The following is a 230,686-nucleotide window of genomic DNA, read 5'->3' on the forward strand; positions in this document are numbered from 1 at the left end:
AATAAATACCAAGCGCGCTTCCATGGTGATCAGCGCAGTCCCTTTTAACGGACTAAAGCGCACCATATTCAAACTTGTTGGTACAAATAGCGTGTGTACGTACTCACCAAATTTAAGCATCTGCACGCCGTTAATCGACACTTCGGCGCTGCGGCGCATCATGTTAAACATGCTAATTCGCAAATGCCGCGCAAATCGCTCATTCACAATCTCGAGTGTCGGCATCCGTCCGCGGACGATACGATCTTGCGAAGAGAAGTCATAAGAGCGCGCATCTAGCCCTGCGTCACCAATATCATCCTCTTCAACGTCATCGACACCATGCAACAACGCATCAATTTCGTCTTGGCTTAATAGATCACTCACAATATCGCCCTATTTGGTTAAAGGTTACTGATCTTAGCATCATTGCATTACAAACCCAGTAAATAGCACCTTTTCAACAACCTTACGTCCAGTAACTGGCTGTAAGGTGTTTTGCACATTCAGCAGTGCTAATTGCCGTAATTCATCTTTGCCAGCTAACGAACTCATTTTTTGCACATCTGCACTACTAAAAGTAGTTAATAATGCATCTTCAATCAGCGGGATATGTTTCTTTATCAATACGTCATCATCTGAGCCACGAACCATTAATTGCACTTTAATTTCAACGATGCGTGAACGACTTTGACCAGGAAGATTAAACAAAAATGGCCTTGGCATACCAACATAGAAGGCTTCTCTGCTGTTAACAGGTTCCGTTTGCTCAGTCTGAGACTCACCATTCATGTCTTCGGTTTGTGGTTCACTTGACCCAAGAAAGAACCATAATGCTCCCACTACGACCAGAATCACCACAAGACCGATAGCGCCAAATATGATCAATTTCTTCTTGCTTTTGGGTGCCACGTTTTCTTCAAGTTCTAACGATTCTTCTTCAGCCATCTCAATTCCCTATCACAACTCAATATCATTATGATTTTTAGTACTTATTACCATACTTAGTATACAGCTAACTCTATAGGTTACCTGCTTATGCATAATAATCTATACCTGAACGATAACTTGTTGTGCTATTAGAGGCGAATACGCTTTCTTCTGCTGATATTTCATCCATATCAGAGCCCAAACTGTGCCCATGACCATGATTGCCTTCAGACTCTCCCTGCTGATGATTACTTCCCTCTTGTGAAACATGACTATCACTGAGCTGCATACCTTGCTCTGCTAACAACTCTCGCAAACGGGGGATCGCCTGTTCAACAAGATCTTTGGTTTGATGCTGCATGACTTGAAATTGAACCTGAGTTTGATCGCCCTGCACCTGAATTCGCACCATCATATGGCCAAGCTCAGGTGGATCAAGACGAATTTCGGCATGTTGCACGCCTTGTTTTACCATGGTCAACAGCTGCTGTTGCATAACAGGGGAAAACTTCTGAATCATCTCTTGTATATGTTGGGCAGGCTCGCCATTAGGCTTTATGGAAACTTGGTATTGCGCTGGCGTTTCAGTTCTAATATTGGTCGCAACATTCATCCCTTGATTTGTAGGCTTAGGGTCACTCAATTGGGTTCCTATCGCATCGATACCATCTGCGTCAGCGGCCATAGTAACCGAAAGCTTAGCACTATTAAGATCAACGCCATTAGTCACTGTGTTTGCTTGCGCGGCTTGAGCAGTTTTCCCAGTTTGAGCAAGACTCTGCTCTGGCGATAACGCTGATTTCACAGCCAAATCACTGTTAACATCGCCAAGAATAGCTTTACCTTCAGTCGATGTTCCAAGCACAGATGCGGGATCTCGAGCCTTACTTATTGGCAATACCGGATCACTTGTCACTTTCTCTGCAGCCAAAGGCTTATCAGTAACCGAAGCGTTGATGGCTAAATTGAGATCAATTTGCTCTCTGCCTTTTTCAACTCCAGGAGCCTTCGCATCAAGCTCACTAATCAGCTTATTTGCTTGCTCGATAAGAGATTTCAGCTCTGTAGGCATAGATTTTTGATCGAATCCTTGCAGCGCAAACTTATCTACTTCGACCAACAATGCTTGTAGCATTTGCGGTGGAAGCTCAATCAGTTGGTCCTTGTCTAACCCTGTCTGCTTGACAAGGCTATCAAGTTGAGTTGGTGTTAGCTGATCAATTAAATTTTTATTCGGGAATCTGTTGGTCTCATCATCAAGTGGAACGTCTTCAAGTGGAACGTCATCAGATAGCGATATGCCATCGGTCTCATCGGGCAGCGTGATCTTGATTAAGCCAACTTTGTCACTCGCATACTGTTGTGAAGCGGCCTGCCCTAAATCCTCTTGATCAACTTCAAATTCTGGCTCGATTAGCTCAGCATTGGCCAGCGGCAATTGTCCGCCGTCGGCGGCAACAGACTCATCTTCGGCAAACTGTGCTGCAAGATTTATTTGCGCCAAAACATTGGAAACATCATCACTCTCTTCCTGAGCGTCATCTACTGGTTCATTAGAAATGACATCAAGCTTATCGAGATCACTGCCAGCTTTCTCGTTCGTACTAACTGATCGTTTGGGAGAAGATGCCTCAGCCAAGGCTAAAGAAAAGTCTTTATTTTCAGAGGAGTTAGAATCCGACTTATTTGACTGCACCATTTGCTTTTCGGTACTAGCCTCGACTGTAGGTAACAGTACAGTATTCATTTGTGGCATAAATCCTCCAACACTCAACATGATAATCAATCGATATAATCATGCTCTCAGCGTCAATAATTCGCTATTGCAATAGTCTAGATTCAGAAATAAAAGCAAATAAAGTGCCAACTATGTTGTTAACATGATACTCAAAGAAGATCGCAACAGTGCGACAAGCTGCACCTCAAGGCTAGACTGAAACGATCATCTTCGCTTTCTAAAGAACTGCTGTGAAGCAAACTCGTCTGTTAGCTTCTGCTCCTGTTTTAATTCGACTAATTGACGTTTTACTGCTTTTTTTTCCAGTAGCAATTCCACTGCTTTACGCTTTTGTTGTTTGCCTTGCCAATACTGCTGTCCTTTCAAACGTTGCTTATCAGACTCAGCGACGGCAAACAGTTGCTTAGTAATTGCCTCATCGATTTGACGGATGAACTGATGAAATTGATGATAATTACTGGCGCTAATCACATGACCCTGTTGCTGCTCCATCTGTTTCATGTAATCAAGGCGATATTGCTGCAATGCGGTAAGTTGATCTTGGCATTTCTTGTGGATGAGCTGTGCGGACTTGAGCTGCAGAGCCGCCTGCTCTTCAGCCTCTAAGGCTAACTTAAGCACTGTATCTAATGGGTCATGCTTTGCCATTCAATCCTCTACACTCTCTTTGAAAAAACGAAAATGATACTATGAAGTTGATTATACCTGACACTGAGCACTCAATTGACCGAGCATCTGCGCGCTAGAGTCAAAACTAATGGCATCTTTCATCGTTTGACGTAAAAATGCATTCATTGCCGGTTGTAACCTGATTGCGTTATCGATTCGCGGATCGCTGCCTTGGGTATAAGCACCGATTGAGATGAGATCGCGATTCTGCTGATAAAGAGAATACATCTGCTTGACGCGCCGAGTCGCTTCTAGGTGTGCTTCAGATATCACCATAGGTGCCACACGACTAATAGATGCCTCGACATCTATAGCTGGATAATGACCTGAGTCGGCCAACGTCCGAGACAGCACGATATGACCATCTAAAATGGCTCGAGCGGCATCGGCTATCGGATCTTGTAGATCATCACCTTCGGTTAATACCGTATAAAAGGCAGTAATTGAGCCTTGGCCAGCCCCACCGTTACCAGCTCGTTCAACTAACTTGGGTAGCTTGGCAAACACCGAAGGCGGATAACCTTTGGTAGCAGGAGGTTCTCCCACCGCCAATGCAATTTCACGCTGCGCCTGAGCATAGCGTGTCAAACTATCCATCAGCAGCAGGACGTTGTAACCCAAATCGCGAAAATATTCAGCGATACGAGTGGATGTCTCACAGGCTCGAAGACGCATTAACGGTGACGTATCAGCAGGCGCGGCAACAACAACAGAACGAGCACGCCCCTCTTCACCTAAAATTTCTTCGATAAACTCTTTCACTTCTCGGCCACGCTCACCCACCAGTCCGACCACGATAACATCGGCTGTGGTGCCACGAGTCATCATTCCCAGCAGCACACTTTTACCGACACCAGAGCCCGCAAACAAGCCCATACGCTGACCTTTACCAACGGTCAGCATGGCATTAATAGCGCGAACCCCAACATCCAATGGTTCCGTGATCGCTCGCCTTGCAAGCGGGTTTATCATCGCGGCATGGCGCGGCGCCTTCTGATCGGTATGAAGTTGTCCAAGTCCATCTAGTGGTACGCCGTTACCATCAAGCACTCTACCAAGCAAACCTAAACCGACATTCAGCCCTGTTTGCTCCCCTAATGGCGTAACACGAGCGCCAGGCATGACACCTCTTAGCTCTTCAATCGGCATAAGATAGAGCAGCTCATCATCAAACCCAACGACTTCGGCAATCAAATCACCAGCCATGGTGGCAATGCTACATAAACTGCCTACAGGAGCTCGACATCCAGTCGCTTCAAGCGTTAGGCCAACCACACGCACCAGCTGCCCACTGGCATCAGGTATAAAGGGATGAACTTTCTGGGTATGCTGCTTAAGCTTACTCAGCAGTTGGTGTTGTCGGCTCTGCATCTTGCGGACCTTCGGCATCGGATGACATATCTTCGCTAGGCTCATCGCCAGCAAGGGATGGGTTCTCTATAGGATCGGTATTAGCAGGATCGGACTCGGATGCCAGCGCTTCTGTTTGCTTAGCCTTGCTTGACTGCTGCGCCAACTCCTGTTGCTGCTGTATTTTTTGCTGTTCGAGGTGATTGTCGCTTTGAACTAAGTTTTCAAAAACCGCTTTGATTCGAGTTTCTAACCCCATATCAACCCTACTACGAGTATTGTTGATGATACATTCGCCAGGATTAATCGAAGGGTCTGATTCCAACTCCCAACGATTTTTTTGTAATTGCTGGGCATCATACAAGTGTTCAACAATCAGCAAATCATCAGGATGCAGTCGTACATGCACACCCTGCTCTTTCAATGGCAGGGCATCGATGCCCTGACGAAGCGCCGCCAAAATATGTTCAGGATGAGTTTTAAGCTCGTGACCAATAACCGCTTTAGCTAAGGTCATACTTAGGTTTAGTAGTGATTGTTCTATTTCGGTGTCGACAAGTGCAAGTGGGGCAACCAATTGTTGCATTAGTAATTCAAACTGCTTCACACTTTGCTGAGCATCAAGTAATCCTTGTTGATAACCTTGCTCTTTTCCTTGAGCATAGCCCTCTTCGTGCCCTTGCTCTAACCCCGTAAGTCGCCCTTTTTCTAGCCCCTCTTGATAGCCTTGCTGCTGACCTTGCTCAAATCCCTCGGCCTCGGCTTCGGCTCTAATAGCCTCGATCTCAGCTAACGTAGGTGGCAAGATCTGTTGTTCAACTTCGGTGACTTCTCTTTGGGGCACAGTACGACCAAACATATTCTGCTTTGGCGATTCATCAACCACAGTTACATCGGGAAGCTGCCAATGGCTAAAGTCAGCATTTTGCGAGTCGCTCGGTGTATGGTCGTCCGCTGGTTTACCCATTATAAGAACTCATCTCCACCGCTACCGCCGAGGATAATTTCACCCGCATCACTTAAGCGTCTAGCAATCGATAAAATCTCTTTCTGAGCCACTTCCACTTCACTGATGCGAATTGGCCCCATGGCTTCTAAATCATCTTTAAGCAGCTCTGCTGCACGCTTAGACATATTGCGCAGGATCTTCTCTTTGAGTTGTTCATCTGCGCCTTTAAGTGCCTTCATTAATACATCTTGTTGGACTTCACGCAGTAAGGTTTGAATTCCCATATCATCGACATCTACCAGATTTTCAAACACAAACATCAAGTCTTGGATCTGCTGCGCCATCTCTTCATCAGATTCGCGCATGGTCTCCATTAGCTGACTCTCAACACCGGTATCGAGATAGTTCATGATGCTCGCAGCGGCTTTTAAGCCGCCCATTTTGGCAGCTTGTGCACCACCTTGGCCTGCGAACTGTTTCTCCATGATATCATTTAGCTCTTGCAATGCAGCTGGCTGCACCTCTTCAAGATTTGCGATACGCATCATCAAATCTAAGCGGGTGTTTTCTGGCGCTTGAGCAAAGATCTCTGCAGCTTGATCGGGTTCTAAATATGACAATACGATCGTTTGGATCTGCGGATGCTCATTTTGAATAATGGTCGCCACTTGCCTTGCGTCCATCCATTTAAGCGACTCGAGACCTTTAGCCCCGCCGCCCATAATGATCTGCTCGATAAGATTGCCGGCTTTATCTTCGCCAAGTGCTGCTGTCAGGGCCTTTCTGACAAACTCTTCACTATTGAAACCAATCGAAGAATACTTTTGTACCTCTTCGAGGAACAGCTTGTGCACACCAATGACTTTACTTTGACCAAAGTCCTTCATCGCAGCCATTGACATACCGACCTTTTGAACTTGCTTAGGCTCGAGATGCTTTAATATTGAGGCCGCATCGGCTTCACTCAGACTAAGGAGCAAAATAGCGGTCTTCTCGATGCCCGTTAAGTCATCGACATTAAATTCACTTGAAGCGCCAGCGGCGGCTACCTTCTTATCATCACTCATTGTCTTGTAACCACCCTTTAACTACCTGTGTTGACAATTCAGGCTCATTGGCAACCAATGCGCGTATAGCCTTAATCATATCATCATCTTTATGTAGATCGGGGATCAAAATAGAGCCATCGTCAGCATAACTGTACTCCGCATCGGGACGATTTAACATGCCCAGAGTATCTGCTGCATACTGATCTTCAATTTCTGCTAGTTCACCGCCTAAAGAGGGTTCATCAGGCATATTGTTGGCATCAGGATAAATGAGTCGCTTGAGCATTGGGCGTACAACAAAGATGATTAACGCCAATATAATAATGCCACCCATGACTAATTTGATTGCGCGCCAGAACCAAGGTTCCTCCCACATTTCAATGGCAGGGGCTTCCTCTACCAGTTGATCCATAAATGGCACGGTAACCACCTCAATCATGTCACCTCTCTGAGTATTAAAACCAACCGCGCCCTCAAGTAAACGTCTGATATTTGTCAGCTCTTGCTCGGTTCTGGCAACCCGAGAAACTTGACCGTCATCCCCCGCAGCGCCTGTCTTAAAGTCGACTGCGACAGAGACACTAACGCGTCTTACCACACCAATTTGCTGGCGTGTATGGCTAATCGTCGTATCGAGTTCGTAGTTGCGCGTCGCCTCTTTGTGGCTCGAGCCTGGATTAGTTGTCGACTCTTGCGCATCCGTCGCATTTTGAGGAATATTCGCTTCCATTGGCGGTTGGTTACTTAAGGCTCCTGGAATTCCGCCTGTTGATGACCCTGTAGAATTATTCTCTACCGTCATCTCACTGCGCACAGCGGGGAGATCGGGGTTGTAACGCTTAGCGGTTTGTTCAACGGCAGTAAAGTCCATATTTACATCGACTTGAGCGGTGAAATTCTCAGGCCCAAGAATTGGCATTAATATAGAATCTATCTTGTTGCGATATTCTGTTTCTTTCTGCTGAACAAGTTCGAGCTCACGTCGTGCTCTTGCCGATACTGCGTCTTGGCTGCCTGAATTGAGCAAACGTCCATTAGAATCGGTAACCGTAACCCGAGTCGGTTCCAAACCATGAACCGCAGAAGCTACGATATCAACAATCGAATCCACCTCTTCTTGCCCGAGTCCGCTACGACGAGTATTAACCACGACGGTTGCACTTGGCTTAGAGCGATTTCTCGCAAATACATTTTCTTTAGGAATGGCTAAGATAACTTTAGCGCGACTAACACTGTTGAGCTCTTCAATGGTTCTGGCTAAGTTTTGCTCTTGGCTATGTTTAAGGCGAGCTTGCTCCATCCTCTGACTCACGCCAAAACCGCTGTCTTGAGAAAGGTAATCACTTTGAGCGGCGGTATTGTCCACACCAGCTCTGCTTAGCATCATTTTGACTTGTTGATATTGATCTTCTGGCACCTTTAATACATCAACATCAATTTGATATTTAACTTTATTTTTATCTAAAACATCCAGTACCTGCACCATCTCGTCGGTACTCATCTTCCCGAGAGGACGGTATTCTGGTTCTTGGGCCCATAACATAACAAACACGGCCAATGCCAAGCAGATGGCTAACGCTAAGATCATAGTGACCTGGCGTAGCATGTCGACGCCGCCAAAAGCACCGCCACTTGGCTTATGCTCTTCTTGGACTCCACCGGCTAACATATCACCTGTCGAGTTTGTTCCCACTACCATATCTGTGCTCACTATAGATACCTGCTGTTTTGAGTCGTCATATTATATTGATCATTAAAGAGAGACATTACTAAGAACCAAGCCTATTAAACAGGCATGCTCATGATCTCTTTATAAGCTTCTACCAGTTTGTTTCGTACCTGCACGGTTGCTTCAAACGCGACACTGGATTTCTCTCGAGCGATCACGGTATCAGACAGGGTCACTCGGGTGTCCCCCATATCGAGGCGGCTTTGTAATGAAGACGAGTTGGCTTGAAGAGAGTTAACACTGCCAACGGCTTGAGAAAGCAGATCTCCAAAATCGCTGCCACTGGTATTGGCTACTTGTTGACTAATGCCAGAAGTAATTGCCCCAGGCTTAATTTCGCCTGAAAGCGATTGCATCTCTTGTAATAGTGAATTGGCACTTATCTGCATATTAACCTCGCACTCGCCGTTAATTTGACGAAAAATCAATGTTACTTAGGTCTATGCAATATTTTTGCCAAACTGAATTTGTGACAAAATTTTGTATTAGAAAGGAAACGAAAATAAGGTGAGATACCAAGTAAATCACCTTATTTTAATATGAATCTAGCGTCGTTTACGCGGGGATTTGGATACCAGCATCTCTCATTCTCGCCATCTTATACCTGAGGGTTCGAGCACTGATCCCTAGCTTTTCAGCAACCAACTTTCGACTGCCTTTACATTGAGACAATGTTTCTAAAATAATGACATGTTCCTGCGCTTTTAATTCATCCCCAAGCCCTTCTGGCTCGCTCAGCTTGTCGGCAGTAGCATTTAAAAATGCTGGATCTATCACCACATCTTGGGTATCGATAATAATATCGTTTGCTGTAATTAGCTCACCAGACTGTAAAATCATCGCCCGCTGAACCACATTATCTAATTCACGCACATTACCAGGCCATCGATAGGCAAGTAATCGCCGACTAGCAGCCTCATCAAGCTCAGGGGCTTGAGCAAGCCCAGCTTGCTTGGCATGCCTCAGCACTAGATGCCGCGCCAAAGGCAATATATCGGCAGGCCTTTGATGAAGCGCGGGCCATGTTAATGGGAATACATTGATACGATAATAGAGGTCTTCGCGAAACTCTCCCTTATCAGCATAGGCTTTTAGATCTCGGTTTGAGGTGGCTAACACTCTCACATCGAGCTTGATCGTTTTTCGACCGCCTAACCTTTCAACTTCACGTTCTTGTAGTACGCGCAGTAGCTTAGCTTGTAACCCCAAATCCATTTCGGAAATCTCATCAAGCAGTAAGGTACCGCCTTGAGCTTGCTCAAACTTCCCTGGACACGCTTGGTACGCTCCGGTAAACGCCCCTTTCTCATATCCAAAAAGCGTTGCCTCAAGCATATTTTCAGGTATAGCTGCGCAGTTTATTGCAACAAAAGGACTATCACGACGGCTACTATGTTGATGTATATACCTAGCCAATACCTCTTTACCCGATCCACTCGGCCCTAAAATCATGACTGAAGCTTCAGAATTAGCCACCTTTTGTGCTAATGCCAATAATGCTAAACTTTTCTCATCGGCAACAACGGGCTGGTTCTCAACCAATTTCGGCTTAAGGTAACGAGATACTTGATTTAGCAATACCTCTGGAGCAAATGGTTTGGCAAGGTAGTCAACAGCGCCAAGTTTTATCGCGCTAACGGCATTATCTATTGTCGCAAACGCCGTCATTAATAAAATGGGCAGTTGGCTACAATGTTGTTGTAAATAATTGAGTAACCCTAAGCCACCAATACCCTCCATCTGCACATCGCTGATCACCATGTCAAAATGATGCGATTTTAGCGCCACTATAGCTTCTTCGGCAGACTCAACATCGACGCACTCATATTGAGCTAATAGTAAGGTATCCACCAATGCTTCTCTTAATGAAGCATCATCTTCTACCAGTAGGATTTTTGCTTCAGCCATGATCAAGCTCCTCATTGGACTTAGGAGTTATTGCAGGCAAGACAAATGATGCAATGCAGCCTTGTCCTTTTATACAATTTAATTGCAGGCGCCCGTGATGATTGGCAACCACTGTCTGCACCACTGCCAAACCTAAACCCGTACCTTGTGCTTTGGTGGTAAAGAAGGGTTCCAACACTTGCTCCTGCATCGATTTATCTAGCCCTTTACCATTATCGATAACTTCAAATTTTATTTGCTCCTCAACATCGACGGCTTTAATAATGATGTGGCTTGCTCCAGCCTCGACACTGTTCATCACCAGATTATTAATTGCTGAACTTAACGCCGATCGATTAGCCATAAAAGCTAATGTTGAGCCAACCTCTAACTGCAGCTGACACCCTTTACGCTGTGCGATTGGCTCACAATTAGCGATCACGGCATCAATAACATCATGCATAGTCGTGATATCCGTCAGTTCCTGCTGCTTTCCTTTCGCCATCAGCAACATATCATCCACTTGCTGAGAAAGTTCATTAAGTCGATCAATAAGCTTCGATTGGAAACGCTGCCTCGCATCCAACCCTAATTTGGGGCTGCCTAGATTAGAAGCATAGAGCAATGCGGCTGACAGTGGCGTTCTGACTTGATGCGCGAGGCTCGCCACCATTTTGCCTAAAGCTGAAAGACGCTGCAGATGAGACAAGTTTTTTTGTAGTAAGCGGGTTTCGGTGAGATCCGTCAATACGATCAGCTGACCTGGTTCTGGTGCCAATGGCGTAATCGCTAACTTTACCCGGCGACCATTTTTGAGCGACACTTCATGACCATCGTCATGTTGCGGCGAAAATGCTCGGGTGATTATTTGTAGCCAGCGCATACCAATTAACGGATGACCAAGGAGTTGAACTGCAACTGGATTAGCTTCAGTAACAAAGCCATCTCCATTAATAATGACAACGCCAGATGGCATTGCCTGCAGTATATGTTCCATTCTACTCGACATAGCATCGTTCGCGACGGGAGCTATCGCTAAAGGAGTCGCCTGATTAAGGGGGTCAAAGTGTAGTTTGGGGATAGCGGACATAACCACTCCGTCAATAAATTGCTGCTAACGGAACAAATGCAGTTATTATGCCAATAAAAATACGTTTTAAAACAAAGGTTAATATTAACTAAAACAAAAAAGGCCCTAGAGTGGGCCTTAACGGAGATGTGGCTAAAGTAAAACTAACAGCACAAAAATGGGCTGAAATCAGTCTTTGCTCATACCATATTTACGCATTTTCTCAACCAGCGTCGTACGGCGGATCCCGAGCATTTCTGCCGCCCGAGCAACCACGCTATCTTGTTGATCCAATGCCTGTCTTATCATATCGATTTCAAGTTCTGCTAGCAGGTCCTTAAGATTGACCCCTTCAGGTGGTAATTCACTTGGGAATCGACTTTCTGGAATATCGACAGTAACCTCATCGCTAAAAATTGAAGCTAACGCGTCTCGCTCCAACTCTTCTTCACTCAGCTGAACTTGATATTCGGGCACGTCAATATGTCGATACTTAAGTGGCAAATCATTAACATCGACTAACCCACCTGGATAAAGAATCGTCAAACGCTCAACCAAATTCGATAATTCTCTCACGTTGCCAGACCAAGAATGTTCCTTTAACGATTCTATTGCACGTTGAGTAAAACGTACTCGACCTCGTCCTTCATTGTAAACCCGGCTAACCAGTTCTTGTAACAGCAAAGGAATATCGTCTTTACGTTCACATAATGCAGGCATTTCAACTGGAAAAACATTTAAACGATAAAAGAGATCTTCTCTAAACTCTCCATTAGCGATCATCGTTTCGAGCTCTCTATGAGTCGCGGCGATCACCCGAACATCAGTGTTGATGGCTTTGCTACCACCAACGCGTTCAAACACTTTTTCTTGCAATACACGCAGCAACTTAACTTGCATTTGCAGTGGCATATCGCCAATTTCATCAAGAAACAGAGTGCCACCTTCGGCTAATTCAAATCGACCTTTACGGGCGCTAATCGCACCAGTGAAAGAACCTTTTTCATGACCAAAAAGCTCACTCTCCAACAATTCAGCAGGAATGGCACCGCAGTTAACCGGAATGAAAGGTCCATCTCGTCGATCTGAAATATAATGAATATTGCGCGCCACGACCTCTTTGCCCGTCCCAGACTGACCAAGCACGAGTACAGTAGCATCCGATTTAGCAACTTGGCTGATCAAATGACGAACTTGGGCGATGCCTTCGCTGCGGCCAACGAGGCTTCTAAATAACTTGGTTTGATTTACACTCGTAGGAACGTCAGCACGTTTTGCTTGCACAAAAACCTGACTAAAATGCAAAAGCTCTGTCAGTTGGGGATAACTAAGAGGTTCTTCGATACAGCCCAAGATATTAGATGCTGACACTCCTGCACTCTGACCCAAGAGCAATATAGGCTGCCATGGCAAGGATGCTGCGATTGACTGCAACAACTCCTTTGATTGTGATTCTTGGGCAATAACTAATGCCCTAAAACGGGTATTAGCAACACGTGCTTCTAGTTTATCAACGGCAAGCAGTTCGACTTGTTCACCAAGAAACTCAAAAACACACGATAAGCGATTAATTCGCTCAGACTGATTACCGACAAGTAGAATTCGTTGATCTGTTTGCATCATTTAAGAAGGCCGTAAAGCGCTTAGTGTTATTCGCATTAATTATTAGTGTTAGTTGCTTAGAAAGCGAGATAATCGTTTTAATACCATTATCATAAAAATAGATATTAAAATGAATAGTGTATTATCAGCAGCACATTAGCAAGTATCAGATTCACTTTCTGACAAACTCATCTGATTTTAGAACAAATTCTCTACGTATCAAGCATTAGGCGCCAAATATTTGACGCGTGACAAAAAAATATCACAAAAATCACAGCAAATAGAGAGAATTAGATTGCTTCAGTATGAGAGACATTATGATGCTCATTTTGCGGAATAGCATCCCAACCCTCTTTGATTGTGCGAATGATTTCACATACATCATCAATAGCTTGAACATCGTTATTCAAGTTAGCTTCTGAAATTTTTCGCAACATAAAATCATATAAATCACTTAAATTATTAGCGATATCTCCACCAGCGTCCATGTTTAAACTGTTGTTTAAACCAGTAATAATACCTATCGCTTTACTGATATAAATGCCTTTATTTTGAATATCATTATTTTCGATAGCATAACGACTCTGGGCAAGGCGTTGGAGCGCACCCTCAAACATCATCTGAATAATGCGATGTGGCGAGGCCACAGAGATTTCACTTTCCACTGACACTTTGCGATATGATTGAAGTGACTTTCTCATAAATACCTACCTATTCGAATCTATAGACTTATATAAATTAAGTTGACGCTGACTTTTATTTCCCACATGAAGCAACTCTTGACGATGTTCTAACAACGAAACTGCCGCTTGGGTAAACTGATTGGTAAGCGCTAATTGTGCCTCTAAAAATGATTTATCTTCATCATTAGGGGCTTTAAGTACGTCATCGAGTAAAAGTTGACGCTGCGTCACCAACTCAAGCAAGTTTGATACCAATTCATCAGCTTCTAACTCTTCAGCAGGTACTTTCTGAAGATGTTCAAGCGCATTAATAATTTTTTGATTCAAGCTATCCAATGATTGCAACTTGGTTTCACCTCTCTATCTATAGACATCTCTAATTTTGTTGCCTAACGACGCCAGGTAGCGAGTTTAAACCACCTATAATGCCTGATGATTGTTGATTCAATTTTCCAACCACTAAATCCATAGCATTGAATTGTTTAAACAACCTTGCTTGCAATTGTTCCATCTTAAGCGAAAAAGCTTCTCGCTGATCTTCTAAACGTTGCTTATCATTCGTATAAGCATTATTACGCGAATCGATTAAGCCGCCAGACTTAACATAACCTTCGACTAGGGTACCTAGTCTAGTCGCAAGACCTGTCGATTCTGTAGCAAAAAGAGTCTCGATACTGCCCATGTCTTCGCTAATGGCCTTATCTAGTTTAGTGCTATTTACACTAAGCTTACCGTAACGGTCCGCTTCGATACCGATATCATATAATGCAACTGAGCCACTGCCATCATCTACGCGAGTAGAGACCATACTACGCATTTGAGACTCGATAGAGCGAATCATAGAGTCCCCCTGTAATGCTGCAGCCTTCTTTTTATCGGCATCATAGGACGATAGAGACTCAATGGTTCCTATAAGACTGTTATAGGCATCAACGAATCCCTGAACATTTTCTTTTACGGCTTCTTCATCAAGCTCAATCTTAAGTACCGATGTTTTATTGAGATCTGCATCAGAAAGATTTAATGTCACGCCGGCAATCGCGTTCTTGATCTCGTTGGTTTCAGATTGCAGCTTCTGGCCATCAATATAAACTATCGACTGCTTTGCAGCTTGAACTTCACTCAGATTCCCAGCACCAAACATATCATTCAAACCAGTACCTGCTGTATCTGACGCAGTTACGCTAACATTGCTCGCGGGTCCCTCGGTATCAGAGCTAATAACCAAGCGACTTCCACCATCTGTCGTCACAACGGTCGCAGTTACGCCGACATTATCATCAGCATTATTAATGCTATCAGCTATTGCGGTTAACGAATCACCTGCGGCAACATCTACGGAGAAACTATTACCATTAACGGTAAAGTCTAAACTCCCTTCTCCTACAGGCGAGCTGGCGTCGGCAGCAAAGGTTCCAGCCACTTTATGTCTCTGGGCCAATTGTTCAACGATAATATTGTAACTACCAGTTTGGGCATTTTTATCAGCGGACGCAGTAAAATAATTGCTATCCCCCGTCGAAACGCTACGTTGGTTTAAAGAATCACCATCTTTTAATTTATCTAAGGCATCTTGGAATGTAGACAAAGCGCTCTTAAGTGAACCTATCGCTGACACCTTTGCATCGATACTATCTTCTGTTTTGTTGAAGATCGCTTCTTTAGGCACTTTCTCCGCATCAACTAGCACGCCGACAATAGTGTTGATATCGAGCCCTGAGCCTATTCCAGTTGCTGTTAATGCCATAAATACCTCTACTTACTTTACAATTTTCAAAAGCACTAATATTAAAGAACTATGCTTCTGTCTTCATCAATAACCCTGTTACTTCAGATAACTTCTGGGCTAACTCTAGTGCTTCTTCATTCGGAATTTGACGGATAATATCACCCGAATCAACATCCATTACACTAACAATATTTGTGCCAGAATCCTCATCTATCTTAAACGCGAGTCCTTTACGCATAACTGACATCATATCTGAAAGCTCAGCGACTAACTTTTGCATCTCTTCAGGACTCTGCTGGGGCTTATCACCCTTTGCATCTTCAGCTTTTTGACTTTCATCGACCGCTTGAATGATAGCGTTAGGATTAAGCTCTGAATCCTGCTCAGTGCGAAACTTTATCGCAGATGCGCCTATATCAATTTTAGCAGTTGTGGCATTAGATGCGTTGACTGTGTTGATATCCATCACGTTCACCTCTACTCTGATTTCTATTTATCCTTAAAACCACGAAAGGGAGATTCGTCACCGAACCTCCCTCATTAGTATCCATACTTAGACTAACCCATTACTAATTATAGTAATGATAGTGCTACCTGAGGAAGCTGGTTAGCCTGGGCTAACATCGCTGAACCTGTTTGTTGTAGAACTTGGTTCTTAGTCATCGTAGAGGTTTCTTTCGCGAAATCCACATCAACGATACGGCTCTTAGCATCTGCCACGTTAGCTTGTGTGTTAGCACTATTACTAATGTTGTGTGATAGACGGTTTTGAATCGCACCTAAGTCTGCACGTTGAGTATCAATAGTCTTAATCGCTTTATCAATTGCACCTAGTGCAGAAGCTCGGTTCGCTGAAGTTGCTAGAGCCAAAGAGGCTACCGAAAGAGTTGTCTTATCAGTCTTCTTAACTGTTACTTTGATATCTTCGCCATCTTGGTGACCAACTTGGAAACTCTTACCTGCAGAGAAATCACCTGTTAACAACTTAGTGTTACCAAACGCTGTGGTAGTACCAATCGCGTCGATTTCATTAGCTAACTGATCCATTTCAGCTTTAAGCGCGGCAATATCATCAGTACTGTTCGCACCGTTTTCGGCCTGAATTGTCAAATCACGCATACGCTGAAGCATGTTTGTTTGTTCTTGCATCGCACCTTCAGAAATCTGCGCGATTGAAATTGCATCGTTAGCGTTACGCATACCCACTTCTAGACCACGAACCTGAGAGTTCAAACGGTTAGAAATTGCTAAACCTGCCGCATCGTCCTTTGCACTGTTAATGCGAAGACCACTTGATAGACGCTCCATAGAGGTAGCTAGGTTACCACTAGAATGATTCAAGTTCTTTTGAGCTTTCATCGATGTAACGTTGGTGTTTACTGTAATAGCCATAATCGTTTCCTCTTTATACCTGACTTAATCACTTGCCTGTCTGATTAAGCCAGGCTGAGCTTATTGGTTACAGTATATTTAACGGCTGAGGCTTTTCGATCTTTAGGATATTTTTAAAAAAAATAATAGAAAATATTTATTTTCAATTATTTCAACACCTTAATCTTGGCGAAAACAAAAAGTGATGCACCATAGAGTTGATACATCACTTTATTGTCTAGCCAAAATGCCAATAATTAACCCAATAGTGAAAGAGCAACTTGAGGCAACTGGTTGGCCTGAGCCAACATTGCAGAACCCGTTTGCTGTAGTACCTGATTCTTAGTCATGGTCGAGGTTTCTTTGGCAAAATCCACATCTACAATACGGCTCTTCGCATCTGCAACGTTTGCCTGTGTGTTTGCACTGTTACTAATATTATGTGCTAGACGGTTTTGAACCGCACCTAAATCAGCTCTTTGGGTATCAATCGTCTTAATCGCTTTATCAATAGCAGCTAAGGCTGATGCCCGATTGGCAGAGGTAACATTAGTTAGTGATGCCACTGATAAAGTGGTCTTGTCCGTCTTCTTCACTTTAATAGTGACATCTTCACCATCTTGATGGCCGACTTGGAACGCTTTACCTGCTGAGAACCCACCTTGTAATAACTTGGTATTACCAAATGCGGTACTGGTACCAATATTATCAATTTCAGTGGCCAATTGGTCCATTTCAGCCTTAATAGCCGCTAAATCCTCTGTACTGTTAGCACCGTTTTCAGATTGAATAGTCAGATCACGCATACGCTGGAGCATGTTAGTTTGCTCTTGCATCGCACCTTCTGCGATCTGGGCAATCGAAATAGCATCGTTAGCGTTACGCATACCCACTTCAAGACCACGTACCTGAGAGTTCAAACGGTTAGAAATTGCCAAACCTGCCGCATCATCTTTCGCGCTGTTAATTTTCAAACCACTGGACAAACGCTCCATAGATTGGGCCAAGCCACCACTAGATACGTTTAAGTTCTTCTGAGCTTTCATTGATGTCACGTTAGTATTAACGGTAATAGCCATTGTGTTTTCCTCTTCTTGGTTGCACTGCCAAGACGTTGAGCTTGGCTAAAAATTCGTATTGGTTGACCCATCCTGGATCACATTAGTTAGATGTAATCAAATAGTGTTGTTGAGCCAACTTTACTAAAGACACTAGAGACTGCATTTAACGCAAGTTGCTGCTTCTCTAATTCTGTTATAGCAGAGGCATAATCTAAATCCTCTAGCATTGATAAGGCCGAACTGTTCACTAGCTTTTCTTCTGTATGGGTAGCGCTATGACTATCCAAACTTTTTAAACTGTTGCCAGCTTGGCCGCGCGCAATACTTGTTTGATTGACGCCACTATCTAAATTATTCAATATCTGTGCCAACTCAGACATACCCTGTGGAGTGTCCACCCTACTGGAATCTTCAACTAAGGATATTGCTTGATTTATCGTATCGAAAATACTCACTTCACTTTGCGGAGTAATACTGAAACTGTCACCCGCGGCAAGCTGGCCCTGAAGTTTGACTTCAATACCATTAAAGCTAACTGGATTAGTGGCATCAAAAGCGGGGACGGTCGTCACTAGCGCTGCACTGGAATCCCTTACTTCGAGGTTGGCTCCAACCATAGTAAATGTATAACTATCTTCCACATACGTGAGTGGATCTGTTATCGAAGCACTTTGAACATTAAAGTCGCCTACCTGTGTCGCCAGATAATTGGCGCTAAAATCACCAAGCCCTGAAGGCGCATTCATAAAAGCGTTATCGCCTGGTATATTAGTCGCAACTGTGACCCCAGACGCAACAATGGCATTACGTACACCACTGTCGCCGCTGTAAACCACGTTACCTGATGCATCAAACGCAAAGGGTTGCTTACCCGTTTCATATCCAGCAAACATGAAATTACCTGATTCATCCTTGGTATTAGCCACAGCAACCAATTCTTCCAGAGTTCCCCTGAGTTCATCGGCAATCATTTGCCGCTCAGAGTCGGATAAACCACCATTAATTGCACGAAGGACTTGCTCTCTTACCGAACCTGTCAATGTTTCTGCACTACCTAGCTTGCTTTCGGTCAACGACAAACGATTATTGGCGTAATCGATATTTTTCATAAACTGATCAACCAAAGCATTTTGCTGATTAAGATTATCAATACCAATAGCGGCAACGGGGTCATCACCTGCGGTGTTAACGCGCTTACCGCTAGAGAGCTGTTCCAAAATTTTACTGGTAGATGTTTGCTTATCTAACACACTGGTAATGCTTTGATTGAACATCTGCGCCGTTGAGATTCTCATATCTTGTTACTCCTATCTCACCGAACTGAATAAGGTGTCGAAAATTTCATTGGCTGTTGTCATGATCCGAGCCGATGCTTGATATGCTTGCTGAAAGCGCATGAGATTTGCCGCCTCTTCATCTAAATTCACTCCAGACTCACTTTGCACTCTGGCATAGGCTTGAGAATGGACCGCTTCAGCTGTTCCAAGTGCCACCTCAGCCGCTTTCGCCTTACCACCTACCTCTAACTTAGTATTTTCGTAAACATCACTTAACGTTGAACTACCACCAGCCATTAATTTAGCTTCATTCAATTTGGCCATGGCAACGGCATTACTGTTATTGCCCTCAGCAGCGGAAAGGTCAAAGGTAAAACGGTCTGCCAAAGCACCTGCGCTACTTTGCACATCAAAGTTCATTCCAAATGCATCGATCGTTGGCGCTGTATAGGTTCCAGTTCCTAATGAAGTACCTGCTGCATCAAATGCTTCATAACTATTGGTCGTCGTATCGATTTCAAAGGTAATTTGAGCACCAACGCCTGGAAATCCTGGCGCAGATGCATCCATTGCGTTCAATGCAATCGCCGTGTTGCCTGAATTAGCCGAATCAGCAGTAATAGTAGGACCCGCCGCCGCAATTCCCTTGGGGTCAGTCATCACCACTTTTATACCCGCTGCGGCTCCAGAAGAAGGGCGAATTTCAAAGCGATCTCCCGATGCAAAGGCTCCCGAATCTATATTGATGCTAAAACCATCGCCACCAGTTAGCTGCGAACCCGTTAATGTCAACGGCGTAGTCGTTCCCGTATCGCTATCTTTCAGCTCATAGGTCGCAGGAGCGGTAAATGTCAGCTCATAACTACCACCAGTAAGCGCACTGACATCATCAATATTGACACGCAGTGCTGCATTCCCGGTATTAGTCTCAAAACCGCCTACACGTCCCACTGACATCTTCGAATCGTTGATATCCAGAAAAATATCGCTACCGACATTGCCATTAAGATCGAAACCTTGTGACTGAGCCTTATTAAACGTATCAGCAATACCTAGCGCCAATTGGCCCATCTCCAATTGCGCAGGGATCAGCGTTTCATCACGATATTGGAACAATGCACCTAAACTTCCCCCCATCTTGGCAGGATCAACCGCTACACTCTGATCACCAGTTGTTGCGGTGATCCGCAGCTCTCCAGGGTAGGGATTACCTGCAGTTGATCCCATCTGCATCGATATTTGCCCAGAAACTAACATCGCGGCACTACCAAGCATAATGCTCTTTGCTCCCGACTCAAGCGGGATAACATTGACTTGAGCGTATTGGCTTAGCTCTTGGATCAAGGCATCTTGCTTGTCCAATAATTGCGAATCAGAGCCTTGAGACTTCATCAGCTCTTGGTTGAGATGGCCAAGCTCTTTACTTATTTCATTAATTCTATCTGTGACAGCAGATATCTGGTCATTGGTCTGGCTCATCTGTCCATCCAGATGAGATTGCATCTGGTTAAGTGCTTTTGCTATCTGATCTGCATTTCCCAGTAGGGAGCCACGAATTCCTAAATCATCAGGAAGATCAGCTAGGCTATTCAATCCCGCAAATAAATCATTTAAACCTTGAGGCACTGACTTACCAATTTGAGAAAATAGCTGATCCAGTTCGCTCATTTTCACTTGTGTGGTCTCAGCTTGACTCATCGCAGTTTGGCCGATACGTAGTTCTCTTGCTGCGTAATCGTTATATATACGCTTTACATCTGTGACATATGTTCCTGCACCATAAAAGCTGTTGCCGAACCGCTGGGATTCAAGGCTCGATTGCTCTGCCACCTGACGATGGTAACCTTGGGTGTTGGCATTGGTAATGTTATTACTGGTGACGGCGAGTTGTGACTGCGAAGCTAGCACACCAGTACGGGCGATATTGAGTAAGTCCATCGACATCAGCGCTTACCTCGTATGTGAACGACGACTATTGTTAATTCGCTCATGGTGTTACTCCCGATATAACCGAGCCAAAATCTTTACTGACCGATTGCATGACTTTAATCACTTTCTCTGCGTATTTTGGATCAGTTGCATAACCCGCATCTTGCAGTGCTTGAATAAAAGAGCCTGGATTACTAGCCTCTTTTAACGCCTCTTGATAACGAGGTCCTTCGGAAATAAATGACACAAAATCATCAAAACTCTGCTTAATGTCATCATATACCCGAAAATCTGCTCGCTGCTTAACCGCGACCCCTTGCTCAAACTCCAGAGTACTCACTCCGGCTTTATCGCCCTGCCAGCGTTTATCCGCTTTAATATTGAACAAGTTATTACTTGGTTCGCCATTAGCTTGACGCACCATTTTCTGTCCCCAGCCAGTTTCTAATGCCGATTGCGCAATCAAAACTTCTGGCGTCGTACCTAGTGCTTTAGCCGCTTGTTGAGCATGTGGATATACCGCAGCCACAAACTGATCGCGGCTACTAAAGCCATCAATTGGCGCACTAGATGGCAATACTTTGCCGCCAACCACATCGTCGATAACATCGGTTATTGATTGTTGTGGATTTGGAGATACTTGCTTTAGTTGATTAAGGCTTTTTATATCAGACAGCTTGGATTGACTTAACTGTTGCGCCGTCAAATTGACGTTTGCAGCAGTAGGTTGAGTCATTCCCCCCCTAAGCACTGATGCTGGCGTGTAAGCGCTGCCAGCGGGGTCTAGTTGCTGCACCATAAGATCGGCTAGCCCCAGCATCCCTTTATCTGACAAGTTTACTGACATCTGCTGATCATGCATCTGCTCATAAAACTTTGTATATTGGCTGTTCATCGGACTATCAGACTCAAACACGGCATTAGCGTCACGCATGCTCTTCATTAGCATTTGTACGAAGATACCTTCGAACTGCTGCGCAACTTCTTTAAGCGCTGCCTTATCATCCTTCTGCGCTTTAGCACGAAGGGAGTCTAGTCCCCCGATGTCTAAGAAATGCGATGAATTTGACAGCTTTTCCATGTTCAATCCGACAATATTTAGATGATAATAAGTTCACCATGCAAAGCACCTGCCACCTTTAACGCTTCAAGGATTGCAAGTACATCGGATGGTGCTGCACCAACGAGGTTCACCGCTCGAACAAGTTCGTCTAGAGAGGTACCAGGATTAAACAGGAACATGCGATTATCGGCTTCGGATACGTCAATAGTGCTGTCAGAGGTCACCACGGTATTACCACCCGCTAATGGATTGGGTTGTGATACTTGTGTTGCCTCGGCAATCGTTACCGTCAATCCACCATGAGTAACTGCAGCAGGCAGCAGGCGCACATCCTTACCAACGACTATGGTACCAGTGCGAGAGTTAACGATGACTTTGGCTGATTCTGATGCGGGTTCTACTTCTATGTTTTCAAGCGTCGCTAGAAATGAGACTCGCTGAGAGACATCGCGGGGCGCACTCACTTGAACAGATGCGGCATCTAATGGACGAGCCATTCCAGGACCAAGTAACTCATTAATGGCATCGGCTAAACGCTTGGCGGTAGAGAAATCGGCCCTACGCAGGTTAAAAGTAAGATGATCCCCAGTTGAAAATGGGGTCGCGACTGTGCGCTCAACGATGGCGCCATTAGGGATACGCCCAACCGTTGGGGTATTCTGAATAACTTTAGAACCATCTAATCCATCAGCACTAAAACCACTGACAACCATACTGCCCTGCGCAATAGCATATACGTTACCGTCAACCCCTTTTAAGAAGGTTTGCAACAAGGTACCACCACGAAGGCTCTTGGCCTCACCTAAGCTCGACACTGTTACATCTAAAGTTTGCCCTGGCTTAATAAAAGCAGGCATATCGGTATGAACGGCAACCACCGCGACGTTTTTGACTTTTGGTCTAAAATTGTCAGGCAGATTAATACCAAAGTTTTTCAACATGGTTTTAAAGGTCTGCTCGGTATAACGCGTCTTTTCGCCAGTACCAGGTAAGCCAACAACTAAACCATAGCCTATGAGTTGATTACTTCTAACCCCTTGGACATTGGCAATATCTTTAATGCGTTGTGCAAAACCAGCCGTAGAGATGACCATTAATGCACAAGCTAATATGATTTTTAATTTCATGACATCACTCCTAGAAAGGCCACCAGTCACTCATGAAAAATTGACTCAACCAACCTACTTTTTGGGCATTGGCGAATGTTCCAGTACCGCTATATTGGATGCGAGCATTCGCTACCCGTTGAGAATCAATCGTGTTATCTGGGCGAATATCTTGAGAGCGAACAATTCCGGTCACGCGAACGAACTCATCACCGTTGTTGATGGTTATCCACTTTTCACCGCGAATCACTAAGTTGCCATTGTTTAACACTTGCATTACATTCGCCGAGATACTGCCCGATAAACTATTGCTTTGATCGGCGTCAGACTCTCGCTTGGTGTTCATACTATCTTTGTAACGTAAATCGATTGGCGAGCCACTAATAGTCACATTGCCTCCACCCGCATAAATTGGGTCGAGAGTCATATCCGAGCCTTTCTTTATCTCGTTGGTCGCACTCTTTTTAGCCTGGGTCGACTCCTCAAGAATAACGGTAATAATGTCACCGACTTTTAACGCCTTGATGTCCGAGTACAGACTCGATGCCTGACTATCTTGATACATTGAGCCAGTCGCGGCGATTTTAGTTGGCGGCGCCTCCGGATAAACAGGCGCGAAATAGGGATCATCCGCTATCGGTTTATTGTTAGTTGAGTTACATCCAACCAACGTAATGGCTGCTGCGAGAATGAGATACTTAGTCATGATAAGCCTCTACAAATTCTGGTTCACGTAAGACAACATCTGATCGACCGCCGAAATAACTTTGGAATTCATTTCATAAATACGTTGGCTTTCAATAAGGTTAACTAACTCTTCTGTGACGTTAACATTTGATGTTTCAAGTGCTCCCTGACGAATAGCCCCCATACCATCGAGTGAAGCAGTCCCTTGAATGGGTGTACCACTAGCGCCAGTCTCGGTATAGAGGTTTTGCCCCATAGGATCGAGTCCGCTCGGATTGATGAAATCAGACATAGTCAACTGGCCGACAACTTGGTTTTCTGCTGTGCCAGGGGTTTTAACCGACACTTCACCTTCTGACGAAACAGTAATACTCGTGGCATTATCAGGAATAGTGATCGAAGGCTGTAACACATATCCAGAGCCTGGCGTGACGATTTGCCCGGTATCATCTAAGGTAAACTGACCATTTCGCGTATAGGCGGCTGTGCCATCGGGCATCTGTACTTCAAAAAATCCGGGACCTTCAATCATTAAATCCAATGAGTTATCGGTGGTTAGCATATTGCCTTGCGTAAACACCTTTTGCGTAGCAACAACCTTGGTACCGGCACCAATATTGAGACCGTTCGGCAGTTTGGTATTAGATGCACTAATCCCTCCCGCCTGATTAACGGTTTGATAAAGCAAATCTTCAAATACCGCTCGACCTTTCTTGTAGCCAACGGTGCTCGCATTAGCCACATTGTTAGAAATCACCGAGATATCTGTCTGCTGGGCATCTAAGCCAGTCTTACTAATCCATAACGCAGGATGCATAATCTATCTCCTAACTAATGCGCATTAATGACGAAGAGGCTTGATCCATCTCTTCGGCGGTTTTCATCATTTTGACTTGCATCTCAAATTGACGCTGCAAATCGATTAACGACACCATCTCATCGACAGCATTAACATTGCTCCCTTCGACGGCACCACTCTCAACAAATACAAAAGGATCGGCTGCGGCGACTTCGCCAGACATTTGACGAAATAAGCCATCCTCTCCTCGCATCAGATTTTGATTACCTGGATTAACCAGCTTGATTCGCCCCACCTCTTCAATGACCTCTGCGGTGGCCCCTAACGGCCTTACTGAAATCACCCCATCTTGAGCAATTTCAATTTTCTCAATAGGCAGAGGTAATACGATGGGACCAGCATCACCCATAATAGGGTTGCCACGATCGTTACGAAGTAATCCTGTGGTGTCAAAACTTAAGCTTCCAGAGCGAGTATAGGCTTCGCCGCCATCAGCCCCCTGCACGGCAATCCAACCATTACCCTTTACGGCAATATCCAGATCGCGGCCAGTGGTCTTTATTGGACCATTAGAGAAGTCTGCCGAAGGATTCTCTGTCATCGAAAATACCCGTGTCGGCAAACCTTCACCAAAGGCTTGCATTGAGCGTGCTTGCTCTAAATCTGACTTAAAGCCGTCAGTATTGGCATTGGCAAGATTGTTCGCTCGTACGGCCAGCGAATTCATATTCTGCTTGGCACCGCTCATGGCGACATAGAGTAATTTATCCACTTGCTGCTCCGTCAATGTTTCAACTAAAAACTGTCTAATAACAGTACGAAGCAAACATCATGCCAAGAGATAGTGAATGGCTAGAGCCTAGAATCAATGAGATAGGAGAACGGGAGTGAACGCTAGAGACTAAAATAACCAAGAACGGAAGAGTGTTGCCGCATCGGCAACACTCTTTAATGCAAGTAAACTATCGGATCTGTAACACTGTTTGCTGAAGTGTGTTATTCACCTCTAACGTTCGAGAGTTTGCCTGGAAGTTACGCTGAGCGGAAATCAGATCCACCAGCTCAGTGGTTAAATCGACATTCGATTGTTCTAATGCCGACGATCGGATACTACCAAAAGTACCGCTATTAGCCTCACCAGCAAGCGCTGCACCAGAATCTAAACTCGCCTTCCATGAAGTATTACCCACTTGAGTCAAACCCTGTTCGTTGGCAAAACGTGCCAAAGCAACTCTAGCCAAGGCGACAGTCGCTCCATTACTATAGCTAGCATTGATCTGTCCATCAGCGCCAACCTCGACATTTGTCAGACGGCCAACCGTAGTACCATCTTGGGTCAACTCAGTCACTTCAAAGGTAGATGCATACTGAGTTGGGTTTTCAAAGTCTATGGTCAAGGTTTGAGAGCCATCAGTACCTGGCCCCAGCACGTCGGCACCGCCATTGCCCAATGACTCTGTAACGATCGTTGCGGGGTCAGTCGACGTATGAGAGCCTAACTCATCAAACTTAATTACCGCTCCCTTCCAACCGCCGGCTGTAACAGCGGGAACATCGAGCGTATCAGCTAACCCATCTCCAGTAGTATCCCTATCGTAAACCCCTGCGGCACCAGCCACATTTACTTGCTTACCGTCAACCGCATAGAAGGCAACCCAATTGCTTTCGCCATTATAGGCGGCATCCTGTGGACGAACGAAGTAGGTGGTCATCACATGCGGCTCTCCCAGAGAATCATACATGGTAATAGCAGTAGAGTTATTATAAGTATCTCGATCACTTGGATCGAAAAGCGCTGGATCATGAGTTGAATCGCCAGCATTGAGGTTCATCTGTATACCTATGTTCTCCGTCTTCTTCGGGCTACCAGCAGTGTCAGGGATTCTAACAGGTTTAGTCTCGGTTAAGCTCACTGAAGTTGAATTCCCCTCTTTATCCACCTCAAATGTCTGCAAAAAATTCCCTTGTGAATCTACAAGGTAGCTGTTTGCATCAACTTTAAACGCACCAGCTCTTGTATAGGTTAAGTCTTGAGACCCCACACTTGATGAGGTAACAAAAAAACCACTGCCGTTAATGGCCATGTCCAGTGCATTGTTAGTAAATTGCAGACTCCCCTGATGAAACTGCTGCGCAACTTGGCTGGTAGTGGCACCACCACCGACAGCCGTTTTACCATTAGCAAAAATAGAGTTTGCATATACATCTGCAAATTCAGCTCTCGACTCTTTAAAGCCGATACTATTGACATTAGCAATGTTATTTGCGGTGGTATTCAAATCTTTCTGCGCTGCCGCTATACCACTCAATGCAATGTTAAATGACATAATTCACCTCATTAAATATCAATTTTTCGTCTTGGACCTTATGCCCTAACTCTCTGCTTCATCTATGTTTCAGAAACGGCAAGTACATCACCTAACTTAATACCGCCAATGCCTCTAAGGTTCAAAATTGCCCCCGTACTAGCCGTTCCTAAAGACACGCTAGTGACATGCGCATAAGTTGAAACAGCCAAATCTTGACTTTCACCATCGACCAGTCCACTCGCTTTAATCGAGTAATTACCACTGGTCACAGGTTCACCATTTTTATCTAGGCCATCCCAAGCGACATCAATATTGCCACCTGCGCTGCCATCAATCGTAAAGGTTTTAACCAGCTGTCCTTTCTCATCTTCGATACGAACAGTAATTTTTTCAATTGCTTCTGGCGTACTAACAATCCCTTTCAACGTTGGGTCTTCAGCAGATATATGCCCAGTATCCGATGGGATCAATACCTTCTGTCCTACCAATCCAGATGCCTGCAGCGCTTGGCTTGATGTCATCACCGTATTGAGATTAACAATCTCTTCATTCAACTTGGTAATACCATCAACCGTCGAAAATGAAGCCATTTGTGCAATCATCTGATCATTGTCCACAGGCTTAAACGGGTCTTGCATCGACAACTGTTGACTGAGCAAAGAGAAAAAGTCTTCTTGGGTTAACTCCTGACTTTTTGCTTCTGGAATATTGGACTCTTGGGGTAAACGAATACCGTCAAGAAACGGGTTTCCGGTTGTTTCCGTTTGCGACGAAGTTTGAGTACTCGTCGACTGCGGCGCAATCGACTGACCACTTTGCGCTTGAGCGCTGAGTGGAGATTGACTGCTTAAAGGATTAATGAGGCTCACTGCTTACCTCCTAGGAATTGCCAATACGTAATGTTTGCTGCAGCATAGATTTTGCCGCCTCAGCAACTTGTACGTTCATTTGATAAGAGCGTGATGCCGAGATCATATTTGCCATCTCTTCCATCACATTTACATTCGGTTTATAGATATAGCCATCGGCATCCGCTAACGGATGATCCGGAGAGTATTCCTTCTGTAATGGTTTATCACTTTCCACAATCCCTGAGACTTTTACGCCCTGAGAGGTTTGTTGCTGATGAGACGCTTTGGCCATCTCGGCTTCGAATACAGGATGACGCGCACGATAAGTCTGATCGATACTGCTCGAAACGGAATCAGCGTTTGCAATATTACTCGCGGTTGTATTCAACCGAATTGACTGAGCCGACATGCCTGAGCCTGCTACATCAAAGATATTAAATAAGCTCATAATTAATTTCCTTTAAGTGCCTTTTTTAGACCAGAAAACTTACTGTCTAAAAAACCGAGTGACATCTGATATTCCAGCGCATTTTGCATAAACTCAGACTGCTCTTGCTGTATATCTACCGTATTACCATCACCTGTATCGGGCTGGTTCGGCACTCTATAACTAATGTGTTGTTGACTAAGAGCTGCCAAATCAAAGTGTTTTTCATTACTGCGACTCATAGCCAGTCCACTTTGAGTGGTTCGTGCCGCCTGCAATGCCTTATCAAAATCGAGATCTTTAGCTTTGTAATGAGGAGTATCGGCATTGGCAATATTGGAGGAGATAACTTGAGCACGCGCCGAGCGTATCCCCAAAGTATACTGATGCACCCCCAGTGCCTTATCAAAACTAATCGCCATAAAATTGCCTCCTCATACAGATGCAATAATCAAAGCAATAGTCGTGCCAAATAAAGTTGGTAAGCGCTAATTAGATTAACAATGAAGCAGGCATAAAAAATGCCAGCCTTGGCTGACATTATTATTACTGTAATTTCAAACGTAAAGATGACTAGGTACGCTTTTGATAGTAGATCCCAGGATTACAACGGACCATATCAAACTCTTCCGTCAACCCTGCGATAGACTCTGATGCACCTAAAAAAAGGATTCCCTTAGGATTTAATGCGGCAGCAAATTGCCGCAAGATTTTAGCCTTTGCCTCTGGGGCAAAATAGATCAGTACATTACGACAGAAGATTATGTCGAATTTACCGAGCAAGGTATAACTATCTAATAAATTATGCGCTCTAAAATTGACTAAACGTTTAACGTTCGCCTTTATCGTCATGGAACTCGTACCTGAAGACTCAAAAAACTGACGCTTACGCTCATCCGACAACCCTCTACCTAGCGCCAAATTATCGTACTCAGCATTTTTGCAACGCTCCAACATAGATGGTGATAGATCTGTCGCTAAAATTGACGCACTTCCAGGCAATGCTCCAGGTTTACGTTGTTGATATTCTAATATGGTCATCGCCAGAGAATAAGGTTCTTGGCCTGAAGAGCAGGCTGCTGACCAGATTTTTAACGGGCGTCCCAAGCGAGAGTATTCGGGCAATAAACTATTAGCAAGCAATTCAAAAGGGTAGCGGTCACGGAACCATAACGTTTCGTTAGTGGTCATCGCATCGATCACCTCAGCCCGTAACTGACGCTCGGCGGGCTTCATAGAATGCTTAACCACTTCTGACAACGATGGTAGGTTATGTTTCCCCATCAAGGGCGCTAAGCGACTACGTACTAAATATTGCTTATTATCGCCCAACACTATACCGCTGTGTTGTTCCAGAAATAATCTAAATTGGTTGTACTCAGCTTCTGCAAGTGATTTATTCGGCACCTTGATATCCCAATATCAAAAAAGAAAACAGGCTACAACATACACTATAGCAAGCTTTAAACAGCTCAGCGTTATACATGAGCCTTCTAGTTGAAACAAGTATAAACTTATCAAATTTAGGCGCTTGCAATACTTACGCTCAAATAAAAAGCCAACTCCAATTACAAACTCAAATGCTTATTCACCGCAGCGGCTAACTCATCGGGATTAAACTTCGCAATAAAGTCATTCGCGCCAACTTTCTCGACCATTGCCTGATTAAACACGCCACTTAACGAGGTATGCAAAACCACTTTGATGTCTTTCAATTTAGGATTATTGCGGATCTCTGCAGTTAGCGTATAACCATCCATCTCTGGCATCTCGATATCAGAGATGATCAAAGGGATCTCTATGGCAACATTATCCATCTCAGCCGCAACACTCACTAACTTATCCAATGCCTCCCGGCCATCTTTGGCGGTATCGATCTGTAAGTTGAGTGACTCCAATGCTCTGACAATTTGCTTCCTCGCTACAGCTGAATCATCAATCACCATAATATGATAATGACGCTCCCGATCTATGGTGAGTTTTTCGTCGACTTCATGACTGATCTGAGTTTTAACAGGTGAAATTTCATCGAGGATCTTCTCTACATCCAAAATTTCAACCAATTCCCCCTCGATCTCTGTCACCGCAGTAAGATAGGAATAGCGTCCAGCCCCCTGTGGTGGTGGCAAAATAGCTTCCCAGTTCATATTAATGATCCGCTCAACAGACTTAACTAGAAAGCCCTGAACACTGCGATTATATTCGGAGATAATAATAAAGCAATCTGACGTATCTTCGATTGGACGCCCGCCCGTTGCCGCGCTTAAATCGATCACTGAAATGGTTTGCCCGCGAATATGAGCAACACCTCGAACGACAGAGTTTAACTTAGGTAAAGCCGTCAATGGAGGGCATTGAAGCACCTCTTTAACCTTAAATACGTTGATCCCAAACCGCTGGCGACCATTTAACTTAAATAACAACAACTCTAAGCGGTTTTGTCCTACAAGTTGGGTTCTTTTATTAACTGAATCAAGAATACTCGACATAATGCCTTTGCCCTGTTGTCGGGTGAATGCGAAGCCACCTCATGTTTATCATGAGTATAGGCATACTAATTGCTTTATCTAACTATATGACAACCAGACCTTAATTTTGTCAAATTTATGACTCTAATTTTCATAATAAATGTCAAAATTTTCGGCCACAAACAGAAGTATAGGTGCAATCTGGCAGTTCAAGCTAGTCTATTCAATATGAAAAACAAAATTTGGTATTTTTTAGCCGCTGTAGTCTGTTCTAACCCTGTCTTGGGGTCGGAAACTGCAACTGTGCCCTCTTTAACGACAATTTCAAACTTAGCGATAGATGTGATTCAGTCAAAAATAACGGTACCAAATAATGCTAAAGTAGAGATCAGTCCACAAAGCCTAGACACTCGTTTATCACCGCCAGCTTGCAGTTCTGAGATTAAAGCGGAAATCGCTAGCGATAGAGAAGTTGGGCGTAACAACACGGTTAAAATAAGTTGTGAAACACCTAGTCTGCAATATCCTTGGCAAATATTTATCTCTGTTCGTGTTGATATTCTTTACCCCGTAGTTGTAGCGACTCAGACCTTAGGTCCAGGTGATATCATCGCCACAGATCAAGTAAAGATTGAGTATATTGACCAAACCAACCTACGTGGACAGCAATTTGATCAGCTAGCTCAGGTGACGGGCACCAGAGTTAAACGCAGAATTGCCTCCAACCAACCTATTTTTAATAATAACCTTTGTTTTGTTTGCAAAGGCGATATGGTGTCAATCTTTGCTCGCTCTGCAAGTTTTGAGATAAAGACTATAGGTGAAGCCTTAACTGACGGCAATTTAGGTGACCGAATACAAGTAAAGAACAGTAAATCCCATAAAACAATAGAGGCTGCAGTGATCAACATAGGTGAAGTAGAAGTTAGAATGTAAATTAGATAAACTCATAACAGTAAAAATTTGCCCAAAGTTGGACAAAATTGACTAAAGCTATAAAAGTAAGTGCCGATACACAAGTATGTTGATCTCATTTTAAAAAGTTGGAACCCACAATGGCTATTAATATAAAGCAAGTAAATACAGGCACTAATAACCGAATCGCAACACCGTCGGCCAGCACATCATCGCAAAGTGCGAGTACTTCTTCGCAGGCGAAAGCCCCCGCTCAAAGCGTAAAAAGTGATTCAGTGTCAATTACATCTCAGGCTCAGCAATTGCAAAGCGTACAAGCAAAGCTAAGTAATATACCTGAAATTGACCTCAAAAAAGTTGAAGAAATCAAAACTGCTATTGCCGAAGGTCGATATAAAGTTGACGCAGATAAGCTAGCGAGTAATATTGCGCAATTTGAAAATGAACTGCAGGACTTGAATTAACCTTTTATGGATTCGATAACCGATATAGTCACCAATCAACATAAGCTATTAAGCAGCTTAAAAGCGATTATTGAAGCAGAAAAAGCGGCACTGATTGCTCAAAACGCTGATCAATTATTAGCGCTAGCTAATGATAAAGCAAAGTTGTTAGATGAGATCAAATCTGGTGATGAGATGTTATCGTTACATCCTGAAAACGCGATGCTCAAAAGTGATGAGATACTACTTAAACTTGTTAACCTCACAAAGCAAACGTTAGATGAGTGCAAACAGTTAAATGCACAAAATGAGACATTGATTGAACATAGTATGGCAAGCATCAACCGATTCTCGCAAGCACTCCAAGCCAGCAGAAACGCCTCTAGCCTCACCTATGACGGCAAAGGAAGAACCTCTACCATATCAACACTTGGTAATGACTTAAAAGCGTAAAACTACGTAGTAGAACTACGTTTATCCGTAACGACTCAAAAATAGGTAACGTCTTTGACTTTTTGAGGTCGATTCTGTTGTTGATATAGCGCCCAAACTTGAGAGAAATCTAATTCTAACTCTGTCACATAATGATCTCCCGCGGGATAACTCTTAATGACTTTCGCTCCACGAATCACCCCACTTACCGACGCTTGAATATTGTCATCAGATAACATCCAATCTCGTACTTGGCTTGATGCATTAAGTTGCTGACCATACACTTGCTCAGCCAATTCTCGATATGCGGCAATTTTAGACGCTTGCATTGCCATTAACACTCGCTGTGATTGTTCTTTCGCGGGTTGAGTATCCAGCGGGGCATAACCGATAGCAGTTAATGTTGGAAACGATTCTGGACTTTCTGTTTCCCACTGAATATATCTATCTTGAGAGGCACAGCCTGCCAATATCAATACCATTGCAATAACCATGTTCTTCATTGTACTTCTCCGCCTATCTTTATTTTGCCTTGTCCCGCAGATTGATTACGAAATAATAAACCATCTTGCGACACCACAGCATCTGACATGCTTAAATAACCTGGTAAATCTGACACGCCGACGCTAGCAGAAGCGACGGATACCACTCGATTGTTGGTTACATTAACAATACGGCTATTAATTAATACCGCGTCTACAGACGGGCTCATGGTAGTGACCAGTACATGCTCTACTGGTAGATCTGAAGGCAATTGTCGCCAATCTCGTGTCAGTAAAAAATCACCTTTGTCTGTAACTCTGACGTTATCACCAACATTAAGATCGATTAGATTAAATTGATGATCATGCAGAGCAGCAATTAACCCTTGCTGAATTTGTAGACCTAAACTGTTAGTTACCATCAGCGTCTCTATTAACACTGGCGTTGCAACCAATAAAGGTTGTTTTGGTGTTAATTGATCATTTTGCCTCACCAGTTCATTAGCCAGTTGCTGAGTTAAGTGTATTACCGCCGAAGTAGACGGCAAATGATTGCCGCTAACCAAAGCTTGCGAATCACGGTCGTCGGTGGTCGAGCACGCGCCTAACATCAACATAACCGAAGTTAAAAGTACTTTCCGCATAATAATTCCTAAATAATATAAATATTAACGTCATTCCTACGGGCCATTTAACTAAAAGAGATTCGAGAGGAATTGCAATCTTAACGTCAAAATTAGGCTCACAGTAAAGAGTACTGCAATTTTCAAGCCGTTACTTATAAAGATAATCTACTATTGATGTCATCCCATCGGCAAAACAACGAAATACTTTAATGCAATACCTTAATGCCATGCAGTAGGCATAATATTTGCTTCAACACATCATTAGTTCACTTTTGTCATATAAATGTCGCTAGTCCTATTTTTATGACATATCCATGAATTTAGGAAGCTCTTATGCAAAGAAAAAGAACACCCTATAACAACAGAGATGAAAATTTTTTTTGGCGCAGTGGCGTTGCTTCTATCAACCTTGGTCATCAGACATTCGATAAATTACATAGAATAAATTTACCGATTGAAAACCCGAAAATTTCATCAGCAGGTTCTTGTTTTGCACAGCATGTTGGGCGTTGGCTTAATAAAGAAGGTTATTTATTTAATCAAAGCACAATTGAAACTAATCAAGTTTCAAGTTTTGCTTTCGGCAACATATACACCCCGCGATGCTTTCTTCAGTGGTTTGATATTATTGATGAGAATAAAGGTTTTGATATTGCTTGCGCTATTAATAATGAAAACAACCGCTACTATGACCTCTTAAGACCTAGTGTTTATCCCTCTGGTTTCAATACAAAAGATGAGTTAGTTAAGGCGAGAATGTTAGCCGCAAAAGAGATGTATCAAACCCTTAAAAATACAGACTTGCTTATTTTTACACTTGGTTTAACAGAGTCTTGGAAAGATCAAAACAATATTTTCTATCCTAGTTGTCCAGGTGTCATATCTGGACAATTTAACGAGGAAGCACATCAATTTCATAACTTTTCATATGATGAAATTTGCTCAGATTTAAAACAACTAGAATCACGGCTTACATCAATCAATTCGCACATCAAAGTTATACTAACCGTATCCCCTGTGCCACTGACGGCAACAATGACCAACAAGCACGTACTAGTCGCAAATCAACACTCTAAATCACTACTGCGCACTGCTGCCAGCTACATTTGTGATAACTATGACAATTTCGAATATTTCCCCTCCTTCGAACTCATTACCGTTTCTACAGATAGCGATTTTAGGTTTGAAACGAATCGAAGAACTGTTACTCCCGAGGCCGTAAACTATGTAATGGAACACTTTAGAATGGTGCTAGATAACACTAACAATATGACTTCAAACTCCAATCAGAATAAGCTTTCAAATGTTAAGCACAGAACAGCAGATACTGAAGAAGTTGTATGCGACGAAGAACTCATCGAGTCCGCAGCCAAGCTGACAAAACAATCACTAGACAATCCAAGATGCGATCTTACCCTATTTGGTGACAGCCATATGGGTAAATTATCAACAGCACTTGACAGAATGAATATTACACACTGTGGCGGTATGGTGATGAATGGCTCAGGTTTCTCTCAAAAGAAATTTGCGCTGTGTGACACCGAATACTTTGTTCCTCTAGAGAATGCCATATCGAGAAAGTTATGGTCAGTAATATTTAACAACTTAAATAGTCATGAACAAAAACGCCCCCCTCTAACTTCAACTATTATTACAAACTTAGGGCTACAAACTCATCAAAATATATCTAGATTTACAACATGGATACAAAATTCTTACCCACAAGGAATAGCGGAAATAACACTTAAAGAGTTCGTTGATTACTTTAATGACGATCTCACAGAACAGCTTTCCATCTTACTTAAGCTTCACGAAAATGGTCACAAAGTCATCGTGATATCAGATCCACCATTTAGTCAGTATTTTGAAGAATCTAAAAACATGAAAAATATCATTTATGCCTATTTTAATGCGATGGAATATATATGGACTGAATTTGGCGTTACCTTCTTCAATGCAGCACGAGCATTCGATGAAGAAGTAACAGATCCAGAAAATTATCTATCGACTATAGAATACGCAGACCAGCAACAAGATTGGATTCACGGTAATGACAAATATTATTCTTGGCTAGCAAAAAAACTGTTAACGCTCATAAACCAGTCGAACAAAGCGTAAACACTATTCAGTAAGAGGTAACGTCAGAGTATCTGTCATTACACTAATTGAGTTCACTAGGCACATTTATTGCTTATTCACTGTAATAACAGAGTTTAGGTTCAATTATCGGCATTAAATAGTCATCATTTTGGCACTACCGGTAGAGCTTAAGGCAAGAGTATCAACCAGAGAACGAGTAATGAAAAAAATTAATTTATTGATTTTCCTTGTTTCCTTAATCCATTTAAATGCTTTCGCACAATGGATAGAAACGTCTGGAGAAGCAAAAATTATCAATGGCAATGTTACTCAAGCTAGAGAAGATGCCATACAGCAAGCGCTAAGTTATGTAACACTTAAGTCTGGAGGCAACTTTAGCAGTGAGCAACAAGTACAAAATGGCCTGCTGGCTAAAGATAACTTTACAATCACGCAATTGACACATGCGTCACAGGTCGAGCTATTGAGTGAGCAAATCGATCAACAAATACTTACAGTCAATCTTCGTGTCGATGTGTTAAATACCTCAGAACAGCAGTGTCAAACTGAAAACCTAAAAGCAGCAATATTAGTTACTCAGGCACAAATTAACGACAGAGCTCAATTAAGATACGGCAACATTGGTAACTTTCAAAAAGAACTTTCTCAGCGACTGGGAAATATTATACGTCAGCACGGCAAAGCCAGTTTCCCAAATATCCATGCGGATGAGCGCTTAGACATAACCCAGTCATTAGTTGATATACGCGGTTATCGCCTGCCGAGCTGGTTAAGTGAAATCACCGATAGCCAATATGTACTATTACCCGAAATCATAGACATCTCAACCAGCCCAGCGGCAAGCAGCTTACTCGGTTTATGGGATAGCTCACCAGAAAGGCAGTTTCAAATTCGCTTGTCTCTCTACCATGGCATTAGTGGAGAGCAAATTTGGAGTGAATCCTATAACTCACCTGCTCAATGGGAATTTGAAAAACAAGAAACTGTATCATCCCAAAGTAATCGCTTTTGGGATTCAAGCTATGGCAAGAATATTGACACTGTGTTAACTCAAGCAAGTGTAGATATCGATAAAGTGCTCAGTTGTCGGCCTCTACTTGGACAGATAGTCTCCCGGCAGCACAATCGAGTCATTATTAATCTCGGCCGTAACAATGGCATAAAAGTAGGTGATAGTTTCCAGTTGGTACTCCAACAAAACATGCCAGATAGACTTGAGAACATGCGAGCGGTGGCAAGTAAAAGCAGCGCAACAATCACCATAGACCAAGTCACACAAGAGAGTGCAACAGCAATACTCGAAGGTGCCAATGCAGCGCTGAATATTCAAATTAATGATATCGCGATAAAAATATAGACGGATTTAGAACACTATTTAAGCAACTAAATCTAAAGCCTTTTCATCGAGATGAAAAACAGTATAATCACTGACGTCTCCCTATAGCTCAACAGGATAGAGCAGTCGCCTCCTAAGCGATCGATCGGGGTTCGAGTCCCTGTGGGGAGACCAGTTAGTGAATTTATCTTTTACATTGAAGTAAAACTTCTAGGATAGCGTCATGACTGAGCTTTTTGCTGAAAACCTTAATATCATCAACCAGCGTTGGCCCGATATCGCCTCAAGCCTCCAAGAAGTTTCTTTCGATCATCTCAACGCAACATTCGTCACCAGCCAAAACCAAACCATTAGCGTTAACGGCATTCAGCTCTGTAGTCGTCATGATAGACCCAGATCCAAACCATTATTGAGCAACGCCCCAAAGACTGCAGATAAGTCACTGTATACGGTATTGTCATAGGCGATGTACCGATACTATTATCGCGCCCCCAAAAATGCACCGTTATCGATATTTGTCCATTAAGCTTACCTTTGTTAGCCTTGGTTATATCGTATACAGACCAAAATGAATGGTTAATTGACAACCATGTAGACATCCGATTAGCGCTAAAATTAAAGGTACCCAATATAGAAAGTGTATTGCATGACAACCCAAGCAATTGATACGTTAGTAACACAACTTATAAGAGCAGCCCATGAGTTACTGATTGGAAAGAAGCTGAAGGCTCATCACAACTACGACAATGTTTAATTCAGCTAGAGTTGTTGTTGCCGTAACTAAGCCATCAACAATCGATTTTAAACATGCTGCCTAGCATGCTCAATGCTCAATGCTCAATGCTCAACAGAAACATGATTGGCAGGGACTTACAGACTATCTAGAATATAAGTTATCTCAAATTAAAAAAGCGAACAATAGGAACATTATGAAATTCAAAACTGAACAAGAAGCATTTTGGGCTGGAGAGTTTGGCAATAACTACATTGAGCGTAATAAGAGTGATACCATAGTCGCCGCCAATATCTCTATGCTGTCAGCAATTCTAAAACGCACCCGAAATGTGCAAAAAATAATCGAGTTTGGCTCTAATATTGGTTTAAATCTTGAAGCGTTAAAGGTATTAGTTCCAAACGCTGCTCTATCAGCTATTGAAATCAATGACAACGCTGTTAAGAAATTGGCCAGATTTAGTGATTTAACCGTACACCATACTTCTATTTTAGAGTTTATTCCTAAAGAGCAGCATGACTTAGCCTTAATAAAGGGGGTTCTGATCCACATAAATCCTGATGAACTAGATCATGTTTATCAATTACTTTATCAATCTAGCAGTCGTTATATTTGCTTGTCTGAATACTATAACCCAACCCCTGTTGAAGTTAATTACCGTGGCCATCAGTCTCGATTGTTTAAGCGTGATTTTGCCGGTGAAATGTTAGATAAATTCCCTGATCTAAAATTGGTTGATTACGGCTTTGTTTATCACAGAGACAATCGTTTTCCGCAAGATGATATGACTTGGTTTTTATTAGAAAAAATATCGTAAAAACATCAAGGCGTCACGAACAGCTGGCGCCTTAAACTATGTTGACTGATGTCGCTTTACAAATGACAACGTTGTAAGCAAGCTTTTAAAAATACGTTGATTTACAGAAAAGCCGGTGCCAAATCTTGGCTTATCAGCTCTATACCTAATTTCTACATCAAGAGTTTTATAACATTTACCTTGAAGTATTATCCACGTCATCAACTCAGTGCCTATCGAGTCATAAGTTTCAAATGCCCCATACTTAGCGAACATCGATAATCGGTAAAGACGTAAACCACACAGTGGATCTTTTACCGAAAACTTTGCATTAAAATACAGACCGAAGAGCCATTCAGACCATCTTGCAGCTCGTGTTCGTTGACCAATAATCAGATCATCAGTATTCTGCGCCAGCTCTATCATCGCTTTGACAGATTTAGGGTGGTGTTGACCATCAGCATCCACAGTAACCACATATTGATAGCAACCTTGGTTAAGCGCCTGTATAAAGCCCTGTTCTATGGCGTTAGCATACCCTTGATTAGTGGTCAAAGTAACCACTGTCGCTCCAGCGGTCTCAGCTTCTTTGGCCGTATTGTCACCAGATCCATCGTCTACCACAATAATATTCACACCAGGCATATAATCATTGAGTTCTGCAATAACTGAACCGATTGAAGTCGCTTCGTTGTATGCAGGAATAATTACCGCTACTTTAGATAATTCCACTTTATATGTGCCCCTGCGGGTAATGCCTGAATGAGTTTTTTACCAATCACAAGGTTAACTTCATATGGCGCTAATGCGTCTTTTGGGCAAGGTCTTAAAAATTCTACATCCTGCGCAGCTATAGTATGTCCTTGCTTAAGCGAATGCTTTAATCGAATTGAACGGCGCTGCAGCACCACTGTTTCACGTTCATTATCTTCAACTTTTTTAATCCCATTGCCTAGGGCTAAATGTAACTCTTGTGATACATCTACCATCGTACGCCATGCGCTTGGGTTCATGGCAAACTTATGATCAGGACCTTCTAGATCATTATTGTCAGTAAAGTGTTTTTCAATAACATTGGCACCCAATGCAATTGCTCCTAACACCGTAGCGTGTCCAGGAGTGTGATCGCTTAATCCCAAAATCGCATCAGGATACATGGCTCCTAGAGTCTTAAGTACATTGAGATTAATATACTTAAAATTCTCTATTGAGGCGGTGTAGTTGGTGTTGCACTGCATTATGGCAAGTTGGCCTTGGTGTAATAGTACCGCGTCGACAGCTGCAACCACTTCATCCATAGAAGACGCCCCGCATGCGAGTAACATAGGCTTATTTTTCTTGGCCATGTATTCGATGATTTCCAACCAGGTAATATCACCAGATCCGACTTTATAACAAGAGACATACTGATCGATATAGTCAACCAAATCTAACGAGTAAGGGCTCGTGAAGAAATCTACACCTGCATCTTGACATGCTGCCACCAACTCCGCAGTCCAATCAGTAGAAATTGAGGCATCTTTATACACTTCATAGACTGACTTCTTCCATTTAGCTTGATGAGAGGACTGCCCGTTAAGTGCTTCAAAGCCCACCTTACTAACAATAGTGTCAGCTTTGAAATGTTGAAACTTAGCGGCATCAGCACCAGCTTCTGCTGCGAGATAAATCAACTCTTTTGCACGCTGCAAATCACCGTTATGGTTAGCCCCGATATCGGCAATAAAATAAGGAGAAGATTCACGAGTAATAACTCGCTTTCCGATTTCAATCACACTTGATATCTGACGTTTTATACTCATCTGCTATTTCTCTAATTTCATCGTTTAAATTTGGCAATATATAATTATAGGCCTTTTCAAAAGCATTAACATCCATTCTCATATCTTTAGGCCTAACTGTAAGCTGAGGCAAGCTATCTATAGATATGCTTTCATATTTAAAATCTTTAATACCTAACCATCTAAAAAAATTGATAACTATAGCTTCTTTACTTGTGCCTTCTTTCGAGCCTACATTATATGTTCCAGGAATCTTTTTCTGTAAACACACTAAAATTACATTACATAATCTCTTTATCGATAATGGTGAGATAAAAACATCATTAAAAAGTTTAATATCGCTACCTGAAAGATATCTTGCATACATACTATCGGTTAAACTTGGCGTTGAGCTAACATGTGAACGCCCTAAAAAATTAGTTCTTAAAATAACAGACTGTTTAATAGGAAGTGATTTTTCCGCACAATATTTTGTTATTGCATAGTTATTTAGCATAACAATATTACTTTCTTTCGAATCACCCTCTTCATCATAAAAATGATCAGTAGAGATATGAATTATAAATACAGGTTTTTTAGAAAACCTCACAGCATACAAAGATAAATTTTCAGCAATTTTACAATTAACTCTATATGCTAAATTTAAATTTCTTTGACATGCTTCCACATCAGTTATAGCAGCCAAATTAACAATATAATCCGGTTCTAACTCCGCCAAAAAAACCAATGCGTCTGCAGTGTTGCTAATATCCAATTGAATATCAGCATTAGCTGATTGTCGGCTCAATCCGTAAACATCATATTGATAAAATGATTTAAGATAAGCAGACAAAGCACTACCTAGCAACCCTGTACTACCGATTAATAATACCTTTTCCACTTAATTAACCATATAGCTATATTTAAGCTCAGCAAGCGCCCAGTCAACTTCGCTATCTATGTCCTGAGTCCGGCTTTCATCTAGCTCCAGTGGCAAACACTTATCGGTAATTAACCTTTTGCTTTGTAAAACAACATCTGGTTTAAATAGGTATAACTGACCAGCATCTGAATAGTTTTTAGGCAAATCTTGGGATCGTGTATTATAAAACTCAGGATGATTGGATTGAAGATATCCATCCTTACAAGATAACGAACGTTGAATTGGATTAGAATAAGCAACACAAGTAACAATACTAGTAGCACTAGGGTTTGTATTTAGTGCAGTAAGCGCATCTCTAATTAAATCACTGGTTACAAATACCGATGTTGGATAGACACAGTATACGTAATCATATTTTTCTTCTAATTGTGTAATAACCTCTTCAACGACATCAAAAGTAGTTGCAAAATCATCCGCATTTTGAGCACTTCTCATGAAGGGGACATCTGCGCCAAACTTCTTGGCGGCACAAGCTATCTCTTTATCATCTGTAGAAACAACTAATCTATTTACCACACCAGACTCCAAAATAGCCTTAATAGGATAAGCAATAATTTCTTGCCCTAAAAACGGCTTAATATTCTTTCGTTTTATTCGTTTGCTACCTCCTCTTGCAGGAATAATAGCGAGTACCTTAGGTTTCATAAGCAAATCCTTATAAATCTAAAAACGAACTAAAACTACAGTTCTGCTAACTTATCAAACGCTAAAATTTGCTCAACAGAAAGAAAATCTGGGTTCTTACCTGAATGGTACTCTGTACCTTGGTCAACAGGTGTACCAACCTCATCAATTAAATTACGCGTATAAGAATGTTCATCGTTATAAAATTTAATACTAGGACAGATCACAAAATGATCTTCAAATTCAAGCGTTAAATGAGAGTCATCTGCTGGACACATAATTTCATGCAACTTTTCACCTGGACGGATTCCAATGATCTTAGTCTCTAAATCCGGAGCATAGGCTTTAGCTAGGTCTTTAATATGTACAGAAGGTATTTTGGGTACAAAAATCTCTCCACCATACATACGTGCAAAATTCTTTAATACAAAATCGACTCCCTGTTGAAGCGTTATCCAAAAACGAGTCATCTCTTCATGAGTTATTGGTAAGTAATCAGCCCCATCATTAACTAGCTTCTTAAAGAATGGCACAACAGAACCGCGAGAGCCTACGACGTTACCATAACGCACAACAGCAAAACGTGTTTTGCCTTTACCCACCATATTATTGGCAGCAACAAATAGTTTATCCGATGCTAATTTAGTTGCTCCATATAAATTAATAGGAGATGCAGCCTTATCAGTAGATAACGCGATAACTTTAGTCACATTGTTCGCGATGGCCGCTTTAATGACATTTTCAGCGCCATAAATATTCGTTTTGATGCACTCCATAGGATTATATTCAGCAGCAGGAACCTGTTTGATTGCTGCCGCATGAATGACATAATCGACCCCATTTAACGCTTGCATCATGCGGTCAGCATCTCTGACGTCACCTAAAAAATATCGCATACAAGGCGCATTATAAATCTGTTGCATCTCATACTGCTTGAGCTCATCACGAGATAAAATAATCAATCGCTTTGGTTTATAGCGCTCCAATATAGTCTTAGTATATTTCTGGCCAAATGAACCAGTACCGCCTGTAATAAGAATCGATTTATTGTCAAACATACTATCTCCAGTTGCCACTGTAGCGCCTACGGAATAATGAGAACAAACTCAAAGTTACCACACTAAGAAATTTAACGTCATAATGCAAAATACGCACCAAATGTAAAAAAGTCGAGCCGCAGAACAAAAAACATCGCCGAAGCAATATTGGGACGATAAGCGGTCTATTGTATATGTCGTAAACGACGATATCCTCTAAGTTTTTGCTAACCTAATGACTATATAGCAATATAGTCATAATCATCGATATTGATGGCACATTTTTAGCTATGCTATGCAATAACGATCAATTTGCAGGCACATCAAACGCTACTAATGGCTAAAATGCCAAAATCTTGACGCCAAATGAAAGTGCCAATAGCCACAAAGGAAAACATATACCTATGTTTGACTCAACATTTGAAGTATCAAAAGTTTTTGCTCTCAGTAAGTTCAATGAAACCTACTTACCAAGCGTAAATAGGAATACCTTTGAGCGCCTGGACTCAACTAGCTTATATAACAAACAATTTAAAGAATCGTTTTCACAAGTAGATGTACTGCAAATTGTCATTGGTCTTGATTCTGGTTTACTTGCAAATTACGTAATAAACAACACTATACCAGAGGGAAGTAAATTTCTCTTTGTAGAACTCAATAGTATTCTGAACTTATTAAACATCGACATTCCCAGTCACCAAAAAGATAAAATAGCAGTATGTGACTTAGCATCATTGCCAGACCTTCTAAAAGGAGAGCTTTACAATCTTTTTATCGTCAAACAACAATTTTTAATTCATCAATCGCTTGCGGTATCTGGTCATTACATCGATGATTATACCATTTTAAATCAAGAAGTTGAAAAGATCATTGAACACGAGTTTTTTGAGCGAAGTATCGGATTTAATCAAAAAATTTTTATAAAAAAACAACTTGAGAATGTTGCCGAAAATCTGGTGCCTGCTTCAAGGTTACGCAACAGTTTTAAAGGGAAAACATGTATAATATTGGGAGGTGGTCCCTCACTAGATACTAACCTTAAATGGATTAAAAAAAATCAAGATAAATTCATCATATTCTCAGTATCTCGCCTAGCAGGTAAACTTACAGAAGAAGGTATTCATTCCGATATTTTAGTGTCAGTCGACCCACAAGATCACGCATTCGAAGTATATAGAGAGATGATGCCTCTAGCAGGTAAACATCTATTAATTTGTTCACATCATGTAAGTCCTCAGATCATAGGTCAATGGAATGGTAGCGTAATGTACACATCTAAACGTTTTCCTTGGACGCCAGATGATAAGTGTGACAACTTTTTAAACGCTGGTCCTACAGTAACAAATAGTGCTATTCAGATAGCTGATGAAATGGGATTTAATCGGATACTTTTATGTGGGGTTGATTTTTGTCACTCGCAAACTGGGGTGACACACGCTCAAGGAACATATGATGCAGAGTTACCCCCCAATATTGGAAAAATGTTTGAATGGGTAGAAACATACTCTGGTGAAATGGCCGAAACCCCAATTCAACTTCTTCATGCCGCACGATCACTACAAGATAAAGTAGCAGAGTCACCACAAATCGACTTCATTAACTTATCTGAAAACGCAGCCAAAGTAGCAGGTGTGAGCTATTGTGATGCTAACTCAATTAGCTTAACACCGATTGACTACGAATTTAGCAATATACTTTCGCCTGATTCATACCTAATAACTACATCAGAAAAAGAACTGGACCTCAAGCATTGCATCAAAGAATTAACCCACGCGAATGAAAGGTTGGTTAAATTAGAATCATTATTAAAAGACGCTGAAAAATTAACAAATGATATCAGTAACTCTCCTAGTGACTCGCACAAAATAGGCCCACTATCGGAACAGCTCGAAAAAATTGAAAAAAGGATTAATAACAGTTTCTCTGCAGAATCTACGTTAATAAAATTTTATGGTTACTATGAATTTTCTAAATTTCTATCAACCAAAAACAGCTCTGATTGGACTCAATCACAGATCAATCAGATGTCAAAAACATACTACAATGCATATTTAACGATTTGTGTTGAACTACAAGCTTTAATTGATGCTGCTATGTCACGCACACACTCAAGGCTGGAAGAGTTGCATCCTCGTGGCGATATAGTAGCTCTTGTAAAACAATGGACAAAAGACAACCAATCTGGACGCGCGCTAATTTGGCAGACAATTCATCAAGAGAAAGTTCCATTATTATCTAGCGAAGAAAGCAGCCTTTTAAATAGAACAATCACAAGTTATCAGCAACGGCTTAATGATAAAAAACCTAATAACAACGTTGAGGATATCAACAACATTCAACAAGCACATGGAAAGCTTGAAATTTTATTTAGAAACAAACACTTACTAGGTATTTCTAAAATGGTGCAATATTTGCACCCCCATAGAGACAGTAACAAGCCAGAAATAAAAGCATTATACTGTCTCGCATTGAGTTACAAATTGACGCTAGAGGGCGATGACGAGGAAGCCTTAAATACATTACTTTCCATTGCACCAAAACAAAGGAAAGAGAATGAATTAAAACACTTTATAAAATTATCTTTAAAACTAAATAAACTCGATTTTACATTAGATTATTTTAAGCAAATAATCCAATACAGCGATGAATACCTCCCTCAATATGCCCATGCGTTAAGGCTCAATGATAAACCACAGGAAGCCCTAAACATTTATCTTGATTACTTGGATAAGTACCCTGAGGATATCCCTGTCCTCCTAAAACTCGGTATTTTCTTAGCCGAGTTTGGTCAAATTGATGAAGCTAAATCGTGCTTTCAAAATGCACTAGACTTAGATCCAAACAACCAAGCCGCAATGAGTTACCTACAACAGATTGGTTACTAATTCTGACTATTCTGTGCCAGTACGGTAATTTATCGGCTGGCGCCGTTTCCTTTGTTGCCTATCAAACCGTATAATAATCGCCGAATAAATCATACATTCCAATAGCGAGGCTCTGTGGCACATACTTACATCCCACTCGAACAATACAAACGTAAATGGATCTTTAATCATAAAGATCTGCCTGTTACCGATGAAGATAAGGCGGGTATCAAGCCGCTAGATCAGAAATCGTCAATGGAAGTGTGGAACAAGTGGATCAGTAATAAAAGTAGCCGTACAGAACAGTTTACCAAAGGCGATTGGGCAGCCAAAGTAGATGCGTGGATCGAAACCGATCATTGGCAAAGCGCTTGGGATAGCGAGGCAGTCGAGCTACCTGAATTGCTGCGTAACCATATCGATTGGTCAGATGATACCCTAGTCTATTTTTGCTATGAAAAATATCAAGTTATTGAAACCCGCTGGGATCTGTTTGTCCGTAATTGGAAGAGTTTCCTATTTTTCGATGATGGCCCACTATTGATCTCCCCTAAGAAAAAGCAAGCGGTGATTTTTCATCAAAGCGGCCAATATCAGATTGGTCATCGCGGCTAATACACACTCTCCAACATCACACAAAAATAACAAAGAGGTTTTATGAAGTTCCTCGTAACATTTGCGTTAGTAGCAACTTGGTTTCTCACATTTAACGTAAGTGCTAAAACCGTCGCCGATATCGACATTGCAGACGACATCGATATTGCAGGACAAACACTGCAACTTAATGGCGCTGGTGTACGCAGTAAATTTTTTATGGATCTCTATGTCGGTAGTCTTTATACACCCAGCGTAGTGAGCGATACTCAAGCGGTATTAGATGCGCCAGTTGCAGTAATACGCCTCAATATTACCTCAGGCATGATCACTTCAGATAAGATGCACAATGCCATCATCGAAGGCTTTGAAGATGCAACCGATGATAAAGTTGAACCAATACAATCGCAAATTGATGCTTTTATGGCGCTGTTTTCTGATGACATTGTTGAGGGAGATCAATTTACATTCGAAGCAAAAAAAATGTTCGGTGTTACCGCCTATAAAAATGGCAAGCCACAAGCGACGATAGGGGGAGAACCATTTAGACAGGCCCTATTGATGATATGGTTAGGTGATAAACCTGCTCAAAAAAGCCTGAAAAAGGCGATGCTGGATAACTAAATATTGTCGAAAATCCCATGATTAAAAGAAAGACCAAGTCTAATTGACTTGGTCTTTCTCACATTTCTGTTTTAAAACTGGTTAAAATTTATATTCTGCAGCTAACGCACAGGCTAGCTGAGCATCGATCTCTTCAGTACTACGAGGTTCACTCAGCTCAAGCTCACTATTAAAATAATAACCAAGATACGCGTTTAGCGACAATGATTGAGAAGCTGCCCATCCCGCTCGAACAAAACCCACTAACTCATCTATCTCCATGGTGGTGTCTTCGTCCCTAACCAAAAATCTTTGTGTCCGTTTAGAAGTTCCAAGACCAAAATCAACAGCGTCGCTCAAGCGGTAACTTAACTCTAATCCCGCAGGACCACTAAAGCCGGTCGAAAAAGGATTACCCAATTTTAGCTTGTCCGTTATCTGCCAGTTAACCGCCAAATAGGGAACGGTGCGTACTTCTGAGATATCGTTAAGATAAGCGACCCCGAGCCCCAGCATATTGCCATTTTCAAATCGATACATACCTGACGCTACCATACCGTAACTCTGGGCATTGGAAAATGAGGTGCCATCGGCATAAGCATATTGAATTTTAGGCGAAAATATAAACATCCAATGTTTATCAGGACGGTAGCTCAAGCCAACACTCGCACTATAGCGATCAACCGACGGCCATGTCTGAATCTTGTTCCCCAATATAGTCCCTGCTCGGCTTCCCCAATCATAATCGAGCCGGTCATAGTTCACGCCAAAACTCATCGACCACTGCTTATTTAATGGGATTGCCGTTTTAGCACCAAATAACCATGCGTCTCGCTGTAGTTGTAAATTACCGTTACCCACATCGGCATCACCAGTTCCAATACGTGAAACACTAAGACTAAGGGGGGAGTAAGGCTTAGCTGCAGCGTGTGAAACTGGCATACAAGCACACCAGCCGAGCATTAATGACAAGATGACTATCTTCGATTTCTGTGCAGAGTCCATGCGATCTCCATTAGTGCACAAGAAAAACCAACTATCTCATGCCAAACAAAATGCCGATTTAAATATCGTTGACTGACTTATACGATATTAAGCCCATTTGAGATCATTAGTTTAAACTAATTTTCAACACGATAAGCACGTAAAAACATATTGACTGACGACTTAATATACTCACTGCGACCCGCGCTAATATCGTCAACGGGTAACCCAAGCTCTAACCTTAATCGCATCTCACCAAAAAGCATCATACAGAGCTGTACCGCGGCGTTACGAAGATGACCAAATCGATATTCACCGATCGCCTCTACTTGGTCAAAATAGGTTTCCAACAACTTGAGCAAATGTTGCGGCCCTGCATTAAAAAAGAGCTTTGATAGTTCTGGATGAGAATCTGACTGGGCTACACAAGTTTTAAACACATCGAGTGCTTCGGGTGAGATAATCATCTCACCAAAATAGACGCCAAACTGCATCAGTGCCGTTTGCGGTTGTTTAGGATCGACAAACAGCTCATGTGTGACTTGATGAACAACACATTTAGACTCTATTGAGGCAACAAATAGATCGTCTTTGCTACCGAAGTGAGAGTAAACGGTTTGCTTAGAAACGCCCGCCTTCTTAGCCACTTCGTCCATACTGGTATTGGGAAATCCTTGCCCACAAAATAGCGCTATCGCAGCTTCTAATATCTGAGATCGCTTTTGCTCACTGCGGCTAAGGGATGAATGAACCATTACAACTCCATACTCTGGTTATTAAAATAAACGACATATTCGACAAAAAAACTAGACTAGACAGTCTAGTTTGCTTGAATTAGACTGCCAAGTCTAGATTAACGTTTTATTAACCTGAAGTTAACCATGGAAGCGTGTCAGAATGAAAATTTTTAATCGCAAAGACTCTGCATCTGCCCTGCTGTTTTTTACCGCTGCGCTCTTACTCGGTGGTTGCCAGCAGCAAAATGACAGCCCGACTGAAACGCCACACTATCCAAAGGTTTCGAGTCATATATTGGTTCAATCTGACACTTACGATATCTCGCAACAATTCACAGGCATTATCCGCTCGGGTAACACTACCGCTATCGGATTTGAATTGGCAGGTAAAGTTAATCATTTAGCAGTTGATAGCGGCAACACGGTTGTAGCAGGACAAATGTTGGCCACGCTAGACACCTCTTTACTCGAAGCGGAAAGCCAAGAGTTACACGCCAATCTTGCACAAAACAGCGCAAACCTACAGCTGGCTAAAAACACCTTGAATCGCAGCCTAGAACTGAAAAAACAGGGATATACTTCAGAGCAGCAACTCGATGAACTTAAAGGCCAACTCAACAGCTTGCAAGCGGCCAGACAACGACTCATCGCTGCTCTTGATGCCAATAAGCTCAGAATCAGCAAATCAAGATTAACGGCACCATTCGATGGTGTTGTCGCAAAGCGAAATCATAATCTTGGCGAGGTCGTAACCATAGGTTCGCCACTATTCACCCTTATCGAGCACAATAATCCACAGGCAATGGTTGGCGTGCCAGTGAATATTGCTCAGGTTCTAACCCCAGAGCAAAAGCTCACGCTGATTGTCAATGACCTAGCATATCAGGCTACTGTAGCGGGTGTCGGCGCAGAAGTGAATCCTGTGACTCGAACGGTTCCGGTCCGCTTTACCCTGCCAAATGATGCGCCAGTGCTAAACGGTGAACTCGCCTATTTACAATACGGCAAGTCGGTCGCTACAAAAGGATATTGGATCCCCATATCGTCACTAACCGATGGCTTAAGAGGATTATGGAACATCTATGTTTTAACAAAGCATGATAACGATCAGTATCTTATCGAACGCAGGGACATTGAGATCATCTACACCAAGGGGCAACAAGCCTATGTCACTGGCGCGATTTCCGCCGGAGAGCAATACGTGACCCAAGGCCTACACAAACTCGTCGTTGGTGAACTCGTCACTCTCAATGCCAATGTTGCAACGAGGTAGATGATGATAAAATCGCTAGTTGAAAACGGACGCCTAGCAAGCCTTGCTATTGCACTGCTAATTGTCGCTGGATTGGGGGCGATAAGCAGTCTTCCTCGTATGGAAGATCCTAATATCACCAATAGATTTGCCTCTGTCGTTACTCAGTATCCAGGCGCCTCCGCTGAGCGCGTCGAAGCCTTAGTCACCGAAGTGTTAGAGAACCAACTCAGACGATTAGAGGAACTCAAACTTACTCAATCGACGTCACGGCCTGGGATCTCAGTGATTCAGCTGGAACTCAAAGACAGCATCACAGAAACCGATCCCGTCTGGTCTCGAGCGCGAGATCTACTTAACGACGCCAAAAACACCCTGCCAGCCAATGCGCAAAACGCCCTACTCGATGACCAATTGGGTTACGCCAACACGGCCATTTTGGGACTGGTTTGGACAGGTTCTGGAGAGCCTCGGCTCGATATCATCAATCGCTATGCCAAAGAACTACAAAGCCAGCTGCGTCTAGTCAGCGGTACAGACTTCGTTAAACTCTATGGAGCCCCGACCGAGGAGATCCTAGTTCAGCTTGACGGTAACAGAGTCAATCAGATAGGTCTTAGCCCTGCCAGCATTGCTCAAATTCTTGCCAACGCCGATACCAAGGTGTCTGCTGGTGAGATCAATAACGACAATTTTCGCGCCTTAGTCGAGGTCTCTGGCGAACTAGATTCCCTCACTCGAATTAAACAAGTACCGCTTAAGATCGATGCCAATGGTCAAATCATTCGCTTATCTGAAGTGGCAGAAGTCGTCAGACATCCTAAGACGCCTGAACGAAATATAGCCTTGATCGAACAGCAGCAAGGCGTCATGATTTCGGCGCGAATGCTGAGCAATACTCGGGTCGATCTTTGGTTGCAACGAGTACATAAAGTTGTTGACCAGATGCAGTCGGAGCTATCGGCCAATGTCGAAGTTCAATGGTTATTTGACCAAGAGGGATATACAACTCAACGGCTCAGTGACTTAATTGGCAGCCTATTATTGGGCTTCATTATTATTCTTTTAGTATTAATGCTCACTCTAGGGCTTAGAAACGCGGTGATCGTCTCCATTTCACTGCCCCTTACCGCCCTATTCACCCTTGCTTGCATGAAGTATATTGGCCTGCCGATCCATCAAATGTCGGTAACTGGGCTTGTTGTTGCCCTTGGGATCATGGTCGACAACGCCATTGTGATTGTTGATGCGATCGCTCAGCGTCGCCAGCAGGGACTCGATAGACTCACAGCGGTTCGCGACACACTCAAACATTTATGGTTACCATTAGCTGGCTCAACCATAACCACCATGTTGGCTTTTGCTCCCATAGTATTGATGCCAGGCGCAGCTGGAGAGTTTGTCGGCGGCATCGCCATATCTGTAATGTTTGCCCTACTGGGTTCCTATATCATCTCCCATACCTTAATAGCCGGATTAGCAGGCCGTTTCGGCTCGAAAGGTGCATCGAATAAATGGTACCAACAAGGCATAAGCTTCCCGGCACTTAGCCGAACTTTTACCTTCACCCTTAATCATGCCCTGCAGCGGCCACTGCTTGCTGGTGTGCTAATCGGAATACTGCCCATCGGCGGATTTATTGCCGCAGGCCAAATGACCGAGCAGTTTTTTCCGCCATCAGATCGAGATATGTTTCAAATAGAGGTCCACTTACCACCACAATCGAGTATCAAGAATACTCGCACTGTCGTCACTCGTATTGACGCTAAGCTAAGAGAAACTGGGGAGATGCAACGGCTAGACTGGGTGATCGGCAGTAATGCGCCTTCATTTTATTACAACCTACTGCAGCGGCAGCAAGGCGCGAGCAACTATGCTCAGGCCATGGTTAAAGTCGCTAACTTTGACGCAGCTAATCGACTTATTCCCACGCTACAGAAAAGCCTGGATGACGATTTTCCTGAAGCACAGATTCTCGTGAGAAAACTCGAGCAGGGCCCGCCGTTTAACGCCCCTGTCGAATTTAGGATCTATGGACCTAACCTAGACAAACTAAGAGAGATAGGTGATGAGCTCCGGCGCATCTTGATCACCACAGATAATGTGATCCACACCCGGGCAACCCTGAGCGCTGGCGCCCCTAAGGTCTGGTTTCAAATCAATGAAGATGCCAGCATGATGAGTGGGCTCTCCCTGACAGAAATTGCCAATCAGATCCAGATGGCAACGACGGGTATTAATGGCGGTAGCATATTGGAACAAACCGAATCTTTGCCTATTCGGGTTCGAACCCAAGAGCTGACTCGAGAGCAACAAACCAAATTATCAGAGATCAATTTAATCTCGAAAAATGGTACAGGAATACCGTTAGCGGCTTTATCGACTAACCGTATCGATGTCAGTCTAGGCGCGATTCCAAGACGGAATGGGCAAAGGGTCAATAGTATCGAGGCTTATCTAGAGAGTGGTGTGTTGCCACAACAAGTACTCAATCACGCCAAAATCCGTATCGATAAACTGCAGCTTCCCGCAGGATACAAAATTGAAGTGGGCGGAGAGAGTGCCAAGCGCGACGAAGCGGTCGGTAATCTCCTGTCTAACATCGTCTTAGTTGTTACTTTGCTTCTGGCGACCGTAGTGCTCTCTTTTAACTCATTTAGGCTAACAGGCATCATTTTACTTAGCGCGGTTCAATCGGCAGGGCTTGGATTATTGGCCGTCTATCTATTTGGTTACCCCTTCGGGTTTACCGTGATCATAGGCCTCTTGGGGCTAATGGGGCTGGCAATTAATGCAGCAATCGTTATCTTGGCCGAACTAGAGGATATGCCCAATAAACGACATGAAACCACCGCAGAGATAGTCAAAATAGTGAGTAGTTGCGGTCGTCATATCGGCTCGACTACCATTACCACCATTGGTGGCTTTATCCCACTCATCATCTCTGGTGGCGGATTCTGGCCACCATTTGCTATCGCGATCGCCGGTGGAACCTTGCTCACCACCCTCCTTTCACTGATATGGGTGCCGACCATGTATCAGCTAGTAATGAAAAAAAATCAAGCTCAAATTCGATTAACGTCGACAATACAGCAATAGCATCAACCAATTCGACTATAACAATGAGGTAAGTTACAGACTTTGTGACTCACCTCATTTATTAGCTACTATTTTAGAAAAATGAAACGAGACTTTGCTAAAACACCCTAATTTTCAGAATGCTTGATTGAAATAGACCTACATCAAATCTTTTTTCATACCGTTCAGCTACATTACTCTCACGATATTGAAACTAACGGATTGTCGAGATGAACTATAAGAATTGGGCAATTGCAAAACAGATTGGTGTACTCGCCTTTGCCCTCACCCTCATTGTATTTAGCATTCTCGGAAGCATCTCATACATAACTGCGGCAAATGTGCTTAAAGATAAAGGCATGGACGCAATGAGAGCGCAAATGCATAGCACAGCAGATCTCATTGAACTTCAATATAGCAGCCTGCTATCACTGGCACGACGTAACGCCGATATATTACGTGAAATGTATCCGGGACAGTTTTTTAAACCCGATAAAACCGTTAAAGTCCTAGGTAAGGCCACGCCAGCATTAGTGCATGAAAAGGAGCAAATAAACGCCTCAAAAAGTAAGGTCGATCGTTATTCCAATCTCACCGGTGGCACAGCAACCGTATTTGTACGCGAGGGTGATGATTTTATTCGGATCTCAACCTCATTAAAAAAAGCCGATGGTAAACGAGCCTTAGGCACCTATTTAGGCCAATCTCATCCTGGTTATAAAGCGCTGATAAATGGCAAAGAATATGAAGGCTATGCCAAGCTATTTGGTAAGGATTACATGACCGTCTATCGCCCCATTATTGGCCCCAAGGGCGATATTATTGGCATTTTATACATAGGCTTTGATATTTCACAATCGCTGTCGGAACTGAAAACATCGATGAATCAGCTAAAGCTTGAAGAGTCGGGCTATTTCACCCTCATCCGAAATATTGACAATAGCATCATCGCCCAACCACATCAGTCATCTGGAAATGAGTTAACCACTGAAATAATTGATGGTTTAACCTTAGAGCAAGTCAAACTGAATGAGGGCTCATGGGAGTACCAAAATAGTCAGGGTGAAGCCATGTACGCCTATTCGTTAAATATTCCAGGGTGGGAATGGAGTTTACTCGGTCAAGCCAAAATGCGAGAGCTCAATGAAGAAAGCCTTCAACTGCTAGCTATAAATGCCATCGTGGCCTTTGCTGGTGTGCTAGTCATCACCCTATTGTTGTCTTTGGTGCTATTCAAAACCTTAAGACCCCTTAGAGAGCTACAAGAACAACTGACTAAGCTCGGTGAAGGGGACTTATCACAACGATTTTCCCCAGTATCAGATACCAGCGATAACGAGGTCGATAGAATTACCATAGGTGCCCAGCAGATGACCACCAGCCTAAGAACCTTGATCAATGCGCTGCAAACCTCAGTTAATACATTAGAAACTCAGGCACAAAGTGCCCAAGAGATAGCGAGGCTCAATGGTGACGAAGCTCAATCTCTAATGGCGCAAACGGACCAAATCGCCACCGCAATTGAAGAGATGTCCACCTCAATTCGCGATGTCGCAAGTCATGCCAGCGAAGGGGCAACTAAGAGCCAGCAAGTTGATAGTGCTTCACGCGATGGTCATCAACAATTAGAGCGGGTCGTTAAAGGACTTGCCAGCCTAAGTGAGCAACTCAGTGAAAGCCATGACAGTGTCGAAAATGTCAGTAAAGAGAGCGAGGCGATTAGCCAAGTCACCGAAGTGATCAACAGCATCGCAGAACAAACCAATCTATTAGCGCTTAATGCGGCAATTGAAGCTGCACGCGCAGGCGAACAAGGGAGAGGTTTTGCTGTGGTTGCCGATGAAGTGAGAACCCTAGCACAGCGAACTCAAACCTCGATATCGGAGATCAGCCAGACGATAAACCAATTGCAATCACAGATAAAAATGACGGCTGAGCAGATGGCACACAGCCATCAACTCGGTAACGTGTCGGCTAACCAAGGTGAGGAAGCGGCAGGACAACTTAACCAAATCACGGTACGCATTGGAGAACTCGCGATCTCATCGAGCAGTATTGCCAGTGCCACCGAACAGCAGAGTGCCGTTGCCGAGGAGATCACCCGTAATCTGCATCAAATTACCGAGTTAGCAAGAGAGGGTGAGCAGCGTGCAGGTGATACAGTCGATGCAGCCCAAAGCCTATCGGATCTCGCTCAAGAGATTAAACAGCAAATCAGCGTATTTAAGTCCTGATCTTATACTGGTATAACTCAGTTCTCAGTTAAAAAGCCGCAGTAGCGGCTTTTTAATTTTAAATAATACGGCAAAACTCGCCAAAATAGTAAGTACACTAACCATGCTGAAGCAGAGGATTTATTCAAAAGAACAACCTATCCTCACAAAACTGTTAACCAAACACCACCCATGTTACAATTTCGTCATCAAAATATGCACTTAACCCTCTAGTTGCGAAAAATTCTATAAAAAAACCATGAGCAGTCTGTAGCTAATTATCAATCATTAGTATCAGAACTAACTATATTCAATAATGACTGGCACGCAACAAACTCTCATTTCAAATAGTAAGCTCTGGTAAAAAGCGGCTAAGACGCGGAATGTAAACTAATATTGGTTGATGCAATTAAAGCAGATAAAACAGTGCTAACAGAAGTTTCTAGATTCATCGGATAGATGTACGTTCAGGATCATAGCAAGATGGTTCTGGCAACAACGACGCATAATTCAAACTAAATAAACAAGGATAAATGATGATTCGACATACACTTGTGGCCTCCTGTATCGCGCTAGCGCTTGCCGCTAATGCCTACGCAACGCCAGTTGATGAAGAGATCGCGGCACTTAAAGCTCGGATCGACCAATTGGAATCAGATAAGAAATCTGTGGAGCAAGACAAAGGCAACGACATTAAGTTTGGCGGTGCCGCTCGTTTCCAGTACACCTATGAAGACTACAACGATGATAATACGGATCGTGGTGGCGATTTTGACTTCGACTTATTTCGCCTCGATGTTAACGGTAATCTCGACGACATTATTTTTTCAGCCCAGTATCGCTGGTTCGAGTATATGAACGTGATTCATCATGCTTGGGTTGGCTACAACTTCAATGAAAAACACCAAGGTAAAATTGGTGTGACTCAGGTACCCTTCGGTATTTTGACTTATGCGTCAAACAGCTATTTCTTTAGCTCCAACTTCTACTTAGGCTTAGAAGATGATTATGATCTAGGTCTTAACTACACCTATAAAGGTGATAACAATCGACTCGATCTCGCTTTCTATAAGAATGATGAACAAGGCGGGCTTGATGGTTATGTCTCTGATAGAACCGACCGCTACGCCTACGATGTTGTTGGTATTCGGTTAGCTGGAGAAGGGATCTACGATGCACCAAGTGATGGCAACGCTGCTGCTGAGCTTAATACTTTCAATGGTCGCTACGCTCATAACCTGACATTTGATGAACTTAAAGTTGAACTCGGTGTGTCACTTCAGGCCGGTCAACTAGAGATCGAAAGCGGCGTCGATGGTGATAACGTCGCCGCCGCGCTGCATAGTGTGATCAACTATGATCGCTGGAACTTTAAGTTGCAGGTCACAGACTACAAATATGATGTCGATGGTATGGATCTCGAGCGTGTTGTGGTTGCGGCTTATCATTTCTACGACTCGATTCCTGCTGAAGCGACCACCTATGTGGCTAACGTAGCCTACAGCCTACCCGTTGACATTGGTCCAATATCCAACCTCACGTTCTACAATGATTACTCACTGATCACCGACAAACCATCGACTCAACCCGATACCTTCATGAATGTCACTGGCATGGCGATCACTGCAGGCGGACTGTACACCTACGTCGATTTTGTCGTTGCAGAGAATCAGCCATTTATCGGCGGAACTATGGTCGGTGACGGTGAAACGAACAAACGCCTGAATATTAACTTCGGTTACTATTTCTAATAGTGAATACCATCGGCTAAATGCTTGCTGTTTCCTCGATAACAAAAAACGAAAAAATCCGAGTGCGTAGACACTCGGATTTAATCAATTTCACAGATAGAACCAGCACCTGACGTACTCAATGAGAGTGTTCAAATGCCCCAAGAACTTAATCTTCTTTGCTCTCTGCGTCTCGGTCCATGTTTTCAGTATTTTCTAACCACAAGGCGTTAATAATACCAAAAGAACACGCTAGCAAAATGCCTAATATCCAAGCAAAATACCACATATTATCGGCTCCTATTTAGTAAAGTGACGTCTTGTTGTCTTCGATGTAGCTGCGACTTATACGGCCAAACATCTTAAAGTAAGTCCAAATGGTGTAGCTAAGTACAATAGGTACAAATATCGCTGCAGCCGCGGTCATTACGCCCAAGGTCATCTCGCTTGCGGTCGCATCCCACATAGTTAAGCTCACATTAGGCTCAAGTGATGATGGCATAACAAATGGGAACATAGCCGCACCACAAGTCAAAATGACCATTGCTATAGCCAGAGAGCTAAATAAGAACGCAAAACCTGAACGATTAAACTTACTCGCCAACAAGGCCAAAATCGGCAAGGCAATACCTAGGATTGGGAACAGCATAGTCACAGGATATTTATCATAGTTAACTAACCATGCACCTGCTTCTATCGCTACTGTTTTCAATGCTGGGTTTGATGCACCTTGTGTATCAATTGCCGAGGTCAACACATAACCGTCGATACCATTTGCTAACCATACGCCAGCCAAGGTGAACAGCACTGCCAATAGCGCTGCAAAAACTTGTGTGGCCTTAGCGGCGCGAACACGTAACTCACCTTCTGTCTTCATCTGCAACCAAGATGCACCTTGCATCATGAACATAGAGACACAGACAAGACCTGCTAATAATCCAAATGGGTTTAATAAACCAAACAGACCACCATGGTAAGTTGCACGCAGGTACTCATCAAAGTTAAACGGAACACCTTGCAGTAAGTTACCAAATGCCACACCTATGATGAGCGGTGGCACAAATCCGCCGACAAACAAGGCCCAGTCCCAAGTCTTACGCCATCTTGGATCTTCAATCTTAGAGCGATAATCGAAACCAATAGGACGCAGATATAAGGCGAATAACACCAACATCATAGCGACATAAAAGCCAGAGAAGGATACCGCGTAAACCATAGGCCAAGCAGCAAATAGTGCACCACCAGCGGTGATTAACCACACCTGGTTACCATCCCAGTGGGGGGCAATGGTGTTAATCATAATACGGCGCTCGGTGTCATCCTTACCAATAATAGGCAACAATGCACCAACCCCCATGTCGAAACCGTCGGTAACGGCAAACCCGATGAACAGCACACCAATCAGTGCCCACCAGATTAATCTTAATATCTCATAATCAAACATAATCAGATCTCCGGCTTAAGCATCTAGCTTTTCAAAGTGATAACGACCCGTTTTAAGGCTGCTAGGCCCTTTGCGAGCATATTTAATCATTAAGAACAGTTCGATAACTAAGAACACTGTATAGAACAGAGAGATAGAGATGATACTGAACCAAAGATCGCCAACCGTTAAACTCGATGCAGACATAAACGTTGGCAACACTTCAGAGATGGTCCAAGGTTGACGGCCATACTCAGCCACAAACCAACCACACTCGATAGCAATCCAAGGCAACGGTAAACTATATAACGCCGCTCTAAGTACCCAAGGTTTCTCCTCGATTTGATGGCGTGTGCTTTGCCAGAATGCGGCAGCAAATACCAGCAACATAATCACACCAAGACCCACCATCACACGGAAGCTCCAGAATATTGGGGCAACCGATGGAATAGAATCTTTAGCCGCAGCCTTAATCTGATCTTCAGTCGCATCAACAACCTTATCGGTATAACGCTTAAGCAATAAGCCATAACCTAGGTCGACTTTGGCCTCTTCAAATGCTGCACGAAGCGCCGGTGTTTCATTACCCGCACGAAGCTCGGTCAACATAGCATAGGCTTTCATCCCGTTGCGAATACGCTCTTCGTGTTCAACAATCAAATCACGAATACCTGTCACTTCTTCATCGAGTGAACGAGTGGCAATAATACCCATCGCATACGGGATCTTAATAGCATAATCGGTATGCATGGTTTCTTGATTTGGGAAACCTACCGCAGTAAATGCAGCTGGTGCAGGCTCAGTGTGCCATTCAGCTTCAATCGCGGCTAATTTAACGCGCTGCGCTTCACCAACCTTATAACCTGACTCATCACCAAGCACGATGACAGATAGGATAGAAGCCATACCAAAACTTGCTGCAATCGCAAACGAGCGACGAGCAAAAGGTAAATCACGTTTCTTCAGAATATAGTAAGCACTAATGGCTAACACAAACATCGCGCCCGCAACATAACCTGATGCGACGGTGTGAACGAATTTCACCTGGGCGACAGGGTTAAATATCACCTCTGCGAAGCTTGTCATCTCCATGCGCATGGTTTCGTAATTAAATACTGAACCCACAGGGTTCTGCATCCAACCGTTTGCAACCAAGATCCACAGTGCAGACATATTCGAACCAATGGCCACCAGCCATGTTACCGCTAAATGCTGACGCTTACTAAAGCGATCCCAGCCGAAGAAGAACATACCGACGAGCGTCGATTCAAGGAAGAAGGCCATCAAACCTTCGATAGCGAGTGGGGCGCCAAAAATATCCCCTACATAGTGTGAGTAATAAGACCAGTTGGTTCCGAACTGGAACTCCATCGCCAGACCTGTGGTAACACCAAGGGCGAAGTTAATACCAAACAACTTACCCCAGAACTTGGTCATATCTTTGTAGATCTGCTTATTGGTCATCACATAAAGTGATTCCATAATGGCTAGCAAGAATGCTAACCCCAAGGTCAAGGGAACAAATAGGAAGTGATACATAGCCGTCAGCGCAAACTGCAAACGCGAGAGCTCTACAACCTCTTCAACAATCATCAGTGACTCCTTAGGTGGTGCGATCATCTTTTTGGTTAGATCCCCATCAACCAAAAAAATGCCTAGTTAGGAATTTTATTATCAAAAGTGATTTGTAAACAGAAGGACTTACAAACCGCCAAAAAATTACATTTCAGTTAATTTGAGTTATACAGCGCCTCAAATAACCTGTTTACGACAATACTCGCGAGCTAGATCGCAAAAGCGATTACTTTTGCAACACACGTCACACCGTTGCCGCCAAAAATATCAATTTAAATGTTTTTTATCAGAAACTTACATAACGACACAGCAAGCATGCCATAGCTATTTTATACCACTCCAAATTGATGCAAATCAATCAATCAAAGCACGGATAACGGGTTTTGCGGACAACCACACACTTCACCCGCTAGCACCATTGCCAAAGTGTAAACATTGTGGTAGAAAAAACACTTTCAACCTAAAAAAATACTATTTAATACATTTTTAGCCAATATCAGCCTTAAGTAGGTATTTAACAAAATATAACAAATATATAGTTAAAAATACTAAACAAAAAACATCACACACTTAAACAAAAAAAACCATTAAAAACAACACATAAAAACAGTTAAACGCCAAAAAACCACATAGAAATCTATATACTCGATTATTTAAACTAATCCAACATATCAATTTTAATCGTTTGCTTGGATACCTGTTCATTATTAATATATGCCGTGTGTTAAGGAGACGGCTGACCAACCCGGTGAAGTAGCCCGGCAAAGTCCACCTCCGCTTACATCATCAATCACTGTGTGGAGATAGTAAAATGACCAAATTATTCGAACGTCTAGTTAACCGTTACAAGCGTACTTTTGTTGAACTGTATACCGCTAGAGAGCTGTAAACTGCTTTTAAACACCAAATTTACTTGAAGTTTTGTTAGCGCAAAACAGCCCTTGTTTCCCAATGGAAACAGGGGCTTTTTTCTTTTGATTCAGAAAATAGATACAGTCCGACATTAGTTTAGCACTTACTAATTAAAATACTCGAAATATTCCAGCAAAAGAGTTCATGATGATAAAGTGTCAGTTTATGGGGATATACGAAAAATAGCGCCATTAGCTAGTTTATAGAGTGGTTTAGCGTACCTTGATATAAAAATAGTTCACTAACCTTATGTATCTGCAGGTTTTTAAATTACCTATTTAGAGGTATAAAAAAAGGGCTTCGAATTTTCGAAGCCCTTTTTCACTCTTAAAAGAGTAAATTAATATTAACCTAATTTAGCCCTGACATTTCTAAACATCCTCATCCAAGGGCTATCTTCACCCCACTCGTCTGGATGCCAAGAATTAGCAACGGTTCTAAATACACGTTCAGGATGTGGCATCATGATAGTCACGCGGCCATCGCTGTTACAGATCCCCGTGAGTGCATTAGGTGAGCCATTAGGGTTTTCTGGATACTGAGTTGCAATATTGCCATGACCATCGACAAAACGCAGTGCGACAGTGCCAGAGGCTTCGGCTGCAAGCAACGCCTCTGGAGAAGCAAACTCCGCACGCCCTTCACCATGAGAGACAGCGATTGGCATACGTGAGCCTTCCATGCCTTCGAAAAATAGCGATGGACTCTTTTGTACTTCAACCAAACTGAAACGTGCTTCAAAACGCTCGGAGCGGTTACGCACAAAGTGCGGCCAGTGTTCAGTGCCAGGGATGATATCTTTTAAGTTCGATAGCATCTGACAACCGTTACACACACCGAGCGCAAAGCTGTCTTGACGCTCAAAGAAGCGGCTAAACTGCTCACGAGCACGGGCATTAAACAGAATCGATTTAGCCCAACCTTCACCCGCGCCCAGTACGTCACCATAAGAAAAACCACCACAAGCCGCTAAACCTTGGAACTCTTCTAGGCTAATACGACCCGAAAGGATATCCGACATATGAACGTCACGGCTTTCAAAACCAGCTCTGTCAAATGCGGCGGCCATCTCTAGATGAGAGTTAACACCTTGCTCACGCAAAATGGCCATCTTAGGTGCGGCGCCCTTAAGAATATAAGGCGCGGCAACATCTTCGCTTGGATCAAACTTCAAATCCACAGTCAGGCCTGGCGCATCGGCAACTTGCTTAAGTGTAAACTCTTCGAGTGCACACTCAGGGTTGTCACGCATTGCCTGCATACGGTAAGTGGTTTCACCCCAGATAGTTCTAAGTTCGGTACGCGACTCGACCAAAACCTCAGTATCACCATCTGTGATGCTAATAGTGTCACCAGCAACAGGTTTGGCGATACTATAACAGGCAACGCCTGCAGCTTGATATTGCGCTTTTATCGCACCTGCATCGGCCGCACTCACTTGGATCACGGCGCCAAGCTCTTCGTTAAATAGACGCTCTAAATAACTACCACTAAGCGCGCCGATATTGACGTTAAGGCCGGTATTGCCTGCAAATGCCATCTCAACTAAGGTAGTCAATAGGCCACCGTCACTGCGATCGTGATAGGCGATAACCGATTGCTCAGCCACTAGTTTTTGGGTCACGTCAAAGAAACCGCGAAGCAGCGCTGGATCATCAAGATCTGGCGCGCTATCACCTAGCTGACTATATACCTGTGCTAGACAAGAGCCACCAAGACGATTGTTACCACGGCTTAGGTCAACCAGCAATAACTCAGTTTCACCCTTATCGCTTCTCAGCTCTGGCGTCACTGTGTTACGGATATCTTGCACCACACCAAAGGCTGTGATCACCAATGACATTGGCGAGGTTACAGTCTTATCAACGCCATTGTCTTGCCATGCTGTCTTCATCGACATCGAGTCTTTACCGACAGGAATGGTCAGTTCAAGCTCGGGACACAACTCTTCACCTACGGCTTTAACCGCTTCATAAAGACCGGCGTCTTCGCCAGGGTGACCTGCGGCCGACATCCAGTTAGCCGATAACTTAATACGTTTAAATGAACCGATATCGGTTCCGGCGATATTCATAATAGATTCAGCAACCGCCATACGAGCCGATGCACCAAAATCTAATAATGCCAACGGTGTACGCTCACCCAATGACATTGCCTCACCGGAATAAGTATCAAAACTTGATGCGGTTACAGCACAATCGGCAACGGGCACCTGCCAAGGGCCCACCATCTGATCGCGATTAACCAGACCGGTTACACTGCGATCACCAATGGTGATAAGGAAGGTTTTTTCTGCCACTGTAGGTAAACGTAGCACGCGGCGCACCGCTTCTTGTAACTCGATACCCTCTTGCTTTAACGCTGGAGATTGTGCTTTTTTAGAGATCACATCTCGGCTCATCTTAGGCGCTTTACCTAACAGCACTTCAAGCGGCAGATCGATAGGTTTATTGTCAAAATGGGTATCAGACAAAGAAAGATGACGCTCTTCAGTCGCTTCACCCACTACCGCAAACGGGGCACGTTCGCGTTCACAGATCTTAGTGAAAATCTCAAGATTTTCTGGCGCAACCGACATCACATAACGCTCTTGTGACTCATTACACCAGATCTCTAATGGGCTCATGCCTGGCTCGTCAGACGGCACGTTACGTAGCTCAAACCTGCCGCCACGCTCGCCATCATTAACGAGTTCAGGAAACGCATTCGATAAACCACCCGCGCCCACGTCGTGAATAAATTGGATTGGGTTGTCTTCACCCATCTGCCAGCAGCGATCGATAACCTCTTGGCAACGACGTTCCATTTCAGGGTTTTCACGCTGAACCGAAGCAAAGTCTAAATCTTCGCTAGACTGACCCGAAGCCATTGATGAAGCAGCGCCACCACCAAGACCAATATTCATTGCAGGTCCACCAAGCACAATGAGCTTAGCGCCAACGGTGATCTCACCTTTTTGAACATGTTCTTCGCGGATATTTCCTAAACCACCAGCAAGCATGATCGGCTTATGGTAACCACGAACTTCTACACCGTTGTGGCTCGCCACTTCTTGCTCATAAGTACGGAAATAACCGACTAGCGCAGGGCGTCCAAACTCATTATTAAATGCCGCGCCACCTAGTGGGCCTTCGGTCATAATATCGAGGGCGTTTACGATACGCTCAGGTTTACCGTAATCTCCTTCCCAAGGCTGAACAAAGCCTGGAATTTTAAGGTTAGAGACACTAAACCCAGTTAAACCCGCTTTAGGCTTAGAACCGCGACCTGTAGCGCCTTCATCACGGATCTCACCACCAGAACCGGTAGCAGCACCTGGATAGGGACTAATCGCTGTCGGGTGGTTATGGGTTTCAACCTTCATCAAGATATGCATAGGTTCGGTATGGTAGGCATACACCCCACTTTTTTCTGGGAAAAACCGCCCTGCAACAGAACCTTCCATCACGGCGGCATTATCTTTATAGGCAGACAATACGTGATCTGGGGTCTTTTCGAAGGTGTTCTTAATCATTTTAAACAATGATTTAGGTTGAACCTCACCGTCGATAGTCCAATCGGCATTAAAGATTTTATGACGGCAATGTTCTGAGTTGGCCTGAGCAAACATCATGAGTTCAACGTCATTGGGATTACGATTAAGACGGACAAAGTTCTCGACTAAATAATCAATCTCGTCGGCAGCTAAGGCAAGGCCTAACTCAAGGTTGGCTAACTCTAGGGCGCGCTTACCTTCACCAAGAATGTTCACACTAGTGACTTTAGCTGGATCGGTACGGGTAAACAGTGCGATAGCCTGTTCAAACTCGGCTAAGATAACTTCAACCATGCGATCATGCAGCAAGCCTGCTAGCTGTTTTTGCTGTTCATCGTTTAACGGCTCACCTTGTACATAGTAGGCAATACCACGCTCTAAACGCTTAACTTTATTCAGTCCACAATTGTGGGCAATATCGGTGGCTTTGGATGACCATGGAGAGATGGTTCCAGGGCGAGGAGTGACAAAATACAGTGTGCCTTCTGGAGCATGTGCTTCGATAGCTGGTCCATAGGTTAACAATTTCGCTAGTTGTTCGGTCTCACTAACAGCTAAAGCATCAGTTAAATCGGCTAAATGAACAAATTCAGCATAGATATCTGTTATAGGAAGTGCTGCGTTTTCACAGGCTTCCATCAACTTTTGAACTCTAAATGCTGATAGTGCAGGGGCTCCGCGGATGATCTCCATCACGTCTATTCACCTTATATTTATAATTGCAGGGTCAGATCTGGCGCTATTATAGGGAAATGTCATACACAAATCATCCGTAGAGTCGCCTCAAAACAAAGTTTCCCGATATTTATTATCACCATAAACAGAAAACAGCTTTGTGTGATAAAGAAACTGACGCAGACGACAAAAATTGCTCCATAATTAAGGCATAGTGATGGGCAAAACCCTACCATGATCTCAATAACACAAGCATTGATGCTCAAGCGTTATCCCGTTTTAATCCCCTTGTGATATAATTGTCGACTGCCTTAAAAAAACAGATAAAAAATAGAGCTTTAATGAAAAAAATGTTGTTTATCCTTAGCTGCTTGATATTACTGACTGCCTGTCAGCAAGCGGCTGTGGAAGCAACAAAAGTCTCGCCCATTGTTAAACCTAAAACCGAATTAAATGTAGGTACCCTATACGGGGCACAAATCTATGTCACAACCGGACAAGGTTTGGCAGGGTTTGACTACGAGATGGCGGATCGATTTGCGCAGCACTTGGGACTAGACCTCAATATGCGGGCCTACGCCAATATTAATGAACTTTACCAAGCCCTGAAACAAGGCGAGATTGATCTCATTGCAGCAGGACTTGCCGATACTAACAATCGGCGCGAACAATTCCGATTAGGCCCACCGCTCTATTATGTCAATCAAGTGTTGGTATATAAACAAGGCGCCAAGTATCCAACCGATATCAGCCAGCTCGATGACAACGTTACCGTTATCGCCGATTCCTCGTTTATTGAAACCTTAGCCAATCTACAAAAGATGTATCCCGAACTGGTTTGGGATCAGCAGAGCGATAAAGACAGTGAAGAGCTATTAGCCATGATCGCTCGCGACGAAATCAGCTACACCTTGGCCGATTCGACAACGTTTGAGATCAATCGCCGTTATATGCCAGAGCTCAGAGCTGGACCCGTTTTGCGTGAAGATCAAGCCATTGTCTGGCTACTACCCGCCAACAATAGCGATCGCCTCATGAGCGAATTGTTAAGCTTTTGGCATGAGCAAAAGCGGATCGGTACCCTCGCCCATTTGAACGAAAAATATTTTGCTCACGTTAAACGATTCGACTACGTGGACACCCGCGCATTTCTGCGCGCTATCGATAGCAAGTTACCTAAGTATCGAGATCAATTTCAACAATATGCGGGCGATCTCGATTGGAGAAAACTCGCGGCGACCGCATATCAAGAGTCACATTGGAACCCCAACGCTCGCTCACCTACGGGAGTTCGTGGTTTGATGATGCTAACGCTCCCCACCGCTAAACAAATGGGCATTAGCAATCGTCTCGATCCAGTACAGAGCATCAGAGGCGGCGCTAAATATCTTAACGATATTTTAACGCGACTACCCGAATCCATTCCGGAAAATCAACGAATGTGGTTTGCCCTAGCCTCTTATAACATCGGCTACGGCCATGTTGAAGATGCGCGTAAGTTGGCGCAATCTATGGGACTCGATCCCAGTGCATGGCGGGATCTCAAACAGGTGCTTCCCTTATTACAAAAACGAAAATACTATAAGCAGACGCGTTATGGTTATGCCAGAGGTAGCGAAGCGGTACATTATGTCGATAACATTAGACGCTACTATGATACATTGGTGTGGATTGATAATCAGAACCAAGAATTACAACACGATTTGATGGATGACACTCAGCAGACCGCTGAGAAAAAAGAGGATGACCAGCTTGTTGGCGCGGCGCCTCAATAAAAGAGCATTGCAGCGTAAAGGGATGGCTGCCAAAACTTAAGGAGCGTGAATATGAAAAAAAGAACACTCAGTAATTTATCTTCAAGGCGCAGAACTCAGATAAAAGTACGCCACCAACAAACAATGAACCGACAGAAGCATTTTTTCACTTTTATCAAACAATCTGCCAACGAAACATTCTCATAAACCACAATCAACCAAGGGCTTAATTATCGAGCCCTTGCTGTTTCTCAGTCATTTTTAACGCTTTTTTCTCACGTCGACGTCGGCGAAAAAATGCACTTAACTGTTCGCCACACTCCAGTGCTAATACGCCGCTGGTCACCTCCAGTTGATGATTAAAACCACCAAAGCGCACCAGATCTAACACACTCCCTGCGGCGCCGGTTTTTTGATCGGCAGCGCCATAAACCAAACGCCCTATTCGAGCGTGCACCATAGCGCCAGCGCACATAGCGCATGGCTCTAACGTGACATAAATGGTGGTATCGAGTAGGCGATAATTGGTTAATGCCTGACCTGCTGTTCGAATACAGTTCATCTCAGCATGGGCACTCGCATCATGCTGACAGATATTAAGATTAAAACCTTCGGCAATAATTTGATCATCTTTAACCAGTACGGCGCCAACAGGAACTTCACCCGCTTCTTCTGCCTTTGCCGCCAATGCTATCGCTTGGCGCATAAAATAGATATCTCTCTCTTCTTGAGACAAATCACTCTCTCCATCTATGACGACAACACTGGTTGCCAGAACAGACTAAAACCAAACTCGGACCAAACTCGGACCAAACTCAAAGCAAAGCTAGGACAACTCGTTACACTCAATACTAGAACTAGTCACATCAACCACAAAAAAGGGGCATATTGCTATGCCCCTTTGTTCAAGCTATCACAGCAAGATTATTCCCACTCAATGGTCGCAGGCGGCTTACCTGAAATATCGTAAACCACACGAGAAATACCGTCGATTTCATTGATGATGCGGTTTGATACGCGGCCCAAGAAATCATAAGGTAGATGCGCCCAATGTGCAGTCATAAAGTCGATGGTTTCTACCGCACGTAGCGAGACAACCCAATCGTACTTACGACCATCACCCATAACGCCCACAGAGCGAACTGGTAGGAACACGGTAAACGCTTGGCTCACCTTGTTGTAAAGGTCCGCTTTATGCAGCTCTTCAATAAAGATAGCATCGGCGCGGCGCAGCAAGTCGCAATACTCTTTCTTCACTTCACCCAGCACGCGAACACCAAGACCTGGTCCAGGGAACGGATGACGATAAAGCATATTGTAAGGCAAGCCTAACTCGAGACCAATCTTACGCACTTCATCTTTAAACAACTCGCGAAGCGGCTCAACTAAGCCAAGTTCCATATCGTCTGGCAAACCGCCAACGTTATGGTGCGACTTAATCACGTGAGCCTTACCCGTCGCACTGCCCGCAGATTCAATCACATCAGGATAAATAGTCCCTTGTGCCAACCATTTAGCATTAACGCATTTTTTAGACTCTTCATCGAAAATATCGACAAACACTTTACCAATGATCTTACGCTTAGCTTCTGGTTCGGCTTCACTGGCAAGGGCATCGAGGAATCGATCTTCAGCATCGACATGAACGATATTAAGTCCGAAGTGATCGCCAAACATCTCTAACACTTGATCGGCTTCATTGAGACGCAATAAACCGTTATCAACAAACACACAAGTTAACTGTTTGCCGATAGCGCGGTGCAGTAGCATAGCCACAACCGATGAATCTACGCCACCAGACAGACCCAAGATAACTTCATCATCGCCAATCTGCTGCTTTAAACGCGCAATAGCATCTTCAATAATCGATGATGGTTTCCAGTTAGCTTCGCAGCCACAGATCCCCAGAGCAAAATGCTCTAACATACGTTGACCCTGACGAGTATGAGTCACTTCTGGGTGGAACTGAACGCCATAGAAACGCTTCTCTTCATTTGCCATCGCAGCAAATGGACAGGTTTCAGTGTTAGCAACCGTAATGAAGCCCTCTGGAATTTCAGAGACCTTATCACCGTGACTCATCCACACATCAAGTAACGCCTTGCCGCTGTCGCTCACCGCATCTTCAATGCTTTTAAATAGCTCTGATGGTGCTTGCACCTCAACTTGAGCATAACCAAACTCACCTTCACCGACACCTTGGATCACTTTACCGCCAAGTTGTTCAGACATGGTTTGCATGCCGTAACAGATCCCAAGTACAGGAACACCGGCGTTAAACACATATTCAGGTGCACGTGGCGAGTTTTCGGCAGTGACACTTTCAGGGCCACCAGCAAGAATAATACCGTTAGGTGCAAACTCTTTGATTTGCGCTTCAGACACATCCCATGCCCAAAGTTCACAGTAAACACCGATCTCGCGGATACGGCGGGCAATCAATTGCGTGTACTGAGATCCAAAATCGAGAATGAGGATCTTATGATCATGAATATTGCTCATGGTTTACCTTATATCTTTCAAATTATCGCTAGTGACCGATATCAATATCGGCAGATCAAATTAACAAAAGGCAGCGTCATTTTAACACTGCCTGATTTCAATCTTTATGACCGGCTACGGTAGTTAGGGGCTTCTTTACTGATGGTGACATCATGTACATGAGACTCACCCATGCCAGCCGATGTTACCTTCACAAATTCCGCCTGCTCGCTCAGATCTTTAATGGTAGGACAACCCGTTAGGCCCATACATGAACGCAAACCACCCATATACTGATGGATGATCTCTTTAAGCTTACCTTTGTAAGGTACGCGACCTTCGATGCCTTCTGGTACTAGCTTGTCAGCGGCGTTATCAGTTTGAAAGTAACGGTCTGATGACCCTTGCGTCATGGCGCCAAGTGAACCCATACCGCGGTATGACTTATAGGCACGGCCATTGTGCAGTTCAGTTTCACCAGGAGCTTCGTCAGTACCAGCGAACATAGAGCCAGCCATGATGCATGACGCGCCAGCGGCTAACGCCTTAGCTAAGTCACCAGAGAAACGAATACCACCATCGGCAATCACTGGAATATCTAGGTGCTTAACGGCAGCAGCAGCATCGGATACTGCGGTAATTTGTGGCACGCCCACACCCGTCACGATACGAGTAGTACAGATAGAGCCAGGACCAATACCCACCTTAACCGCGTTAACGCCAGCTTCCACTAAGGCTAGCGCACCTTCTGCCGTTGCGACGTTACCGCCAACAATTTGTAGATCAGGGTACTTAGCGCGAGTATCTCGAATACGTTGTAACACGCCCTCAGAGTGGCCGTGTGATGAATCGATTAGCAATACGTCGATACCAGCAGCAACAAGCGCATCAACACGCTCTTCATTACCGGCACCAGCGCCAACAGCGGCACCAACGCGTAGACGACCAAACTCATCTTTACAGGCGTTTGGCTTCTCTTCGGCTTTTTGGAAATCTTTGACAGTGATAAGACCTTTTAGTCGATAATTCCCATCGACCACTAGGACTTTCTCAACGCGGTGAGCATGCATCAGCTTTTGCACTTCGTCGAGTGGCGTCCCCTCTGGCACAGTGACAAGGCGCGCTTTCGGCGTCATCACTTGCTCAACGGTACGGCTCCAATCAGTGATAAAACGGACATCACGACCAGTAATTATACCCACCAATTCGTTCGCATCATCAACAACTGGATAGCCAGCAAAGCCATTCTTTTGTGTCAGTATTTTTAGATCTGCAAGTGTTGTCGAAGGCGTTACCGTTACAGGTTGCTGAACGATACCCGCCTCATAGATCTTCACTTGGCGAACTTGCTCGGCTTGCTGCTCTATACTCATGTTCTTATGAATAAAACCAAGGCCACCTTCTTGCGCCATCGCGATCGCAAGACGTGCTTCAGTCACGGTATCCATGGCTGCAGACACAATTGGCATATTGAGTTCTATTGTTTGGGTTAAACGAGTCTTAAGAACAGCAGTGTTAGGGAGTACAGTCGAATGTGCAGGAACAAGCAAAACATCGTCAAAGGTTAGTGCTTCTTTTTTTAAACGTAGCATGGCAACATCTCCCCATGTAGGTGATATAAGAGGTAAAATATTGCGGCGGGATTATACCTTGCATATTGGGCTTGGTAAATGGAAAATAGTAAAAAAGTCGCTTTAGTTGCAAAATTTCTATGAATATGCCGAAAAATAATGTTTACACCGTGTCTCGCCTCAATGGAGAGGTCAGACAACTTCTCGAAGGTGAACTGGGGAGGATCTGGCTAGAAGCTGAGATCTCCAACTTTTCGGCGCCCAGTTCTGGTCATTGGTATTTAACCCTAAAAGATAATTACGCCCAGATCCGCTCGGCGATGTTCAAGGGCAAAAATCGCAGTGTCACTTTTAGACCAGCCAATGGACAACAGGTCTTAGTTAAAGGTTCCATTAGCGTTTACGAGCCTAGAGGCGACTATCAACTGATCATCGATTCTATGCTCCCCGCAGGTGATGGTTTATTAGCCCAGCAGTATGAAGCGCTAAAAATGAAACTGGCTGCCGAAGGCCTATTTGCAGCAGACACTAAGCGACCACTGCCCGATAACATTCAACGTATCGGAGTGATCACCTCTGCAACGGGCGCTGCAATTAGAGATGTACTGCACGTACTCAAACGCCGCGATCCCTCGATAGAGGTGATCATCTATCCAGCGCCTGTCCAAGGCGAACATGCTGACCGCGCGATTTGTCACGCCATTATGCAAGCTAATGACCGCAATGAAGTCGACCTATTATTAGTCACCCGCGGCGGCGGTTCATTAGAAGATCTATGGTGCTTCAACAGTGAAGCGCTTGCCCATACAATCTACAACAGTGCGCTTCCTATTGTTTCAGCGGTCGGTCATGAGGTCGACACCACCATTAGCGACTACGTTGCCGACCTTCGCGCCCCGACGCCCTCAGCAGCGGCTGAGCTACTGTCACAAGATGCCTTAAGCAAAAGCGATAAGCTTATTATGGCAATGATCCGCCTAAAACAGGGCTGGCAACATTACCGTTTAAAGCAGCAGCAACGCTTTAGCATGATCGAGCATCGTTTACACCGGCAAGATCCCAAGCGCCAGTTACAACAATATGAACAGCGCTTCGATGAGATGCAGCTCAGACTCGAATCGGCGATCAATGCCAGACTGGCAAGATTGAATATGAGCAGTCAAGGGTTAGCCCACCGTTTAGCCCAGCAATCCCCAACTAACCGTTTAAAGCTAGAACACAATCGATTAAGTTTTTTAAGTCAAAAGCTCAACAAGGCGATGCAAACACGGTTATCTGATGCCAAAACGGCATTGACGCACACAGCCCATCAATTGGACACCGTCAGTCCACTTGCGACCCTTAGCCGAGGTTACAGTATTACCCTAGACATCAATGGAAAAGTGGTTCAGAAGGTTACCGATGTTAACGCAGGCGACAGACTAACCACTAAGCTCATCGATGGTGAAGTGCAATCGACAGTGTTATGACTGACGGCTAAGTTAGCCTAAAAAGTGTTCTGGCCTTGGAGTGAAGGGGCTAACATTTTTGGCTTGTAACATTTAGCTGTGTTGATTTTTACTTCGCTGATGGCAGAGTTGACCTTCATGGTTTTGAATTGCTTGCCGCAGGTGAAGCGCATGGATGCGCAAATGTCGTGATCACAGGATGTGAAAGAGCGACCAATTCATGCAGGTACTTCTTCTGCACGGTGAGTGAAGCGTAGCTTCGTGCTTACGAACGAGAGGCATGGACGCCGAACTGGCTTTTAGACATGGACGTTGTTCGAGCACTTCCATGTGAGCTCTACCTCGGCATATATGTCACGGAAGGTCACAGCCGCACCTACACCGACTTTTCTATCTCTTCGATTTAACCTTGTGAGAAGGTTTTGGACAAAAGAATACAGGCCTTCGAATGAAGGTGTTGGCATTTTTCTGGTTTAACATTTGGCTGAATTAGTGTTGGTGGAATATCTTTGAAATTTGTATCTTCACTGTAACTAATCGCCTGTCCGGCGAGGAGTGTGCAGATACTGCTGCTACACGCCGTCAATCCATCCGTGGAGGCTCGACGATGGCATCCCTGCCATCAACGTCCGCAGCCGCATCTACACGGGGTCATTTTATCTCTTCGATTTGGCCTTTCGGGTATCAGTCTGACAATCAAAAGTTAAATCATTTTTGGACAAAAGAATGCTGGCCTTCGAATGAAGGTGTTGGCATTTTTCTGGTTTAACATTTGGCTGAATTAGTGTTGGTGGAATGTCTTTGAAATTTGTATCTTCACTGTAACTAATCGCCTGTCCGGCGAGGAGTGTGCAGATACTGCTGCTACACGCCGTCAATCCATCCGTGGAGGCTCGACGATGGCATCCCTGCCATCAACGTCCGCAGCCGCATCTACACGGGGTCATTTTATCTCTTCGATTTAGCTTTATTTTGTATCCACAGGTCTGTCAATGGTGAATCATTTTTGGACATAAATGATTTAGGACTAAAGCTCTAAATTAGGGAGTATTGATTAGGAAAAGTATGGCAATCGGATGTACGGTAACGCTTTGCCGTTTGAGTAACTTGTTTTGCCTTAATTACAAACATCCATACTTTCAATCTCTTTCACAGACTTACCAGAAATGGAATCTTTACTATAGTGATATTTAACGTATTTAAGGACATCTACCTTGAACGAAGAGCCTTTGACGCAGAATCTCCATTGTTCACCATCTTTATATAAAATTGATTCTTCGTGATATCCAACATAACCGACATAACCATATCCAGTTTTCTCTAGCACAGAGCCGTCTACCAGTTTAAAAATATCATCGCTTTTTTTATCGATTTGGACTTCGTAGGCTTCAGTAGGTTGCCTTTTCGCAATCTCTAATTGAATCATCGCTTCTAGCTGTTCTGGATTTTTTAGCTCAGTTATAGCAAGAGTTACTAGCTCTTTCTTTTTCTCATCGAACATTGCAAGTATTGGTATACATACACCACTTATATTTGAGTCAGGGTAATCCTTGCTATAAATGGTGCTAGTTTTACATTCACCTTTATCATTTGGTAAATAAGCACCAACAAAATTCGCAATTTCTCCTGCTTGGCAAACTGGTGACACAATCAAAGCTATAGCAGCCAAAAAATATTTCATTCGATTCTCATAGGATATAATGCTTCAATTAGCTGGCGCGTCAGCGGTCGATTGGATTGACTGGTCAGTTTCAACTGGGCTATACAGCAACACGGAAACAAACACCAATGAAATAGCCATGATCATTGGCATAATCCAGTTCTTTGCAACGCGAAATGATTTTTCACCACGCTTTACCCTTTTCCATTCGCTTTTCAAAATTTCTTGCGAATAAGATGATGCGTTTTCAATTGCTATAAGAGCATCACTATAATCCAGCCCTTTCTCGACATTTATTTGATTCTGGGTAGAAGTAGCCAAATCCAATAGTCTGTTTAGCTCAGCGTGTTCATCTTCATTGGGGTTAAGCCTAAGTTTGACACGATACAGTGCTTCAGCTCCTTCGAATCGCATTTTACCAACTTGTTCTTTACTGAAGCGAAAGTTTAGAACATCTTCATCTGAGCGGTGCGGGCTTCGTGCCTCTTGCATAACTCTACATAAAGCTCTAGCCGACGAAAAGAATACTGCTAAGTCACCTCTTAACCCATCTATCCAAGCCTGCCTAAAGTCAGAAGTTTTTTGTTCCTTACTGAGAGTCAGGTTAATAAATGCAATTAACGATGTAATTAACGCGGCAACTACTGTAGCAATTGGCGCAAGCGGTACATTTGAAAAGTCGATTTTCATTCTCCTAAGAAACCAACAATATATTAGGCTGAATTCCGAATAAGAACAGGTCACCAGTAATGAAACTACTCTAGACTAACAGTAAACTAGCTTTTAAACAATGAGTTATAATATAAAAGAAATCAACCTCAGATTCTCTGCTGAACGAAACAAAGGGCCTCCATCATTGCATAAAGTGCAATGTTCACGCAGGAAGAGAAGTCACTTGGCTCCGGCCTACATGATAATTAGGGGCAGGTCTTGTTTGTTGCAGTTCACATTAGCTTAGTTATTGCAAAAGTTGGTAACAGGATGTAAACAAGGTTCTTCGCTAGCTAACTTTGGGGCAAAAGCTTCTTAGCTTTTAATTCTCAAGTCACACCAAACACTGTCAAATCGAAGAGATGAAATAACCCAGTGTAAGTGCGGTTTTGTCCTTCGAAATCATAGCCGAAAATGTTTTCGGCATTCCCTACTTCCATGTAAGTCAGATGATTTAGCAGAGCCCACATGGAAGTGCTCGAACAACGTCCATCTCTAAAAGCCAGTTCGACGTCCATGCCTCTCGTTCGTTAACCCAAAGCTACGCTTCACTCTCGGTCCTCTATTGATACCAATCAGTATAAGAAAATGATCTACTCAGCGTGTTTTTTGGCAACTAATTCAAGGCGAATGGACAATGGAATGGCTGCACCCTTGTGAGGCCGTTCAACGCAAAATTATCTCAATCAAATACTCAAGACAGATAATTAAGGTAGAGACTTAACCCGCAATCAACAAAAAGGCCAGCTATAGCGGCTGGCCTTCGATGAAATAATTCTAAATAGTTAGATTACTTCTTACTGTCTTTAATATGACTCATCATACGCTTACGGCGGCGCTCTTGGCTCACGGTCAGCTTCTTGCTGTTCATGCCCTCAAACGGGTTGCCACCCTCTTGGAAACGCACTTGAATAGGCGTGCCCATCACTTTGAGTGAACGACGATAGTAGTTCATCATAAAGCGCTTGTATGAATCTGGCAGCTTCTTAACCTGATTACCATGCACCACAACAATTGGTGGGTTGTAACCGCCTGCGTGGGCATATTTAAGCTTAACGCGACGGCCATTAACCAAAGGTGGCTGGTGATCGTCTTGTGCCATCTGCATGATACGAGTCAGCATTGAGGTGCTGACGCGGCGCGTTGCACTCTCGTAGGCTTCTTGCACCGATTCAAATAGATGACCAACACCCGTGCCATGTAGCGCCGAGATAAAGTGAATACGGGCAAAGTCGATAAAGCCTAGACGACGGTCGAGTTCGCTCTTAACTCTGTCTTTTATCTCTTGATCGATACCATCCCACTTGTTTACCGCAATAACCAAAGCTCGACCAGCATTAAGCGCAAAACCCAATAGGCCAAGATCTTGCTCGGCGATACCTTCACGGGCATCGACGATAAGCAGTACGACGTTAGCATCTTCTACCGCTTTCAAGGTTTTGATCACCGAGAATTTCTCGACGGTCTCATGTACTTTACTACGACGACGGACACCAGCGGTGTCGATAATCACATATTCTTGGCCATCACGCTCTAGCGGAATATAGATACTGTCTCGGGTGGTACCCGGCTCATCATAAACAACAACCCGCTCTTCACCTAAAATACGGTTAGTTAAGGTTGATTTACCCACGTTTGGCTTACCAATAATGGCTAGCTTAATTGGCAGATCTTGCAGACGCTTTTGCTCAGCTTCTGCTTCCTCTTCTGTATATTCACGCTCTTCTTCTGGCTCTTGCTCATCGCCATCTCGGGTTAGACCGAGTGCTTCGGCGTATGGCGCTAACGCATACTCGATCATGTTGGTCACGCCGCGGCCTTGAGATGCAGCCATCTGGTACACTTCACCTAAGCCAAGCGCCCAAAACTCACCACAGGCAGAGTCAGCATCAATACCATCAACCTTGTTGGCAACGACAAACGTGGTTTTTTCACGGCGACGCAGATGCGCTGCAATCGCTTCATCAGCCGATGTTAAGCCAGCACGGGCATCGGTTAAAAACAGCACTACGTCCGCTTCTTCGATAGCCGCAAGCGATTGCTCTGCCATACGGGTTTCGATACCCTCTTCGGTGCCGTCGATACCGCCGGTATCGACCACGATAAACTCATAACCCGATAGGTGAGCGCGGCCGTACTTACGATCCCGAGTCAGTCCAGGGTAGTCTGCTACCAAGGCATCTCTGGTGCGCGTAAGACGATTGAACAGGGTCGACTTACCTACGTTTGGTCGGCCTACTAGGGCCACAACTGGAATCATTTTCTTGCCTCTAATCTACAAATCTTTTTGAAAATCTTAAATAAAAAGCCCCCAGAACTAACGTCCAGGGGCCTTTAAAACTGTAAAGCTCGCCTTATGGAAGCGTTATTCTAGCAACCTTACCACCACGCGTCTGTACATAGATTTTATCATCTATTACTAGCGGCTGGCTAAATAAACCTGAACTATCCACTTCGACACGGCCAACTATTTTACCATTGGTACGATCGATAAAGTGCAAATAACCTTCGAAGTCACCGACAACGAGATAATCTTTAAACACGGCTGGTGATGTCAGATCGCGGTTACTCAACTCGCTATTAGACCAATTCTCAAGGCCGTTACGTTTATCTACTGCGTAGATACGACTATGATCATCAACCACAAACAGATTTAGTCCAGAAGACGCTAAGTCATTAAAGCTCGAATACTTACGGCTCCACACTATACGCCCACTGCGAAGCTCCATCGACACCAAGTTACCATTGTAACTTACCGCATACAGATTTTCGCCGCTAACAAGAGGTTTCATATCGACATCAGCCATACGAGAAAACTCATTGCCACCTTTAGGAGTGTAGATCGGTTGTTCCCATGCAGCTTGACCGTTGTTTTTCACAACAACCGCCACTTTACCATCGGCGGTACCAACGAAAAATCCGCCAGCTTCATAAGTCGCAGAACCCGTTCCGCGCAAGGTCAAAGTGGGAAGCTTACTCTCGTAAGTCCAAAGCTTTTCACCATCATCGACGTTAAAGGCTTCAAGGCTTCCCGAGCTAGTGCTCACAACAACAACATCTTCGCCGACCGTCGGCGCCGACAATAGCTCGCCACCGGCAACAACGTCCCACACAGGCTCACCGGTTTCTGCGTTTAATGCAGCAAAAAAGCCACTCTCACCGCCAACAAAGATTTTATCTCTAGCGGCGGTAACGCCAGCAGCTAAACGAGCCCCCTTATTTTTGGCAAGCGGTCTATCTCGGAAAGAGTCACTAATATCGACATTCCAAACCTGTTCGCCAGTCTCTTCGTTGAAAGCAATGATTTGCCCATAACGATCAACAACAAAAAGCTTTCCGTACCTTACTGCAGGTCGCAGACCTGAGTAATAGTCACCGACACCGCTGCCGATATTGGCACTCCAACTTACTTCAGGGAATACGCTAGCCTCGATTTCTGGTAAAGGACTAACGGGTTCCTCTTCGATATCACTTGAAGCACAAGCAGACAATAAGCCAATGCTTAGCCCGCATGCGAGTAACGTTTTGCACCAAGACTTCATGGGCTATCCTTATGCCTTATTCAGGTTATCAAGCTTCATTTGAAGCGCTGGGCTCGATGCTGCGCCGCCATTGTCTATGGCAGCTTGATAGGCACTCTTCGCTTTCTCTGATTCGCCTTGGCGTACTAGGAAATCACCTTTTAGTTCATTACGTTGCACCGAAAATGCTGGCGCTGAGACTTGTTCTAAAGTAGCTATAGCCGTCGCGAACTGCCCCTGCTCTGCTTGCACTCTAGCGAGTCGAAGTGTGGCAACCGCGACAAGCCCTTCATCGGCATTATCGGCAACCACTTGTTTTAGTGACTGTTCCGCTTTAGCTAGATCACCCACTTCGACAGCCGCTTTGGCGACAATCAGCTCGAGTAGTGCTTGATAGCCTTTTTGGCTTTGATGATCTTTAGCAAAGCTTTCAGCCGCAGCTAGCATAGTCGAATCCGATTTGACTGAATTGCTAACCGCTTGGAAGGTTTCCGACGCTTCTTCAGCTTGGGCCACCTTATAATCTGAGTAATAGTTCCAGCTATATAGGCCGCCTAAACCAACGACTGCACCGATGACAATCGAGCTGCCATAGTCTTTCCAGAACTGTTTGATAGCATCAACTTGTTGTTCTTCTGTGCTATAAATTTCCACTTTAATCTTCCCCTTTAAATCAGTTCTGCAATGTAAGTTGCTAACGAGTCACGCGCAACTAATTGTTGTTCTTTATCTTCACGCAGATATTTTACCGCTACTTGATTGTTAGCGAGTTCATTCTCTCCAATCACAATAGCAACGAGAGCACCGCTTTTATCGGCACGTTTCATCTGCTTCTTAAAGTTACCACCACCACAATGACTCATCACTTTAAGGCCTGCAATCTCTCTCAGTTGCTGAGCAATCTTGATCGCTTCAACCCGGCAGTTATCACCCATTGCGGTAACATAAACGTCAACAGCGCCGCGGACATCATCGGTCAGCTCAAGCGTTTCTAACATCAAAACGATGCGCTCTAAACCCATAGCAAATCCGACAGCCGGCGTATCTTTACCACCTAACTGGCCTACGAGTCCATCATAACGACCACCAGCAAGTACGGTACCTTGGGCACCTAAACTGTCTGTAACCCATTCAAATACTGTACGATTATAGTAATCTAAACCACGAACCAAGCGTGGGTTAATGGTGTATTTGATACCAACGGCGTCAAGTAGTTCACATAAATGTGAAAAATGCGCCTTGCTCTCTTCGCCAAGGTAATCCATCAGCTCTGGTGCATCGGCTAGCAATGCTTGAACATCTGGATTTTTAGTATCGAGCACGCGCAGCGGATTCGTGTACATACGGCGCTGGCTATCTTCATCAAGCTGCTCTTTATACTGCTCGAGAAAAGCGATTAATGCATCACGATATACGGCTCTTTCTGCTGCATCGCCGAGGGTATTAAGCTCAAGCTTAACATGTTCGCTAATGCCTAATTTCTGCCACAGACGCGCCGACATCATCAAGACTTCAGCATCAACATCTGCCGTTCCAATGCCATACACCTCGACACCGAATTGATTAAATTGACGATATCGTCCCTTTTGTGGGCGTTCGTGACGGAACATGGGACCCATGTACCACAAACGCTGCTCTTGGTTATACAACAGGCCGTGTTCGTTACCAGCACGAACCGTAGAAGCCGTGCCTTCTGGGCGCAATGTAAGATAGTCGCCATTACGATCGGCAAAGGTATACATCTCTTTTTCAACGATATCAGTGACTTCGCCGATTGAACGTTTGAAAAGGTCGGTACTTTCAACAATCGGCGTTCTAATTTCGCTGTATCCATAGGCCGCTACGGTATCACGCAGTACGGCTTCTAGTTTTTGCCATAAAGGGCTTTGTGTTGGCAGAATGTCATTCATGCCGCGTATCGCTTGGATCTGTTTTGCCACTGTGAACTCGTCCGAAATTAGCTATAAAAATAAAAAAGCGCCCCGCATTATAGGCGCATCAATAATAAACGCAAAACTGACACTTAACGTCAGTGACCTAGGACACAACCTCAATCATTCACCGGGTTGTAATCTAGGAATTTAATTACTAAAGGATAACGCTAACTGTCTTACGACTGGGTCACGTCAGTCGCTGGAATACGGGCATTAATCGTTGCCACTTTTGCACGTATCTTTGCTTCTAATTGATCGACAATATGCTCGTTATCGAAACGCTCTTTCTGACGCACACCATCGTCAAAGTATCCACTTTTACGATTGCCACCAGTGAGGCCAATATCAGACACTAATGCTTCACCCGGACCGTTAACAACACACCCGATAATCGACACATCCATAGGTGTGACAACATCTTCTAAGCGCTGTTCAAGCGCATTGACAGTTGCTATAACATCGAACTCTTGGCGAGAACATGAAGGGCAAGCAATAAAGTTAATACCACGAGAACGGATACGCAGTGACTTTAGAATATCGAAACCCACTTTAATCTCTTCCACCGGGTCGGCAGCTAATGAGATGCGCAGGGTGTCGCCAATCCCTTCAGCCAATAACATACCTAGGCCGACAGCGGATTTAACCGAGCCCGCTCGAGCACCACCCGCTTCGGTGATCCCAAGGTGCAGCGGTTGTTTAATCTGTTTAGCGAGCAATCGATAAGATTCGACCGCTAAGAACACATCAGAAGCTTTAACGCTGACCTTAAACTGATCGAAGTTAAGCCTGTCTAAAATATCTACATGACGCATGGCCGACTCGAGCAGCGCTTCTGGCGTTGGCTCTTTGTACTTATCCATGAGATCTTTCTCTAATGAACCACCATTGACGCCAATACGAATAGGAATATTCTTGTCTCTAGCACATTCAACGACGCTACGGATCCGCTCTTCGTTGCCGATATTACCTGGGTTAATACGCAAACAATCGACACCATATTCGGCCACTTTCAGGGCAATACGATAATCAAAATGGATATCGGCGATCAGAGGGATATTTGTCTGCTGCTTAATCAGCTTAAATGCTTCGGCGGCATCCATAGTAGGTACAGATACCCTGACCAAATCGGCACCCACTTTTTCTAATGCGCGGATCTGGGCGACGGTGGCTTCTACATCGGTAGTGCGAGTATTGGTCATCGACTGCACAGCAATAGGGGCGCCATCACCAATAGGTACATTACCCACATAAATTCGTGTCGATGGGCGTCTAATGATTGGGGACTCGTTGTACATCTTAATTTACTCTTCTACTTCAAAGATTGCTGGAGCTTGTTAGTGTTAACCGAGCAACTCTACCCTTTGGGTATTTTGCCAGATCAACATTTTCACCATTGATACTTAATTCGAGGGACTGTGGTGCACCGAGTACAATGTTAAACGGTTCCTGCCCAACAACATTAAGCTCACTTCCCGCGACTTTAAGCCCATCGATAAGCTTATTCCCTAGCGCGTCGGTCAATTGAATCCAGCAATCATCGGCAAGTGTCATCGCTACGGCAGAACTGCTGCTCTCTGTAGCACCATTTGCGGAAGATTGCTTAGCCAAAGTCCCTTGCTCATCGACCGTATTAGCTAAACTCACTTGGGGTTGGTTCAATCCGCTACTCTCGGTGAGGACTTGAGGCTCAACTCCTGTTTCGGCTTCTAACGAGCCATTAACGGCATCGATAGATTGTCCAAGCACGGCAGCGCGAGGTTGATCAGTCTCAATCTCTGCAACCTCTTCAACGGTCAATTTTGACAAATCGACACCAGACACCATCTCAGATTTTTGCAGCCACCATACAACTAACAATGCGAGCAGTGTAAAAATGATGAAATAGGTCACCATCATTAGCCGACCATCTCGAGCCTGACGCGTCGTTTTACGAGAAAAACTCTGCATTGTTGGTGAATTCGCCACGGGAAAACACTGCGCTAAAACTGTATCTATCACCTCTTTATCTAGGCCAACGATACGGGCATAGTTTTTTACATAGCCTTTGACATAAGTTGTTGAAGCGATATTTGAATAATCATCGGCTTCGATGTCAGACAAAATAGATGGCCGCAGATGCAGCTGCTCAGCGACCTGTTCGACGCTTAGGCCATGAGCCTCACGCGCCTCTTTTAGCAACAAACCCAATTTTGGGGTTGCATCCTTTATAGTCTCAGCTTCATCCTTGAGCATTTCGGTTTGATTATCAGTCATTAGTGCATACTTGCTCTATACTGCTTAGCCTCATAGGAAGCGGGAAATTTAGCGAGTAATAATATACCAAATTTTCTTACGGCTTCCGAATCATTGAGGCCTTGCTCAATTCTAATTCCTAGCGCTAAACTTTGCGCCGACTCGGGCACGACTCGATGATAACGCGCTAAGCCTCTCTTCGCTTCAGAGTAACGACCCAACTCTAGGTCAATTTCAGATAATTCTAATAGCGAGGTGCCTCGGCGAGGATCGTAGTTCAATGCCATTTCAAAATAACCTTGCGCCTTAGTCAGGTCACCCGATTTACGGGTACATACACCTAAGTTCTCATAACTGGATGCCGAACTGGTGTATTTGGGCATTTTAACCGCTTTGAGAAACATCTCTTCAGCTTGTTGATACTTCTCTTGCTGGCACAGAAATACGCCAAAGTTGTTCATTGAATCTCCAGTGGCATCACTGGTGTTGATCGCATCTCGATAAGACTTCTCAGTCAAATCCAATTCGCCAACTGATTGATAATAATAGGCTAGTGCGATATGCACATCTTCAAGATTAGGAGCAAACTCAAGCGCTTTATCCAAATTATATTTGGCTTGTTCACTATTACCTTTGCGCAGATAAGTCAGCCCCAGTTGAACACGCTGACGCGCTGCGGCAGCATTATCGAATACTTTCTCCGTCACAGGAACATCTGTGCCGCTATAGGTTCGTTCAGTCACACATCCTGACATCACCATAGATGTCAGGATGATCAATATCGAAATTTTTGGCTTTTTTAGCTTCATTAGCAAGCCTATCTGTTTGCAGATACAATAAGTTAGTTTATTGTGACTGAAATCTGACTATCTTGCATGCGTTTTTTCGCTAAACGTTTGGTTCTGTCTCGAATATCCCCAGCAAGCTGACCACAAGCCGCGTCAATATCGTCTCCGCGCGTCTTACGGACGATAACCGTTAAGCCATATTCCATTAGCACTTTAGAAAACCTGTCGATACGAGAGTTTGATGAACGACCATAAGGTGAACCTGGATAAGGATTAAACGGAATCAAGTTAATCTTACAAGGGGTATCTTTCATTAACTTAGCCAGCGCATGAGCCTGATCTGTACTGTCGTTAATATGATCTAGCATCACATATTCTACAGTTACGCGGCCACGATTGGCGTTTGACTTCGCTAAATAACGACGAATAGCCGCCAAAAAGTCTTCCAATGGGTACTTTTTATTAACAGGGACTAATACATCACGCAACTCGTCGTCTGGCGCATGAATACTTACCGCCAAGGCCACATCTAAGTTATCGCCCAAGATATCTAGCGCAGGCACGACACCAGATGTCGATACCGTGACCCGACGTTTAGATAGGCTAAATCCGAAATCATCGAGCATGATATCAATGGCAGGCATTACATTTTTAAGGTTAAGTAGGGGCTCACCCATACCCATCATAACGACGTTTGAGATTGGACGTTCGCCAGTTTCTTTTTGAAACCCTAGGAAATGAGAAACGCGCCAGATCTGACCAACAATTTCAGATACCGTTAGGTTACGGTTAAACCCCTGCTGAGCGGTCGAGCAGAAAGTACACTCAAGTGCACAACCGACTTGAGACGATACACAAAGAGTCGCCCGGTCTTCTTCTGGGATATAAACCGTTTCAACTTCCTGACCATTGCCGACGTTAATCGCAAACTTAATGGTGCCATCAGTTGATTTTTGATAGCTGGAAATTTCAGGGGCAACCACTTCACAGCGCTCGGCAAGTTTCGCCCGCAGCACTTTATTGATGTTAGTCATCTGTTCGAAGTCACTTATGCCAAAATGATACAACCATTTCATCAATTGATCGGCACGAAATGGCTTTTCACCCATTTCCGAAAATAACGCTCTTAATCCTTTACGATCAAGATCCAATAAATTGATCTTCTTTTCACTCATTTCGACTAACCTCAAACCAAACCTGCCACAGGGCGGCGAATTATACAGATACCAGCAAATTTTAGCCAGCAACGAAATAGACTATGATAGAATTACAGCCGGGCTAATATTGGCTCGTTACTCGGAGTTATTTTACCTCCCCCATGATAACCCTTATTGTTATTATTTTTCTCGCTATTGGGATCTCGTTTCTCTGTAGCGTGTTCGAAGCTGTGCTTCTATCTGTAACACCTAGTTATATTGCTAATTTAAAAGAGACTAATCCTGTTGCCGCCGCTCGTTTAAGCCGACAAAAGGCTAACGTTGAGTCGCCATTGGTATCAATTTTAACACTTAATACCATAGCACACACTGTCGGTGCCGCAGTGGCTGGCGCGCAAGCAGCTAAAGTCTTTGGCGATGAGATGTTAGGTGTATTTTCTGGTGTGCTAACCTTCCTTATTCTGTTCTTTTCAGAAATCATTCCAAAAACGTTAGGCGCAAACTACTGGCGTACATTGGCACCAAGCGTGTCACTGCTACTCGTATGGATGGAACGCCTGACCAAACCTTTAATCTGGATGTCGCAACAAGTCACACAGTTAATGGGTAAAGGGGATGACGGCTCTTATATCCGCCAAGAGATGAGTGCTATGGCGAAAATCGGGCACGAATCGGGCGAACTCGATGAACAAGAGTCGAAGATTTTGACTCAAATGTTGTCAGTTAAAGAGATGCCAGTTACAGCGATAATGACACCTAGAACCGTCATGTTTAGCTTAAATGCCGAGTTAACCCAGCAAGAGTTCTCAAAGCAACATCAAAAATGCCCATTTACTCGCATCCCTATCTTTGAGGACGATCGAGATAACATCATTGGGTATATCAATCGCAATGCGATTCTGCTCGCTGAACGTAACACGCCTACGGCTCCCATATCTGCGCTGAAGCGCAACTTATTAATTGTGCCAGAAACAGCGAAAATACTACCGTTATTTGAGCTGATGATTAAGCGCAGCACTAAGATAGCGATGATTGTTGATGAATACGGTAGTAACCAAGGCATTGTTACGCTTGAAGATATTATTGAATCTTTACTAGGGCTTGAGATTGTCGATAGTAACGATCCTGTGACAGATATGCAGCAGCTGGCTCGTAAACTGTGGCAAAGACGTATGACCCATAAAGGTATTCGCCTCTCCGATGACGGTGCCGACGGCAGTAATGATCACCTTGGTGATGACAAGCCTCAAGACATAGTCATAAAGTAATAGTGAAAAAGCAATTGATAGTAAATTACTTACTGAGTTTATGTTAAGCATCAAAACTTAAGTATAAAAGGGAAGCTAATGCTTCCCTTTTTCATTTAGGCCAATTGCGCTATAATCCGAGCCCCACAAAAGAGGCCTACATGACAGTTAGATATACCCTAAAGCTTGCACATATTAACGACACCCATTCACATTTTGACCCATCACGAGTGCAATTTCTACTAACTCAGGAAGATAAACAGTACGAGGTTTACTCTCATAGTGGCGGCTATGCGCGAATAGGGTATCAGGCCGAACAAGCAAGACAGCAGGCCAATGATGCACAGCAAAGTTTTCTGTTCCTCCATGGCGGCGATAGTTTTCAGGGAACCCTTTATTTTAGTCAGTTTAAAGGTGTGGCCAACGCCGATCTGTTAAATCGACTTAAGCCCGACGCCATGGTGCTCGGCAACCACGAAATCGATGCCGGAAATGAGCCGGTTAAAAATTTCTTGGACAATATCCAATTTCCTTTGTTGGCTGGCAATATGGATCTCAGCCAAGAAGATCGCAGCAAAAATGCGCCCCTATCAGGGCACTCACGTTTGTATGATTATGATCACCGCACCCAAACCGCAAAGGCGCTAATAAAGCCTCTTGGCGATAAACAACTAGCCGTTGTCGGGATCACCTTAGATCAGATGAAAGAGATCGCACGCCCCGACGACGACACCCTGTTTGCCAACGCCATTGAAACAACGGCCAATACGGTAAAACAACTCCATCAACAGGGGATAAGGCATATCGTTGTGCTGAGTCATCTTGGCTTCGATATGGACAAGCAGTTAGCTACTGAAGTCGATGGCATTAGCCTTATCATTGGCGGCCATTCACATACGCTACAAGGCGATTTTAAACAGCTCGGGATTAGCGCCCTTCCTTATGGTACATCGGTTAATAACACGCCTATTCTTCATGCAGGAAAATATGCTGAAACCATAGGGCTTTGTGATATTGAATTTGATCAAGATGGAAAGGTTATCTCGCTTGTGGGCGGCAACTATTTCATGCTCGATAAGCATTTGTTAATCGAATCCGATGAACAGATCTCCAAGGATGATTATCAACACTTGATGAGCCAGCTATCCGCTCACCCCTTTGTATTATGGGATGAAGAGAATCCATCAATTACTGAGGTAATTCAGTCACAATATCATCCAGCATTAACCGCACTTGAGCACCAAATACTCGGATTTATCCCCCAAAATTTGGTACACACTCGATTACCAAGCAAAGCCCTACCCCATGGCAGCGAGATTGCTCCCTGGGTATGTAAGAGTATCTATCACGAAACCCAGCGAATAACAGAACAGCTTGACTTCGTTCTTCACAACGCCGGAGGCGTAAGGCAGTCACTAAATAAGGGCGCCGTCACTATGGCCGATGTATTAGGCCGACTGCTCCCTTTTGCATTGCCACTAGTAAAATATCGCATTCAAGGTAAATATCTTTGTCAGGCTATCGAATCGGCGATTAACTCTGCGACCAACAACAGTATTAGCGGCACTGGAGCAGGCAGTTTTCCTTATACCTATGGGTTACGCTACTACTATGATGGTCGTAAAGAGAAAGGCTCTCGGGTGGTAAAATTGGAAGTTTTAGTTCATCAAGATGCCGAAGAGAGCTGGCACTCAATTGATATTGAAGCCTTCTACTACGGCGTCTCATCGGCATACACAGCCTCGGGGAAAGAGGGATATCAAGCGTTACTCAATGCAGAGTGGCAAGAAGAGATCACCGAGCTAACGCTACCAGAGGCCTTTATTCGCTTTATGTCTCGGGAACAGGGACTTAACGGCCAGCTTACACCGCATGTCGAATATACCAGCCACCTTTAAGCTGACAGATGAGAAGCTATTGGCTAAGTTGCTTCGACATATAAAATGCCAGAAAAATTTCACCACATTTCTCTTGATATCGATTGTGGTGAAACTTGAAACCTTGGGACAAAAATAGCGCCTTAGAGAGTTTTGACGCGTCGACACTCAGACGCTCAACGGCAGAAAATTTAGCCCATAGCTCCAACTCTTGATATAACGCACTGGCCACCCCCATGCCCTGATAACCAGGCAATACGTAGAGGCTATCGATATAGCCTCTACTATAAAAGTGGGTTTCCACATTGATAAAACCAATACAGAGATAACTGTTACCCACCATCTGCTTAGTATCGACCATTAGCCATGCTTTGCTGCGACTCAGCCGTTTATTCCAGTGATAAGCTGAACGCGGCGCTTTAGACCAGGCTTGTTTTTGTGACGCTGAATATGAGGATTCATCGATATTTTGTACCGTGCAATGATAAAGTTTGCTGACTTGCGCTGCATATTCAGGCGCATATGGGATCACTTGATACATTGAATCACTCTATACATAAAATTACTCGGTACATAAATCACTCGATACATCGAATAATTACTGTCCAAAATCGATAAGCCATAAGTATTGTACCAACAAAAAAATAGCGCTGATAACCTATTATCAGCGCTATTTAACAAACGAATACCGACCGGTATAAGCGTTATGTGGCGTTTTACTTCTTATCGATACGGCCCACAAATAACAACTCATCAAATGTACGGTTTAATGTTTTGCTAGTGAAGTCATTCATCCACATCTGCTCTTGGACAACAACAACATCACCTTTAACCAAGTCAACTTGAGGGCCAGCAGCCCAAAAAGTCTTATCTGACTCTTTAATCTGTACATAGGTGTAACCACCGGCATTCATGGTGTCTAAAACCTGACCTTCATGTACAACACCAGCAGCCCATGCACTAGAGATCCCAAGCGCCAAAGTAGCAACTGCGGCCAAGCGAACAAGTTTAGCTATCATTGTAATTCCTTATATATTCAACGTTACTTAAACATTAAACCACGAGCTCACTAATAAATCTCTACCGAACCTTGGTTATTAGGTTGGTAATGCTAGAGAGTTAGATCAAGCTCTCATTCCCGCCAATAAAGATTACTTTGTGGGAACTATTAACGGTTTTAGCATTCCCTCAAGCCCGTTTAGCTTTATCTCATACATCAACGCCAACTGCTGGCCCAATTTACCTTCAGGGAATCCTTTACTGTGAAACCACACTAAATAAGGTTCTGGTAATTCGATTAACTTACGTCCCGCATACTTACCAAATGGCATTTTTTGATTAATCGCTTCGATAAGCAACTTATCATCCATCACTTCAATTCCTATTCACTTTAACTAGGGTTATTGAAACATAAAGTAAAACCTAAACCTAGCCAGGGTTACAAACCGATCCAAACAGCAATCACATATATACCAAATTAACCTACACATTACGAAATTAATACCTAAAAGGAATAACTATAAATCAAAAGTATTAATTCAGGGGGAAACTATGAGAAGAAAGCATGCTAAACACCAAAGGATAAAAACTATAACCAACTGATTATTAACCAATACATAACAACTGAAGCCTTTGCCTCCCTCTAGTGTCAAGTTTCTGCCAAACAGCCGTTTTGGTCAAGAAAATGACAAGTGTCATTACCTAAAAAAACGTCAAAATTCATACAGTTGACCGATTGAAAACAAACACCTAAATTGAATCTTAAGCTGACATTTGGCGAGCCTATGTGTCTTGAGGTTGATAACCCAATCTCGAAACTGCGAGCTAATAATGCCAAAGCAATCGAACAACAAACATCGGCAATCACTGACAGTCGAGAGGAAAAATAATGATCATACTAGTTGGCGGTGAAAAAGGTGGTAGTGGCAAAAGTTGCCTCGCACAAAATATCGCGGTGTTTCTCACCGTTGAATGCGGTGCATCTGTCATTATGGTTGATTGTGATCCACAGCGGACCACCTCAGACTGGATCCAAGCGCGTAACAACAATACGGAGCTCGCCAGCATCAATTGCGTGCAGCTCTACGGTAAGATCCGTAACGACTTACTTAGCTTAGAACAGCATTATGACTTTGTTCTGGTGGACTGTGGTGGGCAAGATAACCTTGCACTACGTGCCACTATGTCGGTAGCTTCTCATGTATTAATGCCACTAAGACCTAAACGGCGGGACTTAAAAACCGTTAGCCATATGGATGATATCGTTGCAACATGTATGATGATAAATCCTAAAATGCGTGCGTCATTTGTTATCACTCAATGCCCTAGCTTACCCAATCAAGTCAATCGAATCATCGAAGCGAAAGAGGTCTGCAAAACATACGACATCAATGTGCTTGATGCGATCACCTATAGCCGAAACATCTACGACGATAGTGAAGAATCAGGTTTATCCGTGATGGAAACGCAGTCTAAAGGTAAAGCGGCTGAAGAGATCCGAGCTATCGCCTGCGAAATGCTTCAAGCTAGCAGTGCAACCGAAATTCGTAATCGTCTTGCCGAAAAACAGATGAACCAGCTAAGGGGTGGATATGGGACTGGCCGATCTCAAGAAAAACTCTACGCAGTCTAAAAGCGCCATGGCGCGCAGACAGCTGCAGATGTCACTAAACGAGTTAATCGATGACTTTATCGATGATGCGACCCATTACGCCGAAGGTAAACCTGAACAAGTTAAAAGATTGGCACAAGTGATTGAGCTTGATACTGGGTTTGCTGGAGCGATTAACGCAAAAGCACCACCGTTACCACAGCCGATAAAGGTGTTCCCCAGAGGAAATACCCCCTATCGCAAAGCAACATTTACGCTCAGCGAATCGGCTATAGCCCACTTAGCCGAGTTAGCCAGTGGTTGTGATGTCGCAAAATCAAAATTGATTCGATTTTTGATTGAGCATCATTACTCACTGACTGAATCAGAACGGCAGCAAAAGGAACAATCCATCACTGTCGATTAGGGCTAGACAGGTTAATCCATAAGTAAGCTGTATGACCACAGCGACCTTATCTAACACTGAGCAGTTCAACATATTTTAACGCGTTCCTCCCAACCCCTTTCTGGCAGCAGATTTCTCTCATCAGTTAACTCTAGGCTGCCAGCTTTTTTCTTCAAAAATCACCGCTAAACCTCCTGACTCTGTTACTCACCTTATTCTTATGCTTCGGTACGTTGAAAAGTCGATATGAAGCCGCATATTAATAATATTGAAGAAGGAGATTTAGATGCTGGCGATTTTCATTATATTTATGCTCAGTGCTGCAGGAATTAGCTACATCTGGTTTAAGCCTGCCTATATCAAACACAAACGCCAGCGTATCAGTAAAATACCTTTCCCCAATGAATGGCGTGCAATATTGAAACGTAGGATGCCTTACTTTAGATCGCTTCCTAGCGATCTCCAATTGCAGCTAAAACAACATATCAAGGTATTCATTGCAGAAAAGCAGTTCATTGGCTGCCAAGGGATCAACATAGACGATGAGATGCGAGTCACTATTGCCGCGCAAGCCTGTCTATTATTGCTTAATAGAGAAACGGACTACTACCCCAAACTCAAGCAAATATTGGTCTATCCCAGCCTATTTATTGTTAATAATCAGCAGCAAGACACCAATGGCATCATCTGGGAAAAACAAAATATCCTCTCGGGGGAGTCCTGGGAGTTTGGTAAGGTGATACTCTCTTGGCACACAGCTGTAGAGGACGCTGCACAACCTTTTGATGGTCATAATGTCGTCATTCATGAGTTTGCCCATCAGCTCGATCAGGAAGATGGACACTCAAATGGCGCTCCCATCTTGGCAAGCTCAAAAGACTATGCCCAATGGTCGTCTATCATGGCCCAAGAATATGCAAGCTTGCAATATCAAGCCAATCATCAAGAATTTTCAATTTTCAATTATTATGGTGCAACGAATCCGGCAGAGTTTTTTGCAGTGGTAACAGAGACTTTTTTGAAAAGCCACTGGAGTTTAGCCAGCAACATCCTAAGTTATACCAACAGATGAGTCACTTTTTTAAGTTAGATCCAGTAAACTGGCATTAATACCATCCTTAACAGGAATACTTATGTTTAATCATTTCTCTCCCATCAAATTAGGTCGATTACTTAAGCTTAACCTTGTGTGCTTAATATTACTGTTTTCAGCACCAAACCAAGCTGATGATAATAAACAAGCCTCGGTGGTACTCGATAATCTGCATCACTTCGCCGCTAACGCCGATTGGGATAACTATTTTTCACTCTACAGTGATGATGCGATCTTTATCGGCACAGATGCGAGTGAGTATTGGAATATGACTCAGTTCTCACAATATGCTCGCCCAACGAAAGGTTGGAATTACACCTTGATTGAGCGAAAGATGGTTCGCCATGGTGACGCCATCGTGTTTGATGAGTTGCTTGATAGCAAATCTTACGGAGTGAGTCGCGGGACAGGAACCTTATTGCTAACAGCAAACGGTTGGAAGATTGCTCAGTATCATCTGAGTTTCCCTATTCCGAATAAGATAGCCAAGAAAATAACCAATCAAATCAAAGCAAGTACCGCTGACTAATACCAATCAGCATAAAGACAGGTTATCAATATAAAGTACGGCCCTCTGCAAGATGACTTGGCTAGACTCGCTTTATCTTGGTAAAACAAAACCAACAACACGCCTTGTTAGGCGAGTTGTTGGTTTTGTGAATCACCGTTTCATAGAGATTGGATAAGGGCAATTGAAAACAAAATGCTTTTTCGACGAAACAGCATTTTTTGAGTCCAAATTAATGCCCTATTGATGCAGATAAACACACATTGGTGAGTTGAGAAAAGTGGGTAAACAGCTCAAAATCATCCCCGGAAATCGCTCTATCTGAACAGTGCCTATCGGCATAAAGCAGACCTATCACTTTATTGTCAATAATCAATGGCGCCAACATGAAGCCTGTTTTTGACGTATGTTCAACCAGTTCCTTGTCCATGTATAAACGCCATTTTTCCGAAACGGGATTATCAACAAACAAGGCTTTCCTCAGCTCAACACTTTCTGAAAATACGGTTTTCGAGAGATGAAGCTCCACGATAAACTCATTCTTCATGACATCGGTATTATCGCCAATGACAACCCTAGGCTGTAACCTTTTTCGATTTGGCGACAATAACATCACTGCACAGCGATCCATCCCTATCCCGTTTAACACACCATCAATGGTAACAGTGATCACTTCATTGAAATTTGCTTTTGAGATAGCGCAATCGGTTAATTCACGCAATTTTTTTAGCTGCTGCGTTACATTAGGCTCTCTAACGACAGCTTTATTTGTGTCTTCTTCATAGGCTAATGTGAGCTGCTCTGTGCTTGGTAAAAATTCCACTAACACCTTAGCACCATAGCTGGTAGCAAGCTTTTTAGTCGCATAACTGCAGCGTATCATCTGTCCTTTAAACTCATCGACTTCAATGCCTAACATATCTGCGGCTTGCTTGATTCTATGATGTAATGCAACAGGGTCCTTCGGCTCTGCCACCATAAGCTCACTGATCTTATTGGCCAGAAAAATAGAACGTATCTCAGGAGTCCGCTCGTCAGGATTTGACAATGACTTAACCAACACCTCGCCCAAGCCCCAGCTGCGAGCAATCCCTACCGATAGTTGGGCAAACGATGTGCCCAAATATTCTCGAACAATGGCATTTGCATCTTTACTGTCGCTATCAGATAAACGGCGATCCAATTGCTCTGTTATCTCTCCTCCCATACTCCAAAATGCGCTTTCGCCAATGTGGTACAACAATGCGGCGATAAAAACTTCTTCTTGTAGTTCTTCATCATGATCTTTCAGCATCATTTTAGCTAGCATAGCCGCTTGAAATGCCCGTCCCATTAGTGTCAATAAGCGATGATAAACAGGTTCGGATAGACCTTTATTCTCGAGCAAACTGCTCAGTAGTTTGGCGGTAATGCAGATATTACGAATGGTGTCGAAGCCCAGTACGACAGCGGCTCGACTCACAGTGGTAACCAGTGATGTACCTTTATTATATATAGCGCTGTTTGCAACCTTTAAAATACGTGATGTTAATGCGTTATCATGCATCACACTACGCCCTAAAATAGCCAAGGATGACACATCATCTTTGGCTAACTTCTCCAGAGATTTAACGGTCGAGCATAACGCCGGCATCTCTTGTTCGCTGATACGCTTGGTCCAGTAATCTGCACCTTTTACTTGATTTGCAGCCTTCAAATGTTTATCTACTCTTTAGGATCTGTTGTTCTTTTATGATTGTTTTTCAGGCAGTTTATTGGCTATTTTTATTATTTCGTCAAAAACTCACCTCTAATTCATGAAGTATAGGCATAAAAACTGACAACATAACAGTTACATCTGTAGCCATGGATAAATAGATTCATTTTCGACATATCAATGAGATGATTGGGTTAACAATGATGTCACCAGAACTATTTATATCATATCGACCTAAAATTCACTTTGTTGAGATTAAGAGCAAAAAATGCGGCCCAAGGTAGGCCGCCAACACAAGCAAGTTTGATAATCAATTTTGAAGGGAATAAAAACCTCGCACTGCACGTAGGACGCAGTGCGAGGAACAACCGCTACAAACGCAGCAAGTCGAAAGGGTTAAACTAACTCAAGTATTAAAAGCGACGCTTTTAAAACTGATCTTCCTCTGTTGAACCAGTAAGCGCGGTGACAGAAGATTGACCACCTTGGATAACATTGGTCACTTTATCAAAGTAACCTGTACCCACTTCTTGCTGATGTGCTACGAAGGTATAACCCTTCTTCGCTGCCGCAAATTCAACTTCCTGAACTTTCTCTACATAATGCTTCATGCCTTCACCACGCGCATAGTCATAAGCAAGATCGAACATGTTGTACCACATGTTATGAATACCCGCCAAAGTGATGAACTGGTACTTATAGCCCATGTCTGAAAGCTCTTGCTGGAACTTGGCAATTGTTGCGTCATCCAAGTTTTTCTTCCAGTTAAACGAAGGCGAGCAGTTATAAGCAAGGAGCTGATCAGGGTACTGGGCGTGAATTGCCTCAGCAAAACGGCGCGCTTCATCCAGATCGGGCTTAGCGGTTTCACACCAAATAAGGTCAGCATAAGGCGCATAGGCTAGACCACGAGAGATTGCCTGTTCGATACCAGCGTTAACGCGATAGAAACCTTCAGAGGTGCGCTCACCTGTTACGAAATCACCATCATAAGGATCACAATCTGACGTCAGAAGGTCTGCAGCATTAGCATCGGTACGCGCGATCACCAGCGTTTCTACACCGCTAACATCGGCAGCCAGTCGAGCAGAGATTAACTTCTGCACAGCTTCTTGAGTCGGCACTAATACTTTACCGCCCATATGACCACATTTCTTCACTGACGCTAGCTGATCTTCAAAGTGAACACCCGCTGCGCCCGCATCAATCATGTTCTTCATCAATTCATAAGCGTTTAGTACACCACCAAAACCCGCTTCAGCATCGGCAACGATGGGCAAGAAGTAATCAGTGTATCCCTCATCAGTTGGCTCAATCTCATTGCTCCACTGAATTTGATCGGCGCGGCGGAAAGAGTTATTAATACGTTGCACAACCGAAGGCACTGAGTTTGCTGGATAAAGAGACTGATCTGGATACATGGTACCAGCAAGGTTAGCGTCAGCCGCTACCTGCCATCCTGAAAGATAAATCGCTTCGATCCCCGCTTTAGCCTGCTGAACTGCTTGACCACCAGTCAATGCACCTAAAGAATTTACATAGCCTTTCTTAGCACCACCATTAACGAGTTCCCAAAGCTTTGCCGCACCACGACTCGCTATCGTATTCTCTGGCACAATAGAACCGCGTAAGGCCACTACGTCTTCCGCCGTGTAAGGACGACGAACACCTTCCCAGCGTGGGTTTTCAGCCCAATCTTTCTTGATCGCATCAATCTGCTCTTGACGTGAAATCTGTGTAGTTGCCTTAGTCATAATCATCTCCATCGGTATGTTAGGATTCAGTGCCAATCAATACTGCTTCATTCCAAAGGCGCTAAATTTTGCTATTTAGAGGTAAGGTCTACCTCAAAAAATTAATTAAATTTGTGTGTAAAACGATTTTGTTATTCAGATTGCGTTAGGATTTCGTAACCAGGTAAGGTTAAAAAGTCCACCAACTCATCCGATGTTGTGATCTCTTCTAGTAACACAGCGGCTTGGGTGTAGCTCCCACGAGTAAACCTATCTGGCCCAACTTCGAGTTTCACATTGGCCAGCTCTTCGACCAGCATCTCCTTAAACAATGCCTTGGTAACCAACTTTCCGTTGGACAGCTTTTGCTCGTGCTGTATCCACTGCCAAATGGAGGTCCGAGAGATCTCAGCAGTAGCCGCATCCTCCATCAAACCATAGATAGGCACACAACCATTGCCGTTGATCCAAGCCTCGATATATTGCAAAGCAATACGAATATTGAGTCTCATGCCCGCTTCAGTTCTCTCGCCTTCACAGGGCATAAGCAAATCACTGGCTAAAATGGGCGCGTCTACGTCACGAGTGATATGCAACTGGTTAGTATTACCCTCGCCGATATACTCATTGAATATCCCCATCGCGGTGTCAGCTAAACCAGGATGTGCCACCCAAGTACCATCATGACCGTTACGCGCCTCTAACTCTTTATCACCCCGTACTTTGGTTAACACGGCTTCGTTTTGCTCAGCATCCTTAGCAGGAATAAAGGCGGCCATCCCCCCCATAGCTAAGGCTCCACGCTTATGGCAAGTCTTGATAAGAAGACGCGAATAAGCGCTTAAGAATGGCTTATCCATGGTTACCGCTTGTCTGTCAGGTAAAACACGATCGCTATGCTTCTTTAATGTCTTGATATAACTAAAGATGTAATCCCAACGTCCACAATTGAGTGCAACGATATTGGAGCGAAGTTCATACAGAATCTCTTCCATTTCAAACACCGCAGGCAAGGTTTCGATGAGACAAGTACACTTAATCGTGCCAGGCGCTAAACAGAAGCGTTCTTCAACAAAAGCAAATACTTTCGCCCACCAACGCGCTTCAACATGACTCTCTAGTTTTGGAATATAAAAATAAGGACCGCTGCTTTTTGCCAATAGCTGGCGATAGTTGTGATAGAAATAAAGGCAGAAATCGAATAGTGCCCCCGGGATCGGCTCACCATCAAACTCAACATGCTTCTCTAATAGATGTAAACCTCGCACCCGAGCAATCAGTACCGCTGGATCGTCATTGAGCGAATAATGCTTACCCGTCTCCGGAGCGGTGAACTCAATCTCACCGCGTACCGCGTCACGAAGGTTAATCTGACCTTCGACCACCTTCTGCCAACTTGGTGAAAGTGAATCCTCAAAATCGGCCATAAACACTTTAACGTTGGCATTGAGCGCGTTAATGATCATCTTGCGATCTACGGGACCTGTGATTTCGACTCGTCTATCTTGAAGATCACTAGGAATACCACGGATCTGCCATTCACCGTCACGAATCGCTCTCGTTTGTGGTAGGAAGTCAGGCAACTGTCCTGCATCGATAAGCTCTTGTTTAGCCTTACGGCTGGATAGCAAAGATGGCACTTCCTCAGCAAACTCTCTACAAAGCACTTCGAGGAGGTTCAAAGCCCCTTCATTAAGCACAACTTCCTGTCCAGGGATATGTTCACCCACCATATGAATGGATGCCTCGGCTAGGTTTTTATTTAGTACTGGTTCAGTCATCCTGATATCTCCCAAGTGCTTAACGTCTAAAATATAGGTATTCAACTCTTGCTAGCAGTCTATGCACACAGACGCTTACTAGAAGGTCATCGATTAAAGCCATAGCTTGGCAATCATTTGGTATTGACAGTGAGACGATTTGCCAACAAACCACCCTGACCGCTAGCTATGTAAATACATCATTAAAATAACTATCAAATGTGCTTTCAAATGTACGTTTTGAACAAAACCTACTAACAAAAGGTTGTATTTGCAACAGTTAAGCCGAGACAGAATAGTGCATAAAAATAAAAATAAACCTGTATAAATTGGTCTTACCAAACACAAAAGTAAAGCATAAGCAGCTATAACTAAAGGATTTAATGAAATTCAAAAATAGTGTAAACATCATTGTTTGAAAATTGTCAGACAAATTTACCACTGCCAACAAGCTGTAATTTATTACGTAATAAAAAAACCAGAAGTATAGAAATATTTACAGAAAATTTAAGCTTATACGAGAGAAATAAACTCGATAGATGTTTTGGTTAACGTAGAAGGAAGGCTTACAAACAAACTTAAAATCAATATCTTAAGAGAAAACACCTCAAAGCAAAAATCAAACAGCTGTTTTATTGTTACGTTAACGTAAAGGTAAGCCCAGGATGTGCAATTAGAGTGCAACATAATGGTAACGTTTGTCGATCAACATCACAAAAAACATTGGTTAAGAGTGAAAATAATTTAAAAAAAAACAACTTTTATGAATAATTATTGAAGTAAAAGCCCCTAGTCTCCTTTGTCTTTTATCTCTGGAGTGGATGCTAATGGGGCAACTATACCAATCAGTATAAAGATATGATCGCTCAGCGAGAGTGTAGCGCTTCAGAGGCGAGGATCTTAATTGCTCGCATCCTCGGTAACCGCTCCATGCGTTACCCTGCCTCCTAAATCCCTTTAGTCGTGCATTAAGGACATTCACAACATCTGACCGCCAGGGATAGAGGGAATTTCTTAAGTAGGTCGGGAACATGCTAGACCCTGTTGATTGCAACGAATGAGGAACATAGTCGCTCTGTGTTTAAGCTCGTTAACACTGCATCAGATGTGCTAAAACTCGCCTTTTAGGCGTGTTTTTACCTTCCTACTTCTGCGTTGAATAGACTCACAAGGGACAACCATTCCATTGTCCATTCGCCTTGAATGAGGTGCCCAAAAACACGCTGAGTAGATCACCTTCTTATACTGATTGGTATGACACCAACATGGGCAGATGAGTAGTGAATTAAGGCTTAAAGAACGCCATTATGGAATTAAAACCATAAACTAAGGAGAGGATAATCAAGGTAGGTATTTTTCAAACATAACCAGGCTGGCGGGCATCGCTAATTAGACGACGTAAAAGCTAAGCAACCTAGCGTTATTCCATCTCTTAACCCGAGTTCAGGTTAAGTAATTAAACCGTAAACATATAACCTAACACATAAAATGCGAACCAATGCTTAAGAAGCTTCGCTAATCACCATATCAGCTTGATACTCTACCACACAATCACGACCACTGTGTTTCGCTTGATACATAGCAGCATCGGCCCGCTTCATCATTGGATCTAGACTAAGATCATTTTCTAGGCTTGTGCACACCCCAAAGCTAGCGGTAATACTGAGCTTACTATAGTGAGGTCTTGTCGATATATTATCGATAGCAACGCGACATTTTTCTGCTAGGTGAAGTGCTTCTTCTGCGCTCATGTAGGGCAAAAAGATGGCAAACTCCTCGCCTCCCATGCGCACAAACAGGTCTCGGCTCTTCAACAATGGATTGACGGCTTCAACAACCCGCTTTAACGCCCAATCACCTGCGCTATGGCCCAAAGTATCATTAATCGTTTTAAAATAATCGAGATCGAACATGATGACGCTAAAAACACCTCGATGGGCAAGCACATCGATAAATAAGTTTTCTGCAAAATCCTGGCCTGTGCCGCGATTAAAAATCCCGGTCAGCTGATCCAACTGGGAAATACGCTTATACTTACGCTGCTGAATGAACATTGTCATACCAAAAATAACAAAACCAACTGAACATCCAAGCAAGATCATCAAGGCTAAACTCTCGTTATACCGCTCCAGCTCAACCACTTTTTGTTGAGAAGTATATAACGCCCTATCTTGATTAAGCATCTTAATCTCACGAGTCTTCTCGGCATTCTCAAATTTCGCCATCTGGTAGGCATAAGCCTTGGCTTTGGTTTCATCAATTAAGCTATCACTTAACTTCAAGTAATCACCTAAATAATTATAAGCTTGTTCAAAGTCGCCACGTTTCTCAAGCGCAACAGCCATGACTTTTGTCGCACGTTTTTTAGCCTCAAAATGGCTTATTTCATCAGGTAGAGACATCACCATTTGCGCATAATTGATGGCGTTATCCAGATCGGATAGAGATAAATAAGTTTCGGCGAGCAAAGAATTTACGTCGTTAAGCTCTAATTGAAATTGAAATTTTTGGTATTGGTTAAGTGCGGACAAAAGGTGCTTCTTGGCCGTATCAAATTTACCCAACTTGAGTGCTGAATCGCCCAACCCCTTGTCAGACATAGCAACTATCAGTGGAATATGGTGTTCTGAGCAATATGACTTTGTCTTAGCAAACGCTTGCTCTGACTCTTGATAATGCGCTAATTTCAGCGCTGAGGCAGACAATAAGAGTTTTGCATAACACTGCTCTTTGCTGGATATGCCTTTACTAAGTTCTAATGCGAGCGAAGCATAGCGTTGAACTTCTTCAAATACTTCGAGATCAAGATATAGATTAGCCAGCCTTAAATATGAGGTCATCTTGATGGTTACATCGTCAATTTCCTCTATTCGGCTTAAATTCTTAGACATCGCTTCCAGCGCGCCTTGGTAGTTTCTAAGGGCTATCAAAGAGGTTGCTTGATACAGATGAATAGAGTTAAGCAGGCTGGCAGAGTGACTTAACTTCTCTGCCGACACAAGCAAACGATAAGCTTTATCATACATACCGTTATAGAGCTCTTTATTGCTTTCTAAAGTAAGAAATCTTGCCTGCTGTTCTTGTGTTAAAGAGCGAACATTCTCTTTTAAATATTGTATTAGTTCAGATGATTTAGACGGCTCAGCAATTAAAGACACTTTAAGCTCATCTAGAATTACTTCAAAATCGGTTTCAACGGCCATAACTTGACCACTCACCCATGTTAGCAATAATCCGTAAATGACCGTTTTGAAGTAATTCATGCTATATCGTTAATCGACTACTTACTGTCATTTGGATTTGTAATGAGAAGATAAGCTTTGGCATTCGTCATATCGCCAGACAATAGCTTGAGCTCCTCCATATCACCAGACATTACCGCTTGGATCTCTTGCTCATTAAGTCCACTGGCTTTCATTACACCTTCGGGGTCTTTTTTATAAGCCTCCATTAATGCCGCATCAGATCCTAGCTTTTCAAAAAAATCACTCAACGTAGACATATCATTCTCCATTTTTATATTCTAACTCTAGTTGTATTACAAAGCTCTGACCACTGTCGATAGCAATCAAAGCCGATTTAAACCAGATCATCCTAAATCAGCTTCGGTTATCCCAAGCTTCGCTAAAATATCATGATTTACCACCAATGGTTTTGACGGCGGAATAAGCAAGGTGGTAATGGCTGACAAGTGAGCAAACGGAAGTTCCTTTAAAGGCAGTTTATCTATCCGTGGTGATTGTATCGGCAGGTTAGCCGCTTCATAAAGGATTATTTCATGATCAAGGGGATACCACTGATTCAGCTGTTCAACTAACACCTGTAATCGCTCTGAACTGGTATGAAATTCGGTTAAGGTATGTTCCCCTGCAATCCCTATCTGCCACAGCAGCAAATGAGTGGTTGGATCGGGCGTATGGCAATAGAACATAAACTGACTGGCTTCAAAGCTCTGATGCCCAGAATTGCCTGGATCAATCCCCACATCCGCCCAGAGACAAGCTTCAGCTGAAATACCCGGCTCCATCTTGGCGCTATAACCCTCATTGCGGGCTCGTCTTATGGCAAAATGCGACACACAGGCAAACACCCCAGGGTGACCATAAAGGGCGCAAACGACTTTTTTATTAGCTCGAACTTCAGTTAAAATCGCTTCGACCATCTGCTCATAGGTATCACGCCGATTTTTAATCTCACCGGGCTGAGCATAATAACGCTGCAAGGAGCGCACATCACCATTAAGTTTTTCAAGCCAACTGAGTGCAAAGCCATCGGGAACCAGAGAAAAAACCACATCGGCATGCTCAATATAACTCTTACTAATAATACTAATTTGGCCCGCTAAATTAAGACCTGTACCAACACAGACCAAGCTACCTAAGTCACCCGCTTTACCCATAATGGATCGTACCTAATGATGATGAACCAACGTCTGCGCGAAAATTCCCTTTTCGGTTCATTAAGAGCATCGAATAAACCACTCGACAGATACCCTACCAAGGTAAACCCTCACCTAGATATTCCGATATAGTGCTTCAACACTAACTTATCACAATTTTTAATATTGCAAATACTTACAATCAATTAGTCGTCATTTTTTTGAACTAAAAAGATATATCAGCATAAATAACTGCACAATATCATTTCATTAATGGAACCTTCTCCCTCTTTCCCCTGTCTCAACACTCACATTATCATTCCAACCATCATTTATCTTTTGTGCCCGATATTGCGATTAACACACAGCCCTACCGATAAAATCACGATAGCGCTTGTCAGCATAGGGTTTGCTTGGGTATTATGGCCGACAGATTTTTAGGGAAGTAGCGCATTCAATGACCATAAGAAAACATAGTATTACTCTATTAGGCGCGGCTGCGCTTTCGCTTTCACTTAGTGCTTGTAGTGTTTTTGATTGGCTTATTTACAAGCCAGATATACCACAAGGCAACTACATGGAAACGCAACAAGTTGAAAAGCTGCGCGTTGAAATGACTAAAGAACAGGTCGAATATATCTTAGGTCGTCCGGTGTTACGCGACAGTTTTGCCGATAACACCTGGTACTATGTCTATCACTATAAGAGTGGTCGTGATGCGAGCATTATTCACAAAGAACTAATTCTGCACTTTAACAGCGATAAGCTAACAAAAGTTGATGGCGACTATGAACTTTCCGCAGAATTTGGTACGCCACTAGAGCAAAGTAGTTTGCCAGAAATTGGTTCTTTGACGGATGAGAAAGGCGACTTAGTCCCACTTAATCCAGAGGTGCGCCCTGATACTAAGCCTCTGGTTGAAGAGAAAAAAGCGCAAGAGTTGAACGAAATCAAAGAGTTCGAATAATTCAAACGAGACGCAAAAAAGGGCTAAAGTGAAGACTTTAGCCCTTTTTTAATGATAATAATAGCTTAACGAGATCGCCATTTTCTAAGCTATTAGATCAATATAAAAATAAGATGAGTATCAAGTTAACTTACTCGACCACCGGTCGTTTTATTAGCACGTCCTTCATCTTTCGCCTTTTCAGCTCGTTTACGACGAACATCTTTAGGGTCTGCAATCAGCGGACGATAAATTTCGACTCGTTGACCAGGCAGCAAGACCTCATCATGTTTAACCGAACGGCTGAAAATCCCAAGCTTAACCTTTTCAAGGTCAATATCTGGGAAAAACTGGCACATATCGCTTTGCTTAACCGCCTCAATACAGGTTGTACCAGGCTCAACTGTCACCGAGATGCGCTTTTGCTGATTCGGCAAGGCATAAATCACTTCGACGGCGAAGTTTTCTTGTTCACTCATTAACACTCAACTTCCTTAGTGGCACTTAAGACTTATAAACGACTTTAGCTCGGCTCGTAAAAGCAGAAACCATTGAAGACATTAACTCTTTAAATACGCGTCCGAACGCCATATCGGCAACGGGGCTAGAAAACTCAAAGTTAAGTTGAAAATCAACCTTACACGCATCTTCGGTTAACTCGGTAAAGATCCATGTGCCGTGTAGGTGCTTAAAGGGGCCATTTTCTAACGCGAGTTCAATAGACTTGCCAGGCTCTACTTGATTACGTGTGGTAAAAGTTTTGCTGATCCCCGCTTTAGACACATCGACAGACGCCAGCATGGTTTTGCCATCAAACTCAAGTACCTTGCCGCCAACACACCCAGGCAAAAACTCTTTATATGACTCAACATCGTTAACCAGTTCATACATCTGCATCGCACTAAAACGGACTAACACACTGCGGGATATCTGTGGCATCTATTTGTTTAACCTAAATCGTTTATAAAGACTACTTAACCTCTGATTAAGCGATTTTACCACGCTCCCAGCCACGGGTCACCTGTGGTGCATGGCAGACTAAGCTGGATAAAAAAACATCAAGTCGACAACTAAACCAAACAAAAACGCGAAATAATACCGCCAACCAATTCCAAATTGGCTAACCGCGCGTATAATAGCCCGCCTATGGCTAAGAAAAATGCAAAAAAATCAAAGAATCCACCAGCAACAATAGCGCGTAATAAACGTGCAACCTTCGATTATAAATTTGAAGAAAAATTTGAAGCTGGCTTATCCCTCATGGGATGGGAAGTGAAATCGATCCGAGTCGGTAAGGTTAACCTATCTGAGAGCTATGTGTTCTTACGAAACGGTGAAGCTTATCTATTTGGTTGTACTATCACACCACTCAACACCGCATCCACCCACGTAGTGTGCGACCCCATGCGCGACAGAAAGCTTTTGCTTAACCGCAAAGAGCTCGACAAGTTGCAAGGCTTGGTCGACCGTCAAGGCTACTCGATTGTGCCGATCTCAATGTACTGGCGCAAAGGCGCTTGGGTTAAAATTGAGATAGGTTTAGGTAAAGGTAAGAAAGAACACGATAAGCGCGACGATACCAAAGAGCGCGAGTGGAAGATTGAAAAATCTCGTACCATGAAAAAAGCCGTTCAACAGTAATCAGCGAAAGCTTGCTGTTTAAACGAGGAAAATGGTCGGATAACGAACAATCAATTGTAACAACATGATTTATCCTTGGTGTTAGAGGATTTCACGGGTTACAATCACATTGTACTTGGGGGCGATTCTGGATTCGACAAGATTCACGAAACCCTAGGAGCATGCCGAGGGGCGGTTGGCCTCGTAAAAAGCCGCACAGTTATAGTTGCAAACGACGATAACTACGCTCTAGCAGCTTAGGCTAGCTAGCCATCTTGCTCACGTTTCTCAAATGGGCAGAGTAATAAGATGGTCACCTTTACATTTGATAGCGAGGGAACCACGTTCAGGGGTGAACCGCGAAACAGTACTGAACTCGCCAATTGCAATCCTGTCTTTCGGAGTGTACTTGGTTAACCAAAAGAGAGACTAAGCATGTAGCGCCGAGGATGTAGGCTTTTTGGACGCGGGTTCGAGCCCCGCCGCCTCCACCAACACAAGGTTAGTAATAACCTTCAAAGGCCGCTAAACCCCTACCAGACGGGTTTAGCGGCTTTTTTGTATCTGAGATTTGCCTGAATCCACTAGAACTCTGAGCTTTGAATCGTACCCATGCGCTATGCGATGACCTGGCGATGACCTGGCGATGACCTGGCGATGATAGTTATTGCAGGTATAAGCATTAAGGCCTAGAACAGCGGATCGGTTTAGTCATGAATAAGATAGCCAGTATTGGCAGGCAATGCAGTGCACCATACTGGCTAAAAGAGGCAAGCGTTTAGCAACCAATCAATATAAGTGGGTTTCAGTGAGATCCATCTGTTGGTCGAGCGAGACATAATCGGCAGCGATAAAATTGATGTGGCCTAACTTACGGTTGGGTTTAGTCGCCTTGTTATACCAATGCAAACTTGAACTCGCACTTAGCGCTTTCATCGGCGGCACAGCAACACCAAGTAGATTTAACATACCGGTTTTGCTGGTTAACGTGGTTGCCCCGAGTGGCAAGCCAGCAACTGCGCGAATATGATTTTCAAACTGGCATGTTGTAGCCCCCATTTGGGTCCAGTGTCCGCTGTTATGAACACGTGGGGCGAGTTCATTGACCAGCAATTGGTCGCCTACTACAAATAGTTCCATCGCCAACACGCCAACATAATCCTCAGCTTCGAGTAATCGGCGCATATAGTCCTGGGTAGCAGCTTCCATTTCTGGGCTAATATGCTTAGCCGGCGCCGTTGAGCGGATAAGAATGCCTTTGCGGTGCACATTTTCGGTCAAGGGATAAAAGCGAATCTCGCCATCATGACCACGCGTGCCAATAAGTGACACCTCTTTATCGAAGGGGATCCACTGCTCTATCAAATGATCGCCAAAAGTTTCTGAGGCCGCGAGTGTATTGAGGCTATCATTGTCATGGACGACCCACTGATTTTTACCATCATAGCCCTCATCCAAGGACTTTATCACCATAGGCAAACCAAGGGTTGCTGCGCTTTGAGCTAGGTCCGCTTGATAGGTAAAAGGCGCACAAGGAATGCCTAGCTTGGCTAGCAATAGCTTCTCTTTGATACGACTTTTACACTGGGCAATGCTAGCGGCGCTAGGGCGAACCGTGCAATAGGTTTCAAGTTGCTGCACGAGATGCAGATCAACCTGCTCTTTTTCTACCGTGATCACATCGGGTTTACCAAGGGCGTGATAAAGAGCTTCTATACTTTGCCCTGGCTGCCAGGGCGCTATAATGCCCAAACCCTCAACACAACTGAGATCGGTATCAACACCGCTATCGGCAACAAAGCTAAATTTTATCCCCAGCGGTAATCCTGCAAGGGCCATCATTCTGGCTAGCTGACCGCAACCAATGATGCCAATACGCATTACTCAACCTCCAAGGGAACACTAGCAGTTTGACTCGCGCGCCAGTCACATAGACGCTGAGTCAATTCTTTATCTTTTAATGCCAAAATTTGCGCCGCCATCAAGCCTGCATTAAACGCCCCTGCCTCACCGATAGCTTGAGTGGCTACTGCGACGCCTTTTGGCATCTGCACAATAGAAAGTAGACTGTCCATCCCCTTTAACGCCTTACTCAGCACAGGCACAGCAATCACAGGCAGATGTGTCATAGCGGCGGTCATACCTGGCAGATGGGCGGCGCCACCGGCACCAGCAATAATCACCTCAACACCGTCTGCTGCAGCGCCATGGCTAAACTCGACTAAACGCTCTGGAGTGCGATGAGCCGACACAACCTGCGCTCTATAGGCGATCTCTAGTGCATCCAACACAGTGGTAGCATTTTTCATGGTTGGCCAATCACTTTGCGAACCCATAATAATAGCGACTTTAGCTTGATTCATATTTGCCTCTTAATTTGTTAACCAATGAGTGAACAGCGCATAGGTAGGTATTCCTACTAACACATTGAACGGGAATGTAATTGCTAAGGAGTATGTAATAGATAAACTGTGATTTGCGTTGGGGATAGCCACTCGCATTGCCGCCGGTACGGCGATATATGACGCACTTCCTCCCAGCACTGCCAGCAAGGTCGCGCCACCACTCGAAAGCCCCATCAGAATTCCGAAGAAACAACCCAGCAGGCCGCCAATCAGTGGCATTGCGACGCCAAAGGCCAACATGAAATTGCCCATCTGCTTCAGATCTTTGATGCGACTCGCCGCTACCATGCCCATCTCCAATAGGAACAGCGCCAACACGCCGCGGAACAGATCAATGAAGAGTGGCTTTATTGAGCCAATTTGGTCTGCCCCCCAGTAACCGATAAATAGCGCCCCAACAAGCAGCACCATACTTTGATTGCAGAACACTTCATGCAGTAACACTTTCCACTTCACTTTATCGCCAGTCTTTTTCGCTAGGGCAATACCGATGGCAATTGCGGGCACTTCGAGCAACACGACAAACAGCGGGAAGTAGGCTTCATAGGCGATATTCTGTGTCTCTAGAAATGCCAAAGCTACCGCATAGGTACCAATACTCACCGAGCCATAATGGGCCGCAATAGAAGCTGAGTCTTCACGATTAAGCTGACCGATGAAACGTAGGATTGGAAACGCGATGATCGGTATCATAAGTCCCAATAAGATAACTAGACCTGACTGAGGTAATAATTTGGGAGAACCATATTCGGCGAGCGCAACCCCCCCTTTTAAGCCGATAGCAATCAATAAGAATAACGTAAGACTTTGATAGAGCGCTTTAGGAAACTGCACATTAGCCTTCACCAAGGTGGCTAACGCTCCCAGAATGAAAAATGCGATAGTGATATCCATCTGATCTTAAGCTTCCTTAGCCTTAAGCTGATTGCTCGCTGGCCTAATCGCTTGCTTTGTTTTGTGTAAGCTCGCGGCAAGAGAGAAGCCCGCTAAAGAGAGAATACTCGCGCCAACCACCATTAAGCCAGTACCACTATGCCCTTGAGACGTTGCGCTCGTCCCTATAACGGAGACAACAAGGCCTGTAAATAAACTGAATAGAGATTGCTTATCTTGCAGTGCAACATGCATAAATCGTTTCATATAGACCTCTTTATTTAAGTAGGTAAGCCAAGCGTTAAAACTATGAGGCGATTCTGCCAAAAAAGATTGATATGTAAAAATAGATATTTTTGTGCTTATATATAGAGAAACATCTATATGTAGAGTTAGAGAACATTCAATGTCACTAAGATTACAAGCTCACCTTGGTACACTCAGGCAGATGGAGATCCTGCTCGCAGTGTATGACAGCGGCAGCGTTAGCGGTGCGGCAGAGATGCTCCACCTGACACAGCCCACCATCTCGATGCAGCTGAAGAAGCTCACCGATGTGGTCGGTTTACCCTTGTATAATATCGTCGGCAGAAAAGTGGTGTTCACCGAAGCGGGGCTAGAAGTTGTCAAGACGGCGACAGAGGTGTTAGACAGCTTTTCACGGCTTGAAATGGCACTGTCTGATATGGGCGAACTTAAATCCGGTACTCTAAGACTGGCGGTGGTGACGACCTCTAAGTACTTTATTCCCCACCTGTTGGGTCCCTTTTGTGAACGCTACCCTAATGTTGCAGTGCAACTCAATGTTGGCAACCGGCAGCAGATCATTGAGCGGCTCAAACAAGGTATCGATGATTTCTACGTGTTTAGCCACCCACCAGGGGATATCAATACCGACAGTATTGAGTTTTTCAACAATCCCTTGGTTGCTATCGCCCATGAAAACCACCCACTAGTAAAACAGCCTGACGTATCATTGGCTGAGTTATGTAATGCCCCATTTCTAATGCGTGAAAATGGCTCAGGTACGCGTTTGGCCATTGAAAACTTCATGAATAAACAGGGAGTGAGATTGAATGTGAAGATGACGATCGAGAGTAATGAAGCCATCAAGCACTCGGTGATGTCAGGCTTAGGAGTGAGTATTTTATCGGCACATACCTTGGCGTTTGGCGGCAATACCGGATTGGTCCAACTTAAGGTAAAAGAGTTGCCGATTAACTCGAACTGGTACTTTCTATGGCTAAAATCAAAGCGCCCTTCCGCGATAGCACAAGCATTTTTAACTCATGTGGAGAGTGATGGTCGTCAAATGCTACTGACGGAGCTGAGTAAACATAAATTTTAAAAGCCCCTTATAAGACTCACAAAAGGGGCTTGGTTGAGTGAGATAATATCGCTATTGGTAGATCCAAATCTACTCGATATCCGACTTACTGCCGCTATGTCCTGCTAATACTAATAACCCAGCTAAAATACCTAGATTTTTGACAAAATTTTGCATCTCATGGGCACCTTCTACACCACTGAAATTCCAAAAATCATGTAAGCTAAAGTTGATCACTATAACAAGACCGGCAAGCAACAATGCCATGATAAAAGTATATCGATTTAATATCAGCGCTATGGCTGCCACTATCTGAAATATCCCTGCGGCAGCTAACAACATGGGGATCATTATCATGTTGTGCTTTTCCATTAGAGCAACATGCATATCCCAGTTGATAAACTTCATTACGCCAGGTAACAGAAAATACAAAGCAAGCAGCACTCGCCCAATGGTCATCAATACAGGTGCTATTGTCTGATTCAAAATTACTCTCCCAACTATGATTTTTTGATTAGATGTTCGGTTTAAATTACCTGATGATTGACGCTCAAACTAACATCAATGTTATTACGTACGGCATTTGAGTATGGACATACTTGATGTGCGACCTTCACTAACTCAACCGCTTGATCCTGAGGCAGCGCTAACTCCACACTTAATGCTACGGTTAACGCAAACCCACCTTCTTCTCTGGCGCCAATTCCGACCTTAGCCGTTACAGGTGCAGTGGTTAAGGCAACTTTGGCCTCTCTGGCTACATGCAATATTGCGTTTGAAAAACAAGCGCTGTAACCCGCGGCAAACAGTTGCTCTGGGTTGGTTGCTTCGCCAGTTCCGCCCATCTCTTTTGGATAGCTCAGCATCACCGACAATTTGCCGTCATCGGTGGCTACCTGACCATTACGTCCTGCACTCGCTGTCGCCGTTGTTTGATAAAGTGGTTTCATAGAATTCTCCAACATATTAAAGATAAAAAGATTGCGCGCAATTAAGTTAGGGCTATTTATAGCAACAAAAACCAGACCATGCAATTAAATTGCGCGCAATTTAATAATTTAACAAACGATTGTGGTGATAGCAAAATCAGATTAACGCCCACTAACAACACTTGCCGATTGTCTCGCTTAATGCCATCCAATCCAGCGCAAGCGATTCAAAACGCTGACAGTCATGAATATTTTGCCGAAAACACACCAAACTTAAACTAAACTTGTAACACTCCTTGTCTTTTGGGCGGATTATTCCGCCCTTTTTTAAATACTTAAAAGGTTAGTCACCTATTGATGTTAAACCTGCTCAGATCCACACTACTCTTTGTATTAGTGATGCTCTTACCTGTAAAGGACACATTTGCAACGATGCAGCAACCTACCTGCCAAATAACAATCAACGATGTAGGCCATTTGACCTTCACACTCGACAATCAAACTGAGCAAGCCTGGTATCTACTCACCTGGCAAACTCCTTTTGATGCCTGGTTTAGTGAGTTTATAACTGTTAACCACCAACAAACTGACCAAAAAGCGACCTACCAAGGTAGTCCTAGCAAAGCGTGCTGCGATAGAGGCAACTGATTACCTCACATTGCCAGTAAATAGTCGTCAAACGATCAGCCTAGATCTCACTCAGGTCTACAGCCTTAGCGAAGGCTCTTACGATGTCCACTTGAAGCCACTACGACTCTTACCCCAAGACGCCGATATCGCTTTGCCATCACAGCTGGCGCAATTTGTACCTATTTACTGCCCCTCGACACCAATGACCATTCGATAATCCGCTGCAAGCCATCGAGGCACTGTTTGACAGCAAACAGATCAAATAGCTTCTAAAGGCTGAATCATTATATAAAACAGCCATGAAAACCTAAGGGTAATGCTCTTTCCATGGTGGCCTCAGCAATAGGTCCTGCCGCAATGTGCTGACAATCAAACAGCGACAAGCCACTTTGGTTGCATTGATAATCTAACCATGTCATCAACAGATACCCTTCACCCGCCTCTTCTTTGGGGATAAATAGCGGCTCTTCAATGATCTTGCTTTCACCAAAATAGTAGCTGCCGGTCATAACGCCTGATTGCAACTGATATAAGGTATCACTTAAGCCCGACTCACTTTGCTTCGAAGCCCCAATACCATAGACACTTGGCAACGTTTGGGTCACTCTAGCGTCAAACTGCGGAAATTCCATATTGACACCGCTTCGATGTATTTGAGCCAAGTTACTTGGGCTACCTTGTTGTGACGATGCTGATAGCCCTAGCGAAATGGTAACAAGCTCAGCATCACTGCTTCGCTCTTTTTGCTCACCAGTCATCAATGAAGACATGCCATTAAGCAATATACCAGCATCGGGATAAAGACAGATTTGTACGCTCAAGATATTGTCAACTTCAGTCGCTCCGCCAAAATGAAATGCAAAACCCGCAGGTAGATCCGCCCACTGGCGCTTTGTAAAGTCGGCTTTATCTATGATTAACAGTTTGGCACCCAACTCGGGCTGCCAGCGAAAAGAGTCAATATAACTCTGTCCTCGTTGATACACACAGGATGAAACATAGAAGATCAATTTGCTCTGGCTTTGAGTAAAGGCATGCAGATAACTTGCCTGAGGCAATTCGATAAGTTCGATGCGCTCCAATTGGTCGGCACCTGAAACCTGATATACCAATAGCGATGCACTACCATCCACATACCAACTACCAAAGTTCCACATTCCACCATTGCCGTCTGGTAGAGGGTGAGCAGAAAAGGGTAACTGTTTAAATTTTTCACCAAAGTCTTTAACACCGATAGTATCCAAGGTATTAAGATCGATTCGGTAAGGTGAACCCGCTTCCCACAACGCCAAAAGTTCGCCCTTCCATGGAATAACGCTAGTATTGGCGACATTCATATCATCGTTATTGCGAATAGGCAGCGCATCGGAGATCACTGTTCCTGCAGTGTTATAGCGAAACTTCCCCGCTTGCTGCTCAGTTTGGAATTTTTTGGTTCGAACAAACTTACCTTTATGACTAATTCCCTCTGCGCCAATAGAAAACTGTTGCACCATTCCATCACCATCAAACCAATGCTGATAACTGACATCGCCACGACGCATCATTGAGGGACCGTTACGATACAGGCTCCCTTGCAGCGCTTTAGGCCATAACCCTGAGACTTGCATCTCAAGTGGAGCAAAGTCTTGCTGGACGCCAGCGAAGGCTGAGGCCCAAGGTTGCTTGGCAAGCACAGACTGATTGTCGAGTGCGAGTACTGTATCGGCCATCTTCCCCCAAGCCGCTGTCGCCATTAACGCTAACGATGAGCCAATAAATTGTCGTCTGTTCAACATTTTCTTACTCCTAGCGCACGTGAATCGTAATTGTGGTATCACCATTCAGGGAAAACTTAGCTTGTTGATAACTTGCTGGCCCAAATTCCCCTGCATTGTTACTAAAGCCGTATCCCTCACTCGGCACGCCAAGGAAATTACTGTCTAACTTATTGTTATCATTTTCATCATGAATCACTTTGATGGCATACTCTCCTGGTTTTAAATCGGTAAAGACTAAAGCATGCTGATGTGCGGTCACAGGTTTCATCATCGATGCTATGGCGTGCTGGCCGCTGTTATACGACGCTTCGCCACTAAATAACGCCACCAGCAGTTTTCCCTGCTCCAAAGCGATGTTGTCAATCGTTAATGTCAGATCATCGGCATAAGCAGCGGGGCTTAAACTCATCGCAAGCATGAGTGCTGAAACAGTGCTGCATTGAATGATGTTTTTCATTGTTCTTTCCTTGTGTCATGATTGAATGCTCATTTTAGGAAAAGGTAAAACAATAAACAGGTGCCAAAAGTCATGTTTTAATTACCAAAGCGTTTTAACCTAGAACCACACAGTGCGAAGACAATAAAAGGAACATCAGTGTTGCAGGGAAGATTAACGAAAGAAAGCAAGATGTTACTGGTTGCAGGCGTTGCTACATGGGTATTAGTCGCTTGGTTATCCCTAATGCAAATAGATAGCCAGCAGCACAATACTCTGCTCATATCACTCTGTTTTTTGCTGTTTCTGCAGCTATTTCTGGTGGTGGCTTCCAAGCAGCTAACGCGATATCAGCCCAAATTAGTGATACCCGCACTGGCCTGTCAAGCAGGCCTCATCTTATTACTGTTTAGCCAGATGCCTAACGGTCTCATGCAGATCCTATTGGTCATCTGGGCCTCTTTATTGCCAGAGTATCTGTCTAAACGAGGTGCAATATCGAGCATGTTACTGATCAATGTGCTGGTTTTTGCTATCGATACCACACAGCATCAAAACTCCAGCGCCTTGTTCACAAGCTTGCTCTATTTGGCATTTCAATTTTTTGCCTACAGCAGCAGCCAAGCTCGTATCAATGAAGCCGAGGCAAGATTGCGACAAGAACAGCTTAATCAACAACTGCTCGCCACTCGCTCATTACTCAGTCAAGCGAGCCAGCAACAGGAAAGGCTGCGTATAGCGCGAGATCTGCATGATATTTTGGGTCATCAGCTCACTGCATTATCTCTTCAGCTTGAAGTACTTGGTCACATGGCATCGGGCGAACTACTACCTCATGTTGAGCAGTCTAAATCGGTGGCCAAGGAGTTACTGTACAGTGTTCGTAAAGTGGTGCGGGAGCAACGCGGCTTATCTCAGTTAGATTTACGTCAGCCATTGCAAAGCCTAATCACGCGCCTCCCTGGTGTATCATTAACGGTCCAGAGCAATCAGTTGATCGAATCGACCGCTCTGGCACAAGAGCTGTTATTGATATTACAAGAGGGGATCAGCAATGCCGTGCGCCACGGCATTGCCGATCAACTCTCGCTCGAAATGCTAAAACAAGGCACTAGCTTAACGGTAAAACTCGTTGATAATGGGCGCCATCAAACTGCTATCGTTCCAGGCTCAGGCCTTAAGGGGATGAATGAGCGTTTAATCGCGTTCGGCGGCACAGCCACATTAACCTCAAATAATGCCACATTGACCCAGGATAAAGTTAATCGTTCAGGCCGCTGTGGCTATACGCTAACCATCGAGTGTATTGATGCGTGAGCCTTCCTTAACCATAAAAGTCACTTCGCATGCACTTAAAAACTAGCGCTATTACCCTTGGATTAGTCGACGATCAAAAACTCATCAGGCAAGGCATTGCGAGCCTGCTCTCTTTGTCTGATAAGGTGAATATTGTGTGGCAGGCTGAAAATGGCCGAGACGCCATTAACGCACTTGAGCAACAGCCAGTCCAACTGATATTAAGCGATATTCGCATGCCCGTTTTGGATGGCATCGAAATGCTAAAAATCATCCGCGCAAAACCCTCAGCAGTTCCGATTATTATGCTGACCACCTTTGACGATAACGCGCTATTTGTTGCCAGTATTAAATATGGCGCTAATGGTTTTTTGCTTAAAGATGTCTCCTTAGACAAGCTTATTACGGCCATAATCCGAGTCGCTAATGGCGGCTACCTTATTGAAACAGATATTTTAAATCAGATAATCAAACAACCGGGTACTCAAATTGATACGGGTTCGCTTGGCAGTATGGATATCAGTGAGAGAGAAAAGGAGATTTTAACCTTAATGGCTGGCGGCTATGCCAATAAAGAGATTGCCACTGCGGTGTATCTTGCCGAAGGCACGGTTAAAAATCACATCTCAAACATTTTAATCAAACTAGGTAGTCGTGATAGGACTCAGGCGGTGGTCAAAGCCTTACAACTGGCGATTATATAAAGTGCCCAAGCCAAAAAAACCACCTAAAAAGGTGGTTTTTATTCAACGAATCACGCTATGACAATTTCATCTCTTGGATGATTTCATGGGCGATTTCAGGTGTGGTACTCACAGGCTTCTCATGGAGATCTGCTTTTAAATGACCTTTTCTGTGTTTAAGCGCCGCATCAAGCTTCTTGGCTGCGGTCGCAATAGCAGGATACATCACATCACCAGTACCTGATGCAGAAATCCGGCTACCTTCATAATTAGTTCGTAACTCGACTTGAAACTCCCCGTGCTCTTTAGAAATGATAATGTCGAGTGAAATTAGCGTTGGAAAATGTGTTGCGATCTTGGAAAACTTTTGATTCACATGCTCTTTTATTGAATCAGTAATATCAACGTGGTGACCAGAAAGATTTATTTTCATAGGTTTTCCTTTTAAGAATTACTTCAATAATGAACTTGGGGTAGGTAGAAGAAAAAACAAGGGACTCAAACGCTTTTTTTTCATTTGACGCCTATTAAGCATGGGCCAAAACCAAGTAAATATCCATTCAGTGTTCTATTAATATGTACCCTTGATACACCTTAAAAGCAAGGGAGTTTGCAGAGATAATCCCAACAAACAGACTGCAATGCCGATAATTCAGTCAAACTAAACAAAAATTAATCATTACTCATGAATCAATAGCCAAATTATCAACCATTTTTCCTATTCATATCATAGCTAGATGGCCAGAAAGCGCCCTCTGCCACTATTGATGACAAATAGCTCAACTATTATCCGACACATTCAAACGACCAAATCTGGCGGTATCCTTCCATACAAATGAACTTATGGCGATTTTATTCAGCTGGCTACTGATTGGTATAAACATACTTTCTCTCTATATTTCTTTGAACCAAAAGCGATAATGCGCGCATTTGAATGTCCCTTAAGCTTAGGATATGACAGATAGGGAAAAGCGTGAAAGTAGACAGATGCTGAAGCAGAAACGAAAAACGGAGGTTATCGACCTGGGAACTGCTCGGCCGATAACCTCCTAAAAAGGGTAAAGCTAATTACTTATTACTTAATATCCTGTGCCATACCGTTTGACGCCATAGGTTGTGCTTGTAACGGCTCCACACCCTGCTGAGTTAACTTATCTCGCAAATAACTGACCGCCGTATTTAACTGGGCATCGACGCCATTAAAGGTCGCTAAAGGTAAATTATCAACCTCGATATCGGGGCTAATACCACGCCCTTCGACAATCCAGCGACCATCCATCGCATACTGCGGATACTCGGCAACGCGCGCCATGCCCTTATCGGTTAACGAATTACGTCCCGACAACCATACACCTGCTCCAGCGGTCTGCTTACCAATCAAGGGCGCAAGCCCCAAGGCTTTTATCCCAGCCGAAAACGTTTCGCCATCGGAATACGTTAGCTGGTCTGTTAACACCACTAGATGCCCCCTAAACGCTTGTTGCATATTGGTATTAGGTGTCCCCTGCGTTGGTTGCCAAAACATCCACGCACGACGCAGTAACTTCTCAATGATCCAACTATCAATATTGCCACCTCGATTACGGCGCACGTCGATGATCAGACCTTTTTTATCAATATTGGCATAGAACTCTCTGGCAAAGCTGGCAATATCTCCCGAGCCCATTGCATAGAGGTGCAGATAACCAATATCGCCTTGGCTCGCATCGGTAACCTTGTTCACGTTATGGTTTACCCAGTCTAAATAACGTAATTTGGCGTCGGTTCTATTGTTGACTGGGACAACAAGGGTTTTAAGCGCTTTCTTGTCGCGCTTTAACGTCAGCAACACCTGCTTATCACTCTGATTACGCAGATACTTAGCTACATCGGCAACACTATTAATCGATTTGCCATTGACCGCGACTATGATGTCACCGACCCGAGCATTAACGTCAACGCGGGCCAAGGGCGATGCATGACTCGGTAGTTCAGCATCGGCCTGATAAATATGCCCAATCCGTACGCCATTATCGGTTTGCTCTAGTCTTGCCCCTAAGTTTGCTCCCTTTGCCATCTCGACGTCGACGGGTAAATCACCACCCCTCACTTGGGAATGCAGCGAGTCCAGCTCTCCCATCATCTGCTTAAAAATATCGTTCAGCTCATGCCGATCGGTCAATCTGTCCAACAGCGGCTGATACTTTGTCCGTGTTGCTTGCCAATCTAGGCCGCGCATCTTCTTGTCGAAAAATGAATCTCGGTGCATCAACCAAGCATCATCAAATATCTGTTGCCACTCGAGCTGAGGAGAAATAGCTAGTTGCCATTGCTGCGTCTGCACCTTTGCTAAGCTAAGATCTTTAGGCAGTGTATCGCCAGCATCGACGATCAATAGATTACTACCGCCGTCTTTGTAACTTCGAAGCATCAACTTGCTGTTGTCGGCAGACAGCGCAAAACTTGCCACGTCCTCGGCAAAGGTGTCGACCTTGGGGGCAAGTGCATCAAACTTAATCCATTTAAGGGACGGGGCACTATTGGCGCTGATCGCTCTGTCCAGCACATAGAGCCCTTTGCCAGTCACCTTGAGTGAGTCGTAGTTGCCCGCTTGTACAGGAACTTGCCACAAACGCTCACTGAGACCTTCCCATGTCACCTTAGTTTGCTTTGGCTCGTCCTCATCTTTACTGTCTGCTGCCTTGCTCGTTAGCTCATTGGGTTTATTAAACGGAAAGCGTGCCTCTGGCGTCAGTGCCAAGGCAAAGATCTCACCGCGTTTGTCGAAAACGGGTCCCATATTGCGATCGCCCCAGGGCGATGATGGCGTTGCTGTAAATGCTCGATTAGATAGGAAATATAGCCATTGGCCATCATCACTAAACGCGGGAGAAAATGACTCATATTTATCTGTGGTTAAGGCTTGTGACTTGTCATCCTTTAGGGAATAGAGCACCACTTGCGGGCGTAACTTACCTTGCTCACTCTTTGTCAGGGCGATAAAACGGCTATCCTTAGACCACACAAGGTCTGCATATGGTCCTAATCCTTCACCATTGGTGATGATTTTGCGGTTTTTGCCTTTTTTAAGATCCAACAACCACACATTACCGTCGTAGTCATCATGGGCTAAATAACGTCCATCGGGTGAGAGATGTAGACCCATTCGTAGCGTTTTGCCATCATCGGTGAGCTGGGTAGCCTCATTGCTACCGTTTGCCGCATAGCGCCATATTTCCTGCTCACCAGATGCATCACTAATGGCGTAAATCCACTGACTATCGGGGCTCATCAGGGCATTTCTGACACGATGTTCGCCCGCTAGATTGATTTCTACCAGACGCGAACCATCAATGCCTGCAACCGCAACATGACTGCGGGCGGTAATGATAGCCTTATCACCTGCTGGCGATAAGGTAGCGGACGTTGCATATTTCATCGGCTGGTTAACCCAATGCTCACGACGCTGTGAAAAATCTGAGGTCAACTGGATATCGAGTCGTTTTGTCGTATTCGCCGCAATATCATAAAGTTTAATATCTGCGCCCTGCTGAAATACGATGCGGCCACTATCTAAACGCGCCCCACGAACTTGCCAATCATTAAACTGGGTATGCTGTTGCAGCGATTCACCGTCAAGGGTCATCGACCAAATATTGTCGTTACCACTTTCGTCGCTAATAAAATACAGCCGACCTTGCCATAACATAGGCTGACGAACTGAACCTTGATGTGCCGTGGTTAATTTCTTTGCCTCTGTTTGAGTGCCGATTTGATAGCGCCATAACTCTCCTTTAGCGCCACCGCGATAAACTTTGGCGTTATCGCCCGTGGTTTGCAGACCAAAGCGAGTAAAGTAAAGGTACTCGCCGGCATCATCAATAACCCCTTCAATGGCATCGGCCAGCGGTAAATCTTGAGTGCGTAAACTCACAGGATCCACACTGCGCAGCACCCAGTAGTTAGCAGGGCCAAACGCATTGTCGGTGGCATAAAGTACTTGCCCCTCAGCAGTCCAACCTTGCACTCGTACTCGGCTGTTTTCATAGCTGACACGTTTAGCGACGCCGCCATTAATTGGCATCACATAGACTTCACTTGCACCTTCATAGTTGGCGACATACGCCACCCATTGACCGTCTTTTGAAATGGTCGCGCCAAGCTCCTCTGCAGGTAATGAAGTTAAGCGACGGGCGTGGGCATCATGGAGTTCTTGGGTCCACAAATCGCCCTCGGCAGTAAACACTAATGTGTCTCCACTTAAGGCGGGAGAGCGATAGTATCCCTGATTATCAAGAGTCTGGGCAGATATAGCGAAAGGTGAATTAACTGTGCCCAGTGCAAGTACGCAACAGGCAAACGCGTGGCGAAGTTTCATGTGCAGCTCATCTATTTGTTATTGAATTCTTTTTCTGAGGGCAACAAGGTAGCAAACTTTTCTTAAATCCACAGTAATTTATCAGCAAAGAAGTATTAGCAAATGTGTACGACATGAAACGAGCACGACCAAAAAACGGACGCCGTACATGAGTAACATAGCCGAGCACAACACGGATGAGGCGGGGTACCCATAGCGCAATATATAGCGGAACTTCATTTTACCCTTAATATTGATATTGGTTTTTCCCTTAGCCATCACTCCTACAAGCGGTAACACGTTGCAGACTAAGTACAAGGAAACGAGGCTCAATGGAACCACTTGCTATCACCTTAGTGACCAACATTAATTGTAAAACAGGTGTGCAGTGAGCCTTGACAGAAGTCCCAATGCGCCCATGATGAGGCGCATAGAGAAACGATGGCTTAGCTGGCGCATAAAGCTGCCATTGACTGGACTGACATTAGGACTACTATCGACACACTACTATCGATGCCCAACTATCAGTTCCAGACTAGCTGTGGTCGGCAATCTGTTTGAGCAGACTTGACCATTGCTGATGTTGAGGATGTTGCTTGTCGTCTAATTGAGGACGTTCTTTAGCCATCTTTTGAGACAACACGCTAGCCTGGGCCCACAACTGCCCCGCCACCAGTTGCGACAAATGATTCACGGCTTGAAGATCAGAGATCATGGCGCGAGGTTGCTGCTCATGCTCAGCAGATAACGTATCCATATTGTTGCTGAAGCTCTGAGCTGTGGAGCTTTCACGCTTATCCATGTTTTCACTACGTGCAGCACCCTCGGCACTTGGGCCTAAAGTTGGCTTAGCAACAGAGAGACGCGCTCCCTCCTCTGTACCAGTTCCACCGCCTGTCGGCGTAGCACTTTGCCTCAACTTGGGTTCATGCTGCATGAGCATAGGGGCGCTTTGCGGCATAATCGCATCATCTGTCAGCACCTCATCTTGCATGCTCGGGTTAATCAGCAACAAAGTAACCACCAGCATCACAGATGCTGCCGAAGAGATAGGCCAACGATATTGACGCCAAAAATTGGCATGAGGCTTAACCACGTTATCTGTCGGCTTTGATATTTGTGCCGAGGCTTGCGCTAACACTTTGTTATCGAGTTGCTGACTCGGCTGCTCTGTCGCTTGCATGTGATACAGCTTGCGTAAATAGCTATCACTGAGTTGTGTCTTGAGATTATCTTTCATCACTTTGATCCTGCCATTTAGCGCTAACACACTCTCTTAGCCCTTGGTTTGCGTAGCGAATTCGACTCTTGACCGCTTCAAGGCCGACTCCTGCGATCTCAGCAATAGCGGCCGCCGTAAAGCCCATTTCTATGTTCAGTAGGAAAGCCTCTTTCTGTACCTGGGGCAGCAATGCAATACAGCGTTTTAGCAAACTGGCTTTAATCTGCTCTTCGGCATAAGCATGTGGGGAGCTGTTGTCACTGGGTAACACGGCATCACTGTCTTGTCCCTCTGCAAACACATCACTAAAGTTATCGACAGGTTTTAGCGCCCGTACATGATCGATCAACAAGTTATGAGCTATTCGATACAGCCAAGTGGTAAATTTGGCCTGACTTTGATAACTAGATGCCGCCTTAATCACTCGCCCCCAAGTCTCTTGATAAAGGTCTTCTGCCAAGGTCTTATCACCAATCTGACGCACAAAATAGCGATACAGCGGTCCTTTGTGTTTACTATATAACTGCTCAAACGCTTTGTGGTCACCTTGGGCATATTGATGCATCAAGATTTGGTCAATATCATCAACCACTTCAATTTCCGCTACCTTAGTCACGCTCGACTCCCTGCTCAACCATTCTCTCTGTGGGTCAAAGTCTGCACCCAGCGATGGGATTTGTCTATGGTTGACAAGCGCTACCCATGTAAATTCAATGATATAATCCCACTTCCAACCATAGACACTCGTCTTTGACGTAAGCGGGATAGGTCACGCGGATAATGATATTAACGGGACAGATAAGCGAAAGGGTTAAAATGGCGTCATAAAAAAAGCCGCGAGAGTTAAGTCGCGGCTTTTTCACTAAAACTTTTGTAATTATGCGTTAGCAAGCTTTTCTTGTAGCTTAGCATCTTTTGCTTGAACGGCTTCAGCAGACTTAGCACGTTCCTCCTTAACTGCTACAGCCAAGGCATCATCACCAACAGCTAGCATCTGCGCTGCAAGGTAACCTGCGTTTTTAGCACCAGCACTACCAATAGCCACCGTTGCAACAGGCACGCCGCCAGGCATCATTACTGTTGATAATAGTGCGTCATGGCCTTGCAATGGACCGCAGTCAACTGGCACACCAATAACGGGACGAGTCGTGATCCCTGCAACAGCACCCGCTAGATGAGCCGCTAGACCCGCTGCACATATAAAGACTTTACAGCCACGTGCTTCAGCGTCAGTAACATAGGCATGCGTCGCCGCTGGAGTACGATGAGCTGACGTGACTTTTGCTTCAAATTGAATACCGAAGGTTTTGAGTACATCTAAGGTAGCTTGCATCGTGGGTAAATCAGAATCAGATCCCATTAATACAGCAACAAATGGCTTAGTCATCTTTTATCCTTTTTGTAGGGTATGGCTATTATTTTGCGCGCATTATAGTCATTTTATCGTGCTTAGAACAGTGCTCCAGTATCGATAAGTTAGCGACTAATTACAAAGACAAATAAAACATAACGTTACGTATGCAAATTATGTTTTCGCTCGTTCGCATTAGCAAACAGGCTAGTCAACACCACTACCCAAAAAATAGCCGCCATAACCAAGAAGAATCGAGATCCTCCTGACAAGTACGGTATTGCGCCGCATAGCGCTTAGCACGACTATCGACTTTATCAGCCACTTTGATCAACCAAGGTTTTTGCCGATAGGTTTTTCGCTTATATCCGCCCCAACCTTCATGATAATTAAGATATTGATTACGAGCATCCCACTTAGATACCCCATTAATTTTATGGGTTTTATAAACAAACCATCCCATAAAATCCATTGCATCATCAAAATCACTTCGGCTCGACCATGAGTTACCCGTCTCTTTAACGTAATCATCCCAAGTCATGGTTTTTGCTTGGGCATAACCATAGGCATCACTCGCACGGCCAATAGGGATAAAGCCTAAAAAGTACTCCATCGGCGGTGCGGCATTGTGTTTAAAAGAGCTCTCTTGATACATCATGGCTAAAGGCACGTGCACTGGCACGCCCCATTTTTCTCTGGTATTGACCGCAGCCTCGTACCAATCTCTGTTTTCTTGATAGATGGCACATAGGTTTTCAGGGTCTTCTGGAGGCGAAGTAGCGCACCCAGTCACCATGATGGTGAGCCCTGCTAATAGCATTGTGGCAAAATGTTTCATAATGAGGAGTACCGAAAAATTAGCCGAATCAAAGCCCTAGTGTCACATCGAACTCTTGGATAATCAATAAAATTAGCCCAAGACCTTGAGCATACCAAGTAACTATTTATTTTCTCTGGTTACTTATCATCTCGTTGTAACGAGAGCCATTCACATTGATCAGCTTCTTGTTTCCAAACAACAGGCTGCCAATAATCGCTATCTAAACCACGATAGATCTGATCTTGATTAAATTTAGCCGCGAGGTGATAACGTTGATCGGCTCTCACCTCGACAGATAGCGTCTTAGTTTGACGAGCGGCTAACTTTACTTTTAACCGTGGTGAATCGATAAGTTCAGCGAGTGTAAACTCATATTGACCTGGAGATAGTTGATAATTAGGGCGAGAGATCACCGCCTTGCCATTTAAATGGGTTACCACTACCCGATAAAGCCCCTCATCACTATCGGGCAGCAAATAGCCAGAAACCGTGCCACAGGTATTGCCCTCATCTGGCCCAGAAGCGCAGCCAGATAAGATGAATAATGCTATCAACAATACCTTAGAGACACTCATCCAACATGCTCTATTTCTGCAGCGTCTTTGGCAAAATAATCGACTAAATACTGCTCAAAACTTACCGTCGACTCCGCTTCCATTTGGGCTTGTGCTTGCAAGGAGTTGTCTGCGGCACGGACATAATCCTGCTCAACTTCAGGCGTTAGCGGGTAATCAAGCAGCTGCTCATAATAACGCTGGGCGAGATTTTTAACCCAATAACTATGATCAATCTGGCTTGATAATAGTTCAGCCAAGATTTTACCCGACAGTGTTTGAGACGGATCTTCAACTGCCACTCTCCAATGAGAAAGTGCCTGCTGATAGTCTCGCTGATCACCATCGAGCAATTTTGCAATTGCACTCAGCTCATCAAAAAGTTCATTTAACCATGTCTTAATCGATATAGAGTGGCCTTGGCGGCTCAAGCTCAACCCAGGCTTACGTCCTTCAATAATAACGGCGTTAAGGTTCTGGCTAATCTCTCGCTCACCTTGAGGATCGGTTTTTGCTGATGGACTGAGCAAGCAATGTAATAAAAACAGATCGAGAAAACGAACCTGATCGGCATCAATACCAACTGGACTAAATGGGTTAACATCTAATGCCCGAACCTCAATATATTCGACTCCAGCTCGCGCTAACGCTTCGGATGGTTTCTCGCCATTGAGACCTACTCGTTTAGCCCGGATGGGGGAGTAAAATTCGTTTTCAATTTGCAGCACATTAGCATTAAGCTGACGATATTCGCCATCGACCTTGACCCCGATCTGTTCAAAATGGGTTGAAGGCATGTTAATTGCTGCGTTTATCCCTTCGAGGTACTCAGCAAGGGAGTTATAGCTGATATTTAAGCGCTCTTGCTCTTTATTGGTATACCCCAAATCGCTCATACGAAGCGATGTGGCGTAGGGAAGATAAAGCGTCCCCTTACCTAGCTTTTCAAACGCTAAATCGGTTTTTTGATCCTTAATAAATGAGCCACAAAGTGCAGGTGACGCGCCAAAAAGATAGGGTAACACCCATACCAGGCGGCGATAGTTGCGAATCAAACCAAAATAGGATTCAGAGATAAAATCACAACGACTTAGACGTTTATCGGACGCTTCATATAAACGATCCCATAATGAATCAGACACCGAAAAGTTAAAATGCACACCTGAGATGATCTGCATCTGCGCGCCGTAACGGTAAGTCAATCCCTTGCGATATAAACGCTTTAACTGTCCCGTATTAGAACTGCCGTAGTCAGCAATAGGAATGTCGGCCACGTCGCCGACATAACAAGGCATGCTCACTGGCCACAACTGCTGTTTACCTAAGTTACGTACAGTAAACGCATGGGTCTGAGTCAAATCTGTCAACAAAGTATCAATATTTTGATGCACTGGCGTTATAAATTCTAACAACGACTCGCTGTAGTCTGTGGTGATGCGCGAATTCGTTAGCGCCGCACCTAAACTATCTGGATGCTTGTCCGTTGCAAGATGTCCTGATGGTTCGATGCGCAGTGCTTCACGCTCTATTCCTCTAAACATCCCATTTAGCGCATCTCGTCCCTGCTCGTTATCGAGTAGGCCAATAACTTCATTGAAAGAGTTCAATATCTGTGTCTCTCATTGCTTTTGTGTGATCATTTACAGGCTAGACCTGTAAAAAGCTTCATTGCTTTCACCATCACCACAAAATAGCCCTTGGACTAGATATATGGCAAGGAAAAAAATAAAGCGGCGATCCATATAAAGGATCACCGCAAGGTCTATATTGGGGCTAAGTCGTCAATTACAACTGTAAAGTTTTCACTGGATAACCCAAGGCTTTGATGTCAGCCTCTATTTTCGCTTTATCGCCAACAATTAACATTACCATTTCGTTAAGATTAAGCTCACTGTTCGCCAAACGATTAAGCTCCTGTTTCGAGATACTGTTAATGATCTTCGATTGGGCCGTCGTAAAGTTAGCATCGAGTCCAAAACGTTGAATGCGGCGCATAAACCCGGCCTTTTGGTAAGGCGTTTCATAGTCTAACGCCTGCGCTTGAGAGATAGAATTTCGCATAAAGACTAACTCCTTATCAGTAATGCCATTTGCCTGATAATCCTTCAGCTCTTTTACAAATTCAACTAAGGCTTTAGCTGTGACATCACTGCGCACACTCGCCGATGCTTCAAAAATCCCCGTTTCACTGCCGCCGTTAAAGTAACTTCTTGCGCCATAGGTATAACCTTTATCCTCACGTAGATTAAGATTGATACGGCTGTTAAACGCGCCGCCTAACGGGTAATTCATCAGATAAGATTTAAAGTAATCACCCGTAGCGTCATAGGGCATAGATCGCTTACCAATCTTAATGACAGACTGAGCAGCATCAGGCTTATCTATTATATATACAGTGCCAGTGGCTAATATCGGCAACTTAGCTAAAGCAGGGACCTGACTTGCCTCACCTTGCCACTGCGATAAGCCCTTTAACTTGCCAAGCATCTGAGTTTGATTAAGATCGCTGACCGCAATAACCTGAGCATTACCAGCCCGATATTGCTGTTGATAAAAGGCTTTAACATCATCAAGAGTTAACCCAGATACGCTCTCAAATGAACCTTGAGAACTCACACCTAATGGCGTATCGAGGCCAAATAGCAAGGCATCGAAACCACTGTCGGCAATATAGTTAGGATCTGACTGCATGTGTTGCAAGCTCTGCAAGTGTTGTTGCTTAACACGCTCAAAATCTGCTTCGTTAAACCCTGGTTTAAATAGCTTTTCTTGCACTATGGCCAATGTTTCATCGATATGAGATGTTAGGGTCGACACTTTAATATAACTTTGGTACGTACTCGCACCAAAACTGACCGAGCTGCCTAACATCTCTAATGCTTGAGCAAGCTCTTCGGTACTATGAAGCCTTGTAGACTCATTGAGTAACGAGGCCGTTAAGCTCGCAAGCCCTGCCTGATTAACATCCACGAGTCGATGACCGCCATTAAGGTAAATCAATAGCTCCACGGTTGGCGTTTCAGAGCTTGTCGTCCCCATGACCTCAATACCGTTACTCAGTTTAGTCGTCCATAAACTCGGAACCGTAATGACGGGAGCCGCCTGCGCACTCGGCATCACACTGCGATCGAATGAAGCCCTAGCCGTCTTAACCTCTTTAAGACCAGATACCGCGGTTTGTGCGACTTGCGGTGCGGGTGCAATGTAATTATCTTGATGGGCTATAAGCTGCTTTTGTCCCTCAGGCACAACGCTCATGACAACCATAGGCTTATCTTTAATATAGGTATTAAAAACCCGCATAACATCTTCTTTGGTCACATTGGCATAACGCTTAAGATCATAAGCAATCATGTCGGGGTTACCGAAGAAAGTTTGATTTAATGCTAGGGTCGACACCTTACCTTTAACACTTTGCAGCCCAAAAATTGTATTGGCTTCAAACTGTACTTTTACTTTTTGTAAATCATCGTCGGTCACACCACGCTGTTCAAACTCTGCGATTGACTCTCTAATGCGTTTTTCGATGTCACTCAGCTGTCCACCGCGGGCGGGGTTCGCTAAGGCATAAATCGAGAATTGGCAAGCTAACTCTTGGCAGGGATGACTTACACCCGCTTGTACGGCGTAACCATCTTTTACTAGATTTTTATAGACCAGCGACGTTGGACCGCCGCCAATAATATTTGATAACAGATCCAGCGCGGCTTCATCTTTGTGACTGGCATAGACGGTCGGAAACGCAATACGTAACAAAGGCAGGTGGACGCGATCTTCCATCGAGATGTAGCGAGTTCTGTCCAAGGTGACTAGCGTCTTTTGCTCAGCAGAGACCTCTGGGCCGCGGGGAATCTCACCAAAATATTTGTTTATCCAGGCTAAGGTCTGCTGTTCGTCAAAATCACCACCGATAGTTAATGTAGCGTTGTTGGGTCCATACCATCTTTGGAAAAAATGCTTAACATCTTCTACATCTGCGCGATCTAAATCTTCAGGCCAGCCAATCACAGGCCAAGAATACTGATGACCAGAGGGATAAAAGGCTTGATTGAAACGCTCATTCATTCTGCCATAAGGCTGATTATCGATACGCTGAGCTCGTTCATTCTTAACCGTCTCGCGCTGTACCTCAAATTTTTTGTCTGTTAATGCGGGTAAGAAGTAGCCCATGCGATCAGACTCTAGCCACAACATTTTCTCTAGCTGATTACTCGGGACCGTTTCAAAATAATTGGTGCGATCAGTGTTGGTGGTACCGTTCAGATTACCACCCGCTTCGGTAACGGCCTTGAAATGTTGTTCATCGGCAACGTTTTCAGATCCTTGAAACATCATATGTTCGAAAAGATGAGCAAATCCTGAACGACCAGGAAGCTCACGAGCACTGCCTACATGATAGGTCACATCCACATGAACTAATGGATCTGAGCTGTCTTGATGCAAGATAACCGTTAAGCCATTTGCTAACTGGTACTTCTTATAGGCAATACCAACACTCGAATCTGCAACATTAACGGTTTCAACAAGCGAAACCCCTTGAGGCAAAGCTGTGGGTAAACTCGATGAGACACATCCCGTTAACGCAGCGGAGATCGCCGCTGCCAATATCCATTTCTTCATTCCATTTTGCTCCTACATTTAACAGTAAACTGCTACAACCAATGTAACGCTATCGCTGCCACCAGCAGATAACGTATTCCTTTTCCAATTAATATCATCAGAGTCGACTTGACCACAGAAAGTTTCATCCAACCGGCGAGTAAACACAATAAGTCGCCGATTAAAGGCATCCAAGCCAGCAATAAACTCCAGTAACCATAACGTTGAATTAAGCTGATACTGTGCCGATATCGCCCTTTAGCCATCGCCTCTGGCGTAGTGGCAAACCGTCCCAAGGAACCCAAGTAATAACTGGTCACCGAGCCAAGTGTATTACCTATCGTCGCGGCAAGGACTAACGCAAGCCAACTATCGGCAGCCTCATTTATCAGAGCAACAAGTAAAACTTCTGATCCACCAGGTAACAAGGTGGCAGCAATAAATGCGGCACTGAACATCAACCATAATGAGCTCATATTGGCTTACCTAATGAAAAAACGTAATTTTTTATGTGCAAATTGACAGGCCTGACAATGTTACTTTAAAGTTAATATTTAAAGTTATTAGAACAACTGTTTTAATGACAATAAGTTATAACAAAATGGGTTTGGTAAGCAAGGTTAACCCTCTATAGAATGGCTGGCTAAAAAAGTGTAGGTTGAAAACCTTAAGTGGCTCTAAGTAAGAACGACTATTTTCTCGGTTCTGTTGAGCAATCAATTAAAGCAACATTAAATTGGAATTTATCCCATGTGGCAAACAATTAAACAGATCCCTTTTTGGCAAAAGGTACTCGCTGGCTTTATTCTCGGCGTAGGCCTAGGCGTCGTCTTAGGTGAGCAGGCGACGGCAGTGAAACCCTTAGGCGATCTGTTCATCGCAGCGATTAAGATGCTGGTCGCTCCACTTATCTTCTGCGCTATCGTGGTGAGTATTACCTCGCTAGGCAGTGGTACAAGCCTTAAAAGACTGAGCTTTAAAACGTTAGCCATGTTCATGCTAACAGGGACTATCGCCTCTTTAATTGGTTTAACCGTTGGTAGCCTTATCGATATGGGTGGCAGCCTAGAATTGGCCACGACAGAGGTTCGCGAACGTAACGTACCAGGCTTTGCACAAGTATTACTTGATATGATCCCTGTTAATCCTTTTGCTTCATTAGCCGAAGGTAAAGTGTTACAGATCATTGTCTTTGCTGCATTAGTTGGCATAGCAATAAACAAAATTGGTCAAAAAGCAGCACCACTCAAGCACACAATAGAAGCGGGTGCAGAGGTGATGTTTCAATTGACTCGCATGGTACTACAACTGACTCCTATCGGTGTTTTTGGTCTGATGGCCTGGGTAGTTGGTGAATATGGCTTGTCGATGTTACTCCCCTTAGGTAAATTTATTGGCGCCATCTATATTGCGGCATTAATTCACATCATTTTTGTCTATGGTGGTTTAGTCAAATTTGGTGCGAATCTGAGTCCGATTCAATTTTTCCGCAAAGCGATGCCGGCACAACTCGTGGCTTTTACCACAGCTTCTAGCTTCGGAACATTACCTGCAAGTACTCGCGCCACCGAGACCATGGGCGTATCAAAAAAATATGGCGCCTTCGTTTTACCACTTGGGGCGACCATGAACATGGACGGTTGCGGCGGGATCTATCCTGCTATAGCAGCTATCTTCATTGCGCAAATTTATGCCATCCCACTCGATATGACTGACTATATGTTGATCGCCGTAACTGCAACGGTTGCATCGGTTGGAACAGCTGGCGTCCCAGGTAGTGCCATGGTCATGTTATCCGTCACCTTAGGCGTGGTTGGCTTACCGCTAGAAGGGATTGCCTTTATCGCTGCTATTGACCGGGTTATCGACATGATGCGCACAGCGACAAATGTAACAGGCGACATGATGACCGCTGTGGTTGTGGGCAAATCAGAAGGTCAGTTAGATGAAGCGCAGTTCTATGCAAACGAGGAATTAGTCAGTAAAACGGCCAACGAATCTTAGTTCATTGCAGTGATCCACTCGAAATATCAAAGCCGCTGATGCGGCTTTTTTATTGCTAATATATTGTTCAAATTAAGATAATTTACATTATACTTGCCAAATCGTACTGTATTCTTAGAGGTAAGACATGGCTCGACTGTTTTTACTACCTATAGTGTTGTGCCTGTTCTGGACGCTATTTTTACACTTAACAGGTGTACCGTTAAAACAGGGGAAAAAAGGGTATATTTACATTATCGCCATCAGCGCAACCTTAATTTTATCCTTAGGTTTTTTGACGTGGATCACCGCGGGACAAAACCTTCGCAACTAATCTGATAAAACCAGTAGGACTAATATGATTTATCGCTAGCTCTGGCAATTAATTCTGCTAAGATAGCGCCCTTTTTCATCGCCATCATATGGCAAAACAGTGGATTTTCGATGTCAGACAAGTTCTTCTTTAAAGGTCGTAAGACGCCTAAGCCAAAACATGAAAGTTATGGCTACAACACTAAGCGCACAGCAAAACCAGGCAGCGAAGCTTTTCCACTACAACTGCTGGTAACCAGCGAAGCCAGAAAGCAAGAGATTGACGCTATAATTGCAGAACATCAACTGTTTGCTGATATTGTTATCGATGAAAAAGCGCAGGAAGATATTTTACAACTCGACGGCATTTTGAATCGGCCTAAAACCGCAACCGTTGCTAAACTGCCACAGCGTAACGAATCATGCCCATGCGGTAGTGGCCTCAAATACAAGAAATGTTGCGGCAAATAAACAGACTAGCGACGATCAATGATACAGATCGTCGCCCTTGCCAACGATTTATAATCGATAGAATAAAGTTCAATCACCTATCAAAGTAGCTGCGCTATCTGGCTAAGGCGCTGCTCTAACTCCTCTTCTGTTGCTGGTTGACGCTCCAATTCAAATGTTAAAGGCTCACTGCCATTAAGCATAAACACAGAGCTCTCTCCATGGTCGTAATGAAACCATTTACCATTCACACAAAGATCGGTATAACAATTCGGTAGTAATTCCATTGTAAAGCCCTCTACTTAGTATGCGCTAACGCAACAAATTATCGTGATTGCGATATAGGTCACACTTATAAGACACCAATTTCGATAGAGGCTTGTTGATCTATATCAACTTCATCAGCATTAGCTTGATTACTTTTTGGTAAACAGCCCACCCAATACCGATCGCTTTACGTAAAAAAACGGCGCACATCAAAGATGAACGCCGCTTTTTAATTTAGTGGTCAATTAATTACAAGATACTAATGACCTAACACCGCCAGTAATACCCCCGCCGCAACCGCTGAGCCTAATACACCGGCAACATTAGGCCCCATGGCATGCATTAACAAGAAGTTTTGCTGGTTCGCTTGCAAACCAACCTTATTGACGACTCGGGCAGCCATAGGCACCGCAGAAACGCCGGCAGCACCAATGAGAGGGTTGATTCTCCCACCAGACAATTTACTCATTAGTTTGGCCATTAACACCCCTGCTGCAGTGCCAATACCGAAAGCCACCGCGCCCAAGACCAAAATACCTAATGTTTCCAATTGCAGAAACTTATCCGCAGACAGCTTAGATCCAACGGCTAAACCTAAGAATATCGTGACAATATTAATCAGCTCGTTTTGCGCTGTGTTAGATAATCTGTCTACAACGCCCGATTCACGCATTAAGTTACCCAGACAGAACATGCCAACTAATGGCGTTGCCGCTGGCAAAAACAGAATGGTTAACCCTAAGACCATTAATGGAAAGAAGATCTTCTCTTTCTTGCTGACTTCTCGTAATTGCTCCATCTTGATCTGACGTTCAGATTCAGTGGTAAGTAGTTTCATGATAGGCGGCTGAATAATAGGCACCAGCGCCATATATGAATATGCAGCCACTGCAATAGCGCCCAGTAAATCAGGTGCCAACTTTGACGCTAAAAAGATAGCCGTTGGCCCATCAGCACCGCCAATGATGGCAATCGCTGCCGCATCTTGCATTGAAAACTCAAATCCAGGCACGGCATTTAACGCAATTGCGCCGATCAATGTCGCAAATATACCAAACTGAGCCGCAGCGCCGAGCAGTAACATTTTTGGATTAGCAATTAACGCCCCAAAATCAGTTAGTGCACCGACCCCCATAAAGATCAGCAAGGGAAATACACCGGTTTCAATACCTACATGGTAAGCAAAATAGAGCAGCCCGCCCTCTTCGGTGAATCCACCATTAGGAATGTTTGCTAATACGGCACCAAAGCCTATGGGTAACAGCAAAAGTGGCTCAAACCCCCGAGCGATAGCTAAATACAGCAACAAACCACCGACAGCCATCATCAGCAGCTGTCCACCAGTAAAGTTGGCGATGCCAGATTCGGCCCAAAAAGCCATTAATCCTTCCATGTTAACTCCTATGCTATAGCCAGCAATTGATTGCCAACGGCAACAGAGTCACCCTCTTTAACCCAAACCTGGCTGATCACGCCATCGGATTCAGCACGGATCTCAGTCTCCATCTTCATCGCCTCGAGAATAATCACCACATCCCCAGCTTTGACTTCATCCCCAGCAGCAACATTCACCTTAAAAATATTGCCAGATAACGGCGCACTCATCTTCGCTTTAATCGTCCCTGTTGATGCACTCACAACAGGTTCTGGCGCCGCAAAAGGCACCACATTATCACTGGCTACGATTTGGCTAATATCACCACCAGGGGTGACTTCAACTACAAACGACTGGCCTTGCACATTAACCGTGTATGTTTCTGCTCCGCCCGATGGTGCGCTGCTCATCTGCGCTTTAGCCTCAGTTTGGGCCGCTGAGGGAAGTTCAGGCTTAGGCTCAAAAGCATCAGGATTATTACGGTTCTTGAGGAACTTTAGACCAATTTGAGGGAATAAAGCATAGGTCAGTACATCGTCATCAACCTCTGATGCTAATGTTATTCCCTCTGCTTTAGCCTTAGCACTAACCTCGTCGCGTAATCTATCGAGTTCAGCTTCCAGTAGATCAGCTGGACGACAAGTGATCGCTTCGGCACCGTTTAGCACACGCGCCTGCAACGAGGTGTTAACTGCCGCAGGAGTTGCGCCATATTCGCCTTTTAGTACCCCTTCAGTCTCTTTGGTCAGCGACTTATAACGCTCTCCTGTCAACACGTTAATCACGGCCTGAGTACCAACAATCTGTGAGGTGGGGGTAACCAAAGGCAGAAAACCTAAGTCTTCACGCACTTTTGGGATCTCTTCTAATACCAAATCCAATTTGTCTGCCGCGCCTTGTTCACGCAGCTGATTTTCCATGTTAGTTAACATCCCGCCTGGGACCTGAGCGCGTAAAATACGTGAATCAATACCTTTAAGTTCGCCTTCGAACGCAGCATATTTTTTTCTTACTTCGCGGAAGTAAGCCGCGATCTCTTCGAGCAACACCATATCGTAGCCAGTGGCTCTATCGGTATCCTCAACCATTGCAACAAGGGTTTCTGTCGCGCTATGCCCATAGGTTTGACTCATAGATGATATAGCGGTGTCGAGTACATCGATCCCCGCCTCAATCGCCTTTTGGTAGGTTGCTGTACTCAGACCCGTTGTCGCATGGCATTGCATCGACACTATAAGATTCGTTTGAGACTTTAACTGGCTGATCAGATCAAAAGCGTCAAATGGCTTGAGTAGACCCGCCATATCCTTAATGCACAAAGAGTGACACCCCATATCTTCTAGACGCTTGGCCATATCAACCCAAGTATCTAGCGTATGAACGGGGCTTGTAGTATATGAAATAGTACCTTGAGCATGACCACCAACATCGACAACGGCCTTAACGGCAGTTTCTAAATTACGCACATCATTCATAGCGTCGAAAATACGGAACACATCTACGCCATTAAGATATGCTCGCTCAACGAATCTACAAACAAGATCGTCGGCATAATGGCGATAACCCAATAAGTTCTGCCCTCGCAGTAGCATCTGCTGTGGCGTATTTGGCATAACCTTCTTTAATTCTCTAATTCGCTCCCAAGGATCTTCCCCTAGATAGCGAATACAAGCATCAAACGTCGCTCCACCCCAAGACTCGAGTGACCAAAAACCAACTTCATCGAGTTTGGGCGCAATAGGAAGCATATCTTCAAGACGAAGACGAGTAGCCAGAATAGACTGGTGTGCATCGCGTAATACGACATCGGTTAACGCAAGTGGCTTGCTCATAAAAACTCCCTTCTCTTACTATGCTTTTGCACGATATTGATGAATAGCTGCGGTAATAGCGGCAACTACTTTTGGCTCAATGGTGTAATGCTGATTTGGTTCATCCACATCAACGCTAATCGGCACAGGTGTTGGGCCAAACTTCCACGCGACCAAATTAATGGCCAGAATGAGTATAGAAAGGAACATAAAAACCAACCCCATACCTAACACCATAATCATCAGCGCTTCTATTATCTGTTGAGCTATTGATTCCATATCGTCCTCTTTGCCTAAATCAGTATGTTAAGACTACTCCCCAAAGGATCTTAGCCACACTATTTATTCATTTTTAGAGCAAAAAAAATCACCTCCAGTAATAGAGATGGCTTTGCTAAAAGATGAAATATTTCCAAAAACAGGGAAAACCATAACTAATCTATAACAAAAACGCGAGCATTTTGTAAATTGGTCTTACCAAATTAAGCAAAACCAACTTGCTCTATCAAACAAATCTGCATAAAAAACTCAATAAACTGCAGATCATTCAATTTTATAACCAGGAAAAGCAAAAATACAAAAATGGGAGTGAATTCCCCTGAAAATTGAGTTCCCAAAAAGAGACCAATCATTGTTGGATGAAAAACTATGCAACAGATATAACGCGTGTCACCTAGGTCAAATAGGCCACATTTCAACAAGAAACGGATGCCATATACCCTGTAGTAATAGAAATGCTCTACTCAACCTGTTTTTTGCAACTAATTAAAGACGAATGAACGATGGAATGCTTGCAGCCGCGGAAGCCATTCAACGTAGGAGTAGGAAGCTCAAAACATGCCTGAAAGGCGAGTTTTAGCGCTCTTGATGCTGATTAGTATTATAGTGGCAGAGCGCTCACAACTAGAAATGTTAAATATCGCAGATATAAAAAAACCCATAACTATAAGTTACGGGTTTTAATAATGGCGGAGAAGGAGGGATTCGAACCCTCGATGGGATTTAAAGCCCATACTCCCTTAGCAGGGGAGCGCCTTCGGCCACTCGGCCACCTCTCCGCATAAAATGGTGCGCGTGGGAGGATTCGAACCTCCGACCGCCTGGTTCGTAGCCAGGTACTCTATCCAGCTGAGCTACACGCGCAAAACTTTGCGTAAAACATAAAAAAGACGGAATTGACCGTCCAATTTATTTGAATATGGTGCGCGTGGGAGGATTCGAACCTCCGACCGCCTGGTTCGTAGCCAGGTACTCTATCCAGCTGAGCTACACGCGCAAAACTAACACTTATTACACTTATAAATCATAGATGGTGCGCGTGGGAGGATTCGAACCTCCGACCGCCTGGTTCGTAGCCAGGTACTCTATCCAGCTGAGCTACACGCGCATCTTACTATCTACAATCTATTTTCCCGAAAAATAAAATGGTGCGCGTGGGAGGATTCGAACCTCCGACCGCCTGGTTCGTAGCCAGGTACTCTATCCAGCTGAGCTACACGCGCACTTTATTTTACAGTCAAGAAATGGCGGAGAAGGAGGGATTCGAACCCTCGATGGGATTTAAAGCCCATACTCCCTTAGCAGGGGAGCGCCTTCGGCCACTCGGCCACCTCTCCGTTTTCTTGGCGCACATATTACTGTTTGACGAAAATAAGTCAAACCATTTCTATGAAACAAATACCGTTTGAGCTGTTTTTAAGCAGTTATGACTCACAAAGACAAGCTACTGTGCGCTATATCGCCACAACGATTAAAAACCTAGCAATTGAAAACAAAAAAGTCAGCAACATGCTGACTCTTATAGATACTTCTAAACGAAAGAAGTCGCTTAAAAATTACCACTTTCAGAAGAACTACCTGACTTCTCAGATTGAATACGTTGATAGATCTCTTCACGATGAACTGAAACTTCTTTCGGTGCATTAACACCAATACGAACTTGATTGCCCTTAACGCCTAAAACGGTGACAGTAACTTCATCACCAATCATCAGTGTTTCACCAACACGACGAGTTAATATCAGCATGTTTTGCTCCTTTAGTTCCAAATTCTGCTTATACGGCATTATTCCGTTATAGCCTTATTATACGGTCAGCTTAGTACAAATTAATAGTGTTCTGATAAAAAACACTTTCTAATAGCCCCTTTAATTACTTAAATGTGCAGAATCTCGCTGTTTTTATGCAAGGAATCTTACCTAAGTGGACGATTATTACCCACAATAATTGATCGAATATTGATTTTATACAATATTAGAGCCTGTTGACTTTCAAGGTTGTTTTGGCAGCCAATTGGTAGGTATTTATACAAGGCAGAAGCTTTGTGGTGTAGTTATTCTACACAAAAAGCAGAGAACGCAGTAGAAATGACCAACAAACGCTGCCCGAAGGGTTCGGCTAAAAACATTTTACTCCTTGTTCAGTGAGTTTTGCTTAGATCACTAGACTGCAATCCACTCACCTCGATTAACACGTTTTTGTCTCGAACAAAATTCAACCAACAAAAATCAACAGGCCCTAATAACCTAAATAAGCTAGGAACTATCACCGCTCTGTTTTGAACACAAAAAAGCGCTCTATGAGCGCTTTTTCTTCGATAACCTAGCTTGCCTTAAATTTATAGACGTTCAGACAACCAAGGTAGTACTGACGCTAGCGCACTATCAAGGTTCGCTGGCTCGCTACCGCCCGCTTGTGCCATATCGGGACGTCCGCCACCTTTACCGCCAACTTGAGCCGCTATCATAGCAACTAGCTCACCAGCTTTAACTTTGCCGGTTAAGTCTTTAGTAACACCGACTATCAGATTAACTTTTTCATCACCTGCTATACCCAGTACAACAATACCTGACTGCAACTTCTGCTTAAGTTCATCTTGTAAACCTCTCAACGCACCGGCATCGATACCTTCAAGTTTTTTAACCAGCACCTTAGCACCAGCAACCTCTTGGGCCTCGCCCGCTAAGTCAGCACTGGTTGCCGCCGCTAGCTTATCTTTAAGCTGCGATAGCTCTTTTTCCAGTTGCTTACTCTTTTCAAGCTGCGCTTTAAGTTTTGCCACAACTGAAGCACTATCGCCCTTGAGTAGACCCGCGGCTTGTTCAAGCTGCGCTTGCTGCTCATTAACATAAGCGATAGCAGCAGAACCCGTTACCGCTTCGATACGACGAATACCTGCGGCAATACCCCCTTCAGAGGTGATTTTGAACAAGCCAATATCACCAGTGCGGCCAACGTGAGTTCCACCACACAATTCGATAGAGAAGTCACCCATGGTCACAACACGAACCTTAGAGTCATACTTTTCGCCAAATAGCGCCATAGCACCTTGGGCTTTGGCTTGCTCAATATCCATCTCCTGAGCCTTAAGCTCATGGTTACGACGAATTTGAGTGTTAACTAAATCTTCAACAGTCTTTAGCTCGGCAGTATTAACCGCCTCAAAGTGAGAAAAGTCGAAACGTAATCTTTCAGGATCGACAAGCGATCCCTTCTGGCTGACGTGAGTACCGAGCACTTGACGCAGAGCAGCATGCAGAAGATGAGTCACTGAGTGATTAAGTTGAGTACGATGTCTCAGCTTCTTATCAACCGCTGCCGATAATTGTTGGCCTACACGAATAGAACCCGACTTAAGCTTACCAATATGACCAACAGCCTGACCATATTTTTGGGTATCGCCAACAAGGAGCTCGACGCCATCGGCGCTTAACACACCTTTATCACCACACTGACCACCAGACTCGCCATAAAATGGTGTGCTATCTAGAACGATCACCGCTTCTTGATCGCCAGCCAGCTCTGTTACCTCTTCGCCACCTACGTAGATCGCAACCACTTTGGCTTCGCCGTTTAAGTTGCCGTATCCGCAGAAGTCTGTTTGCTCGTCAATCTTAAGGCTACTATTGTAATCGGCATCAAACTGCCCCGCAGCTTGAGCACGGCTACGCTGCTCGGCCATTGCAACCTCGAAACCAGCTTCATCGACAGTAATGTCACGTTCGCGACAAACATCGGCAGTCAAATCAACAGGGAAACCGTAAGTATCGTATAGCTTGAAAGCCGTTTCTCCATCGAGAACGTCCCCCTCTAGCTCGCTTAAGGCATTGTCTAAAATGCCAAGACCACGCTCAAGCGTACGAGCAAATTGCTCTTCTTCCGCTTTCAACGACTTCTCAACGATCGCTTGGGTTTCAACTAACCCTTTAGCGGCATCGCCCATTACATCAATTAACGCAGGAACTAACTTGTAGAAGAATGACTCGGTTGCGCCAAGCTTGTTACCGTGACGAACGGCGCGGCGAATAATACGACGTAATACATAACCTCGACCTTCGTTCGACGGCATGACACCATCGGCAATCAAAAACGCACAAGAACGAATATGATCGGCAATAACCCGTAGTGATTTATTTTCTAAATCAGTAACGCCAAGAATTTCAGCGGCTTTTTTGATTAATGCTTGAAAGATATCAATCTCGTAGTTTGAATGAACGCCTTGTAAAATAGCAGCAATGCGCTCAATTCCCATTCCTGTATCGACTGATGGCTTAGGGAGTGGGTCCATCGTTCCGTCGGCTTGACGGTTGTACTGCATAAATACGATGTTCCAGATCTCAATAAATCTATCACCATCTTCTTCAGGCGTCCCAGGGCGACCACCCCAAATATGATCGCCATGATCATAAAAAATTTCAGAACAAGGACCACAAGGGCCCGTGTCGCCCATTTGCCAGAAGTTATCTGACGCATACGCAGCGCCTTTGTTATCACCGATACGGATGATATTCTCCGCAGCGACGCCGATCTCTTTATTCCAGATCTCAAACGCTTCATCGTCGGTTTCATAGATAGTGACGCACAGACGTTCTTTCGGCAGCTTTAGCTCTTCAGTCAAAAAGGTCCAAGCAAAACGAATCGCATCTTGCTTAAAATAGTCACCGAAGCTGAAATTACCGAGCATTTCGAAAAAAGTATGGTGACGTGCGGTATAACCCACATTATCTAAGTCATTATGTTTACCGCCGGCGCGAACACAACGTTGCGAGGTTGTCGCTCTGGTATAATCACGCTTGTCTTCGCCAAGAAAGACATCTTTAAACTGGTTCATACCAGCGTTGGTGAACAACAAGGTTGGATCATTACCAGGTACCAGTGAACTGCTGTCCACGACCTGATGACTGTTTCTGCGGAAGAACTCCAAGAAAGCACTTCTCAGCGCTGCAGTGGTTTGATACATGAAATTATCCTGAATTAGATTATATTCTCAGTGACATTTAAGCGTTCACCGATACTCTAGTTAGCCCAACATTATAAGCAGTCTGTTGTTGAACAACCAGAGGTTTAGCCGAGGATAGTAAAAGAAACCGAAAAATAACGGGGAAAAATAAACAGGAATTAAATAGTTTAGTAAAACGAAGAGCCCATAGGCCAATGGATCTTAGTCGACTTCAACCTCTAATGCATAAGCCACTTGTTCGTAAGTAAAACCCTGAGCAAGTAAATAGCGAGTTCTGCGGGCCCTCTCTTTCTGATCCGCAATAGCACCGCTACTAGCAAACTTTTTATCGGCTTTTGACCTTGCCAACTCAAACCAATCACAGCCACTATTATTGAGCGCCGTTTCAATCGTCTCTTTGGATAATCCCTTCTGCGCCATCGACTGACGAATCCGATTATGTCCGTGCCCTTTGCTGATATGAGATCGCAATAAAAGCGCAGCAAAGCGCTGATCATCGAGATATCCATTATCAACACAGCGATCTAACACGGGGTCGATTTCAGTCAGCTCAAAGCCCTTCTGTATCAGCTTGGTTTTTATTTGATGGCGGGAATAGTCGCGGCGGGCAAGTAGCCCAACCGCGATATGCATAGCAGAAGTTGTCATAACAAGTTAAAACTTAAAACACTTCGCCTGTTTCTAGGTCGATATTTTCATCACTGACCGCTGATTCAACGGCAACTTTAGGTCCGCTCAACAACATGGTGCGTAACGCCGTATCAATTTCTGCAGCAATTTCTGGATTATCAGTTAAGAACTTACCAGCATTAGCACGACCTTGACCAATTTTGTCACCTTTATAGCTATACCAAGCACCCGCTTTTTCAATCAGCTTATGCGCGACACCTAAATCGACAAGCTCACCAGTACGGTTAATCCCCTGTCCATATAGTATTTGGAATTCCGCTTGTTTAAATGGTGCTGCAATCTTATTTTTAACTACTTTTACGCGAGTTTCGTTACCGATAACTTCTTCTCGGTCTTTAATCGCACCAGTACGGCGAATATCTAAACGAACAGAGGCATAGAATTTAAGCGCATTACCACCAGTGGTTGTTTCAGGGTTACCAAACATCACACCAATCTTCATACGAATCTGGTTAATGAAGATAAGCAATGTGTTCGATTGCTTAAGGTTACCCGCTAGCTTACGCATTGCTTGGCTCATCATACGCGCCGCTAAGCCCATGTGAGAATCACCAATTTCCCCTTCAATCTCTGCCTTTGGTGTCAACGCTGCAACAGAATCGACAATAATTACATCGACCGCACCGCTACGCGTTAGCGCATCACAAATCTCAAGCGCCTGTTCACCTGTATCTGGTTGAGAACAGAGAAGGTTATCAATATCAACGCCAAGCTTTTGCGCGTAAATAGGGTCAAGTGCATGCTCTGCATCGATAAAGGCACAGACTTTACCATCACGCTGGGCCGCTGCGATCACTTCAAGAGTTAGTGTGGTTTTACCCGACGACTCAGGGCCATAAATTTCAACAATACGTCCTAGTGGCAAACCACCAGCACCAAGTGCAACATCTAATGATAGAGAGCCAGTAGAGATAGTCTCAACATCCATAGAACGGTTTTCACCTAACTTCATGATGGATCCCTTACCAAATTGTTTCTCAATTTGACCAAGAACCGCGTTAAGGGCTTTCTCTTTATTTGCATCTATCTTCATTGTATTGTCCTCTCAATCACAGACGCTGCGCTGTGGTAAATCCGTTAGGATAAAGCGAGTCGTTTAAAATTCACGCAACGCCTTATGTCTCAATATGCAAACTAGTATACTGTACAATCATACAGTATCAAGTGCTGTTGATGATTATTTTTTATCAACTTTAAAACAAGCACTTACTCATAGGTTGAAATTGATCGTTGCTAAATCACACAATTAATAGCCATAAATCATTACCCAGGTTAAATTTATTGTTAATATTGGCGACATCATTTTTATCGTAATCTTGGCGTTATTACACTGAGAATTATTTTGCAGGATACCTTGGTCATTTCATGAACGCAGTTGATATTCAAAGTCTCGAGAAGCATACCCCAATGATGCGTCAATATTTGACGCTAAAAGCCGAAGCGCCCGATATGTTGCTGTTCTATCGCATGGGTGACTTTTACGAGCTATTCTACGATGATGCCAAGTTAGCATCAGAGTTACTGGGAATATCCTTAACGGCTCGTGGAAAAAGTGGTGGCAATCCTATCCCTATGGCTGGGATCCCTTACCACGCGGTAGAAGGCTATCTTGCCAAATTAGTGCAGCTAAGAACATCGGTAGCGATTTGTGAACAAATTGGCGATCCAGCTACATCAAAAGGGCCTGTTGAACGTAAAATAGTACGCATTGTTACGCCAGGGACACTAACTGACGAAGCCTTACTTCAAGAGCGTCAAGATAACCTTTTAGCAGCGGTTTATCACGGAAAAGTCGGCTTTGGCTACGCCACCTTAGACATTTCGTCAGGCCGATTTGTGGTAACAGAACTCGCCACAACTGAAACATTAGAGGCGGAGCTTCAACGCACGAATCCCGCTGAACTGCTGCATAGTGAAGATTTTAATGAGATGGCACTTATTAGTGCTTTTCGCGGCAAACGTCGTCGCCCTGAATGGGAGTTTGACTACGATACCAGCTACAAACTTCTGCTTGAGCAGTTCGGTACGAAAGATCTCTACGGATTTGGTTTAGGCGATGTTAGGCTGTCGATTCAAGCCGCTGGTTGCTTAATGCAATATGTGAAAGATACCCAGCGTACAGCCTTACCTCATATCAACTCCATCGTTAGATTTAATCAATGCGACAGCATCATTTTAGATGCTGCAACCCGCAGAAACCTCGAATTGACCAAAAATTTGCAAGGTGGTACCGATAATACCCTTGCTGCAGTGCTTGATAATACGGCGACCCCCATGGGAAGCCGTATGTTGCAGCGCTGGATCCATGAGCCGCTACGAAACCACAACACTATTAGAGCGCGTCATGATGCAGTTGAAGAACTACTTGATTCTGGTGAATTCGACCAACTACACGACCAATTAAAAGCGCTTGGAGACGTAGAGAGGATCACCGCTCGTTTGGCACTTCGCAGCGCTCGTCCACGAGATTTTGCAAGGCTTCGCCAAGCGCTATCTTTGTTGCCTTCAATTCAGCACTTATTGACCCATTACCAAAGTGCCCATCTGGCCGCCTTAGCCAAGAGCCTAGGCGACTTTCCCAGCGAACATGATCTATTGAGCCGTGCCATCGTCGATAATCCCCCCATGCTGATCCGCGATGGAGGGGTATTGAAGGAAGGCTATAATTCAGAGTTAGACGAATGGCGGGAACTGAGTCGAGGCGCGACAGATTATCTCGAAGACCTAGAAGCGAGAGAAAAACAAGCAACTGGCGCATCCACACTTAAAGTGGGTTATAACCGGGTTCATGGTTATTACATCGAAGTCAGCCGCAGAGAATCTCACTTGGTACCTATCAGCTACCAACGTAGACAAACTCTTAAAAATACCGAAAGATACATTATCGCTGAGCTAAAAGAGCATGAAGAGAAAGTGCTCTCGAGTCAGGGCAAAGCCCTTGCACTTGAAAAGCAGCTTTGGGAGGAGCTGTTTGATCTGTTAATGCCTAAACTTTTTGAGCTACAGCAATTTGCACGTGCCGCCGCCGAACTTGATGTCATTAGTAATTTTGCTGAGCGAGCCGAACTGCTTAATTATAGTCGCCCAGAACTAAGAGCCCAAAGTGGGATACAGATTGAAGCGGGCCGACATCCCGTCGTTGAACAGGTAAGCCAAACGCCTTTTATTGCCAACCCAGTGCAACTGAGTCCAGAGCGAAGAATGCTCATTGTAACTGGACCTAATATGGGCGGTAAATCAACCTACATGCGCCAAGTAGCATTGATTACCCTTATGGCACATATAGGATGTTTTGTTCCTGCTCAGCGAGCATTACTCGGACCAGTAGATCGCATCTTTACCCGTATTGGCGCCGCCGACGATCTCGCATCGGGACGCTCAACCTTCATGGTAGAGATGACCGAGACAGCAAATATTCTGCATAATGCAACACCTGAAAGCTTAGTTCTAATGGATGAAATTGGTCGTGGCACCTCAACTTATGATGGACTATCGCTCGCGTGGGCGGCCGCCGAACATCTGGCTAGTAGCCTTAAATCAATGACGCTATTTGCAACCCATTACTTTGAATTGACTCAACTGACTGAATCTATGCCTAACGTAGCCAACGTTCATCTAGATGCAATAGAACATGGCGACACTATCGCATTTATGCATGCAGTACAGGAGGGCGCGGCGAGTAAAAGCTATGGATTGCAAGTGGCAGCATTAGCAGGTGTCCCCCAAAAAGTCGTCAACGCGGCGAAACAGAAATTGCATCATTTAGAAAGTCGCGACAGAGATGGAACAGCAGACTCTTCAGGACAACAGATCCTGAGTTTTTCAGCGCCAGAAGAATCTGCCGTATTAGTGCGATTAGATCAAATAGACCCAGATCAATTAACGGCTAAGCAAGCTTTAGATCTGCTCTATCAGCTAAAACAGATCCGCTAGAAAGGAAAAAGCGCACTAACTAAGTGCGCTTTTAAAAATTTAATCGGGGTCGGCTATAATAACGCTGGCATTATTCCTTAACGCGCACGCTACCTCATCAATGCTAAGCCTACACCCCTAACTCTCTTACTATGCTCTCATTTACACGCGGAAAATGGCTTCTACCGATAGACCTTGTGCTCCCAACAGATCACGAAGACGTTTCAACGCTTCCACTTGGATCTGACGTACTCGCTCACGGGTAAGACCAATCTCTTTGCCCACATTCTCTAATGTAGATGGCTCGTATCCTAACAAACCAAAACGACGAGCTAATACTTCTCTTTGTTTACTATTTAATTCATCTAACCAACGTACAACCGACTTAGACATATCCTCGTCCTGAACCTTATAGTCAGGTCCGACGCTGTCGTCATCAGCTAAAACGTCCAGCAGTGCTTTGTCGTTATCGCCGCCAAGCGGTGTATCAACAGAGGTTATACGCTCGTTTAGCTTCAACATACGACTGACATCGCTGCTTGGTAGATCTAGCTGTTCGGCGATCTCTTCCGCTGTAGGCTCATGATCGAGTTTATGCGCCAATTCACGAGCAGTACGCAAATAGACATTTAACTCTTTAACTACATGAATAGGTAAACGAATCGTACGAGTTTGGTTCATTATTGCTCGTTCAATCGTTTGTCTAATCCACCAGGTCGCATAAGTAGAAAAACGGAAACCACGCTCAGGATCAAACTTCTCAACTGCACGAATTAGGCCCAAATTACCTTCTTCGATAAGATCTAACAGTGCTAGCCCACGATTGTTATAACGACGTGCAATTTTTACGACGAGCCTGAGATTACTCTCAATCATACGGTTTCGAGATTTAGCGCAGCCCTTGAGGGACTTGCGTGAAAAATAAACCTCTTCCTCCGCGCTCAATAGGGGGGAAAATCCAATCTCACCCAGATATAGCTGAGTGGCATCTAAGTTTTTTTGCAAATCTTCTTGTACTTGTTGTTCTAGTTCAGCCTCTTTTGCAATCTCTTTGCTATCCATTAATGAAACGTCAGACTCATTCTTTGATAAGTCCACCAAGGGCTCCGCAAAGGCGGTAGATTTTGTTCGACCCATAATAATATCTCCCAAATTTTACGTAATAATTTACTGCACTTTTCTATCCTCCAATTGCCAAATGGCTCCTAAAAAAATTATATTTTAGGTAAATATTTAAGTGGGTCTACAGATTTGCCATGATACCGAATCTCAAAATGCAGCATCACTTTATTGGTACCCGTTTGCCCCATACTCGCAACAGTTTGTCCTGCTGTAACGAATTGCTTTTCCTTAACTAAGATTTTATCTGCATGAGCATAAGCACTTAAATAATCATCGCTATGCTTAATGATCACTAGATTGCCATACCCTCGAAGCGCGTTACCAGCATAAACAACACGTCCATCTGCTGCAGCCTGAATACGATCTCCTCGAGAACCAGCTATCTTAATTCCTTTATTTCCCTGCTCGTTGGCAGAAAATTTACCAATCAACTTGCCTTTAACAGGCCAAAACCATCGATACACTTTAGGAGGTAAATTGGATTTCGGCTTGCGGATAACCTCGTTAACATTTTGTTGACCGTTTGTAACAGAGTACGCAGAATTGTGACCATGATCAAGCTGTTTTTTTGACGATGTCACTTTTTGTTCCTTTGGTACAGGAATATCTTTAACCGTATGTTTTTTAACTATATTTTCAGTTGCCCCCACAACTTTAGGCGTACTCTTTGCTGATGATTTGTTTGTAACAGAGCTTGTCGAATTAAGCTTCAACACCTGCCCAGGATAGATGGTATAAGGCTTCCTTAGCCCATTGCGCCTAGCAATATCAACGAAATCTTTATTTGCAGCCCAAGAGATCGAATATAAAGTATCGCCCTTTTTTACTTTATACTGGTCAGAGGTAAGACCTCCTCTTTTATAGGCTTTTTTTACAGGAGGGTTGATGCTAACAACAGGTGCTGGCGTATTAGCTTTAAAACTACAGCCCGCAAACGCTATTGTCATAAAAACAATAAATACTCGGGCTATCCGCACTCTTATAGTGAAAAGCTTAATCGTTTTACCTCTTTGATTGATAAATATATCTGCAATAGACAACTTATTATAACCACTGAGACATCAGGCAAGCTCACCGTTGACCAAGGGGACAAATTTGACCATCTCAATTGTATCGGTAAGATACCCAGAGTCGGATCGAGTCACGCGAAGTAGCTGTTGGACTTCCTCACCTACAGGAATGATTAACACTCCATTAGGCGCCAACTGTTCTAACAAGGCTTGAGGCAGGCTACTAGCAGCAGCCGTCACCATAATAGCATCGAAAGGCCCCTTATTAGCCCAGCCTTGCCAGCCGTCGCCATATTTGAATGAGACATTATGCAGATCTAGGCGCTTTAAACGTTGCCGAGCCTGAATCTGTAGGCTCTTAATCCGCTCTACGGTACATAGCTGATCAACCAATTGCGCTAATATAGCCGCTTGATATCCAGAGCCCGTGCCAATTTCTAATACCTTTCTAGGCTTAGACTCAAGCAACAACTCGGTCATTCTCGCCACTATATAGGGCTGAGATATGGTCTGGCCTTGCCCAATAGGTAGTGCGGTATTTTCGTAGGCTTTATGCCCCAATGCGGCATCAAGAAATAGCTCTCTAGGCGTCTTTGCTACCGCCGAAAGTACGTCTACATTGGCAATACCAGAGCCTTGTAGACTTCTTGCTAAATTTAATGCTGATGTGGTGGCAACACCGTTCATAGTTGTTCAATCCATTGTTTCATTGTTGAAAGCTGTTCATAAGCGGTCAAATCCACCGTTAGTGGGGTCACAGAAACATAACCATTGGCCACAGCATGAAAGTCGGTACCTTCGCTCGCATCTTGCTCTTCACCAGGAGGGCCGAGCCAAAAGATCTCTCTTCCTGCAGGGTCTAATGTTCGCACCATACCTTCTGCTCTATGCCTAGCACCAAGGCGAGTAACCTTGATCCCCTTAATCTCCTCAAAGGGCAAATCGGGAACATTAACATTCAATATTTGATCGTTAGCGATTGGTTTATCGATTAACCCAGCCACAACCTTACAGGCGATCTTCGCTGCGGTATCATAATGAAGCAGCTCTTTACCCACTAATGAGATGGCGATCGCAGGAAGCCCTAGAAATCGTCCCTCCATCGCGGCAGCCACGGTACCAGAATATAGTGTATCATCGCCCATATTCGCTCCAGCATTGATGCCTGAAACGACAATATTGGGTTCATCATGGTACAGTTCTCGAATTGCCAAATGGACACAATCAGTGGGTGTCCCACTGACTGAGACATAACCATTTCCTAACTTATTAATTCGCAAAGGATTAGTCAAGGTTAAAGAGTTACTGGCCCCAGAACAATTGCGATCAGGGCCTACCGTCATCACATCATAATGCTGCGCCAACGCTTCTGATAAAGCTGCAATACCTGGAGCCCCAACACCGTCGTCATTACTTACTAATATTCTAATCATTACCACTAACGCCTTGAGCTGATCGCCTAGCTTTAAACTCTCTGTCATTCACATCTTCATATTGAGCCAACTCTCTTAACACTGAAGTTGCAAAACACCCAGCAGGCAGAGCAAATTTAAGCACTAAGGTATCGCCTTCAACCTCATAGCACAAATTCTGAGGTTCAAGTAGTAGAGTGCGACGCTCTTGATTCAAGCCTGCTTGCTCAAGACCAATACAATCCTCATTTAATCTATCCGATATGGATGTCTCGAACGCTAATGCTTCCCCCTGAGACAGGGCTTGCCCCCTGCCCCACAGTGGCGCAGACAATTGAATATCTTTCTGCGCTAAACGTCCCAATAACTCTTCGTCCCAAGGATTGGCAACAAAATAACTTTTACTGCCCGCTAACATGACACAATCACCATCGAGCACTTGAGTACCAAACATAGCTAACCTTGTGGAGACCATTTCATTAAAAATATGCGAGCGAACTGCTGACAAGTACATACTGCGCTTATTGCGATCTTTAACGTTACGACCGGCGAGCATTTGACGCCCAAAAATCAAGTTTTTGCCATCGTGGCCAAAGCGTTGTTCGCCAAAGTAGTTGGGCACCCCTGTTTGCTTTACAAGCCCGATGCGCTTAATCATATCTTCAATATCAGATACCCCTCTCAAGGTGAGGGTAAATCGATTACCCGCTAACGCGCCTGTTCGCAATTTCTTACTGTGACGGCTACTACTAATAATCGTTAACTGTTCGCTATTAAGATCATCCCATTGAGGTGTTTCTTTCCCTGGAATTCGCACCCCAAACCATTGAGTCGTTATGGCGTTTTTATCTTTCTGTCCCGCAAACGTGACCTCTTTCGGGTGCACCCCAGCAAAGCTAGATAGCATTCTAGCCACATCGGCGGTATTTAACCCCTGTTTGCGAACATGGATCATATGGTGCTCACCTTCGCCTGTGGGCAAAAATGGTAAGATCTCCTCAACCATAAAATCACTGTGATGAGTACGTAAATCGGCACTCGATTGAGGTTGACCATGTAAATAGTGAAGTGAACTCATAAAATTCTCGTGTTAAATATCTTTAGTCATCAGCACAACGGCTTCGACTGCAATGCCTTCTTTGCGCCCGGTGAAACCAAGTTTTTCTGTCGTGGTTGCCTTGACGTTGATCGCGTCAATATCACAGAGTAAGTCTTCAGCTAAACAGACTCTTATCGCTTCTATATGTGGCAACATCTTTGGTGCCTGAGCTATCACAGTGACATCGAGATTGCCTAAACAATATCCTTTATCCACGGCCAGTTGATAGCAGTGACGCAGCAACACTCGGCTGTCGGCACCTTTAAACTCAGGATCGGTATCAGGAAAATGTTTACCAATGTCTCCCAATGCCATCGCACCAAGAATCGCATCAGAGATAGCATGCAATACCACGTCGCCATCAGAGTGGGCGACAAGCCCGGTATCATAAGGGACTTCGACACCACCTAGAATAAGTGGTAAATCACCACCAAATTTGTGTACGTCAAACCCATGGCCAATGCGAATATTCATATTATTCCCTGTATAACTAGCTCACGACTAAGCCTAATCGTTATGATTGAAATTGTGGTTCAAAATAAGTTTTGATGTAAAAACAACGCTGCCAGACGAAGGTCATCAGGGTGAGTCACCTTTATATTGTCTGCTCGCCCAGAAACCAATTGTGGTCTAAAACCAGCCCACTCCATAGCCGATGCCTCATCGGTAATGCTTATGCCATTTGCCAGTGCCTGAGTTAAATTATCCCTAAGACTCGCAACAGGAAAAAGCTGAGGAGTTAATGCATGCCACAAGTTATCACGACAAACCGTTTGCTCTATATCGCCTTGGCTGTTGCTACGCTTCATGGTATCTCGTACTGGCATAGCCAAAATAGCACCTTGAGGCGGTTCATCATCTTGGATCTGCCGCTCAGCGACAGCAATCAATTGATCGATATCACTCGGATGCAAACATGGCCGAGCAGCATCATGCACCAGCGCCCAAGCAGACTGAGGCGCACAAGATAAACCCGCTAAAACAGAATCGGCGCGCTCTTTGCCTCCCTCAACCACTTTCAGTTTTGGGTCATTTGCCTGAGGTAACTGAGCAAAATAGGAGTCGTTAGGGCTAAGAGCCACTATCACTTGGGCTATTTTAGGATGTTTAAGCAGAGCATCTAGGGTGTGAGCAATAATAGGCTGCTCATTTAACATCAAGTATTGCTTAGGAATTTCGGCGCCCATACGACTGCCGATCCCAGCTGCTGGTACTATAGCTACAAGATGTTCAATAATTTGATTCATTTATTTAAACTCATATCACGCCAAATCATCTAATGATTCAACGAGCCAGTTGCACAAGATGATTTACCGATTGATGTCCCCATTACGCTGAGGTTCGCCCACGACACGAAAAAAAGTTTCTCCTTGCTTAACCATACCAAGCTCATTTCTCGCGCGCTCTTCTAACGCTTCGGTGCCACGACGAAGATCAATGATCTCCTCTTTAAGCACTTGGTTTCGCTCTATCAATTTGGCGTTACTTTGACGTTGCAGCTTTATCTGCTCTTGCAGTTGAAATGATTCAGGCAGGCTATTTTCTCCCACCCAGAGTCTGTACTGAAGTAGGCAAAACAGAACTATTATGGCTATTAGAAGTCGCTTCATCCTTAATGGCTATATCACTATTAGAAAGTCTGAAGAGATATTACAACAAAAAAGGCCACCAAGTGGTGACCTTTTCATAAATTATTGGCTAATTAGCAAATTATGCTTTGCCTTTAATCTCACTACGACCGTTATAAGGCGCTTTTTCACCTAACTGCTCTTCGATACGAAGTAGTTGGTTGTACTTAGCAACACGATCACTACGACATAGTGAACCCGTCTTAATTTGGCCAGCAGCAGTTGCCACAGCGAGATCGGCAATCGTTGCATCTTCTGTCTCACCACTACGGTGTGAAATGACAACAGTATAGCCAGCATCTTTTGCCATACGGATAGCCGCTAGCGTCTCAGTTAGCGAACCAATCTGGTTAAACTTAATCAAGATTGAGTTAGCGATATTGTTGTCGATACCACGTTGTAGGATCTTAGTGTTAGTTACGAATAGATCGTCGCCCACTAACTGGATCTTGTCACCCATGATTTGAGTCTGGTATGCCCAACCTTCCCAATCTGACTCATCTAAGCCATCTTCGATAGACGCGATTGGATATTGCTCAGTCAAAGATTTAAGGAAGTCAGAGAATCCGTTTGAATCGAATACTTTGCCTTCACCAGACAGATCATACTTGCCATCTTTGTAGAATTCAGACGCGGCACAATCGAGTGCCAGAGTTACATCTTCACCTAGCTTGTAACCCGCCTTTTCTACAGCAACTTTAATCATAGCAAGTGCATCAGCGTTAGAGGCAAGGTTTGGTGCGAAACCACCTTCATCACCAACAGAGGTGCTCAAACCACCTTCTTGAAGTACTTTCTTCAAGCTGTGGAAGATCTCTGCGCCCATGCGCAATGCTTCACGGAAACTCTTTGCGCCAACAGGCTGAACCATAAACTCTTGGATATCAACGTTGTTATCGGCGTGCTCACCACCGTTAAGGATGTTCATCATAGGAACAGGCATAGAGTACTGACCAGGCGTACCGTTTAGATCTGCAATGTGAGCGTAAAGCGGGATGCCTTTGAAAGCAGCCGCCGCTTTAGCTGCAGCAAGAGAAACAGCAAGAATCGCGTTAGCGCCAAGCTTGTCTTTATTCTCAGTACCATCAAGATCGATCATGATTTGATCGAGCTCAGCTTGTGCAGTCGCATCTTTTCCCATTAGCGCATCACGGATCTCACCATTGATGTTAGCTACAGCAGTTAACACACCTTTACCCATGTAACGGCTCTTATCGCCATCGCGTAGTTCTAGTGCTTCACGACTACCAGTTGATGCACCGGATGGTGCAGCAGCCATACCCACAAATCCGCCATCTAAATGAACTTCCGCTTCAACCGTTGGGTTACCGCGTGAATCCATGATCTCACGACCAATGACATTGATAATTTTAGCCATAATTTCCTCGACTTTAAGTTTAAGATTTAAAAGTTAATGCAAAACTAAAATTGTTATCGCTAAATTTACATCATCTGAAACAAAAAAGCCGCCTCCGGCACTCGGAAGCGGCTCTTGTTTAAATATTAGCCCAAATCGCGTTTTTGGTACGCGGCGGCTGCTGCAACGAAACCTTCGAACAATGGCTGACCATCGCGAGGTGTTGATGTAAATTCAGGATGGAATTGACCTGCCACAAACCAAGGATGGTTAGGGAGCTCAATCATCTCTACAAGCTGACGGTCAGATGATAGACCACTAAATACTAGGCCAGCTTTTTCTAAACGTTCTCTGTACGTGTTGTTCACTTCGTAACGGTGACGGTGACGCTCTACACAGGTTAGCCCCTTGTAAGCTGCTGCCGCTTTGGTTCCTTCGATCAGATGACAAAGCTGCGCACCAAGGCGCATAGTGCCACCTAAATCAGATGCTTCATGACGTTGTTCGATATTACCTTCTTCGTCAATCCATTCTGTGATCAAACCCACAACTGGGTGAGGAGTCTCTTTGTTGAACTCGGTTGAATGCGCATTTTCTAACCCAGCAACATGGCGAGCAAACTCAATCAAAGCCACTTGCATACCTAAACAGATACCGAAATAAGGCAAATTGTTCTCGCGAGCAAACTTGGCAGCAAAGATCTTACCTTCTACGCCACGCTCACCAAAGCCACCAGGCACTAGGATACCGTCGAGTCCTTGCAGAACTTCTTCACCCTTAGCTTCAACCGTTTGAGAGTCGATATACTTGATGTTTACCGACACACGGTTAAATAAACCAGCATGTTTTAGGGCTTCGTTTACTGACTTATAAGCATCAGGCAGTTCAATATACTTACCGACCATACCAATAGTCACTTCACCGGTAGGATTCGCTTCTTGATAGATAACGTTTTCCCATTCAGACAGATCCGCTTCTTTGCACTCCAAACCAAAACGCTTGGTGACTAAATCATCGAGGCCTTGTGCTTTAAGCAACGCCGGGATCTTATAGATACTATCAACGTCTTTAAGTGAAATAACGGCGCGCTCTTCCACATTACAAAATAGCGAAATTTTCGCTTTCTCATTTGATGGAATCGCACGATCACCACGACAAACCAATACATCTGGCGCAATACCGATAGAACGAAGTTCTTTTACCGAATGCTGTGTAGGCTTAGTCTTCACTTCACCTGCTGCACCTAAGAAAGGTACTAAGGTCAAATGCATAAATAGGGTACGCTCACGTCCTAGCTCGACACCCAACTGACGAATCGACTCGAGAAATGGTAGTGATTCAATATCACCGACAGTGCCACCAATCTCTACGATTGCAACATCATGTCCTTCGCCGCCTTCAAGGACTTTCTCTTTGATCGCATTAGTAATATGCGGAATTACCTGAATAGTGGCACCTAAATAGTCGCCACGGCGCTCTTTACGCAACACTTCAGAGTAGATACGACCCGTTGTAAAGTTATTACGACGGTTCATCTTAGTACGAATGAAGCGTTCGTAATGACCCAAGTCGAGGTCAGTCTCAGCCCCATCTTCAGTCACGAAAACTTCACCGTGCTGGGTTGGGCTCATGGTACCTGGATCCAAGTTAATATAGGGATCCAGCTTCATAATGGTTACATTAAGGCCGCGAGCCTCTAAAATTGCTGCCAATGATGCTGCTGCAATGCCTTTACCTAGTGATGAAACCACGCCACCAGTAACGAAGATATACCTTGTAGTCATGCTGAACCTGAGAAAATGAGTTGGAAATATGTGCTTGTAAGAAAGCACTAGGACGGGGCAATATTATACCAAAGCTGTAGTGATTCGACAAACAACAAAGCGATATATTTTACGCTTTTGTCTTTTCATTCGCTTTAACTTGATCCCAATAACCATCTAACTCCGCTAATGAGTGATCTTTCATCGGCTTTTCAGTGGCATTAGCTAAGGCTTCAACACCACGAAAGCGGCGCTCAAACTTAGTATTCGCCTGACGAAGCGCCAGCTCGGCATCGACGCCTATATGGCGAGCAAGGTTGACCACTGCAAATAATAGGTCGCCCATCTCCTCCATAACTTTTTGAGGATCTTGCTCTGGCGCATTAACCTCAACAAGCACCTCTTCTATCTCTTCGTGAATTTTACCCACAACAGGTTCGAGTTCATCCCAATCGAATCCAACCGTGGCAACGCGGCGTTGTATTTTAGCTGCACGACTCAAGGCTGGCAGATTAAGCGGAATATCATCTAACACAGAATGTAATGAGCGCCCAACTCGTTCGCTTGCCTTAATCCCCTCCCAAGTTTGTTTAACCTCTTCGGTCGTCGTCTGAGATAACTGACCAAACACATGGGGGTGACGCTCGGTCAATTTAGTGCAAATTTTATCGACCACGACAGTGAAATCGAACACCCCTTGCTCTTTGCCAAGCTGACAATAGAAGATCACCTGAAACAACAAATCACCAAGTTCGCCGGGTAACTCATCGAGCGCATTACGCTCGATGGTATCGGCGACTTCATAAGCCTCTTCTAGGGTAAACGGCACAATTGTTTGGTAGTTTTGCGCTTTATCCCAAGGGCAACCCGTTTCTGGGTCCCTCAGCTTGCTCATGATCTGGAGCAGACGGTCAATATCCTTCGATGCACTCATATTTAGCTCTCAAAAAAGAGAAGGCGACTAACGCCGCCTTCTGAGTCACGATTATTAAACTTTATAGTCTTCTGGCTTCTAGCACGCCATCGACTTGCGATAGCTTAGAGATCACCCGAGATAATCCCTCTAGGTTATAAAGCTCCAATTCCAATTCGATTGCCGCCGTTTGAGTCTTCACATCTGATGATGAACTCATCGCAAGTACATTTGATTTTTCAGCCGCTAAGACCGAGGTTAGATCTCTTAAAAGCCCACTACGGTCATTAGCCAGTACTCTAATACGCAGTTTATAACCACCAGAGTAATTCTCGCCCCATACCACATCGACGCTGCGTTCAGGATGCACTCGCATTAACTCTTTAACTTGTTCGCAATCGGCCCTGTGCACAGAAATACCACGCCCTTTAGTAATAAAACCAAAGATTTCATCACCTGGTACAGGTTGACAACATTTAGCGATGTGGCTCATCAAATTGCCAACACCATTGACCTCAACCTGTCCCTTACTTCTTTTATCCGAACGGGCATGGTTTTTCTTCAGCAGATCTTCAAGCGCTTCCTCCTCTGACACTTGATTAATGCGCATTCGACTCTGAACATGGTTAACCACTTGGTTAAGGCGCACATCGCCACCACCGATACCGGCGAGTAGATCGTCCATCCCCACCATATTAAAACGCTCCACCGCACTTTGAGCATCTTTTAGGGTCAAGCCACTGCGAGATAACTCGTGTTCGAGCATCTCTCTACCCGCAATAATATTCTTATCGCGATCTTGCTGTTTAAACCAATGCTGGATCTTAGAACGTGCTCGAGAAGTACGAATATAACCCAAATTTGGATTTAACCAATCACGCTTAGGGTTTGGGTGTTTCGAGGTGATGATCTCAATACGCTCACCCGTCTCAACTTGGTAGGTGAATGGCACGATACGCCCATCCACTTTGGCACCAATACACTTATGGCCAACATGGGAATGAATGTAATAGGCAAAATCGAGCACAGTAGAACCCATTGGTAAATCAACGACTTCACCATTTGGGGTAAACACATAGACACGGTCTTCAAACACTTGGCTACGCACTTCGTCTACTAAATTACCGCTTTCAGCCACATCCTCTTGCCACTGCAAGATTTTACGCAACCAATTGATCTTCTCTTCGTAGCCGCTTTGCTTGCCGGTGGCGCCCTCTTTATATTTCCAGTGAGCCGCAACACCGAGTTCGGCATCTTCATGCATCTGCTCGGTGCGAATTTGAATTTCAACGGTTTTCCCTTCAGGTCCCACAACGATGGTGTGTATCGACTGATAGCCATTGGGTTTAGGGTTGGCCACATAATCGTCAAACTCTTTGGGGATATGGTGCCAAAGGGTATGCACAACCCCTAAGGCGCCGTAGCAGTCTTGCAGACGATCGGTGACGATACGCACCGCGCGCACATCAAACAGTTCATCAAACTTAAGATCTTTACCGCGCATCTTTTTCCAGATGCTATAGATATGTTTAGGCCTGCCGTACACTTTTGCACGGATATGATCTTCATCGAGGCGTTTTTGCAACTGACTAACAAAATTATCGATATAGATCTCACGATCAACCCGCTTACCGTCCAACTGCTTAGCAATATCTTTGTAAGTGGTTGGATGCAGATACCTAAAGGAGATATCTTCCAACTCCCACTTTAATTGACCAATTCCAAGACGGTTAGCGAGTGGCGCATAAATATCGGCAATTTCGCGTGCGATCAGGACGCGAGTCTCTTCATCGGCATTTTTAATCTCTCTGAGCAAACAGATCCGCTCGGCGAGTTTAATCACCACCGCGCGCACATCTTCGACCATGGCCAACAACATGCGGCGGATATTATCGATCTGTGGTTCAGCGTTGCGGCTCTGCTCGTTAACTTTTAATGCACCTATGGCATTCATGGTAACAACACTGCTGACGAGCGCCGCAAGCTTAGCGCCGAACAGCGTTTCAACCTGCTCAGCGTTGAGCACTCCAGCATCATGGACGACAAATATCACCGCCGCTTGCAGGGTTTCAATATCCATATTCAGCGGTGCGAGGATCTCAATCATCTCCCGCGCACGCTGGCTTAAAAGGCTATCTTTGGCGAGATCTTTGGCACTATTCTTGGCAACGAGCAGCTCAACTTGCTTCATTAACTCAAGCAAGGTGCTAGCGTCATCAGCATCATCAAGATACCGATTAACCCACTCGGTTAATTGAAAATCTTGGTCATTAAAATGTGCTTCTCTTACAGATACCATCTAATGATTGTCCTTTTTCCTGTATACGCGCTAAAGATCTCGATTCTCGCCCCAGTGAATGCCATTCCGTAACACGTAAAATTCTTAATCCACTATCTTGAAGATTCCACCTCGGTTGTCAATTGACAAACGTAGATATTTTGCCCAACCACACCATTGTTAACAATTATTTATCTAATTCGAACAACGCCATAGCTTCGATATGATGAGTTTGAGGAAACATATCAATTAAACCCAGTTTTTTCAGCTTATAACCCTGCTGCAACAATGGCTCACAATCTCTCGCCAAACTCACCGGATTGCATGAGATATAAACCACAGATTGTGGCTTCATCGTCTTCAGCCATTGTAGGCTTTCAAATGCGCCCGCCCTTGCTGGGTCAATAAGCAATTTATCGATGCGTCCAAGCCATGGCTGATAGGAGATATCGGCGCCCAGATCCGCATGATAAAACTCCACTTGGCTCACATCACTTTGAGCTGCATTGAGTTTCGCCTGAGCGACCATCTCAATGACACCTTCGACACCAACAACCTCGGCGCCCGTTTTTGCGAGTGGAATGGTAAAGTTACCAACCCCGCAAAACAGATCTAATACCCGCTCACCCGGTTTAACGTCCAGCCAATCAATGGCTTGCCTCACCATCTGGCGGTTCATATCACCATTAACTTGGATAAAGTTACCCGGCGAGAAACTCAAGCGGCACTCATTGTCGAGCAGATAGAATGGCAGCTGCGGCTCCCCCACCAGCGGCTCTAACTGACCATGCTCATCAAGTAGTGCCACCTGTACCCGATGCGCTTGTGCAAAAGCGAGCAAGATTTGCTTATCGCTATCGCCCAGCAGTTGGGTAATGCGAATCACCACCCATGGGCCAGATTCCACCGAAATCAGCTCCACATGACCCAAGCTACGTTTTGCGACTAACTGATTTAAACTCAGGGTTAACGGCGCAATGAGATCAGACAGCTCTTTTGCTAGCACTGGGCACTTTGCGATATCAACGACCTGATTACTCGATAATGCGCGAAATCCTAGCTTGAGGGTTTTGCTGTCTCGCTGATAATTTGTGGCAAGCCTCGCCTTACGGCGGTAATGCCAACCTTCACCTGCCAATGGTAGGGCGATTTCATCAGGGTTAACATGTCCCATCTTATCGACCAGATTAATTAAAGCCTGCTGCTTATATTCCCGCTGTTTAGCAAGGTCTAAATGCTGCAGATCACAGCCACCACATTCTCCATAATAGGGACAGGAACTGGCTATCCGGCCGGCAGACTGGGTATCAACAGACAATAATTTCGCTTTGGCATGACGCTTTTTCTGCTCAACAATTTGCGCAGTAACCTTTTCACCAGGGAGCGCGCCAGGGATAAATACGATTTTCCCCTGATGATGGGCAACGCCAGCACCAAGATGGTCCAGATCGCTGATCTCAAACTGCTGCTTAGCTGAAGTTTGTTTTGATTTATTGGGTTTAGGTTTAAAAAATTGCGCCATTTCTGTCTCTAAAACAATAAAAATACTAGTAAATACTGCACAAAGTCTGGCAGTCTAATGTAACCTATATCAACCACAGACGTTAATTAGCCAACTCCATGAATAGTGCCGACAATATGACTAAATACAGCTTAAGAGCCTGGGTTCTTGTGCTGGCATTAGCGCCCACTATTTTGGTCGGCATTTTGCTTGGCAGCTACTTTACCATAAATCGCTTCTATGAACTGGAACAAAGCTTAATTGAACGTGGGAGTAACATCATTGAGCCATTGGCGATCGCCGCAGAAATTGGCCTTGAAACCAAGAATTTCGAAACCACAAAAAGGCTCATCACCTCGGTTCAGCTCAATAAATCTAACTTAGTACAATTCATTGCCATCTTCGATACCAATAATCGAGTCATAGTGACCTCGCATCACTATAAGAGTCATGAGTTCATGCGTTACAACGAGCCGATAGAATCCTTAGTCACCACAGAATTAGAGCAATTTGGTGACAGTATTATCCTGCGGAGCCCTATTTTTTCTAGCGAGCGAGAGCTAATTGTGAGTCCCTATGATAAAAACTCGACCGCTCAACAGGACAATTCCGCTAGGCTTGGCTACATCGCCGTATTGATTAATAAGGAAAACGCCCTATTAGCGCAACATCGCGCGGCAGTGGCGGCATTTATCATAGTGTTGATTGGTGTTCAGCTTAACCTGTTGTTTACATTTAGATTAGTTAAGAATGTCACCCAACCAATTACCGATATGGTCCGAGTCGTCGCCAAGATCCGTGAAGGAAAACTCGATACCCGTGTTGACGGCAATCTTATCGGTGAGCTTGACCTCCTTAAACGTGGTATCAACGCCATGGCCAGCTCGCTCTCTGATTATCATGAAGAGATGCAACAAAACATCGATCAGGCTACCTCAGATCTACGCGAAACCCTGGAGCAGATTGAGATCCAAAACGTCGAGTTAGATCTTGCTAAAAAGCGGGCCCTCGAAGCCAGTCGCATTAAGTCTGAATTCTTAGCCAACATGTCTCACGAACTTCGCACACCACTCAATGGTGTGATTGGTTTTGCCAAACAATTGCTAAAAACGCCTTTGCACTCTAGTCAGCAAGACTATATTAAGACCATTGAAAAAAGTGCGACAAATCTTTTAGGGATCATTAACGATATTCTCGATTTCTCTAAATTGGAAGCGGGCAAAATGGTACTCGAAAATATGCCATTTGCGCTGCGTGAAGTTGTCGAAGATACCATTTCATTGCTGGCTAACAGTGCAAAAGAGAAGGAACTCGAGCTAGTGATCGATATCGAACCGACGATTAACGATAACGTCTCAGGCGATGCGATGCGAGTCGGGCAAGTGATCACAAATCTCGTCGGAAATGCGATTAAGTTTACCGATAGAGGTAGTGTCCACCTAAAAATGCGTCTCACGAGTGAAGAGCCAGAGAAGATCACTATCCGCTGTGAGATCAGCGATACAGGTATCGGCATTGATAAACACCACCAAAACCAACTATTCCAAGCCTTTGGTCAGGCGGACTCATCTATCTCGCGCCGCTTTGGTGGCACAGGCCTTGGGCTGATTATTACCAAACGACTCATTAATCAGATGGGCGGCCAAATTGGCTGTATATCGAGTCCGAACAAAGGTTCAACCTTCTGGTTTACTCTGCCATTGAAACTCAGCCAATATCCTATTAGTCAGACATTGGAAACCGATAAGCTCCGACATAAATCGATCATGCTGTTTGAACCCAAAGAGCTTTCACGAACGGTTCACGAAAACCTGTTCGAACATTGGAAGATGAACGTCACCAATGTGACGACGCTAGAACAATTAACAAAGATAACTCAAGATCCGCAATCCCACTTCGATTACGCCATGATTAGCTGTAATGAATTGGCTGAGAGTCCATCTTTAGCAGAAACCCTAAACAGTATTCGCAAAGTAAGCGACTACTCACTCTATCTGTGTAACAGCAATAACAGCGCAGCTAAGATGGGCATGATTCAACCTAGCGTCGATAAGATAGTGCATGCTCCTATAGGCGAGCGCTCACTTGCAGTGACCCTAATTAATCCCCATAAGGCGGCTATGGAGTCACAACCCTTTAGTGATGCCATCGAAGAGGACTTAAGCCGAGAACCTATGAGTGTTTTGGCTGTAGATGACAACCCCGCCAACCTAAAGCTTATCGATACCCTATTGCGTGAACTCGTGACTCAAGTAACAGTGGCTGATAATGGTCAAAAGGCCGTAGATATCGCCAAGACGCGTAGTTTTGATCTGATCTTTATGGATATTCAGATGCCCGGCACCGACGGTTTTAGCGCAACCAAACAGATCAGAGAGCATTCTCTTAATCGCAATACGCCAATCATAGCGGTAACGGCGCATGCGATAGCCGAGGAGCGTGAGCGCATAGAGCAAAGTGGTATGGACGGTTATCTGCCTAAACCAATAGACGAAGCCGCGCTTAAGAGTGTCATTAGCCGATGGAAGACCCGTCCTAAGTTCACCCATTTTGATCAACACACGCTCAACTGGGAGTTATGTCTAACCCAAGCGAATCAGAAAGCCGATCTTGCACTCGAGATGCTACAGATGCTGCTAGATTCGATGCCAGAGACACGAAATAACCTGTCTCAGGCGTTAGATACCCTAGACAGCGAAGCTATGCTGACTCATGTACACAAACTACATGGTGCCAGTTGTTACTGCGGCGTACCAACAACCCAGCGACTTTGCCGAGAAATTGAGCTATCCCTCAAGAAAAATGGCAGCGTCGAAGAGGTAGAACCTGAAATACTAGAGTTACTTGATGAGCTTTCTAAGGTAGAATCTGCCGCTAACCAAGTAATATCCCAGTTATCTATGGATGTGATCGATGAGTAATAAACCAGGGTTCTTCAAACGATTAAAAGCATTAGAACTTGAACAAAAGAAGTTGTTTGCTATCGCACTTTGTCAACGCATGTACCCCAACTATCTACTGTTCAGTGAGGTGTGCGAGTTTGGTGATCCACAAGTACTCGATACCACACTAAATCTATTGTGGCAGTCGATGTACGATAAAAAGTTAAAGCTTAATATCGATATCTATCTAGAACGCCTCGATCTCAATACCCCTGAGCCTAGCGATTTTGATGCTTACGGCGTCTATCCAGCAATGGATGCAGCCGTTGCCCTCACCTCTTTACTCAGTGCGCTGCAGAGTAAAGTCGAAGACGATATTACCAATATCAGTAAACTGTCATCAAGCACTGTGGCAAACTATATCGAAGCCACGGTAGAAGAAGAGATGGAAGAAGCGGCGCTTGACGATTTCATCTTTAACCATGAAGTGATGATCGAAGAGAAAGAGTTACAATCGTCACTACTGGACATCATCGAAGACAATCCCAAATTGACCCCAGATTTCGTCAAATCGTTACGTAAAGAGATCATCGAATCAGGCGTATCTAATATCGGGATTTCCGCAACTTAATCGATAATGAGAAAACTCATATATCAAGGTTATGTGTTAACCAATGTTGATGGATTAACCGATTCTTGGGTATTGATCGTAGGGGAGCAGAGGCGCACAGGCTCCCTTTTTGAATTAAGACGTCAAATCCAATTCTTTGAAGAGTTAGGCGTGCTACCGCAATCTAAACTTAGCAGTGAGACGCAAACAAACGTCAGCAAGAAACCGCATCTCAATTCCGCAGTTAAAACAAAAGAAAAACTTTCACTAGCCACCAAATCACCCAAGAAGCGCCATAAATAACACAACGATTATTAGTCGTCCACAGTGCTGAATCTAACAAAAAATGTGAGGCTCATTAGACTTTTGCGCAATAGCGCTTATTCAGTCAATTATGCTAGTTTTGCTAGCCGTACAATTTATGGATAAATTTGTCGTATGTTGCCTATCCTAACTCCACTGTTTGTTGTCTTTGGCATTATGTTAACCGGCTTTGTGGTGCAAAAAAGTCGAATTCTCCCCATAGATACTGATAACGCACTCAACCAATACGTCTACTACATCGCTTTCCCTGCAATAATGCTTATTGTACTGGCTGAGACTCCAATAGAACAGATAGCCAACTGGGGCTTCATCGCAGGCTATGGCGTTGCGATGGCAATCATTTATCTTCTAACCACCTTACTGTCTTTATGGCGGGACAAAAGCAAACTAGATCTCGCCGCAATTCGATCCCTCAACACCACCTTTGGCAATACCTCTTTTATCGGCATCCCATTAATGATGATGCTCTATCCTGGCGATCAACTTGCACTCGCAGCGGCCGCAATCGCCAGTCTATTGTCGGTAAGCGTTTTCGCCATAGTGTTAGCGCAACTCGCCTTGTCCCAAGGGCAAACTCAGAATGCATTCAAAACCGTAACCTTAGCCCTATTGCAAAATCCAATCATTATCGGAAGCTTAATCGGCGTCGGGATCTCTGCTGCACATATCGATTTATATACCCCTATAAGCAGTATTATTCGCCAATTTGGTATGACATCAAGCCCTTGTGCACTATTTGCGATTGGCATGGTGCTATGCAAAGCCAACCAACAACAGGGACGCAATGCCAACCATAAAAGTTCAACCGCAACAGAGTTGGCTATGCTTAACTTGTTCAAGCTGTTGCTGCAACCATTAGTGGTCTATTTGCTGTTCAAGGCATTTGGCGTCGGTAATGAACTGTTAAAGATGGGGGTGATTCTAGCCGCTCTGCCAACGGCAGCAAGTGTGTACCTGCTGTCACACAGATACCAAGTCAATGCCACGGTTAGTGCACAAAACATCAGTTTGGGGATCGTACTGAGTTTTGCTGTATTGCCTCTGCTTGATCATCTTTTATAGTTAGCATGGATCTGTACGCTAAAAAATCAGTTTAAAAAGCACACAGGTATTTACTGTATAAAAAATCAGTATATACTGTGCATTAATACAGTACTTTGTAAAAGGATGTCATCATGCTTTGTCAGCTCAGCATCAATAACTTTGCCATTGTCCGCTTCTTAGAACTCGATTTTAAAACTGGCATGACCAGTATCACAGGTGAAACGGGTGCAGGTAAATCTATTGCCATCGATGCCTTAGGTTTATGTCTAGGTAACCGCGCAGATGCCAATACCGTTAGACCTGGTGCCACTAAAGCCGAGGTTAGCGCCCGTTTCTCTTTAGTCGATATTCCCCTAGCAAAACGCTGGCTTGAAGATAATGATCTCGAGCTTGATGACGAGTGTATTTTACGCAGAACCATAAGTAGCGATGGCCGTTCAAGAGCCTATATCAACGGCAACCCTGTACCACTTAATCAGATGCGCGCCTTAGGCCAACTCCTGATCGGCATTCATGGGCAACATGCTCACCATGCCATGCTAAAGAGTGAGCATCAACTTACGCTACTCGATAGCTATGCCAACCATAGAATGTTATTAGATAGCGTGAGTGCCAGCTATCAACGCTACAAGCTGATAGACAAAGAGCTAAAACTGCTACAGCAATCACAACATGAACGCATTGCTCGCAAACAGTTACTGCAATATCAAGTAGAAGAGCTCAACGAATTTGATTTAGGTGAAACTGAATTTGAAGAAATAGAAGCAGAGCACAAGAAACTCGCCAATGGCACAGCCTTAGTGCAAGCCTGCCAGCACACGCTATTTCTATTGCAAGACAATGAACAAGGCGCGGTCGAATCGGTACTCAATATGGCAATAGATCACGCCCAAGAATTAGAAGGCTATGATCCAGCGCTTAACAGCATTGGGAATATGCTCAACGATGCGCTCATTCAAGTGCAAGAAAGCAGTAGCGAGTTGCAACGCTATCTCGATGGATTAGAACTCGACCCAGATCATTTTGCGTACCTAGAGCAGCGCTTATCTAAAATCATGCAGCTAGCACGCAAACATCACGTAACCGCCAGAGAGCTGTATCAGCATCACCAAGCCCTGAGTCTTGAGCTAAGCACATTAGACTCTGATGAAGAGAAGCTGCAAGAGATAGATGAGCAGTTAGAAAGCTGCAAACAAGGCTTTATCGCCCATGCTAAAAAGCTCAGCCAAAGCCGTAGCCGTTACGCTAAAGAACTCGATAAACAGGTGACCCAGTCGATTCATGAACTAAGCATGCCTAAGGGTAAATTCGTTATCGATGTCCGCTTTAACGAAGAGATCATGTCACCCAATGGTTGTGACACTATCGAGTTTCAAGTCACAACCAATCCGGGTCAACCGCTACAAGCGATCTCAAAAGTGGCATCGGGTGGTGAGCTGTCGCGTATTGGCCTTGGCATTCAAGTGATCACCGCTAAGAAAGTAGCTACACCGACCCTGATATTCGATGAAGTCGATGTGGGCATTTCAGGACCAACGGCAGCGGTCGTAGGTAAAATGTTGCGCTCACTTGGCGAATCGACCCAAGTACTATGTGTAACCCACCTGCCCCAAATTGCAGGCAATGGTCATCAGCATATGTTTGTTAATAAACAGAGCAAAGCAGGTCAAACCGAGACCTCCATGGTGCCGCTGGATAAGAACCAACGTATCGAAGAGCTCGCCAGATTATTGGGCGGAGATACCATTACCAACAATACCCTAGCGAATGCAAAGGAGTTACTCCAAAGCTAATCTTCTGCCTGCCAATGGCTCCCATAAAGCGAAGGAATCCCCTTCGCTTTTTCATATCTGATTTTATGATGTTTAGACGGGCTGATACCTGTCAGTATAACGATGTGTTCGCTCTGCTATGGAGAGGGAGCATCCTCCATATGCAAGCTTGTTGTTAGCAATGATTAAAGACAGCTAAACCTAAGAAATGGTTCGCTAGCTAGTTTGCTGTTAGACTGATTAATCGATAATAAAATCAGCAATTAAAGGCTTCATCCATGCGTCACTTTTTCCATGCTCTAAAATGGATTTTATTCACACTACTGCTTATTCCGGTCAGTTTTTACCTCATCGTTACTCTGATTAATATTAAAGATGAAGCACCATCAGAACAGGCGACAACCTATCTTACTGAAATAGATAGTATCAATAGCGAGCTGACCAACAATCTTAAGAATAATGCCTATCTGTTTGCATTAGGTTTTGATGTCACCAAAGATCTCTCACCGCTCGATATTGGCATTAAGCGCTTCGAACAAATACAAAGTCAGGGAAAAGCTAAAAAATATAAAATCGCTGCTTTTAAAAAGCCTCAACTACCAATAGATGAATGCCTCAACAAAGATGATTTTGTCTCAGCTTGCAAAGCGGCGTTAAATAAAGATGGTGCTCCCCAGCTTCATGAATACCTATGGTTACTAGAACGCTACCAGCAGTTACTCAATATTGGCACTTGGCAAGACGGCACCAACTTCAGCACTTTTTCAGAATCGACGCCTTTTTCCAGCCTGTTAATCGCACAAAAACTCTATCTACTTAATCTGTATACGAATACAAACCATATAGAGACCTCGCTGATTATTGATGCCATCAATAGAGATATGCACTTTTGGCAACAAATATCTGCTGATACTCATATTCTAATCGCTAAAATGGTTAGCAGCAGCGCCATAGAAATGAACATGAAGTTGGGGGAGATCATCATCACCCAACTATCTAAGCAAGAAGCGCGATCATCACTACCACAAAGCTGGCTAGAGACGATGTCGCCAAAAATACTGTCACTTGATAACGTGAAAATCGGCGAATGGAGTTACTTCAACAAAACCACTCAGGCGATGCTAGCGGTCGATGACTCCGAAGACATAACAACCAAGTTAACCACCTTATTGTTGTTACCACTAATGCAGCAACAGGACACGGCTAATCGCTACGCCGCGATTCTGCTTGGTACTTCGCCTAGGCAAGCGTGCCCAACAACGCTATCAATCGATACCATAGGCCAATACGTCTATAACCCCATGGGCAAATTTATACTGTGCTCAGGCATACCTTCATTTAAACGGTATCAAGAAAGCCTTGATAACCTCGAATCTAAAAGAACAAGCCTGGTTGAGAGATTGAAGCAATAATAAGTAAAAACAAAGCTAGGGGGATGATATCTACGTGATAGCATCCCTGCAGCTTGTGCAGAATAAGCACCAAGGAATCAAGCTCAGCACTAAGCGTTGATTCCGTTACTATTAATGCCGCTAATATCGATAACTAAACGACTTCTATCTATATTCAGTCAATCCGAATAAACAACTCTCATCATAGATAAAGCTAGCCAGCTCTAATCCGACGCTCCCTTAAAATTTAAGCGAGGTTTAAGTTTAGGTTCAGTAACCTACTCCTAAGCCAGATTAGGAGCATCAAATCATGTCATCAATTAAGCTTAAAACAATCAAAGTATGGGACCTATTGATCCGCATATTCCATTGGTCACTAGTAGTGTTTTTTACCTTAGCCTACCTCACTGAGGGTGAGGATGAGTGGATGACAATTCACAGCTACGCGGGTTATAGCGTCTTAGTTTTATTACTCTTTCGCCTTCTATGGGGGATAATTGGTACCCACCATGCACGCTTTATCAACTTCGTGACGCGCCCAAAAGAGGTCTTAATTTACTTAAAATCGCTCGTAGCAGGTAAAGCCAAAGATTATATCGGTCACAACCCTGCAGGCGCCTTAATGATCATCTTGTTAATTTCCAGCATCGCCTTTACCGGATTTTCAGGAATGGCTCTCTATGCCACGGATGGATATGGCCCGTTAGCGGCGAGTTTCTTTGCAACTTGGCCTGAAGGCATACTAAAAGAAGTGCATGAATTTTCTGCCAATTTCTGCGTATTTCTCATTGTCATTCATCTAGGCGGCGTACTCGTTAGCAGTCTGCTGCATAAAGAAAACCTCATCAAAGCCATGGTGACAGGCAAAAAACAGCGCTTGGAAAAAAACCATCTTTAAGTCGTTAGCACTACTTTTTTAGTCAGACATGAGCACTATTTTCACAAAATAAAAAGGAACACCCCATGAAAACAAGCACCATACAGCGTAGTGGACTTAATAGTATTGCCCTATCAGCCCTATTATTAACCAGCCTAAGTATCACGAGCGGTATTGCACATGCCGGCAACAGCAAAGTCTCGAGCCTGCCATTAAGCGCTGAGCGCATCGGCATACAGTTGCAGCACTATCAAGCACAGGGAGCAGGTACATTTTCTGCTGCCGCTGGACAGCAATTATGGCAACAGCAAGTAGATGGCCGCAGCTGCACTAGTTGTCATACTAACGACGTCACTAATGTCGGAATGCACCAGAAAACTCGTAAAGAGATAGCCCCTATGGCGCCATCTCTCACGGCAGATCGTTTAACCGATGTGGCAAAAATCGAAAAATGGTTTGCGCGCAACTGTAATTGGACCTTTAAACGCGACTGTACACCTCAAGAAAAGGGCGATGCCTTACTGTGGTTAAGCCAGCAATAACCACCAATTAACCATAACCCATTTAATTTAGTGCCTTCGGCGGAAGGTAATACTCACAAAGGAATAGCTCATGACTAAACAAGCTCACCCCATTAGCTGGATTGCAGGCTCATCACTTACCGCAGTGGCATTAGCCATAGGTATTATAGGTATTAGTATATCGTTTACTGGTACCGGTTACGCCGACGATGGCCGCGAACTGAATCAGGCTATAGTACAAAACGATCTCTATACCGCCGAGTGTGGTAGCTGTCATATGGCTTATCCAGCCAATCTACTGCCTGCCGATAAATGGCAAGCAATCACCGCTAATCTTGATGATCACTTTGGTGATAATGCCAGCTTAAATGCTCAAGTGAAAGCGACTATTGAGGGATATCTCGTCCAAAATGCAGCTAAAAATGGTAAGGTGATGAAAAACAGCATTCCGCTGATTACAGGCGCTGGGCCACAAAGAATCACCGAACAAGCGTTTTTTATACGCAAACACGATGAGATCCCAAGGCGTATGGTTCAAGATAACCCTAAAGTTGGCTCATTTAGTCAGTGTAGCGATTGCCATAACCTAGCAGAGAAGGGCATATTCGATGAAGATACCGTTAATATTCCTGGCTTTGGCCGTTGGGATGATTAGCAGTTCCAGCTGTATTGCCCACGACGATGATCTATCAAACAAGGTTATAGAATGGGTTAAAGAGGGTAAAGTTTTACCCTTTGATACGATCATGCAACGTTATCAGTCTCGCCTTAAGGGCCGACTGCTCGATCTGGAAGTCGAACAAAAGCATGACCGTATCATATATGAACTCGAGATTTTACGCGACGATGGCATTGTCTATGAGATCAAAATTGACGCCAGAACGGGCGAATGGCTAAAGGAAAAGGTCGACTGATGCATTTGCTATTAATTGAAGACGATACCGATCTAGTTGCGCGCCTTACCCCTGCCCTCAACAAAGCTGGCTATGCAGTAGAACACGCCGATAATGGCATAGACGGCGCTTTTCTCGGTGAAGAAGAAAATTTCGACGCGGTGATCCTCGACCTTGGCTTACCCGGTAAACCCGGTTTAGATGTGCTTAGTCAATGGCGTCAAAAAGGGTTAATTATGCCGGTACTTATTCTAACTGCTCGGGACGCTTGGCACGAACGTGTCGATGGCCTCAAAGCAGGTGCCGATGACTACCTGGGTAAACCTTTTCATATCGAAGAGCTACTGGCGAGATTAGAAGTGTTGATCCGCCGTAACTTCGGCCATGCCGACAATATGTTGCAGCACGGAGGAGTCTCTCTCGATGTCGACAAACAGGCTGTGACGAATGCCGAGGGTGAAGTCATTTATCTAACTAAGATTGAATACAGACTGCTGCATTACTTAATGGTTAATCCCAGTAAAATAGTCTCTAAATCGGAGCTGAGTGAACGTATTTATGAAGAAGATCAAATCAAAGATAGCAATGTGATTGAAGTTTACGTCAATCGCCTACGTCAACGCTTAGGCAAAGACTATATAGAGACCCGTCGCGGCCAAGGATATCGACTTAAGGAGCTATAGGCGTGTATTCACTCAAGGGTTATCTAACGCGTAATCTCTTAATCACTGTCTCTTTAGCCATGATGCTACTGCTGTATTTTTTATATCAGGGCATCCAAATATTAACCCAAGATTTTGTTATCTCACGCCTACAACACGACAGCGACAGTTTGATCTCGGCCCTCAATCAAAACCCCGATAACAGCTGGGAGATAAGCTCAAACCGTCTGCCCAATGTTTACCACAGGGTCAATTCGGGGCATTACTTTGCGATTCAAATTGGCAAACAAACTCTGCGCTCACGCTCCCTTTTCGATCACCAGGTTAATGTTCCTAAACTAAAATCGGGTGAGCAACAACAAATCAGCCAGTTTGTGGGTCAAGAACATTGGCTAACATTCAGTCAGGCAATCATCAAAAATGATCACTTAGTCGTGATCTGGGTGACAGAAGATATCAGCTCACTAGAACAAACCCAATTCAGCTTTCTCGCCTTTGCTGGTGCTGCGGTGTTGCTCACTATCGTTATTCTATTAATGGCCCAACATCAACTGCTCAAACGCGGATTTCGGCCCCTAGAGAAAATGCCCGAAGCCATCCGCCAAATGCGTACTCACGGACAAGAGATAGACTCCAGCAATGTACCAAGTGAAATTAGTCCGCTAATTGAAGAGATTGATCGCTTAGTTAATCAACTGGGACAACGAGTACAACGTTCCCGCAATGCACTGGGTAATCTCGCCCACGAGATGAAACGTCCACTACAGGGTCTTCAATCATACCTAGAAAGCTTACCCGCCGAGCAAAGGATTGACGGCAGCAAGGTGTTATCGAACCTACATCACATCATAGAGAGGGAGCTAAAGCGGACTAAGATTGTCGGCCTTTCAACCCCGGGACGCTATACAGTGATCGATGACGATCTTGCGCCGCTAATCCAAGTTATGCAGCGTATCTATCCTCAACGCATTATCGAAAGCCACTATAACAAAGGTCTAGTCATGCCGTTTGACCGTGATGATCTGCTCGAACTATTAGGAAATTTACTCGATAACGCCTGCAAACATGCCTGTAAACATGTTGAGATAGATATCAAGATGCAGAGCTCACCGACTCAAGGCTATTTAATTAACGTCAGTGACGATGGACAAGGCGTATCAAGCAGCGCGCTATCGATGATCATCGAGCGCGGAGTTAGACTCGATGAAAGCATCCAAGGTCATGGACTCGGACTGTCTATCTGCAAAGATATCGTCGATAGCTATCATGGCAAGATCCGCTTTAGCCACGCTAAACAAGGTGGATTAAGCGCCAGCGTATTTATCCCCTGCCCAGTATGATAATTCTTGGGACAACAGAATCACAGCAGCATCATACAGACAAAATGACGAGATAATGCAAACGCTTGCGATCGCAAGAAATGAGCGTATAATCCCTCGGAATTTTTCAAAACAGAGAGAAACAATGAACCAGGCAGTTAAGTACAACTTGACTCATTATCGTCGAGGATCGGCGTTGGTTTTATCTTTCTGTTTTTCGATTTCAAAAAAAAAGCCTCCTTGTTTAAGGGGGCTTTTTTTTGTCTGCTTTTTACATAAGAGCGGGCTGTTTTAAACCGTTATCTACAGAGTAAATTCATTGCGCAACTTGAATGTAAACCTAGCTGATAAGTTTAAAACCCTTTGTATCCGTTATCTATAATATAGGAAAGAGAAGCCATGGCGAACTCCTTGTTTCAAAAACACATCATCTCCATTCCGGAATTAACCCGAAGTGAACTTGAACTTATCGTTGAAACTGCAGGAAAGCTCAAAGCAGAGCCAAATCCACAACTATTAAAAAATAAAGTCGTGGCCTGCTGTTTCTTTGAACCATCGACACGTACTCGCCTCTCTTTCGAAACTGCAATACAACGCCTCGGCGGCACAGTTATTGGTTTCGATAACGCTGGCAACACATCACTGGCAAAAAAAGGGGAAACTCTGGTTGATTCGGTACAGGTGATCTCTTCGTATGTCGACGCTTTTGTGATGCGTCACCCACAAGAGGGCGCGGCACGACTGGCTTCAGAGTTTTCTCGTGGGGTACCGATAATTAACGGCGGTGACGGCTCAAATCAACACCCAAGCCAAACCTTACTCGATCTCTATACAATCTTTGAAACTCAGGGTCGCCTAGACAACCTGAACATTGCTTTCGTTGGCGACCTAAAGTATGGCCGCACCGTGCACTCACTGACTCAGGCACTCTCGAAGTTTAATAACATTAACTTCTTCTTCATCTCGCCCGAAATATTGGCAATGCCTGACTATATCTGCGAAGAGTTAGACCAAGCAGGCATCAACTATAGCCTGCACGCCACGATGGAAGAGGTGATCCCTGAGCTAGATATTCTCTACATGACTCGCGTTCAGAAGGAACGTTTGGACGAATCTGAGTACGTACACATGAAGGCCGCTTACATCCTAACGGCAGCAATGCTCGCTGATGCGCAAGACAATCTAAAGGTACTGCATCCATTACCACGTATAGATGAAATTACCGTCGATGTAGATAAAACCAAGCACGCGTACTACTTTCAGCAAGCAGAAAATGGGGTTTACGCGCGTGAAGCACTTTTGGCCCTAGTACTAAACGAACAACTTTAAGCAGGAGATAATCGCTATGACTAAGGAAACCCAACAGGTTGAAGCCATCAAAAATGGTTCAGTTATCGACCACATTCCCGCCAACGTAGGAATAAAAGTGCTTAAACTGTTCAAAATGCATAAAACCAATCAAAGAGTGACGATAGGCCTTAATCTGCCATCTTCAGCCTTGGGCGCGAAAGATCTGATTAAGATTGAGAATGTGTTTATCAATGCCGATCAGGCTAACCAGCTGGCCTTATATGCCCCCAATGCAACGGTGAACCAAATTGAAAATTATGAAGTAGTTAAAAAGCTGACATTGTCGCTACCAGAGAGAATCAATACCATTTTTAAATGCCCTAATAGCAACTGCATTACTCATAATGAACCGGTCGACAGTAGCTTTAGAGTCATCGCCAAGAAAGAAGATATACAGCTAAAGTGCAAATACTGCGAAAAAGTGTTCTCACGTGAAATCGTCACCGAGCGAAAATAACCAAACTTAGGTTAACAATATCCGAGATGAATTAACCACTTTGATGGTTAGTTCATCTCAAGCCCACTATTATTTTTATAATAGCGGCATCAAGCAAACATACACAAATACTTGACCGTCATTCAAAGCTGCAAGCTAGCCGACGAGAAACACGAGCCCTTGCAAGCATAAAAATGAAAACACACCAGCGAGCACATCATCAATCATAATACCGAAGCCACCATGCACCTTGGCATCGAGCCACTTGATTGGCCAAGGCTTAAGGATGTCGAAAAAGCGAAACAACAAAAAGCCCAATAATAGCCAAATCCAGCCAGCAGGAGCGGCGATAAGGGTTATCAGCATCCCGACGACTTCATCCCATACGATAGCGCCATGATCATGCACGCCCATGTCTTTCGAGGCTTTGTCACAAATATAAAAACCGGCCAACATAAACGCCAAAGTTATACCGAGATACCAAGGTAACGAGAGATTTGCCATAAGCAGATACACAGGAATTGCAGCCAAGCTACCATAAGTACCCGGTGCTTTAGCCAGTAATCCAGAGCCAAAACCTAAGGCTAAGAAGTGAATTGGATTACTTAGAGAGAGTCGACGTAATAGCGGATCGGTGGAACGAAAATTCATGATGAAAAATGCTCAAAGCCAAAATTAGTCGGGTTATAAGGCTCACCATCTTTATTTAGGCGTAGCTTATTGCCTGTTGAGATCTGACCGATTCGAGCAAATGACACGCCTGCATGAGCCAGTGCGATCTCTAAGGCGCCGCGCTGAGACTCTGGCACCGTAAACAACAGCTCATAATCTTCACCGCCGGTTAAGGCATAACCTAAAGCCGTATCGGTATCAACTGAGGTGCGCATCGCATCTGATAATGGCAATGCCGTTACATCGACAATGGCGCCCACTTCAGAGCGCTTGAGAACATGGCCGAGATCGGACACTAAACCATCGGAGAGATCGATTGCACTCGAGGCTAAACTGCGCAGAGCCTGCCCCGCTAAGACCCGAGGTGTCGGATAATAATGACGTTGAATAAAATAGGTCGCTGCATCATCGGCAACCGTTTGCTTGCTGCGTAAAACATCTAAACCTAATGCCGAATCACCTAAGGTGCCAGTGACATAGATCCAATCGCCATTTTTTGCGCCGCAGCGAGTTAACGCTTTACCCTTAGGAACTTGACCATTGATAGTGATAGTGATCGATTTGGGGCCACGAGTGGTATCGCCGCCCACTAGCGCAACGCCATAATATTCCGCTGTTTCACTTAGACTCGCACTAAACTCATCTAACCAGGTTTCATCGATTTCGGGCAAGGTGATCGCTAGCGTCATCCATGCTGGCTCAGCTCCCATCGACGCCAAATCCGATAAATTCACAGCGATAGCTTTGTAACCTAGGGCTTTGGCTGGCATATCAGGGAAGAAATGAACATTTTCGACTAACGTATCACAGGTGATAGCAATCGATTTATTTTCAGCGGGATTAACGAGGGCGCAATCATCGCCGACACTTAACTCCACATCACGGCGAGGTTGGCCGCGCCCGGCAAAAAAACGATCTATTACTTTAAACTCTTTCACAGTTTGACAACCATTATAAAGTTAATGCCCGATCCTACATCCTGTAGAACAACATCTGGCGAATGATGGTATAAAAAACGGCATCCTAGGACACCGTTTCGACTATCACTTACGAGCAACTATCTTATCGAGAATACCGTTAACGAACTTATGTCCATCTTCGGCACCAAAAGCCTTAGCAAGCTCGATTGCTTCGTTAATCGCTACCTTAAAAGGGACATCCTTACGGAAGGTTAACTCATACGTCGCTAGACGCAGTACAGCCTTTTCGATAGGTGAAACCTCATCGAACGGACGCTCAATATGAGGAATTATTAACTCATCTAACTGTGCACACTTGGTGGCGGTTCCCGATAGTAGCTCACGGAAGTAGCTAACATCGACACCATCAATTTTCTGCTCGGTTAAAAATTCATGCTCCACATCGGCAACATTGTTTCCGCTTAGCTGCCATGAATAGATAGCTTGTACCGCTAATCGGCGGGCTTTACGGCGCTCTGAAGGTTTCATTCTTGTTCCTAATCTTTCAACTGCTGTTCTAGTTCTTGCAGAACGTTGACCATTTCTAGTAGGCCAAGTGCAGCTTCGCCACCCTTGTTACCAGCTTTAGTACCTGAGCGCTCAATCGCTTGCTCGATAGTATCTGTGGTCAACACGCCGAATGAAACAGGAAGATCGAACTCAAGCGCTACCTGAGCTAAACCTTTGTTACATTCGCCTGCAACAAAATCAAAATGTGGCGTACCACCACGGATCACTGCGCCTAGGGCGATGATACCGTCAAATTTGCCGCTTGCCGCTACGCGACGAGCCGCGAGAGGAAGTTCTACTGCACCTGGTACACGTACAATTGTGATATTGTCGTCTTCAACTTGACCAAAGCGCTTTAGTGTATCAACCGCACCATCAAGCAGACTCTCTACTACAAAGCTGTTGAAACGTGAGATCACGATAGCAACTTTGGCATTTTTCGATTCGATATTACCTTGAACTACGTTCATTTATCTTACCTAAATTAGCTTAAACAAACCCGGCACGGGAAAAAAGAGGCCGTATAATACCACAGCCACTTGCGTTGATCCCCATGCAATTTATATCAAATGAGTGAAATCACTCATATAAGTATTATTCTGAAATATATTCAGTCACTTCTAAACCAAAGCCTGACAGTGAATGATAACGCTTAGGTGAGCTCAGTAGGCGCATAGTGGTCACCCCAACATCAGACAAGATTTGCGAACCGATACCCACTTGACGTGAAGTGCCTTGCCACGGCTTCGCAGCCACAGCTTCGCCATTATCTTCAGCTTCAAATGCCTTAACCTTAGCGAGGATCTCACTTCTATGCTCTTGGTGGCCCAATAGCACGAGCACCCCGCCTTCTTCGGCGATACGAGCCATCGCTTTCTCTAATGGCCAGCTGCGCTTTTCGTCACGTTCACAATAAAGCAGATCGTTAAAGGTGTTTTGCAGATGAACCCGTACCAAGCTATTGGGTTTAACTTCACCTTTTATCAAGGCATAGTTAATTTGATTATCGATAGTGTCACGATAGGTGATCATCTCAAATTCACCAAAGCGCGTTGGCAGTTTACATTTTGCTTCGCGAATGACGGTTGTCTCTTTGGTGTTTCTGTATTCGATTAAGTCAGCAATAGTCCCTATTTTTAGACCATGCTTCTGCGCAAAAACCTCAAGATCGGGACGACGCGCCATGGTGCCATCTTCATTGAGTATCTCAACGATAACCGCTGAAGGCTCAAGACCTGCAAGACGTGCGATATCACAACCCGCTTCGGTGTGACCTGCGCGGATAAGTACCCCGCCTTCTTGCGCCATCAGCGGGAAAATATGTCCAGGTTGCACAATATCAGCTGGCGTAGCCTCTTTGGCTACAGCAGCGAGTACCGTTACCGCGCGATCATGAGCCGAAATACCAGTCGTCACCCCTTCAGCCGCTTCAATCGATACAGTAAAGTTGGTTGAGAATTGAGCGTTATTATTGGTTACCATCAATGGTAAATTAAGCTGCTGACAACGTGCTTTAGTCAAGGTTTGACAGATAAGACCACGGCCATAGGTCGCCATAAAGTTAATCGCTTCAGGGGTCACCAAGTTGGCGGCCATGATGAGATCGCCTTCGTTCTCTCTATCTTCGTCATCCATGAGGATAACCATTTTACCAAGACGAATATCTTCGATAATCGCTTCTATGCTGTGTAGTGCCATTGTAAGACCTTGAAATATTTTTATAGTATGGGTATTTAATCTGCAATTAAACGCTATTGCCAGTTTCTATCTTAAAAATCCTGAGCGAGCTAACAGATCCATCGTGACTTCTGGGGCTTTGTTAACAGTTTCACCTGCTTCTTGACCCGAATACATCATTAAACGCTCTAAATGCCTTGCTATAAGGTCGACTTCGATATTAACGCTGTCACCCGCTTTAAGATGGATAAGTGTTGTTTCGCTGGCTGTATGGGGGACTATGGTGAGACGAAAGTGTTCACCTTGTACCTCATTGACAGTCAAGCTAACACCGTCGATAGTAATCGAGCCTTTGTGGGCAATGTAGCACGCTAAACCTTTAGGTGCAGTCAACCAAAACTCGATTGCTTTGCCGCGATACAAACGCTCATCTACGCTCGCGACGCCATCGACATGGCCACTCACCATATGACCACCTAAACGAGTGGTCGGCGTAACCGCTTTTTCTAAGTTGACCGCCTGCCCCACTTGATAACGAGAAAATCCAGTTAAGGAGACTGTCTCAGCCGAAATATCGGCAACATAGCCATCACTAAGGCACTCAACAACGGTCAAGCACACGCCATTTGTCGCTATGCTGTCGCCAAGTTTAACGTCACTTAAATCCAGCTTACCACTGGCAACCGTAAGGCGAATATCTTCACCGCGGCGCTCAATTTTTCTTAGACTTCCTACAGACTCGATGATCCCAGTAAACATCTCTACCTACTTATTCCTGTGCGCTTGGACCAAACAGATGAACCCCTAGGTTGCTTATCTGCTTGGTGCTAAATTAAATATAAAACGCGTATCGACGCCGACTTTACGTTGATCTTTTACCGCAAGCGTGGGCAATTGTGCCATCTCAGTATAGTCGGGCAAATTGATCAAATTGCGTCCGTGGCTACCTAGAATCTTCGGCGCTTGATAAAGCACTAACTCATCGGCCAATTGGGCTGTCATAAAGGCACCGGCGAGCGTCGCTCCCGCTTCGACCATCACCGCATTGTACTCTTTACCTAAATGCCCTTTCCCAAGGAGATTGAGTAACTCTCTTAGTGGCACTCTGCCATCGACAGCATCGAGTTGCAGGTGACTAACATGTGACGGCCAAGCAGCCTGCGCCTGTGCGCTATAGGGCTCGCATGACACCAGCAATATGGGCGACTCAATCGCAAAAATCTTGGCATCTGAGTTTAATCGGGCTCGGCTATCGAGCACGATTCTTAATGGCTGTTTCATCAGCTCTGGCGCTAATGTCTTAGCAACAAAGCCCAGCTCTTGATAACGAACATTCATGCTAGGATCATCAGCAAGTACAGTGTCGATTCCGGTGATCACCGCGCAGTGACGAGCGCGCATTCGCTGCACATCTCGTCGGGCCTGGGCGCCAGTTATCCACTTTGAGACCCCGTTTGACAGCGCCGTCTTACCATCGAGGCTTGCCGCTAGCTTAATGCTCACCCAAGGAAGGCCCGTGGCCATCCGCTTCATAAACCCAAGATTAAGCTGCGCCGCCTCCTCTTTAAGCAGATCGACATCGACTTGAATTCCAGCCCCTTGCAACATCTTGATCCCGCGACCCGACACTTGCGGATTGGGATCGGTAACAGCGACAACAACGCGAGCGACCTTAGCCTTAATCAAGGCTTCTGCACATGGCGGCGTTCGGCCATAATGACTGCAAGGTTCAAGGGTCACATAGGCCGTAGCCCCTTGAGCTAACTCGCCAGCCATTTTAAGTGCATGCACTTCGGCATGGGGGCCACCAGCAGCAATATGATAGCCTTCGCCGATCACCTTGTCAGCGAGGGTGATCACGCAGCCAACACTTGGATTAGGGCGAGTGGTGTAAAGTCCTTTACGTGCAAGCTTGATGGCTTTTGCCATCATTTCAATATCAAATTTTGACCAAGGCATTAGCCATTATCCACGCAATAAATTAGAAAGGGTCTATTTAGTCGAGCTTGTTTATTCTATTTAGTCGAGCTTAGGTATTCGATTTAGCGTTTTGTAATTTTGCAATCGCATCACCAAACTCAGAGACATCCTCAAAGGCACGATAGACAGATGCAAAGCGAATATAAGCGACCTTATCGAGATGAACTAAGTGATCCATCATCAGGTTGCCTATCATCTCAGAGGTCACTTCTCGCTCACCAGTCGCACGCAGTGTCGATTTGATTTTAGTTAGCGCTTGTTCAATCTGATCCATAGAGACTGGACGCTTCTCTACGGCACGTAACATGCCACCGCGAAGCTTCTCCTCATCAAACGGCTGACGACTACCGTCTTGCTTAACGACCCTAGGCATAACCAGTTCTGCGCCTTCAAACGTAGTAAATCTCTCATGACACTCTAAGCATTCACGGCGACGACGCACCTGATGACCATCGGCAACTAAGCGAGAATCGATCACTTTGGTATCGGTTGCGCTACAAAATGGGCAATACATTGAGCCTCCGGCAGAAAGTCGTTAAGTCATCATCTAACGTCACAATATGCTGCAACCCTAGAAACAAAAATGGCCGCTACTAATATTAACATCAGTAGCGGCCATCGAAGTTTACCTGATTTAAGGCGTAAGGTTAACCGTAAACAGGGAACTTAGCACACAATTCAAGCACCTGATTCTTCACACGCTCAATTGTACCTTGGTTAGTAATGTCATCGAGCACATCACACATCCAGTGGGTTAGCTCAATCGCTTGCTCTTCTTTAAAGCCGCGACGAGTGATTGCGGGTGAACCAATACGCAGACCAGAAGTGACAAATGGTGAACGAGGATCATTAGGCACAGAGTTCTTGTTTACTGTGATATTGGCGTGGCCAAGTGCCGCATCGGCATCTTTACCCGTAATATCTTTAGAAATTAAATCGAGCAGGAACAGATGGTTATCGGTACCGCCAGACACAACATCATAACCGCGTTCGATAAAGGTTTTCGCCATCGCTTTAGCGTTAACAACCACTTGCTCTTGATAAGCCGTAAACTCTGGCTCTAGCGCTTCTTTGAAGGCTACCGCTTTAGCAGCGATAACGTGCATCAATGGGCCGCCTTGTCCACCAGGGAATACCGCAGAGTTTAGCTTCTTGTAGATATCTTCATCATCACATGCAGATAAGATCAAGCCACCACGAGGACCCGCAAGCGTCTTATGAGTTGTGGTAGTAACAACATGTGCATGTGGCAATGGATTCGGGTAGATACCCGCAGCAACAAGACCTGCAACGTGAGCCATATCCACAAACAGATAAGCACCTACTTTGTCAGCGATCTCACGGAATTTGCCCCAATCGATGATGCCAGAATAGGCACTGAAACCTGCGATGATCATCTTAGGCTTATGCTCAACAGCAAGACGCTCAACTTCGGCGTAATCAATCTTGCCAATCGTTTCATCGATACCGTACTGAACCGCATTATAAAGCTTGCCAGAGAAACTCACATGCGAACCGTGAGTTAGGTGACCACCGTGCGCAAGGCTCATACCCAATACGGTATCGCCGCCTTGAAGTAGTGCCATAAACACAGCTGAGTTCGCTTGTGAACCAGAGTGAGGCTGAACGTTGGCATAAGTTGCACCGAAAAGCTCTTTAGCACGAGAGATAGCTAACTCTTCAGCAATATCGACATACTCACAACCACCGTAATAACGTTTGCCAGGATAGCCTTCAGCATACTTATTAGTAAGCTGTGAACCTTGAGCTTCTAGCACTCGAGGGCTGGTGTAGTTTTCTGAAGCGATAAGTTCGATGTGCTCCTCTTGACGACGAGTTTCATCCTGGATCGCTTGAAACAGTTGTGGATCAAAGTCAGCGATATTCATCTCTTTTTTCAGCATTGGTCACTCCAGCTGTAAAGTCTTATAAGTAGGGTTGCGCGGTATTCTACAGTGCAATTGATCACAATCCCAGCGTTTGTAACATGAAATTACTTGCGGTTATGAGTGAGAAATGCTCAGCCAAGCAGCGCCATTTGGCAAACGGGTTAATTGAAGGGTTGTTTTCGCACGACTATTATTTTTCAAGCCGTAAAAGTAATGTTTTACAGCCGCTTGGTAAAAAACACTGTTTCGTATTTTTAACAAAGCGGTTGTCATTTTTACGAATAAATCCCGTTTAATAGTGGAAAGCGATCTGCATCCATGTGCGCTGCTCTGTATCGTCGAGGCGGCTATAGACAGCGGGATTATCTATCCCTTGGATCTCACTACTTCTATCGATACGTTCATGATGCAGACTAAGGCTAATATCTTCATTGAAGGCATAACTTAAATAGACCTGATAACGGTCTCTAGCATCACTAAAGTCAAGATCGTTAATGTTGGGGTTCCAGCCTGGCGTGCGTTCATACTCTTTATCATCGATAGAATCCCAACGCTGAGACTTAAACTTAACACCAAGCAGCAGATCCCGATAGCTCGCCTCTAACGACAAATTGAAGGTATGGCCCCAAGCATAGCCGTACTCCCCTTCCCACAACACCGACTTAGTGCCCCAAAAATATCGGCCTTGAGAAAGATAATCTTTGGTCGCAAAGGGTTTAACCATGGCAAAGTCACCAAAAATATCGCTACGCACTTCAATATTAATATCTTGAGTAGACCAAGTTCCGCCTAAGGATAATCCCAATAGATTAACTACGGCATAGAAATCTTCATCTAGCTCAACCCCCAAACTGGTGTATTCCATGCCCGTAGAGGGGCCAATATAAAAACTATGGGACCAACTATCCGCTAGCAAACTATCACCTTGCAAAGAACTGGCATATCCCCCTAGTAACAGTTGAGTCGACATCTGCCACTCATCGACCCCCTCTTGTGACACTGCGGTTTCCATCTCCATCTCAACTAAAGTGGGAGTTCCACTTAATGTATCGTAGTGACCAGCACGGCTATCGATACTCGCTTTCATCCCTAAGGTGACCATAGTCGTATTTACATCGGCGAGCGCTTTATTGGAATAGCGTACTCCCGTGTATAAGGAAAACTCATCTTGAGCTTTGCTGCGATTAAAACGTGGCGGACTGGCATAATCGAACCAGCCTCTTATGGTTTGTGATGGATTAAACACCCAGCCTAATGTCGTCGGGATCCAGCCATCCTTTGTCGCTAGCATTTCTGAAAACTGAAACAAGCTCTCACCGAGTACTGCACCGCCCCAGGTGGTCACTATCTGATCGTTGATACTGACCACCTCTTTGTACTCGGCAAACACTTCCCACACGGTAGACGCGAAAAAGGTCCCCAGCGTCGATTCATAGTAATTAAACCCATGGTTGCGAAACGCTTGGTAATATAAAGCGCCAGCATAGGCATGACCCCAATTCATACCGATATCATTGTCGTCGTACTTCCAAGACTCATTATTGGTTAGACGATCATAGAAGAACTTGCTGGTATCCCCCTCGATCTCATAGTCATAATCATCTTCCATGCTGTCAGAGCCCGCTTTGTAAAGCAGCGCGCCAAGCCCGAGGACCGTCGTTAATTCCACCGTTGCACCAAGCCAACTCTTCTCTTTGGCAAGGTCCACAGGCAAATTGTCATTAGAAGAAAGAGGAGCGGAGTCGAAGGTTTCTGCTGCTTGGGCGGAAGCAAAGCTTCCACAAATCAGTGCCACCATTAGCGCGGCAGGGGTTAATCTAGTGTTTATCAAGATGAGTCCTTTATCTATAACTGTTTTTCTTAGGTATGACTGTTTTTCAACGATATGACTGGGTGCCCCCTTCATGTTGGCCAGATGTTAACAACATTTACCTGTTCACGCCAAACTTAACAATCACATCACCATGAGACGATTTACAACTGCATGTTAAATCAATCACCTAAAATCCGATTTAAGTTCAAACTCGATTGAAGTAGAATTGCCACAATTCTTTTGTCAATGAGTAAATTTGTCATGGCTCAGTTTGTATACAGCATGCTACGTGTGGGCAAAATTGTCCCGCCTAAAAAGCAGATCCTTAAAGATATCTCTTTAAGCTTTTTCCCAGGTGCCAAAATCGGTGTTCTCGGTCTCAATGGTTCAGGTAAATCGACACTTCTTCGCATCATGGCCGGTATTGACACCGAGATTGAAGGGGAAGCTCGCCCAATGCAGGACCTTAAGATTGGTTACCTGCCACAAGAACCCAAACTCGATGAACAGCAGACCGTTCGCGAAGCGATTGAAGAGGCGGTATCGGAAGCGAAACACGCACTGACTCGTTTAGATGAGGTCTACGCACTTTACGCCGAGCCCGATGCCGACTTTGATGCCTTAGCCAAGGAACAAGGTGAGTTAGAAGCGATCATTCAAGCCCAAGATGCTCATAATCTCGATAATATCTTAGAGCGCGCGGCCAATGCGCTACGCCTACCCGATTGGGATGAGAAGATTGAAGTCTTGTCCGGTGGTGAGCGCCGCCGTGTCGCAATCTGCCGCTTGCTGCTCGAAAAGCCTGATATGTTGCTGCTGGACGAACCCACCAACCACTTGGATGCCGAATCGGTCGCTTGGCTTGAGCGCTTCCTACAAGATTACACAGGCACAGTGGTGGCGATCACCCACGATAGATATTTCCTCGACAATGCCGCTGGCTGGATCTTAGAACTTGACCGTGGTGAAGGTATTCCATGGGAAGGTAACTACTCTTCATGGCTAGAGCAAAAAGATGCTCGTCTTAAGCAAGAATCAGCCACCGAGAGTGCTCGCCAGAAAACCATCGCCAAAGAGCTTGAATGGGTACGCCAAGGTGCTAAAGGGCGTCAATCTAAGGGTAAGGCCCGTATGGCGCGTTTTGAAGAACTTAATACCAACGATTACCAGAAACGTAATGAGACCAATGAGCTGTTCATTCCGCCAGGACCTCGTTTAGGTGACAAGGTTATCGAAATTAATAATCTGACCAAATCCTACGGCGATAGAGTATTGATCGATAACCTGAGCTTCTCTGTACCCAAAGGGGCTATCGTCGGTATTATCGGTGCCAACGGCGCGGGTAAATCGACCCTATTTAAGATGATCTCAGGTGCGGAGCAACCAGATAGTGGCAGCGTCGAACTGGGTGAATCGGTACAAATAGCCTCTGTTGAGCAGTTCCGTGACTCGATGAACGACAAAAATACCGTATGGCAAGAGATCTCGGGTGGGCTAGATATTATGCGCATCAACAATACAGAGATCCCAAGTCGCGCCTATGTGGGTCGCTTTAACTTCCGTGGTGGCGATCAACAAAAGATCATCGGCACTTTATCAGGCGGTGAGCGTAACCGAGTCCATCTGGCTAAACTGCTACAAGCGGGCGGTAACGTATTACTGCTCGATGAACCAACCAACGATCTGGACGTCGAGACCCTGCGCGCCTTGGAAGAAGCGTTGCTTGAATTCCCAGGCTGTGCCATGGTGATCTCCCATGACCGTTGGTTCCTCGATAGAATCGCGACCCATATTTTAGATTACCGCGATGAAGGGAAAGTAAACTTCTATGAAGGTAACTACACTGAATATTCAGCTTGGTTAAAAGAAACATTAGGCACAGATGTGATTGAACCGCATCGCCTAAAATACAAGCGAATGAATAAGTAAATCAGGTTTGTGGTGATCAGTTATTGTTATAAAAACGGAGACTCTAAGTCTCCGTTTTTTATAAGCAAACGATTAGCAAATCGTTATCATACCAATCAGTATAAGAGAGTTATCTACTCAGCGTGTTTTTTGGCAACTAATTCAAGGCGAATGCACGATGGAATGCTCGCTCCCTTGTGAGGCCGTTCAACGTAGAGGTAGGAAGCCAAAAGCACGCCTAACATGAGAGCTTTCGATGCTGTGTTAACGAGTTTGCTCTTAGAACAACTATGCTCTTCACTCGTTGCTCTAGCATGTTCCCGACATGCTTAAGACATTCCCTCCATCCCTGGAGGTCAGATGTTGTGAATGCCCTTAATGCACGACTATATGGATGTAGGTTATAGGGCGAAGCACGACTAAAAGAATTTAGGAGGTAGGGTAACGCATGGAGCGGTTACCGAGGACGCTAGAGCCGAGAAGCAATTAAGGGTCTTGCCTCAGAAGCGCTAAATTCTCGCTGAGCGATCACATCTTTATATTGATTGGCATCAAACCTTAACTCGACTGTGTTGAGCCGCGACCTCCATCGCTAATTGAGCCTCAACAAATCCTGGTGATTGAGAGTGACCCGAGATCAATCGATACATGGCAGGAATAACAAATAGCGCCACCGAGGTCGCAAAAGCCATGCCGAAAAAACCACTGTACCCATTTCAATTCGACTTTCAGACCCAGCACCCGTTGAAAAAATCAGCAGCGCCGCCCCCAACCAAAGTCGTGAAAGCCGTCATTAAGATAGGGCGTAGATGACGCGCTGAGGCATCAATAATGGCTTGTTCGATATCACAGCCTTTGTTACTAAGCTGATTGGCAAACTCCACAATCAAGATGCCGTTTTTGGTCACCATACCAATCAGCATAATCATCCCTATCTGGCTATAGAGATTAAGACCTTGCCCTGTTAGGTATAAACCTAAGAAACCACCAAATCCCCCCATTGGTACAATGAACATCACCATAGGATTGATAAAGCTTTCAAACTGGCCCGCGAGTACCAAATAGGCGACTACTGGTACAACAGTGTAAAGCTGAGCAAACGAATACAAAAAATGACCTTTAAATTGCAACAAGAGATGAACTGTCACATTGGGTAAACAATCTTGTCACCCAGTGTTAGGTATTGATACGGCGCGGCAACACCTTCATCGGTAATGCTCTGGCCCATTGCTATTTAGCCCCATGATAAATTTTGCTACTCTAATCCGCATCATTCACTCCCTAAGCCATTATGAATCTCACTTGGTTAGACGCCGACTCGCGTGCAGAGGCGTATCAATTTTATCACCAATTTATGCCCTATGCGCGACTCACTAAAAAGGAGTTACTCGGAGTGTTTTTCGCCGGTAATTTGTCCGAGAAAAAGATAATCGCCGCGGTGAGATTAAGACCCATAGGTGAATATCAGTTGTTAACTGGCATGCTAGTCCATCCAGAATATCGTGGCCAAGGCCTAGCGCATCAGTTAATGTTCAATCTACAAAGAACACTCAACACTAAACCGAGTTTCCTGTTTTCGCTGCCTGAACTCACCTCCTTTTATCAACAACATAGGTTCTTTGAAAATAGCGAAATCACGATGGAGCAGAGCCCTAAAATTCCGGCTGAGATAACCCAGCTCTACAAGCGCTATGTGTCAAAAGGCAAGCAACTTTATCTCATGCAGTACCAACCCTAACCCATGTATTATTTCAAATCCCCACATTAGCTGGCTGATACCAATTCAGTATAAGCACTTCACTGATCACTCTGGGTGCTGTATGGTTTCTACTAACTTATCTAACGCTTAGGTTTCACTTGAAAAAACTCGCCATTTTTGTCGATGTGCAGAACATCTACTACACCTGTAAAGAGGCCTACGGACGTCAATTTAACTATCGTAAACTCTGGCAACACTTAGGTTATGAAGGCGAGATAGTCACAGCAAACGCATACGCCATTCATCGCGGTGATGATGGACAACTCAAGTTTCAAGATGCGCTGAAACACATAGGTTTTGATGTCAAACTCAAACCTTTTATCCAACGCAGCGATGGCAGTGCCAAAGGTGATTGGGATGTAGGGATCACCATAGATATTATGGAGGCTGCGCCACTGGTTGATGCCGTTATTTTACTCTCTGGCGACGGTGACTTTGCCATGTTGCTTGAACACATCGCCAATAAGCACCCTGTCGAAACACAAGTGTATGGCGTGCCTAAGCTGACGGCAAAATCACTTATCGATGCAGCGCAGCAATTTCATGAAATAGACGCGGCCTTGCTGCTCTGATCCACAAACGCTGAACAACAAGCTCTGATCTAAAGGCTCTATAGCACAAACCTTAAGCCACATACGTTAAGCCGCAAACTTGAAGCCGCAAACTTGAAGCCGCAGCTAACATGGTGTTAAAACTGATATAGCAAATCAACATATTGCTGCGCAGAACTTTGCCAACTAAATCGCTTTTGCCTCGCACTGTCACAAATTTTTTGCCACTTTGGCAAGCCCATCAACCCTTGCAACTGATTAAAACGAACTAACAGTTGCTCTGCTTGCTGGGGCAAGTCCTCGCCCGTAAACACAAAACCATCGTCACCATCCGTCACAGTATCTTTCAGCCCACCGACGCCATGCACCAGACAAGGCTGCCCCGAGCGCATGGCTAACATCTGACTGATGCCGCATGGCTCAAATGAACTCGGCATGATGAACAGACTGCCGTGATCATATAAGGCTTGTGACAGTGGCAGGTCAAAGCCGTTAACAAACAGTAGATTACTAAATTTGCTGGCAAGTTTAGTCAGCTGGGCTTCAATCTTGTCATCGCCGCTGCCAAGCAAGATAAACACGCCTTTGGGCACAGTACTCGCTAGCCTTATTAATAGCTTTTCTAGGGTACTCACCCCCGAGCTATCTTGATAACACAAGATCCGCATTTTTTGATCGGTCAGGCGCCCGACAGAGGTAAGAATAACCCTAGGCTCAATACTATCGCGAGCCGATCTTCTGAGCCGATTAAGGGTCAGCAGCGCGATCTGATCCACACTACGGACATAAGGCTGATGCGCTAACCAAGCTTGAATCGCTTGCTCGGCGCTATCGAGCAAGAGGTTAAGATAATCTCCCCCCCCTGACTCTAAGGCTTTTTTTACACTGATCTTACGACCCTTTTGGGGTTCAGGTGGATATTCACAACCATTTAAAATACCAAATACCCCCTTCTGAGCTTGCTTGAGTGCTAAATCCTTTTCTAACCCTTCTCCGCCATAGAAGCCTTTGTCATGATTAGATGCGAGTAACACTTCATTGGCGTAACTGGGCGAGACTAAATGCACTCTGTCGCTAAAAATAATAGCGCAGCGCATCGGGTTAAAACAGTTAGGATATTGGGGGTCTGTAATGTTGCTGAGTTGGTCGTCATCCAGTGATGCATACTGCGCTGGAAACCAAGCTTGCAGTGACGAGTGCTCTTGAGAAAGTGGCCTAGTCCCCTGAATGGCCAAATTATGAATACTCATCACCACAGGAATAGATTGCAAAGCTTGATGATAAGGCGAACAGGCGCGAAGAAATGCCATCACACCACAGTGCCAATCATGCAAATGCAGGCAATCTGGCATAGATAAAGCGCCAGTGGCTAGGCTTTCTGCAACTGCTGCACAAAACAGGGCAAACTTATTCGCATCATCGGCAAAGGGTCTGTCACCGCTGCTTGGGCTGTAGATCTTACCACCATCCTCAAAAAGAGGATGGTCGAACAGATACAGATTAAGCTCAGGAAACTCGGGATGTGGCGCCAGATAGAGATCAACCCAATGTGGCTCGCCATAAAACGACAGCGTTACCTTTGCAATCTTAAGCGCCGCGGTTTGTCGATGCAAAAAGCCATAGCTAGGCATAGCAACATCGACGCACACATTTAGTGGGTAGAGCGCGCCCGGCAAGTCTCTAATTACATCGGCCATGCCACCCACTTTGGCCCCAGGGAGCAAGCCATTTTCGGCGGCTAGCATCAATACTCTTTTCATCGGTTGCCCATCTATTTTGTTATTCATAACCCACAGGTAAACCAAGCATGTCTCGGGTCACTAGGGTGATACCACCTTCAGAGACTCTAAACCCGCGCGCCCTATCGTGCTCATGATCGTGACCGATAACAGTACCTTCTGGAATAATACAGCCACGATCTAAAATGGCGTTCTTAATCTTGCAATTTCTGAGCACCACAACATCGGGCAGCACCACAGAACCTTCAACCGTGGAGTAAGAGCAAACTTGCACTTCGTTAAACAGTACGCTGCGCCTCACCGTCGACCCCGAGATTATACACCCGCTAGAGACAATTGAATCGAGCGCCATACCGCGCCTGTCATCATCATCAAATACAAACTTAGCCGGAGGAAGCTGCTCTTGATAGGTCCAGATAGGCCATTTCGCATCGTAGAGATTGAGCGCAGGCGTCGGCGACAATAGCTCCATATTGGCCTGCCAGAATGAGTCTAATGTCCCCACATCACGCCAGTAGGCTTCACCATCGGTGAAACCACTTTTAAAGGGATGGGCATAGACTTGATGATCTTCAATGATCGACGGAATAATATCCTTGCCAAAGTCGCGATCAGAGCCTTCATTCATGGCATCTTTCTTAAGCTGCTCAAACAAGAACTCGGTATTAAACACATAGTTGCCCATCGACGCTAAACACTGCTCAGGATTATCCGGCAGATGTTTTGGCAGATCAGGTTTCTCCTCGAAACTTAATATCTTATTGTTCGCGTCGACCTCGACCACACCAAACGCCCCTGCGGCCTCAGCAACAGGGACCTCCAAACACGACACAGTCATATCGGCGCCCGATTCGGCGTGAGCTGCCAGCAGACCCGCATAGTCCATACGATAAACATGATCGCCCGATAAGATCATCACGTATTTGGGCAGCTCGTGGCGGATAATATCGATATTTTGAAATACCGCATCGGCGGTGCCTTGATACCAACTTTCAGAGTAGCGTTGAGATGCAGGCAGGATCTCGACCGACTCTCCAAGCTCCTTCTTAAAGTGGCCCCAACCACGCATAACATGACGAATTAACGAGTGAGATTTGTATTGCGTCACGACACCAATTCGTCTGATCCCTGAGTTAACACAGTTGGATAACGGAAAGTCGATAATGCGAAATTTGCCTCCAAAATAGAGTGAGGGTTTGGCGCGCCAATCGGTCAGCTCATGCAAACGCGAACCTCGGCCTCCAGCTAAAATCAATGCGTAGGTTTCACGAGTTAAATTACTAATATAACGAGGACTAGGATTCATGCTACTCATAGATACTCTCTCCTTGAGAAACTCATCGATGCACCTTGGTCAGTACAGGTTGAAGGTTGATAACGGATCATTTCCCGCTTTTTATTGATCTGTAAAACTCGCGTCACCCATCTCATGGTTAATGAACCGTTCATGGCTAATATTCCGCTCATGGCTGTACCCTCCAAATTTCGTCGCGATACTGCCCAATAGTGACATCGCTAGAAAAGCGGCCGCTGGCAGCGGTGTTACGTATGCTCATCTGTGTCCAATGGTGTTGGTCTTGATAAGCCGTCGCCGCCTTTTGCTGGGCTTGTCGGTAAGATTCAAAATCAGCCGCGATCATCCATGGGTCGCTAGGGCTGCGAATACTGTCGATGATAGGATTAAAAATCCCAGGTTCTAGCAGATTGAAATGGCCACTTTCAAGTAGCTCCATCACTTCAGCAAGCGCCATCGATTGGCCAATAAAAATGTTCGGCTCATAATGCGGCTTAAGTGATTCGACCTCATTGGCATTGAGGCCAAACAGGAAGAAGTTCTCTTGTCCCACCTCCTCTAACATCTCAATGTTCGCGCCATCTAAGGTGCCTATGGTCAGCGCCCCATTCATCATAAATTTCATGTTGCCAGTCCCGGAAGCTTCTTTGCCTGCGGTAGAGATCTGCTCCGACAGATCTGTTCCTGGGCAAATTCGCTCCATGGCGCTGACATTATAATTGGGCAAGAAGGCAAACCTAAGATAGGGCGTCACAATGGGATCTGAATTGACCATGTGGGCGACATTATTGGCTAGCTTGATGAGTAACTTTGCCATGGCATAACCAGGAGCGGCCTTACCACCAATCAATACACATCTGGGCGTAATATCGCTTAAGTTACCCTGCTGGATCTGATGATAGAGATGGACCACATGCAAGATGTTTAATAACTGACGCTTATATTCGTGAATGCGTTTAACCTGCACATCGAACATCATAGTGGGCTCAAAATTCACATCACACTCACGCTTGACCAACTCGGCAAGATGGCATTTATTCTCAAACTTTACCTTGCGCCACTCGGTGAGTAGGCTTTCATCGTCGGTAAAAGCATTGAGCGCATTAAGATGACTAAGATCGGTTACCCAAGCATCGCCGAGTCGTTTAGTCAGCAAAGCTGCCAGAGCAGGATTACTCTGCGTCATCCATCGTCTTGGGGTTACCCCGTTGGTTTTATTATTAAACTTCTCAGGCCATAAGGCATAAAAATCTTTAAACAGACCAGAAGTCAGTAGGCGTGTATGTAATCCTGCAACCCCGTTCACCGAGAAGCTCGCCACTATCGCAAGGTAGGCCATGCGCACATGGGGCTCGGCTCCCTCTTCGATGATTGACATGGTTCTGAGTTTGTCGCTATCTCCCGGCCAATGATGGGCAACCACATCGAGATAGCGGGCATTTATCTCATAAATAATATCCAGTATTCGTGGCAACATATGTTCAAACATGCGCACAGGCCAACGCTCTAGCGCCTCTGGTAGCAAGGTATGGTTGGTATAAGCCATCGTTTGACTCGTGATCTCCCATGCCTTATCCCAGCACAGTCCATATTTGTCCATTAACAAACGCATTAGCTCCGGGATAGCGACACTGGGATGAGTGTCGTTTAACTGCATGACGTTGAGCCGAGCATAATCGCTAAAATCCTCCCCGTGCTGACACACCCAAGTGTTAAGCAGATCTTGCAAGCTGGCTGATGATAGAAAGTACTGCTGACGCAGGCGAAGCTCCTTACCATTTTCACTGGCGTCATTTGGATAGAGCACCATAGTGATCTGCTCAGCCAGATTTTTACGCGCGACCGCCTCGGTATAATCACCTTGGTTAAACTCTTCTAAATCAAAATCATCGGTCGCTTCGGATTTCCAAAGCCTTAGGGTATTGATGCGCTCATTTCGGTAACCAGGCACAGGCATGTCATAGGCGACCGCGAGTACATCTTGAGTATCGGCCCAAATAAACTGACGCTTACCATCGCGGTCGATATAAGACTCTGTATGACCAAAAAAAGGCACCAGTACATTATGGCTAGGTACACGAACCTCCCACGGGTTACCGTCACGTAACCAACGATCGGGACGCTCAATCTGATAGCCATCACACAGCTTCTGCGCAAACATGCCGTACTCGTAACGGATCCCATAACCCGTCACATTTAGATCTAGACTGGCGCAACTATCGAGAAAGCAGGCGGCAAGGCGACCCAAACCACCGTTACCCAGTCCCGCATCATGTTCCTGCTCCTCAATCGACTCGCGCCGCACTGCATAGTCGCGCAATACCACTTCGCTCTCGGCGCTCATATCTAAGTTATTAATTGCATTACTAAGGGCTCGCCCCATTAGAAACTCAAGCGACAAGTAAGCGACACGCTTTTTCCCGCCTTCTCTATCGCCCAATCGGGTCTGGCGCCATTTTGGCAACATCTGATCTTTCACACTTAAAGCAAAGGCATAAAACAGCTCCTGCTGATCGCGCTCTTTAGGTGACAGACTCTTATCCATATGGCGCTCGAAACAGGCTCCTAATGTTTCACAGGGATCGCAGCTCACACTTTTCTCCGCCTTTTTAGCTTGAGGAGCCTTACTGATTTTGGCCTTTTTACTTGTCTCATCTGCTTTACTCTGGCTCATGCATTATCTCCTGTAAATTGGGCGTAATAGACCATCAGACTTCGATCTTGCAGCACTAAATTTGAACGCTCGACTGGAGCATTACTGCGTTTATTGTGGGCTACCTCATGTGCAAAGGAAGACTCATCTTGCGTGGTCAGTAAACACTGCCAATGATCGATGCCATCGACATTCGGCAGAGTAAACAGATGGGACGAGTCATCGGCGTTTAGCATCAATAGCAGCGCTTGACGACAGCCTGCTTGCGCTTCCAACTCGCCACTAATCACCACGCTTAAGGTGCGAGTCTGTGCCTCACTCCAGTGGGCTTTCGTCATTGGCTCTCCCTGACGACAAAACCAATCCAGTCCCGGCGAATCGGCATTCGCACTATCATGGATATATTCGCGGTGACACAGGAGTGGAAAGCGGCGGCGGATCTTGATCAATTTTCTGGTAAAGCTCATCAGTGCATCGCTATTAATGTCGCTTTGCCAATCGATCCAGCTATTGGGGTTATCTTGACAATAAGCGTTATTATTGCCCCCTTGGCTATGACCAAACTCATCGCCAGCGAGCAGCATGGGAACACCTTGAGAGAGAAACAGCGTGGTTAACATATTGCGGCATTGACGCGAACGCAGCGCTAATAACTCAGCATCATAGGCTGTGCCTTCTACACCATAGTTGTCACTAAAATTTTCATTGTGACCGTCACGGTTTTGTTCGCCATTAGCTTGGTTATGTTTGTGACGAAAACTCACCAAGTCCATCAATGTAAAACCATCATGGCTGGTGATAAAGTTAATCGTGGCAGTGGGTTTACGACCTGAATGTTCAAACAGATCGCTAGAGCCATGAAAACGACGAGCAAACTCAGGCAGCATGCCTGCATCGCCACGCCAAAACCGGCGCACTGTGTCACGATACCTGTCGTTCCATTCACTCCATCCCACCGGATATTGCCCCAACTGATAGCCGCCAGGGCCGATATCCCAAGGCTCGGCAATCAAGCGCACTTGGCTTAGCACAGGATCTTGTTTAATCGCGTCGAAAAAGCCAGCACCGGCATCGAATCCATGCTCTTCTCGGCCAAGGGTGGTCGCCAAATCGAAGCGAAAACCATCGACGCCCATCACTTCGACCCAATAGCGCAGGGAGTCCATTACCAATTGCAGCACGTTAGGGTGAGCAATATTGAAGGTGTTACCACAGCCTGTATCATTAATGTAGTAGCGCGGCTCACTAGGATGTAGACGGTAATAACTGGCGTTATCTATCCCTTTAAAGCTAAACGTGGGGCCGAGTCGATTACCCTCGGCGGTGTGGTTGTAGACCACATCGAGAATCACCTCAATCCCTGCACTGTGCAGGGTACTGACCATGTCGCGAAACTCATTAATATCGTCTTGGCTAAGATTATTGTCTTGGTTAAGATAATCGTTATGCGGTGCAAAGAAGCCTATGGTGTTGTAACCCCAGTAATTACTGAGCTGCTTTTCCTGTAGAAAGGCTTCACTGATAAACTGCTGTGAAGGGAGTAACTCGACAGCGGTGATCCCGAGTTGGCTAAGATAGTTAACCACAGCAGGCGAAGCCAACCCGGCAAAGGTACCCCGCAATGCCTTATCCACTTCAGGGTGTAACCGAGTGAAGCCTTTCACATGCATCTCATAGATCACGCTTCGCCTGAGTGAAAGTGAAACCTCCTCTTGGTTATAGGGCTTTGCCAAGGGTTCAATAGGCGGAAGATTTCGGGTATCGACTACCACACATTTAGGCATTAGGGCCGCATTATCAACGGGACAAAAACTTAAGTCTTCCTCCTTGTGAGCAGTCTGATAACTATAATGCAGTTTGTGGTCAATAAACTCCCCCACCAACTTTTTAGCATAGGGATCGAGTAGCAGTTTATTGACATTGAATCTGTGGCCCATCAAAGGTTGATAAGGACCATCTACCCGATAACCATAACGCACACCAGCAGCAATCTCACTGATGTGCCCATGCCATATCTGCTGAGTCTGACGAGGCAGATTAAAACGCCCAATCTCATTGTCCTTGTCATCAAACAGACAGAGATAAACGGCCGTGGCATTGGCAGAAAACAGCGCGAAATTAACTCCGTTGTCATCAATTGTGGCCCCGAGCGGATAAGGTTTGCCATTACTTAAGTGCATGGTTCACCTCATTGATGCCAGCCTCTAGCAGATCATCACACTCGAGTACGAGGCAGGCTAGTGGTGGCACAGTGATACAAGCACTTTGCTCACATCCTTGATAGGCAATGGCCTCACTTATAACAAGGCCTTCATTGCCCACATCGCTGCCGCCATAATAGTGACTATCGCTATTGAGGCGTTCACGATAACCTCCAGCTTGAGGCAAGCCGATACGAAACTCTCGATAAACCTCTGGGGTCATATTGACGATGAACAACAAGTGCTTATCACCGCTTTGACGGATAAAGCTCAATACGCTGGCGCTGGCGTTATCACAATCGAGCCAGCGAAATCCTTGGGGATCATGATCATCACCATAGAGCGCCACACTGTGGCGGTATAATTGATTAAGATCACTCACCCAATGCTGCACTCCCTGATGTGGTTCAAAGGCCAGTAAGTGCCAGTCGAGGCTGCGCTCATGGGACCATTCATCTCGCTGGGCAAACTCACTGCCCATAAACAGCAGTTTCTTACCCGGATGACCCCACATAAAGCCAAGATAGGCTCTTAATGTGGCAAATTTCTGCCAATCGTCACCCGGTATTTTGTGCAGCAGCGAACCTTTACCATGCACCACTTCATCATGACTTAACGACAGGATAAACTGCTCGGTAAAGCTATAGACTAGGCTAAACGTCAATTGATTATGATGATGGCTGCGATAGAGAGGATCACGGCTAAGATAAGTTAAGCTGTCATTCATCCAGCCCATATTCCATTTAAAACCAAATCCTAAGCCGCCTTGATCAACGGCCCTTGTCACTCCCGGCCAGGCCGTTGACTCCTCCGCTATCATCATGATCCCCGGGAAACATTGATAAAGGCGAGTATTGAGATCTTGTAGAAAGGCAATCGCTTCGAGATTTTCACGACCACCATGAGCATTGGGTAACCAATCCCCAGCTTCTCGGCTATAGTCGAGATAAAGCATCGATGACACAGCATCTAAGCGCAGGCCATCAAAATGAAACTCATCGAGCCAATAATGAGCATTGCTTAGCAGGTAGCTATGCACCTCTCCACGGCCATAGTTATAGATCAAGGTATCCCAATCGGGATGTTCACCTTGGCGAGGATCTTGATGCTCATATAAACAACTGCCATCGAAACGCGTTAATCCATGGGGATCTTTAGGAAAATGAGCTGCAACCCAGTCGAGCAACACCCCCAGCCCTGCTTGATGACAGGCATCAATAAAGGCTTTTAACTCATGAGGTTGACCGAAGCGGTGAGTCGGTGCATAGATCCCAACGGGCTGATAACCCCAGGAACCATCGAAGGGAAATTCGCTGATAGGCATCAGCTGTATATGGGTATATCCCTGCTTGAGTACATAAGGGATCAGCTCATTTGCAAGCTCTTGATAGCTAAGATACGTCTCACCCTGTTCACCTTTGCGACGCCAAGATCCTAAATGCACCTCATAGATAGACACAGGGGCTTTATGCCACTCGGTATTCGCTCGCGTCTCAAGCCATAACGAATCTCCCCAAACATAATCGAGCTTTGGTGGGACTATCGATGCATTCCCTGGTGCGGCTTGCATCGACTGACCATAAGGGTCTGACTTGAGGAATCGCTCACCACCGACAGCTTCAATCTCATACTTATAATGGCTAAGCGCCTCAATTTGTGGCACAAACAGCTCCCACAAACCATTCGCAATATGCGAGCGCATCACATGACGTCTACCATCCCAATGGTTAGCATCATTAACCAGAGAAACCCGTTTCGCATTAGGCGCCCATACACAAAATAGCACGCCAGACACGCCGTCAATTGTGCGCCAATTGGCTCCCATAAAATGGTAGGCTTGTTGCTGGCGCCCCTCGCCAAAGAGATACAGATCATCGCCACTTAATTGCGAGGGAAACTGATAAGGGTCGACTATCTCCTCGACACTCAATGGATAATGTACCCGTAAACGATAAGCAAAAGGTTTCACCCGACGACCCGCGAGTCCTGCGAACACACCGCGCTCATCCACCAACTCTAACTCACCCACTTTACGTCCATCATTGGCACTGAGCAGCTCAACTCGTAGCGCTCCGGGTAAAAAAGCGCGTACTACAAGCCGCTGCACCTCAGCAGTGTCTGCGCCCCTTTTGGCTGGCGGCACCATAATGGTGTGCATTCCTAGTAAGGAAAAGATGTCGATATAGTTCGCATCAATCAAGGCTGCTATTGCAGAGGGCTCAATCAATATCCTTGGCTTGTTATTCATCTTTGGGTGTCCCTATAGGTAAATCGAATATGGTACAGAACAGGGTTAAGTAATAGCCCCCAATGGGGTGACACTGGCGCTTCTTACCTGCTGAATAGTTTTTATCAAATTGTTGATTGATGGAGATTTTTGCAATACTTCTAAGGTGTAAGGCATGCGGCGCTGCCAGTTAGCATACTCCCGCCATGTTCCTGGAATGTTGGCGCTATAATGCTCACAAAACAGATCCACCAACTGCACACTAAATAAGGTCGATTGGCTGTGCGCCGATGCCTTAATCCAAGCCTCTAACAACAGCAGATAATCACAACTCAGATCACCATCGAATCCTAGGGTGTTATTGAGCGTCAGCAATAAGCTCTCGCGCTCCCCCTCTCTAGCCTCAAGGGCTTGATCCAACTCATCTTCATTATCGATAACCCCTAACTCACGCTTTAAATGCAGATCGCTCTTTGACCACCAAGCCGCTAACGGCGGTACATCATGATTAGCTAACATCATTAGGCTGTGGGGTTTATGCCGCATTGGCGCTTTGAAGCCCTGGGCGTCTTTACAAAAATAAAATAGTTCATTGGAATAGATCCCTGACTCGACGAGCTGCGCATTAATCTCTGGTGGCACTATGCCTAAGTCTTCTCCAATAACGGCACATTGCGCTTTTACGCTTTCAGTTCGAATAATGGCCATCAACTCATCGAGAGGATAATAGACATAACAGCCCCCGGTTTGCACAGTGTTCATTGGCCACCACCACAGACGGAGCATCGCCATCACATGATCGACTCTGAGCGCCCCGTAATAACGCATGTTGGCGCGCACAAGCTGAGTAAAATAGCGAAAGCCATCTTGCTTAATAGCAATAGGATCGAGTGGGGTCAGTCCCCAATTTTGCCCCTTGCAGGAGAAATCATCTGGGGGGGCACCGATACTCGCGCGCTGGCAAAAGATGTCGCTATTGGAGGCAACCTCTGCGCCATCGCCACGAACCCCAACGGCTAGATCACCAATAAGACCAAGACTCATGCCAGCGCCTTTGGCTTGACGCTGACACTCGAGCAACTGCTGATGGGCAACAAACTGGAGATACTGATGTAACAAAGGATCACTAAGTGAACTCTGCCCTTGGGATTGCCGATATTCATTGGCCTCATGCTGACAAAAGGCAACTAACGCTTGCCCTTCCCCATCAACAAACTGCTTGAAATCAGTAAAACGATCATCTTTTTTGAGGTAATGCTCTTGATAAAAGATGTGATACAGCCGAATAAAAATTTGATATTTAAAGCTGCTTAACGCCGGGTAATCAAGCCAATTGTCATCATTGAGTTCACGTCGAACTTCATCTTGGCTCTGTAGCCAATCTTTAATCGTTATCGCCTCGTCGACAGCATCTATCTCGATATACAGAGGGTTTATTCGGCGTCGATCACTTGGACTATATGGGCTGACATTTTTCTCTTCTTCCCCTCCCTTCATACCCAATGCATGTAAGGGGTTGAGCTGAATAAAGTCACAACCACACTGGCTAAGCCAACGTACCAAGCGTAAGAGATCGCCAAAATCACCAATTCCCCACTGAGTATCACTGCGTAAACTATATAACTGAACACTAACGCCCCACGGCTTATGTGTTTCAACAGGGTCTAACTGATAGGCCCGACTTGGCGCAAATAGTATAGTTCCAGAAACCTGTTCATACTCACCGCAGTTCTGATCGATTAAACTAAGCGTAACTGTGTGGTACCCCATATCGGGGCAATCGCTAGGATTAAGATAATCACTTAACGGCATATCAAAACGATAAAAGTTTGTCCTATGCCAGCAATAGTCCCCAGTCTCAACCAGCGTTTCGCGATTGATGACCCATTTATACCGACTCCCCGACTCGGTGATTAATTCAAGCTGTAATAAGCGCGCTTCCCCTTGAGGCAAAAAAAGGGTGATACTCGGTTGTACTAGACTGGTATGCTGAAAAACGGGCAAAGCCCTTTGCCATTGCTTGACATCGAGTTGCTCAATTCTGGCCTCGATAGCCTCAGCATTTCGGGCAACAAATCCATCGCAATCATTTTGGCTTAGGTCGAAGCGCGGCTGTTTTAATTGACCTAACATGCACCCAAGGATCTGTATGCGATCGGCAGGAGATTGCACAGTTAACTCACCACTATAATTAATGAAGCTTGCACCCACACCTTGTAAATAAAGTAATTTATCCAAGCTCATCACTAATTCCCTTGCCTTAACATCAAACAGCCACATTGAATTGAGCAGTTACCATGCCAAAGCAAGGTAACAACTTAAAGACAGAGAGATGTCAAACAGATGACACATTTTAAGTGATAAAAATCATAAACTTAAAAATTAATGAAAATGGATGAATGTGGTGACAGCGCTAGCACAGTCAGTCAGCAGTTTGGATATGATGCACAATTATTGTGCAGCGTTAAGATAAGAATGCGACTAGTTGGTGAGAAAACAGGCAGCAATATTAAATACTTCACCAGCCTAGATAAATACCCTGAACTCGGGATAGTAAACGTATCTCAAACAGCCCTTTATTCCGCTAATTACGTTGGATTCAGTTGCAATAGGCCGGCTATTGACGCGTAAATACGCCTTGTTAGCAAAAATGACAAGTTTGAGATGAAGTAAGCTTAAACGGCTAATTAATCTAGCGTTATTCCATCTCTTAACCCGAGTTCAGGTTAAGTAGAATTTAATCGTGTTAATGATTTAACCTTGATATAGAAAATAGAAAAACAAATCACATATCAAAGAAATACACAACGATTGTCATAAATTTACATTTTTAGTTGTATTGATCCAGTTTCTCATCACCATTTTGTCTAAAGTAGACAATTTTATGGGTCAGATCACACTTTACTCCGGGTGAGATTGGTACTTTAGTTACCAGAAAAGATAATAACTTTTAATATTTGAGCATAAAGGTGATTTTATGGCTGCTAAATTTTTTATCCCCTCTGTCAATGTGTTAGGACAAAATGCTGTTGATGATGCCATTGGCGACATTAAAACACTAGGCTTTCAGCGTGCGCTGATTGTGACAGACAAGCCCTTGGTTGAAATTGGCCTAGTAGGTCAAGTTGTCGAAAAGCTAGGTGCTGCTGGCATCGTCTCTACCGTATTTGATGGCGTACAGCCAAACCCTACCGTTGGTAACGTAGAAGCAGGACTTGAGTTATTAAAAGCCAATGACTGTGATTTCGTAGTTTCACTCGGTGGTGGTTCTCCACACGATTGTGCTAAAGGTATCGCATTGGTTGCAACCAACGGTGGCAGCATCAAAGATTACGAAGGTTTAGATATGTCAGCTAAACCTCAACTGCCACTAGTCGCTGTCAATACAACAGCAGGCACAGCGAGTGAGATGACCCGTTTTTGTATCATTACCGATGAAGCACGCCATATCAAAATGGCTATCGTCGATAAACACACCACGCCAATCTTGTCAGTTAATGATCCTGAATTGATGCTATTGAAGCCTGCTGGCCTTACTGCGGCAACAGGAATGGACGCATTAACTCACGCCGTTGAAGCATATGTATCTATCGCGGCTAACCCTATCACCGATGCCTGTGCGATCAAGGCAATCGAGCTGATTCAAGGAAACCTTGTCGAAGCCGTTGATAATGGTCAAAGCATCCAAGCACGTGAACAGATGGCTTACGCTCAATTCCTTGCAGGCATGGCGTTTAACAACGCAAGCCTAGGTTATGTGCATGCGATGGCGCACCAACTCGGCGGTTTCTATGACCTGCCACATGGTGTATGTAACGCGCTCTTGTTGCCACATGTTCAGGCCTATAACGCACAAGTGGCCGCTCCTCGCTTAAAAGATGTAGCCAAAGCCATGGGTGTTGATACCGCAGGCATGAGCGATGAGCAAGGTGCACAAGCTGCGATCGATGCGATTAGAGCATTATCTGTAGCAGTTAAGATCCCTGAAAACTTAACTAAGCTTGGCGTTAAGGCTGAAGATATTCCTACCCTTGCAGACAACGCACTAAAGGATGCTTGTGGCTTTACCAACCCTAAACAAGCCACTCATGAAGAGATCTGTCAGATCTTTACTAACGCCTTGTAAGATGGCCTTAGGCTTAAGGTGCTACCTTAACTGAAAATAAGTGAGTCGCTCTGTAGATGAGTGCTGCTATAAAGACCTATTAGTTAGCTAATAGGTCTTTTTTATTCCAAGCTAGCAAGAATAGCAGTATTAATATCTTAATATTCTTTGTGCGTCACACTTATCGACTAGTACACCTGGTTACATCTGTTATAAAATAGTGTCAGCTCGCTTTTTCCCTGCAAAGATTCAGCTAGCTAAAAGGCTCGTTGCTAATACTATGGCAACGAGCCTTTTTCTTTATGAATTTTCTTTGATGAAATAGGCAACCCAAATACGCATGAACATGGAAACAAGGAACAAATATTTCTCTTACCTCAAAAGCGATCCACTCCCGCCAAACGATGATCTATCTATGATAAGCATCAATCCCCCACAGAATAATTGAATAAAAATAAATTGTAAGCAGCTTATAAAGAAGCCTTTATTAGCTAATTGGCATTAGTGCAGCACAATTAAGTAAAAATAAATAGTGCATTGTCGCCAAACTGTGTTAATCTTGCGCCGCTCTGTTGTTCAGAGTTATTAATGATAAAGAATAAAGTAAAAGTAAAACCCTTAGTCAAATATGTACCATTTTTTGTCCTCAGTGTTTCCCTTAGCTTCTCGTAATACTTTAATAATTCAGCTACTCAGCACATCGCAATGTCGCGATAATTTTTAATGAATTTAATAAGGGACAAACATGTCTAATTCAACTACTGGTATCGTAAAATGGTTTAACGAAGAGAAAGGTTTCGGCTTTATCTCTCAAGAAAATGGCGGCGCTGACGTATTCGTACATTTCCGCGCTATCGCTTCTGACGGTTTCAAAACCTTAGCAGAAGGCCAAAAAGTATCTTTCGAAGTTGAGCAAGGTCAAAAAGGTTTACAAGCTGCGAACGTAGTTCCTGCTTAAGCCTTAGCTGCTTAACTTAAAAAAGGCGACCTTAGGTCGCCTTTTTTGTATCTGCAATATTGCCCTTGGAACTGTTCCCTTTCTACCGCACAGTCAAAGTGCAACAATCTGATCAAAATCCTTATATCTTTCATAATAGAAGGTTCACGACAACGCATTATACCTCGCTTCACTAAAGTAATCCCCTTAACTCGTACGACAAAACCTTCGATTAGCTGTTGCTTTATTAAGCAGTGGTAATGCAATTGATGAAAGACTACAAAAAATGAGACATAGCACATAGTTATGACGTTTAAACTCATGCTACAAAAGATCTGCAGCAACCGATAAATCTGGCCAACGCTATCAATTTTCAGTGAGAATATGAATGGATATAAGTTGACCGAAAAGAAATGCGGTGCCTATGATGGCACTGACATCCATAATTAAAGGTAGGTAATTTATGACAGCTATTTCTCATGTCTACAACTATACAGTTCGATGCCCGCACATTAAGGATCCCGCTCATCCCACCACATGGCAAAACCATGTCGAATTTAACGAGTCATGCGAAATAGGTTTAAATCGTATCACTAAATGGCACGACCGTTCTGGCCACCGTATTTTTGAACAAGATGGATTTATCGTCAGAGAAGCAGATGGAGAAAGCTCATACTTTTCAATGCAAAGCGGCCGACTCAATGGCAACGGCAACATTTTGGTGACCTTTAAAATCTATATGGATGATTCGACCAAAGATACTTCTGTACAAGAGATAATGGAGCATCTTATCAAAGACTATCAACAGAGATTATCTAAACTGGATTAACAGCGCGGTTTGTCCCACATTTCAAAATTACTACCTCCCACTGCGGAGGTAGTTTATTTTTAGACTCGGTATATCTTGCGCTCATATAACAACGCTATATTTTGCATGACGTCATTCGGCCAACCTTAAGTTGCGATTGAATACTTTACTCAACTTAATTTAAGGCTAAAATAGTGCCACTCCCCGTTCATGATTGTTCGCTGTAATATGAAAACATTAATCACTGCTATCGTCATCTGCATAACCCTGTCAGGCTGCGCTGAACTAAAAAATACCAGTCAATCCATCGGCGAAACAACCAAAGAGGTCACTACCGAGATTGGCCACGCTACTCGCGATACCACTAAAGCAATAGGCCATGCCTCTCGTGATGCGGTGAAATCGGTAAAAGCAGATTTAAGCAAAAAGGATTAAATTGCTTTAAATTTGCTCGGGCCTGTTGAGTCTTTGCTGGTTGAATTTTATTCGATAAAAAACAACCTTGAAAGATCAGCAAGCCCTAAAGAGCAACTCTAAGCGCTTAAAATGTTCAAGCGCTTAATATTGTTATCGTTAAGCGGCATTAGCACGCATACCATGAGGTTTAGGCAAGCCATTCTCATCGACGTTAACAAAAATCATTTTATCGATACTGACAACAGGCAATAGCGACATTTTATTGCGTACCTCACAACGTACTGTTATTGAACTCACTCCAGCACTAATCAGTTCTAAGCCAAACTCGATAACATCGCCCTGCCTCGCTGGCGTCATAAAATTAATTTCGGAAATGATCTTAGTCACAATGCTTTGACTGCGCATCTGACATGCAGCAAATATCGCCGCCTCTTCGTCAATCCAACTTAAAAGCTGTCCACCAAAAAGCGCATTGGCTGGATTAAGGTGCTCTGGTTTAATAAAACGTCGACTGTAGTACTTCATAATTGGCCTCCTGCTAAATACTCACAAAGTAGTATCAAAATCCAAGCCAATATTAAAACATCAATAAAATCAACGAACCTTTAAAAAGGGTGGTATGAAATTGGCACCTAAATGGTGCCTAGGTGCACCAATTTTAATCATCAACAAAACTCATATTTTCACCTGATTAACACAATTGAAATCCAAATGACCCATTTCTGTCATATGAATAGCAGACAATCAGGCCGCTTTATCTCAATTGAAAACTAATTTTCAACCCTACATAACGGATGATGAAAGTGATGATGATAAAAAGATTAGCTGCATTAATTTCTTGCAGCCTAGTGTCGATGGCAGCCAACAGCGCCGCACTGCCAAGTGTTCAATCGAATAGTCCTTGGTTTAAAGACAGCGCCCAATTGGTTACAGAGAAAGCCAACTTAGAAACTAAAACTAAGGCTAAAAATGTCATTCTATTCGTTGGTGATGGTATGGGTATTTCAACCCTAACTGCCGCGCGGATCTATCAAGGACAACAGCAAAATGGTAATCAAGGCGGTGAAGAGAACTTCCTTAGTTTTGAAAAGTTTAACCATACGGCCTTAGTTAAAACTTACAACACCAATCAACAAACGCCAGACAGTGCAGGTACCATGACAGCTATCGCTACTGGCGTAAAATCTAAGGCTGGTGTGATTTCTGTTTCTGATGCAGTGTTGCGTGGAAACTGCTTGTCATCAAAGGGAAATGAGTTAGTAACCTTAGTCGACCTTGCTAATGCCAAAGGTCTATCTACCGGGGTGGTCAGTACCGCTCGTATTACTCACGCAACACCAGCAGCGACCTATGCCAACAGCCCAGAACGTAATTGGGAAGCCGATAGCAACCTTCCCGCCGAAGCCGTCGCCAATGAATGTAAAGATATCGCCTACCAAATGGTAATGCGGGATAAAGATAATGCGCTGAGCGTTGCCTTAGGTGGCGGTCGCCGCGCATTTATTCCTAATACTGTGACTGACGGTGAAAACAAATCTGGTAGCCGCAAAGATGGCGTTGACCTGACTCAAGCTTGGATGGACAACTTCGACAACGCCGCCTACGTCTGGAACAAAGCAGAATTTGACGCCATTGATGTTGCGACCACCGACCATCTATTAGGCTTGTTCAACTCATCACACATGGAATATGAAGCCGACCGCGCCGATGATGTAGGAGGTGAGCCCTCACTTACTGAAATGACAGCAAAGTCGATTGAGCTACTGAAAAAGAACGACAAGGGTTACCTACTGATCGTCGAATCAGGCCGTATCGACCACGCACATCATGCAGGTAATGCCAAACGCGCCTTGATGGATGCTGCTGAGCTCTCCAATGCGGTACAAGCCGCTTATGAGAATACCGATCCAGATGAGACCTTAATTTTAGTTACTGCCGATCACAGCCATGTATTTACCATCGCAGGATATCCAAAACGTGGTAATCCAATCTTAGGTTTGGTGCATGGCGTCGATGGCAGTGTATCAACCGCAATGGATGGCAAGCCTTACACCACTCTCGGTTACACCAATGGTCCTGGTGCCGTGGTTGGCGTTCGTGATGATTTAACCTCGGTTGACACACAAGACACCGACTTCATGCAACAGTCACTTGTCCCTATGGGAAGCGAAACTCACGCCGGTGAAGATATTAGCCTGCACGCAACGGGTCCAGGTTCGAACTTGGTACAAGGTGTTATCGAACAGAATGTCATTTTCCACATTATCAACCAAGCACAGTCGCTTGGCGGTACTAAGTATTAATTGGGAGCAAAAACGATGAATAAGAAACTACTTGTACTGTCTTTAGCAGCCATTCTAGGTTTAGCGGCATGCGGTAGCGATGGTGACAACGGCGCAGATGGTTCCGCTGGAAACCCTGGCACACCTGGTACTGATGGCACTAATGGTCAAGACGGTAAAGATTGGAGCGCGGTAAACCAATGGTATCTTGATGGTCAAAACCGTGTGACCAAAGCCGAAGGCATTTCCCCCAACAATCAAGCGGGCGCAGCTAAAAACATCATCCTATTCGTTGGTGATGGCATGGGCGTATCGACCGTTACTGCGGCGCGGATCTTAGATGGTCAGCTAAAAGGTCACACAGGTGAAGAAAACTCGCTCTCCTTTGAGACACTGCCTCACCTTGGCTTAGCGAAAACCTATAACGTCGATGGGCAAACACCAGACTCAGCCGGTACTATGACAGCTATGGTCACTGGTGTTAAGACCGACGTTGGTGTTATCTCACAAGCCGAAGGCGTAACGCGCGGTAACTGCGCATCAACCTCGGGTCAAAACCTTGTTACATCACTTGAGTTAGCTGCCATGGCGGGCCTGTCAACGGGTGTGGTATCGACAGCGCGTATTACCCATGCAACCCCGGCAGCAACCTATGCTCATGTCCCCGAACGTGATTGGGAAGCAGACAGTAACTTACCTGCAGAAGCGGTAACTAACGGTTGTAAAGATATCGCTGCGCAACTACTGGACTTTAACCAAGGTAAAGGGGTTAACGTGGTTATGGGCGGTGGACGCCGTGCATTTATTCCTAATACTACGGTCGACCCAGAGGGTAAGCCGGGTAAGCGTAAAGATGGCCGCGACTTAACTGCAGAGTGGTTAGCTCAATATCCCAATGCAACTTATGTGACCGACCGTGACAGCTTTCTCGCCATGGATACGGCAAACACCGACCATGCGCTAGGCTTGTTTAACTCGTCACACATGGAATATGACTATGACCGCGTAGAAACCGGTGTTGAAGGTGAGCCTTCACTTGCCGAAATGACCGCGAAAAGTATCGATATTCTGCGCAAAAACAACAAAGGCTTCGTGCTGATAGTTGAAGCGGGTCGTATCGACCATGCGCACCATGCTGGCAATGCAGCGCGTGCTCTGCACGACACAATAGCGCTATCAGAAGCAGTACGCGTTGCTATGGAGAAAACCTCAGCTAACGATACATTGCTGATGGTCACAGCGGATCACAGCCATGTGTTCACCATCGCCGGTTATCCAACCCGTGGTAATCCAATCCTAGGGTTAGTGAAGAGTAACGACGCTAACGGCGTACCAGCGGTAACGAACTCGACCGATGCAAACGGCCTGCCCTACACCACAGTTGGCTACGCTAACGGTTTAGGTTTTGCTTCACTAGCAACGGGTGGTGATGAGCGCTATAACTATGCCGCCATGGCAGGACGAGTTGACCTTAACTACACAGATACCCAAAGCGCTGGTTTCCACCAAGAGGCCTTAGTGCCGCTAGGAAGCGAGACCCATGCAGGTGAAGATGTGGCAATTTTCGCTCGCGGACCAGGATCTAGCCTGATTGAGGGCACAGTTGAGCAAAATCATATCTTCCACGTGATGAACTATGCGGGCGACTTAGTAAACAAAGCAAACGCTGCGGCGCAATAAGCAGCCATAAGCCAAACTGCAATAACTGTGGCCTAGCGGTGGCGAAAACGGCAGATGTTAACATCGCGTTCCCACTATCGCTAGGCTGCTATTTTCAAACAAAAAACAGATCACGGATTAGGCCAAGGAGTCTTAGATGTCTTGCCATTCAACACAATTAACAAAGCCAGCGCACTCATCGAGCCTAAAACGGCTCATTAAATTAATGCCTCTGCTTTGTGCTTCATTTTTAGTCAGCAATGCTGCCTACGCGAGACAGCAACTGGATAGTCAGCCAAGCGCCGCCGCCGTCGTCTTTAATGAGCGGTGCAGTGAAGCGATCAGCGACATAAAATATCAAGCAAGCTATCAGATCACCACTACAGATAATCAATCTCATCAACAGCAAACAGTTGGGTTAACCCTGACTCGTTTAAATGACAACATCATCTATCAACATAATGATGTGAGCTTCGAGGTGTGGAATAAAAATGGCGAATATGCGCGCTATTTTCCCCAAGAGCTGCGCTCTATTAGCTATCGCCGTGGCGATCTGCTCGCGCTCAATATCAACACAGATCTCGACAAGCAGTTTCATCTTATCTCACCGCAGGGCTTATCTCAGCTGACTAAACTCAGCACAAGCGCAGGTAAATGCTACCGTCAGCAGCACTATAACAACGATGACACTCGCCATCCGATCACTGTCAACTGGCTAGCTGAAATGTCATTACCCGAATCGTTTACACTCGATAACGGCCGACACACCGTCAGCTATCAACTCACTGGGTTAAAGCCAATAAGCAGCGACAGCTTTAAGCAACTGCTCACAGGTTATCAAGATCTGGATTTTGCCGATGTGGGCGACAGCGAGTCCGATCCATTTATCGCCAAAATGATCACTCAAGGATTTATCCAACACGGAAGTTCAGGCTTCTATTCAGCCGATGGGCAGATGATCGATGCCGGACACGGCAGTCACCAACATTAATACCAATCAGTATTAAATTTCAATGAAAAAGCCATCGGAAACAGGATGGCTTTTTGGTTATATTGCTCCGAATTTTTAATCGAACTTATACCAGTGTCTTTAACACCTTAATAAAGGTATCGATATCCTCTCGGCTTATATCGGCATGAGTGACGAAACGGATGTTAGCGCTTGGGCTAATGAGTATCCCCTTGCTCTTTAAGCCTTCAGCTAGACTGGTAATATCCAGCTGGTCACTAACCTTGGCAAACAACATATTGGTTTGCACCTGCGCTATATCAACCTCAAATTCCGCTAGGGCATTAAGCTGCTCTGCAAGATATTGAGCATTGTCATGATCTATGGCGAGTCGCTCCACTTGCTCATCTATGGCGATTTCAGCGGCTGCAGCCAATATGCCCGCTTGACGCATACCACCGCCCAGCATTTTACGCCAACGGCGGGCTTTGTGAATAAAGCGCTCATCTCCCAATAGCAATGACCCCACTGGCGCGCATAAGCCTTTAGATAGACAGATAGAAACTGAGTCAAAATATTGAGTAATATCGCCGATCTGTATCTGTTGTGCCACCGCAGCATTGGCAATACGGGCACCATCAAGATGAATTTTAAGACGGCGATTAAAGGCTAACGCTTGGGCATCACTTAGGTAGTGTTGCGACAATACCTTACCACCTATGGTATTTTCTAAACTCAATAAACGCGTTTTAGCAAAGTGAATATCATCAGGCTTAATTGCGGCTTCGATATCGCTAAGCAATATAGAACCATCGGCCTGATTAGTTAATGGCTGCGGCTGGATACTACCAAGCACGGCTGCACCACCCGCTTCAAATTTGTAATTATGCGCCTGCTGACCGCAGATATACTCATCGCCTCGATCACAATGTGACATTAAAGCGAGCAAGTTAGCCTGAGTACCCGATGAGGTGAATAAGGCGCAATCAAAGCCAAAGCGTTCGGCCGCCATCGACTCCAACCGATTCACGGTAGGATCATCTCCGTACACATCATCGCCCACTTCGGCGTTAGCCATCGCTTGACGCATTTTAGATGTTGGTTGAGTTACTGTGTCACTGCGAAAATCAATCATTTATCCCCTATCCTAACGCGACTTAATCCACATGGTGTTGGCATATTACTCCGACGAAAAACGCCTCGCTAGCACCTTAGTCCATTTTTGTAGAAATAAATCTTCTCGCAAATGCCGCCTTATATAGCAAACGCTATCACCAAGAGTAGAATAACGAACCATGCAACGAACCATGCAAAGCCCCGTATCTCAAGTGATACCACTCCCATACTAAGTTCAGAACACTTAAATAAGTAAAGGTTATCCGTAGCCAACCAACAATCCTATAAATAGTGAGCTAAACCTAAAGACTGACAGATAGTTTCATTATCAAAACTAATCATAAAAAACAAAAAATATCGCTGTTAATAGCCTTGCCGCTAGGGCAATATGCGCCTCTTTTTCATTATTTGAGTACAAGATGCATCAGGCTGAATTTATTTCCTTACTTTGGCTCATTGGCATCATAGCCGAGGCGATGACTGGCGCACTTTGCGCAGGAAGAAAACAGATGGATCTCTTTGGGGTCGTCATCATAGGTTGTGCTACCGCCATTGGCGGCGGAACATTAAGGGACATGTTACTAGGTAATTATCCGTTAATCTGGGTTGAGAACGTGCATTACTTATTAGCGATTGCATTTGCGTCCCTGCTTACCGTGATCATCGCCCCTGTTATGCGCTATCTATCTAAACTGTTTTTAGCCATTGACGCATTGGGGCTTGCCGTATTTTCGGTTGTCGGCGCGCAGAAAACCTTAATGTTAGATTTCAACCCAGTTGTTGCGATAGTCATGGGTGTAGTTACCGGAGTATTTGGTGGCGTGATACGAGATGTATTATGCAACCAAGTGCCACTGATCTTTAAAAAGGAGTTGTATGCGCTAGTCGCATTACTTACTGCATCGCTTTATATCGCCCTTAGCTACTATGGGATCGTCGAATGGCTAAATTTAGCCATCTCCCTCAGCTTTGGTTTTGGATTTAGAATGTTGGCGATTCGCTATCATTGGGGTATGCCAAAATTCGATTATCAGCACAATCAAGATGGCGAAATCCATTAACCACTAGCGTGGTTTCGTCGCTAAAGAAAAAGGTCGGCAAATGCCGACCTTTTATTATTCAAAAACCTGACCCACTTAATACAGATTAAGCCGCTGGGGTTTCTTTGACATAGATATCCATCTGTGGATAAGGAATACCAATATTGGCTTCGTCTAACGCCAGTTTAATCTGCTCAAGGATCTCAAAGCGTGCCGGCCAGTAATCTGCACCTTTAACCCATGGGCGAACTACAAAGTTAATAGAAGAATCGGCTAATTCGACTAACGCAACGGTATAAGCAGGATCTTTCAGTACATGGCTATTGTTATCTAGCACTTGCTTAAGTACCTTCTTAGTTTCTTGCAGATTAGCATCATAAGACACACCAATCACAAGATCGATACGACGAGTATCCATCGCTGAGTAGTTAGTAATAGTGCCATTCATAACTGCCGAGTTAGGTGCAACAATCACCTTGTTATCAGGCGTACGAAGTTTAGTCGAAAAAATAGTGATCTCATCAACCGTGCCAGCAATACCCGCAGCCTCGATATAATCACCCACACGGCAAGGACGGAACATCACCATCAATACGCCTGAAGCGAAGTTTGATAGAGAACCTTGCAGTGCTAAACCAACCGCTAAACCGGCGGCACCGATAACGGCTACCAGCGATGCGGTTTGAACACCAATTTGTCCTAAAGTGGCAATGATCGTAAATACAAACACTACGGCCCAAGCCATGTTTGACACGAATGACACTACGGTTTGATCTATTTTACGCTTAGTCAGCAATTTTGACGTTAGGCTTTTAGCCACTTTCGCAAAATACTTACCAACAATAAAAATAACTAACGCCATAATAACCTGCAGACCGTAAGTCACGATCAGCCCAGGCGCTTGCTCAATATAACTATCCAGATTTTCCATGTAACGCTCCCTTATAAAATGGACTCACTTTCTAGTGAGACTCAACAATAAACTCTACCCTTCGATTAAGTGCCCGACCAGCGTCAGTTTGATTATCAGCTATCGGCTGGGTACTTCCTTGCCCGACAACGCTAAATCGCTGAGGACTAAATTGATAATCCTCAACTAATATTTGCGTCACATTTACCGCTCTGTCATAGGACAAGGTTTGATTAAACTCAGCCTCGCCCACATTATCGGCATGACCAACAATGCACAATGTAGCTGGATACTGATTTAAAAACGATTGTAACTCGGCCAAATATCGCCATTGTGAATAATCAACTTGCGCGCTAGCGAAATCAAAAGTAACCACTATTGGCGTTATTTTTTGGCAATGTGCTGGATAGGTTTCACCACTGGTCGTTGGTAAACAAAACGACTCGATGATCTGCCTTTCGCAGCCGCTCGCATCAACACTCGCTCCAATTTGAGTATTAGGGCAAGCATCCTTATTGTCTGGCACACCATCTTTATCGATATCGCTCCAAGTTAGCGAATTAGCGCTACTTGTTAGTGAAACACTCAAAAGAAGGATAGTAATCCAAGCTTTCATTAAGGTATCCCTAAAAGTACACAAGTTAATGCTTTCTTTTTTGGCCTCAAAAGCATGAAAATATCAAATATTCACCACAAAATAAGACCTTTATTTTATATCCTTCTGCACTAATCTCCAATAAAGGAATAAGCAACTACCACATTTATTTTAACAGGCGTTAAATTAACAAATCCAAAACCAACAGTATCACTATCAACACTGCCAATTTCTTTGCCCTTATTAGCGCGCCCCGCTCTCCCTATATAACTTAGTTCTGCAGTAATCAAAAAGCCAATTGACAGCGATTGCATAGAAGAAAAACACAACTAAAAACAATGCCTCAAGCATGAATGCCGCCAATAGACCTATGTCGAGAAACCATAACATCATAGGCAGGCTAATAAACACGAATCCAACCTCAAATCCCAGGCCATGGATGAGCCGCAGTTTTTTGAGCGTTCAATTCGATGGTGGCCAAACTGATCATCAAGTCAAAGATACCGAGCACAGAAGTGACCAACTCGAGCATTCTTCCGACATTGGTATGTCGACAACGACTACGTATTACAGGAGTTAGCCAAAGCAGAATGTGGTTAGACACTTGTGCCTAAAGACTTGGTAATTGAGCCGATCGATAAACAGCAGTTGTGCCCTATCTCCATGGCTTTCGAACAGTTTAGTAGGATTGCAAATATGGATGTTATTCAATATCACGGAGTGGACGGTGAGCTAAGTTAAGCGATTAAAAAATATGATGAGTCAAAATCAACACCCACGAGATATGAGCTAACACATAAAGGTTATCTTATCTGTTAGCTTATTGGGGCTATATCGCTAATGCGTAGTAACTGAAGCTTGCTGATACCAATTACACCAAGCCGGTTTAGCCTCGGTGGTTAGTTGAGACTGCATCCCTTGCAGCAAACGGATCAGAAGCGCTCTATCATCTGTTTTAGTCGAGTAAAACAGCGGATCATAAAAACAGCGACGTTGCAGTGGCTCAAGCTGAGTATCGAAACCTTTATCAACGCCAGATACACACAACTCCCGAGCCTTATTTTGCAGATTCATAGCCGATTCATCCTCGAGAAGATGGGCGATGGGCCCCATCAATAGGATAAGCGCGAGTCTGCCCGGTGGATTTTTTTGCCATGCATCTAACTGCCCGCTTTTAGCCCCACTTAATAACTGCTGCCAATTATCCAAGGTGTCACGACTGAGTTCATTGATCTCAACACCAGTCCCTTTCTCATAATGGTTAAACCACTGCTGTAAAAACTGCTCCACGCTGCCTCCATTACCAATCTAAATCGTCATCTGAGAATAGCATTAGCATAAGGACTAAATATCTTGGACTTTGGTCTAGGATAGGGGGATTTTTATCAAGCGATTAATCTGAGATCGGCTTTTTAGACGCCCACAACTGACGCAATAAAAAAGCGACTTTTAAAAGTCGCTTTTTTAGATAAATGTCTGCATTTAGTTACTTAACCTGAGCTCGGGTTAAGAGATGGAGCAAGGTTAGCTGACTTGGGCGTTTTACGTAAATGTCGCCTCAAACTTGTCATTTTTTACTAACAAGGCGTATTGACGCGTCAATAGCCTACCTATTGCGAGTGAATACAACACTGTTAGCGGAATAAAGGGCTGTTTGAGATATATTTTTATCCCGAGTCAAGCTTACTTAGCTTCTGGCTTAGGTGGATATTGCAACATCATCTCTGCAATCGCTTTATTGACCACTTCGATACGCTCTTCTGGGGTATTCTTATCACGAATAGTATCGGCTACCGAACCGCGCCAAATCAGCTTACCCGTCTCACGATTGACTAAATCGACAACCAATGTACCTATCTCATATTCACGTACCGTTGTCTGGGTATGCATGCTACCGCCCCAAGCCCAACCAGGACCATAATATGGGTTGTAGCCAAAATTAGTATTGAAGGTATCGACATTTATTTTCTTATCGACCTTAGTGAAATAGTTAACTAGAACATCAGCCTTATCTGCTTCTGTCTTAGCAATCCCCTTAAACTGCAACTGCGTGTCGACGGCACTTCTAACCCTTTGATCCATCAAACCATCTAGATGATAAGTCGTGTCTTCACTCTTCTGAACGACCCAGGCATAACTTTTTATCTCATTAAAATTCACATTAGGATCATAATCTGAGCTCGACTTCATCGTGCTACACGCGGATATAGCCAGCGCAGCGGCTAAAACGATTACTTTCTTCATAAATACTCCAGCGTAAAAGGGCTAAATTTCAACCGATAACATATTAGAGTAAAGCTTACAGAGCATACTTATTATCTACAACTCTATTTTCATTAAAAAAACTCTCAATTCTGCTTGACTTAAATTACAACCCAAATGATAATGATTATCAATTAGGTTGTTTGAGGATTTCCAAATGATATGGTTTATTAGTGCATTCATTATCGCAAACGCCATTTTTATGTTTGCCCCTAAATCACTGACGACATCCAATAACACTTTGGCGAGTCAATCTAAAGGACAGGGTGTTCTTTTACTCTTGCCATTACTTGCATTTATCTTAATTTTGATCAGCATCCTTATTGGCAATGGCTCTACCCAAGCGCTTGTGGCCATTAGTTTTGCTCTCACAGGTTGCTCGGTGGCCGTTGCTCAATTTCACCGTTTTATATTACCCTGCGCGGCTTTAACGGCAATTTCACTTATCGCCATGGTAATACAGGCGTTATAACTGCTTTTTCACTGAGAAGTTTGCTCACACATTGCACTAACTTGTTTAGTTGCTTTTTGGATACTAAAGGCAAGATATCTCCCTGCAAATCGATATTTTGCCCGATCCCTGACCACATCTCGTGGTCTTTTTTTTAGCTATTCCCTGTTAGCGCTCCCACAAGATAACGCAATTTGGTAAACTCAAACCATACTCCACAGCAAGTAAATTAATGATGAGAATCGATCCCAATATCACCTTAGTCTATAGCACTGATGGTGGAAAAATAACGGAAAAGAATGAACCCCAAGCGATCCCACAAGGCGATGGCATAGTTCGTATACACAAAGACAGTAAGGGAAGAAAAGGTAAAGGCGTTTCAGTCATCAAAGGCCTAGGACTCGATGAGAAGGAGTTAAAAGCACTGGCTCAAAAACTCAAGAAACAATGTGGATGTGGTGGTACAGTGAAAGAGTTTAATATCGAAGTTCAAACTGACAATCGTGAACTCTTGAAGACCCTACTTGAAAAGCTCAATTATCAAGTCAAATTGGCCGGAGGCTAAAGCCCCGTGGAGTGCCAGATGGACAGCTTACAAAACCATTTACTTATTGCCATGCCTTCGCTGCATGATACCTTTTTTGAGCGCGCTGTTATCTATCTCTGTGAGCACAACGAACAGGGTGCTATGGGCGTCATGATAAACCGCCCTATTGGGGTCGATGTCAATGAACTGCTTAAACAGATGCAACTTGACGATTTTCATACCATAGAAGATATCAACAGCCAGGTACTTTTAGGTGGTCCAGTCGCGCAAGAAAAAGGCTTTGTATTGCATAGTCCGCAATCTCAATGGAGCAATAGCCAGCAGATCAGCAATGAACTCATGCTAACCACCTCAAGAGATGTACTCACCTCGTTAGGCAGCAACAATGCGCCAGAGCATTTCATTGTCGCGCTCGGCTACGCGGGATGGGGACGCCACCAATTAGAACAGGAACTAGGGGAAAACTCCTGGTTATCGATCCCAGTTGATCACGATATCTTATTCAATACCCCACACGATGAACGCTGGATAAGAGCCACCCAATCTCTTGGTTTTGATATCGGCCAACTGTCGAGCCAAACAGGCCACGCCTAATCCCAACAGGAATAACAATGAGTTCATTAAGTGTACTAGGATTTGATTTCGGAACTAAAAGTATCGGTGTCGCTATCGGTCAACAAATCACAGGTAGTGCCACGCCTTTAGTCTCGATTAAAGCCAATGACGGTATTCCTAAATGGGAAGAGATTGGCTCACTTATCGAAGAATGGAGGCCTGACTTAATCGTTGTTGGACTGCCGTTAAATATGGATGGCACCGAACAGGAGATGACCCAAAGAGCACGAAAATTCGCTAACAGAATTACAGGCCGATTTGGGGTTAAAACCGCCACCCAAGATGAACGCCTCACCACTGCTGACGCCAAGGCGAGACTGTTTGAAATGGGTGGGTTTAAGGCCCTATCGAAGGGCCAAGTCGATTCAATGTCGGCGGTGCTAATTATCGAAAGTTATTTCGAAAATCTCTACTAAGATTTGATAGTTAGATGGCGGCCAAACAAGGCCGCTTTTTATTGCCTAGGCTTTTATCCCATATCTCAGTTTATTTCATGTACGGATATATGATTAAGCTCCTTTGTGTGAGTCAATATGCTCAAACCATGTATCTAAATTAGCCTTAATTACCATAGTCATAAGTGTTCCCACTATAGTGATAAGGTTAATTTGACCTCTAACTTAGATCGTATCTTGCTCGCTTTGAGGCAAAAAGGCGCTAAGTCTTTTCCATCTATCAGCAACGAATGAAGTCAAATCAAAGATATAAAATATCCCAGTGTAAGCGCGGTTTTGGCTCTTGGCGACTGAACGTCGCCGTGGAGCCTCCATGGACGGAACCTCGGCGAGCTAAAAGAGTGCTTGCACATTCGTCGTTCCCTCACATCCCGGTGATCACGATATTGGTGCTTCCATGCACTGCACTCGCCGGACAGGCAATAAGTAACAGCAAAGGTATGATCCGCGAACTTGCTTCATCAATAGCCAAACGCTAAAAATGAAATAGGCCTTCATTCGAAGGCCTATCGGTATCTGCTAGCAATAAAAATGTAACTAAGCCAAATAGGGCTTAACCAAATTTTCCATCATCGCGATATGCGCATCATCATCATTTAGCGCTGGAATATAGCGATAATGCTTACCGCCCGCTTCTGTAAATAACTCACGATTTTCATGCTCAATCTCTTCTAGCGTCTCCAAACAGTCGGCGCTAAAGGCTGGGCAAATAATGGCAACGTCATCGATGCCCTCTTTCGCTAGGCTCTGCAAGGTCGCATCTGTATATGGCTGTAACCATTTGGCCTTACCAAATCGAGATTGGAAAGTAGTGACATAATCACTCTCTTGCAAACCTAACTTTTCAACGACTAAACGCGTGGTCTTTTTACAGAAACAGTAATAAGGATCACCCAAGTGCAGATTTCTCTCTGGCATACCATGATAGGAAAGCACCAATTTTTTAGGCTTACCATGCAGGTCAAAGTCACGCTTAATTGAATCTGCCAAGGCCGAGATATAATCGATATTATCGTGATAGGTATGAATAAAATGGACACTCGGCAGATAACGCCAAGTGCGCAATTCTTGGGTCAACGCATCGAAAGCCGATGCTGTGGTTGGCGCCGCATATTGTGGATACAAGGGCAATACCACCAGCTTGTCAGTTCCCTGCTGATGCAGACGATTAACCGTGTCTTTGACGCTGGGCTCGCCGTAACGCATACAAAACTCGACATGAACCTCATCGCCCTGCTCGCTAAAACGCTTAGCTAACTTGGCTGTTTGCTTTTGCGTGATCTCCATCAGGGGCGAACCAGACTCACCCCAAATTTGTTGATATAAGGCGGCCGATTTTGCTGGGCGAACACGTAGAATAATCCCGTGAAGTATGATCATCCACACAAGTTTGGGGATCTCTACAACCCGAGGATCCGCTAAAAATTCGGCCAAATAACGACGAACAGCCGATGTAGTCGGGGCGCTGGGCGTACCCAAATTCATCAGTAATACCGTGGTTTTTGCGCGCGGTTGATGCCCCTGCTCTTTGGTTAACCCTGTAAATTTTGCCAATTTAACTCCCTGCTTATCCAGTTTTTATAATTGTTTTTCGATTGCTTCAGTCAAAGCAATATCGTCAGGCTTTACGTTCGATGCAAATCTTTGGATCTGTTTCCCATCGGCGCTGACGAGGTACTTATTAAAATTCCAGTTTGGCTCGCGAGTCTCGGCCGCCAGATGTTGAAAAGGTTGCTGAGCCGATGCGCCTTTTACCGAGCCCGTGGCTGCCATGATAAAGGTGACACCATAATTGATGTAACAAACATCGGCAGTCTTAACCTCTTTTGCCTCTTCTTGATTAAAATCATTTGATGGAAAACCTAACACTACTAATCCATCATCTTTATATTTTTGATGAAGTTTTTCTAAACCTTTAAATTGAGGCGTATAACCACAGTGACTAGCCGTATTGACGATTAACACTGGCTTACCTTGAGTAAGCTGACATAAATCCAGCTCTTGTTCAGAGTGCAACTTACGCACTTTCACATCTAAGAATTCGGCACATTGCTTCGCATTTACCGAACTAGAAATAACACCACAACTGACTAATAATAATCCCAAATAAACAGATTTCATGCTCGCTTCTCTTATATTAATAAAAGGAAAACAGGATATACGTCCCGTAGACAAACGAAGATCAACAATTACAGCCAGTAATTACGAACAATAAAAAACCGATAACAGTAAATGCTATCGGTTGTTCAACGCCAAGATCTTAATCGAGATCTAAGGTCACCCCTTCCATAAAGCCTGAACTTGCGGCTTCTTTACTCTGCAGTTTAATCATTAAGCGCAGATCATTTGGAGAATCGGCATAGTGCAGTGCATCTGCATAACTAATCTCATTCTCTAAATAAAGCTTAAGCAAGGCCTGATCAAATGTCTGCATCCCCTGCTCATTAGATTTAGCCATGGTTTCTTTTAGCAGGTGTAGCTCATTTTTCTGAATAAGACTGGCAATACGAGGCGTGTTGATCAATACCTCAATGGCAGCTCTTCGACCGCTGCCATCGCTCTTAGGGACCAGTTGTTGGGCGACAATACCACGAAGGTTAAGAGACAGATCGAACAACAGCTGTTGATGCTTACTCTCTGGCACTAAATGCATAATACGATCCAACGCTTGGTTAGCGTTGTTGGCGTGCAAGGTGGCCATACACAGGTGCCCCGTTTCCGCGAAGGAGAGGGCAAACTCCATGGTTTCTTGGCTACGGATCTCACCAATCAAAATCACGTCGGGTGCCTGACGCAGAGAACTTTTCAGCGCCGCATCAAACGACTCGGTATCAATACCCACTTCACGCTGAGTAATAATACTCTTGCGGTGATCATGAACAAACTCGACTGGATCTTCGATGGTTAAAATATGTCCGCGAGCATGGGCATTTCGATAACCGACTAGCGCGGCAAGTGAAGTCGACTTACCGGTACCCGTACCACCCACCATGATGATCAGACCGCGTTTACTCATCACCAAATCTTTTAAGATCGGTGGTAGCTTTAATTCTTCAACCTCAGGTATTTTGGTCTCAATACGGCGCATTACGCAGCCAGGAGATTCACGCTGCCAAAAAGCACTCACGCGAAAACGACCAAGATCCTTAGCGGCATAAGCAAAGTTACATTCGCGGCTTTCATGAAACTCTTTACGTTGAGCCTCTGTCATTAACGATTCAACAAACTCTAATGACTGCTCCGGCGTAAATGCGTTTTCCCCTAGCGGCCTCACCTCACCGTCAATTTTGGCGCTAGGCGGAAAACCTGCGGTAATAAATAGATCCGATGCTTTACGATCTGTCATTACTTTTAAAAATGGACGAACTTCCATAATCAAACCTTACTTAGAAACTAGCATTCTTGTTCGAACTCTTAGACATCGCGTCTTCGCGAGTGATAAGCCCTCGATTAACTAAATTTTGTAAACACTGATCGAGTGTCTGCATTCCATGAGCCATACCAGTCTGAATTGCCGAGTACATCTGCGCTACCTTATCTTCACGAATAAGGTTACGGATCGCAGGCGTTCCCATCATGATCTCATGTGCGGCAACTCGCCCCCCACCCACTTTCTTAATGAGGGTTTGCGAGATAACCGCTTGCAGCGATTCAGATAACATGGTTCTGACCATGCCCTTCTCGCCTTCGGGGAAAACGTCGACCACACGGTCAATGGTTTTCGCCGCTGAGGTGGTATGTAGGGTACCAAAAACTAAGTGACCCGTTTCTGCCGCCGTCATCGCCAGTCTAATGGTTTCAAGGTCACGCATCTCACCCACAAGGATCACATCCGGATCTTCACGCAGCGCACTTCTCAGCGCGGCGTTGAAGCTGTGGGTGTGTCTGTGCACTTCACGCTGGTTGATTAGACATTGCTTGTTCTGGTGGACAAATTCGATAGGGTCTTCAATGGTCAAAATATGATCATGGCGATTCTCATTCACGTAATCGACCATAGCGGCCAGAGTGGTACTCTTACCCGAACCTGTGGGGCCTGTTACCAGCACTAATCCGCGAGGGAAACTGGAGATCTTTTTAAAAATTTCGGGTGCGCCCAGTTTTTCAAGACTCAAGATCTCACTTGGAATAGTACGAAATACCGCGGCGGCACCACGAGACTGGTTAAACGCATTGACACGAAAACGGGCTAAATTAGGAACTTCGAACGAGAAATCGATCTCGAGATGTTCTTCAAAATCTTTACGCTGCTTATCATTCATGATGTCATAAACAAGACTATGCACACCTTGATGATCTAATGCAGGCAGATTAATCTTTCTGACCTCACCATCTACACGTATCATTGGAGATACTCCCGCAGAAAGGTGTAGATCTGACGCATTGTGCTTTACACTAAAGGCAAGTAACTCTGTGATTTCCATAGTATGGGATATCCATTCAACCAAAAACTTACATCATGACAACAATAGCAGACAGACTGGCTAACGCCCACCAAAGAATCGCTCAAGCGGCGCAAAATTCATCACGTAATAGTAATGAAATTAAGCTGCTGGCCGTGAGTAAAACTAAGCCTAATACTCAAATAATAGCTGCATATGAAGCAGGTCAGCGTCTTTTTGGTGAAAACTATGTCCAAGAGGGTGAATCGAAGATAATTGCACTAAAACCCGACTACCCAGACATCGAATGGCATTTCATTGGTCCATTGCAATCAAATAAGAGCAAAACCATCGCCGAACATTTTGACTGGATGCATACCCTAAGCCGAGAAAAGGTAGCCAAAAGGCTCAATGAACAAAGGCCCGCTCATCTTAAGCGTCTCAATGTCTGTATTCAGGTCAATATTAGCGCAGAGGATACAAAATCAGGTATTCATCCAGATGAAGTGCACGCATTAGCCGCCATTATCGAATCATTACCCCGTTTGCGCTTACGGGGCCTGATGACGATTCCTACTGCAACGGATGACGTGGCGATTCAACATCAGGAACTCTCTAAAATGCAGCAGGTTTACCAAACTCTAAAACAACAATATCCAACACTTGATACCCTATCTATGGGGATGAGTAACGATCTAGAACTTGCGATTGCTGCAGGTTCCACCATGGTCAGAATTGGTAGTGCCATTTTTGGTGAGCGTGAATACCCTCACAATCAGGCCGTTTAACGCCTTGTTTTTACGTTGTCTGCCCAAATATAGACATTATAGCCTTAAGATAGAAAATAGATTGAGAGCCCTATGACACAGAAAAAAATATGCTTTGTCGGTGCAGGTAATATGACCCGCAGTATCACCAGTGGTTTAGTTAAAAGTGGCTATGCGCCAGAGCTTATCCATGCTACGAATCCCAGCGAAGCCAAGCTAATTGCGCTGCATCAAGAGCTGGGAATTAAGGTGTCCCATGACAATCTAAAAGCAACCGAAGAGGCTGATGTCGTCATACTTGCAGTAAAGCCTCAGCTAATGGAACAAGTTTGTCAGCAACTGAGTCAGCTCGACTTATCACAAAAATTGATTGTGACTATAGCGGCTGGTGTAACCGCCAAACGTTACCACGACTTTTTTAAGCAGCCGATAAAACTCATTAGAACCATGCCCAATACGCCAACACAGGTTGGTTATGGGATGACAGGCCTGTATGCCGAACCTTCAGTATCTGATGCAGATAAAGCCCTTTGTGAACAGATAATGAAAAGCGGCGGCGAAGTGGTATGGGTTTCAAAAGAGGATGAATTAAATCAAGTTATTGCATTGGCAGGTAGCTCTCCCGCCTATTTTTTCCTTATGATGGAGGCTATGATTGACAGTGCTAAACAAGATGGTGTCGATGAGTCTGTGGCACGAGCATTAGTACAACAGGCAGCCCTTGGGGCAGCGCAAATGGTGAAACACAATGCCGAGTTATCGGCGCGGCAACTGAGAGAAAACGTCACCTCAAAAGGGGGAACGACAGCTCAGGCCCTTGCCGCATTTGAACAAGCTGACTTAAGAGGCATAGTAAGAGGCGCGATGCACGACTGTATCGCTCGCGCCGAAGAGATGGCTAAACAATTTTAATTTGAATTTTTCGATAATTGCTAAGTAGAGAAACCCAATGAATGCATTAAGCTTTTTAGTGAATACCGTATTTGACCTGTACCTGATGGTGGTCATTATTCGCATCTGGCTGCAGCTCGCCCGTGCAGACTTTTACAACCCGTTTAGCCAATTTGTCGTTAAGGCAACCCACCCTATCGTCGCGCCTATGCGCCGAGTATTACCTGCAATGGGTGGATTTGATACCGCCTCTGTGGTGCTGGCGTTATTAGTCGTGGTTGCCAAGTTTGTGGTGTTAAGCCTGATCGCAGGCGCGGCCATTAGTATCCCAACGATTCTGCTGGTCTCTGTGGTATCGGTATTTAAACAAGCGGGTGTTCTACTGTTCTGGATGTTAATTTTACGCGCAATTTTGAGTTGGGTCAGTCAAGGTCATAACCCTATCGAAATGGTCATGGGCCAATTAACAGAACCCTTGCTAGCGCCAATCCGCCGAATTCTTCCACCTATGGGTGGTTTAGATCTGTCATTGTTAGTCATGATGATTATTTTAAACTTCCTCAATATATTGCTATCACAATACGTGCCGTTTTGGGCCAATGTTTAATGAGCCCAGTGACACAGCTACAAGGTGATCTGTTACTTAAACTATATATTCAGCCTAAAGCCAGCCGGGACCAGATTGTCGGTCTCCACGGCGACGAGCTAAAAGTCGCGATCACCGCGCCGCCTGTCGATGGCAAAGCTAATGCCCATCTCAGCAAATATCTAGCAAAACAGTTTAAAGTCCCTAAGGGCAGCATAGTCATTGAGAAAGGAGAGCTAGGCAGACATAAGCAAGTTAGGATCATCGCACCTAAGTTGTTACCAGCAGAGATCTGTGCGTTACTTTAAGCAATATTGTAAGCAAATAACTCTACAAACCACATAGTTAAATGATAGTAGCTATACTAAAACCTAATATTTAGACGCTAGGAGTTCACCATGTTCCGTCCCCTATTTTTCACTCTACTTCTCTCATTAGGGATAGCCACTAACGCTTTTGCCGAACAGAAACAGAGTGTAGGCAATTATGATATCCACTATGTCGCCTTAGGCAGTACCTTTATTACCCCAACGATTGCCAAGTCCTATGGGATCCAGCGCAGCAGCTATACTGGGCTGGTTAATATCTCAGTTCTAGATAAAAGCGTTGAGGGTAACCCAGCGATCCCAGTAGAAATCTCTGGCATTGCAAATAATCTACTCGATGCACGTATCGACTTAGTATTTAGAGAGATCCGTGAAGGCGATGCGATTTACTATATTGCCGAGGTTCCCTACCGTGATGACCAAGAGATAAATTTTCAAATCGCAATAAAATATGGCAAGACCCTTAATACACAAGTGACGTTTAAACAGAAATTCTATGTCGATTAATCCATGAATCAATAATCTCCCTTCATCCTGTGCTCTTTTACTAACAGACAAAGAGCACGGGTTAACTCTCCACTACCGTTTCAACGTCAGCTTGGGTATCATTGCGCCCATAATATCCCCCTCATGAGTTGATGCCCCATATGAACAAAATAGTATTAGCCAGCGGTAACAAAGGTAAGCTAAAAGAGTTTTCAGAGATCTTGTCTGAATTTGGTATTGAAGTTCTTCCACAAAGCCAGTTTAACGTCGAAGAGGTTCCAGAAACAGGAACCACCTTCGTAGAAAACTCGATTATTAAAGCTCGTCACGCCGCCAAAGTCACTGGACTTGCCGCGATTGCCGACGACTCAGGTTTAGAGGTCGATCTCCTCGGTGGTGCACCAGGGATCTATTCAGCACGCTATGCAGGAGAAAACGCCAAAGATAGCGATAACTTCAACAAGCTACTTGAAGCATTAAAAGATGAACCGGTACAACGCAGTGCCCGTTTTCAATGTATTTTGGTCTATATGCGTCACGCCGATGATCCAACGCCCGTGATCTGCCAAGCATCTTGGGAAGGCAAAATTGGCTTCGAGCCTAAAGGCGACAATGGCCACGGTTACGACCCTGTTTTCATTCCTGAGGGTCATCAATGCAGCGCCGCAGAACTGAGCAGCGATGAGAAAAATGCGTTAAGCCATCGTGGCAAAGCGATGCAACTGTTACTAACCGAACTTAAAGCTAAAGGCGTATTAGGTTAATGTTAACCCTTCCTCCGCTAAGCCTGTATATCCATATTCCTTGGTGCGTGCAGAAGTGCCCCTATTGCGATTTTAACTCCCATGGTCAAAACGGTGAGTTGCCTCAACAGCAATATGTCGATGCACTACTCGCAGATTTAACCAATGATAGCGGCTACATTCAAGGCCGTAAGCTGCATTCGATATTTATCGGCGGCGGCACACCATCACTGTTTGATGCCAGTCAAATTAAAAGATTACTCGATGGTGTTCGAGAGCAAATTCCCTTTAAACAAAATATTGAGATCACCATGGAAGCCAATCCTGGCACACTGGAACATGATGATTTTGCCGATTATCGAGCCGCTGGTGTGACTCGGTTATCGATCGGAGTTCAAAGCTTCTCTAGCGACAAGTTAAATCTTCTGGGACGTATTCACGATAAGAATGAAGCGGAAGTGGCAGCAATCAAGGCGAAACAGGCTAATTACAACAGCTTTAACCTAGATTTAATGCATGGTTTACCTAACCAAAGTTTCGATGAAGCGATGAGCGATATCGAAACCGCTGCCGCACTCAATCCCCCCCATCTATCATGGTACCAACTGACCATTGAACCCAATACCCTGTTTCACTCTAAGCCACCTCAACTGCCTGATGATGAAGACTTGTGGCATATTTATGAACAAGGGCAACAACGGTTAGCCGAACTTGGCTACCAGCAATATGAGATCTCAGCCTACGCCAAGCCGGGATACCAATGTCAGCATAACCTCAACTATTGGCAATTTGGTGATTACTTAGGTATAGGTTGCGGTGCCCATGGCAAGATAACCATTGAAGCCGAGCAGAGTATTTACCGCACGGTAAAAATTAAACATCCAAAGGGATACCTAGGCGCATCCGATTATCTATTTGAAAAGACTGAGGTGGCCGAGGAAGACAGACCATTAGAGTATTTAATGAATCGACTTCGCCTTATGTCTCCAATTCCTAAACTGGAGTTTGAAGAGAGAACAGGACTCGCTAGCACTCTTCTCGACAAAGGGATGCTGCAAGCTCAGCAAAAAGGCCTGCTGGTAGTCGAAGATGAGCATTGGCGCCTAACGCCTAAGGGCAATATGTTCGTTAATGAAATTCTGTCACAATTTTGTGACTGATCTTATCCCTGTCAAAATGACCAATTAAACTTTAATAGCCCTCTTTTTAGAGGGCTTTTTGAAACATTTCCTAACACTTAGATCCAATAATTTAACTCAAGCTTTATTAGGATAACAAGTTCGCTAATTCTCCTAATAAAAAAATAAATTATGTCTATAAAAACAAAAACGACACTGATCGCCTTAGCCCTTTCAAGCATTTTATCGGGTTCTGTTTACGCTAAGCAGGTACCTCAGTCTCTACTTAGTCCTCAAGAGCCAAGAGTTCAAGTGAGTGAACAAGAATCAAAAAAAGCCAATCAACTATTCGAATCAATATTCATGGAAAATGTGATGGCAAGTCCGATCAGCCAAACACATTTAGGCATTAAAACCGATTACGACAAGTGGGATGAGCGTGGCAAAAAAGCCGATCAACTAGTGCTAGAGCGTAACAAAAAGCATCTTGCCCAATTGAAGCAACTCAAGCGTGAAAGGCTCGATGTTCAAACCAAACTTAGTTACGATCTATTGACTCAAAAACTTGAAAACAGCATTGCAGATCACAAATGGCGTTTATACAACTATCCAGTTAATCAGATGTATGGTGGCCACTCTATGGTTGCCTCCTTTCTAATAAACCAACACCAAATTAGCGATTTAGCCGATGCCAAAGCCTATATTAGTCGCTTAAATGGCGTGCCAAAATATCTTGAGCAATTACAAGATGCCCTCGAAGAGCGCGCTCAGGCAGGTATCATAGCTCCCAAGTTTGTATTTGCACACGTGTTGTCCGATAGCCGAAACATCATTGATGGAGCCCCATTTAATGAGCAGGCCGACAGTGCTTTATGGGCAGACTTTCAACGAAAAGTGGCCAAACTAGAAATTGATACAGAGCAGAAGAGTCAGCTGCTGTTCGACGCCAAAACGGCACTCACAAGCCAAGTAAAACCTGCATACGATAAGTTGATTAGCTACATCATCACCCTAGAGAAACGAGCCGATAATAAAGATGGGGTGTGGAAGTTTAAAGATGGTGAAGCGTTTTACAATAATGCACTTGCGAGAACCACAACAACCCATATGACGGCTGATGAGATCCATCTATTAGGATTAGCCGAGGTCGACCGCATCCACCAAGAGATGCGAGCCATCATGAAGAAAGTGGGTTTTGACGGTGATCTACAAGCCTTCTTTAAGTTTATGCGAGAAGATAAACAGTTCTATTATCCAGATACTGAAGCTGGTCGCGAAGCCTACCTCAATGATGCCACAGGATTAATCGATAACATCTCAGGGCGTTTGGATGAGGTATTTAATGTCAAACCTAAAGCGCCGATGATCGTCAAGCGCGTGGAAGCATTTAGAGAAAAATCAGCAGGTAAAGCCTTTTACAATCAGCCATCGCCAGATGGTAGCCGACCAGGAACCTATTACGCTAACCTTTATGATATGGAAGCCATGCCCAAATACCAGATGGAAGCATTAGCCTACCATGAAGGAACTCCTGGGCATCATATGCAAATTGCCATCGCACAAGAGCTAGATGGGATTCCTAAATTTCGAAAATTCGGTGGCTATACCGCTTATATCGAAGGTTGGGGATTATACAGTGAATATTTCCCCAAGGAGATGGGGCTCTATGACGATCCATATTCTGACTTTGGCCGTCTCGCGATGGAACTGTGGCGCTCATGTCGCTTAGTTGTCGATACTGGAATACATGCTAAAAAGTGGACCCGCGAACAGGGAATTAACTACTACGTTAACAATACCCCCAATGCAAAATCCGATGCGGTAAAGATGGTAGAGCGTCACATCGTTATGCCATCTCAGGCCACGGCATATAAAATTGGTATGTTAAAAATTATCGATATAAGAGAGAACGCCAAGCAGATAATGGGAGATAAGTTTGATATCCGCCAATTCCATACCTTGCTATTAAAAAATGGGCCGCTGCCACTGGATGTGCTCGAAGCGCAAATAATGGATTGGGCTAACTACTACGTTAACAATACCCCCAATGCAAAATCCGATGCGGTAAAGATGGTAGAGCGTCACATCGTTATGCCATCTCAGGCCACGGCATATAAAATTGGTATGTTAAAAATTATCGATATAAGAGAGAACGCCAAGCAGATAATGGGAGATAAGTTTGATATCCGCCAATTCCATACCTTGCTATTAAAAAATGGGCCGCTGCCACTGGATGTGCTCGAAGCGCAAATAATGGATTGGGCTAACAAGGCATAACTCGCTCAGCAGAATAAGATAATGCCCCGTTCGATAATCTTGAACGGGGCATTATCAGTACAGGTCAAGTAACCAGATAACTAAACAACCAGATAGCTAAACAACAAGTCGTTTTACGTCCCAACGGATACAAACCTTTGTCGTCATAGCGTAGAGCGATCACTATAGTGAAAAGCCTTGAGCCGATACTTTAATACTCTTCACAACCAGCTGTTGTGGCGGCTCAGCCATACTTTGCTGTTGACCATGCTGCAAATAACTTACGACAAAACTGGAAGTCACATCAAAAGGCTCATCGATTTGAAGCCCATTAATTTGAATTCGATCTCCAAGCAATGCGGTATCTATTTGGCCAATTTCAGCCGTATGAGTATTTAATACAAATAACCCCACATACCAAAATACACCACTACCTTGATTTGATACTGAGAAAGGTACGGAAAACACCATCTCCTCATCACTGCTAGGAAAGTTTAGAGATGTGATTTTATAGAAGTCGACACTGACTAGACCACGCTCTTCGCCATCTCGGTATTGGCCCGTTGCAAGGTGACGCTCTCCGATTGTAGTGACTTTAGTCAATGGCGCTTTAGCTTCAGACTCTGGTAACTGGATCTCCCAGAGCTTATCAGTTTGAAAGCTAAATAAGGTCAACATAACATTGTCACTGTCGGACTGAATAGCATCTTGAATGTCATTTTCAACATAATAGATATCATCTTGAGTAAAATTAAAGCGATAGATCCCAGCGACGATAACAAGAACCATCGAAATAACAATAAACAATAAGATTTTCCGTATCATAAACATTCCTATATATCGATTACGTCAAATGACCAAGCGTAACATTATACCAATCAGTATAAGAAAATGATCTACTCAGCGCCTTCTAGCGTATTGAATGACTAGATAGATAGATAGATAGATAGATAGATAGATAGATAGATAGATAGATAGATAGATAGATAGATAGTGCAGACAGTTAATGCGACAGGTATAAGACACCAATCTTAAAAATGGCAGATGAAAATGATAGATTGAGCACTTTAGAAAAATCACCCCAGCAATAAATTGCTGGGGTAAACCAAAACTAGGATGATGGTTTGAAAGCTAGCATTGTTTTAGTTCTTAAAGCGCTGCCAGCATCGAATCAAGATTGCAGTAACGCAGACCTGTATAGACGGATCACGAGGGGTCATTCCTGACCCGTCTATATTGTTCAGGTCATCCCGAATCAACTGCCACCATTGTATTAAAACAAGAACAAACTTCAACGTGAATTGTTTTCAATCATTAGCCCGGGCTAAATAAGCCATTGAATATTAAATAAACACAACAAAAATAACTCACTGTTATTAAAGAAAAAAGCCTCCAAAATCAAATTTGAAGGCTTTTTAGTCCAAAAAACAAAACAATGTTTTTAAATTATTAACAACTGAAACCAAACAAAACCTTAAATAGCCTCAGATCAATAGGTTGTTAATTAACCATAACGATGCTTACTTACGCTGTGCATAAAGTGATGTGTATTTAGCATCCCAATAAGGTGGTGTACCAATATGGTCTTTGATGAAATCAATAAATGCGCTCACTTTAGGCGCTAAATGCTTACGTCTTGGATAAACGGCTTGTAACGGCAGATGATGAGTCAATTGCCATTCGGGTAACAGCGGAACCAAGGTGCCTTTCTCGATCTCATCTTCTAAAAGATAACTCGCCAGATAAACGACACCTAAACCACTCACGGCAGCAGTTTTTAGTGCAGGCGCATTGTCGACTCTAAAGTTACCCGCCACACCAATTTCGCAGTAATCATCACCCTTCTTAAACTGCCAAACACTATGCTCATGCCACTCACCTTGATATACCAAACAGTTATGGTCAACCAACTTCTCTGGGCGCTCAGGATAACCGTGCTTAGCAACATACTCAGGAGAAGCTACCAGTAAAAATTGGCATTTCATCAGGGGTCTAGCAACCATTCCCAAAGGAAGCTGCTCAGACATAGTTAGCAGTAAATCGAGGCCTTCGCTTACAACATCAACTTTATGATCTAACAAGCTCACCTGCAGTTCTAACTCAGGATGTTTAGCCATAAAATCAGGCAATGCAGGAATGATATGCATAGTCCCAAAAGATTGAGAAATACCGACTTTTAATACCCCACGAGTCGCATCATTAAGATTATGTACACTCGCGACGGCTTGCTCTGCGTCTCTAAGAAGCTCCTCGCCTTGAGCATAAAGTAGTTGACCCGCTTCCGTTAAGCTCAAGCTACGTGTCGTACGTTGGATCAACTGAACACCTAGTTTATGTTCAAGATCAGCAACCTGTGTACTAACCTTAGATTTAGAAATTCCCAATTTACGAGCAGCAGAGCTAAAGCTGCCAGCACGAGCAACATGAGTAAAAATGGCAATAGGTTCTAAAAGTTCTAACATTTAAATAGCCTTAAGGTGTTTGCGACCCTATAAATACTAATTATAAATCATAGAGATAAACCAATAAGATAGGGTTATTTCTTTGACAATTAAGAATAATCCAAATAGTAGAGTCAGACAGTTGCCTAATTATTCAGACAAATTTGGCCTGCATTGTTATTATTTTTTACAAGTATACCAAAGATTTGCACTTTGATTCTAATCCCTATTTTTCTGTCACTATACACCCAATAGACAAAGAGGAAAAATAATCAAATAGTAGAAGATAAAAAAGCCCTACACCCAAGGAAAGTGTAGGGAAGTTGCTGGTTGTTAGGGTCCAACAAAGGGAGAAGTGTTAAAAGATAAAACTATTCAAGCAACTCTTGTTTAGCCACCTTCATTAGTGGGTATTTATCAAGCTGTGGGATCTCCTTGCGCAGCTGTGACTCTAAAACGACTAACTGTTGAAAATTATCACAGAGCTTGTCTGCTCGTTCCTCTAGAGCTGCGGCCTGTTGCTCAATCTGAGCTTCAATATCTTTACCTACATTATCCATTTTAACAGAGAAGGCTTGCATTTTTTCTTCGAAAGAGTCGCCGTCCCCATTCATCATCTCACTGCCTAAGGTCATCATCATGCTGCCAATAGAGCTTTGCACTAACTGCTCCATCTCCTGCTCAAACTCTTTGCCAAAGGTGTCTTCTAAAGATGACTCAGTCGAACCAAGATAAAACCTATCACCATTTTGATAGGCGACAGTATCGATTCTGCTGCCCAAGCGATCCATCATCTCATCAATTTTCGCTCCGGTTGCATCACCAAGCAAAGGCGTTAATGCCATACTGACAGCCGTGGATGCAATGTCGACCGCATCATGGACTAAATCAATCACCTCAGGAAGTTGTTGAGAGACCTCATCGGCATACTGATTTACCAATTTTTGTTGGTTGGCATCTAAATTTACAGCTGCTCCGTCGACGTAAAGCTGACCAAGTTCAATACGATAAACTTCCTTTTTATCTTCGCTAATGATTAGCTTACGAGGTTCAACGGCGACATCATAGTTGAGGCTAACTTCACACTGATTATTGTCATGACCAAAAGAAAGGCTGTGGTCTTTATCACTCGCCCAAGCGGAGCTCGTTGTTGCAAGTACCAAGGCGGTTAATCCCAAAGAAGCGGTTATCTTTTTCATTCCATTCATCCTTATCATTAATTCGTCGTATCGCAATATTGCTCACCATGACAATACGATATTGAATTAGCTAGATACAGATATCATGCCAAAACTTAAATAACCATAAAATTCAATAGGTAGAGGAAGAATGAGGTTAAAAGTGACCCAGCGAGTATTAGCGATATAAACCAGTTGTTGGCAGATATCGCTAACTTTTACAGATTAGAATATCGATCTGCCTAGGGATTGAGATAGCCGCTCTAGTGCAGCGGTACCCGCGAGTGAATTGCCATTCTTATCCAATTCAGGAGACCAAACACAGACACTCATGTCGCCAGGGATCACGGCAATAATTCCACCACCAACCCCACTCTTGCCAGGCATTCCGACCCGATAAGCAAACTCGCCAGCACCGTCATATAACCCAGATGTAGCCAGCAAAGCATTAAGTTTGCGAGTCTGTACTGGAGAAACAATCGCTTCACCAGATAAACTTTGACCACCATTGGCTAAATACAGCATAGCTTTTGACAGGTCGGCGCAGCTCATTCTCATCGCACAATAATGAAAATAGTTCTTTAGCACCCTATCGACATCATTATTGAAATTGCCAAAAGACTTCATCAAGTAGGCTATCGCTGCGTTGCGAGCACTGTGTTCATACTCAGAAGCAGCGACATTCTTATCATATAAAATATGGGGATTGTCACTTAAGTTCCTAACAATCTCGAGCATACGATGTTTAGGAGCCCCTAAGCGGCTTTGTAACAGGTCGGCGATAATCAAGGCGCCAGCATTGATAAAAGGATTCCGTGGAACCCCTCTCTCTAACTCGATTTGCACTAATGAATTGAAAGATTGGCCGGAAGGCTCCTTACCCAC

The 230,686-nt window shown here is 44.5% G+C and carries 207 protein-coding genes, 7 tRNA genes, 1 other RNA gene and 2 pseudogenes (2 of these 217 cut by a window edge); 71 read left to right on the forward strand and 146 right to left on the reverse strand.

Annotated elements, in window-relative coordinates; genetic code table 11:
* The 31 genes from fliM to K0I73_RS12635 all read right to left on the reverse strand — a co-directional run.
* Positions 1–366: the 5' portion of a flagellar motor switch protein FliM gene (gene fliM, locus K0I73_RS12485; protein WP_220061424.1), read on the reverse strand. 663 nt of this gene lie to the left of the window's left edge; the window shows 366 of its 1,029 coding nt (coding positions 1–366); the start codon lies at positions 364–366; the stop codon falls past the left edge of the window.
* 39 nt (positions 367–405) lie between these two features.
* Positions 406–927 carry a flagellar basal body-associated protein FliL gene (gene fliL, locus K0I73_RS12490; protein ID WP_220061425.1) on the reverse strand — a complete coding sequence of 174 codons (522 nt, stop codon included), beginning with the start codon at positions 925–927 and terminating at the stop codon, positions 406–408.
* An 88-nt stretch (positions 928–1,015) separates the two neighbouring features.
* Positions 1,016–2,665, reverse strand: coding sequence for a flagellar hook-length control protein FliK (locus K0I73_RS12495; protein WP_220061426.1), 1,650 nt, complete (start codon positions 2,663–2,665; stop codon positions 1,016–1,018).
* A gap of 186 nt (positions 2,666–2,851) precedes the next feature.
* Positions 2,852–3,295 carry a flagellar export protein FliJ gene (gene fliJ, locus K0I73_RS12500; protein ID WP_220061427.1) on the reverse strand — a complete coding sequence of 148 codons (444 nt, stop codon included), beginning with the start codon at positions 3,293–3,295 and terminating at the stop codon, positions 2,852–2,854.
* 51 nt (positions 3,296–3,346) lie between these two features.
* Positions 3,347–4,687, reverse strand: a complete 1,341-nt coding sequence (gene fliI, locus K0I73_RS12505; protein WP_220061428.1) for a flagellar protein export ATPase FliI — start codon at positions 4,685–4,687, stop codon at positions 3,347–3,349.
* Complete coding sequence (gene fliH, locus K0I73_RS12510) at positions 4,656–5,636, reverse strand: flagellar assembly protein FliH (protein WP_434086722.1); 981 nt, start codon at positions 5,634–5,636, stop codon at positions 4,656–4,658. Before fliH ends, fliI begins: the two co-directional genes overlap by 32 nt.
* The gene (fliG, locus tag K0I73_RS12515; protein WP_220061430.1) at positions 5,633–6,682 is read right to left on the reverse strand and encodes a flagellar motor switch protein FliG; all 1,050 of its coding nucleotides are present in this window, start codon (positions 6,680–6,682) and stop codon (positions 5,633–5,635) included. Before fliG ends, fliH begins: the two co-directional genes overlap by 4 nt.
* On the reverse strand, positions 6,675–8,363 hold the full coding sequence (gene fliF, locus K0I73_RS12520) for a flagellar basal-body MS-ring/collar protein FliF (protein WP_220064371.1): 1,689 nt from the start codon (positions 8,361–8,363) through the stop codon (positions 6,675–6,677). The genes fliG and fliF overlap by 8 nt, the downstream gene beginning before the upstream one ends.
* Before the next feature lie 86 nt (positions 8,364–8,449).
* Positions 8,450–8,782: a flagellar hook-basal body complex protein FliE gene (fliE, locus tag K0I73_RS12525; protein ID WP_220061431.1), complete on the reverse strand. Its 333-nt coding sequence runs from the start codon at positions 8,780–8,782 to the stop codon at positions 8,450–8,452.
* A gap of 166 nt (positions 8,783–8,948) precedes the next feature.
* Entirely contained in the window at positions 8,949–10,301 is a 1,353-nt protein-coding gene (locus K0I73_RS12530; RefSeq protein WP_220061432.1) for a sigma-54-dependent transcriptional regulator, read from the reverse strand.
* Positions 10,294–11,370: a sensor histidine kinase gene (locus K0I73_RS12535; protein WP_220061433.1), complete on the reverse strand. Its 1,077-nt coding sequence runs from the start codon at positions 11,368–11,370 to the stop codon at positions 10,294–10,296. Before K0I73_RS12535 ends, K0I73_RS12530 begins: the two co-directional genes overlap by 8 nt.
* A 168-nt stretch (positions 11,371–11,538) precedes the next feature.
* Complete coding sequence (locus K0I73_RS12540) at positions 11,539–12,972, reverse strand: sigma-54 dependent transcriptional regulator (RefSeq protein ID WP_286670336.1); 1,434 nt, start codon at positions 12,970–12,972, stop codon at positions 11,539–11,541.
* A gap of 269 nt (positions 12,973–13,241) precedes the next feature.
* Positions 13,242–13,652, reverse strand: coding sequence for a flagellar export chaperone FliS (fliS, locus tag K0I73_RS12545; RefSeq protein WP_220061434.1), 411 nt, complete (start codon positions 13,650–13,652; stop codon positions 13,242–13,244).
* A gap of 6 nt (positions 13,653–13,658) precedes the next feature.
* Entirely contained in the window at positions 13,659–13,961 is a 303-nt protein-coding gene (locus tag K0I73_RS12550) for a hypothetical protein (RefSeq protein ID WP_258405184.1), read from the reverse strand.
* 49 nt (positions 13,962–14,010) lie between these two features.
* A complete protein-coding gene (gene fliD / locus K0I73_RS12555; RefSeq protein WP_220061436.1) occupies positions 14,011–15,381 on the reverse strand; it encodes a flagellar filament capping protein FliD in 1,371 nt (456 codons plus the stop codon).
* A gap of 49 nt (positions 15,382–15,430) precedes the next feature.
* Positions 15,431–15,829, reverse strand: a complete 399-nt coding sequence (locus K0I73_RS12560; RefSeq protein ID WP_220061437.1) for a flagellar protein FlaG — start codon at positions 15,827–15,829, stop codon at positions 15,431–15,433.
* A gap of 107 nt (positions 15,830–15,936) precedes the next feature.
* On the reverse strand, positions 15,937–16,755 hold the full coding sequence (locus tag K0I73_RS12565; protein WP_220061438.1) for a flagellin N-terminal helical domain-containing protein: 819 nt from the start codon (positions 16,753–16,755) through the stop codon (positions 15,937–15,939).
* 236 nt (positions 16,756–16,991) lie between these two features.
* Positions 16,992–17,813 carry a flagellin N-terminal helical domain-containing protein gene (locus tag K0I73_RS12570; RefSeq protein WP_220061439.1) on the reverse strand — a complete coding sequence of 274 codons (822 nt, stop codon included), beginning with the start codon at positions 17,811–17,813 and terminating at the stop codon, positions 16,992–16,994.
* A gap of 86 nt (positions 17,814–17,899) precedes the next feature.
* Positions 17,900–19,090, reverse strand: a complete 1,191-nt coding sequence (flgL, locus tag K0I73_RS12575) for a flagellar hook-associated protein FlgL (RefSeq protein WP_220061440.1) — start codon at positions 19,088–19,090, stop codon at positions 17,900–17,902.
* 12 nt (positions 19,091–19,102) lie between these two features.
* A complete protein-coding gene (gene flgK, locus K0I73_RS12580) occupies positions 19,103–21,016 on the reverse strand; it encodes a flagellar hook-associated protein FlgK (RefSeq protein ID WP_220061441.1) in 1,914 nt (637 codons plus the stop codon).
* A 43-nt stretch (positions 21,017–21,059) separates the two neighbouring features.
* Entirely contained in the window at positions 21,060–22,082 is a 1,023-nt protein-coding gene (gene flgJ, locus K0I73_RS12585; protein WP_220061442.1) for a flagellar assembly peptidoglycan hydrolase FlgJ, read from the reverse strand.
* Between the two features lie 17 nt (positions 22,083–22,099).
* On the reverse strand, positions 22,100–23,191 hold the full coding sequence (locus K0I73_RS12590) for a flagellar basal body P-ring protein FlgI (protein WP_220061443.1): 1,092 nt from the start codon (positions 23,189–23,191) through the stop codon (positions 22,100–22,102).
* A gap of 10 nt (positions 23,192–23,201) precedes the next feature.
* On the reverse strand, positions 23,202–23,876 hold the full coding sequence (gene flgH, locus K0I73_RS12595; protein ID WP_220061444.1) for a flagellar basal body L-ring protein FlgH: 675 nt from the start codon (positions 23,874–23,876) through the stop codon (positions 23,202–23,204).
* 9 nt (positions 23,877–23,885) lie between these two features.
* Entirely contained in the window at positions 23,886–24,674 is a 789-nt protein-coding gene (gene flgG, locus K0I73_RS12600) for a flagellar basal-body rod protein FlgG (protein ID WP_220061445.1), read from the reverse strand.
* Positions 24,675–24,684: 10 nt separating this feature from the next.
* The gene (gene flgF / locus K0I73_RS12605; protein WP_220061446.1) at positions 24,685–25,428 is read right to left on the reverse strand and encodes a flagellar basal-body rod protein FlgF; all 744 of its coding nucleotides are present in this window, start codon (positions 25,426–25,428) and stop codon (positions 24,685–24,687) included.
* A gap of 190 nt (positions 25,429–25,618) precedes the next feature.
* Positions 25,619–26,983: a flagellar hook protein FlgE gene (gene flgE / locus K0I73_RS12610; RefSeq protein ID WP_220061447.1), complete on the reverse strand. Its 1,365-nt coding sequence runs from the start codon at positions 26,981–26,983 to the stop codon at positions 25,619–25,621.
* A gap of 62 nt (positions 26,984–27,045) precedes the next feature.
* Positions 27,046–27,834: a flagellar hook assembly protein FlgD gene (flgD, locus tag K0I73_RS12615; RefSeq protein ID WP_220061448.1), complete on the reverse strand. Its 789-nt coding sequence runs from the start codon at positions 27,832–27,834 to the stop codon at positions 27,046–27,048.
* Positions 27,835–27,844: 10 nt separating this feature from the next.
* Positions 27,845–28,264 (reverse strand): flagellar basal body rod protein FlgC, encoded by a 420-nt coding sequence (gene flgC / locus K0I73_RS12620; protein ID WP_220061449.1) that lies wholly within the window; start codon positions 28,262–28,264, stop codon positions 27,845–27,847.
* Between the two features lie 2 nt (positions 28,265–28,266).
* Positions 28,267–28,665 (reverse strand): flagellar basal body rod protein FlgB, encoded by a 399-nt coding sequence (gene flgB, locus K0I73_RS12625; protein ID WP_220061450.1) that lies wholly within the window; start codon positions 28,663–28,665, stop codon positions 28,267–28,269.
* Between the two features lie 151 nt (positions 28,666–28,816).
* Entirely contained in the window at positions 28,817–29,656 is an 840-nt protein-coding gene (locus K0I73_RS12630; protein ID WP_220064373.1) for a CheR family methyltransferase, read from the reverse strand.
* 155 nt (positions 29,657–29,811) lie between these two features.
* On the reverse strand, positions 29,812–30,732 hold the full coding sequence (locus tag K0I73_RS12635) for a chemotaxis protein CheV (protein ID WP_220061451.1): 921 nt from the start codon (positions 30,730–30,732) through the stop codon (positions 29,812–29,814).
* A gap of 207 nt (positions 30,733–30,939) precedes the next feature.
* On the opposite strand from K0I73_RS12635, the gene flgA reads away from it, so the two are divergent.
* The 3 genes from flgA (at position 30,940) to K0I73_RS12650 (ending at position 32,522) form a co-directional block, all read left to right on the forward strand.
* Positions 30,940–31,647, forward strand: a complete 708-nt coding sequence (gene flgA, locus K0I73_RS12640; protein WP_220061452.1) for a flagellar basal body P-ring formation chaperone FlgA — start codon at positions 30,940–30,942, stop codon at positions 31,645–31,647.
* Between the two features lie 119 nt (positions 31,648–31,766).
* Positions 31,767–32,090 (forward strand): flagellar biosynthesis anti-sigma factor FlgM, encoded by a 324-nt coding sequence (flgM, locus tag K0I73_RS12645; protein WP_220061453.1) that lies wholly within the window; start codon positions 31,767–31,769, stop codon positions 32,088–32,090.
* A 6-nt stretch (positions 32,091–32,096) separates the two neighbouring features.
* Entirely contained in the window at positions 32,097–32,522 is a 426-nt protein-coding gene (locus tag K0I73_RS12650; RefSeq protein ID WP_220061454.1) for a flagella synthesis protein FlgN, read from the forward strand.
* A gap of 35 nt (positions 32,523–32,557) precedes the next feature.
* Here the strand turns inward: K0I73_RS12650 and K0I73_RS12655 are convergent, their stop codons facing one another.
* Both K0I73_RS12655 and K0I73_RS12660 read right to left on the reverse strand, forming a co-directional pair.
* Complete coding sequence (locus K0I73_RS12655) at positions 32,558–33,004, reverse strand: LPP20 family lipoprotein (RefSeq protein ID WP_220061455.1); 447 nt, start codon at positions 33,002–33,004, stop codon at positions 32,558–32,560.
* Positions 33,001–33,627, reverse strand: coding sequence for a FlgO family outer membrane protein (locus K0I73_RS12660; protein WP_220061456.1), 627 nt, complete (start codon positions 33,625–33,627; stop codon positions 33,001–33,003). The genes K0I73_RS12655 and K0I73_RS12660 overlap by 4 nt, the downstream gene beginning before the upstream one ends.
* A 315-nt stretch (positions 33,628–33,942) precedes the next feature.
* On the opposite strand from K0I73_RS12660, the gene K0I73_RS12665 reads away from it, so the two are divergent.
* The 5 genes from K0I73_RS12665 to K0I73_RS12685 all read left to right on the forward strand — a co-directional run bounded on the left by K0I73_RS12665 (position 33,943) and on the right by K0I73_RS12685 (position 38,595).
* Positions 33,943–35,727, forward strand: coding sequence for a GSCFA domain-containing protein (locus K0I73_RS12665; protein WP_220061457.1), 1,785 nt, complete (start codon positions 33,943–33,945; stop codon positions 35,725–35,727).
* Between the two features lie 181 nt (positions 35,728–35,908).
* Complete coding sequence (locus K0I73_RS12670) at positions 35,909–37,066, forward strand: flagellar assembly protein FlgT (RefSeq protein WP_220061458.1); 1,158 nt, start codon at positions 35,909–35,911, stop codon at positions 37,064–37,066.
* 77 nt (positions 37,067–37,143) lie between these two features.
* Positions 37,144–37,219, forward strand: a tRNA-Arg gene (locus K0I73_RS12675).
* A gap of 49 nt (positions 37,220–37,268) precedes the next feature.
* Complete coding sequence (locus tag K0I73_RS12680; RefSeq protein ID WP_220061459.1) at positions 37,269–37,508, forward strand: hypothetical protein; 240 nt, start codon at positions 37,269–37,271, stop codon at positions 37,506–37,508.
* A gap of 466 nt (positions 37,509–37,974) precedes the next feature.
* Complete coding sequence (locus tag K0I73_RS12685) at positions 37,975–38,595, forward strand: pseudaminic acid biosynthesis-associated methylase (protein WP_220061460.1); 621 nt, start codon at positions 37,975–37,977, stop codon at positions 38,593–38,595.
* A gap of 36 nt (positions 38,596–38,631) precedes the next feature.
* On the opposite strand, the gene K0I73_RS12690 is transcribed toward K0I73_RS12685, so the two are convergent.
* The 5 genes from K0I73_RS12690 to pseB are packed head-to-tail and all read right to left on the reverse strand — an operon-like array spanning position 38,632 to position 42,959.
* Positions 38,632–39,306 (reverse strand): glycosyltransferase family 2 protein, encoded by a 675-nt coding sequence (locus tag K0I73_RS12690; RefSeq protein ID WP_220061461.1) that lies wholly within the window; start codon positions 39,304–39,306, stop codon positions 38,632–38,634.
* Positions 39,288–40,376, reverse strand: coding sequence for an N-acetylneuraminate synthase family protein (locus K0I73_RS12695; protein WP_220061462.1), 1,089 nt, complete (start codon positions 40,374–40,376; stop codon positions 39,288–39,290). The genes K0I73_RS12690 and K0I73_RS12695 overlap by 19 nt, the downstream gene beginning before the upstream one ends.
* A complete protein-coding gene (locus K0I73_RS12700) occupies positions 40,342–41,235 on the reverse strand; it encodes an SDR family oxidoreductase (RefSeq protein WP_220061463.1) in 894 nt (297 codons plus the stop codon). Before K0I73_RS12700 ends, K0I73_RS12695 begins: the two co-directional genes overlap by 35 nt.
* Positions 41,236–41,922, reverse strand: coding sequence for a pseudaminic acid cytidylyltransferase (gene pseF, locus K0I73_RS12705; protein WP_220061464.1), 687 nt, complete (start codon positions 41,920–41,922; stop codon positions 41,236–41,238).
* 35 nt (positions 41,923–41,957) lie between these two features.
* Positions 41,958–42,959 carry a UDP-N-acetylglucosamine 4,6-dehydratase (inverting) gene (gene pseB, locus K0I73_RS12710; RefSeq protein WP_220061465.1) on the reverse strand — a complete coding sequence of 334 codons (1,002 nt, stop codon included), beginning with the start codon at positions 42,957–42,959 and terminating at the stop codon, positions 41,958–41,960.
* A gap of 383 nt (positions 42,960–43,342) precedes the next feature.
* Here pseB and K0I73_RS12715 point away from each other — a divergent pair, with 383 nt between their 5' ends.
* The 3 genes from K0I73_RS12715 (at position 43,343) to K0I73_RS12725 (ending at position 47,020) form a co-directional block, all read left to right on the forward strand.
* Positions 43,343–45,823 carry a motility associated factor glycosyltransferase family protein gene (locus K0I73_RS12715; RefSeq protein ID WP_220061466.1) on the forward strand — a complete coding sequence of 827 codons (2,481 nt, stop codon included), beginning with the start codon at positions 43,343–43,345 and terminating at the stop codon, positions 45,821–45,823.
* Positions 45,824–45,937: 114 nt separating this feature from the next.
* On the forward strand, positions 45,938–46,417 hold the full coding sequence (locus K0I73_RS12720) for a DUF2947 domain-containing protein (protein ID WP_220061467.1): 480 nt from the start codon (positions 45,938–45,940) through the stop codon (positions 46,415–46,417).
* Between the two features lie 42 nt (positions 46,418–46,459).
* Positions 46,460–47,020 carry a chalcone isomerase family protein gene (locus K0I73_RS12725; RefSeq protein WP_220061468.1) on the forward strand — a complete coding sequence of 187 codons (561 nt, stop codon included), beginning with the start codon at positions 46,460–46,462 and terminating at the stop codon, positions 47,018–47,020.
* Between the two features lie 81 nt (positions 47,021–47,101).
* Here the strand turns inward: K0I73_RS12725 and K0I73_RS12730 are convergent, their stop codons facing one another.
* Both K0I73_RS12730 and K0I73_RS12735 read right to left on the reverse strand, forming a co-directional pair.
* Positions 47,102–48,004 (reverse strand): DUF6268 family outer membrane beta-barrel protein, encoded by a 903-nt coding sequence (locus tag K0I73_RS12730; protein WP_220061469.1) that lies wholly within the window; start codon positions 48,002–48,004, stop codon positions 47,102–47,104.
* A gap of 116 nt (positions 48,005–48,120) precedes the next feature.
* Positions 48,121–48,738: a TetR/AcrR family transcriptional regulator gene (locus K0I73_RS12735; RefSeq protein ID WP_220061470.1), complete on the reverse strand. Its 618-nt coding sequence runs from the start codon at positions 48,736–48,738 to the stop codon at positions 48,121–48,123.
* 142 nt (positions 48,739–48,880) lie between these two features.
* On the opposite strand from K0I73_RS12735, the gene K0I73_RS12740 reads away from it, so the two are divergent.
* From K0I73_RS12740 to K0I73_RS12755, 4 genes are all read left to right on the forward strand, one after another.
* Complete coding sequence (locus K0I73_RS12740; RefSeq protein ID WP_220061471.1) at positions 48,881–49,993, forward strand: efflux RND transporter periplasmic adaptor subunit; 1,113 nt, start codon at positions 48,881–48,883, stop codon at positions 49,991–49,993.
* Positions 49,994–49,996: 3 nt separating this feature from the next.
* Positions 49,997–53,071, forward strand: a complete 3,075-nt coding sequence (locus K0I73_RS12745) for an efflux RND transporter permease subunit (protein ID WP_220064374.1) — start codon at positions 49,997–49,999, stop codon at positions 53,069–53,071.
* A gap of 209 nt (positions 53,072–53,280) precedes the next feature.
* Entirely contained in the window at positions 53,281–55,284 is a 2,004-nt protein-coding gene (locus tag K0I73_RS12750; protein WP_220061472.1) for a methyl-accepting chemotaxis protein, read from the forward strand.
* Between the two features lie 515 nt (positions 55,285–55,799).
* Complete coding sequence (locus K0I73_RS12755) at positions 55,800–57,014, forward strand: OprO/OprP family phosphate-selective porin (RefSeq protein ID WP_220064375.1); 1,215 nt, start codon at positions 55,800–55,802, stop codon at positions 57,012–57,014.
* 148 nt (positions 57,015–57,162) lie between these two features.
* On the opposite strand, the gene cydX is transcribed toward K0I73_RS12755, so the two are convergent.
* The 4 genes from cydX to purL all read right to left on the reverse strand — a co-directional run bounded on the left by cydX (position 57,163) and on the right by purL (position 65,131).
* On the reverse strand, positions 57,163–57,282 hold the full coding sequence (gene cydX / locus K0I73_RS12760; RefSeq protein ID WP_220061473.1) for a cytochrome bd-I oxidase subunit CydX: 120 nt from the start codon (positions 57,280–57,282) through the stop codon (positions 57,163–57,165).
* Between the two features lie 15 nt (positions 57,283–57,297).
* Positions 57,298–58,437, reverse strand: a complete 1,140-nt coding sequence (cydB, locus tag K0I73_RS12765) for a cytochrome d ubiquinol oxidase subunit II (RefSeq protein ID WP_220061474.1) — start codon at positions 58,435–58,437, stop codon at positions 57,298–57,300.
* Positions 58,438–58,452: 15 nt separating this feature from the next.
* Positions 58,453–60,009, reverse strand: a complete 1,557-nt coding sequence (locus tag K0I73_RS12770) for a cytochrome ubiquinol oxidase subunit I (protein ID WP_220061475.1) — start codon at positions 60,007–60,009, stop codon at positions 58,453–58,455.
* A gap of 1,240 nt (positions 60,010–61,249) precedes the next feature.
* On the reverse strand, positions 61,250–65,131 hold the full coding sequence (gene purL, locus K0I73_RS12775; protein ID WP_220064376.1) for a phosphoribosylformylglycinamidine synthase: 3,882 nt from the start codon (positions 65,129–65,131) through the stop codon (positions 61,250–61,252).
* A 323-nt stretch (positions 65,132–65,454) separates the two neighbouring features.
* Between purL and mltF the strand changes: the two genes are divergently transcribed.
* Positions 65,455–66,888: a membrane-bound lytic murein transglycosylase MltF gene (gene mltF, locus K0I73_RS12780; RefSeq protein ID WP_220061476.1), complete on the forward strand. Its 1,434-nt coding sequence runs from the start codon at positions 65,455–65,457 to the stop codon at positions 66,886–66,888.
* A 205-nt stretch (positions 66,889–67,093) separates the two neighbouring features.
* Here the strand turns inward: mltF and tadA are convergent, their stop codons facing one another.
* From tadA to guaB, 3 genes are all read right to left on the reverse strand, one after another.
* Positions 67,094–67,603, reverse strand: a complete 510-nt coding sequence (tadA, locus tag K0I73_RS12785) for a tRNA adenosine(34) deaminase TadA (protein ID WP_220061477.1) — start codon at positions 67,601–67,603, stop codon at positions 67,094–67,096.
* 188 nt (positions 67,604–67,791) lie between these two features.
* The gene (gene guaA / locus K0I73_RS12790; protein WP_220061478.1) at positions 67,792–69,369 is read right to left on the reverse strand and encodes a glutamine-hydrolyzing GMP synthase; all 1,578 of its coding nucleotides are present in this window, start codon (positions 69,367–69,369) and stop codon (positions 67,792–67,794) included.
* Between the two features lie 104 nt (positions 69,370–69,473).
* Positions 69,474–70,940: an IMP dehydrogenase gene (guaB, locus tag K0I73_RS12795; protein WP_220061479.1), complete on the reverse strand. Its 1,467-nt coding sequence runs from the start codon at positions 70,938–70,940 to the stop codon at positions 69,474–69,476.
* 119 nt (positions 70,941–71,059) lie between these two features.
* Here guaB and xseA point away from each other — a divergent pair, with 119 nt between their 5' ends.
* A complete protein-coding gene (gene xseA, locus K0I73_RS12800; protein ID WP_220061480.1) occupies positions 71,060–72,388 on the forward strand; it encodes an exodeoxyribonuclease VII large subunit in 1,329 nt (442 codons plus the stop codon).
* A 1,096-nt stretch (positions 72,389–73,484) separates the two neighbouring features.
* Here xseA and K0I73_RS12805 read toward each other — a convergent pair.
* The 10 genes from K0I73_RS12805 to rlmN all read right to left on the reverse strand — a co-directional run bounded on the left by K0I73_RS12805 (position 73,485) and on the right by rlmN (position 84,388).
* Positions 73,485–74,048 carry a hypothetical protein gene (locus tag K0I73_RS12805; RefSeq protein ID WP_220061481.1) on the reverse strand — a complete coding sequence of 188 codons (564 nt, stop codon included), beginning with the start codon at positions 74,046–74,048 and terminating at the stop codon, positions 73,485–73,487.
* Between the two features lie 24 nt (positions 74,049–74,072).
* The gene (locus K0I73_RS12810; RefSeq protein WP_220061482.1) at positions 74,073–74,717 is read right to left on the reverse strand and encodes a hypothetical protein; all 645 of its coding nucleotides are present in this window, start codon (positions 74,715–74,717) and stop codon (positions 74,073–74,075) included.
* Positions 74,718–75,528: 811 nt separating this feature from the next.
* The gene (gene der, locus K0I73_RS12815; RefSeq protein WP_220061483.1) at positions 75,529–76,998 is read right to left on the reverse strand and encodes a ribosome biogenesis GTPase Der; all 1,470 of its coding nucleotides are present in this window, start codon (positions 76,996–76,998) and stop codon (positions 75,529–75,531) included.
* A gap of 94 nt (positions 76,999–77,092) precedes the next feature.
* Positions 77,093–78,280, reverse strand: coding sequence for an outer membrane protein assembly factor BamB (bamB, locus tag K0I73_RS12820; protein ID WP_220061484.1), 1,188 nt, complete (start codon positions 78,278–78,280; stop codon positions 77,093–77,095).
* Between the two features lie 9 nt (positions 78,281–78,289).
* Positions 78,290–78,913 carry a tetratricopeptide repeat protein gene (locus tag K0I73_RS12825; protein WP_220061485.1) on the reverse strand — a complete coding sequence of 208 codons (624 nt, stop codon included), beginning with the start codon at positions 78,911–78,913 and terminating at the stop codon, positions 78,290–78,292.
* Between the two features lie 14 nt (positions 78,914–78,927).
* A complete protein-coding gene (gene hisS, locus K0I73_RS12830) occupies positions 78,928–80,199 on the reverse strand; it encodes a histidine--tRNA ligase (RefSeq protein WP_220061486.1) in 1,272 nt (423 codons plus the stop codon).
* A 170-nt stretch (positions 80,200–80,369) separates the two neighbouring features.
* Entirely contained in the window at positions 80,370–81,488 is a 1,119-nt protein-coding gene (gene ispG / locus K0I73_RS12835) for a flavodoxin-dependent (E)-4-hydroxy-3-methylbut-2-enyl-diphosphate synthase (protein ID WP_220061487.1), read from the reverse strand.
* 19 nt (positions 81,489–81,507) lie between these two features.
* The gene (locus tag K0I73_RS12840) at positions 81,508–82,446 is read right to left on the reverse strand and encodes a RodZ domain-containing protein (RefSeq protein WP_220061488.1); all 939 of its coding nucleotides are present in this window, start codon (positions 82,444–82,446) and stop codon (positions 81,508–81,510) included.
* Positions 82,446–83,234: a type IV pilus biogenesis/stability protein PilW gene (gene pilW, locus K0I73_RS12845; protein WP_220061489.1), complete on the reverse strand. Its 789-nt coding sequence runs from the start codon at positions 83,232–83,234 to the stop codon at positions 82,446–82,448. The genes K0I73_RS12840 and pilW overlap by 1 nt, the downstream gene beginning before the upstream one ends.
* A 32-nt stretch (positions 83,235–83,266) precedes the next feature.
* Complete coding sequence (gene rlmN / locus K0I73_RS12850) at positions 83,267–84,388, reverse strand: dual-specificity RNA methyltransferase RlmN (protein ID WP_220061490.1); 1,122 nt, start codon at positions 84,386–84,388, stop codon at positions 83,267–83,269.
* Between the two features lie 143 nt (positions 84,389–84,531).
* Here rlmN and K0I73_RS12855 point away from each other — a divergent pair, with 143 nt between their 5' ends.
* A complete protein-coding gene (locus tag K0I73_RS12855) occupies positions 84,532–85,638 on the forward strand; it encodes a CNNM domain-containing protein (RefSeq protein WP_220061491.1) in 1,107 nt (368 codons plus the stop codon).
* 140 nt (positions 85,639–85,778) lie between these two features.
* The gene (locus K0I73_RS12860) at positions 85,779–87,515 is read left to right on the forward strand and encodes a bifunctional metallophosphatase/5'-nucleotidase (RefSeq protein ID WP_220061492.1); all 1,737 of its coding nucleotides are present in this window, start codon (positions 85,779–85,781) and stop codon (positions 87,513–87,515) included.
* A 16-nt stretch (positions 87,516–87,531) separates the two neighbouring features.
* Here K0I73_RS12860 and K0I73_RS12865 read toward each other — a convergent pair whose 3' ends face one another.
* The 3 genes from K0I73_RS12865 to K0I73_RS12875 all read right to left on the reverse strand — a co-directional run bounded on the left by K0I73_RS12865 (position 87,532) and on the right by K0I73_RS12875 (position 88,864).
* Positions 87,532–88,035, reverse strand: coding sequence for a GNAT family N-acetyltransferase (locus tag K0I73_RS12865; protein ID WP_220061493.1), 504 nt, complete (start codon positions 88,033–88,035; stop codon positions 87,532–87,534).
* A gap of 175 nt (positions 88,036–88,210) precedes the next feature.
* Positions 88,211–88,513 carry an NrfJ gene (locus K0I73_RS12870; protein WP_220061494.1) on the reverse strand — a complete coding sequence of 101 codons (303 nt, stop codon included), beginning with the start codon at positions 88,511–88,513 and terminating at the stop codon, positions 88,211–88,213.
* 132 nt (positions 88,514–88,645) lie between these two features.
* Positions 88,646–88,864: a DUF3820 family protein gene (locus K0I73_RS12875; RefSeq protein WP_220061495.1), complete on the reverse strand. Its 219-nt coding sequence runs from the start codon at positions 88,862–88,864 to the stop codon at positions 88,646–88,648.
* A 518-nt stretch (positions 88,865–89,382) separates the two neighbouring features.
* On the opposite strand from K0I73_RS12875, the gene K0I73_RS12880 reads away from it, so the two are divergent.
* From K0I73_RS12880 to K0I73_RS12895, 4 genes and pseudogenes are all read left to right on the forward strand, one after another.
* Positions 89,383–90,126, forward strand: a complete 744-nt coding sequence (locus K0I73_RS12880; protein ID WP_220061496.1) for an AAA family ATPase — start codon at positions 89,383–89,385, stop codon at positions 90,124–90,126.
* Positions 90,086–90,511, forward strand: coding sequence for a CopG family transcriptional regulator (locus K0I73_RS12885; RefSeq protein ID WP_220061497.1), 426 nt, complete (start codon positions 90,086–90,088; stop codon positions 90,509–90,511). Before K0I73_RS12880 ends, K0I73_RS12885 begins: the two co-directional genes overlap by 41 nt.
* A gap of 265 nt (positions 90,512–90,776) precedes the next feature.
* Positions 90,777–91,600 (forward strand): annotated as a pseudogene (locus K0I73_RS12890) (M90 family metallopeptidase).
* Between the two features lie 23 nt (positions 91,601–91,623).
* On the forward strand, positions 91,624–92,112 hold the full coding sequence (locus tag K0I73_RS12895) for a nuclear transport factor 2 family protein (protein WP_220061498.1): 489 nt from the start codon (positions 91,624–91,626) through the stop codon (positions 92,110–92,112).
* A 211-nt stretch (positions 92,113–92,323) separates the two neighbouring features.
* Here K0I73_RS12895 and K0I73_RS12900 read toward each other — a convergent pair whose 3' ends face one another.
* The 6 genes from K0I73_RS12900 to K0I73_RS12925 all read right to left on the reverse strand — a co-directional run bounded on the left by K0I73_RS12900 (position 92,324) and on the right by K0I73_RS12925 (position 101,679).
* Complete coding sequence (locus K0I73_RS12900) at positions 92,324–93,787, reverse strand: HDOD domain-containing protein (RefSeq protein ID WP_434086681.1); 1,464 nt, start codon at positions 93,785–93,787, stop codon at positions 92,324–92,326.
* Positions 93,788–94,215: 428 nt separating this feature from the next.
* A complete protein-coding gene (aceA, locus tag K0I73_RS12905; RefSeq protein ID WP_220061499.1) occupies positions 94,216–95,541 on the reverse strand; it encodes an isocitrate lyase in 1,326 nt (441 codons plus the stop codon).
* A 131-nt stretch (positions 95,542–95,672) separates the two neighbouring features.
* A complete protein-coding gene (gene aceB, locus K0I73_RS12910; RefSeq protein WP_220061500.1) occupies positions 95,673–97,301 on the reverse strand; it encodes a malate synthase A in 1,629 nt (542 codons plus the stop codon).
* 1,481 nt (positions 97,302–98,782) lie between these two features.
* On the reverse strand, positions 98,783–100,543 hold the full coding sequence (locus K0I73_RS12915) for a GGDEF domain-containing protein (protein ID WP_220061501.1): 1,761 nt from the start codon (positions 100,541–100,543) through the stop codon (positions 98,783–98,785).
* Between the two features lie 17 nt (positions 100,544–100,560).
* Positions 100,561–100,782 carry a hypothetical protein gene (locus K0I73_RS12920; RefSeq protein WP_220061502.1) on the reverse strand — a complete coding sequence of 74 codons (222 nt, stop codon included), beginning with the start codon at positions 100,780–100,782 and terminating at the stop codon, positions 100,561–100,563.
* Between the two features lie 87 nt (positions 100,783–100,869).
* Positions 100,870–101,679 carry an SAM-dependent methyltransferase gene (locus K0I73_RS12925; protein WP_220061503.1) on the reverse strand — a complete coding sequence of 270 codons (810 nt, stop codon included), beginning with the start codon at positions 101,677–101,679 and terminating at the stop codon, positions 100,870–100,872.
* A gap of 436 nt (positions 101,680–102,115) precedes the next feature.
* Between K0I73_RS12925 and K0I73_RS12930 the strand changes: the two genes are divergently transcribed.
* On the forward strand, positions 102,116–102,625 hold the full coding sequence (locus K0I73_RS12930; RefSeq protein ID WP_220061504.1) for an outer membrane protein assembly factor BamE: 510 nt from the start codon (positions 102,116–102,118) through the stop codon (positions 102,623–102,625).
* Positions 102,626–102,750: 125 nt separating this feature from the next.
* On the opposite strand, the gene K0I73_RS12935 is transcribed toward K0I73_RS12930, so the two are convergent.
* The gene (locus tag K0I73_RS12935) at positions 102,751–103,083 is read right to left on the reverse strand and encodes an RnfH family protein (protein ID WP_220061505.1); all 333 of its coding nucleotides are present in this window, start codon (positions 103,081–103,083) and stop codon (positions 102,751–102,753) included.
* A 25-nt stretch (positions 103,084–103,108) separates the two neighbouring features.
* Positions 103,109–103,543, reverse strand: coding sequence for an SRPBCC family protein (locus tag K0I73_RS12940; RefSeq protein ID WP_069670353.1), 435 nt, complete (start codon positions 103,541–103,543; stop codon positions 103,109–103,111).
* Between the two features lie 207 nt (positions 103,544–103,750).
* Here K0I73_RS12940 and smpB point away from each other — a divergent pair, with 207 nt between their 5' ends.
* Entirely contained in the window at positions 103,751–104,245 is a 495-nt protein-coding gene (smpB, locus tag K0I73_RS12945) for an SsrA-binding protein SmpB (RefSeq protein ID WP_028765339.1), read from the forward strand.
* 117 nt (positions 104,246–104,362) lie between these two features.
* Positions 104,363–104,718, forward strand: a transfer-messenger RNA (tmRNA) gene (ssrA, locus tag K0I73_RS12950).
* Between the two features lie 295 nt (positions 104,719–105,013).
* Here ssrA and K0I73_RS12955 read toward each other — a convergent pair.
* The 4 genes from K0I73_RS12955 to K0I73_RS12970 are packed head-to-tail and all read right to left on the reverse strand — an operon-like array spanning position 105,014 to position 107,769.
* A complete protein-coding gene (locus tag K0I73_RS12955; RefSeq protein WP_220061506.1) occupies positions 105,014–106,105 on the reverse strand; it encodes a 5-(carboxyamino)imidazole ribonucleotide synthase in 1,092 nt (363 codons plus the stop codon).
* Complete coding sequence (gene purE / locus K0I73_RS12960; protein WP_220061507.1) at positions 106,105–106,587, reverse strand: 5-(carboxyamino)imidazole ribonucleotide mutase; 483 nt, start codon at positions 106,585–106,587, stop codon at positions 106,105–106,107. Before purE (K0I73_RS12960) ends, K0I73_RS12955 begins: the two co-directional genes overlap by 1 nt.
* A gap of 9 nt (positions 106,588–106,596) precedes the next feature.
* Positions 106,597–107,523, reverse strand: a complete 927-nt coding sequence (locus tag K0I73_RS12965) for a sodium-dependent bicarbonate transport family permease (protein ID WP_220061508.1) — start codon at positions 107,521–107,523, stop codon at positions 106,597–106,599.
* A gap of 6 nt (positions 107,524–107,529) precedes the next feature.
* Positions 107,530–107,769, reverse strand: coding sequence for a hypothetical protein (locus K0I73_RS12970; RefSeq protein WP_220061509.1), 240 nt, complete (start codon positions 107,767–107,769; stop codon positions 107,530–107,532).
* A gap of 139 nt (positions 107,770–107,908) precedes the next feature.
* Here K0I73_RS12970 and K0I73_RS12975 point away from each other — a divergent pair, with 139 nt between their 5' ends.
* Positions 107,909–108,850, forward strand: coding sequence for a LysR family transcriptional regulator (locus K0I73_RS12975; protein ID WP_220061510.1), 942 nt, complete (start codon positions 107,909–107,911; stop codon positions 108,848–108,850).
* A 69-nt stretch (positions 108,851–108,919) separates the two neighbouring features.
* On the opposite strand, the gene K0I73_RS12980 is transcribed toward K0I73_RS12975, so the two are convergent.
* Positions 108,920–109,288: a DoxX family protein gene (locus tag K0I73_RS12980; RefSeq protein ID WP_434086723.1), complete on the reverse strand. Its 369-nt coding sequence runs from the start codon at positions 109,286–109,288 to the stop codon at positions 108,920–108,922.
* Between the two features lie 68 nt (positions 109,289–109,356).
* Complete coding sequence (ohr, locus tag K0I73_RS12985; protein WP_220061511.1) at positions 109,357–109,779, reverse strand: organic hydroperoxide reductase Ohr; 423 nt, start codon at positions 109,777–109,779, stop codon at positions 109,357–109,359.
* 637 nt (positions 109,780–110,416) lie between these two features.
* Between ohr and K0I73_RS12990 the strand changes: the two genes are divergently transcribed.
* Positions 110,417–110,605: a hypothetical protein gene (locus K0I73_RS12990; protein WP_220061512.1), complete on the forward strand. Its 189-nt coding sequence runs from the start codon at positions 110,417–110,419 to the stop codon at positions 110,603–110,605.
* Positions 110,606–110,672: 67 nt separating this feature from the next.
* On the opposite strand, the gene K0I73_RS12995 is transcribed toward K0I73_RS12990, so the two are convergent.
* Both K0I73_RS12995 and K0I73_RS13000 read right to left on the reverse strand, forming a co-directional pair.
* On the reverse strand, positions 110,673–112,166 hold the full coding sequence (locus tag K0I73_RS12995; protein ID WP_258405186.1) for a carotenoid oxygenase family protein: 1,494 nt from the start codon (positions 112,164–112,166) through the stop codon (positions 110,673–110,675).
* Between the two features lie 10 nt (positions 112,167–112,176).
* The gene (locus K0I73_RS13000; protein ID WP_220061513.1) at positions 112,177–112,605 is read right to left on the reverse strand and encodes a DUF2141 domain-containing protein; all 429 of its coding nucleotides are present in this window, start codon (positions 112,603–112,605) and stop codon (positions 112,177–112,179) included.
* A 138-nt stretch (positions 112,606–112,743) separates the two neighbouring features.
* Between K0I73_RS13000 and K0I73_RS13005 the strand changes: the two genes are divergently transcribed.
* Both K0I73_RS13005 and K0I73_RS13010 read left to right on the forward strand, forming a co-directional pair.
* Entirely contained in the window at positions 112,744–113,901 is a 1,158-nt protein-coding gene (locus K0I73_RS13005; RefSeq protein ID WP_220061514.1) for a sensor histidine kinase, read from the forward strand.
* 29 nt (positions 113,902–113,930) lie between these two features.
* Positions 113,931–114,584 carry a response regulator gene (locus tag K0I73_RS13010; protein WP_220061515.1) on the forward strand — a complete coding sequence of 218 codons (654 nt, stop codon included), beginning with the start codon at positions 113,931–113,933 and terminating at the stop codon, positions 114,582–114,584.
* Between the two features lie 55 nt (positions 114,585–114,639).
* On the opposite strand, the gene hpf is transcribed toward K0I73_RS13010, so the two are convergent.
* The 10 genes from hpf to K0I73_RS13060 form a co-directional block, all read right to left on the reverse strand.
* Positions 114,640–114,996, reverse strand: a complete 357-nt coding sequence (gene hpf, locus K0I73_RS13015; RefSeq protein WP_220061516.1) for a ribosome hibernation-promoting factor, HPF/YfiA family — start codon at positions 114,994–114,996, stop codon at positions 114,640–114,642.
* Between the two features lie 642 nt (positions 114,997–115,638).
* Positions 115,639–118,920 carry a S41 family peptidase gene (locus K0I73_RS13020; RefSeq protein ID WP_220061517.1) on the reverse strand — a complete coding sequence of 1,094 codons (3,282 nt, stop codon included), beginning with the start codon at positions 118,918–118,920 and terminating at the stop codon, positions 115,639–115,641.
* Between the two features lie 514 nt (positions 118,921–119,434).
* Complete coding sequence (locus K0I73_RS13025; protein WP_220061518.1) at positions 119,435–120,139, reverse strand: hypothetical protein; 705 nt, start codon at positions 120,137–120,139, stop codon at positions 119,435–119,437.
* Positions 120,129–120,686, reverse strand: a complete 558-nt coding sequence (locus K0I73_RS13030; RefSeq protein ID WP_220064380.1) for a sigma-70 family RNA polymerase sigma factor — start codon at positions 120,684–120,686, stop codon at positions 120,129–120,131. The genes K0I73_RS13025 and K0I73_RS13030 overlap by 11 nt, the downstream gene beginning before the upstream one ends.
* A 312-nt stretch (positions 120,687–120,998) precedes the next feature.
* The gene (gene purE, locus K0I73_RS13035; RefSeq protein WP_220061519.1) at positions 120,999–121,508 is read right to left on the reverse strand and encodes a 5-(carboxyamino)imidazole ribonucleotide mutase; all 510 of its coding nucleotides are present in this window, start codon (positions 121,506–121,508) and stop codon (positions 120,999–121,001) included.
* Between the two features lie 184 nt (positions 121,509–121,692).
* Positions 121,693–122,310 (reverse strand): transglycosylase SLT domain-containing protein, encoded by a 618-nt coding sequence (locus K0I73_RS13040; RefSeq protein ID WP_220061520.1) that lies wholly within the window; start codon positions 122,308–122,310, stop codon positions 121,693–121,695.
* A gap of 119 nt (positions 122,311–122,429) precedes the next feature.
* Positions 122,430–122,867, reverse strand: a complete 438-nt coding sequence (locus K0I73_RS13045) for a hypothetical protein (protein WP_220061521.1) — start codon at positions 122,865–122,867, stop codon at positions 122,430–122,432.
* Entirely contained in the window at positions 122,864–124,453 is a 1,590-nt protein-coding gene (gshA, locus tag K0I73_RS13050) for a glutamate--cysteine ligase (protein ID WP_220061522.1), read from the reverse strand. The genes K0I73_RS13045 and gshA overlap by 4 nt, the downstream gene beginning before the upstream one ends.
* 178 nt (positions 124,454–124,631) lie before the next feature.
* On the reverse strand, positions 124,632–127,466 hold the full coding sequence (locus tag K0I73_RS13055) for a M16 family metallopeptidase (protein WP_220061523.1): 2,835 nt from the start codon (positions 127,464–127,466) through the stop codon (positions 124,632–124,634).
* Between the two features lie 32 nt (positions 127,467–127,498).
* A complete protein-coding gene (locus tag K0I73_RS13060) occupies positions 127,499–127,921 on the reverse strand; it encodes a YqaA family protein (RefSeq protein ID WP_220061524.1) in 423 nt (140 codons plus the stop codon).
* A gap of 274 nt (positions 127,922–128,195) precedes the next feature.
* Between K0I73_RS13060 and K0I73_RS13065 the strand changes: the two genes are divergently transcribed.
* From K0I73_RS13065 to K0I73_RS13070, 3 genes are all read left to right on the forward strand, one after another.
* Complete coding sequence (locus tag K0I73_RS13065) at positions 128,196–129,449, forward strand: dicarboxylate/amino acid:cation symporter (protein ID WP_220061525.1); 1,254 nt, start codon at positions 128,196–128,198, stop codon at positions 129,447–129,449.
* A gap of 127 nt (positions 129,450–129,576) precedes the next feature.
* On the forward strand, positions 129,577–129,762 hold the full coding sequence (locus K0I73_RS19155) for a hypothetical protein (RefSeq protein WP_258405187.1): 186 nt from the start codon (positions 129,577–129,579) through the stop codon (positions 129,760–129,762).
* Between the two features lie 110 nt (positions 129,763–129,872).
* Positions 129,873–130,211, forward strand: coding sequence for a PBPRA1643 family SWIM/SEC-C metal-binding motif protein (locus tag K0I73_RS13070; protein WP_220061526.1), 339 nt, complete (start codon positions 129,873–129,875; stop codon positions 130,209–130,211).
* 80 nt (positions 130,212–130,291) lie between these two features.
* Here K0I73_RS13070 and K0I73_RS13075 read toward each other — a convergent pair whose 3' ends face one another.
* The 14 genes from K0I73_RS13075 to recA all read right to left on the reverse strand — a co-directional run bounded on the left by K0I73_RS13075 (position 130,292) and on the right by recA (position 140,604).
* Positions 130,292–130,477 (reverse strand): hypothetical protein, encoded by a 186-nt coding sequence (locus K0I73_RS13075; protein WP_220061527.1) that lies wholly within the window; start codon positions 130,475–130,477, stop codon positions 130,292–130,294.
* Between the two features lie 239 nt (positions 130,478–130,716).
* The gene (locus K0I73_RS13080; protein ID WP_220061528.1) at positions 130,717–131,850 is read right to left on the reverse strand and encodes a sodium ion-translocating decarboxylase subunit beta; all 1,134 of its coding nucleotides are present in this window, start codon (positions 131,848–131,850) and stop codon (positions 130,717–130,719) included.
* An 8-nt stretch (positions 131,851–131,858) separates the two neighbouring features.
* On the reverse strand, positions 131,859–133,664 hold the full coding sequence (oadA, locus tag K0I73_RS13085) for a sodium-extruding oxaloacetate decarboxylase subunit alpha (RefSeq protein WP_220061529.1): 1,806 nt from the start codon (positions 133,662–133,664) through the stop codon (positions 131,859–131,861).
* An 18-nt stretch (positions 133,665–133,682) separates the two neighbouring features.
* Entirely contained in the window at positions 133,683–133,922 is a 240-nt protein-coding gene (locus K0I73_RS13090; protein WP_220061530.1) for an OadG family protein, read from the reverse strand.
* 687 nt (positions 133,923–134,609) lie between these two features.
* Positions 134,610–134,701, reverse strand: a tRNA-Ser gene (locus K0I73_RS13095).
* A gap of 8 nt (positions 134,702–134,709) precedes the next feature.
* A tRNA-Arg gene (locus tag K0I73_RS13100) sits at positions 134,710–134,786 on the reverse strand.
* Between the two features lie 56 nt (positions 134,787–134,842).
* Positions 134,843–134,919, reverse strand: a tRNA-Arg gene (locus K0I73_RS13105).
* A gap of 34 nt (positions 134,920–134,953) precedes the next feature.
* Positions 134,954–135,030, reverse strand: a tRNA-Arg gene (locus K0I73_RS13110).
* A 38-nt stretch (positions 135,031–135,068) separates the two neighbouring features.
* A tRNA-Arg gene (locus K0I73_RS13115) sits at positions 135,069–135,145 on the reverse strand.
* A 22-nt stretch (positions 135,146–135,167) separates the two neighbouring features.
* Positions 135,168–135,259 (reverse strand) — tRNA-Ser (locus K0I73_RS13120).
* 212 nt (positions 135,260–135,471) lie between these two features.
* Positions 135,472–135,669: a carbon storage regulator CsrA gene (gene csrA, locus K0I73_RS13125; protein ID WP_220061531.1), complete on the reverse strand. Its 198-nt coding sequence runs from the start codon at positions 135,667–135,669 to the stop codon at positions 135,472–135,474.
* Between the two features lie 590 nt (positions 135,670–136,259).
* Positions 136,260–138,881, reverse strand: a complete 2,622-nt coding sequence (gene alaS / locus K0I73_RS13130; protein ID WP_220061532.1) for an alanine--tRNA ligase — start codon at positions 138,879–138,881, stop codon at positions 136,260–136,262.
* A gap of 201 nt (positions 138,882–139,082) precedes the next feature.
* The gene (locus K0I73_RS13135; RefSeq protein WP_434086682.1) at positions 139,083–139,529 is read right to left on the reverse strand and encodes a regulatory protein RecX; all 447 of its coding nucleotides are present in this window, start codon (positions 139,527–139,529) and stop codon (positions 139,083–139,085) included.
* 13 nt (positions 139,530–139,542) lie between these two features.
* On the reverse strand, positions 139,543–140,604 hold the full coding sequence (gene recA / locus K0I73_RS13140) for a recombinase RecA (RefSeq protein ID WP_220061533.1): 1,062 nt from the start codon (positions 140,602–140,604) through the stop codon (positions 139,543–139,545).
* A gap of 332 nt (positions 140,605–140,936) precedes the next feature.
* Between recA and mutS the strand changes: the two genes are divergently transcribed.
* Positions 140,937–143,504 carry a DNA mismatch repair protein MutS gene (gene mutS / locus K0I73_RS13145; RefSeq protein WP_220061534.1) on the forward strand — a complete coding sequence of 856 codons (2,568 nt, stop codon included), beginning with the start codon at positions 140,937–140,939 and terminating at the stop codon, positions 143,502–143,504.
* Positions 143,505–143,645: 141 nt separating this feature from the next.
* On the opposite strand, the gene rpoS is transcribed toward mutS, so the two are convergent.
* The 13 genes from rpoS to rlmD all read right to left on the reverse strand — a co-directional run bounded on the left by rpoS (position 143,646) and on the right by rlmD (position 157,587).
* Entirely contained in the window at positions 143,646–144,620 is a 975-nt protein-coding gene (gene rpoS, locus K0I73_RS13150) for an RNA polymerase sigma factor RpoS (protein ID WP_220061535.1), read from the reverse strand.
* A 77-nt stretch (positions 144,621–144,697) separates the two neighbouring features.
* A complete protein-coding gene (locus tag K0I73_RS13155; protein WP_220064382.1) occupies positions 144,698–145,552 on the reverse strand; it encodes a peptidoglycan DD-metalloendopeptidase family protein in 855 nt (284 codons plus the stop codon).
* 114 nt (positions 145,553–145,666) lie between these two features.
* Positions 145,667–146,302, reverse strand: a complete 636-nt coding sequence (locus tag K0I73_RS13160; protein WP_220061536.1) for a protein-L-isoaspartate(D-aspartate) O-methyltransferase — start codon at positions 146,300–146,302, stop codon at positions 145,667–145,669.
* Positions 146,299–147,048 carry a 5'/3'-nucleotidase SurE gene (gene surE / locus K0I73_RS13165; protein ID WP_220061537.1) on the reverse strand — a complete coding sequence of 250 codons (750 nt, stop codon included), beginning with the start codon at positions 147,046–147,048 and terminating at the stop codon, positions 146,299–146,301. Before surE ends, K0I73_RS13160 begins: the two co-directional genes overlap by 4 nt.
* Positions 147,041–148,105, reverse strand: a complete 1,065-nt coding sequence (truD, locus tag K0I73_RS13170) for a tRNA pseudouridine(13) synthase TruD (protein WP_220061538.1) — start codon at positions 148,103–148,105, stop codon at positions 147,041–147,043. The genes surE and truD overlap by 8 nt, the downstream gene beginning before the upstream one ends.
* Positions 148,106–148,117: 12 nt before the next feature.
* Positions 148,118–148,600: a 2-C-methyl-D-erythritol 2,4-cyclodiphosphate synthase gene (ispF, locus tag K0I73_RS13175; RefSeq protein WP_220061539.1), complete on the reverse strand. Its 483-nt coding sequence runs from the start codon at positions 148,598–148,600 to the stop codon at positions 148,118–148,120.
* Positions 148,601–148,659: 59 nt separating this feature from the next.
* On the reverse strand, positions 148,660–149,373 hold the full coding sequence (ispD, locus tag K0I73_RS13180) for a 2-C-methyl-D-erythritol 4-phosphate cytidylyltransferase (RefSeq protein WP_220061540.1): 714 nt from the start codon (positions 149,371–149,373) through the stop codon (positions 148,660–148,662).
* A 63-nt stretch (positions 149,374–149,436) separates the two neighbouring features.
* The gene (ftsB, locus tag K0I73_RS13185) at positions 149,437–149,736 is read right to left on the reverse strand and encodes a cell division protein FtsB (RefSeq protein ID WP_220061541.1); all 300 of its coding nucleotides are present in this window, start codon (positions 149,734–149,736) and stop codon (positions 149,437–149,439) included.
* Positions 149,737–149,836: 100 nt separating this feature from the next.
* Complete coding sequence (eno, locus tag K0I73_RS13190) at positions 149,837–151,132, reverse strand: phosphopyruvate hydratase (RefSeq protein ID WP_220061542.1); 1,296 nt, start codon at positions 151,130–151,132, stop codon at positions 149,837–149,839.
* A gap of 125 nt (positions 151,133–151,257) precedes the next feature.
* A complete protein-coding gene (gene pyrG / locus K0I73_RS13195) occupies positions 151,258–152,895 on the reverse strand; it encodes a CTP synthase (protein WP_220061543.1) in 1,638 nt (545 codons plus the stop codon).
* A gap of 109 nt (positions 152,896–153,004) precedes the next feature.
* Positions 153,005–153,808, reverse strand: coding sequence for a nucleoside triphosphate pyrophosphohydrolase (gene mazG / locus K0I73_RS13200; RefSeq protein ID WP_220061544.1), 804 nt, complete (start codon positions 153,806–153,808; stop codon positions 153,005–153,007).
* Positions 153,809–153,869: 61 nt separating this feature from the next.
* Positions 153,870–156,086: a GTP diphosphokinase gene (gene relA / locus K0I73_RS13205; protein ID WP_220061545.1), complete on the reverse strand. Its 2,217-nt coding sequence runs from the start codon at positions 156,084–156,086 to the stop codon at positions 153,870–153,872.
* 166 nt (positions 156,087–156,252) lie between these two features.
* Entirely contained in the window at positions 156,253–157,587 is a 1,335-nt protein-coding gene (gene rlmD / locus K0I73_RS13210; protein ID WP_220061546.1) for a 23S rRNA (uracil(1939)-C(5))-methyltransferase RlmD, read from the reverse strand.
* A gap of 98 nt (positions 157,588–157,685) precedes the next feature.
* Here rlmD and barA point away from each other — a divergent pair, with 98 nt between their 5' ends.
* The 14 genes from barA (at position 157,686) to pyrI (ending at position 171,668) form a co-directional block, all read left to right on the forward strand.
* Positions 157,686–160,487 (forward strand): two-component sensor histidine kinase BarA, encoded by a 2,802-nt coding sequence (gene barA / locus K0I73_RS13215; protein WP_220061547.1) that lies wholly within the window; start codon positions 157,686–157,688, stop codon positions 160,485–160,487.
* The gene (locus tag K0I73_RS13220; RefSeq protein ID WP_220061548.1) at positions 160,480–161,079 is read left to right on the forward strand and encodes a YjaG family protein; all 600 of its coding nucleotides are present in this window, start codon (positions 160,480–160,482) and stop codon (positions 161,077–161,079) included. Before barA ends, K0I73_RS13220 begins: the two co-directional genes overlap by 8 nt.
* Positions 161,080–161,085: 6 nt before the next feature.
* Entirely contained in the window at positions 161,086–161,361 is a 276-nt protein-coding gene (locus K0I73_RS13225) for a hypothetical protein (RefSeq protein ID WP_220061549.1), read from the forward strand.
* A 138-nt stretch (positions 161,362–161,499) separates the two neighbouring features.
* Positions 161,500–162,444 (forward strand): AEC family transporter, encoded by a 945-nt coding sequence (locus K0I73_RS13230; protein WP_220064383.1) that lies wholly within the window; start codon positions 161,500–161,502, stop codon positions 162,442–162,444.
* A gap of 113 nt (positions 162,445–162,557) precedes the next feature.
* Positions 162,558–164,219, forward strand: a complete 1,662-nt coding sequence (recN, locus tag K0I73_RS13235; RefSeq protein ID WP_220061550.1) for a DNA repair protein RecN — start codon at positions 162,558–162,560, stop codon at positions 164,217–164,219.
* A 257-nt stretch (positions 164,220–164,476) separates the two neighbouring features.
* Positions 164,477–165,610, forward strand: coding sequence for a hypothetical protein (locus K0I73_RS13240; RefSeq protein WP_220061551.1), 1,134 nt, complete (start codon positions 164,477–164,479; stop codon positions 165,608–165,610).
* A gap of 289 nt (positions 165,611–165,899) precedes the next feature.
* Positions 165,900–166,487, forward strand: coding sequence for a cytochrome b/b6 domain-containing protein (locus tag K0I73_RS13245; RefSeq protein ID WP_220061552.1), 588 nt, complete (start codon positions 165,900–165,902; stop codon positions 166,485–166,487).
* A gap of 65 nt (positions 166,488–166,552) precedes the next feature.
* On the forward strand, positions 166,553–167,008 hold the full coding sequence (locus K0I73_RS13250; protein ID WP_220061553.1) for a DUF1924 domain-containing protein: 456 nt from the start codon (positions 166,553–166,555) through the stop codon (positions 167,006–167,008).
* 70 nt (positions 167,009–167,078) lie between these two features.
* Positions 167,079–167,642, forward strand: a complete 564-nt coding sequence (locus K0I73_RS13255) for a diheme cytochrome c (protein WP_220061554.1) — start codon at positions 167,079–167,081, stop codon at positions 167,640–167,642.
* Positions 167,635–167,901 (forward strand): PepSY domain-containing protein, encoded by a 267-nt coding sequence (locus tag K0I73_RS13260; RefSeq protein WP_220061555.1) that lies wholly within the window; start codon positions 167,635–167,637, stop codon positions 167,899–167,901. The genes K0I73_RS13255 and K0I73_RS13260 overlap by 8 nt, the downstream gene beginning before the upstream one ends.
* Complete coding sequence (locus tag K0I73_RS13265) at positions 167,901–168,563, forward strand: response regulator (protein WP_220061556.1); 663 nt, start codon at positions 167,901–167,903, stop codon at positions 168,561–168,563. Before K0I73_RS13260 ends, K0I73_RS13265 begins: the two co-directional genes overlap by 1 nt.
* A 2-nt stretch (positions 168,564–168,565) precedes the next feature.
* Positions 168,566–169,882 carry a sensor histidine kinase gene (locus tag K0I73_RS13270; RefSeq protein ID WP_220061557.1) on the forward strand — a complete coding sequence of 439 codons (1,317 nt, stop codon included), beginning with the start codon at positions 168,566–168,568 and terminating at the stop codon, positions 169,880–169,882.
* A 378-nt stretch (positions 169,883–170,260) separates the two neighbouring features.
* Positions 170,261–171,190: an aspartate carbamoyltransferase gene (gene pyrB / locus K0I73_RS13275; RefSeq protein WP_220061558.1), complete on the forward strand. Its 930-nt coding sequence runs from the start codon at positions 170,261–170,263 to the stop codon at positions 171,188–171,190.
* Positions 171,191–171,206: 16 nt separating this feature from the next.
* Positions 171,207–171,668, forward strand: coding sequence for an aspartate carbamoyltransferase regulatory subunit (gene pyrI, locus K0I73_RS13280; protein WP_220061559.1), 462 nt, complete (start codon positions 171,207–171,209; stop codon positions 171,666–171,668).
* Positions 171,669–171,803: 135 nt separating this feature from the next.
* Here pyrI and K0I73_RS13285 read toward each other — a convergent pair whose 3' ends face one another.
* The 10 genes from K0I73_RS13285 to K0I73_RS13330 form a co-directional block, all read right to left on the reverse strand.
* Positions 171,804–172,298 carry a phosphatidylglycerophosphatase A family protein gene (locus K0I73_RS13285; RefSeq protein WP_220061560.1) on the reverse strand — a complete coding sequence of 165 codons (495 nt, stop codon included), beginning with the start codon at positions 172,296–172,298 and terminating at the stop codon, positions 171,804–171,806.
* Complete coding sequence (gene thiL / locus K0I73_RS13290; RefSeq protein WP_220061561.1) at positions 172,295–173,257, reverse strand: thiamine-phosphate kinase; 963 nt, start codon at positions 173,255–173,257, stop codon at positions 172,295–172,297. Before thiL ends, K0I73_RS13285 begins: the two co-directional genes overlap by 4 nt.
* Positions 173,258–173,362: 105 nt before the next feature.
* Positions 173,363–173,767: a transcription antitermination factor NusB gene (nusB, locus tag K0I73_RS13295; RefSeq protein ID WP_220061562.1), complete on the reverse strand. Its 405-nt coding sequence runs from the start codon at positions 173,765–173,767 to the stop codon at positions 173,363–173,365.
* Between the two features lie 8 nt (positions 173,768–173,775).
* Positions 173,776–174,258, reverse strand: a complete 483-nt coding sequence (gene ribH, locus K0I73_RS13300; RefSeq protein ID WP_220061563.1) for a 6,7-dimethyl-8-ribityllumazine synthase — start codon at positions 174,256–174,258, stop codon at positions 173,776–173,778.
* 124 nt (positions 174,259–174,382) lie between these two features.
* The gene (gene ribBA, locus K0I73_RS13305) at positions 174,383–175,486 is read right to left on the reverse strand and encodes a bifunctional 3,4-dihydroxy-2-butanone-4-phosphate synthase/GTP cyclohydrolase II (protein WP_220061564.1); all 1,104 of its coding nucleotides are present in this window, start codon (positions 175,484–175,486) and stop codon (positions 174,383–174,385) included.
* A gap of 66 nt (positions 175,487–175,552) precedes the next feature.
* On the reverse strand, positions 175,553–176,224 hold the full coding sequence (locus tag K0I73_RS13310) for a riboflavin synthase (protein WP_220061565.1): 672 nt from the start codon (positions 176,222–176,224) through the stop codon (positions 175,553–175,555).
* Positions 176,225–176,278: 54 nt separating this feature from the next.
* Positions 176,279–177,424 carry a bifunctional diaminohydroxyphosphoribosylaminopyrimidine deaminase/5-amino-6-(5-phosphoribosylamino)uracil reductase RibD gene (ribD, locus tag K0I73_RS13315; RefSeq protein ID WP_220061566.1) on the reverse strand — a complete coding sequence of 382 codons (1,146 nt, stop codon included), beginning with the start codon at positions 177,422–177,424 and terminating at the stop codon, positions 176,279–176,281.
* A gap of 70 nt (positions 177,425–177,494) precedes the next feature.
* The gene (gene nrdR, locus K0I73_RS13320; RefSeq protein WP_220061567.1) at positions 177,495–177,959 is read right to left on the reverse strand and encodes a transcriptional regulator NrdR; all 465 of its coding nucleotides are present in this window, start codon (positions 177,957–177,959) and stop codon (positions 177,495–177,497) included.
* Between the two features lie 133 nt (positions 177,960–178,092).
* Complete coding sequence (gene glyA / locus K0I73_RS13325) at positions 178,093–179,349, reverse strand: serine hydroxymethyltransferase (RefSeq protein WP_220061568.1); 1,257 nt, start codon at positions 179,347–179,349, stop codon at positions 178,093–178,095.
* Between the two features lie 277 nt (positions 179,350–179,626).
* Positions 179,627–181,165 (reverse strand): DUF3943 domain-containing protein, encoded by a 1,539-nt coding sequence (locus tag K0I73_RS13330; protein WP_220061569.1) that lies wholly within the window; start codon positions 181,163–181,165, stop codon positions 179,627–179,629.
* Positions 181,166–181,408: 243 nt separating this feature from the next.
* On the opposite strand from K0I73_RS13330, the gene ettA reads away from it, so the two are divergent.
* Positions 181,409–183,076: an energy-dependent translational throttle protein EttA gene (gene ettA, locus K0I73_RS13335; RefSeq protein ID WP_220061570.1), complete on the forward strand. Its 1,668-nt coding sequence runs from the start codon at positions 181,409–181,411 to the stop codon at positions 183,074–183,076.
* Between the two features lie 530 nt (positions 183,077–183,606).
* On the opposite strand, the pseudogene K0I73_RS13340 reads toward ettA, so the two are convergent.
* Positions 183,607–184,146 (reverse strand): annotated as a pseudogene (locus K0I73_RS13340) (efflux RND transporter permease subunit); the annotation flags it as partial.
* A gap of 200 nt (positions 184,147–184,346) precedes the next feature.
* Between K0I73_RS13340 and K0I73_RS13345 the strand changes: the two are divergent.
* Positions 184,347–184,793: a GNAT family N-acetyltransferase gene (locus K0I73_RS13345; RefSeq protein WP_220061571.1), complete on the forward strand. Its 447-nt coding sequence runs from the start codon at positions 184,347–184,349 to the stop codon at positions 184,791–184,793.
* 119 nt (positions 184,794–184,912) lie between these two features.
* Entirely contained in the window at positions 184,913–185,386 is a 474-nt protein-coding gene (locus K0I73_RS13350) for a LabA-like NYN domain-containing protein (RefSeq protein ID WP_220061572.1), read from the forward strand.
* 116 nt (positions 185,387–185,502) lie between these two features.
* On the opposite strand, the gene K0I73_RS13355 is transcribed toward K0I73_RS13350, so the two are convergent.
* Genes K0I73_RS13355 through malQ form a run of 7 tightly spaced genes read right to left on the reverse strand, consistent with a single transcriptional unit; the run spans position 185,503 to position 197,723 of the window.
* Positions 185,503–187,152 (reverse strand): glycogen synthase, encoded by a 1,650-nt coding sequence (locus K0I73_RS13355; RefSeq protein ID WP_434086683.1) that lies wholly within the window; start codon positions 187,150–187,152, stop codon positions 185,503–185,505.
* Positions 187,145–188,419, reverse strand: coding sequence for a glucose-1-phosphate adenylyltransferase (gene glgC / locus K0I73_RS13360; RefSeq protein ID WP_220061573.1), 1,275 nt, complete (start codon positions 188,417–188,419; stop codon positions 187,145–187,147). The genes K0I73_RS13355 and glgC overlap by 8 nt, the downstream gene beginning before the upstream one ends.
* On the reverse strand, positions 188,416–188,571 hold the full coding sequence (locus K0I73_RS13365; RefSeq protein ID WP_220061574.1) for a hypothetical protein: 156 nt from the start codon (positions 188,569–188,571) through the stop codon (positions 188,416–188,418). Before K0I73_RS13365 ends, glgC begins: the two co-directional genes overlap by 4 nt.
* Complete coding sequence (locus K0I73_RS13370; RefSeq protein WP_220061575.1) at positions 188,568–191,072, reverse strand: glycogen/starch/alpha-glucan phosphorylase; 2,505 nt, start codon at positions 191,070–191,072, stop codon at positions 188,568–188,570. The genes K0I73_RS13365 and K0I73_RS13370 overlap by 4 nt, the downstream gene beginning before the upstream one ends.
* Positions 191,069–193,231: a glycogen debranching protein GlgX gene (gene glgX / locus K0I73_RS13375; RefSeq protein WP_220061576.1), complete on the reverse strand. Its 2,163-nt coding sequence runs from the start codon at positions 193,229–193,231 to the stop codon at positions 191,069–191,071. Before glgX ends, K0I73_RS13370 begins: the two co-directional genes overlap by 4 nt.
* Positions 193,218–195,500: a 1,4-alpha-glucan branching protein GlgB gene (gene glgB, locus K0I73_RS13380; protein ID WP_220061577.1), complete on the reverse strand. Its 2,283-nt coding sequence runs from the start codon at positions 195,498–195,500 to the stop codon at positions 193,218–193,220. The genes glgX and glgB overlap by 14 nt, the downstream gene beginning before the upstream one ends.
* Before the next feature lie 45 nt (positions 195,501–195,545).
* Positions 195,546–197,723: a 4-alpha-glucanotransferase gene (gene malQ / locus K0I73_RS13385; protein WP_220061578.1), complete on the reverse strand. Its 2,178-nt coding sequence runs from the start codon at positions 197,721–197,723 to the stop codon at positions 195,546–195,548.
* A gap of 733 nt (positions 197,724–198,456) precedes the next feature.
* Between malQ and yiaY the strand changes: the two genes are divergently transcribed.
* From yiaY to K0I73_RS13405, 4 genes are all read left to right on the forward strand, one after another.
* Positions 198,457–199,605 (forward strand): L-threonine dehydrogenase, encoded by a 1,149-nt coding sequence (yiaY, locus tag K0I73_RS13390; RefSeq protein WP_220061579.1) that lies wholly within the window; start codon positions 198,457–198,459, stop codon positions 199,603–199,605.
* 724 nt (positions 199,606–200,329) lie between these two features.
* Positions 200,330–200,542 (forward strand): transcription antiterminator/RNA stability regulator CspE, encoded by a 213-nt coding sequence (cspE, locus tag K0I73_RS13395; RefSeq protein WP_220061580.1) that lies wholly within the window; start codon positions 200,330–200,332, stop codon positions 200,540–200,542.
* A 442-nt stretch (positions 200,543–200,984) separates the two neighbouring features.
* Positions 200,985–201,350, forward strand: coding sequence for a cytoplasmic protein (locus K0I73_RS13400; protein ID WP_220061581.1), 366 nt, complete (start codon positions 200,985–200,987; stop codon positions 201,348–201,350).
* A 207-nt stretch (positions 201,351–201,557) separates the two neighbouring features.
* Entirely contained in the window at positions 201,558–201,764 is a 207-nt protein-coding gene (locus K0I73_RS13405) for a hypothetical protein (RefSeq protein WP_220061582.1), read from the forward strand.
* 138 nt (positions 201,765–201,902) lie between these two features.
* Here the strand turns inward: K0I73_RS13405 and K0I73_RS13410 are convergent, their stop codons facing one another.
* Positions 201,903–202,271 carry an acyl-CoA thioesterase gene (locus K0I73_RS13410; RefSeq protein ID WP_220061583.1) on the reverse strand — a complete coding sequence of 123 codons (369 nt, stop codon included), beginning with the start codon at positions 202,269–202,271 and terminating at the stop codon, positions 201,903–201,905.
* Between the two features lie 281 nt (positions 202,272–202,552).
* On the opposite strand from K0I73_RS13410, the gene K0I73_RS13415 reads away from it, so the two are divergent.
* From K0I73_RS13415 to K0I73_RS13425, 3 genes are all read left to right on the forward strand, one after another.
* Positions 202,553–204,049, forward strand: coding sequence for an alkaline phosphatase (locus K0I73_RS13415; RefSeq protein ID WP_220061584.1), 1,497 nt, complete (start codon positions 202,553–202,555; stop codon positions 204,047–204,049).
* Between the two features lie 15 nt (positions 204,050–204,064).
* Positions 204,065–205,708, forward strand: coding sequence for an alkaline phosphatase (locus K0I73_RS13420; protein ID WP_220061585.1), 1,644 nt, complete (start codon positions 204,065–204,067; stop codon positions 205,706–205,708).
* Between the two features lie 136 nt (positions 205,709–205,844).
* Positions 205,845–206,678: a hypothetical protein gene (locus K0I73_RS13425; RefSeq protein WP_220061586.1), complete on the forward strand. Its 834-nt coding sequence runs from the start codon at positions 205,845–205,847 to the stop codon at positions 206,676–206,678.
* Positions 206,679–206,763: 85 nt separating this feature from the next.
* Here the strand turns inward: K0I73_RS13425 and ltaE are convergent, their stop codons facing one another.
* Positions 206,764–207,771: a low-specificity L-threonine aldolase gene (gene ltaE / locus K0I73_RS13430; protein WP_220061587.1), complete on the reverse strand. Its 1,008-nt coding sequence runs from the start codon at positions 207,769–207,771 to the stop codon at positions 206,764–206,766.
* Positions 207,772–208,171: 400 nt separating this feature from the next.
* On the opposite strand from ltaE, the gene K0I73_RS13435 reads away from it, so the two are divergent.
* A complete protein-coding gene (locus tag K0I73_RS13435) occupies positions 208,172–208,813 on the forward strand; it encodes a trimeric intracellular cation channel family protein (RefSeq protein ID WP_220061588.1) in 642 nt (213 codons plus the stop codon).
* A gap of 85 nt (positions 208,814–208,898) precedes the next feature.
* On the opposite strand, the gene K0I73_RS13440 is transcribed toward K0I73_RS13435, so the two are convergent.
* The 5 genes from K0I73_RS13440 to K0I73_RS13460 form a co-directional block, all read right to left on the reverse strand.
* Positions 208,899–209,723 carry a mechanosensitive ion channel family protein gene (locus tag K0I73_RS13440; protein ID WP_220061589.1) on the reverse strand — a complete coding sequence of 275 codons (825 nt, stop codon included), beginning with the start codon at positions 209,721–209,723 and terminating at the stop codon, positions 208,899–208,901.
* A gap of 31 nt (positions 209,724–209,754) precedes the next feature.
* Positions 209,755–210,318, reverse strand: a complete 564-nt coding sequence (locus K0I73_RS13445) for an OmpA family protein (RefSeq protein WP_220061590.1) — start codon at positions 210,316–210,318, stop codon at positions 209,755–209,757.
* A 222-nt stretch (positions 210,319–210,540) separates the two neighbouring features.
* Positions 210,541–210,747 carry a chlorhexidine efflux transporter gene (locus tag K0I73_RS19260; RefSeq protein ID WP_220064385.1) on the reverse strand — a complete coding sequence of 69 codons (207 nt, stop codon included), beginning with the start codon at positions 210,745–210,747 and terminating at the stop codon, positions 210,541–210,543.
* A gap of 387 nt (positions 210,748–211,134) precedes the next feature.
* The gene (locus tag K0I73_RS13455; protein ID WP_220061591.1) at positions 211,135–211,587 is read right to left on the reverse strand and encodes a DUF924 family protein; all 453 of its coding nucleotides are present in this window, start codon (positions 211,585–211,587) and stop codon (positions 211,135–211,137) included.
* A gap of 393 nt (positions 211,588–211,980) precedes the next feature.
* Entirely contained in the window at positions 211,981–212,541 is a 561-nt protein-coding gene (locus K0I73_RS13460) for a DUF4136 domain-containing protein (protein ID WP_220061592.1), read from the reverse strand.
* 175 nt (positions 212,542–212,716) lie between these two features.
* Between K0I73_RS13460 and K0I73_RS13465 the strand changes: the two genes are divergently transcribed.
* The 4 genes from K0I73_RS13465 to ruvX all read left to right on the forward strand — a co-directional run bounded on the left by K0I73_RS13465 (position 212,717) and on the right by ruvX (position 214,588).
* Positions 212,717–213,031 carry a hypothetical protein gene (locus K0I73_RS13465; protein ID WP_220061593.1) on the forward strand — a complete coding sequence of 105 codons (315 nt, stop codon included), beginning with the start codon at positions 212,717–212,719 and terminating at the stop codon, positions 213,029–213,031.
* Between the two features lie 214 nt (positions 213,032–213,245).
* Positions 213,246–213,575: a stress response translation initiation inhibitor YciH gene (gene yciH, locus K0I73_RS13470; RefSeq protein ID WP_220064386.1), complete on the forward strand. Its 330-nt coding sequence runs from the start codon at positions 213,246–213,248 to the stop codon at positions 213,573–213,575.
* Between the two features lie 18 nt (positions 213,576–213,593).
* A complete protein-coding gene (locus K0I73_RS13475) occupies positions 213,594–214,151 on the forward strand; it encodes a YqgE/AlgH family protein (protein ID WP_220061594.1) in 558 nt (185 codons plus the stop codon).
* 17 nt (positions 214,152–214,168) lie between these two features.
* Complete coding sequence (gene ruvX, locus K0I73_RS13480) at positions 214,169–214,588, forward strand: Holliday junction resolvase RuvX (RefSeq protein WP_220061595.1); 420 nt, start codon at positions 214,169–214,171, stop codon at positions 214,586–214,588.
* A gap of 576 nt (positions 214,589–215,164) precedes the next feature.
* Here the strand turns inward: ruvX and hemH are convergent.
* From hemH to K0I73_RS13500, 4 genes are all read right to left on the reverse strand, one after another.
* Complete coding sequence (gene hemH / locus K0I73_RS13485; protein WP_220061596.1) at positions 215,165–216,181, reverse strand: ferrochelatase; 1,017 nt, start codon at positions 216,179–216,181, stop codon at positions 215,165–215,167.
* Between the two features lie 24 nt (positions 216,182–216,205).
* Positions 216,206–216,748, reverse strand: a complete 543-nt coding sequence (locus K0I73_RS13490) for a glutathione peroxidase (protein ID WP_220061597.1) — start codon at positions 216,746–216,748, stop codon at positions 216,206–216,208.
* 139 nt (positions 216,749–216,887) lie between these two features.
* Complete coding sequence (locus K0I73_RS13495) at positions 216,888–218,000, reverse strand: PilT/PilU family type 4a pilus ATPase (RefSeq protein ID WP_220061598.1); 1,113 nt, start codon at positions 217,998–218,000, stop codon at positions 216,888–216,890.
* Between the two features lie 13 nt (positions 218,001–218,013).
* Positions 218,014–219,051: a type IV pilus twitching motility protein PilT gene (locus K0I73_RS13500; RefSeq protein ID WP_220061599.1), complete on the reverse strand. Its 1,038-nt coding sequence runs from the start codon at positions 219,049–219,051 to the stop codon at positions 218,014–218,016.
* A 35-nt stretch (positions 219,052–219,086) separates the two neighbouring features.
* Between K0I73_RS13500 and K0I73_RS13505 the strand changes: the two genes are divergently transcribed.
* The 8 genes from K0I73_RS13505 to K0I73_RS13540 all read left to right on the forward strand — a co-directional run bounded on the left by K0I73_RS13505 (position 219,087) and on the right by K0I73_RS13540 (position 226,203).
* Positions 219,087–219,797, forward strand: a complete 711-nt coding sequence (locus tag K0I73_RS13505) for a YggS family pyridoxal phosphate-dependent enzyme (protein WP_220061600.1) — start codon at positions 219,087–219,089, stop codon at positions 219,795–219,797.
* A 72-nt stretch (positions 219,798–219,869) separates the two neighbouring features.
* On the forward strand, positions 219,870–220,688 hold the full coding sequence (gene proC / locus K0I73_RS13510; protein ID WP_220061601.1) for a pyrroline-5-carboxylate reductase: 819 nt from the start codon (positions 219,870–219,872) through the stop codon (positions 220,686–220,688).
* Positions 220,689–220,725: 37 nt separating this feature from the next.
* Positions 220,726–221,274 (forward strand): YggT family protein, encoded by a 549-nt coding sequence (locus K0I73_RS13515; RefSeq protein ID WP_220061602.1) that lies wholly within the window; start codon positions 220,726–220,728, stop codon positions 221,272–221,274.
* Positions 221,274–221,561: a DUF167 family protein YggU gene (gene yggU, locus K0I73_RS13520; RefSeq protein ID WP_220061603.1), complete on the forward strand. Its 288-nt coding sequence runs from the start codon at positions 221,274–221,276 to the stop codon at positions 221,559–221,561. Before K0I73_RS13515 ends, yggU begins: the two co-directional genes overlap by 1 nt.
* 90 nt (positions 221,562–221,651) lie before the next feature.
* Entirely contained in the window at positions 221,652–222,086 is a 435-nt protein-coding gene (locus tag K0I73_RS13525; protein ID WP_220061604.1) for a DUF4426 domain-containing protein, read from the forward strand.
* A gap of 140 nt (positions 222,087–222,226) precedes the next feature.
* Positions 222,227–222,829 carry an RdgB/HAM1 family non-canonical purine NTP pyrophosphatase gene (gene rdgB, locus K0I73_RS13530; protein ID WP_220061605.1) on the forward strand — a complete coding sequence of 201 codons (603 nt, stop codon included), beginning with the start codon at positions 222,227–222,229 and terminating at the stop codon, positions 222,827–222,829.
* On the forward strand, positions 222,829–223,968 hold the full coding sequence (hemW, locus tag K0I73_RS13535; protein ID WP_220061606.1) for a radical SAM family heme chaperone HemW: 1,140 nt from the start codon (positions 222,829–222,831) through the stop codon (positions 223,966–223,968). Before rdgB ends, hemW begins: the two co-directional genes overlap by 1 nt.
* A 150-nt stretch (positions 223,969–224,118) precedes the next feature.
* On the forward strand, positions 224,119–226,203 hold the full coding sequence (locus K0I73_RS13540; RefSeq protein WP_258405188.1) for a DUF885 domain-containing protein: 2,085 nt from the start codon (positions 224,119–224,121) through the stop codon (positions 226,201–226,203).
* 162 nt (positions 226,204–226,365) lie between these two features.
* Here K0I73_RS13540 and K0I73_RS13550 read toward each other — a convergent pair whose 3' ends face one another.
* From K0I73_RS13550 to glsB, 4 genes are all read right to left on the reverse strand, one after another.
* Complete coding sequence (locus K0I73_RS13550) at positions 226,366–227,007, reverse strand: hypothetical protein (protein ID WP_258405189.1); 642 nt, start codon at positions 227,005–227,007, stop codon at positions 226,366–226,368.
* A 695-nt stretch (positions 227,008–227,702) separates the two neighbouring features.
* A complete protein-coding gene (locus tag K0I73_RS13555) occupies positions 227,703–228,644 on the reverse strand; it encodes a LysR family transcriptional regulator (RefSeq protein ID WP_220061608.1) in 942 nt (313 codons plus the stop codon).
* Between the two features lie 350 nt (positions 228,645–228,994).
* Complete coding sequence (locus tag K0I73_RS13560; RefSeq protein ID WP_220061609.1) at positions 228,995–229,822, reverse strand: YggN family protein; 828 nt, start codon at positions 229,820–229,822, stop codon at positions 228,995–228,997.
* Positions 229,823–230,026: 204 nt separating this feature from the next.
* Positions 230,027–230,686, reverse strand: partial view of a glutaminase B gene (glsB, locus tag K0I73_RS13565; protein WP_258405190.1) — the 3' portion only. 264 nt of this gene lie beyond the right edge of the window; the window shows 660 of its 924 coding nt (coding positions 265–924); its start codon lies off the right edge, out of view; it ends in the stop codon at positions 230,027–230,029.

This window comes from Shewanella mesophila (assembly GCF_019457515.1).
GTDB classification, from domain to species: Bacteria; Pseudomonadota; Gammaproteobacteria; order Enterobacterales; family Shewanellaceae; genus Shewanella; species Shewanella mesophila.

Bases quoted from the DNA above. Each gene is read 5' to 3' on its own strand.
- K0I73_RS13460 (WP_220061592.1), bottom strand. From the start codon at position 212,541: ATGAAGAAAGTAATCGTTTTAGCCGCTGCGCTGGCTATATCCGCGTGT.
- K0I73_RS12875 (WP_220061495.1), bottom strand. From the start codon at position 88,864: ATGGATGATAAGTTGCTTATCGAAGCGATTAATCAAAAAATGCCATTT.
- K0I73_RS12970 (WP_220061509.1), bottom strand. From the start codon at position 107,769: ATGAAACGATTTATGCATGTTGCACTGCAAGATAAGCAATCTCTATTC.
- K0I73_RS13040 (WP_220061520.1), bottom strand. From the start codon at position 122,310: ATGAAACATTTTGCCACAATGCTATTAGCAGGGCTCACCATCATGGTG.
- K0I73_RS13400 (WP_220061581.1), top strand. From the start codon at position 200,985: ATGACAGCTATTTCTCATGTCTACAACTATACAGTTCGATGCCCGCAC.
- K0I73_RS13425 (WP_220061586.1), top strand. From the start codon at position 205,845: ATGTCTTGCCATTCAACACAATTAACAAAGCCAGCGCACTCATCGAGC.
- K0I73_RS13240 (WP_220061551.1), top strand. From the start codon at position 164,477: ATGCGTCACTTTTTCCATGCTCTAAAATGGATTTTATTCACACTACTG.
- nusB (WP_220061562.1), bottom strand. From the start codon at position 173,767: ATGAAACCTTCAGAGCGCCGTAAAGCCCGCCGATTAGCGGTACAAGCT.
- purL (WP_220064376.1), bottom strand. From the start codon at position 65,131: ATGGAGATCATCCGCGGAGCCCCTGCACTATCAGCATTTAGAGTTCAA.
- K0I73_RS12495 (WP_220061426.1), bottom strand. From the start codon at position 2,665: ATGCCACAAATGAATACTGTACTGTTACCTACAGTCGAGGCTAGTACC.
- mazG (WP_220061544.1), bottom strand. From the start codon at position 153,808: ATGAGTGCATCGAAGGATATTGACCGTCTGCTCCAGATCATGAGCAAG.
- fliJ (WP_220061427.1), bottom strand. From the start codon at position 3,295: ATGGCAAAGCATGACCCATTAGATACAGTGCTTAAGTTAGCCTTAGAG.
- K0I73_RS13285 (WP_220061560.1), bottom strand. From the start codon at position 172,298: ATGAATTTTCGTTCCACCGATCCGCTATTACGTCGACTCTCTCTAAGT.
- K0I73_RS13405 (WP_220061582.1), top strand. From the start codon at position 201,558: ATGAAAACATTAATCACTGCTATCGTCATCTGCATAACCCTGTCAGGC.
- surE (WP_220061537.1), bottom strand. From the start codon at position 147,048: ATGATTAGAATATTAGTAAGTAATGACGACGGTGTTGGGGCTCCAGGT.
- purE (WP_220061507.1), bottom strand. From the start codon at position 106,587: ATGAATCAAGCTAAAGTCGCTATTATTATGGGTTCGCAAAGTGATTGG.
- K0I73_RS12865 (WP_220061493.1), bottom strand. From the start codon at position 88,035: ATGTATCAAGTGATCCCATATGCGCCTGAATATGCAGCGCAAGTCAGC.
- K0I73_RS12755 (WP_220064375.1), top strand. From the start codon at position 55,800: ATGATTCGACATACACTTGTGGCCTCCTGTATCGCGCTAGCGCTTGCC.
- K0I73_RS13160 (WP_220061536.1), bottom strand. From the start codon at position 146,302: ATGAACGGTGTTGCCACCACATCAGCATTAAATTTAGCAAGAAGTCTA.
- K0I73_RS12540 (WP_286670336.1), bottom strand. From the start codon at position 12,972: ATGATGCAAACAGATCAACGAATTCTACTTGTCGGTAATCAGTCTGAG.
- pyrI (WP_220061559.1), top strand. From the start codon at position 171,207: ATGACTAAGGAAACCCAACAGGTTGAAGCCATCAAAAATGGTTCAGTT.
- glgC (WP_220061573.1), bottom strand. From the start codon at position 188,419: ATGAGTAGCATGAATCCTAGTCCTCGTTATATTAGTAATTTAACTCGT.
- ribBA (WP_220061564.1), bottom strand. From the start codon at position 175,486: ATGGCACTACACAGCATAGAAGCGATTATCGAAGATATTCGTCTTGGT.
- K0I73_RS12660 (WP_220061456.1), bottom strand. From the start codon at position 33,627: ATGCGGAAAGTACTTTTAACTTCGGTTATGTTGATGTTAGGCGCGTGC.
- ftsB (WP_220061541.1), bottom strand. From the start codon at position 149,736: ATGAAGCGACTTCTAATAGCCATAATAGTTCTGTTTTGCCTACTTCAG.
- fliE (WP_220061431.1), bottom strand. From the start codon at position 8,782: ATGCAGATAAGTGCCAATTCACTATTACAAGAGATGCAATCGCTTTCA.
- pyrB (WP_220061558.1), top strand. From the start codon at position 170,261: ATGGCGAACTCCTTGTTTCAAAAACACATCATCTCCATTCCGGAATTA.
- K0I73_RS13500 (WP_220061599.1), bottom strand. From the start codon at position 219,051: ATGGAAATCACAGAGTTACTTGCCTTTAGTGTAAAGCACAATGCGTCA.
- der (WP_220061483.1), bottom strand. From the start codon at position 76,998: ATGATTCCAGTTGTGGCCCTAGTAGGCCGACCAAACGTAGGTAAGTCG.
- K0I73_RS12895 (WP_220061498.1), top strand. From the start codon at position 91,624: ATGTTTAATCATTTCTCTCCCATCAAATTAGGTCGATTACTTAAGCTT.
- fliS (WP_220061434.1), bottom strand. From the start codon at position 13,652: ATGAGAAAGTCACTTCAATCATATCGCAAAGTGTCAGTGGAAAGTGAA.
- K0I73_RS12670 (WP_220061458.1), top strand. From the start codon at position 35,909: ATGAAAAAAATTAATTTATTGATTTTCCTTGTTTCCTTAATCCATTTA.
- K0I73_RS12855 (WP_220061491.1), top strand. From the start codon at position 84,532: ATGATAACCCTTATTGTTATTATTTTTCTCGCTATTGGGATCTCGTTT.
- K0I73_RS13070 (WP_220061526.1), top strand. From the start codon at position 129,873: ATGTCAGACAAGTTCTTCTTTAAAGGTCGTAAGACGCCTAAGCCAAAA.
- yiaY (WP_220061579.1), top strand. From the start codon at position 198,457: ATGGCTGCTAAATTTTTTATCCCCTCTGTCAATGTGTTAGGACAAAAT.
- K0I73_RS13525 (WP_220061604.1), top strand. From the start codon at position 221,652: ATGTTCCGTCCCCTATTTTTCACTCTACTTCTCTCATTAGGGATAGCC.
- flgK (WP_220061441.1), bottom strand. From the start codon at position 21,016: ATGTCGATGGACTTACTCAATATCGCCCGTACTGGTGTGCTAGCTTCG.
- K0I73_RS12680 (WP_220061459.1), top strand. From the start codon at position 37,269: ATGACTGAGCTTTTTGCTGAAAACCTTAATATCATCAACCAGCGTTGG.
- K0I73_RS12810 (WP_220061482.1), bottom strand. From the start codon at position 74,717: ATGAAAATCGACTTTTCAAATGTACCGCTTGCGCCAATTGCTACAGTA.
- yciH (WP_220064386.1), top strand. From the start codon at position 213,246: ATGAGAATCGATCCCAATATCACCTTAGTCTATAGCACTGATGGTGGA.
- mltF (WP_220061476.1), top strand. From the start codon at position 65,455: ATGAAAAAAATGTTGTTTATCCTTAGCTGCTTGATATTACTGACTGCC.
- pyrG (WP_220061543.1), bottom strand. From the start codon at position 152,895: ATGACTACAAGGTATATCTTCGTTACTGGTGGCGTGGTTTCATCACTA.
- K0I73_RS12730 (WP_220061469.1), bottom strand. From the start codon at position 48,004: ATGGACTCTGCACAGAAATCGAAGATAGTCATCTTGTCATTAATGCTC.
- K0I73_RS13065 (WP_220061525.1), top strand. From the start codon at position 128,196: ATGTGGCAAACAATTAAACAGATCCCTTTTTGGCAAAAGGTACTCGCT.
- K0I73_RS13560 (WP_220061609.1), bottom strand. From the start codon at position 229,822: ATGAAAAAGATAACCGCTTCTTTGGGATTAACCGCCTTGGTACTTGCA.
- rlmN (WP_220061490.1), bottom strand. From the start codon at position 84,388: ATGAGTGAAAAGAAGATCAATTTATTGGATCTTGATCGTAAAGGATTA.
- K0I73_RS19155 (WP_258405187.1), top strand. From the start codon at position 129,577: ATGGCTCGACTGTTTTTACTACCTATAGTGTTGTGCCTGTTCTGGACG.
- K0I73_RS12530 (WP_220061432.1), bottom strand. From the start codon at position 10,301: ATGGCTGAAGCAAAAATCCTACTGGTAGAAGATGATGCTTCATTAAGA.
- flgH (WP_220061444.1), bottom strand. From the start codon at position 23,876: ATGACTAAGTATCTCATTCTCGCAGCAGCCATTACGTTGGTTGGATGT.
- K0I73_RS13440 (WP_220061589.1), bottom strand. From the start codon at position 209,723: ATGGAAAATCTGGATAGTTATATTGAGCAAGCGCCTGGGCTGATCGTG.
- K0I73_RS13220 (WP_220061548.1), top strand. From the start codon at position 160,480: ATGAGTAATAAACCAGGGTTCTTCAAACGATTAAAAGCATTAGAACTT.
- flgL (WP_220061440.1), bottom strand. From the start codon at position 19,090: ATGAGAATCTCAACGGCGCAGATGTTCAATCAAAGCATTACCAGTGTG.
- fliL (WP_220061425.1), bottom strand. From the start codon at position 927: ATGGCTGAAGAAGAATCGTTAGAACTTGAAGAAAACGTGGCACCCAAA.
- K0I73_RS12980 (WP_434086723.1), bottom strand. From the start codon at position 109,288: ATGACCATTGGGCGAGTGCTGCTTGCTTTGTATTTTCTGTTACCTGGC.
- ltaE (WP_220061587.1), bottom strand. From the start codon at position 207,771: ATGATTGATTTTCGCAGTGACACAGTAACTCAACCAACATCTAAAATG.
- K0I73_RS12750 (WP_220061472.1), top strand. From the start codon at position 53,281: ATGAACTATAAGAATTGGGCAATTGCAAAACAGATTGGTGTACTCGCC.
- K0I73_RS12745 (WP_220064374.1), top strand. From the start codon at position 49,997: ATGATAAAATCGCTAGTTGAAAACGGACGCCTAGCAAGCCTTGCTATT.
- yggU (WP_220061603.1), top strand. From the start codon at position 221,274: ATGAGCCCAGTGACACAGCTACAAGGTGATCTGTTACTTAAACTATAT.
- flgE (WP_220061447.1), bottom strand. From the start codon at position 26,983: ATGTCATTTAACATTGCATTGAGTGGTATAGCGGCAGCGCAGAAAGAT.
- csrA (WP_220061531.1), bottom strand. From the start codon at position 135,669: ATGCTGATATTAACTCGTCGTGTTGGTGAAACACTGATGATTGGTGAT.
- pseF (WP_220061464.1), bottom strand. From the start codon at position 41,922: ATGAAACCTAAGGTACTCGCTATTATTCCTGCAAGAGGAGGTAGCAAA.
- K0I73_RS12695 (WP_220061462.1), bottom strand. From the start codon at position 40,376: ATGAGTATAAAACGTCAGATATCAAGTGTGATTGAAATCGGAAAGCGA.
- smpB (WP_028765339.1), top strand. From the start codon at position 103,751: ATGGCTAAGAAAAATGCAAAAAAATCAAAGAATCCACCAGCAACAATA.
- K0I73_RS13055 (WP_220061523.1), bottom strand. From the start codon at position 127,466: ATGAAGAAATGGATATTGGCAGCGGCGATCTCCGCTGCGTTAACGGGA.
- ribH (WP_220061563.1), bottom strand. From the start codon at position 174,258: ATGAACGTAGTTCAAGGTAATATCGAATCGAAAAATGCCAAAGTTGCT.
- fliD (WP_220061436.1), bottom strand. From the start codon at position 15,381: ATGGCATTAACAGCAACTGGAATAGGCTCAGGGCTCGATATCAACACT.
- K0I73_RS12880 (WP_220061496.1), top strand. From the start codon at position 89,383: ATGATCATACTAGTTGGCGGTGAAAAAGGTGGTAGTGGCAAAAGTTGC.
- K0I73_RS12535 (WP_220061433.1), bottom strand. From the start codon at position 11,370: ATGTCCGCTATCCCCAAACTACACTTTGACCCCCTTAATCAGGCGACT.
- K0I73_RS12590 (WP_220061443.1), bottom strand. From the start codon at position 23,191: ATGAAATTAAAAATCATATTAGCTTGTGCATTAATGGTCATCTCTACG.
- flgM (WP_220061453.1), top strand. From the start codon at position 31,767: ATGGCTATTAATATAAAGCAAGTAAATACAGGCACTAATAACCGAATC.
- cydX (WP_220061473.1), bottom strand. From the start codon at position 57,282: ATGTGGTATTTTGCTTGGATATTAGGCATTTTGCTAGCGTGTTCTTTT.
- purE (WP_220061519.1), bottom strand. From the start codon at position 121,508: ATGACTAAGCCATTTGTTGCTGTATTAATGGGATCTGATTCTGATTTA.
- K0I73_RS13265 (WP_220061556.1), top strand. From the start codon at position 167,901: ATGCATTTGCTATTAATTGAAGACGATACCGATCTAGTTGCGCGCCTT.
- K0I73_RS13250 (WP_220061553.1), top strand. From the start codon at position 166,553: ATGAAAACAAGCACCATACAGCGTAGTGGACTTAATAGTATTGCCCTA.
- fliG (WP_220061430.1), bottom strand. From the start codon at position 6,682: ATGAGTGATGATAAGAAGGTAGCCGCCGCTGGCGCTTCAAGTGAATTT.
- fliF (WP_220064371.1), bottom strand. From the start codon at position 8,363: ATGGTAGTGGGAACAAACTCGACAGGTGATATGTTAGCCGGTGGAGTC.
- K0I73_RS12930 (WP_220061504.1), top strand. From the start codon at position 102,116: ATGACCATAAGAAAACATAGTATTACTCTATTAGGCGCGGCTGCGCTT.
- ribD (WP_220061566.1), bottom strand. From the start codon at position 177,424: ATGCCTTGGTCAAAATTTGATATTGAAATGATGGCAAAAGCCATCAAG.
- K0I73_RS13365 (WP_220061574.1), bottom strand. From the start codon at position 188,571: ATGAGCGGAATATTAGCCATGAACGGTTCATTAACCATGAGATGGGTG.
- K0I73_RS13155 (WP_220064382.1), bottom strand. From the start codon at position 145,552: ATGACAATAGCGTTTGCGGGCTGTAGTTTTAAAGCTAATACGCCAGCA.
- ettA (WP_220061570.1), top strand. From the start codon at position 181,409: ATGGCTCAGTTTGTATACAGCATGCTACGTGTGGGCAAAATTGTCCCG.
- oadA (WP_220061529.1), bottom strand. From the start codon at position 133,664: ATGAGCAAGCCACTTGCGTTAACCGATGTCGTATTACGCGATGCACAC.
- rlmD (WP_220061546.1), bottom strand. From the start codon at position 157,587: ATGGCGCAATTTTTTAAACCTAAACCCAATAAATCAAAACAAACTTCA.
- bamB (WP_220061484.1), bottom strand. From the start codon at position 78,280: ATGAAGTCTTGGTGCAAAACGTTACTCGCATGCGGGCTAAGCATTGGC.
- K0I73_RS12955 (WP_220061506.1), bottom strand. From the start codon at position 106,105: ATGCGTATTGGCATCATTGGTTGCGGTCAGCTAGCCAGAATGATGGCC.
- K0I73_RS13435 (WP_220061588.1), top strand. From the start codon at position 208,172: ATGCATCAGGCTGAATTTATTTCCTTACTTTGGCTCATTGGCATCATA.
- alaS (WP_220061532.1), bottom strand. From the start codon at position 138,881: ATGTATCAAACCACTGCAGCGCTGAGAAGTGCTTTCTTGGAGTTCTTC.
- K0I73_RS13135 (WP_434086682.1), bottom strand. From the start codon at position 139,529: ATGACAACTTCTGCTATGCATATCGCGGTTGGGCTACTTGCCCGCCGC.
- K0I73_RS12560 (WP_220061437.1), bottom strand. From the start codon at position 15,829: ATGGATATCAACACAGTCAACGCATCTAATGCCACAACTGCTAAAATT.
- K0I73_RS12840 (WP_220061488.1), bottom strand. From the start codon at position 82,446: ATGACTGATAATCAAACCGAAATGCTCAAGGATGAAGCTGAGACTATA.
- K0I73_RS13260 (WP_220061555.1), top strand. From the start codon at position 167,635: ATGATTAGCAGTTCCAGCTGTATTGCCCACGACGATGATCTATCAAAC.
- K0I73_RS12995 (WP_258405186.1), bottom strand. From the start codon at position 112,166: ATGTTGAACAGACGACAATTTATTGGCTCATCGTTAGCGTTAATGGCG.
- aceB (WP_220061500.1), bottom strand. From the start codon at position 97,301: ATGACTGAACCAGTACTAAATAAAAACCTAGCCGAGGCATCCATTCAT.
- K0I73_RS12635 (WP_220061451.1), bottom strand. From the start codon at position 30,732: ATGTCGAGTATTCTTGATTCAGTTAATAAAAGAACCCAACTTGTAGGA.
- K0I73_RS12570 (WP_220061439.1), bottom strand. From the start codon at position 17,813: ATGGCTATTACCGTTAATACTAACGTGACATCAATGAAAGCTCAGAAG.
- ispG (WP_220061487.1), bottom strand. From the start codon at position 81,488: ATGTACAACGAGTCCCCAATCATTAGACGCCCATCGACACGAATTTAT.
- K0I73_RS12655 (WP_220061455.1), bottom strand. From the start codon at position 33,004: ATGAAGAACATGGTTATTGCAATGGTATTGATATTGGCAGGCTGTGCC.
- K0I73_RS12920 (WP_220061502.1), bottom strand. From the start codon at position 100,782: ATGTCTACGTTGAGTGATTTTTTTGAAAAGCTAGGATCTGATGCGGCA.
- K0I73_RS13490 (WP_220061597.1), bottom strand. From the start codon at position 216,748: ATGAAATCTGTTTATTTGGGATTATTATTAGTCAGTTGTGGTGTTATT.
- K0I73_RS13410 (WP_220061583.1), bottom strand. From the start codon at position 202,271: ATGAAGTACTACAGTCGACGTTTTATTAAACCAGAGCACCTTAATCCA.
- K0I73_RS13420 (WP_220061585.1), top strand. From the start codon at position 204,065: ATGAATAAGAAACTACTTGTACTGTCTTTAGCAGCCATTCTAGGTTTA.
- truD (WP_220061538.1), bottom strand. From the start codon at position 148,105: ATGAGTTCACTTCACTATTTACATGGTCAACCTCAATCGAGTGCCGAT.
- K0I73_RS13445 (WP_220061590.1), bottom strand. From the start codon at position 210,318: ATGAAAGCTTGGATTACTATCCTTCTTTTGAGTGTTTCACTAACAAGT.
- K0I73_RS13505 (WP_220061600.1), top strand. From the start codon at position 219,087: ATGACAACAATAGCAGACAGACTGGCTAACGCCCACCAAAGAATCGCT.
- K0I73_RS13080 (WP_220061528.1), bottom strand. From the start codon at position 131,850: ATGGAAGGATTAATGGCTTTTTGGGCCGAATCTGGCATCGCCAACTTT.
- K0I73_RS13030 (WP_220064380.1), bottom strand. From the start codon at position 120,686: ATGCATCAATATGCCCAAGGTGACCACAAAGCGTTTGAGCAGTTATAT.
- ruvX (WP_220061595.1), top strand. From the start codon at position 214,169: ATGAGTTCATTAAGTGTACTAGGATTTGATTTCGGAACTAAAAGTATC.
- K0I73_RS12975 (WP_220061510.1), top strand. From the start codon at position 107,909: ATGTCACTAAGATTACAAGCTCACCTTGGTACACTCAGGCAGATGGAG.
- K0I73_RS13495 (WP_220061598.1), bottom strand. From the start codon at position 218,000: ATGGAAGTTCGTCCATTTTTAAAAGTAATGACAGATCGTAAAGCATCG.
- K0I73_RS12915 (WP_220061501.1), bottom strand. From the start codon at position 100,543: ATGAATTACTTCAAAACGGTCATTTACGGATTATTGCTAACATGGGTG.
- K0I73_RS12740 (WP_220061471.1), top strand. From the start codon at position 48,881: ATGAAAATTTTTAATCGCAAAGACTCTGCATCTGCCCTGCTGTTTTTT.
- ohr (WP_220061511.1), bottom strand. From the start codon at position 109,779: ATGAAACCACTTTATCAAACAACGGCGACAGCGAGTGCAGGACGTAAT.
- K0I73_RS13550 (WP_258405189.1), bottom strand. From the start codon at position 227,007: ATGATACGGAAAATCTTATTGTTTATTGTTATTTCGATGGTTCTTGTT.
- K0I73_RS13045 (WP_220061521.1), bottom strand. From the start codon at position 122,867: ATGAGTGTCTCTAAGGTATTGTTGATAGCATTATTCATCTTATCTGGC.
- recN (WP_220061550.1), top strand. From the start codon at position 162,558: ATGCTTTGTCAGCTCAGCATCAATAACTTTGCCATTGTCCGCTTCTTA.
- flgA (WP_220061452.1), top strand. From the start codon at position 30,940: ATGAAAAACAAAATTTGGTATTTTTTAGCCGCTGTAGTCTGTTCTAAC.
- K0I73_RS13000 (WP_220061513.1), bottom strand. From the start codon at position 112,605: ATGAAAAACATCATTCAATGCAGCACTGTTTCAGCACTCATGCTTGCG.
- K0I73_RS12805 (WP_220061481.1), bottom strand. From the start codon at position 74,048: ATGAAATATTTTTTGGCTGCTATAGCTTTGATTGTGTCACCAGTTTGC.
- K0I73_RS12860 (WP_220061492.1), top strand. From the start codon at position 85,779: ATGACAGTTAGATATACCCTAAAGCTTGCACATATTAACGACACCCAT.
- flgC (WP_220061449.1), bottom strand. From the start codon at position 28,264: ATGAGCTTATTTAATATCTTTGATGTAGCAGGCTCAGGCATGTCGGCT.
- K0I73_RS13245 (WP_220061552.1), top strand. From the start codon at position 165,900: ATGTCATCAATTAAGCTTAAAACAATCAAAGTATGGGACCTATTGATC.
- K0I73_RS13020 (WP_220061517.1), bottom strand. From the start codon at position 118,920: ATGAAACTTCGCCACGCGTTTGCCTGTTGCGTACTTGCACTGGGCACA.
- K0I73_RS13225 (WP_220061549.1), top strand. From the start codon at position 161,086: ATGAGAAAACTCATATATCAAGGTTATGTGTTAACCAATGTTGATGGA.
- K0I73_RS13075 (WP_220061527.1), bottom strand. From the start codon at position 130,477: ATGGAATTACTACCGAATTGTTATACCGATCTTTGTGTGAATGGTAAA.
- K0I73_RS12650 (WP_220061454.1), top strand. From the start codon at position 32,097: ATGGATTCGATAACCGATATAGTCACCAATCAACATAAGCTATTAAGC.
- pseB (WP_220061465.1), bottom strand. From the start codon at position 42,959: ATGTTTGACAATAAATCGATTCTTATTACAGGCGGTACTGGTTCATTT.
- glyA (WP_220061568.1), bottom strand. From the start codon at position 179,349: ATGCTGAAAAAAGAGATGAATATCGCTGACTTTGATCCACAACTGTTT.
- malQ (WP_220061578.1), bottom strand. From the start codon at position 197,723: ATGAGCTTGGATAAATTACTTTATTTACAAGGTGTGGGTGCAAGCTTC.
- relA (WP_220061545.1), bottom strand. From the start codon at position 156,086: ATGGTATCTGTAAGAGAAGCACATTTTAATGACCAAGATTTTCAATTA.
- eno (WP_220061542.1), bottom strand. From the start codon at position 151,132: ATGGCTAAAATTATCAATGTCATTGGTCGTGAGATCATGGATTCACGC.
- K0I73_RS13465 (WP_220061593.1), top strand. From the start codon at position 212,717: ATGATATGGTTTATTAGTGCATTCATTATCGCAAACGCCATTTTTATG.
- K0I73_RS12565 (WP_220061438.1), bottom strand. From the start codon at position 16,755: ATGGCTATTACAGTAAACACCAACGTTACATCGATGAAAGCTCAAAAG.
- glgX (WP_220061576.1), bottom strand. From the start codon at position 193,231: ATGCACTTAAGTAATGGCAAACCTTATCCGCTCGGGGCCACAATTGAT.
- K0I73_RS13475 (WP_220061594.1), top strand. From the start codon at position 213,594: ATGGACAGCTTACAAAACCATTTACTTATTGCCATGCCTTCGCTGCAT.
- K0I73_RS12885 (WP_220061497.1), top strand. From the start codon at position 90,086: ATGGGACTGGCCGATCTCAAGAAAAACTCTACGCAGTCTAAAAGCGCC.
- xseA (WP_220061480.1), top strand. From the start codon at position 71,060: ATGAATATGCCGAAAAATAATGTTTACACCGTGTCTCGCCTCAATGGA.
- K0I73_RS13090 (WP_220061530.1), bottom strand. From the start codon at position 133,922: ATGGAATCAATAGCTCAACAGATAATAGAAGCGCTGATGATTATGGTG.
- barA (WP_220061547.1), top strand. From the start codon at position 157,686: ATGAATAGTGCCGACAATATGACTAAATACAGCTTAAGAGCCTGGGTT.
- K0I73_RS12685 (WP_220061460.1), top strand. From the start codon at position 37,975: ATGAAATTCAAAACTGAACAAGAAGCATTTTGGGCTGGAGAGTTTGGC.
- glgB (WP_220061577.1), bottom strand. From the start codon at position 195,500: ATGAATAACAAGCCAAGGATATTGATTGAGCCCTCTGCAATAGCAGCC.
- pilW (WP_220061489.1), bottom strand. From the start codon at position 83,234: ATGAAGCTAAAAAAGCCAAAAATTTCGATATTGATCATCCTGACATCT.
- K0I73_RS13025 (WP_220061518.1), bottom strand. From the start codon at position 120,139: ATGAAAGATAATCTCAAGACACAACTCAGTGATAGCTATTTACGCAAG.
- K0I73_RS12965 (WP_220061508.1), bottom strand. From the start codon at position 107,523: ATGGATATCACTATCGCATTTTTCATTCTGGGAGCGTTAGCCACCTTG.
- ispF (WP_220061539.1), bottom strand. From the start codon at position 148,600: ATGAATATTCGCATTGGCCATGGGTTTGACGTACACAAATTTGGTGGT.
- rdgB (WP_220061605.1), top strand. From the start codon at position 222,227: ATGAACAAAATAGTATTAGCCAGCGGTAACAAAGGTAAGCTAAAAGAG.
- cspE (WP_220061580.1), top strand. From the start codon at position 200,330: ATGTCTAATTCAACTACTGGTATCGTAAAATGGTTTAACGAAGAGAAA.
- K0I73_RS13255 (WP_220061554.1), top strand. From the start codon at position 167,079: ATGACTAAACAAGCTCACCCCATTAGCTGGATTGCAGGCTCATCACTT.
- guaB (WP_220061479.1), bottom strand. From the start codon at position 70,940: ATGCTACGTTTAAAAAAAGAAGCACTAACCTTTGACGATGTTTTGCTT.
- aceA (WP_220061499.1), bottom strand. From the start codon at position 95,541: ATGACTAAGGCAACTACACAGATTTCACGTCAAGAGCAGATTGATGCG.
- K0I73_RS13540 (WP_258405188.1), top strand. From the start codon at position 224,119: ATGTCTATAAAAACAAAAACGACACTGATCGCCTTAGCCCTTTCAAGC.
- K0I73_RS12925 (WP_220061503.1), bottom strand. From the start codon at position 101,679: ATGGGTAAAGCGGGTGACTTAGGTAGCTTGGTCTGTGTTGGTACAGGT.
- K0I73_RS13355 (WP_434086683.1), bottom strand. From the start codon at position 187,152: ATGAATAACAAAATAGATGGGCAACCGATGAAAAGAGTATTGATGCTA.
- flgB (WP_220061450.1), bottom strand. From the start codon at position 28,665: ATGGCGATTAGTTTTGATAAGGCACTGGGGGTGCATCAGTATACTTTG.
- K0I73_RS13010 (WP_220061515.1), top strand. From the start codon at position 113,931: ATGCACTTAAAAACTAGCGCTATTACCCTTGGATTAGTCGACGATCAA.
- guaA (WP_220061478.1), bottom strand. From the start codon at position 69,369: ATGAGCAATATTCATGATCATAAGATCCTCATTCTCGATTTTGGATCT.
- K0I73_RS12715 (WP_220061466.1), top strand. From the start codon at position 43,343: ATGTTTGACTCAACATTTGAAGTATCAAAAGTTTTTGCTCTCAGTAAG.
- K0I73_RS13060 (WP_220061524.1), bottom strand. From the start codon at position 127,921: ATGAGCTCATTATGGTTGATGTTCAGTGCCGCATTTATTGCTGCCACC.
- mutS (WP_220061534.1), top strand. From the start codon at position 140,937: ATGAACGCAGTTGATATTCAAAGTCTCGAGAAGCATACCCCAATGATG.
- ispD (WP_220061540.1), bottom strand. From the start codon at position 149,373: ATGAATCAAATTATTGAACATCTTGTAGCTATAGTACCAGCAGCTGGG.
- rpoS (WP_220061535.1), bottom strand. From the start codon at position 144,620: ATGGGTCGAACAAAATCTACCGCCTTTGCGGAGCCCTTGGTGGACTTA.
- flgG (WP_220061445.1), bottom strand. From the start codon at position 24,674: ATGCATCCTGCGTTATGGATTAGTAAGACTGGCTTAGATGCCCAGCAG.
- K0I73_RS12725 (WP_220061468.1), top strand. From the start codon at position 46,460: ATGAAGTTCCTCGTAACATTTGCGTTAGTAGCAACTTGGTTTCTCACA.
- K0I73_RS12770 (WP_220061475.1), bottom strand. From the start codon at position 60,009: ATGATTGTTGAAGAGGTTGTAGAGCTCTCGCGTTTGCAGTTTGCGCTG.
- K0I73_RS13345 (WP_220061571.1), top strand. From the start codon at position 184,347: ATGAATCTCACTTGGTTAGACGCCGACTCGCGTGCAGAGGCGTATCAA.
- K0I73_RS13370 (WP_220061575.1), bottom strand. From the start codon at position 191,072: ATGAGCCAGAGTAAAGCAGATGAGACAAGTAAAAAGGCCAAAATCAGT.
- K0I73_RS13310 (WP_220061565.1), bottom strand. From the start codon at position 176,224: ATGTTTACTGGGATCATCGAGTCTGTAGGAAGTCTAAGAAAAATTGAG.
- K0I73_RS12870 (WP_220061494.1), bottom strand. From the start codon at position 88,513: ATGATAGCTAAACTTGTTCGCTTGGCCGCAGTTGCTACTTTGGCGCTT.
- hpf (WP_220061516.1), bottom strand. From the start codon at position 114,996: ATGAAAATAAATCTTTCTGGTCACCACGTTGATATTACTGATTCAATA.
- K0I73_RS13555 (WP_220061608.1), bottom strand. From the start codon at position 228,644: ATGTTAGAACTTTTAGAACCTATTGCCATTTTTACTCATGTTGCTCGT.
- nrdR (WP_220061567.1), bottom strand. From the start codon at position 177,959: ATGTATTGCCCATTTTGTAGCGCAACCGATACCAAAGTGATCGATTCT.
- K0I73_RS12665 (WP_220061457.1), top strand. From the start codon at position 33,943: ATGCAAAGAAAAAGAACACCCTATAACAACAGAGATGAAAATTTTTTT.
- K0I73_RS13415 (WP_220061584.1), top strand. From the start codon at position 202,553: ATGATGATAAAAAGATTAGCTGCATTAATTTCTTGCAGCCTAGTGTCG.
- K0I73_RS12935 (WP_220061505.1), bottom strand. From the start codon at position 103,083: ATGAGTGAACAAGAAAACTTCGCCGTCGAAGTGATTTATGCCTTGCCG.
- K0I73_RS12940 (WP_069670353.1), bottom strand. From the start codon at position 103,543: ATGCCACAGATATCCCGCAGTGTGTTAGTCCGTTTTAGTGCGATGCAG.
- flgJ (WP_220061442.1), bottom strand. From the start codon at position 22,082: ATGGAAAAGCTGTCAAATTCATCGCATTTCTTAGACATCGGGGGACTA.
- hemW (WP_220061606.1), top strand. From the start codon at position 222,829: ATGTTAACCCTTCCTCCGCTAAGCCTGTATATCCATATTCCTTGGTGC.
- K0I73_RS13515 (WP_220061602.1), top strand. From the start codon at position 220,726: ATGAATGCATTAAGCTTTTTAGTGAATACCGTATTTGACCTGTACCTG.
- K0I73_RS12735 (WP_220061470.1), bottom strand. From the start codon at position 48,738: ATGGTTCATTCATCCCTTAGCCGCAGTGAGCAAAAGCGATCTCAGATA.
- proC (WP_220061601.1), top strand. From the start codon at position 219,870: ATGACACAGAAAAAAATATGCTTTGTCGGTGCAGGTAATATGACCCGC.
- cydB (WP_220061474.1), bottom strand. From the start codon at position 58,437: ATGTTTGATTATGAGATATTAAGATTAATCTGGTGGGCACTGATTGGT.
- recA (WP_220061533.1), bottom strand. From the start codon at position 140,604: ATGAAGATAGATGCAAATAAAGAGAAAGCCCTTAACGCGGTTCTTGGT.
- fliI (WP_220061428.1), bottom strand. From the start codon at position 4,687: ATGCAGAGCCGACAACACCAACTGCTGAGTAAGCTTAAGCAGCATACC.